Raw genomic sequence first — 230,686 nt, 5'->3', positions numbered from 1 at the left:
GTAAAAAGTAACTGGTTTCCTTTCAGTATTCCTGAAAATTTATTGAATTGAGACTGCCCTGCCCATGGATACTGAAACCCACCACCGTGTGAGCTGGCCCTGCTGTTGGTAGATTTCCGGCAATTATCATCAATACAGGCTTAGCCCATCACTGCCATGCGCTTTTATAACCTCAAAAAGTACCAGTCATAAAAATAGTGGCACAAGACAATAAAAATTTTCCTTTCATTATCCAAACGATTCCATACTGATTCTCTTTTTTTATACTCTCCAGGAATTAGCTAATCGACTGTTTTATCTTTTCAGCACTATTATAAATTTTTTCGATTGCGGTAGCGATATCATCCATATCTGATCGGTTCCCCAACAACATCCATTGCGAAAGTCTCACCGCTTCCTCATTACACAGTTTGTCATTTTCCGGGCATTGATTCCTTTCTAAGAAGTTATCAAAATCAAGCATATGGGAGGGATAAACCTGTTGAAAGTTTTTCGTACTGAGCGCATGCTCAAGGTACGGCTGGTTATTCAGAGTACTGTACCCGTCTCCGTTGGGAATCCCTTCTGCCCTGAGCGCTTTCAGAAAGGTTGCTCTTGATAAACCCTTAAACTCTTCTTTCTGATACCGAAAAGGAAAAAGATGGAAAACGGCCCTTGTAACATCATTATACAGTTTATAAGGTGCAATTCCGGGAATATCCTTGATTTGTGATTTGAGATATGCTGCATTCTCACTCCTTCTGCGGGTCTGATCCTCCAGCCGTTCCAGCTGGGCAAGCCCTATTGCTGCCTGGTATTCCGATAACCGCAATTTATTTCCCAGCATAAGTCTGCCGGCACCGGGGGCACCAGAGACCGATCCGTAAGAACCACCAAGGTTATGATAGGAGTAGCACCGATCCATAAATTCTTCGTCATTACTTACAATAGCCCCGCCCTCGCCCATTGGCAAGTTCTTTGAATTTTGAAAACTGTAACAACCGGCATTCCCGAACGTGCCTACCTGTTGGTGCCCGACTTCTGCCAACCAGGCCTGGCAGGCATCTTCGACCACAACCAGGTCATGTTTACCCGCTATTTCCATAATCCGTGTCATATCCGCTGGAAGACCATAGATATGAACCGGTAATATGGCTTTGGTTCGGGAGGTTATTTTACCCTCAATCTTTTCCGCATCAATTTGGAATGTTTCCCGATCCGTATCCACGAAAACGGGCATTGCACCATTCAACAAAATAGCCTGTACCGTCGCTATAAAAGTATAAGGTGGAACGATTACTTCATCCCCAAAACCAATATCCAGGTTGGCAAGGGAGCAAACCAGCGCATTGGTCCCATTGACCGTAGTAAGACAGCGTTTGGCTCCGACCGTTTCGGCCCATTTTTGTTCAAATTCGGCAACGGTTTTTGATCGCGACCAGACCCCGCTTCGAAGAACTTCCAGCACCTGCTTTTCATCGGTTTCAGGGTTCCATATGGGCCAGCTCGGCCAGCCGTTGCTTCGAACCGCCGGTCCGCCCAGAATCGCCGGGGTATCACTTTTTTTAACGCCGCCCGCAAACAGCGAAGAGGTAGCTCCCAGGGTCAGAAACGCACCGCCGGCTAATGAATTCTGTTTGATAAACTCGCGTCTTGTATATTTTTTCTTTTTCATATTATTGTTACTTCTGTTAATTTAGAATAATCATTCTGCTCCCGGTGCATGGAGATGTTACAGATCCAGCATTTTCTCTGCATTCCCGTGCCTCAACAGCTCCTTTGTCTCTTCCCCGGCTTCAGAGTTTCTGAGGGATTCAATCCGTAATGCTCCGGTAACATAGTCCAGTATCGGAGAATGGGTTCCGAAGGCAAATTTATCTTTTCCGTATCGTTTAAGCAGTTCAGCAAACCTTCTCAGTCCCCTTCCGGAAGTATCCATAACGATATTCGTTTTTTTAAAAAATTCCGTTTCTTCATCATCGAGAAATGGATTGCCCACTACATTCAGGATGAGATATCTGGCGTCGGGTACTTCTTTTATCAGGGGAAGAACGTCTTTCAAAGACCACTCATTCCCTCTTTCCAGATCCATCCAGGAAGTGGCCCTGCTATCTGACATGCGAAGGGAGATCGCCACAGGCATACCCTTGTCACGGGCACTTTTGACCAGTTCGATGCAAGAGGGATTAGTGATCTCATAGTGATGGTATCGGGGATACAGGCGAATCCCTTTCATATCCATTTCTTCGCTGCAAACGCCAAAATCGTGTTCCCATCCAGCATAGACAGGATTCAGGACAGCAAAGGGTATAAATCGGTCTTCAAATAAGCTATTTGACTGCAGCATTTCATGCAGTTCTTCATTAGCCGATTGCGGGTTCTGGTAAAAAATTCCCTGCAAGTTGCTAATAACGGATATATCCACACCGAACTCGTTCATTCTGCCGAGCAAGCTCTCACAGGTGTTATAATTAAGCTTTCTGAAAGGCCAGTGTCCCACATAAGCATTCATATCAACTAACATGATAACCACCCTTTTTCAGAATATTATTATAATTTTCAAAGAAAATTTTCTCACGCTGTCCTTCATTCAAAACGGCCGAAAACATACTTCCAACCCCTGTGTATGGGTTCAGATCCCCCCCATATAGCACGCGGTCTTCACCAAGATGTTCAACGGCAAAGTTAATGATATTTTGTTCGTTGTTGCTGCCCGAAACATCCACATATACATTGGGAGAATCTCTGAGTGCTTTGCAGGCATACTCCCAGTCCAGTCCTCCCCCCAGGTGAGCAAATTGAAACATTGCCTCGGGATATCTTTCTGCAATGTCCACAAAATCCTCGGGAATAGAGAGGCTCGGGGGGTCAAGCGTCCCGTACTCAGGACCTATGCGTGTAACATCCGGACCTGAGTGCATAAGGATAACCATATTCAGATCAATGCACTTTTCTATGATGGGATAAAGCAGCGGGTCATTAATTTTAACTTGTTTATACAGTTTTAATCCCACCATCCCCCGGTCAACACACCGGTCCATCTCCTCCAAAGATTCTTCCTGGTAGGTGGGGTCTACCGTCATTTGCCCGATAAATCGGTCGGGAAATTGTTCCACCGCACTCATGATCAGGTCATTGTTTTTCCGAAACAACTCTGGGCTGCTGTCCATCGTTGTGACGGGTCTGGAAATAACCGATATGTCAATTCCCAACCGGTTCGCAAAATCAATCTGATCTTCAGGTCCTCCTACACTCAGCCCTATATGAGCATGCGAGTTAATTTTCCGGTATCTTCTGACTTTTTCCATAATATTAATAAGATAGTCGGAAGAAGAGCCCGATTCCGCCTGAGAAGAACATCCGGCAACACTGCCTCCCAACATCAGGCCAGCTGTCGATAAGGCGGTATTCCTCAAAAAACTTCTGCGGCTGATATCATGTGTCATACAAGAACGTACTTTTTAAGAATTTAAATTCGATTTTTTATATCTTCGGCATTTTCATAGATCTTTTCAATAGCCATCGCAATATCATCCATATCCGATTTGTCAGCAAGCAACATTTGTTGTGAAAACCACACGGCCTCCTCATTGCATATCCTGTCAGTAACAGGACACTGATTGCTTTCTTGAAAGCTATCCAAGTCTAACATATGCTGTGGATACATCTTTTGAAAGTTTTTAGAGTTGAAGGCATGACCCAGGAATGACTGATCGTGCAAGGTCGTATAACCATCCGACCCCGGAATACCCTCGGCACGAAGGGCGCTTAGAAAATCTGACCTTGCCAATCCCTTGAACTCGTTTTTTTTATATCGAAACGGAAAGAGATGAAAAGCGGCCCGGGTAACATGATCGTAGAGCTTATAGGGAAGAATGCCCGGAATATCTTTAATTTGTGATTTTAAATATTCGGCATTCGTACTCCTTTTGAGCGTCTGTTCCTCCAGCCGTTCCAGTTGGGCCAGTCCGATGGCGGCCTGATATTCTGACAACCGCATTTTAGTGCCCGACATAACCCATCTTCCAGAATCAGCCTCCCCTGTAACCGAGCCATGTTGTCCGCCCCAGTTGTGATAGGAATAACACCTGTCCATAAATTCTTCGTCATTGCTTACAATAGCCCCGCCCTCTCCCATGGGAATATTTTTGGAGTTCTGAAAGCTGAAACAACCGGCGTCTCCGAACGTTCCCACTTGCTTATTATTAATCTCTGCAAGCCAGGCCTGGCAGGCGTCTTCTACTACAACCAGCTCGTTTTTTTTCGCTATTTCCATGATGCGGATCATATCTGCGGGTAATCCCAAAATATGGACCGGAAGTATGCCTTTAGTACGGGAGGTGATTTTCTCCTGGATTTTAACCGGGTCAATTTGAAAAGTTTCCGGATCAATATCGGCAAAAACGGGCATGGCTCCCGTTTGTAATATGGCCTGAATGGTGGCTATCCAGGTATAGGGGGATACAATAACTTCATCTCCGCCTCCAATATCCAGGTTGGCAAGGGAGCAAACCAGCGCATTGGTCCCATTGACCGTAGTAAGACAGCGTTTGGCTCCGACCGTTTCGGCCCATTTTTGTTCAAATTCGGCAACGGTTTTTGATCGCGACCAGACCCCGCTTCGAAGAACTTCCAGCACCTGCTTTTCATCGGTTTCAGGGTTCCATATGGGCCAGCTCGGCCAGCCGTTGCTTCGAACCGCCGGTCCGCCCAGAATCGCCGGGGTATCACTTTTTTTAACGCCGCCCGCAAACAGCGAAGAGGTAGCTCCCAGGGTCAGAAACGCACCGCCGGCTAATGAATTCTGTTTGATAAACTCGCGTCTTGTATATTTTTTCTTTTTCATAGTGATAAGAGTTTTAACACTTCAGTCACATCAGCAAACCAATAATACGAAAAGTGAAAAATGCAGCTTGGCTTAAATGCCAAGCTGCACTTCGTTCATAAAGCAATACTTACAAATGCCCCTTAACATCAGTAAGTTTCTTCATCCTCAATCGTTTCCAGAGGCGGTTCATTTCTTTCAACACCCGGATATCCCGGATTTTGATTTATCGTACCCTGCGTATTGGCTTGTATGAAATCACCATTTATGGGCCACAAAACATGATGGGGCGATATAGTAGGGGTAGTACCTGAAAGAAACCTATACTGCCACCCCAGTGGAAGTTCGAATCCGATGGGAGTGGTGTCCCCAACATAAGGTCCCTCATACTGCGGGTAAAAATCGTTGGTGTGGATAATTCTTTGATAAGCCCAATTGTCGTTTGCGAAATCTTCCATGCTGAAGGTACCGTATTCTGTTGGGATACCTTCTTCCGCTACATACAGAGCCACTCTTATCAGATCATTTTGCCGCGGGGTCTCGAAGAAAAGCTCGCGAATCGTCTCATCAAAGATGTACTCGATGGTTACGTCGCCGGCATCGACCGGTTCAGCTCCAGCCCGCTGTCTGACCCTGTTGATATCAGCTGCGGCCAGGCCAGGCTGGTTATTCCAGTAATAAGCTTCAGCTCTCAAAAGGAGCGTTTCAGCCAAGCGGAAGATGTACAGATCGGCATTACCTCCCCACGGGGTCCCGTCTTGCTCTGGATAATAGGTTTTATATACGTTGGCAGCAAATAATGAAGTATGTATCAACCCTGGTGGTTGTCCCCCAATGGTACCATTTTGGGCCGCAGTAAGAGCCGGCTGCCCGTAATCAACTGATTCCGGAACATTGCAGAGAATTTCATCTATTTCCCACCAGTTGCTCCCCCCGCGTCTTCTCAGGTCAGGAGTATTTTCGTAGGTATAGCCATTTTCTTCCCAGACATGATATTGAAAAAACTGATTCGGCGGTGCACTGGTAGCACCCTGTCCCAATGTATCCCACTGGGCTGCTCCGAGCAAGGTATCCATCTCCGCTTCGGAAGGACGATAGGTACATGCTGCACCTTCGCTGTCCTGAACACGGGAATGATGCCAGGAAGGATTATATTTATACGTACGGTAACTACCGCTGGTTTTAACATCATCGGGGTCGCTGTACCTGTCAACAGAAGCTAAAATTGTTTCGGTATTATCACCCGCATGTACATTTTCCGCACGATGCAGATCCCATATAACGTTATGTCTTGGATCATCCGCCTCAACGCCGAAACGATCTGTCATCAGATCGTATGGTCCATCGATGACTCTCGTTGCTGCTTCTATAGCGGTATCCCAGTCGGCATTGGACATTGCAACTCTGGTAAGCAGATGATTTGCGGCACCATTTGAAACCGCACCGGGTTCCGCGGACGTCGGTAATACTCCTATAACGTGATTCTCTAAATCGGATTGAATCTTATCCAGTATGGCCCCGCGCGTGTGTGTTTTGAAGTCAACTCTTGCACTTCTTACTTCTTCACCAATCCAGGGTACATCACCATATGAGTTCACCATTCGGTTGTACCAATAGGCGCGGTGCCACAAGGCTTCAGCCAATATGAGCTCTTTATCCCCCTGGTTGTCCCATTCTATATCATTAATACGGGAAATAACAACGTTTGCATCTTTAATAAATCGATACATGTCCTCAATAGTACCGTTAATTTCAAACCAGTCGCTTGATGTAATCGGACCTAAGTCACGATTGAAGTGCATAAAAGCTCCACCTATATGGGTTTCTCCAAAAATCCATTGGGAATGGATCAATGCAGTGCCTCTCGGTCCGGAATGCTCCCTGGTAAGATTTTTTCTCAATGTTACCAACTGAGCTTCAAAGCCTGATTTATCCGTATATACATTTTCAGGGGCAAAAAAGGATTTCGGTTCGGGTTCCAGAAAATTTTCTGAACATGCCGTTAGGGTCAGAAACAATACAGTTAAAAATATTGGATATTTTATAAATCGTTTCATAATTAGTTCATTAAGTTCAATTTTATTCACTTCATTTATTTTATTAAAGTGATACATTTAGTCCGAGCGAAAAAGTCCTTGGCATAGGACTGTTTAAAGATTCAGGGTCCCAACCGGGCCAATTTGTAAAGGTCGCCAGATTCCGAACGGAACCAAAAATGCGCACACTCTGCAAATCAACTTGTTGAGCTATGGATGACGGCAGGTTGTAAGACAGAGAAACATCCTGAACTCTCACAAATGAGGCATCCTTCCAAAAGGTATAACCGCCCGCAAAATCATTAGGGTTATGATGTAAGGAAGGATATTCATTACTGCGATTCTCTTTGGTCCAGTATGGGTAAGGTTCTATGCTATGGCGTTCATGTGTTGAACTCCCACCAAATCCCGGTCCTTCAAACTCAGCCTTATGACCGAGATCAGCCCGTACAAATACGGAAGCGGAAAAGTTACCCAAAAAATCCACTTCATTTCTCAAACCGATGCGATATCGCGGTTCGGTATGACCGATAAACTGTTTATCGTAATCCTCCTCATAGAGCTGATTACCATCTAAGTCCCTCACTTTAATATCACCGGGAATCTGGTTGTATTCAGCGGCAGCATCCACTTCTTCTTCCTGCCATATACCTATTCTCTCATAGTCCCAGATTACATCAACAGCACGACCGGGAAACCATTCATTAGTATAGTCAGGCAGCTCTCCCTCATACTCTTCACCCACTAACGTGTAGGTTCCTGTATCTCCGAAAAGCTGCGTGATTTCATTCCGGTTAAGCGAGAAGTTCAGGCTTGACCTCCAGCTGATATCAGAGGAGGTATAATTGTTTGTATGCACCGTCATCTCAAAACCTCTGTTCGCCAATTCACCTATATTGTCAGTGATGTTGTTAAACCCCGTGCTTATGGGCAGCGTACGATTCACTAACAAATTAGTTGTAGTCATATCGTAATAATCGAGACTGAGATTGATTCGGTCTTCAAGCAGGGCAATATCCAGTCCCATATTATAGGATTCGGTTTCTTCCCATCTCAGTCCGGGATTTGACAGAGAATTGGTGTACACACCCACATTTATCGTTGAACCATTGGAATATCTGTTTGATGCCAACCGTGCCAGCGAGGAATAAGCTCCAATAGATCGGTTCCCGTTGACACCATATGACAGCCTTATTTTAAGATCATTTATCAAATCAATATTGAAAAAGTCTTCCTCGGATATTCTCCAGGCAAAGGCACCGGCCGGGAATACGGCTCTGGGATTCTCCTGACCAAAGGCGGAATACCCATCTCGCCGTACAGAGGCCGTAAACAGATATCTGTCCATTAAAGTATAATTCAATCGGCCCATCATGGCATCTCCGGTGACCTGGGTGTCATTAACACTCAAAGCAGCATTGTTGCCGTAATCCAGCCCTGAGTATCCCAGAGCCGGGGAGGGACTGAAGGTATTATTGGACAGATCATTTTGCCAGGTCAGGAACTTCTCGGCAGAATGCAGGAGCGTAACATCAAAACTGTGTACTCCGAAATCTCTGTTCCATTTTAACAGGTTATCCAGCATCCATTCAAAAGAATCATGATCCATGCGGGTTGCGCGTCCACCTGTATAACTGTTGCCCCCGATTAGCGTTTCGGGAGACCAATAGTTCAACTCTCGCACGTTTTGTATACGCGGTTGAAATGAGACCTCGTGGGTAATGCCGAATGGCAGCGAAACTTCAGCATACAGCGACCCAAAAAGGTTTGACAGTTTTCGGGACCGGTCCTGACCCAGGGTATTTATCAGCGGGTTGATAGCTGTTCGTTGTTCACCGGGCCACCATTCCAGAGAACCGTCATCACGGTACATTCGTCCAAATGGACTCACTTGATACATTTCAGACAAGCTAGCCGGTACGGCACTTTCATCACGATCAGAATACTGCAAATTTGTTCCGGCTGTCAACCAATCCGTTATCTGAAAATCAAGGTTCAGCCTTGTTCGCAGGGCCGAAAATTGATCCCCGGCTATCATGCCTTCATTATCTATATATCCGATTGACCAGTAATATTGTGAGTTTTCGGACCCTCCGGAGATACTTATATCACCCTCCAGCTGCATGCCGCCCGGCATAGTCTTGTCGTACCAGTTTATTTCCCTGCCTTCGCGATACCCTTCCTGTTCAACTGCAAAGAAGTTCATGCGATTCATCCACTCGGTTAAATTATCCTCATTCGGAGTACCGGAAGCTAAATTACGCCAGTCATCAATAGTTACCCCTTCCGGGAGGTTTTCAGGATGACTGTAATATTCATACGGCGGAGAATCAAGCTGATTCCTGTAGTAGTCTTGCCTGAACTGGACATATTCGTCAGCATTCTTTGGCGCATAACGGTCGGTTCTTACATCTGTGCGGCCTATTCTTGTTGTAAAGTTAATGGTGGGTTTACCTTCCGTCCCTCTTTTTGTTGTAATAAGAATGACGCCTGAAGCTGCCTGGGCACCATAAATAGCGGCAGAACTGGCATCTTTCAAGACATCAATAGACTCCACATCATTCGGATTTATATCCCGCAAGCTTCCGTTAAATATATTCCCGTCAACGACTATCATCGGATTGGTCCCGGCTGTCAACGAATTTCGTCCCCTTATTTCCATTGAACTGCCACCGGCAGCACCTGTTTGTTGATTTGCATTAAATCCCGCTATCGTACCTGCAAGCATATCGGAAACATTAGTCACACCTTGACTTTCAAAGGTTTCACCGCTTATCCGCTGTACGGAACCGGTCAGATCACTTCTCTGCACCGAACCATATCCGACCACTATCATTTCATCACCTGCCACCATTTGCGATTCCAGTGCGATATCAATCACTGTTCGCCCGTTTATTGGGACTTCCTGTGTGGCAAAACCTACAAAAGAAAAACGAAGCGTATCCTGCAGGCTCTCGACCGTAAGTTCATAACTTCCGTCAAGGTTAGTCGCCGTACCTGTCGAGGGTGTACCTTTAACTATTACATTCACTCCCGGAAGAGTCTCCCCGGTGCGGACGTCGGTTACCGTCCCACGAATCGTTTCCTGTACCTTTTTTGCCGGTACCGGCAAAAGTTCAGGGGATGATAAATGGAAGCTACGGGGACCAACTTGTTCATATTCTATCTTCAGAAACCTGGCAAGTTCAGTTAAAGCCGTTTGAAAATCCTTTGCCTCCGTAATTTTTTTTGGAATCACCTTGTCCTCCACCAGCATACTTTTATAGAAAAAAGTAACATCGTACTTGTTTTCTAAAAGCCTGAGTGATTCTTCCAGGGATAGCGTATTTTCATATTTTTTTATCTGCTCTTTCATCGTCAAGACATTTTCGATATCCTGAGCATGGAGAGAGAATTGGCCCATCAGGCACCATCCTGCTATTAATAGTATCATCCTTTTCATAATCGTGTATCTCATCGTTAGGTTTGGATTGGATTTGATATTATTCATGATTGGTCTCGGACTTCTGTTCCCCAAGTATTATTACTCCGTTCTTATTAGTGACTGGACGCTCCAGCATATTTTCCAGCGTATTTAAAAACACATTGATATTGTTATTGGGAAGTGAACCTGAAACCAACGTTTCTCTTAACTCATAGTCGTTCAACTGGAAATCAACTCCATAGATATCCTTAATGCGCTTGGCTACCTCTGCAAGAGGTGTCCGGTCAAAAACCAGCTTATCCTGTGTCCAGGCAACATACATATCAGATTCCACCCTCGTAGTGTTAATAGTTCCATCAGGCAGGGACATTCGACTCATTTCCCCGGGTGCCATGACGTATGAATCCTTAACCCGGCTCAGCCTATCCCTCATCTTCACATCCACGCGTCCCTCTACCAGCACGACTTCCGTAGTCTGATCATAGGTATTGACATTAAACTTTGTGCCCACCACTTCCACTGCGCCCCCGGGCACGTTAACAGAAAAGGAGCGTTTCCCGGAGCCCGGGTTATTTACGATGTTAAAATAAGCCTCCCCTTCCAGTGATACTTCCAAATCACCTCCGGTATATTGGGAAGGATATGTTAAACTGGAATTGGCATTAAGAATAATTTTTGAGCCATCAGAAAGAGCCAACGCTTTTTGCTGGCCGTTTTGGGTGGTCGCAGTAATTAGTTCCCGGGGCGCATTCTCAAGAGAATCGGACTGGTATACCTCAGGCGGATTTATAAATGTTGCTATACTCAATACTGTTACCAGAAGAAGAATAACAGCTGCAACATTGGAATAGCTTGTTTTGTGATGAATACGGAAAATAGCAGTCTCGTTTTCCCGTTCAGCCGACCTCTCAAAATTATCGACGGCTTCTTTCAACCGATACAGCTCCGTATCCACTTCAGGCCGGCGGGATCCTTTAAAATCAATTTCCCCGTGAAACGATTGTGCCTCTTTCAATATTTGTTTTCGGGCCGGGTCATTTTCCAACCATGCGCGCCATTTGGCAATCTCCTTCTCAGAGGCGCTCCCTTCTATCCAGGCAACAAATGAATCATCAGCCAGTAATCTTTCTATTTCTTCTTCGTTCTTCGACACAACTCTGTAATGGTATATAGGTTTCCGTTTCTTGTAATCGGGAGTTTCCCTTCATTACTTCAACCTATAAGACACAGTCAAAAAGTGTGAGTACTCAAATTTCTTTTTTTTAAAAGGAATTAGAGGAATACGCAGGAAAGTGCGTGCAAATTTTAGATAAGTATAAAAAAAGGGGACTGTACAGTTACACGGAATCAGGAACAGATGTGATAATGCCTCTCAGATTTTTCAGCGCCCGGTAAAGGTTATTTTTAACACTCTGACGGTTGATACAAAGGACGTCAGCAATCTCCTCATTAGTAAGTCCGTGGTAGTATCTGAGGAAAAGCGTCTCTTTTTGCCGCTTATTCAGCCTGTTGATAGCCTTAAGGAGAATCTTCTTCTTTTTCTCATCTGTTTCACTGCGGATCATCAGGTCTTCCTGCGTAAAATTATTTCTAAAAGCATTATCAAGGTACTTCCGGTTTCGCTCATCACACTTCTGTTTCCTATTGAGGCTGCGAAACAGGATTCGCCGGAGGGAAACCAGCAAGTAAGCTCTGACAGAACGAGGAGTTGTATTTAAAGAACTGTGCGTCTTCCATAATTTTAGAAATAATTCTTGAATAGCGTCCTTGACGATATTTTCGTTTGATATGATCTTAATTCCGTAGTCGTACAATGGCGTGTAGTATAATCGGAATAAATCATCCAGCGCTTTTTTTTCTCCCCCGCACAAGGATTCCCAGAGGCGTAGCCCATCGCCTTTTCCTTCTGATCTATCCTTTTCAATATTGTTATAACTCATGAGCACTTTCCATTCATTGTTTTTAAAAACAGGGGTGGATCCGATAATCTACTAAATAAATTTTAATTAGACAGGCTTTTCCCTTTTTTCCGTGGCAAGCGGCCTGTTCGGCAGGCGTTTTCCGTTTTTCTGTGTTTTGTTTTTGTGGTTCCTCTATATTATTAAATTATAATTTAAAAGCAACTCACCTCTGTATGCTAAACCTTATCCCCACTCAAACGACACGGCAGCGCGGAGTTCTGGTCTGTTAAGTACTTCTCTGGGTTTATCCAGCGTCATTCGTGTTAAGCTTCGCTGCACCTCCAGGCCATATTCCTCGAGCAGAGCCGAAGTTTCTCTGCGCCTGATACAGTCAAGCAGAACCGGCTTTCCCTGCAGCACCCCGGACGCTGCGCTGAGCAAGTCAGTAAACCCTTTCGTAGTATCCGCCATGATGGGACCCAAATGATCGTATTCCCGACCCTCGCGTATAAAGGCCATCCCTTTCAATTTATTTTTGGGGATCCATCCCAATCCCCGTACGGTATCTTCATAAAACAGATGGCGAATAAGTCTTCCCCTGTCACAGCCACTCCACTGGCGATCAAGCCGGAGGGCTTCTGCCAGGTGATGTTCTTTCAGGTTTACAACCGCTTCATCCTTCGCCCGGCCGGTGAGCCTTCCCGACCAGCGATCGATGGCTCGAACATCACAAAACCCATACTGCCTGTAAAGCGGTCTGCCCTGGTCGGTCGCATCCAGGCCTATAATATCACATCCCTGCTCCCGGCCGGCAGCGATGACCGTTTCCAGCAGCTGTTTTCCCATTCCCAGGCCCCGACAGGATTGGTCAACGATCACCATGCCGATCCATCCCAAGTAAGTGCCAAAGGTAGCCAGCGTCGCCGATCCAACCAGCCGTTCCTCATCCCGGATAGCGAAGCAGGTCTCCGGATTCAGTTCTATCAGGCGTGCCCATTCGGATTTTGTTTGATTCCAGCCAACCTGTGAACTCAGGCGAAAAGCCTCATCAATGTCGTCCTGCGTCAATAGGGAATCTGCATATTCTTTTTTCATGTAGATAATTTAGTTTCGCGCCCTCAGGCCTCCGGGCCGCGACTTCGTACGCTCTGCCTTGACCTGCTTCAATCCAGTGCCCAGTCGATGGCGTTGATTAACAGGTTCCGGTACCGCGGTTCCTCAAAGTCATCCGGGTAACCAAGGGAGGTGTAGAATACCCTGCTGTCCCCCGCCCTGCGCGTGTACGCAACCGGGTTCACATGATCGCCGGCCATCCCGCTCAGCAGCACGCGGGCCTGATCATCCAGCAGCCGGATAAGATAGATATTGCCGGTGCTTTGCCACTGGATGGGCTCAAACCCCTCCAGAATCGGATGATCAGCTGCTCCCGGGGCCACCGCTACAGCCGTGCCGTCCTCGACCGAGCCGTAGCCGATATTTTCTTGTCCCAGGATCTCCGGCACAAATTCGGGCCAGTCCTCATAGCCTTCCGGGATTTCACCGTCCTGATCCCGCACGGCAAACGCATGGTTGGCCGTGCGAATGCCGATAACGGGATTCCCTTCCGCTATATAGCTTTTAATGGCGGCCAGCTGACCGGCCGGCAGCGAGGCCCGGCGAAAATAGATCACAAGCAGGTCGGCCCCCGACAGGGTCTCCCTGAGCCGGGGAAACCGCAGGGCCGGGAGTTCCCCTTCCGCTTCAATGACGGTCGTCTTATAGTTATGTTCCCTGCCGAGCCTGTCAGCAAAGGGTGGGATCGTTTTATGGGCCTCGTAATTATGCGGGTCCTCATTAATCAGAAAAACAACGTGAGGCTGGTCCTCAGAAGCATGTTGTTCTATACCTGTCGCATTGGAAGGCTGACCTAATGCCTTCGACTGCAGGGGAACTGTCCCAACGAGGAGCGCAACCAGAAAAGCAAGGCCGGCAAAGAAGATTTTCGGCTTCGGTAGCCGGGCGTGTTCCACGCTGTTTCTTTCTTCCCGACCGGATAACGGAGCTGTAGAAAATAACATATTCATATGTTTATTGGTTTTTAGTTTACGCAAAGAATGTTAATGATAACGTATTAAATCCTGAAACCTGCCGGAAACGCTGGCATGTATTCTGGGCAGGAGCGTTTTGCAAAATTCTTATCCGTGTTAGTTACTTGCCGTAATACCTACCCAAAATTAATCAGTTCGCTCACGCAATTCAGCCGGGGACCATGTACCCTGATGATCTTCCGTTTGCCGGCGGATGCGCTCCACCTCCTCCGGAGACACCGGCGCCGCATCGTTATCCCACGATTGCCGGATATAGGTCAGTATGGAAGCCACGTCCCGGTCGGACAAGTAATGGTGGCCCGGCATCACGCCGGAGATATCCTCACCGCGCTCTTCTGCTCCGCCTGAAAATCCCTGCAGGACAATGCGCGCCAGCGCTTCCGGATCACCCTGTACCCATTCACTGCCGTCCAGCGCTGCACCAACACCGCTGACACCGCTCCCATCCTGCCCGTGACAGCTGATACAGGACGAGTATTTTTGGCGACCTTCTTCATAAAGCGTTCTCTGGGCCTCCGTAAGCCCGCTTAGGTTCCTCTGGGGACGCTCCTCCTCCGCCTGGTCAAGAGCCGTAAGCAACTGGGCATACGCTTCGCCGCGATCACTGCTCCAGTCATATTCATCCCGCAGGAGTCCGGCCAGCTGCGCTTCGCGCTGGTAGACGCCGGTCAGGGCCATCTCCCGGAAGTACGGGTTAGTACTGTGCTGATCGAGAATTCGAGCTATCAGCTCCAGTCCCGGATCCACGTTGGACTCTCCAAGGGAAGCCAGCAGCTGCAGCTGAACATAGGGCGAGGAATCCCCGGCAAGGGGTTCCAGGGACGTGAGCACGTTATTGTCCCCCGCGGCAATAGCCGGCTCGAGTATACGGATGGCGGAAGCGCGAACCCGGGCATGATCATCGCCCAGAGCCTCAAGGGCGGTTCCGGTAAGTTCCTCCTGCCCGTAGACCGACCGGTCGAATCCTTCAAGGGTCCACAGCGCCTGCAGGCGGGTCCAGTCCGATGCCTCCTGTCCCGCCGCGACTATCTCTTCCAGCTCCGGAATAACTTCTTGCGGCGAACACTGGGCTAATACCTGTTGCGCCTGGTCTCGCAGCTGCCCGTTGTCGTGCCGCAGGTATCCGACAACCTCGGATGCAGTCATCTCACTGAAGTGCGGAGTGTCATAATCGATATCCTGGCCCTCGCGTACAATGCGGTAGATCCGGCCATAAGGGCCATTGGCCTTGTGGAGGTCATGTTCAATGGTATAATTCCTCAGATAATCGGTCAGGTGCGAAGCATGTTCAAAAACCCCGCGGTACATATCAACGACATAGAGTCCCCCGTCGGGAGCGGTATACATATTTACCGGACGAAATCGTTCATCCGTAGACGTCAGGAATTCACGATCCTGATAGGCAAACCGAGCTTCCGTCTCAATTTGGGACGGATCTCCCTCGATGATCATCCGCTTGATCAGGTTGCCCACCGGTTCCGGAGTAAAAGCATTGCCAACGTACTCGCTTCCGAACTGTCCGCCCCGGTAAATGGTTGTGCTCGAGGCGGAAGTAAATTGAACAAGGGTACTGTCATCCCGCAGCATGCCATCGCGATACCCGCGGTTGACGCCCGTAGGATGAGCCGGCCAAAGTGGCTTATTGGGAGCAATGCGTACATTCTGTCCTTCGCTGATATCAAACTCGGGATGACGGTCGCTGTACCCGTGCGGCACAAAATGGGTCTGAAGCGGCCACGAATTACTGGAAGAATATAGCCGGCCCCAGTTATCCTGAGACATTCCGTACTGCCCGAGCCGGTTAAAGGGACGCGTCTGCCAGTGTCCGCTCACCCGACGGATACTTTCTACATTTTCATTGGAACTGTGGAGCCAGTTGTCCATTCCCCACATCAGCCCCCCCGGAAAGCCATGATTATTCGGATCGGAGGCGTCCCCGTAACTGTTGTAAACAATTTCCTCGCTATCAGCCTTTCCGTCCCCGTCGGTATCGCGAAGCAGGCGCACATTGGGCGGCTCTCCCACCAGTACCCCATCGTGGAGCACCTTGATCGCCCGCGGGAGGATCAGAGAATCCGCAAACACGCGGTGCGTGTCCATCTGGCCATCCCCGTTGGTGTCCTCCAACACGGTTACGCGCCCTTCGGGCACCCGCTCGCGCTCCATCGTTGCCACCGCATCCTGCAGCACGTCCATGTCGTCGCCCGGCATATAGGAGGGCATATCCACCACCCACAGGCGTCCGTCGGAATCGATATCCATGGCTACGGGACTGGTGATCATCGGTTCATGGGCGACCACTTCAATGCGAAAGCCCTCGACCAGGTTGAACGTTTCCAGTGCCTCTTCCGGGGGGAGCGGGGGCACTTCCAAATCGGCATAAGATTCATAGTCCGCTTCACCGGGTTCCGCGGCCGGCGCCTGGCCCATATTAGCAGACAGGGACAGGCAACGTTCTCCCAGGGGACGCTCGTCCGCATTATTATGATCCCGCTCACAGGATATGCCGAATATCAGTAATGAACTTATTACAGTTGTTAAAAGAAGGTTCTTGTGTTGCATTATAATTTTTCTGGGTTAATCATATATATTGTTAACAATTATCATTTTATCCCAATCTGATTAAATAAATAAGGATAGCTCGGGTTCCACGTTGAACAAGGGTTATATCCGGAACAGTTTTTTAGCGTTTTTGTACAGAATTTTCCGTTCAATCGCTTTGGTGGGCGACAACTTGCGGATCATGGCAATGGTCTTTCCTCCGACACAGTCAGGACCTCCGCCGTCGCTGTCATTGCAGTCACTGCCATACAATAGTTTATCCTGGTGCCGCTCCAGGAATCCGCGCGCGTGCTCCTCATCACGTGTGAGTGAATTCAAACCGGAACCCGCCCCCAGATCTCCATACATATTCGGATAATCACTGAGCAACTGGTCCGTGAGTCCCCCGGCTGTTACGTCGGTCTTGGGGTACATCACGCTTTGATCCTCATGATCTTTATCTATGTTGGCCCACCATGTTTGAGCATGGCCAATAAAATTTACCTCAGGATATTTTTCGAGCATGGTATGGAAACGATCAAGACCATAATTATAGCTGCCATGCTTCCAGTGCATAAGAACGGGGACATCATATCTCCCGGCCAGCTCATAAATTTTTTGCATCTCCGGAGAATCACACGGGACGGCAAACTTTGATTCGCCAATTACCTTGGCCCCCCGCTCTAAATATTTCTTAATCTCCGGAATAGTATCCTCCAGATCGGGAACCTCATTAGCCCCAAAGAGAAATTCACCCGGGTATTTCTGCGCCAGCTGATAGCAGGAATCGTTACCGCTGGCGCCGGCCGCCAGGCCATTGGAATCACCAAAATGTGTGGAGGCTTTCTCCACGGGACGTCCCGCCGGCAGCAGGATCGTCGTTGTAATGCCCAGGGCTCGCTGGTGAGCCACAAGCTCTTCGTTTGTTCTGCCGGTATAATCAGTATGCTGATGAATATCAATAATTGGTTCACTGTCCGGCCCGGTTATTCCGGAGCCATACAGTTTCCACGCTGCCCCTGCCATAAGCAGGCTTGTACTCGTTATAAATTTCCGGCGGGAAATCGATTGGGATCTATGCATTAGGAGATTAGTTCATTTGTTTTTTTTGATTTCGTATATATAAAAAAATCATAGAAACGCCAAATAATCAGATAAAAAAAGATTTGCTATTTTCTTTTATGGCGTAATTGTCTTAAAAAGAGATTCGAATATTATTACTACCTGTTACCCATAATTTAAGTCCATATCTTGATCCATTAATCAGGAAGGCATGAGTATACATTTTGATTTTGGATGTTATGGCCTTTTCATCCTGGGAATTTGTATGCCCGTGAATATAAAATGCCCTTATGAAATAAGCTATTGTATCAAACAAATTCGTCTTTCCTTTTACTGTTTTATGACAGCACCTTTCGCATTTAGCCTGGTTGCCGGGAGAGATATATAAATATGGTTTTAGAATATGTGCTGTTAAAAGAGCTTTGTAAAACCGTTATTTTGCCCATCTCTACATTTTCGCGATTTCAACTTCCTCATATATATGTCTATATATACCCATCAGTTTTGAAATCGCTCACGTTTTGGTATTAAACAAAACTGCTGGTTTTTCTAAGCCCTCATAGAGATATTCTTGCTCCGCCTTTTTCAGAGGACTCCATAATCGCCCGCACTATTCTGATATCCCGGAGCCCCTCTTCCCCCGGTACGACCGGGTCTCTATCCTCTTTGATCGCAAGGGCCTCGTTATCCATTTGACGGGCTTGTTGATGCTTCGGGTCCGGAGGAAGCTTTGTACCATCGCTTGTTTCACCCTGTACCCCGCTGTACGATTGAAAAGGGCGCAAATAATACCAGCCATCCGCGCAATCTACATCCAGGTAATTCATGGACTTTCCAAAGCTGGTTTCCCCTTTGGCCATGACCCCTTCCGGGAACTCAAGTTCAAAAACCGTAGTCTCATCTACTTCGTTGTACATTTGAGAACGCTCCGAACTTTGTATTCCGCTGACAGCCACCGGTTCTTTGCTTGTTGCGTAGCGGGCGGCGTTGATCGGATACACCCCCATATCATACAGGGCACCGCCTCCCAGCTCGGCATCCCGTCTCCAGTCGCCCTCCTGGTGACTGCCATTATAGCCCGCTCCCGTTTCTACACTTGTCACCGCGCCATAGGTTTCTTCCCGGCCATAACGGATAATGGTCCTTGTATTGGGCTCATGCTGCATGCGGTAACCGATGCACAGCTGAACCCCGTTTCTGTTAGTAGCATCGATGATCGCCTGGCATTCTCCGACATTCATAGCCATCGGCTTTTCACACCATACATGCTTGCCTGCCTCAGCCGCAATAATGGAATACTTGGCATGCAGCCCGGTAGGCACAACAACATAGACTACGTCAATGTCGTCGTTGCTGGCCACCTCGTGCATGGTTTCATAATTATAGACATTGTCGTCGGGGATATCGTACCGCTGCTGCCAGTCCGGTATTTTTGACGGGGATCCTGTGACAATACCCCGCAGTTCGCAGTGTTCGGTACGCTGCAGGCCGGGGGCGAGCCGCGTGGTACTGTAGTTTCCCAGTCCGACAAGGGCCACGCCCAGTTTTTCCTTCTTTTTGGGAATGATAATGGAGGGAAAGCCCAAGGTGGCTACGGCAAAAGCGGATCCGGTTTGTTTCAAAAAACGCTTCCTGGAAATGCTGTCATCAGACATATCGCTGCTACCATTTATTTGATTGTGAAGTCTAACAAATAATAAATAGAGGTTTAATGTAATCCAAAGAATTATTTAATATTGCCAACTCATCTTTTATATTTTTTAATATCCAACATGCCGCAAGAGGAAATACAGAAATCCCGGGGTGCGAAGATTAGTTTCTTTAAAGAAGATAACGGAAAAAAGAAAGACCGCAGCCGGGTTTCATTGAATCGCTAAAAAAATATGGGAAGTACCATCTGGGCAGCACAACAGATTAACCATTCATGCAATCATTATGAATCAGCTGGACATAAGGTTTACGGGAGCAGTGCTTGACCTTACGATTGAACTTGAAGGTAGAGAAGTAGGCCTGTATTTCGATGGGGTCAGTGAATGGAGCAGGACGATAGAAGAGTTTGAAATCAAAGGAGAACTTGATTTGCTGATGCTTTGCAAAGGAATGAACGGCACTTCATGGGAGCTGGAAATTGTAATTGATACGGAACATACCAAAACTTACCGCGGAGAAATAAATAAAGGATACTCCCTGCTTTCTGATGAAATAGACCTGTCACCAAAAGGGTAACATGAAGCTCATTGCTACATACCTTCTATTTTTAATTTTATGCCTGTCTGTTACTGCGGAGATACATGCGCAGACCTTTTTTGAAGATGCGCACGGAACAACCTCAATAAATCTGCCGGTCGGGGGCCTCATTCGGGTTAATACGACGGGTAACAGCTTGAAAATGGGTTATTATTATAACCGTTCTGACAGGGATATCGTAGTAGGAATTGATGCCAGTGGAATCTCCAATAATGGACTGGCCCCGCTCGTGACCAATAAAGAACTCAGTCCGGAAGCCCATATCAGTTTTAACTTGGGTTTAAAAAATATATCAACCGGTAATTCTATGCCCCGGGGATATGATTACCTGAATCTGAGGATCGGAATCGGAGCGGCTCAGTACCGTATGATGAACGTCAATGCACCGTTCGAGCAGCAGATCAGCACCCGGTCATTTAACAAGGTCAACATAGGACTTTCCTATAATTACTATCTCAACGGTAACATGATTTTTGGTACCTACGCCGGATATGACAGAACCAATAATATTTCAAGCTTAACCGAGCTTACCATAAAGGAGACGGTTACTACCGGTACGGACAGTAACGGTACCAGCAGGACAGCGGAGGCAGAGTACACGGCCTGGGAGGGAACGTTAAGGTCGGTGGACCAGTTTTCCCTGTTTCTGGACTATGTATATATTCCGGATTTTTTACGTAACAGAGTCGCTTTGTCTGTCTACTCAAGAAGCCGATTCAACCGTATCAATAATATAACCAACGGGGGACTCGGCCTGTACCTGAACAGGGAGGGGGCGCCTTTGAACATTGTGGGGGGACTTATTTACGAGTTTGCAGACCTGTTTGATGTTCGGGATACAGGCGCCCCACCCGGGGAAAGAGGTACGGTTGGAATTGTATTGGGCTACCATTTCTGAAATAAATTATGATCCTTTTTGTTACTGAGCGTTAAAGGCCCCTGTTTTTTTAATTTGTATGGGTACCCCTTCAATGCGGCCGGGAATCTCTCTTCTCACTTTTTCGGGATGCTCCGTCACGGAAATAATAATGCCGGTCTCCCCGCCTGCCCTTCCGATACCTATGGCCGCAATTTCCTCCATGGCCAGCCATTTCTGTTCATATTGCCGTTTTATCAACGCGGCCTCTTCGTAATTAGCCATAATACTCTGGATTCCTGTCCCATACTTCCCGGTGGAAAATACGGGCTTATATTTTTAAAGCAGAGCCTCTCCCCTCACATCCCCGGAATCGCCCGGGACCAGTTGAACATTTCGTGGTTGCAAAAGGCATCTGCATTTTTTAATCCAATCTTCATACCATACTGTCAGGCAATGACACCTCAAGTGCATCAAATACATTTTCAATGCGATTAATGAGGGTACTCGTATCGCTTCCCGCAAACAGGAGTCCCACAATATTATCATCATTATCCAGGACCGCGGATCCACTGTCGCCCCCCTGACTCATATCGCCCGCCATCACCTGATCCGTAAAGATCGCCACCTTGTTACTTCCGAAATTTACCCGGGACGTCACATCTACCTGTTCAATCACGCCGGTGGTCAGTCCCGTCGTCCGCCCGCTTTTTTTTACCTCCATATCAAATTCGGCCTCTTTGACCCCGGCAATCGATCCAACCTGATAAATTTCGTTTTCAATATCATCCGTATTATTAGGCTTTGCAATGGCACAGTCGACAAAGTTTCCGGGGTGATCACTGTTGTCGTCCCCATCGTTATACGTAATGGGCACATATTCACTGAGCCTGGCGATCTCATCCTCCGCCTTGAGTCCCCCGTCAAAGGGACCCGGTTGCAAAATAGGGTCTTCCAAATCAGCCTCATTACTATTCGCCAGCACATGGTTATTTGAAAGGATAAACAACTCACCGTTTTTCTCAACCAGGCAACCGAGGGTGCCGGCAGAAATATTTACATGTCCGATACTCACGCCTCCCGGAGCCGGCCGAAACCGTGCCTTGGGATCCTGAAGGGTGCGAAACATGCCTGTTGGGTTTACATCCGTGGGGACACTTTGAACTTCCTGTGGGATCAAATCTTCTGCATCCAGTTTTTCGACAGATGTTTTTATCGCTACAGAACAGATAATAGCCAGTTTATCCGTCGTTCTGTTATCCACTCTTTTATATCCGATACCCGTAGCCATAACATTGGCTTTGTTCATTAACTGGGGCCTCACTTCGTTGAGTACACTTCGAATCTCTTCTATTGTTGCCGGCATAAAATTTCCTCTTTTGGTTTCTGTTGACGAATATTAATAACATGGTGCAGCTAACATTAACAGAGGGTTTTGCAAAACCGTTCTTTTGCACGATATCGGTTTATTGGTCGGTTTAAATCCTCACATATGGGCGGTATGCTGTGAGGGCAACCTCCCTGGGGCCTTGACCTTGAACAAAATTCCTGGTTTTGCTAAGCCCACCAACGGATAAATACTACAATAAATAAAATTGATCTGCTACTCAAAAACGAACAGCTATCCCCGAATGCTTATTTACGGATCCTCCAAACCGCATTTCTCACCGAGAAATTTGTACTTCAGCAAGGCAAGGCAAGGAAAAATAGCAGCAGAAACGTAGCCCAGTACGTAGAGCACGCTATTTTTATCTTTAACTCCGCTGACCGGCAGCCTTCGCAGTATGTTACACGCTGTTATAATGTTTGGGGCTCAACAATCGATATAATTTATCTGTATCATAAGGCTACAACAATATACCATAAATCGTTGTGAGAAATACGGGCTGACAGGTGTTTCACGCAGCATTCAGGTTGATAGCACAGGAGTACTGTCCGTTTCTGCTCTATAGTAAAAATGACTTGGTTATGTAGCATCCTTCAAGGCCTGTGCCTTGACCATCGTTTCCTGCCACTCAGCTTCGGGATTCGAATCACCGGTGATAGCCCCGCCCACCGCATAAAACAGTTCGTTGTCTTTGATAATTGCTGTTCGAATGACCACATTAAAGTCAAAATCCCCCGCCGGCTTGATGTAACCGATAGCTCCGGAATAAATACCCCGGCGGTACTTTTCAATTCGTTCGATGGCTTCCATAACGCTAATTTTTGGGGCACCGGTCATGGAGCCCATCGGAAAACAGGATTGCAAGATGCAGACGGGGTCCTTATCCCCGGCCTCTGCTTGTATCGTGGAAACCATCTGGTGGACGGTTCCAAACGTTTCAATATCGAATAACCCCGTAACGGTTACCGACCCTTTTTCAGCAATACGGCTCAGATCGTTGCGGACCAGATCAACAATCATCAGGTTTTCCGCGCGTTCCTTGACTGAGCTGGACAACGCTTCTTTCAGCAAATGATCTTCCTGTTCGTCCTTCCCTCTTTGGGAGGTCCCCTTTATCGGCTGAGAAAAAACCGTCCCGGCCTCCTTGCGCAAGAAACGTTCCGGCGATTGACAGCAGATCGTGCAATCGGGCGTTCGGAGATACGCGCCAAAAGGAACCGGGCCCACTTTTTTCATACTCTGGTAGAGCGCCATGGATGAGCCGCTGAATTTGCCCCGAAGCTGGTGCGACAAGTTAATCTCGTAAAAATCCCCGTCAGCAATCGCCCGCTGCGCCTCCCTGATCCCCCCCAGGTAGTCATCCATTGATAGCTGAGGTTTCAGGTCTCGTACCTTAAAACGGCCCCTGCTGCCACTGAACGCATGTCGCTCATCGTTTGGAGGTATGGATCCCCTGATCATGCGAACCTGAAGAGTATGTCGATCCTGTTCCAGTATAAACCCGGGGACCATAAAATAGAGATCGGGAGCCCCTATCGCATCCGGGTTTTGAGAGCTCAGCAGCTCGGTATGATTCTTCAGGTCATACCCCAGGTATCCAAACAGCCAGCCATCATACTGTTCTCTGAATGCGCGCAGCGCTTCCCACGGGTTGGCTTCAAAATGCTGCCGACCTTCTTTGCCTGTAATATGGATCTCCCTGCCGTAGGCTCTTATTTCAGCTGTGGGCCGGGCGGCTACGTAGGAACGCCGCGACCACGGGTGGTCGCGGGACTGCGACTCCAGCAGTATCACCGGCCCTTTTTGCTCCAGTGCCTTTGAAATCGCTGCAAGGTTAATACACATTCAATCACTACCCGGAAGGAGTTTCAATTTTTGATCTCTATAATCTGAATATAACTGCTTTAATTCGTTAAAAACAGGGTGGTTGGTGTCAAAGGTATGATTATCAATCCGTCGGACAGGCGTAATCTCCCGAACAGAATTGCACAGGGCCACCGCATCGGCCTGGTATAATTTTTCAACCGCATAGCTTCCCTCCCGGCACCGGTACGCCGGATGACGGTCAATTATGTCCAGTACAACCTGCCGGGTAATCCCCCGAATTAAATCACACTCTGTTGAAGGAGTAAAAATTTGTCCCTCTTCAATCCAGAAAATATTGGCGATGGTCGTCTCCGATACCCGGCCGTCAACGGTTTGCATCAGCGCATCATCCGCCTTCTGCGCAGCTGCCTCCTGCGCAGCAAGAATGTAGTTGATGCCGTTGGTAAACTTGCCGGTGGAAGGCAGCGATTCGGAGGGGATACGTCTCGTTGCAACGGTGGCCAAGGCAGGGTAAGTTCCTTCGTAATCGGGACACCGGGAAGCTGTTACCGTATAATGAATTTCAGCCCGGGTCCGGGGCCTATATCCCCGCTCCCCTCCACGCCAGCACTGCAACCTGACAATAGCGTCCCGGTTAAGCAGTGTATTTTCCTGCAGCAGCCGGTGGATTTGCACCTTTAGGCTCTTTTCACGCGGAAGATGTTTCGAATCCATACCCAGCATTTGCGACCCTGCTTTCAGCCGTTCCATATGCTTTTCAAAGAGGAGGGTCTTTCCCCCATACACCCGGAGGGTTTCAAATATTCCGTCGCCATACATAAGTCCCCGCGAAGCCGCATAGGCCACCGGTTCTTTGGCCGGTTTCAGCTTTCCGTCATAGATAATCCAGCTGCTATTTTGGTTTGCCATCCATTATCGTCCTTAAGCTGTCAAATTGAACCTCGTCCATAGATCCTGTCAAAACAAACTCAAGCCTGCCTTCAGGTGCATAAAGTAAATATGCAGGCACTCCGGGAATCTGAAAAGCGGAAAACAGCCGGGAGCCTGCTACATGGTAGAAGGGAAACCCGTGCTCACTTGCATACGAGAGCGCCTCCTCTCTCCGGAGTCCCACCGCGGCCGCAATGACAGTAAGCCGTCCGCCATATTCCCTTTTCAGTTTTGCCAATTGACGGTGTGCTTCAACAGAACGTTCCGACCAGTTCGACCAAAAATGAAGCAGTACAAACCGATCGCTAAAGTCAGCAATACTAATACTTTCCGAGCTTTCTACCAGTGGCCAGGTGACCGTCTGCAGGGAGTCTTGCTGCACTATCCGCTCCTTAAATTCAGAACGCTTGTCCAGTTGGCTGCTTACCGTAAAATAGGCAATAAACAACGCGGCAACGACAGCTACAACGGCTAAAAAAGTATTAAAATATTTGGGATCCAATCTCATTATCGGTCTTGTTCTGGACTTAAGACAACACCGGAAACGGGAGGTAGATTTATTTCGACATGCTCCCTCTCGATTTCCACACGGGTATCGGTCAGCAGGTTTTCCAAATGCTTTTTTTCCGGAATTTCAACGTCACCCAGTGGAATCCGCATATTCTGGGATTGATCTGAACGATTCAGTGCAATGATGGCAAATTTCTGTTGGTTCAATATGCGTGCAAATGCGAAAGTATTCTTATCGTCATCGATGTTCAATGGCTGGAAGGTCCCGGTCTGCAGGGACAGATGCTCATTGCGAATTTCGCCCAGCTTTTGATACCATTTGAAAAGGTTTGGATCAAAATTGTTATCATCGGCGGGACGTTCTTTATTCATGGGGTGTTTTTTTTCCGGTTCATAATTAAACTCAGGCCATACCATCGGTTTTCGGTCGTCAGGATCGCCCGCCCCCCACATACCGGCCTCCGTGCCATAATAAATCATAGGAGCTCCAACATACGTATATTGAAAGAGCGCTATCAGTTTTTGAATGCGGCGTTCCCCGGGATCAGGCTTTCGAACGTCAAAGCCCATCTCCGGCCTTCCGTCTTCATTATATTCCCGGCCGGGATTGACGATCATCGAAGCCAGGCGCGGGGTATCATGACTGTCCATCAGGTTCTGCATCACAAAAGAAGCTTCCCCGGGAAAACTTCTGCGTCCTTTTTTTAAAAGCGTTAAAAATTCGCTGGGGGATAAGGCCCGGTCAATCATATATTTCTGTACGGCTTTGGCAAAAGGATAGTTCATAGCAGCATTAAACAGATCACCGCTTACCCATTCTTTTGATTTATCGGACCATATCTCGCCCACCGTATACGCCTGCGGATTAATGTCCCGGACCAGTGCGTTCCATTCTCTCCAAAACTCTTTTCCCACCTCTTCAGGAACATCGAGCCGCCAGCCATCAACGCCGTCCGAGGGGTCTCCGTCACTATCAGGGTCCATCCAGCGGCGGGTGATATCAAAGATATGTTGCCGCACTGGTTGAATCAGTGTATTCTCAACTTCTTTCCACTCCGGCAATTCTTTATGTCCCCACCACCCGGCATAATCAAATTCAGCATCATTACCATCAGTACTTTTAAACGACTTGACTGCATACCAGTCGCTGAAAGGAGAATTCTCCTGGTTTTCTGCCAGGTCCCGGAATGCCCAAAAATCAGTGCCCGTATGATTAAAAACGCCATCTATGATGATCTTCATTCCCCGGCCATGGACCTTTTTTATGAGTTTCAGAAAAAGGCGGTCGGCGGAGGTCCATTGCCAGGTCTCCGGATCCAGCGGATCTTCCTCCTCCATAATACGTACATCGCCTTCGGGGTCGGGACCAAAGAAGCGATCCACATGATGGTAGCAGCTGGTATCATACTTGTGTAGGGAAACCGCATCAAAAACGGGATTCAGATAAATCGCTCCTACCCCCAGCTCCTGCAGATAACCCAGCTTGTCAATAATCCCCTGCAGGTCTCCCCCGTAGCGGCGGTGATAGACGCCGTCCTGGAAACGATCTCCCAACGATTTCTCCCAATCGGTGCGGTCATACCAGTCTGAGATCCAGGGTCTAATTTCCCACCCCGGGGGACCGCTGACCCGATCGGCCACCGGATCATTTGAGGGGTCCCCGTTTCGGAATCGCTCGGGAAATATTTGGTACCAGATCACATGCTTCGCCCATTCGGGGGTTTGGTAGGAACGATCTGCTCGATCTCCTCCTATTTCTTCTGTTGGGGTATCAACTTGTTCCGTTAACATAATTCTAACATTTTATTAAATATCAATAACCGTTGAGCGCTGGTTCTAATGTAACTATTTGCTCATTACACTAAATAGAGATAATATTGGCGACACGCATGAGCTCCTGATCCATTTCGGGATTCCGTTTGGTCGCCTGTTCAAAATCAGTAAATTCAACTTTTCGATTCCGTACCCCTACCATCATACCGTGGTTCCCCTTCCGGAGGGCTTCTACAGCTGCGACTCCCAGCCGGCTTGCCAGCACCCGGTCGGTACAACTGGGACGCCCGCCCCGTTGCACATGACCCAGGATGGTCACCTTGGTCTCATACCGGTCACCAAAACGTTCCTGCACCTTCTCTTCGATATCATAAACATTTGCATTTTTGTCTCCCTCCGCAACAATCACCAGGCGTGAACTTTTTTTTCGCTGTGAAGTACGTTCCAGTGACTCGAACAGCTGTTCCACCCCCCGGTCCTTTTCCGGGATGAGGATTTCTTCAGCCCCCGCGCCAATGCCCGAGTACATGGCAATGAATCCCGCATCACGTCCCATGACTTCAACAAAAAAGAGCCGGTTGTGAGATGTAGCGGTATCTCTTATTTTGTCAACCGCTTCAACCACGGTATTAACAGCCGTATCAAAGCCCACGGTAAAGTCCGTGCCAAATATATCATTGTCTATAGTTCCCGGAATTCCTACAATGGGAAAATCAAACCTATTTCCAAATTCCATCGCTCCCTTGAAGGTTCCGTCTCCTCCAATTACAACCATGGCATCCAGCTGGTGTTTCTTTACGTTTTCCCAGGCTTTTTTCATGCCCTCATCCGTTTTAAATTCACTGCTCCGGGCGGATTTTAAAATCGTGCCTCCCTGATGGATGATATGCTTCACGGATCCGGCATGCATCTCGCAAATATCATCGTTGATAAATCCGTCGTAGCCGTGCCGAATTCCAAATGGAGTTATATGATAGTATACGGAAGCCCGAACGACCGCCCGAATCCCGGCATTCATGCCCGGGGCATCTCCTCCTGAAGTTAACACTCCAATCCGTTCAATTTTGGGTTCTTTAGATGACATAAATTGATCCTGAATAATTTGTGTTAGTCTTTTCTGTTTGATTTCGCCCGGGTTGTAGATCGAAGAATGAGTTCCGGCGTATAGTTCTTCTGAACCAGTGCTGAAGACTCCTCCCCGAGGTTGTCAAGCAATAATTTCGTTCCTTTGCAACCCATTTCATACATCGGCTGGCGCATCGTTGAAAGGCCGATATATTCGGATAACTGAATATCGTCATATCCTATGATGGGGATATGCACCTGCTGCTCCTTCATGGCCGACAGTGCGCCTATAGCCTGTATATCCGATACGCAAACAATAGCTTCCGGGTGTTCATCCAACGCCAATAGCTGAAGCATGGCTTCATAACCGTTGCGTTCATTGAAGCCATCACGATAATCGGTGCTTCCCCTGGCCGTAAGCGGGTCATCCGGTGTTATCCCATACTCCCGGAGCATTTCATAATATCCTTCGCATCGTTTTGCGGCCGGAATAGAGCGGTCGGCTGCTGTGATCAGTGCGATGCGGCTGAATCCCCTGTCAAGGAAATATTCTGTTGCAATACGCGCTCCCTGCTTGTTGTTGATCTGGAAATAGTTGCAGGATGTACAGGCATCATCGATCAAAATCATCTGCTGACCGAGTTGATTGATCTCCTGCCACTGCCCTTCACTGAGATGAATAGAAACGAAAAGATAACCGTCCGCCCACCGCCTGCCCAATAACCTTTTAACTTGAGAAAACGCCGGTTCTTCAGGCTTTACATTATAAATATGCAGTTCAAAATCTGTTTCCGAAATCGTATGCTGGATACCGTTGAGAACCTGTAGAAAAAAATAGTTGGAAAGCAGCGGCACTACCGCCATAATAACATTATTCTTTCGCCGGGCAAGTCCCCGTGCAAAACCCTGGGGCATATAGCCCACTTCCCGGGCTATATGCAGTACTTTTTCGCGTGTTGCAGGCGAAACTTTTGCACTTTCATTAAATACTCTGGAAACCGTGGCAATACTGACGCCCGCCCGGCGGGCTATGTCGTATATCGTATGGGACAACTTGGATCTACCTCGTTATGAAGTTCTTTGGATAATAATGAAAGCGCTTACAGATATCAACAGAAACTCCATCCGTCAAATATCCTCAATCAACTGTTGGCACTGGTCTTTAATCTCCATATCATCTGAGGTTAAAACAGGCAAGTCTATAGCTGCCTGGCAGGTCACGATAGCCTGTTTATCCCGGCCGAGCTCTTCATACACCCGGGCCAGATCGTAATAGTAACGAGCATATTGCCCCTCCAGGGAGATTGCCCTCTTAATATATTCCGCTGCTTTTTCATTACTTGCATCGCCGGGGACCCCTCCAAAAAGAGTATTGGCAGCAAGCCGCTCAACCCAGCTCAAATTGGCAACCTTAAAATGCCAGCGTCCCAGTACGTGCCAGGCCCCTGCATTGGTACTGTCATATCTGATGGCCCGGTCCGCATATTTTTTGATAGCCCGGGATGCTGCAACACGATCCCTCGCTCCTGAAATCAGGGCCTTACGTCCCATGGCCACGGACATAACAAAATTAGACTGAGAACCGGTGGAATCTACAGCCAGTGCTTTTTCAGCCAATGCAATAGCCCGGTTAAAATAGTCTTCCTGTTCCCCCTCCTCATCCAATCGGTTTCCGATCCGCGAATGTAGGAAACTGCTTCTCCACAGCGCTCGATAGTGATCCGGCTCTCGCTCCAGTACCTGCTTGTACAGTTGCAGACTCTGCTTTTCCTGGTATTCTGCGTAGAGAGAATCCGCCTTGTGAACCAGCGACTCGAGCTCTTGCGCAATGAAAGTCGCAGGTAAAAAAAACAGGCTGAATAGCACTAAAAAAACCGATTTTATAAATCTCATCACAATCACCAATTATTGAGTTAGAAAACCTGCTTTTATCCCGTCATTTGAAAAAATGATAGGTGGTCATTCTTTTATATCTCCATCACTATCGATATAATAAACATGTTCAACAGCATTATTCTGTTCAATCGGATATATGATTTTACGATTCTCCACGGCTGTTATTACCAATTCTTCACTTCCCGAACGCACATCTATTCCTGTTGAAATATGTTCTTTTAAATTTTTTCGATACGCACCCAAACTTTCAGCATGCCGTAATTTTTTATTTTTAAATGTGGCTAAAATAAGTTCCTCGTTCCGGTATATCGAGACTCGGGAACGCAGGATCCATAACATCTTAACATCGCGAAAAGAGGTCTGTGCTACTACCCTGAGGGTATACGGACTGCTTTCAAAAGATTGCCCGCTAAAGCAGTTGCTTGCGTCGGACTCACTCCATTCGGCCATTTTCAGCGAGTCGATAGCAAATGGTGGAGTAAGCGATTGGGAAACCGGGCAGTCTGAAAGATTTTTTAACCGGGCAGTCAGTCCCCTCTTTTGATTGCGCGCATCATGTTGCTCCTGCCGGGCCTGGCTGGAGAATGAACGATAGATCTCGGAATCCATATACTGTTGGTCAACCAGTTGCCGGTTTGACTGGTCCCCGGAATGTTCGCATCCCGCAAGGCCGGTAAAGACTATAAAAACAAGAAGATAACCCATAAGATGGCTTGCCATAACGGTCTGTTCCTTCATTATTCAGAGACCTTTGCAAAACCGTGGTTTTGCCCAATTGCTACATGTTCGCGAATTCAACATCTTTATGCATAGTCTATAGCCTGCGGTTTTGAAATCGCTCGGAATTGATGTTGAACAAAAAAAACCGGTTTCTCAAAACCCTGGAATCCTCCTTAAATGAGGCCGGGAATATACTACAGAGTTTCCTCAACGGTCCCCTCTTTTCCATAGTTGCGCATAATGTAGTCATCCAGGATTTCACGAAACTCCTGGGCGATGTTGTCGCCCCTGAGCGTACTGTGATGTTCTCCATCCATATAGACAGGAGCCTTGGGTTCCTCGAATGTACCGGGCAGCGAGATACCGATATTGGCATTTCTCGATTCACCGGGACCGTTGACCACACAGCCCATGACGGCTACATTCATCTCTTCGACTCCGGGGTACACTTCGCGCCAGACCGGCATCATTTCACGAAGGTACTGTTGAATCTCATCCGCCAATTCCTGGAAATAGGTGCTGTTCGTCCGCCCGCAGCCCGGACAGGCGGTCACCTGGGGGACAAAACTGCGGATGCCCAGGGATTGTAACACCTGTTGACATACCCGAACTTCTTCAGCCCGGTCACCGCCGGGTTTAGGTGTTAAGGAAACCCGGATGGTATCACCTATCCCCTGCTGCAGCAGAACGGACAGAGCAGCTGAGCTGGCCACCATTCCTTTCATGCCCATACCGGCCTCGGTGAGTCCCACATGCAGCGGGTAGTCCAGCAGATCGGCAATACGCTCATAAACATGTACCACATCCTGTACATGCGACATCTTGCAGCTGATAATAATTTTATTGGAAGCTAATCCCACACTTTCTGCCAAATCGGCCGATCGGGACGCACTTTCGACCATCGTGTCGAGCATCACCTGTTTGGATGATTTCGGCTTTGCGAGCTGGTTGTTGGCATCCATTTTTTTGGCCAACAACTTCTGATCGAGCGACCCCCAGTTGACCCCGATACGAACCGGCTTATCGTATTTGATGGCCTGTTCTACAATCGTGCAGAAGTTTTCGTCCCTCGTCTTGGTCCCGGTGTTGCCGGGATTGATCCGGAATTTGGACAGCGCTTTCGCTGCCTCCGGATACTCTACAAGCAGTTTGTGTCCGTTATAATGAAAATCGCCCACGATCGGAACGGTAACATCATCCGCCAGCAGCTGCTCCTTGATATGGGGAACCGCCTGGGCCGCCTTTTTATTATTGACGGTGATACGTACGATTTCGGAACCGGCCCGGTGCAGGTGCCTGATCTGCTCCACGGTGGCATCAACATCAGCCGTATCAGTGTTGGTCATAGACTGTACCACCACCGGTGCACCACCGCCTACGGGCACATCGCCCACCATGACCTGTATCGATTTGCGACGTTTTATTTGAGACATATCTTACAAGTTATACCTTTTGAAGGTTGAATGTTGAACTTCAAATTCAACATTTAACATTCAAAATTATCAGTTCTTTTTACTGAGCTCAAACAACTTTTGCTTCTCCTCTTGAGTCAGCCCGTCATATCCTTTTTCAGAAATTTTCTCCAGGATCTGATCGAGTTCGGCCTGCTCTTCCGTTTCGTCTACTACTTCAACGTCCGACACCGAGTACATATTCTTATTTTTGGTTTTGGATTTCGGCTGCTGGTAGGATCCTTTTAAGCGATACCAGAACTGCTCAAGCGGTAAAATCCATTTACTTAAATTCGACCCTCTCGTTTGCGCCCGCATCAGCAAATAACCGATTCCGGCCCCGCCAAGATGCACGATACGGGCCGTACCGTCCTGGGAGCCCAGCAACAACACATCCAGCGCAATAAGTCCCGCTACCACATAGCGCGCTTGTATAGGCGGCAATAGCAGGAGCATGATCGGCATAGTCGGGAAGAGCATCGCAAAGGCCACCATAATACCGTAAACGGCCCCTGATGCCCCGATAACAAAGTTAAAGCCCATAATTTGAGCGAAGAGAATATCCAGCAGCGCCCCTCCGATACCTGCCCCCATATAGATGACGGTAAAGGTGCGGGGACCCAGATGTTCTTCTACCGCGCGTCCCATCCACCATAGCCACAACATATTAAAAATAAGATGAAACGCTCCCCCGTGCAGAAACATATAGGTGACCATTCGCCACGGCTGAAACAGAGCCGTCTGCCATTCCGGGTAAAAGGCAAAGGCCTGAACCAGCGCGTTGCCATACGTACTGCTGACAATGCCTAGTACGACCTGGAAAATAAATACCGCCACATTAAGCGTAATAAGCGTACGTATCGCCACCGGCAGACCCCGGTAACCGCGCTTAAATGAACTGCTGAAAGATTCGTTGCTGTGCATGCTCTGCATGGTCAGAAAAAGTAGAACGCTTAAATTAACAAAAATCTGGTGTTAATATTGGGAATTTTCCCCTCTCAATCCCCAGTATTTTATCAGAATAAAACCCACAAGCATCCCCCCCAGGTGAGCAAAGTGAGCTACCCCTGAATTGGATCTTGTCAGGCCGCTTATAAGTTCAATAACCCCGAAGCCGGCCACAAAATATTTTGCTTTTATCGGTATCGGCGGAAACAACAACATAATAGGACGGTCGGGAAACATCATCCCAAAAGCCAGGAGAATACCGTAAACCGCCCCGGACGCACCCAGGGTCGGCACGCCCCCGGGCCCTATTACCATATGCAAGAGGGCAGCACCAATACCCGTTAAAAAATAGTAAATCGTAAAGCGCCGGGTACCCCAAAAATTTTCAATTGCCTGGCCGAACATCCATAGCGCAAAAAGGTTAAAAAAGATATGTCCGAAGCCTGCGTGCAGAAACATATAGCTTATAAACTGCCATATCTCAAAACGCCCCGATTCAAGGGGCCAAAGCGCGCCATATTGGAAAAGGGCCTGCCCAATCACAGGTGTATTCAACGCCACAAAGCACAGTCCGTTGACAATTAATAGATGCTTGACGGCAGGCGGAAAAATAGATAATTGCGTATTCGGTTGGTAATTCAAAAATAATCGTATTTGTTGCCATTTTCTTTCACCGGAATATACGGTTCCTAATGATCAAATCGAACTGTATCAATATTGGAATCGTTCCCTATTGTTGTTATTCGTTCTCAGGTTTCGTGAAGTGGATAGCTCGGCGGCACGTCATATCGTAACGTGTACCTTCACATATATAATAAAGCCGACAATCAACACCTTCTGCCGTATTCATCCGGTGCGGTTCCACGAAGCATATAGTCCGTTTGATACCTGCGGGCAAACAAAATGCAAATCATTAGTTTAAAATTGAATCAGCGATATAATCAGGTATGATTCCTGTCGAGTTTATTTTTAGGTCTACATTGTCTGCACGGGTGTTCCCGGAGAGTACCAGCAGTGTTTTAAGGCTGAATTTATTCCCCCCGAGGATATCCGTACGAAGTGTATCCCCAACCATCAGGATATCCTTTTTCTCAAAATTGCCGGTTTTATTTAACTCATCATAGGCATACATAAACATCTGGGTGTCGGGTTTACCAAAACGAATAAATTTCTGATCGACCGTATATTCCACCAGCCTTGAGATGCCCCCTATTGCTATGGCCACATCGTTGTTGGATACCGGGTAGTATTTATCCGAATTGGCTACCACAACCGGCAAGTTTTTACGTCGCAAAAAATTGACGGTCTTATTGATGTCACAGTTCCAGTCAAATCCCTCGTCATCCAGGAAAAGAAGAGCGGATATGTCATCGATATCCTCGAGATCTATATCCGATATGGGAATATGTTCAAGGCCGGACTGCAGTATGTATTCTGCTGAACGTTCGGTCCCCAGATAGGCTATTTTACCCGAGGTAATTTTAAGTTCCAAAAACTGTCGGGCAAGCATGCCGGAGGTAATAATCTCCTCCTTTTTGAGGCCTTCGAGACCAATTGATTCAAAAACCTTTACTTGTTGCTCCTGGCTTCGTGAGGCATCGTTGGTCAGTACTCTAAGGGGGATGCCCAGGCTTCGTATATACTCAATAGAATCCTGTACGCCGTCAATGAGTCCCTCATGGTTTTTCAGCACACCGTAGGAGTCAATAAAGACGGCTTTGTAATTCTTTACAAGCGAATAAAAAGATACTTTTTCCATTATATTTTACAGGTTTAATGCTTCTAATAGCGGTTCAGGGTCGAATTTTTCATCAATGACGGGCAGATGTTCATTATAGGCTTCCTGCTGCAGTCTGTTCGCAAATATTTCGTGAAAGAAATACCGGCCATACTTTATTACATAATTAAGGAGGAAAAAACGATAGGCCTCTTTTAGAAAACGAATTTCTATCTCCTTTAAGGGATATTCCTCATGATAGGCTTTCAAAAACAGGATAAAGCGATCCTCCATCAGCGGATCAACATCATAGCTGAAGATGGTCTTGTCTCCGACACTGGACACGATCCTGCTGAAGAAGTAGAAATCCATCATGCGCGAGCTTACTCTGAACCAGTCATAATCCCAGCGCGAAAAAAGCTGCAGTTCGGGCGTGACAGAAAAGTTACCGATATTCCAGTCCACAAAAACCGGGATGACATCCAGCTCCTCCGTTCCGAGGTCTTCTATATTGGCTAAAAACGTATGACACTGTTTTCTAATAAGATCCAAATGCATGCGGTGTTCGTGCCGGCCGTCTTTGGTTTGGAGCACTTCCAACAGGTGATTGATATCTACTTCAAGTGTCTTGGAAGAGGGCGGAAGCGTATTCTTGATGCTGTAACATGCCTTGTGAAATTGAGCGAAAGATACGGCCAGTTTTTTGATCTGATCCTCATTCAACCGTTTCGGCAATCGTTTTTTTACTTCCATCGGACGATAAAACACCACCCATACATCGATAAGGTCATCCTGATGCCGGTGTACGAAAAGGGAATCCCCCTTGATGAGCGATCGTGCCAGAACATTTTCAAAAGGCGAAGGCAGGTTATTCGCCAACGAGTTGATAATGCTGTGGTCCTCTACAAAATGCTCGTATTTCCCGAAATAGGAGAGCTTGGCAATAATAATATTGTCGTCTGAAAACGTAATGCGATAGACGTGGTTGGTCGAAACTTTGGCGCTTATATCCGTAATAGTTACAATTTCCTTGCTACTGTCATAAGCCTCAACAGCCTCTCTGACAATCTGATTAAAGTTAATCTGGAGCATATATAAATAGTTTTAGATAATTTCAAAATAACGTTTCAGTTCCCAGTTGGTTACCTGTTCGGAAAATTGTCTCCATTCCCACTCTCTTGTCCGGATAAAGTGATCGGTAAAGACTTTTCCGAATAACTCTTCAGGCAGTTTTGAAGATTTCATCGCGTCGGTAGCTTCTTTGAGCGTGGAAGGTAGCAATTTATTACTGCTGTTATCATATTCATTACCCTCGGTCTTTGGGACGTCAAGAGTTAGTTTTTCCCTAATACCATATAAACCGGAGGCCAGGCTGGCTGCCATCGACAAGTAGGGATTTGCATCGGAACCCGGTACGCGTGTTTCCAACCGAGCGGAGGATTCATCGTGGGTGATGACGCGAAGAGCCGTTGTCCGGTTGCCCACGCCCCAGCTGACCGTCGTGGCTGCCCACGAACCTTCCACAAAACGCTTGTAACTGTTGACCGTAGGTGCATACATGGGCAGGATATGCGGGAGACAGTAAAGCTGCCCGGCGATATAGTGCTCGAGCAAATCACTCATGTGATCAGGCTGCGAGTTATCGTAAAATAAATTCTGATCCCTGTTTTCGTCCCAGAGGCTTTGGTGGATATGCCCGCTGCATCCGGGCAAACTTTGATTCCATTTGGCCATAAAGCTGGCCATTATGCCGTGCCGGTGGGCGATTTCCCTGACCCCGCTCTTGAAAAGCGTGCCGCGGTCCGCCGCTTCCAGGACATCACTGTAGGTAATACTGGCTTCGAAAACGCCGTCCCCCGTTTCGGTATGCTGTCCCTCTACAGGCACCCCAAAAGCATTAAGCTGATCAAATAAGTCGTTAAAAAAAGGAGCATTTTGAGAGGATCGCAGAATCGAGTAACCGAACATACCCGGAGACAGCGGTGTCGGATTCTCATAGTTTTTATCTTTAAGCGTCCGGGGCGTTTCATTAAAGTTAAACCATTCAAACTCATTGGAAAACAAAGGGCTATAACCGAGTTCTGCAGACTGACGGCTGACCTTTTTAAGCAGCGTACGGGGACATACTTCCGAGAGGTCCTCCGAGCTGCTAAAGTCGGCTAAAAAGAAAGGCATATCACCCTCCCACGGAATTGTTCTAAAGGTAGCGATATCAACAGACGCCTTTGAATCGGGATAACCGGTATGCCAGCCCGTAACGTTTGAATTGTCATAAACAGCATCATTCACATCCCAGCCAAACACCACGTTGCAAAATCCGAACCCCTCATCCAGAATCTTCAGGAACTTGGACTTGGAAACAACTTTCCCCCGCAATACCCCATCAATATCTACAAGGGCAAGCTTAACCTTATGTCCCTCATACTGTTCTATCGTCTGAACAACTTCTTGTTTTGTCATAGTGCGGTCTGTTTTCAATTAGCTAAGGAGTACCGGTATATCTTTAGCATTAGGCGATATTGAATATGGAACATAACGCAATTCTTGCTAACATTTTGGAGGAGAAGTACGGAAAATACAAATTCAGTCAGGATATAAAAATTGATTAACGCATCCCGGTTGACTGGACAATGCTGCAATGCCCTCTTACGTAAAGGTAATGAAAAACCCCGTTTCCTCACGGAAACGGGGTTTTTTAAACAAGTGCGACTTTACCGATATCTACTCTACTATTGAATATCAGCGCCATTAACCGTCTCAATAATACGAGCCGCAACTTTATAAGGATCAGCATTGGAAGCCGGGCGCCGGTCTTCGAGGCGACCAATCCAACCGTCTTCCTTTGTCGTAACGGGAATACGAATGGAGGCACCCCGATCCGAAACACCATAACTGAACTTGTCTATGGATTGCGTTTCGTGTTTACCGGTCAGGCGTTTGTCATTATCGGCCCCGTACACCGCAATATGCTCATCAATATGATCCCCAAAAGCCTCACAGATGGTCTTCATATTTTCTTCGCCTCCGGTTTCGCGCATGAATTCATTCGAGAAATTCGCATGCATACCGGAGCCGTTCCAGTCGGTATCGCCCAATGGCTTCGGGTGCCAATCAACAACCAACCCATATTTTTCAGCGATGCGTTCTATAAGATACCGGGCAATCCATATTTCATCTCCCGTCGACTTCGCATCTTTACCAAAAATCTGGAATTCCCACTGTCCGGCAGCAACTTCTCCATTTATGCCTTCCACGTTAAGACCGGCTTCAAGGCAGATATCCAAATGTTCCTCGATAATTTCTCTGCCAAACGCAGAATCTCCTCCTACTCCACAGTAATAGGGTCCCTGGGGTGCAGGGTATCCGCTGGCTGGAAAACCCAGGGGACGGCCGGTCTCTGGGTCCGAAAGGAAATATTCCTGCTCAAAACCAAACCAAAAATCACCATCCTCATCGTCAATGGTAGCCCGGGCATTCGTTTCATGAGGTGTGCCATCTGCATTCAGCACTTCATTCATGACGACATAAGCCGATTTGCGGGAAGGATCAGGATAAATAGCTACTGGCTTCAACAAGCAATCAGAAGAGCTGCCCTTTGCCTGTTCTGTTGAACTCCCGTCGAAATTCCACATGGGCACATCTTCAAGATTACCGCTGAAATCATGAAGGACTTTGGTTTTACCTCTGAGCGTTTGCGTTGGTTTATAGCCATCAAGCCAGATATATTCAAGTTTAGAAAAAGCCATGTAAGTTTCAGTTATTGATTGTTAAGTTATTTGTTAACAGTTAAGAATTGAACCGACTTAGAATCCAGTTCTGTGAAAGCTGTACTAACGATCCACAAACTTTCTGTGTAACTTGGGGCCGTTAACAACTGAGTGATTAACCCGCATGTTCTTATAAGCTACTGTCACAGCGTATTAAAACCCATTGCGTTGGCTCAATTCAAATTCCAATAAAAAGCTTTTTTTGAAAATTGTCAACAAAAATTTAAATAAAAAATAAAAATGCCTAACTATATAACCCTATACTAATAAATGAACTAAGTTAATTTATACCAAAGAGTTTCATTCCGGCGAAAAACATTCCCATTTTTTTCAAAAAAAACTAAATTATTTACCGTTTTTGAATCAACATACCCTAAAAATATGGATTGATGCTGCACGTCCCCAAACACTGGCCGCGGCTTTCGTACCGGTCTGTGTTGGAGCAACGCTTGCTGTTTATCATCACACGTTCGACTGGGTGGCCTCTTTCGTTGCACTGCTTTGTGCTTTTCTCATACAGATAGGAACAAATTTTGCAAACGACTATTTCGATTTTCAAAAAGGGGCTGATACCGAAGAGCGTATCGGCTTCGAGCGGGCAACAGCTAAGGGACTGGTCTCGGTGCGCGCCATGCGCAATGCTACGATCATAACGATGGGACTGGCGTTTATACTGGGACTCTACCTGGTGTGGCACGCGGGCTGGATAATCTTTTGGATAGGTGTGGCTTCCCTGGTGTGCGGCATCCTGTATACGGGCGGTCCCTTTCCACTGGGGTATAATGGTCTCGGTGATCTCTTTGTATTTATCTTCTTCGGTATTGTAGCCGTCATGGGATCCTATTATGTTAATGCCCTGCAGTGGAGTACTGATTCTTTCTGGGCTTCTCTTGCTGTCGGGGCATTATCGACCAATATTTTAGTGGTCAATAATTTGCGAGACATCGAACAGGACGGTCCCGCCGGAAAAAACACCCTGGGGGTCCTCTTCGGCGAGAAGGTACTCAAATGGGAATACCTGTTAATGATGATGCTGGCGCTGGCTATTCCGCCCCATTTTTACGTCCAGCTGGAATATGGCATGCCTGTATTTCTTCCATATATAACTCTTCCCATGGCCGGTCTGCTGGTTTTTACCATTTGGACGGAAGAAGACAAGCGCAAATTAAATAAAACGCTGGAACAGACGGCCCAATTCATGACCTTTTACGGCATTCTTTTCAGCGCCGGGATATTACTTGACTTGTTATGAAGATAGATTGCTATACCTATCAACTTCCGTTCAAAAATCCGTTTGAGAGCAGTAACAACGTTTACGCCAGGCGAGAAGGGATTGTATTCGCTGTATCCGGTCCCGGCGGCCCATGCTACGGAGAAGCCGCCCCTCTGCCCGGCTTCTCTTCTGAAACCCTGGAGGACATAGAGACGCAAATTGAAACGCATATCGAAAACTGGTCAGGATTACTGAATTCCGATCATCCTGTTCAGGAGCTCCAGGATCATTACCTGGCGGAAACGACTCTCCCGGCCCTTCAGTTTGCGCTGGACGGCCTGGCCTACCAGGTAGCGGCTCAACAAGCACAACAATCACTGATCTCCTTTTTATTTGAAGAGCCCGCTCCCGCCGTGGCCGTCAACGGACTCCTGTCCCTGGCCGGTTCCGATGACCCGGTATTAACCGCTCAAAAACTACATGCCCGTGGATTCAGGACCATCAAGTGTAAAGTGGGAACCGACTGGCCTTGCGAACAAAAATTGCTGAGGCGAATCCGGGACCGGCTTCCCGGCCTTCACATTCGACTGGATGCAAACCGGGCATGGACAACGGAAGAGGCGATCACTAATTTAAACAGCATTGAACCTGTTGGTATTGAATACTGCGAGGAGCCGCTCAGCCATCCCACCCCTGAAAAATGGGGCGAACTTGACCGGCTAACTAACGTCCCCCTCGCATTGGACGAATCGATTAATAAAAATGAGCAGTGGAAACACCTGTTATCCTATTGCTCATTTCTTATTATCAAGCCGATGGTGATCGGAAGTTTTTCCAGACTCTTTGCTATCCGTCAACGCGCCCGGCAATTTAATTGCAGCCTGGTTTTCACCTCCAGCCTGGAGAGCAGCATCGGGCGGACCATTACGGCTGTTCTGGCATCGGGACTGGGTTCCGAAGATCACGCTCACGGCCTGAATACCGGCTCTCTGCTGGCACAGGATTTCACAGCTCATCAGCCTGAGGTTATCTCCGGTGTTATCTATTCCAATAAGCTGGATCCAGCTGCTGTCGATAAGCAACACCTGAACCAAATAGGCACCCGGAGAATTGGCTCATGAGCAAGGCTACTACAAAAAGATGAGTGAGAAATACGAGTTGAGGCCATCAACAACAACCATGACATGCAACCAATGAATCCTGATATCAAAATACCGACATTCAACGATGCATTGCCCATCGATCTGTTTCTGAAATCTTCGCGCAGCTATATCTATGATGATCTGAGGCAGTTCGAACATGTTTTTTTGCGCTATCTCACGGGAATACACTATGATTTCAACAAGCCGCTGGCCCTGGGGACCTCCAGTTCCGACGAGCTCGTCTTTCTTATCGCTTCGTGCTGGAGACTTGGTATTCCTTTTGTCCCCCTCGACCCTGAGCTCCCCGGCAGGGAGCGTGATCTTCTGTTTCAAGAGCTGGAGATCGGACTCTTTATAAATGAGGGTGAATATGAGAATTCCTCCGGCACATCCTTTGCCACTGTAGACATCGACCGTTTTGCTCTCTCCCGGATATTACACCCTGATTTTACTCCCGAAGAATGGGTAGAGGAACACAAGAAACATATTCATCCCGAGCAATTCTTCGGTTATTTCCTTACCTCCGGCACGACCGGGGTCCCTAAAATAGTCCCCCTGAAACGACGTCAAATGTTGTTCTCTGCCAGGGGATCAGCCAAAAACCTGCAACCCGGGAGGAATCACTTATGGCTGCTCTCCCTGCCCCTGCACCATATTGGCGGTGTTTCGGTAATCCTCCGGTCCCTGCTCTACGGGTCGGGCATCTACCGTACTGACGGCTTTGATATCGCCCGAACTGTCGAGCTGCTGCAACGGGATTCCCGCTTGGCTGCAGCCTCCCTGGTTCCCACCATGCTTAACCGTTTGATGGACAGAACTGACTTTTCTGTCCATGATGATTTTCAGGCGATTCTATTGGGGGGTGGTCCCATTGCTCCATCTCTTGTTGATCAGTGTTTCAACCGGGGCATTCCCATTATATCGAGTTATGGCATGACCGAAAGCTGCGCACAAATTGCGGCCAATCCTCTTATGAGAGTTGGTGATCTGAGTCGTCCCCGGAAAAGCGTGGGCAGGGTTTTTGATCCCAACAGCATTGAAATTCGAAATCAGGAAGGCGAATCCGTGACGGACGGTGAATCGGGATTAATTTGGCTCAGGGGACCCCAGCTTTTTGACGGATACCTGAACAGGGAAAATAACTTTGATGACGACAACTGGTTTAATACCGGAGATTTTGGCCATCTGAATGAGCAAAACGAACTTTTTATCGAATCGCGACGCACGGATTTGATCATCAGCGGGGGCGAGAATATATCCCCCGCGGAAATAGAACAGGCGCTAAAAAATAATTTCGATATACGGGATGCCGCCGTCGTGGGTATACCCGACAAGGAATGGGGACAGAGGGTTGTGGCCATCGTAACGACCGAAGACGACAGGCCAATCGACCGCAATCATATTCAGGCAAAGCTGAAAGAAGTACTGCAATCTTTTAAAATTCCGAAAGAGATCATAAAAACGGATTTCATTCCCCGTACAAAAACCGGTAAGATCAAGCGTGACAAAGTGAAGGATATTTTTTCAAAATAATACCGTAAAGAAGCGGCTGCATTTCTTCATTCCCCGTCACAAATTAATTTCGTTGCCGGATATCCGATGTTTATCTCCCTGAAATACGCACCTGGGCCTCCTGTCCACCGGCTCCTGCTTCATAATTATTCGAGTGGTGGTTACGGGTCACACATTTTCAAGTACCTATGGCCTGTGACCTGAGACTACTCAATATAAGCAAGTCCCTTTGCCCCGATATCGGAACGAAAGTACTTGTTGCCGAAATTGATTTTTTTGACCTCCCGATAGGTATTTTTAATGGCTTCCGGGAGCGTTTCTCCTCCCCCGACCACATTCATTACGCGTCCCCCATCCGTCAGTATTTTTCCGTTCTCCCTCCGGGTCCCGGCATGGAAAACGAGTGCATCATCCGATACGTCCTCTATACCGGTAATTTCCTTTCCTTTAACATAGTCCAGCGGATACCCCTCCGAAGCCAGCACCACACAACAGCGGTACCGGTTATCGACCTTAACATTTTTCTGATCAAGCTCTTCGCTGGCAGCGGCTTCCATCAAATCGAGAAGATCCGACTCAAGAGACGGAAGAATAGCCTGACACTCCGGATCGCCGAAACGACAGTTGTATTCGACCACTTTGGGGCCTTCGGTGGTAATCATAAGTCCACAGTACAGGATGCCTTTATAGGGATTGTCATCCAGCAGCATCGCCGAGATGGTAGGCAGAATAATCTCTTTCTCGATACGCTGGAGCATACGGCTACCCAGCACCGGGGTTGGTGCATAAGCTCCCATTCCCCCGGTATTCAAGCCCGTATCTCCTTCTCCTATCCGTTTATGGTCCTGCGCATAATGGATGATCTTAGCCGTTTTGCCATCCGAGATAACAAATACGGAAGCCTCGTCGCCTTTCATAAATTCTTCAACAACCAGAGTCTCGGCCGCTTCTCCGAAACGGGCGTTTTCCTTTAGCTCACGAAGTCTCTTCTCAACCTCCTCCTCCGTTTCACAAATAAAGACACCCTTCCCGCCTGCCAATCCATCCGCTTTAAGCACGACCGGGTAGATATCCCGCTTTTTGATGACGGATAAGGCCTTGTCAAATTCATCCTGTCGGTAGGTATCGAAGTCGGCCGTAGGAATATGGTTCTCTTTCATAAACTCATTGGCAAATTTCTTGCTTCCTTCCAGCTGAGCAGCCTTTTTGGAGGGACCAAATACCTTGTGGCCGTTATCTTCCAGGAAATCCGTAATGCCATTGACCAACGGTTGTTCAGGTCCCACTACCGTCAAATCAATACCTTGCTCCTCCACAAAACGGAGAATAGCCTGGAAGTCCGAAAGTGACAAGTCTACATTCTCCCCCAGTTGTGCCGTTCCGGGATTCCCCGGGGCGATATAAAGCGTATCCAGTTTGTCCGATCTTGCTATACTCCAGGCCATGGCATGTTCCCGACCGCCGCTGCCTAATAATAATACATTTAAACTCATGTCACTCCGTCAATTGAATTGTAGACTATTGATAATTAGCATGTGTCAATATAGTAATTCAATAGTACGTTACAGGTTATGTCTGCTGAGCAAGTGAAACTGAAGGCCACAGTGACTCCTGCCACACGACTATCGATTGTATAAATAAGTAAATATTACACCTTAGTTCAAAAGAACTTTTGCTCCTGCTTCAGCCTGTGAAATCAATGATGCTATCCTACGAGGAAAGGTCACCGGCGATTTGAATAATTTCCATAAAGCTATCCGCTTGTAAAGACGCCCCCCCAATAAGTCCCCCATCCACGTCCGGCTGGCTGAGCAGCTCTTCAGCGTTGTGCGGTTTCATGCTTCCGCCGTATAAAATCCGGATTCCGCCGGCCCTGTCATTGCCGTATAAATTTGCTATTACATCCCGAATCATCTTATGCATCTCCTGGGCCTGGTCCGGAGTGGCTGTTTCGCCGGTACCGATGGCCCAGATGGGTTCATAAGCAATGACCAAACCGGCGGCTTGGTCTTCCGACACACCAGTCAGGGCCGCTTCCACCTGTTTTCGCACAATCAGCTGATGTTCGCCCGCTTTGCGCTGCTTCAGTGATTCTCCCACACAAATAACCGGAAGCAGGTCATCCGACAATGATTTTTTTACTTTTGCATTGACGGTCTGGTCGGTTTCTCCGAAGTATTCACGCCGTTCAGAGTGTCCCAGTATCACATATTCACAATACACTTCGTTCAGCATTTGAGTACTTACTTCGCCCGTATAGGCGCCATTGTCTTCGAAATGTACATTCTGTGCTCCCAGCGCAACACCGGCTTCCTCTTGCAGTTCATTTGCGGCAACGGTCAATGAGATCATGGGGGGACAAACAAGCGCATCCACCCGCTCTGGAATGGATATATCACTATTTTTGATCCCTCGCAGTAGTTTTTGTGTTTCTGCGGGACCGCAATTCATTTTCCAATTTCCGGCAATTAAGTAGTTTCTCATAATACTATTTATTGTTGGTCTTGATTGGTAATCATTTGAAGATCTTTTATGATGTCCTGAAATTCCCTTCCCACATATTTACGTACGATCCTCCCATTCCCGTCAACCAGAAATCGCGTTGGTATCAGTCGGACATTAAACATTTCCAGCAGTTTTTCGCGGTCAAAAGCCCGGGCGTCCGCAACCGGCCACGGCTTTATGCGTTCTTCAAAAAAAGCATCCACCGTAATCTGACTTTCATCCAGAGGCAAGGTAACCACATTCAATCCATAGTTTTTATAAATGCTGTGGATAACCACCGTCCGATCAAACTGCTCCTGGTAAAGGGGGTTAGCCAGTCGGGTGACCTCAAGAATATAAGGGTTGCCCAGCAACGAGTCACGACTTACCTTTTTTCCCTGCTGGCTGAATTCGAATTCCGGCACTTCGTCGCCGGGCGAAAGATAATTCAGGTCGTAGCCGATGGATTCTGCCCACTGTTGGGCAGTACTGTCAGCAGCATACTGCTCCCGGAACGCCTCCAAATCCTTCTGAGCTGTCTCTACACGCGCGCTGTCGTACAGTAACCCTATCCGTTCCATACGGATCCTCATCTTTTGGTCGCGTCCATCCGTAATATTGGATAGTGTATCCAGGTAAGCCAATGCAGCCTCAAGTCCCTGATCCTCTGCCAAATAGTCTTTTCCATAATTTGCCGCCAGGGGAGCCAGGGCATCCCTCTCCTGCACCTTTCTGAGACGGTTCATCATCTCGGGGTTATTCCATCCCTCCAGCAGTCGGACGGACTCTGCAACCGCTAACTCCCCGGCCCTTGTTTCCTTGTTTTCATTATAGAGATCCATATACAAGTTGCTCCATTTCGACAGTTCCTGCTGAAGGGTGTCACCGCGGAGCTTGCCGGCATTTGCAAACCGGGCAATACGCTGAAATCCACGATTCAGATTTCTAAGTTGCCGCATAGCATCGTGTTCCTGCGATGAGATGTCCAGTGACTGTTCGATATCAGGAAACCGACCGCTGATTTCAACCGAATCATCCTCAGCCAACAATATGGCGAAGCGCACTATAGTTTGTCCATTACGGCTGATAAACGCCGAATATTGTTTTCTTTCCGGAAAAAAAGCCACTCCGGAAAAGACTCCACCGGAATCAGTGACTGCATGGAAGAGCGTATCGGGCGCTGTTTCAACCGAATCTTCCCGGGTAATGGTGACCTGGACCGGCAATAAGTTCCCGGACTGACCGGCAGAATCCACGATTGAAAAATGACCACTGACAACCGCCTGTTTTTTTCGATCATTGGAAGAACATCCCCAGCCGATAAGCGCTATAAGAATGAAAACAGGCAAACAATTTTTACGCATACATGAATGCTTAAGTATTGGTGTTTGCTCTTATACAAGTAAATAATAGAAATACCGGCACCTATTCCAGGCGTTCACTAATGAGTTCCCGAACCAGCTGTGGATTGGCCTTACCCTTTGACCGCTGCATCACCTGCCCGATAAAAAAGCCGATTAATCCTTTTTTCCCCTCCCGGTACCGGGCCACTTCGTCCGGATGGCTGTCGATAACCTCATCCACGATAGGCTCTATGAAACCGGTGTCGGATACCTGCATAAGGTTCATTTCTTTGGCCAGTTCTTCGGCTGACTTATCCTCTTCGAGCATGGCATCAAAAACTTCCGTCATGGCTGAAGAATTGATTTTATCACCTTCACGCAGCTCTACGAGTCCCGCCAGGCGTTTGGCCGAAATAGAAAACTCTTCGATAGTAATACTGCGCTCATTCAGCACTCGCAATACCTCCGACAAGATAATATTCGACACCGCCTTGGGGCTACCTGCGTGAGCTAATACCTTTTCATAGTAATCAGCCAAATAACGATCTTCTGTCAGCGTTTGAGCGTCTTCCTCGCTCATATCAAACTCTTTCTTAAAACGTTTCTGGCGAACATCCGGCATTTCAGGTAAACTCTCCCTGATCTCCGAGAGCATCTCATCGGTCACGACCACCGGGGGGATATCGGGCTCTGGGAAATAGCGGTAATCGTGCGCTTCTTCTTTAGAGCGCATCGTGCGCGTTTCCATTTTGTTGGCATCCCATAAAAGTGTTTGTTGAATGACTTCTCCCCCAGACTCTATCAAGTCAATCTGCCGGTCAATCTCAAAGGCGATCGCCCGCTCTACATTGCGAAAGGAATTCATATTCTTAAGCTCTGTTCGGGTCCCGAATTGTTCACGTCCCCGGGGACGTACGGAAACATTCGCATCACAGCGGAGACTTCCCTCTTCCATATTGCCATCACAAATTTCAAGATACTGCACAATTTGTTTGATACGTTTTAAATATTCATAGGCTTCCTGAGGGGTACGCAGATCCGGCTCAGATACAATCTCAATAAGCGGTACCCCCGATCGGTTAAGGTCGATAAGCGTATTAAACGGATCCTGGTCATGGATAGACTTGCCTGCATCCTCTTCCATATGGATCCGCGTTATCCCGATATCCTTGGTATAGCCGTCCAGCTTTATGGTAATATTTCCATTGTGACAGATGGGCGTTTCGTACTGTGAAATCTGGTATCCCTTGGGTAAGTCAGGATAAAAATAATTTTTACGGGCAAAAATTGATTTTCTTGCAATTTCACAATGGGTAGCCAACCCCATTCTTATGATATAGCGTACCAGATTTTCATTCAACACCGGCAGGGTACCCGGATGTCCCAGGCACAGGGGAGTAACCTGTGTGTTTGGAGAACCTCCAAATTCTGTGGATACAGGTGCAAATGCCTTGCTTTCTGTTAACAACTGGGCATGCACCTCTAACCCTATAACTGCTTCAAAATCTGTATTCGAACTGCTCATGGATAACAATTAATTACTGATTTATTTAGATGGCAAAAGATATTAAACCTATGGGACATTTATTAGTCTATTTTCTAAGGAATATGAAATTCCCTGTTCTCATTATCTGATACACGCGTTTTGCGATTGTTTTCCAAAGAATCTTTTTGGGTCTTCAAGTCCTGAAACATAGTTTTGGTAAAGAGATCGATTGAAGCCGACATACGTTGGTACGCTGTCAGGCCAGTTTTAAATGTTAAAACCACATAGCGAAATAAAATTTATCTATTTGTCAGGAATATATCCCGCATCAACAGTAATTAAAGGGCGCAGGACCCGGTCAGATTAGAAAAGAGTTTTTATTAACCGTATTATATTGGACAGCTACTCAACCGGACAATAGACGGAGCGTTTGAAAAACCAGTAATTTTGGTCCATATCAAATCCTGAGCAAATTCAAAACTGAAGCATGTATAACCCATGTGAAGATTCTTGAATACGCGAACAGGCAGGGATCGACCAAAAGAACGGTTTGGCAAAGACCCATAGACATAAGGCAATGCAGCAAGAACTACATATTCTGGAAGAAGAGACCAATCTCTTTTGGGGCATCATCATTTTGGTATGTACCGCCGGCGGGACATTCTTACTGGCCGGCACTTTTATGTCAATGAAATGGAACATATTGAATTTCCGTCAGTTTACGGCCTTGATTTTATTTTTTATTAGTTTTTGGGGAATATTCAGACTTTCTGAACCTCTTTATCACTTTATCTTTCGTTTTGATGATGATATCCTTGTTATTGACATATATAAAGGTTCAATACATTTCGATTCGCACAAAATAGCTGCCAACAATATCGAGGCGCTTAAATTCGCACCGGACAGCCCCCGTTCCCAAAACGAAGCGCTGTTCGACTTTTCAAGAACTTATCACCTGATGTGGAAGAAGAAAAATGGTACCCGTTTTCAAAGGATGCTATCCATTGAATCCTCCCGTTTCACCCTTAAAGTGGATGATATCGCCAAAATAATGCGCTTTATCCGTAACCGTGTGCCCGATGTTCAGATCCCCTCTGAACAGGAAACCTACTTTAACCTTTAGTATTTCTATTGGTCATGATCTAATAGAAGATTTCTATCAGATGATGAGGTATTATCAATTAACAAATACGGAAATATAAGGGTACCTTTATAACGCCGATTGAGATTGGATAGAAAGGAAGCGTAAAGAAGAAATTTAAGTAACGAAAGAAATAAATAAGAAAAAAGAAATTATTTTCAAATAAAATCAAATAACCTTCGTTACTACATTCAATTTGGCAAACATTATTAATTAAGGATTTCCCTTATCATAATCCCTAAAGGCGGCGTACCTGGAATATCGGACGCCGCCTTCTTTTTTACCCCTAACCGGATCTCCCTGTCAGCTTTATTTGTTAGTGAGGTATACGGATCAGCTATCTGAACAGTAGACACATTAATTCCCGGGAAACTTAATGAAAGGGAAAGGGCTATCCATCTTCCGTTTCCTGTTCTTCCTTTAATTTTTCCAACGGAAGCGTAATCGTTACCCGGGCTCCTGTTGCATGGTCATCGGAAATATCCTCAATATCGAAAGTGCCGCCCAGCAAATCCATGCGATGTTTTATAATTCGCAATCCTTTTCCATTACTTTGTTTTTTATTTGATATCCCAATACCATCATCTGCTATCTTCAGTATCAGATTGTCATCCGATTCCCGTACGGTAACCGTAATATTCTTCGCCGCTCCATGCATCACCGCGTTTTTGATAGCCTCCTGTACCACATGGTACAAATGAGTAGCCATCTTCCTGTTTTTAATTTCAGTCACAATTTTATTCATCTTCAGCATGCAGTTAATGTCGTATAATTTTTGAGTCTGCCGCATAAGAAAATGAAATGCATATTCCACGCCCTCCTTTTCAATATCAACAGGAATGATATCATGCGTTAAGTTACGTATCCCTTCAATTCCCTTGTCTATAATGGAATTTAATGTAACAATTTGTTCAGCTATACCGGTCTCATTTTGTTTCAGTTTATTCTCGATATCATGGATAATAATTTTAGCTGAAGCCAACATCTGTCCGAGATTATCATGAAGATATCCGCCCAGCTCCCACCGTTCTATAATATTATTTTTTAAGATATCTTTTTGGTATTGCCGGCTTCGCTTCATCTCCTCTCTAAGCTGGGCATTGGTCTTTTTTAACCTTTTTTGGGTCTTTTTTCGTTCTATAGCCACTGCAACAATATTGGCAGCCATCTGGATAAAGTTGAGCTCGCTTTCTGAAAACGATCGCTTTTCAAGTGTATAAAATCCAAACACGCCGTAGGTCTCTTCCGTCCCCCTGACAGCAACAAGAACACTACTCTTAAAATCGTGGTGTTTTAAAATGGGAGAGATTATAAATCGATTTTCTTTGGTATAATCATTTACACAAACCGGCTTTCCGGATTGTAATGCATAACCAAGATCCCATTTTGCATCGTTAATAATTTTCAACTCTTTACATTCACAACCGGTCTCGGCTACAACCTTAAGCGTATCCTGTTCGGGATTATATTGAGCGATAAACGTACTTTCCACTTCCAGGTTCATACAAGTTTGTTGTACAGCCCGGTGCATAATTGCCTCAAGATCATCCTGCTCTAAAGCATATACCCCCAGCGTAGCCAGCGACTCATGATAACGCTGCTGTTTAATTGGCTCTATTTCTGTTCGAGTCTTTCCTTTATCATTTTTCATAAAATTTGGGCCTTGATCCCGGATTTTGCGACAAAAAACTTATTTACCTGCACGTTTTCTTCCCATGTAGCTGAGTGAAGTATCTCAGGAATGACCCCATCAGGATTAGGAAGACACAGCAGATGAAAATTAATGCCCTGATCGACCTCATCTCATTTATTTGAATTTGAAAGTAAACCATCAGGAAAAGTATAACATCGGGGCCATTTTTTCTATTTCAATATTTTACAAGAACAATCATAACATTATCGTGATAAGCTATAGTTCGGCGTGCATGATGCCCTCACCTGTTTATTTCTATAGAAATTTTATTCCACAGCAGTTAATATATAACGGGGAATTCATAAAATGTTCCTTCATTAAACACAGGAGAAGGCAATGGCATCAGGGATAATAAGCGGTTAACCATACAACTGAACCTTCTATTACACAACTACTACGAGCAATACATACTATTCATTTTTCCATTCATTTTTGGTTGACATTCATTTTTAGAGGGAACATTTTATAGTATATTTACTTTAACATACGGAGGGATTAACAATGTTATCAGTGTCATACATAATTAAACACGAAAATATTACGGTACCGGGCTACGAGTTGCTTTCGCGTTTAACGGGCCCCCTCTCCCACCGATACATGACACCGATTATTACAACTAAAATGTTATCAGTTTTTTGAATGCTGATATTCACAGACCACCATTTTAAATTAACGGGGTACAAGTTATGATTAATACCGTCATTGCTGACGACCATCCTTTAATGCGGGAAGGAGTCAAAAAAGTTATTGACAATGAAATGGGAATTCAGGTGGTCGGGGAATCCTCAGATGGCAGAGAGCTGCTTAGCAAACTCGAGGCCTCGCCTCTGCCTGATATTGTTATCCTGGATATTACTATGCCTGGAAAAAGTGGCATGGATCTTATAAAAGATATTAAGAATTTATACCCTTCGTTACCCATTCTTATTCTCAGTATCCATCCGGAGGAACGATTTGCCATACGTGCCCTCAAAGCCGGGGCCGAAGGCTACCTTTGCAAATCCAGCATATCAAAGAAGCTGGTTAAAGCAATTAAAAAAATCGTAATCGAAAAAAGAAAGTATATTACCGAAGATGTAGCCGAACAACTGGCGCTTCAGGTAGATCAAAGTCGCCCCAATGGTCAACCGCTACACGAATCACTTTCTGATCGCGAATTTGAGGTTCTGTGTATGATTGCTGCAGGAAAAGGTGTGGCTGAAATAGCAAATGAACTTTCCCTGAGTCCGCATACGGTCCATACTTATCGCTCGCGGATAAAAGAGAAAATGAATCTGGCTACAAATGTGGAAATGACCCGGTACGCCATCGCAAACGATTTGATTCAGTAGGTGATTCTGCTGCCGGCCTTCCGCTCTATCTCGCATTTCTCCAATTTTAAAAAGAATATGGCTAAATCGCCGATGGCATAAAAGGCTATCGTTGTTAAAAATATATCCTGACATATCCTTTCTCCTTTACGCCGAGTTCAAAGTACATTTTTTACAGAGTGATGTAGCAAAATTGTCTACGCAAATATCACAGTTCGTTCTATGTTTTAGTCCGATGATCTTTAATAAAATGGGTATGAGAAAAAAACAAGACCACCTGAAACGAGGTGGTATCCTATTTCACCAGCAATTGGATGTAGATATGCCAGACCCTACCAGCCCGGCCACAAACCTGCAAAGACCACTGCAGAAGAAACAAAACAGCGGTCAACGAATGGTAATAGATGTGATTGATGAAGAAATAATAATGAAATTACGGAACTCGCTGACGTCCCATGCTATGAGTGCAGAGATACGTAACCATAAAGGGGAGTTCCTGGGTCGCATAAAAGAAATAAGGTATGATGATAAAAATAACCTCCAATATATCATCTTGCACTGTACAAATTTCTTCGGAGGAGGAAATCGATATTTCGCTGTACCGGCATCGTCCGACCTTTTGGAACTTTCCGAAGAGGGAAAAGTGGTACTGAAGGTTGACAAAAATGATTTGAAGCTGGCCAAAGGCGTTTCCGCTGATAAATGTCCCCCGCCGAGCTTCCCATTCGGACCCTCCATCTATGAACTTTACAATTACTGTGATTCTACAGGTCAGAAGCACAGAATTCAAAAACCAATAAGCAGAAAAAACAACTGATTTTATGAGCTCAATAAAATTCGAGGGAGAAATCCCCGGAAATAAGAACAAAAAAGACCAACCCTACTCTATCGACAATCCCGAGGATCTGACCATAGAAGAATTAATGGAAAGTATTCGACGTAAAATAAGGCGTATCCAACAATCGAAACAATCTGGCACTCGCCGCACATAAACAATCCAACCACCCAATCATTAACATACAGTCACATGAATAAATTAAACATCAAAGGCAACTGGAACGAAAAAAAAGGGAAATTAAAACAAAAATATGCAGAACTGACTGATGACGACCTAATCTATGCAGAGGGTAAGGAAGAAGAGCTTGTCGGCCGTATTCAGCAGCGGCTGGGGACGTCCAAAGAAAAAGCACGGGAAATCGTTCGTAATGCCTGAAATAAAAGCATATAATTTATACCTGCGAAGAGGGCCTAACTTGCTGTCATTCCCGAGTAAGCTAAAGCGCATAAAGCCCCAGCCGCTACCTTTAACAGGCTGGGGCTTTATATTTTTTATACTTAACATATAGATGTTATGGATATCACACTACCGATAGTAAAAGTGAACGGTGAAACCGGCCGGGGACAAGCCCATATTCAGCCTGGAGTTAACAACTGGATTGGCGTATGCGTAGTAAGTAGTCATCTGGTACCCCGGCACGCAAAAAAAGACAAAGCAGTCACCATAGAATATGATGGCCCCTTCAATTGTGGAGAAGAATGTATAAATGGAAAGGGTACAGCCAAAGTGTTGCATATTTCCCCGTCAAAGCAAAAAAACCGTGCAGTCATTACCATCGAGGGTATCGGAGAACCTATACTGGAAAAAGGATGGAAAAAAGAGTTGAGATTCAATTATAATGAAAATTTACCCGTCTATTTGAATCCCCATAAAAAGCGCCCGGAACTTTGATAGATCAAGTTTAAAGCATCTCCCCGGAACAGATTTCCACTCTACAGTCCACTGCTCCGTACTTATTATATCAATGTCCCTCCGCTGTCTGAGCATAATTCCCCTATTACTAAAAGAAAATCAAGGGATCCCGGTGCCGTCTGTCCTACAAGGATATAATTTTAAAACTGTACCTTGTTAAATACATTTTTTTCGTTTATTGTTTTAAAAAAGCAGCACCCGTGTCTAAGGGAAAAAAACTTAACCTATAATTTACAGGGTAATACAGGAATAGGTTGCTTTTTGGGTACCTCTTTCAACTTCTGTTCGTGATCTAAAAAAATTAGCCTGTTTGAACCGGATGCGATACCAAAAGGGGATGATAAAGAATATTTCACCTTATATTCCAGAATATGGCGACTGACAAACCCAGGAGTCCCGACCGGGATAGTAATAAATTATTGGGATTCGAAAAAAAACGGATGGTTGACTGGTATAGCCCCTCCCAATTAGCTCAAACCGGTTTACGTACCGTTATTTCAGCAGTATTTGGCGACTATGCCGACAAGAGGGAGATGCAGGCGGCTCTGCAGCTTACCAATGAGATACAACCGGTCGAAGATTTCTCAGATCGATCATCAATATGGATTGATTACGTATCAGATATAGGCTCCGGCTGGAATTCCTCCTATTCTGTTGCCTACCTGATCGGTCGGAAGAAATTAATGGTCAGTGACAGCGCGGGTGAAAACCACCTTTTGCCCCGGGCGAATATGCTGGTGATGGGAGGAGACGAAGTGTATCCCACTGCCACCTGGAAGGAATATCAAAACAGGCTCATTGCTCCATATCGCTGTTCACTGCCCTATGTAGAGGAATCGCCTCCCTCCCTGTATGCCATTCCCGGGAATCACGACTGGTATGACGGGCTCTCCAGTTTTATCAAAATGTTCTGTCAACAGCGATGGATTGGCGGATGGCACACCAAACAGACACGGAGCTATTTTGCCACCAGGCTCCCTCATGACTGGTGGCTCTGGGGTATCGATATTCAGCTATGTGCGGATATCGATAAAACACAAATCGATTATTTTGATAAAATCTATGAACAGGCCTCACCCGGAGATGATATTATTCTGTGCACAGCCGAGCCAGCCTGGACGTATCAGGAATACCAGCAGGACGACAAAGCCTACAGGAATCTCAAGTTCTTCCAGGAGCGATATTCCAAAAAAGAAGACAAGAAGCAGCTGAATTTTCGGCTGTTACTGGCAGGCGACCTGCACCATTACGCCAGTTTTAAAAAAGAGAATGACCCTGATCCCGATTGGAAGATAACAGCCGGCGGCGGCGGTGCTTTCTTGCATCCGACTCATCAGGTTCCAGACCGGCTTCATTTGGAAACGGGTACTTTTACAAGGAATACGTCTTTTCCTGATGAGTCTACCTCACGGAAACTCGCATGGAACAACCTCAAGTTCCCGTTCATTAATAGAACATTCGGGGGTTTCTTTTCCGTAATATATCTTCTTTTTGCCTGGTTAACGGCGGTCAGCAATACGGCGGGGGGCGATCCTGCATCGTTTTTCCATGCTCTTTCAGCATTATCAATCAGCCAGGCAGACGAAGCACTCCGGCTCTATAAAAATTTATTGTTCTATAATCCTGAAATAACTTTTCTGCTACTGATTGTTTTTGCCGGCATTGTGGTCTTTGCTGATAAAAACAGAAAGAATAATATAACCTGTTGGATTTTAGGTTTCCTGCATGGGTTGTTCCAAATTCTTTTGATCCTTTGCTCTATTTGGATTACCGCTGCATTGCTGATTGCCCTGTTCGGGACCATCCCGGTCAGCATGACAGGTATTGCAGCCGGCGGTATAATAGCTGCAGCCCTGGGATGGCTTTTTAGCGGATACGCCATGGGCATATACTTGTTGGTCGCTATTTTACTTCTGAAAACACATGATACGGAGGCTTTCTCGTCTTTTCGCGGAGAAGATTATAAAAACTTCATACGCATCAAGATCTCCCCGAAAGAATTGACCATATTTCCCATTAAAATTCCCACTGTATGCCGCCACTGGCAATATAATGCCGGGGTCGAGGGTGAACATCCCTGGTATTCCCCGGACGGTGACCTGCAATATGATCTGATAGAAGATCCGATCGTGCTTCGACGCAAATAATTAATATGACTGTTATGGAACGATTATCACTCCCTGTTGAACAAATGAAGGAACATTACCGCGTGGTGGTTGTGGGGTCCGGTTACGGAGGAAGCATCAGTGCCTCCCGGATGGCCCGAGCGGGACAGTCGGTTTGTCTGCTGGAGAAGGGGAAAGAGCTGCATCCGGGGGAATATCCGGACAGGGAGGCGGAAGCTACAAAAGAGATGCAGATGGACCTGGAGGGAAAACACGTTGGCCCCGAAACCGGACTGTACGACTTTCGTTTTAATGAAGATATCAATGTATTCCAGGGATGCGGACTGGGAGGGACTTCGCTGGTCAATGCGAACGTCTCTTTGCCTCCGAAAGACTGGGTGATGGCCTCTGAGGAGTGGCCCTCCGCTTTACAGGCGGACAGGAAGACCCTGGATGAGTGCTTTCGGCTGGCAAAAAATATGCTAAAGCCAACACCCTATCCGGGGGACTGGCGGACCCCTGCAAAATTAAAAGCAATGGAATCGGCCTCTGGAAACTGGGAAAAAGGCGCTTTTTACCGTCCCCCCATAAACGTAAACTTTGAGCAGGGAGAAAATCATGCCGGCGTGTTTCAAAACGCCTGCAACGGATGCGGTGATTGTGTAACCGGCTGCAACTACGCGGCCAAGAATACCACGCTCATGAACTACCTTCCGGATGCCAGGAACCACGGGGCGGAAATATTTACGGAAGCGGCCGTAGACCGGATCGAACGCCACCGGGAGCAGTGGGTGGTACGGTATAAGATCATGAATGCGGGAGGTAAAAAATTCGGGGAATCCACAAACTTTGTCACGGCTGATATCGTCATCCTCGCAGCCGGCACCCTCGGAACCACTGAGATACTGCTGCGATCGAAAGAAAACGGACTGGAGATGTCGGATATGCTGGGACAGCGTTTTACCGGTAATGGCGACTTTCTCGGGTTCGGCTACAATAATGACGTTGACGCCAATGCTATTGGAATGGGACACAAAGAACCGGATAAAGATCGTCCCGTCGGTCCCTGCATTACGGGTATCATCGACCTGCGAGAAGACAAATACACCCATAGTAAAAAAAGTGAAGGGATGGTGATAGAAGAAGGCGTGATCCCGGGGGCCCTGTCCGCTTTTGTACCCTGGATGCTCGCCTTTTCCTCCAAATTTATCGGAAGGGATACCGATCGGGGATTTACTGATTTCTTTCGGGAACTATGGCGTAAATTGAGATCTCTTCTGGGTGGCGCATACCGGGGCGCTACCAGGAACACCATGACCTACCTGGTCATGACCCACGACGATGGAAAGGGCGAGTGTTTTTTAAAAAACGACCGCATACGAATAACCTGGGATGATGTGGGCAAGCAGTCTATCTTCCAAAAAGTGAGCCGGAACCTTGAAAAGGTTACGCAGCGGCTTGGGGGCACCTATATAAAAAATCCGACCTGGAATAAACTGTTCAAACATCGACTTACTACGGTGCATCCTCTTGGGGGAGTGATTATGGGAGAAGATGCCACAGAGGGGGTGGTTAACCATAAGGGGCAGGTCTTCGATAATACAAATGGGACGCAGGCTTATAAAGGATTATATGTAAGCGATGGCTCTGTTATTCCCCGGACCCTGGGCGTAAATCCGTTGCTGACTATCTCTGCCCTGGCTGAGCGAAACTGCAAGTATATGGCTGACGATTACGGGTGGACCATCGACTACAGTACGAACAATATCTCTGATCATCGTGAGCACTAAAAAAACATATAGTGAGCAGATCATCCCTTTTAAGGCAGGCGACGGCATGTCCTGTAACCTTATCAATGTGAAAGCGGAAGAGCACCCGCCTAAAGGTCCGGTGTTACTCGTTCACGGAGCGGGGGTGAGAGCCAATATTTTCAGGGCTCCCGTTGAAACCGACATCGTGGATTACCTCGTACATGAAGGCTACGACGTTTGGTTGGAAAACTGGCGGGCAAGCATCGAATTTCCACCCAACGAATGGAACCTGGACCTGGCGGCCAAATATGATCACCCCGAAGCCGTATCCAAAGTTGTTGAGAAGACGGGATACGAGGAGATAAAAGCGATTATTCACTGCCAGGGATCCACGAGCTTTATGATGTCGGCTGTGGCCGGACTGGTACCCCAGGTGACAACCATCATAAGCAATGCTGTCTCTCTGCACCCGGTCGTACCCGATTGGTCCGTCTACAAGTCAAGGTTTGCCCTTCCGGTGGTAGCGCTCTTCACTGATTATCTTAATCCCCAGTGGGGCAAAGAAGCGCCCTGGTTTTTTCCCAGAATTATCCACAGTCTCGTTGAATTTACCCACAATGAATGCGACAACGGGGTATGCAAAGAAGTCAGTTTTACCTATGGAAGTGGGTTTCCGGCCCTCTGGAGGCATGAAAACCTGAATGAGGCTACGCATGAGTGGTTAAGGGAGGAGTTTGCCGAAGTCCCGGTGCTTTTTTTCAATCATATTAAAAAGTGTATTGAGAAAGGGAACCTGGTCTCCCTGAAAGGGGAAAACGAACTGCCGGGGGATTATATAGCTACTGAGCCTCAAACAAAAGCAAGGTTCGCATTTTTTACCGGCGAAGAAAACCTTTGCTTTCTGCCCGAAAGTCAGCTCAGAACCTATAATTATTTTAATCGCCGGGAACCGGGACGTCATGCCCTGCACTGTATTCCAGGCTACAGCCATCTCGATATCTTTATGGGAAAAAATGCCGCTTCTGATGTATTTCCGCTAATCGCAGAAGAACTGGAAACGACCTAACAAATTATTAATCAGCTGATAATTATTACCATGGGAGTACCAAAACGAATTAAACGATACCGGGATCGTCATGCATCAGTTGACGGCATCCCTTACGTCATGCCTATAAACTGTGTGGACTCCCCTGCCCTGTTTGCCGGCTTCCAAATAAATGCAGATAAAGCAAAAGGCTTTTTGCCGGGCAATGAACTGCATCCCTTCCGGCTATGGAATGGCAAAGGAATTCTGCTAATTACGGTGATCAATTACCTGGAAACAAGCATTGGTAAATATATCGAATTCAGCATTGCCATTGCCTGTACCCGCGGACCCAAACCCGCACCGCCCCTGCTGCCTGGACTGTTTATGAGCTGGTACGGAACCGGGCAGTATGTCATCGATCTGCCTGTGAGCTCTGAAATTTCAGTCAAAGGCGGAAAAGGTATATGGGGAATGCCCAAGCACCAGGCCCGCTTGGATTATAAAATCAGTGACAAGATCGTCAGCAGCCAGTATGAAAAAGACGGTCAGTTCGCCATGCGGATTGAGATCGACCGTCCCTCTAAAGCCTGGATCCCGTTTAACATAGCCGCCACGAACTATTGCAAATTCCGCAATATGCTGATGGCTTCCTACATCTACTTCAACGGGAAAGCGGGATTAAATTTATTTGGGAGTGCCAATGCCCGGCTTTACATCGGCGACCATCCTAAAACGGCCCCGCTACGGGACCTCGAAATCGACAGCGCCCCCTTTCTCACAATGTATATCCCCAGGGCGAACGGTATCCTCGACGACCACTTGGAAAGCTGGTTTCTGACATATGACGCCCCCCCGTCCCGCATGCCGGAAGGGATGGAAAGCGTAGTTGACCTGGGATTAGATAAAGAATGGCTGGCTCCACCCTCGATTACGGAGTATGAGCATTTCAAAATTTAATTAAAACGATTGACTACACCAATGAAAAACATACTGCTGAAAATCAACAAATCCTTTTTGTTTGCCTGCGTCTCCATGTACTTCGGCACCGGATGGTCACTGGTCTTTTTCTCTCTTCCCTCGGCGGATTCCCTGACTCCGGAAAATTATTACGAACAGTTTGTACCGCCGATAAACCGGGCGACTGACTTTTTTACCGTCATGACGATACTGATGTTTCTGTCGGCCATAATCATCATTATCGAAGAATGGAAATCGTATCGAAAATGGTATCCGATAGGTATTCTATCAGCTGTCGTTGCGGCTACCATTCTGACGTCGGTTTTTATCTTTCCCTACAACGAACAGCTGGCTGCGGGAATCACCAACCGGGCGGAGCTACAACAGATCCTCAGTACCTGGCAAAACCTGCATCTTGTCCGCATGTTTTTTTGGACGGGAGAATGGGTGTTGATGCTGCTCTATTTCTTAAGCTATTTCCCAACCCACAGAAGTCTAACCTATAAATAGTTACACCGGGATGAAAACCCTTAATTATTTCTTCTTTTATACCTATATCGGACTGGTGGTTCTGGCTGGATTCTGGGGAGCTTTTCTCGGGGCTGATGTAGACCATCAGCTTTTGCTTAGTCTCGATACCAGTACGCTTGCTGATGAAACGCGGGCCAATGTTCTTAGCCAGTACCGGTTTCTCCGGGCCATGGAACTGGGATTTGGTCTGTTTGCCATTGTTTTTCGAACCGAAATTTTTACGGTTAAAAAATTTAATACTCTCTTTCTGACGATTATGCTTGCAGGAGTCCTGGCACGAACTGTTTCATTATTTGCTGACGGTTCACCAAGCTGGATTTTTTACTTTTTTATGATTTATGAAGGAGTCGGCGTTATCATTATTTTCCTGTATTCGCGAAACCGGCTGGAACGATCACTGCAATAAGAAAAAAATATGACCTATAAAAATCATGTAAAAACGGTCCTGAAAATTATAGCGGCCATTACCATAATCAGCGGGTTGGTTCAAGCCGTTAACCCGGCATTGGTCCTGTATATTATTGATGGGGCCGCAACGCCGGCATCTACGCATTTCTTTGGCATTGTCGGCCTGTTTATGGTCTTGTTTGGGGGACTCCTGTACCACGCCCTCGGGGCAACACGGCACCAGCCTGTGGCCGTGTTCTGGTGCGGGTTTCAAAAATTCGGGGCGGCCGCAGCCGTTGGGCTCGGAGTCTCCCGGGACATTTTTTCGTGGCTGGCCCTGGGGGTTGCCGGCTTTGATCTTGTCTCGGGATTCCTGATTATGATTTACTGGTATTCTATAAAGGAACGATAATAATACTGCTTTTTGACAAAATTAATGATGAACAAACCAAAAGAACTTGTTTACGGAGCGCCAACGACTGACTCTACGGGTCCCAGGCGATCGCTTGTGCTCGCGGGCGGGGGCATGCGCGTGGCCTACCAGGCCGGGGTCATACGGGCCCTGGTTGAACACAATCTTTGCTTCCACCACGCCGACGGCACTTCGGGTGGCACGATGAACCTGGCGATGCTGCTGTCGGGACGCTCTCCTGCGGAAATGTGTGACCGGTGGCGTACCCTCGATGTCAAAAAATTTGTTTCCATGCTGCCATTTGACGAATACCTGCGCTTGCATAAAACTAAGGCACTTGGCAGCGCCGAAGGGATTGTCAATGAAGTGTTTCCGCACCTTGGTATTGATATTGAGAAGATCAGGCAAGCCAGGGGTATGCAGGGGACCTTTAACATCTGTAACTATACGGGCAAGATCAACGAATCCATACCTCACCAGAACATAGCGCTGGATCTGCTGGTAGCAGGCATTTCACTTCCGATATTCATGCCTGCTGTTCATTATCAGAATAAGAAGTACATCGATGCGGTCTGGATTAAGGACGCGAATCTGACCGAAGCTGTGAAGCGGGGAGCCGAAGAAATTTGGCTGGTGTGGTGCATAGGGAATCACGGGCAATACAGGGACGGCCTGTTCAACCAGTATGTACACATGATTGAAATGAGCGCCAACGGGGCCCTGTTTGAAGAGTTCGATCGTCTCAGAGAACTGAACGAACGAATCCGCCGGGGCGACTCGCCCTATGGTCAAGATCGGCCGGTAACTCTTCATGTTATAAAACCGGAGTATCCCCTTCCCCTGGATCCTGATTTCTTTTTTAATCGTATAGATGCTTCCACCCTTGTGAGTATGGGATATGCTGATGCGATACAATATCTGGACAAGCGCGACGAAGAAGGCGTTTCTTTTACAACTACTGCTACTCAAATGAAAGACCCGGCGCCCGGTATAGCTTTCCGGGAAAAGATGGAAGGCTGGTTTGCCTTGGGTGAAACGGATCCGAAGCAGGGAGCCGTTGCAGGCAGGGAGAAAGGCAGCCGTATGTCCCTGCATGCTTCTATTTATATTCGCGATCTGGAAGGATTTATGGAGAACCCGGACCATGGCGGAACGATGAACGGGCACCTTGTTTTTGAGGACTTCGACAACTACCTGCCGGCTAAAACAGGAGTATTTAACCTGTTTGTGGAAGATGATAAAGATACCGAAGTCAAATGGATGATCTATGAATTATCGTTCAGCTATAGTGACCGGGAGTACTATTTAGCCGGAAAAAAGGAGGTGAAAAATGATCCCGGTTTTGATCTCTGGAATGATACCACCACCTTAAAGGTAAGGTTATTCGAAGGATCTGATGACACAGGCGATATCGTTGGGGCCGGTATACTCAGACTCGAGGTAAAAGAACTGATAAAACTTATTAAAAGCATGCATGCCATCGATGCTTCGGGGGCGGCTGAAGAAATAAATTTGCTTGCTAATTTCGGGACCTTCTTTCTGGGAGAATTGTGGGATACCTATGGCGGCTGACCCGGATTTTTCACCAGGAAACTTGTGCTTGAAGCAGGGCAAAGGAAAAATGGCAGGCCGACATATCTCCCTGCGCCCGATACGATATGGTTATCTTCAACGCCGCTGACGGGCAACGTTCGCAGTGTGTTACGCGCTGTTATAATTTCGGTCTCAAAAATCGAACTACATTTATCTGTATCATGAGGATACTACAATATATCATACCCTTTGTGAAAAATACGGGGTATCCCTTTTTCTCATCACTAAGAATATGGAATAACTCCAAGCTCCTTAAGAGTGAGGATACATCCGGGCTAACAGAAAAGTCGGAAAAACAACTTTTGTATCCGGTTAAAAAATAAAAAAAACCGGAATCCCGCTGATCTGATCCATCAACGGGAATTCCGGCGTTTCATATCTGCTGCTGTTCCCGGAACTAACCGCTGCCGTTCTTTTTCCGGGCCTTAAAGCGATTGATAACGCCGCCATGGAGAACCGCTTCTTTCTGCCGGTCGCTAAAGGTGTGTTTTACCGTGTATTTATTCCCCTTCGTCTTATTGTGAATAACCACCTCATTGCCATTTTTAATAGCACCACGGATATCATTCACCGTCAGGACATCCCCCTGATCGATATCTTCATAGTCCGCATCATGTTCAAATTCGAGCGGCGGAATACCGAAGTTGATTAGATTTTGCCAGCCGATACGGGCATAGCTCTTGGCAATTACCGCACGCTGTCCCAGATAACGCGGTGCTATGGCAGCATGCTCACGGCTGGAACCCTGTGCGTAGTTTTCACCGGCAACGACCACGTGTCCCCCGTGCTCGCCTTTGGCTTGCATAGCCCGGTCGTGAAAATTCTTATCTACGACATCGAGCGTAAATTTGCTGATTTCCGGGATATTACTTCGAAATGGCAGTACTTCAGCTCCGGCGCGAAGAATTTCATCGGTGGAGATATCATCGCCCATCTTAAGCAGGACGGGCACTTCAAAATCTTCAAGCGGATCAAAGTCTGGCATGGTTGAAATATTCGGCCCTTTCTTGATTTCGCCCCGTTTCCCTTTGGGTTTGGGCTCGGTGAGCATTTCGGTGTTTATGAACAGCTCATCGGGATGCTCAAAAACCGGATACCTCATGTTGTAGAGATCTTCAAGATCACGCGGATCTGTAATTTTGCCCGTCAACGCAGAAGCGGCCGCTGTTTCCGGACTGACAAGAAATACCGAGTCCTCGGGCGTTCCCGACCGGTCGGGGAAATTACGCGGCACCGTGCGCAGGCTGTTTTGTCCCGATGCAGGGGCCTGCCCCATTCCGATACAGCCGTTACAGCCGGCCTGATGTATACGGGCGCCGGACTGAACCAGGTTAAACATTACGTTATTTTTGACCATATTTTCGATAATCTGCCGTGATGTCGGGTTGATATCGAAGGAAACATTATCATCAACCATTTTATCCCTCACAATCTCAGCGGCAATCCAAAAATCACGGTAGCCCGGGTTGGCCGAAGATCCTACATACGACTGGTATATATCCTCTCCTTCTACCTCGCGGACCGGCACCACATTGCCCGGACTGCTGGGAAGTGCAATCAACGGCTCCACATCATCGAGGATGAGCTCTTCATACTTGTCATACTCCGCCCCTTCGTCAGCAACCAATTCCACAAATTCGTCCCCCCGGTGCTGGGATTCCATGAAACGGCGCACTTCACCGTCAGCCGGAAATACCGTACTTGTTGCTCCCATCTCCGTTCCCATGTTGGCTAAAACGTGGCGATCCATCGTCGAGAGATTTTTTAACCCTTCGCCGAAATATTCAATAACATAGCCGGTCGCTCCGTCCACATCATAGCGGCGAAGCATTTCAAGCACGACATCTTTGGCACTTACCCAGTCGGAAAGTTCTCCTTTCAGTTCGACCCCCAGAACTTTCGGCATCTTCATATACATCGGTTCTCCGGCAATCGCAAAAGCTACATCAAGACCGCCGGCACCAATGGCCAGCATCCCCATACATCCGGATGCAGGAGTATGACTGTCGGATCCGGCCAGCGTTTTACCCGGGATGGCAAACCGCTCGGTTTCAATTGGGTGACTTACCCCGTTGCCCGGCCGGCTGAACCACATTCCAAAATGTTCGGCAGCTGACTTCAAAAACACGTGGTCATCCGGATTCTTGTAATCCGTCTGTATCAGATTATGGTCCACATACTGGCAGGATAATTCAGTTTGAGCTTCTTCCAGCTCCATGGCTTCCAACTCCAGCATGACCATGGTCCCTGTGGCATCCTGGGTAAGCGTCTGGTCAATCCTGAGGCCGATCTCTTCACCCGGCTTCATCTCGCCATCGACGAGATGACTTTTAATTAACTTTTGCGTTACGTTCAGTGGCTTACTCATAAATAATATTTTTTAGCTATCTTTTGATTTCCTAATTATGTAAAGGCTAACTCGACGCCAATCGTTTCCAAAATATGGTTCGTGAGACTTTTTTTCTTGCAATTCAACCGAAAACTGCTAATTTAAAAGTGTTCTAATCTGTCATGACGAAAGCGGCTTAGTTTTTTTCATAATTTTTTATTAATTATAAACAGGAAAGATGTTATAGACAGGAGACACGACGTTTTGGTTGTATTAGCTTTATATGTGCATTCGTTCTGAATAGATGATCTGTCCTATGAAAAGAAAACTACATTTATCAATTGATCGTCCTGTAATCTCGATTCAGCCTTAGCCTGCCCGGCACACAACCGAGAACCGAATTCAGCCACTTTTTCAATAACAAACAGTATTCCATTAATAAAGCACACATAGTAGGAGAAAGAATATTATGATTCGACACGTAGTAATGTGGAAGTTAAAAGATGAAGCCGAAGGAGCCTCCAAGGAGAAAAACGCTGAAAAAATGAAACTGATTCTGGAGGGATTAAAGATTAATATCGAAGAAATTAAAAATGTAGAGGTGGGTATTAATATATCCGAGGACGACAATGAAGCAGGGAAGCCCTATGACGTGGTCCTCATTTCTGACTTCGAAACAGAGCTCGATTATACCATGTATACGCGCAACGAACATCATAAGAAAGCGGTCAAATTCATCAATTCAGTTATTGAAGATCGTAATTTTGTTGACTACAAAGTAGATATTTAAATCCTGCTATAAGATTTTATCAGCCAACAAGACATGAAAACATATCAAGAGGGCTTTGAAAAACCAGGGGGTTGTTCAAGGTCAGGGCCAGAGCGGGTTGCAGTCGCAGTATAACGTATCTGTGAGAATTTCAAGCGGTTGATAACGCCGGTATAGGCCAAAAGAGAAGTTTTGCAACGCTCTCATTAAATATCCCATCTTTCAAACGAGTATCCGCTGAATGTTCGTAATTGATCAATATCCGGGCGAAGATATTCCGCCAGCTCATTGCGCAACGCAGCCGGCAGGGTAGGCTTGGTCACCGGGGGACGAGTCAGCTGTTTGACCGGATCTTTGATACTATCGGGTATATACTGCTTGAGTGTTTTAATGACCGGACTTTCTAACATAAAGCGGCTTAAGCGTCCTTTTCGCCTTTTTTGGCTGGTTTCATGTTTCTGTTCTCCGTATGACGGGCTATAAAACGCCTTATCTACCCCAATGAATCCAAAAATACGCTCCAGTGCACGGCGCCGTTCATCCTTCAAAATATAGGAAGGCATAACAAGAATTTGGTCGGCCGGATAACAGCTTAGGTACTGGTCCAGCTGCCAATAGTATTTGCTGCACATCAGGTAGTGGTTGTTCTGTAAATTTTGTAATACTTCCTTAATGCTGCGATGCTCGCGTCCCTCGCTGTAATTATGGGTATAATGAGAAATGATACGCTCGATGGGATCGCGTACAAGATATATTAATTTGACATCGGGAAGCAGCTCATGCATACGGTGCGGAACCCCCTTGAAATAATGCGCTTTGGAATAATTGGGAGATGCTTCTCCATATTTTTTAAACTCTCCTTGAAACTGGGATTCATACCATGAAACTCCCCGTTCATAATTGTTTTCCGCCACAAAATAATCAACTTCCTTAATCTCCGACATCCCGACCTCCGGATGCAACTGCAAATAATGGTATAAACTCGAGGTTCCGCACTTCATGGCTCCTATGATAATAAAATTGGGAAGCATAAGAATTCAATTGGTGTTTCTCAACGGCTTTGACCGTTGAACAGCTATGACATAAATCAGGATAAAATTCGGTTAGTCCCCCACCCTCTTTCTCCATGGAGGAATTTTTTATTTTTATATGTGATTACACACAGCATTTCGAATACAATCCAGTACATATATCCCGGAGAATAGGGATTCAGGGAGATGGAAAACGCTTTCAAAAAAATGACCCGGCATCTTTATGGTTAAACGGGAACATACAAATATTATGAAACTAACATATCACATATGCGTTAAAAAACAGTTACCACAGGTATATCAAGTTTTTGCAACTTAAGTTCCGGATTTTGTAGTTCGTTGGACACTCAGATCGTTTTGTAAAAAGGTCCATAGTAAGTTAAATTGCATACGTATTGAATCTTTAACCACTAAAACTGAATTTCGCACTGGATTCATCAACCGGCCATAACAGCCCCGACTCCCCGGAAAGTGAGCAATACTATCGTCTTATACCTGTTTCCAAATCCCAGGACGAGGAGGAATATAAAAGGCTTGACGTTCGTGAATTATTCCGCTATTACTGGAACAGAAGAACGGTAGTTTACTGGTGTGTGTGTGCTTTTTTAGCTGTGGGACTGTTTTTTGCCTTTACCAGCACCGAGGAGTACACCTCGAGCGCCTCCATTATTCCGGAGTATGAGCTCCAGGACAGGGTCAATGAGGTTATTGAAAGTTTTGGACTATTATTTGGCATGACCGGAAGCGTACGTGAAAACAGGACGCCCGCCTATCTGCTGCAATTATATCCCCATATGATCAACAGCATTGATTTTAAGCAAAAGCTTATGCACAAGTCGTTTGAGTATTCCAGACAGGATACTTCTGTCACCCTATATCAGTATTTCACGGAAATGCACCAGCCTACCTTTCTACACACTATATATCACTCCTTCACGGAACCCGCAGTCCCGGATACGACAACGGCAGGTCGCGGTATTGGTATTGATAGTGGTGATGATAATGGAGATGCGCTCAGTTCGACCGGATCAGTCCGAAGCGAAAAGCAATCGCGCGTGGATGTCCCCATCCTTGAGTTAAGTGCCGATGAGAGAAAAGTTATAAATGAGCTTTCCGAACGTATAACGGCAGGATATCAGCGGCAGACAGGCATCGTGGACGTTTCAGCTACCATGCCTGAATCCGAGCTTGCGGCCAAAGTGGTAAAGCTTACTTTGGAAACACTCCATGAGGAAGCCGGCAGCTATAAAACGGCCAAAGCCCGCCGGTACAGGGATTTTCTTCAGGAGCAGCAACGTCAATCAGGAAAAGAGCTTGAAGAGGCCCGCCGGGAGCTCATGGCATTCAACAGCACCGACAGCCAGCCGTTAGATAAGAGTATGGAACTGCAAAGCAACTATGAAGTCAGCCTGGATCATTACAATACGCTGACCCGGCAATTAAAGCGGATGGAGTTAAATATTCAGGAACAATCACCCTCCTTTCGCCTATTAGATGATATTACCGTGCCCGGCAAACAAGTGGAGCCCAAGCGAACACTAATCGTATTTCTCAGCGTAATACTTGGTTTTTTTGTTGCTGTCAGCTGGATAACAGCTTCGTTCATCCTGGCCAGGGGAAAGTCGTCGGCATAGCAGTCTTTCAGACTTAGGGGAGGCGGGAAAATCAGACGATCCGAGTCACATTTTGGGATCTTTTGAGGCGAATAGTGGGCCTGTCGACGAAAAAAACCTCTGAATCCGGCCCCATTCGACGGACTCGCAGCAGATTTGGTTACGTCCGAGAGGCTCTTAGCCAGTTGAGAAGTCTTTTATCCGCAGAATTTGACAATCGCTATCGCTCCTGTTCTCATAAATTATCTTATTTATGTGCTTTCGTACTCACATTCAAATATTCACCAGCTTTCCGATTCACTAATTCGTATGGAGCGGCCTATCATTTCGATTATAACCCCGGTGCTTAATGCAGAAAAACAGATTTTTACCTTCCTCAAAGCCGTTCTGCGGCAACGTTATCCCCGGGAGAAATATGAGGTGATCATAGTTGACAACGGATCAACGGATGAAACCCTGCAGAAGGTCCGATCTTTTAAGGAGGTCATACTCCTGGAGCGGACAGACGTCCAAAATCCGTATGCCGCCCGAAACAAAGGAATACAGTATGCCAATGGAGAACTCCTGGTACTCCTGGATGTGAACTGTGTGCCCCTTCCTCACTGGCTCGAAAGCGGTGTCAAACAACTGCAGCATCCCGGGGTAGACCTGGCAGGGGGACAGGTTTCATTTACCTTTTCTGAAGATGAAACACTGGGCGAATGGTACGACTCTTTGCTGTTTGTAGATATGGAAGATCTGATAAAACGGGGACAGTCCTGTGCTGGTGGCAATCTTTTTTTCAAAAGAAAGGTATTAAATACGATAGGTGCCTTCCCGGAGAACCATCGTTCGGGTATGGACCTGTATTGGACCAAAAAAGCAACCAAAGCAGGATTTAATCTTGTCTATGAGCCTGAGGCCGAGGTGCGTTATCCCGCACGCAAGTTCAAGCCTCTTCTAAAAAAAGTGTTCCGGGTGGGAACGGGCCAGCCGAAGGTATGGCTCGATAATGACATGCATCCCCTGAAATTAATTTTGCTCATGCTGTATCAATTTGTTCCCCCCGGAACCGGGAAACTTAAAGAGAAAATACGGAGAAGGGGTAAAGAGCAAATGTATGATTACCTCCTGCCTCTGTGGGGCATCCATTACCTGCAAAAAATGGTTCTTTCTTTAGGTTGGGCCAAAGGATTTTTCAGGTACTATACCTCGAAGTTATAATTTGGTTACCTTTGATACCTGATAACTTTTATCAGCCCTTTTCCGGTTATCCATTATTCCTATTATGAAGATTGTTTTTTTAAGTCATACCCCGCGTAATTATCTATTCAAGGTTGGCAGCTATCACTTGTCAAACCACCTGGCCGATCTGGGGCACGACGTACTGTATATCCCGTCTCCACTGTCCCTCTTCCATTTTATCAATATTCCGATGCTCGGCGACAGTGATTATCGCAACGTCATCCAAAGCCGCATGCATACTCTTACGCCCCTCCGGGATTCAGATAAAGTCACGAATATAACTCCTTTTGTACTTACCCCCTTTAACAAGGGAGTATTTGACCGCCCGGAGATACCGATGAACCAGTGGTTTACCTTCAACCGAATCGATAAAAAAATTAAAGCGCTTGGATTTGACAAGGCCGATCTGGTCATACAGGACAAAGCCGGTTTATTTTTCATGCGTAAGTTCATCAATGCTCAAAGCTGGATCTACCGGGCAACCGACGATTACAGCGGCATGTCGGGGGGACCAGGAAAACAGTCGATCCAAATGCTTGAACAGAAAATATGTGATTTCGCCGACCGTGTACTCGTAACATCCGGCCCCCTGCAACAGCTCTTCCGGGAACGGTATGGGGTGGAGGCTTCCATACTGCGCAACGGTGTGGAAGCATCCCATTTCACCGGCCGCCATCAAAAGCCGGAGGAATATACCGGGGTTTCAGCTCCCATTATTTTGTATGTAGGTAGTCTCGATCAGCGCTTTGATCATCATTTGTTGATTGAAACAGCCCGGCAAAGCCCCGATTTTCATTATATGATCGTAGGCCCACAGGGCAAAAAGAATATCCCGGACGACATTGAAAACATCACGATATTGGGCCCCAAACCTTATGCGCAGATACCAGCATATATGCAACATGCGGAGGTAGGCATTCTCCCCCTTACGTTGACCGAGGCCAATCACGCCCGGTCGCCTATGAAAATATATGAGTACGGCATATCCGGCTTGCCTGTGGTAAGCACTCCATTGCGGGAACTTAAAAACAGAAATGAACATTTTATTACCTTTGCAAAAGACTCCCAACATTTCCACGAACAAATCATGTATTGCCTGGATCATAAAGATAAGCTTGCTGCCCTGGCAAGAGATAGCGCTGACAAGCATTCCTGGCGGTCCATTACCCAGCAGCTTCTGGATCTGACAACTTCCAATTCTTCCGGCGTCGCATGAACGATTTTGTCGCCAAATATCGCCATGCCCTGGCAGGCCGTACGTTCATAGACCGCTTCTTCAAGTGCTGGGCGCTCGTTTTGCCGGTTACCTCCGTCCTTGTTTTTCCTTCGATACAGGGAACGACTCCCGCTTATATAATGGCCTTTCTGACAGTTCCGTTGATGCTATACGCCGCCCGCACTAAGGAAATAAAGCAATACCTTACGATAGCCTTTCTTATTGCCGTTGGGTATATCACCCTTAATGTTTGCAGTCAATTTTTCCTTTCTCTTTATGGAGATATGGATTTGTCTTCCCTGCCCCTGGTAGACCCTCTGTCGTTCACACAAAAATTTGTCCTGCGTCCCACTCTTTTCACTCAAACGCTCTATTTAACGGCCTGCCTGTTAACTTTCTTATTCGTGTATAAATGGTATCGCCCGTCATGGGATCCCTATATCTTTGCAGGTATTCTGATGCTGGTAGCCTATGGGTTTTATGAAGTTTTCTACTATTGGGCGACCGGCACATCAGGTGATTTCCTGTCTAACCGTTTTTTTAATGAAAGATATTTTGGCAGCTCCACCCAGGTTTTCAAAATGGGAGGCATCTCACTTTTACGGATGAAAAGTCTTACGGGCGAAGCTTCGATGTTTGCATTTACCGTCTTGCCTTACTGGGTTTATGCTATCCATAAACAACGATATATAATCGCAGGCATCCTAACATTGGCCCTCTTTTTTTCCACCTCCACCACGGCCATTCTGGGTATTGTCACCTATATCGTCATTCTTATTCTCGGCCGGAAAATCGATTGGAAATACCTTGCAACTTCGGCGGCGGTCCTGCTGGCTGTTGTCATCATCAAATTTGAAACCGTTTATTCTGTTTTTAATGAGCTGGTTTTAAAAAAACTTACAGGAGCTTCCATTTCAGGCAGTGTTCGGCTCTCAAATATGCTGGATTCCTTAGCCTTCTGGTGGGAGGCCCCTTTTCCCCTCAAAATATTTGGCCTCGGCTTCGGCTACATCCGTTCGACGGATTTCTTCTCGACCATACTGGTAAACAACGGTATCATAGGATTGGCTATATTTTTACTTGTATTTACCTTTCCTATCCTTGCACTGGGTAAAACATCCAAAGAGTTTGCATTAAAAGCGGCCCTATCTATTATTATCGTCACCATGATGATAGCCGTTACAGAATATACCTATCTCCCGACCTGGCTCTTTTTGGGAATATCATATCACTACCTGACAGAAGAAGATGCTATTTCACGACGACTTTTCCGATTAATCAAATAAGACAGCCAGCAATATTCTTTTTATTTCCCCTCTTTTCCTTGTCCTATTTCTTATACAGTGTGTATAATATAGGACACGTCTTCCCCTTCTTCTGTTCACTATTGTTCGAAACAAACCCGAAAAATAGGCCTGTATCCCTTTTAAATCCCCATCTCATTCGTTCATTTTTTTGGCTAACCATCTCGCCGAAGACGGTACAGATATTGCATTTATTAGTAATAAAACAGGTTGCTTTTTCCTACTCAGGGAAACACTGCAATCCGATGTTATCAAGATTAACGTAAAAATTAATCATTCATTTATGAGTACTACCGCCCAAAAACATATTTCCGGAAATAGAAAAGTGAGAATGAGGAGCGTATCACTTCCGACCTCAGAAAGTGCATTGAACTTAGAGATTAATTCCATCTCAATAGATTATGCGCGGATTTACCACGAAAAGCTGATATGGAAACAAGCGCTTGACCTGTTGTCTGGAATGGTTGGTACCTTTATTCTTATGGTGCTGTACCCGTTCATTGCTCTGGGTATCAAACTCTCATCCAATGGCCCGGTTATTTTCAAACAGGAACGCTCCGGCTACGACGGAAGGGTCTTCAATTGCTATAAATTCCGAACCATGCATTGCAACAAGGATGAGAAGTCTGTAAAAAATCCTGATATCACCCAAAAGAATGACAGCCGGATTTTTGCTTTTGGACGATTCCTCAGGAAGACCAATCTGGATGAAATACCTCAATTTATTAACGTTCTCAAAGGAGACATGAGTCTTGTTGGTCCGCGTCCCTACCCTATTCGCGAAAATTCCTATTGGAATACGATGTTTCCTGACTTTTATAAACGTTTTTCAGTTAAGCCCGGGCTGACCGGCTTGGCACAGGCCTCAGGTCTGCGCGGAGGCACCCTTAATATTGAAGATATGCGTGAACGTCTTAAGTGTGACCTCAAATATATTAACAAGCGATCCTTTGTTATGGATGTGAAACTCATTTTTTTGACCATTAAAAGTATGCTGACGTTGAACACGCATGCTCATTAACAGAGAGTCTTGCAAAACCGTATTTTTCGGCCAATTGTAAGCTTCACTTTATTCCCAATCCGGGGCAAAGCTGGGATTTACCAGCCGCAGATTTTTGTCGAGCTGGTCGATGCGTTCAAAGTCCTCATCTTCAAGATAGAAATCAAAAATATCGAAATTATTTCTGAGATGTTCTTCACTGGACGCTTTGGGAATAGCCACTACATTCTCTTGTTCAATCAGCCAGCGAAGGGCCACCTGGGCCGCTGTCTTATCATAGTTCCGGGCGATTTCCCATAACGCCTCATTTTCATTGACTTTCCCTTTGGCCAACGGAGCATAAGCTGTGAGCATGATGTCGTTCTCAATAGCATAATCGAGCAAGTCTAACTGGTCGATAAAAGGGTGAAATTCCACCTGATCACAAAAAATAGGGGCACGAATCTCGTCATTGACCTTCCGCAGCAGAGGCAACGGAAAATTGCTTACCCCGATATTCATGGCCTTGCCCTGATCGCGTAATACCAACATCGATTCTATGGTAGCGCGTAAATCATACTGATCATTCGGCCAGTGTATGAGCAGCAGGTCAACATACGGAGTATCCATATTTCGAAGACTCTGCTCTGTCGATTGCAGAACATCGTCAGCGTCGAGATTGGTATGCCATATTTTAGTTGTAAGGAAAATGTCTTCGCGAGGAATATTGGAAACACTGAGCGCCTTCCCTATTTCCCGCTCGTTCTTATACATCTGAGCAGTATCAATATGGCGATATCCGATGTCAAGTGCTGTCCGTAAAACTCTTTCGCATTCTCTATCATGGAGTTTATAGGTACCGAGACCTATTTCGGGAACGTCTAATCCCTGTATATTTTTATATTGCATTTGTATTAAAAGAAATACTCCGTTTATTTTGGGTTAAACTAAACCTTATAACAGCTTTAGCCGTGAAATGATTCGATAAAATATAGGAAACTAACCGAATCTAAAAATCATTTAAAATTTCTGCTGAAGGTTATATAAACTATCAATTTTAAAAAAATCAATATGGCAGACTTCTCCTTATTTAATCAAGGTCATTTTTCGAGTAAAGACCTCTCCTCCGGCTTCCAGACGGGCGATATACATCCCGCTGGGCATGCTGGTTGCATTCCAGTTTATATCCGGATCTCCATCATGAGAACCGGCACTTTTGAGTTCACCATCTATTAATACAGCTACCTTTTGGCCAATCATATTCCAAACCGTGAGCGTTACTTCCGTGGGCTCATCCAGTTCATACGGAATAGTGGTCGTATTGGAAAATGGGTTCGGGTAGTTCGGTTTTAGCCTGATCGACTTCGGCAGCTCCTCCTCTTCGGCCGCAGTTTCTTCCTTACTGTCGGGGGGACGAATAGTCAGGTAGAATCTTTCGCTGCTTGTAGCCTTTTCCGAGGTGTTCAGCAAGGCTTGTTCCGAGGGAATCGAAGCCTCTTTAATTGCGGTCTCCGGTTGCTCCAATTCAAAATCATAGCTGTCTGATCTCCTTAAGTTTATTTCCCTGTTTTGTTTTCGGTCCCTGAGCATTAACTCCCATTCCCTGGGCAACTCATCGGGTCGCTCCCAGCTGAACGAAAGACGGCGTTTCTCAGCTGCCGAAAACAAGAGGGGAATCTGAATCTCCTGTTCCAATCGGCGGGGCAGTACATTTTTGGCCAGCCTGTTTCCGCTGCCCACGGGGCTGTAAAGATTTATAGAGCCCGACTTCAATGAGAAAAGCTTATAGCCGTCCAGCTTGTCTTCTTCCACTTTCCCCTCTTCCCTGAGCTCAATACGATAGCTGTCATACCACGCATCGGTACCCAGCCTCAGCTCAAAACTTCCCAGGGGATCAGGCAACGAGCGATGGAATTCCCTTTCGTCCTCTGTACCCAGGCTATTGCGGTCAAGACGAAGCATTCCCCTTACTCCTTCATCCATGTAACGAACCCAAAAAGGCTGCATGGGATCGATAACATCATTATTATTTAAACGATCAAATCCTCCATTACCGCCGCCCATCTCAGGATTCCAAACATAGATATAATTATTTATAGATGTGTGAACTTCTCTAAGGTCTTCTTTTAACGCCCCGACCGAAATCTTCATGTCGAAGGGATTTCCCAGTAAATTAAATCCTTCCATCCCATCAATACTACCGCTTTGATCGGCATCTGTGGCAGTAACCCGAATACCTACAATTTGATCGTGAAGGGACTCATCCACCGTTAATGTTTTGGGAAGCCCTCCCTGTATTCCCTCCGCACCCGGCTCATCATCTTCCGGCAGATATGCAAAATAGCCTCGGCCCGGCTCCAAATAATCGGTAACGCTCTCCGGACTTATAAAAGAACCTCCATTCTGCTCCTTCCAGGAGAAAATAGTTGCTTCACCACCGGGATCACCAGCCCCGGCGATGCCCCGGATCCGCAGGTTACCCAACAGATGCTCAAAAGAGGTGTTTTTTGTTGGAGATGAAAGGCCTTTCCACCCCCCCTCTCCTTCTATCGGAATCACAAAAGAAGAAGACTCCGAGGAAGTACTTTCAGTTGGTTTCCGGAGAGTAAACGGGGTGACATCCATGGAATATTCTGCCGGCTCATCCGCTGGCTGTTCCCAGTTTCGTTCCGTATCTCCAATCAGCTGCAGGTATTCCCCTCTGCTCCTGCCCTCTCGCATGCCCTGGTAAACCGCCCGCATAGTCGGACTATTCAGTACAATTGCTTCTTCCCCCACCTTGAGATTAATCTGACTATACGAACTTTTCCGGTTGGAGATTGCTGCAAGTAAGGTGGGCACAGATTGCAGGTCCGGGACCCGGTATGAAAAAAAAGTGGTATTCGAGGGGGACCACTTTAGTCCGTTCCCGCTCAATCTGCCTATACTAACAGAGGCTTCCTCGGTGTCGGTATTATGAAAAGTGACAATCGTCCCGGCACTGATAAGAGTATTGCCGGTCTCCCAGCGAATGTCCCCCGTTTCAAAAACACTACCGTCCCACTTAGAATCTGTAAAAAAAATAGTCGTATGGGGCGACAGATCAGCAAAGGCAACAATAGCAAATTCACTGCTGTTGCTGTTAATGCCCACAAAAGCAATATCTCCGGCCGACTGTGCTGCAGCACTCCCTGCGACCCCCAAAAGGAGTCCCCAAACGAATATATTTTTAGTAAGAAAGCACAGTAGCGTTTTGCCCATAAATAAAATTACATTACACCCCACACGTATTTTTATATTTAATACTTTTTTTGATGTTAATCAAAATAAACAGCAAAAAATTATCAAAAAATTCTTGTTCATTTTTGCCCGTCCTGTCTCCCTGACCGATCAATATTTTTTCTGCTGAGTAAAGATATCCGATAGCCCTCCTCACAAGTCGCATAGCGTCAGCAGTTGCGTAGTCAGGATCGGCCTCTAACACGTTTTGACTTACAGCAAGCCCCTTATTCCAAATGAACGGGCTGCAGGGGATTCCTCTTCGAAGCAGTATCAAATCATAGCTTTTAAAAAACAGGCACGCCTCGTCAGATCCCATCCAGCCAGCGTTTCATCTAATCATCCTCAAGATGCATCTCGCCCAGCAGTTCCTCACTGTGAGCTACAGCCACCGATACCGCAGCATCCCCGGTAATATTGACTGCGGTACGGCACATATCCAGGATGCGATCGACTCCCAAAATAAGTGCAATACCCTCAACCGGAACCTGAATAGCCTGTAAAACAATTACCAGCATGATAATACCAGCGCCCGGTACTCCCGCAGAACCTATGGATGCAAGAGTAGCCGTAAGAACGATGGTCAGCTGCTGTGCTATCGACAGGTCAAGTCCCAATGCCTGGGCTATAAAAACGGCAGCTACCGCCTGGTATAGGCTCGTTCCATCCATGTTAATCGTTGCTCCGATGGGTAGTACAAAACTTGCCACCTCCTCATCCACTCCCAGATTATTTTCCACCCGTTCCATGGTTACGGGCAGGGTTGCAGCGCTTGAGCTGGTACTGAATCCCAGCAGTATCGCCGGCCGGATAGCTCGGAAGAAGTCTGTCAGCTTCATGTTGCTGAACATTTTGAATAAGCTGGAATAAACGACCAAAACATGCAGTAGCAGCCCGGCCAAGACAGCTGCGCTGTACCAGCCCAGGGCACCCAGCAGATTGAGTGCCTGACCGAGATCATCCCCGGCCAGATCCACGATAACACCCGCCATCAGGGCAAAAACCCCGTAAGGAGCCAACAGCATAATCAGATCCACTATTTTGATAATCACATCATTGAAGGCGTCAAAAAAATCGATGAGTGGCCGCCCCTTTTCCGCCGGTACCTGAATGATACCGATACCCAACAGGATAGCTACAAAAACAACCTGGAGCATTTTACTGTTATCGGAAGCAGCGGCAAAAAGATTTTCGGGCACAATATCCACAAAGAAGCTCAACGGCGATCGCTCCAGGACCTCCTGTGCTGTTTGTTGGGAACCTTCGAGATTTCCCTGGTAACTGCTCATCAGGTCCTGCTGTGTTTCAGCGGGAAGGAAATCCCCGGGCTGTATAACATTAACGACTGTGAGTCCTATGATTATGGCACATACAGTGGTAACAATATAAATGCCAACGGTTTTGCCGCCCATACGAGAGAGTTTGGCCATATCATTTAGGCTCGTGACCCCGACGATAAGAGAGGCTAATACCAGCGGTACCGCAATAAGCTTAAGCAAATTAATAAAAATGGTGCCGAACGGCTTCACATAATCAACCGTAAAGGCCGAAAACCCGGCAACACTTGCAATAAGTCCCCATACAAGTCCCAGTATCAACCCGAAAATAATTTGCCAGTGCAGTCGCTTATACCATTTTTTCATATAGTGGAAATCCTTAATATTATGGCCAGAAATGCACCCGCACCCGTGGAAACAGCATTGACCAGGTTGTTATCGAATGTAATCTCCTTTTGAATAAGCGGGATCACTATCGGCCGGTTATCGCGCTGAAATATCGCTCCAAGGTAAGAATCGAGCACACATCCCAAAAATCCTGCTGTAAAAATAATAAAGAAGCTCCCAAAAGTAAGTGAAAAAAAATAAGTGGAAGCCGCTGCTATGAGCATGCTGCCTGCTGAAGCCCACGCCGTCCCTTTCAGACTGATACCCCCGTCTGCTCCGGATGAAACCTGCTCAAACGTTGTAATAAGGCGGGTAGCTCCCTCTTTTCTGCTTCGAAGTTCCGTGGCCCAGGTATCGGCTGTAGCCACGGCCACCGCCGTCACGCCTCCCAGAAGGAAGACGCTGCTATCGAATACAGCGGTCATCACTAAGGATACAACCATCCAAAAGCCATTCGCCCATACCTGTATACCACTGCGACGGACGTCTCCCGAGTCCTCACGGGGTGGTCTGCCCTCATCCTGGGGTGTTGAAATAACAGCACTGCTGATAAAAAATAAAAGAATGATCGCAGCCATGGGCCATCCGCCCAGTCCGAATATGAGGGTACCGGCTACCATAGCCGCAAACATACCATCCAGGGACAGACGCTGCAGTAGAAAAGCAGCCAGCGAAAACAGGAAAGATAAAAACAATCCACCGATTATCCCCCAGTAATAGACAGGATTCCCCATATCGACCATAAACAGGAGAACAGCTATAAACGTAAAAACAACATTGAACTTACGATCCACGGGTATCGCAGCTGTCAAGATTCGTCTGGTACAGCTGATGAGTCCCGGTCATGCTTCAATATGGCCACAATCACAGAAACATAGCCGGTCATAATAATAACCGGCGACAGGTACAAAGAGATGAATCCTTTTACTTCATTTTCTATATACATGGCAGAAAAACCCACAATCACCAATAATAATCCCACTGCAAGAATTTTATAGTTCCAGGCACTAAAGATCATCGGCTTCTTCTTACGGCCTCTGCTGCGATTTCTTGATACCATGAATTTAAGATAATAAATTTAAAAATTTATGCTATCCTTACAACGAAAGAGATGGATTATTCTTTCCCATCCTTTCTGTTATATAAACTAACAAAAAATTTACAACTAAATTTATCCATTTTTGGAAACGGTTATTCTTGCTTCCGGAAGCCCTCGTCGCAAAAAACTGCTTGAACAAATCAATATACCATTTCAGGTACAGAAAAGTGCGGTGGACGAACATTACCCCTCAGCCCTCTCTGCTGCTGAGGTCGTTGAGGTTTTAGCCCGGCGCAAAGCGATAGCCGTAGCCCGTCACTATACCGAGGCCCTGATCATAGGGGCTGATACCATTGTCGCATATCGGGACAAGATCCTGGAAAAACCGTCAACCAAAGAGCAGGCCCAAAGAATGCTCATGCAGTTAAGTGGAAATACGCATTCTGTTTATACCGGTGTATCACTATATAAAAAAGCAACCGATGATAACAGCCAGGCTCATACATTTTCTGAAGAAACGAAAGTCACTTTTGGCAACCTTAACATCCGTGACATAAAACAATATGTTGAGAGCGGGAGTCCGATGGACAAGGCCGGCGGGTACGGCATTCAGGATGATTATGGTGCGATATTCGTCAAGCATATCCAGGGAGATTACAACAACGTAGTGGGCTTTCCGCTTTATAGCTTTTATCAGGTTATGCAAAAGTTTGCCCCCGAGTATTTACCCGGTTATTCCGGGACAAATCATTCATCCTGACGGATTAAAAAGCGCTTTACAAATAGCTCTTTTCCTTCAGGGACCGGCAATCTCCGTGTCAAAAGTGACCACATTTACGTACCTTCTGTTAAGACACAAGCAAACATTTTAATAATCGAAATTTTTACCTCGTAATGAAGCCCACAAAAAAATTCAACGACCTGGTGGAACTTGTTAACATCCTTCGCAAAGAATGTCCATGGGACCGTAAACAAACGCACGAAAGTCTTAAGGATCACCTCATTGAGGAGGCGTATGAAACGATTGAAGCCATTGACAAAAGGGACTTCAATGAGTTAAAAAAAGAATTAGGTGATGTACTATTACATGTTGTATTTCATTGTATTATGGCGGATGAAAAAGAGCATTTTACTATCGGAGATGTGATATATACCCTGCAACAGAAGCTTATCCGCCGTCACCCGCATGTCTTTAGCGATGTTGACGCTGCTGATGACAAACAGGTTGCCGAAAACTGGGAAAACATTAAATTGCAGGAAGGGAAAAAGTCCATTCTGGAAGGTATTCCCAGACAGCTTCCGGCGTTGATTCGGGCTCAGCGAATGCAGGAAAAAGCTTCGAATGTGGGCTTCGACTGGCCGGAAAAAGCACAGGTTTGGGAAAAATTGGAAGAGGAGCTTCAGGAATTCAAGGAAACGCTCAGCGAGCAGAACACGAAAAAACAACAGGATGAATTCGGAGATCTCCTCTTTTCGCTTGTCAATGTCGCCCGCAACTATGATATCTCCGCTGAAGACAGCCTTCGCACGACTAATAAAAAATTCATCCGAAGGTTTCAATATATAGAAGAACAGCTGGATAAAAATAACAGGAATATAGCGGACACCCCCCTTGAGGAAATGGATCGCTATTGGGAGGAAGCAAAGCGGCAGTAACGTCTTTTTCCCCAGAGCTTGTTGTTTCAGAAGTGTTAAACGTTGTATTCCGGTAAACGCTGATAATTTATTCTGCGTTACGAAATTAAATTATCTCTGTCCTGCTGAATATAAGTGAATCAAAAACCTGATTTTCTGATCAGCAAACATTATATTTGACCCAAATTTAAAGTTTATATCCAATCTTAAAATTCCGGAGTACAGAATGGCTGAGAGCTTAACGAAAGATCTTGATTTAAGTAAATATCCGCATATTAATAAAGGTTTGGCAGGCATCGTCGCCTTTTCTTCAACAAAAAGTTTTATAGATGGACAACAGGGTAAACTTATTTACGCAGGCTATACTATTGACACCCTGGCTGAAAATGCCACATTTGAAGAAGTTTGTTTTCTGTTGTGGAATGACCGGTTACCCACGAAGCCGGAACTCGATGAATTGAATGCAAGACTGCAAAACAAACGAAAACTTCCGGATACGGTATTAGATTATTTGAAAAATACCTCAAGCAATGCCGAACCGATGTCTGTGCTTCGTACGGCTGTTTCCATGCTCTCGGATTTCCATAAAGTTGAAGCCGATACCAGTAAAGAATATCGCATAAACAAAGCCATTTCGATTACCTCGAAGATGCCAACGATCATAGCGGCTTTCGACCGCATCCGTAACGGGAAAGAGGTCATATCCCCCCTCTCCGAGCAAAGCACCGCTTTTAACTTTTTGTATATGCTAAACGGGGAAGAGCCCGGGGAACAGGCTGAAAAAACCATGGATCTCTGCCTGATTCTCCACGCAGAGCACGGAATGAACGCATCAACCTTTACAAATCGCACGATCTGCTCTACGGAGTCTGATATGTATTCATCCATCACCGGTGCCATTGGCGCGCTAAAGGGTCCCCTGCACGGCGGGGCTAACCAGGCCGTAATGAAGATGCTGCTCGACATTGAGGAAAAGGACGCAGATCCGGTCGGGTACATCAAAGAGCGGCTGGCTGACAAAGAAAAAGTTATGGGCTTTGGTCACCGCGTCTATAAAACAATGGACCCGCGGGCCCGCATTTTGCGCGGTATGTCGAAGCAGCTTTCTAAAGAGACGGGACACGAAACACTTTTTGAGTGGTCGGAAGCCATTTTGAAAACGATGAAAGATGAAAAAGGAATCGATCCCAATGTAGATTTCTTTTCCGCTACGGTTTACTACTCCATGGGAATCAAACCTGACCTTTATACCTGTATTTTTGCTATGAGTCGCGTTTCCGGATGGACCGGCCATTATATCGAACAAGCAGAGAACAACCGCCTTGTTCGTCCCCGTGCACTTTATACGGGCAAAAAGGATCTTGACTGGGTGCCTGTTGAAGAGCGATAACGTATTGTCATGCTGCTAAAGTTCAGAGCCCCGGTTTCGGGGCTTTTTTATTAATCCGTGTCGCAGGGACAGATTGTCTTTAATAATTTCTCCTTTACCCCGGCCATCTGCCAATTAGAAGCTTAACTTCTTTCCGTTGGATACCGAAGAAACACAGCAAAAATTACTCACCCAACTCATTGACAAAGCCAGGGAAACAACCTTTGGCCGAGAGCATCATTTTGGACGGATCAGCTGCTACGAGGTCTTCCGTAAGCAGGTGCCCATTTCCTTTTATAAAGATATTGCCGGGGGGATCGGGCAAATGAAAAAGGGGGCATCCGATATCTTTTGGCCGGGCAGGATCGATCAATTTGCGGTCTCTGCCGGGACATCGGGAGAAGGCAAACACCTTCCCCTGTCGGATCATCGGCTGAAATCCGACCGCCGCTTTATGCGTAAAATTGCGGTCAGCTACCTGCAGCAGCGCCCGAATTTTCTGGATATTATCGGTACACACATAAGCCTGCCGGGGTTTTTGGAAAAAAAAGAGCATTTTGACATTGGGGAGATCAGTGCCTTCTCCGCTCAACACGCTCCTTTCTGGCTGACCCCCCTGCAGTTTTTCAACACCGATGAGTTAGTCAATCTTCCTTTCAGGAAAAAAATCGAACGCATACTGGGCCAGGCTACAGATACTGACGTGCGGGTTATGACAGCCGCTCCCAACTGGGTATTAACCATTTTTCAGCGCCTGCTTGAACAAACCGGGAAGAAAAGTATCGCGGAAATCTGGCCGAACCTTAAACTGCTTATATGCGGCGGCGTCAAACTCGATAATTATCGTCCCCACATCCAAAGCCTGCTTGGCAGCAGAGAGGTCGATTTCATAGAAACCTATGGCGCCTCAGAAGGCTATATCGCTTTCAGCGATGATCTGCAAAAAAGAGATCTCAAGCTCATTTTCGACAACGGGATTTTTTACGAATTTATTCCCCATCCCCATGCCGGTCAGGAGACTATGTCCGCCCAGCAAGCCATCCCTCTCTGGGAAGTTCAAACGAGCATTCCTTACGCTGTCCTGGTAACGACTAATGCCGGGCTCTGGCGCTACGCCCTGAATGATATTGTGGAGTTTCAGGATACGAGGCCTCCCCGCATCAAAGTACGGGGGCGCGTCAGCGAGATGCTCGATGATTTCGGGGAAGCCCTCTATGCCTATGAAGCGGCCGAGACCCTGCATAAGACCGCTGAAGAGCTCTCCATCACGGTCGGTAATTTTACGGTGGGTGCACAGATGCCTTCCTCCCGCCAGCTGCCCCGTCATTACTGGTTTATACAGACCTCCGAATCCCTTCACAGCGATACGCTGCGTCGTTTTGCCAAAAAACTGGATGCCGCTCTTCAGCAGGAAAATCGTCACTATGCTATTCGGAGAGAAAGTGAAACGATGGGAGCACCCAAAGTTTTGACGATCAGCCAGCAACAGATTAATACCTGGCTCCACCAAAAAGACAAGGAAAAAGCCCAGGGAAAATTACCCTCCATGCTGCGCGATGACAGCGATATCGACTTTTTCAGGAATAGCTGACAGCCTTTCGGCTCCGCGGGGCCATATCCTACGCAACAATTTTCCCGCATCCGATTCGCCATATAGAAGTAGCGGCAGCAAGGAGAAATACGTATTTTTTACTTGCGGGTATAAAGTTACGGTATCATCATCAGAAGGCATTGCCAATCAAGGATATTTGGTCACTGTCAAGGACAGAGGGATTTTGAACCCGCCGCATATATGAGGATTTTACAATCCCGATAACGAAGAAGTTGTACAAAAAAATAGTTATGCAAAGCCTTCTGCCGGTTACTTCACTACCAGGTTCACAATACGCTCGGGTACAAATATTTCTTTCACTAAATTACCATCGTCGAGGTATTTAGCAACATTCTCAACCGCCTTTGCTTCTGCAAGCACGTATTCTTTGTCCCCGGCCTTTTCTCTCGGCACGTGAATCTCGCCCCGCACTTTTCCATTTACCTGTATGGGATACATCTGGGTATCGGAAATCAGGTACTCTTCCTTGAATTCCGGCCACTCGGTGTAGGCAATACTCTCTTCATGTCCCAGCCTCTGCCACAGCTCTTCGGCAATGTGCGGGGCAAACGGCGAGAGCAGCTTTACAAAACGTTCCAGAACGGGCTTCGGGTGCGACTCCCACTTATTCGCATCATTGACAAAAATCATCATGGCCGATATAGCCGTATTGAATGAGAGATCATCAATATCACCTGTCACCTTTCGAATACACTCATGCAGCACCTTGAGTTGCTCCCGGGAGGGATCTCCGTCGGTCACCGAATCTTTCAGCTCCCCGCTGTCCTCGTCAATCATCAGGCGCCATACGCGATTCAAAAAACGATATACCCCATCCACATCTTTGGTACTCCACGGTTTCACCTGTTCCAGGGGACCCATAAACATTTCGTAGAGCCGCATGGAATCCGCGCCGTACCGGTCAATGACGTCATCCGGATTTACGACATTCCCGCGCGACTTGGACATTTTATGGGCTTTGGCATCAATCTTTATATCCGTGCCCCGTACAACAAAATAATCTTCTTTTTTCTCCACCTGATCCTCATCAAGGTTCAGGCGTTCGACGTCATCCATCTCTTCCGCCTCCCCGGCGGAAACCCATTTTCCCTCCTTTTTATAGCCGGTGTATTCCATTTCTCCCAAAATCATGCCCTGATGCACCAGTCGCTGAAACGGCTCGCTGGTGGAAACCAGTCCACAGTCGTACAATACCTTGTGCCAGAAACGGGCGTAAAGCAAGTGCAGCACGCTGTGCTCGGCCCCGCCCACATACATATCCACCGGCGACCAGTAGCTTTCCGCTTTGGGATCCACGGGTCCCTCTTCAAACTCCGGGCTCATAAACCGCAAATAGTACCAGCAGGAGCCCGCCCACTGCGGCATTGTATTCGTTTCCCGGACGGCCGGCTTCCCGGTTTCGGGATCGGTCGTTTTTACCCAATCCTCGGCCCGGGCCAGCGGGGGATCACCTTCCTCGGTGGGTTCGAAATCTTCCACCTCCGGCAGCGTCACCGGCAGCTGATCCTCATCCAGCGGTTTCGGCTCACCATCGACATGGATAATCGGAAAAGGCTCGCCCCAGTAGCGCTGGCGCGAGAAAAGCCAGTCGCGCAGCTTATAATTGATTGCCTTCTTACCAGCTTCCTGTTCTTCCAGCCATGCTATAATCTTCTGTTTGGCCTCTTCAACATTCAGTCCATTCAAAAATCCGCTGTTAATGGTCTTGCCTTCCTTCGTATAGGCTTTGCCCTCAAAATCTTCGGGAGGCTGTACGGTGCGTACAATAGGCAGGTCAAACTTTTCGGCGAACTCCCAGTCCCGTTCATCCTGTCCCGGTACCGCCATAATAGCGCCGGTCCCATACGTAGCCAACACATAGTCAGCGACCCAGACCGGGATTTCCTCTCCATTTGCGGGATTTACCGCGTACCCTCCCGTAAAGACCCCGGTCTTTTCCTTACTGAGTTCAGTGCGTTCAAGATCCGACTTTTGGGCGGCCTCTTCTCTATACCGCTCAACGGCTTCCCGCTGATCTACGGTCGTAATGTGATCCACCAGATCATGTTCCGGGGCCAGGACCATGTACGTGGCTCCGAAAATAGTATCGGGACGGGTGGTAAATACCTTTATTGCAGCGGAAGAATCCGTCTCACCCGCAAGCTCAAAATCAATTTCTGCACCGATGGATTTCCCGATCCAGTTGCGCTGCATATCCTTCGTGGACTGTGGCCAGTCGAGATCCTCCAGCCCTTCCAGCAGGCGATCGGCATATTCCGTAATCTTCAGCACCCACTGGCGCATCGGCTTCTTAACGACGGGAAATCCCCCCACTTCGCTCCTGCCGTCGATCACTTCCTCATTGGCCAGCACCGTCCCCAATTCCGGGCACCAGTTGACGGGGACATCATCTTCATAGGCCAGCCCCTTCTCATACAGTTTTAAAAAAATCCATTGCGTCCATTTATAATAGTCGGGATCGGTGGTATTGATCTCACGGTTCCAGTCGTAGCTGAATCCAAGCGACTGCAGCTGCTCCCGAAATCGGTTAATATTTCTTTTCGTCGTATCCCGGGGATGTGTTCCGGTCTTGACCGCATATTGCTCGGCAGGCAGTCCGAAGGCATCCCAGCCAATGGGATGCAGCACGTTAAATCCCTTCATTCGCTTGTAGCGCGCCAAAATATCGGTAGCCGTATAACCTTCCGGGTGACCTACGTGTAATCCGGATCCGCTGGGGTAGGGAAACATATCCAATACATAATATTTGGGCTTATCCCGGCTTTCCGGGGTCTTAAAAGTCTTCTCAGACTGCCAATATTGCTGCCATTTAGACTCAATTTTTTCGGGATTATACGAGCTCATTAATCGTTGTATTATAACCTAATTATAAAATTCATCGATAGAACGCCGGTAATACCGGATAGCGGCTGAATGAGGACGATCAAAAATATGTATGATGATGTGTTGATCCGTTTTAATCGTTTCTCGGCGTTTTGTAATGCAAGTTCGCAAAGATAAGGAAAATTTGGGGTGGTTTGAAGAAGTGATTGAAAAGATGAGCAAATTCACGGGACGGGCAGCCAGTATTCGCGGGTATATACATGATCCTTTTGATATATTCTCAATTTGCACTTAAAGCTGATCCTGTTAAATTAGTAGGGAGATTTTCCCCTTGTGCGGGAGTACTATTTCTACTTAACCCAAATACCGAGCATAGTTTATGTTAAAGCCGAAGTACCTGTTTACCTGCCTGTTCACCGTGTTTGCATTCACGGCATTTTCGCAGACCCCGTCGGTCCAGACGTCTCCTCCCCTCGTCGAAGGCGAGGCAACCAGTGAAGGGATGTCGGAAGAGCGGTTATCACGCATTGACATGATGTTGGAAGAAGCCGTGGAAGACAAGCAAATCCCGGGGGCCGTCGCACTGGTGGCGCGCAATGGAACCATTGTCTATCACAAGGCTTTTGGAACGGCCGACAGCGAAACCGGAAGAACCCTGAGGGAAGATGATATTTTCAGGATAGCCTCACAAACCAAGGCTGTTACCGCAACGGCTGTCATGATGCTCTGGGAAGAGGGAAAATTCCGTCTGGATGATCCCATTGCCAAATATATTCCCGGATTTAAGGATGCCCAAATACTCGATTCATTCAATGCCGAAGATACGACCTATACAACCCAACCGGCTGACAAGCCCGTTACTATCCGGCATCTTTTAACCCACACTTCCGGCATCGGATACGGTATGATTGACGGTGATGACCGTTTCAGAAAAATATACCAAAAAGCGGGTGTTACGGATCTCTTCACGACCAAAGATATAACCATAGGAGAAAGTGTTAAAAAACTTGCTAAGCTTCCGCTTCATCATCATCCGGGAGAAGCATTTACATATAGCGAGGGACTTGATGTTCTGGGCTACTTCATAGAAAAAGTTTCCGGCATGCCGCTTAATGAATTCTTTCGAAGCCGTATCTTTAACCCTTTGGGCATGGAGGATACCTGGTTTTATCTACCCGAATCTAAACATCGTCGCCTGGTCCCGGTGCTGACCAAAGAAGGGGACAGCTGGAAACACTATCCGGTCACTTTTTATGATCCGGACTATCCCGTGGAGGGCGAAAAACAGTTCTATTCCGGGGGAGCGGGCCTCTCCAGTACTGCAGAAGACTATGCTACCTTTCTCCAGATGTATCTTAACAAAGGTGAATTGAACGGGATGCGGCTACTCAGCAGGACCACCGTTGAATTCATGATGAAGAATCAAGTAGGCGATCTCCGGGGAGGTGGACAGGATTACGGGCTGGCATTCGGACTGGTCAACCAAAAAGGAGAAATAATGGGGGGACAGGGCAGTAAAGGGACATTCTATTGGGGAGGGTACTTTAATACACAGTATTTTGCCGATCCGGAGGAACAGGTTATCGGTATTCTGATGAAACAAACCCAGGGCACTTCCGACGAGACAAGCTGGAAGTTCAAGCAGCTGGTCGGTCAGGCTATCGATAATTAACACATCCGGTTTTCCTTTTATTATGACCTGTGAGCATTGTGACATACACTACGGCGACCCACAGGCTGCCGGGCGCTGCAGGCATGTGGTCAGCTAAAAAGATCTACATAGTCTGAAGGGACCCGTCCAACGGCAAAACCGGCTGCCTGGTGAACATTGCTACCATTTTTTAAGAGCGTCAAAACATTCATAAAAAAATACGGGCATGTTTTATTTACTATTAGGCTTGGCGATGGGCACTTTTGTAGCGGGACTCATTGCAAGAATTTATACCCGGGAATCCAGCTGGCTCCCTTCAAAATACCTGTTCGGACTCAGCCTGTTATTCCTTTTAATCGCACTTTTCCTGAACCTGGGAGGATGAATAAACTTCTCCCGCCCCTCATAAACCTTACTACTTATTTGACTTCCTGCGCGAAGAATCCTGTTTTGAAGCTCCTATGACGGGCATGTTGTAAAGCCATTTCTCAGAAGGCGTCCAAACGAAACCTTTGTCTTCATACTGCTTGGGATTATAAATGGGCATTTGAGATGGAGATCGATTCTCTTTGGGTTTATCCTGGTAGAGCAAACCATAATCTGCGATATTCACCATTAAACTATCATCCTCGGTGTTAGCTTCATCAGTACCCTGGGCCCATGAATTTGCGAAAAAAAATAGAGAAAGTGCGGAAGCCAGCAGAATTATCCGGTTCATAGGACAGGGAATTTGTTGGAGTATCTATTTCAATAAACAAAACTTTCTGTACAGATAAAAGTTGGCATGCAATCCTTTGCAATATCCCGTCCTGAATCGTTGGATTTTAGCATCTATAACCTATAACAAGGATAGATCAGGTTCTGCGGAAGCTTAAAATACCCGAAATGATATTAGCGTAAGCTTTTTGATAGGACCCGCCCCCGCCTTTTATCCCGAAACGTCCCTCCTTCCCTGACCACCTGACCATTTATCATAATCCAGTCAAAACCTTCAGCCTCCCGATGAGGATTTTCGAAGGTGGCCCGGTCTCCCACCTTTTCAGGATTAAAAATAAGCAAATCGGCCTTATGACCACTTGCTATCGTCCCCCTGCCCGTTAGGCCTACCGTCCGTGCCGGCAACCCGCTCATCTTGTGGATAGCCTCTTCCAGGCTTAACATCTCTTTCTCCTTAACATAATAACGGATTACTTTGGCAAAGCTGCCGTAGCCGCGCGGGTGCCGCATCGTGGGACTCCCGTCAGAGCTGATCATGACCCGGTTACCGGTAACCAGGTGATCCTGCAGCTCCTGGTCCATCACAAAATGAGCAGCCGAGGCCGACCGGGGGCCCATTTCAAGCAGCAGGTCAACAGGTGACAGGCCCTGCTGTCGGGCCGCTTCCTTTAGCGTTCGCCCCGCATACTTTCCCGATCCGAACAGTATGGCGGCGGGACCGTTACGCCGGGCTACTTTATCCGTCAGATAGCTTCGCAGTGCTTCAGGTCGTTCAAGCAGGGCATTCTTCCACTCCTCATTGGTCTTCGCCCAATCAGGAAATACAATTCCTATACCGGTATAACTTGCCGAATAGGGATACAAATCCGCTGAGATACGAATCCCCCTTTTACGAAAACCTTCCATATAGTCCAGAATCTCTCCCGCACGATCTGCTCCCTTGCCGTACACCACTTTCAGATGCGAGACATGGACATCAGTATACTTTCCCGGTCCCGCCAACTCGTCAAGCGAAGCCTCTATTTCAGCATCGTCTTCGCTGCGCATGTGACTCATTATAATCCCGTCCTCTGCTCCCACCACCTCAGCCAGCTGCTCCAGCTCCTCCTGACCGGCATACAAGCCCGGTACATATTCCAGTCCCGTACTCATGCCAAAAGCGCCTGCGGCCAGATCAGCTTTCAACAGCTGTTCCATCTCCTGCAACTCCCGTTCCGTTGGATATTTCTTCCCCACCCCCGCCTTGTTGCGGATGCTCCCGTGTCCCGATAAAACAGCAATATTTACGGCCGGACGAATGTCCGCTACTTTTGCACACCACGCGTCCAGCGAACCAACAGACGGAGAAGAGCCATCCTGTCCCAGTACAACCGTCGTTACGCCCATCGCCAGGAAATTTCGGAACTCCGGCGTTTCAAGCGGATTACCGTGAGCATGCGGATCGATAAATCCCGGCGATACGATGTGGTCGGAGGCATCCACCCGGTTTTGAACCCGGATGGTATCCGGATCCACTTCCCCTACAAAACTGATCTGATCCCCGCTTATCAAGATATCAGCCTCGTACGACTCCCGCCCCGATCCATCGACAACCGTCCCCCCGGAAATATGCCAGTCCCACGTATCCTGGGCTAAAGCGGGTTTACTTATAACCAAACCAATGAATATCGAAGCAAGTACAAATAACGTTCTATATACAACCATGGAAAAGATCTGAAACTACTATATCGTTATATCACAAGATATGGATTTCGCTCAGACATGCTACAGGTAGTCTAAGCTTTCTCTTTTCGTGAACTCTTAACATGTGTTCATTGTATCACCGGTAGTTGAGATAATTTAAAGTAGCAGTAATAATATTAAATAAAAAACAGGTTATATCCGTGCAAATCTGCAGCCGCATAAAACCGCCGGGTACCTTACCGTCCCGGCAACAAGGAAATCATATGCTGGAAATATGATAATTTTTTACGTACTTCGGTTTGGCATAAATACGTTAAAAGCATAGTTTTATGCACAAGAAAATAATGATGTGAGATGAAACGTAGCCTGCAATCCAAAATAGGTCTGTTTTTACTGATGCTTACCAGCATCGGGCTGACCATCTCTACGCTTCACTCGCACCATCATCTTGAGTGGAACCACTCCTCCGATTTTACTGATACGGGACATTGTCTTTCGAAAGACACGGCGGTCTGCCCCATTGTCGGTTATATTTTTGAGAAGGAGGTTCTTTCTGCCTCCCGGTCAGGTAATATCTTTTTTAGCGTTAAAGAGATTATCACAGAAGAGAATAACACAATAGACGACGCCTCCACCGTCGTATCCCGTGGACGATCCCCTCCTGCTCTGATATAGATCCCTTTCTCTATTCATTTCACAATCTCGTTATACGGGTCCGTAGAAGGTCCACCCGACCTTGCAGCGGTCATACCGTATCACAATTACCTATTATTTAAATCTATTTTCAGAGCTATGAAGACTTTTCAATTACTACCCATGCATACTGTTTTACTGTTAACCCTTTTCAGCGCCCTCCTTATTACCGCTTGCGGCGACAATCCCGCCGGGGGCGATGATGATGAACATGCCGATCCACACGGACTGGAACTTGTCCATAATGGACAGGTAATCTTAGAATACACAGAGGGGGAAGGGGTAACCGAGCACACCCAGCGGCACTATCTTGTCGGCGAGGAATACCTTTTTGAGGTACATTTCCTCGATGAGAAGGGCGGCCATGTCCACGATGAAGATCTCGGCGAGGAGTATTCCCTGGGATGGGACATCGAAAATAATAACGTCTTAGCCATTGAACAACACGAAGAAGACGGGCGATGGAGTTTTTATTTGGAGGGGTTAGAAGAAGGAGGCTCAAAAGTACAATTCAAGCTCATGCATGGTGACGATCATGGAGACTTCCAAACATTTCCCGTGGAGCATGAAAACGCCATTGAATTCCATATCGATGCCGTTGATACTGGCGAGCACGAGCACTAATCCCCGGCCGATTTCCATGATGTGGTTGGCGCATTCCAGCGCCAGCCGCATCATATAATTTATTCCAACCGGTCATCTTTCCGAATCGCTATTCTGATTCGAACAATTTTATCACCGATAACATATTTCCCTGAATCCATGCACTTAACAAAATATTTATTACTGTCAATATGCTGTTTCGGAATGGTCTTGTCTGCAGGTATTGCCTTTGCTGCTCCCCTTCCCCTCCCCGAACCGGAACTACAGACCGGCACTCTTGTCGGAACGGTTATGGACCGCGAGACCTCCGAACCGATTAGTTTTGCCTATCTGTATCTTGAAGAAGCCAATCGCACGATCACGGCCCACAGCGATGGGACGTTCGCTTTTTCCAATATTCCTGCCGGCAGCTATACCCTGCGTACCACACGAATCGGCTATCGAACGTCCACCCGGCCCGTTGAGGTAACAGCGGATGATACCACGGAAGTGAAGATTAGCCTGAATCCCACCGTATTCAGTTCCGGGGCGGTTGAAGTGGTCGGCACACAGGGTAATGGCAGGGGGGCAAATCTCGAACACGCTTCCCAAACGATTTCGGGGACCCAGCTGCGCCAGAACCTTGGCTCTACCCTATCTGCCACCCTCGATGAGTCGGCCGGCATCAGCTCCCGCTCAATGGGAGCCGCTCCGGCGCGACCGGTCATCCGTGGACTGGGAGGCGAGCGTGTGCTCATTTTGCAGGACGGCGAACGCACCGGGGACGTCTCTTCCCAGTCGGCCGACCATGCCGTGACGATCGATCCCATGGCCGCCGAAGAGATCGAAATTGCCCGGGGTCCCGCTGCCCTCATCTACGGCTCTAACGCTATCGGCGGGGTGGTCAATGTAGTGCGCAATCAGATATCCCGAAGCATGCCAGATCATATCCACGGCACCGCTACGCTTCAGGGAGAGACCGTCAATACCGGGGGAAATGCCGCAGTGGAAGCGGGTATACCCGTCGGAAGCTTTGCCGTGCAGGCCGATTTGAATTACCGGACGACCGGCGATACGGAGACGCCTGCCGGAACCCTGGAAAATTCAGATCTCACATCCACAAACAACGCCCTCGGTATCAGCTATATTCGTCCCTGGGGATACCTCGGGGGCGCTACCAGCATGTACCTGAACAACTATGGCATCCCGCCTGATCCCGAGGGGGGCCATGCCAGCGGCGTGGACATCGAGATGGAGAAATATCAGCTTGAAGGAGCCTCGGAACTGTACCTCTCCAACAGCGCTTTTCGCTCTGTTACCGCCAACCTTTCCTACAAGCATTATTTTCACAAAGAAATTGAATCCGGGGGTATCACCGGTACGGAATTCGGTGTGCTCACGACCAATGCTTCGGTGAAAGCGCATCACCGGGAGCTTGGCGTGTTCTCCAAAGGAACCATGGGTATCTGGGCCGAGACCAAAGACTACGCCGTAAGCGGGGCCCGTACCCCCGATTCGGATGCAAATAGCTTTTCCGCTTTTGTCGTAGAAGAAGCCGATTGGGGTGAGCTTCATCTGGAAGCCGGGCTTCGATACGATTTCAACCGCATGGTTCCCGCTGAGGAGGACCCCGACTCGGATATCGGACATATCCGCAGCCGCACGTTCCAGGCCCTGGCCAGTTCCCTGTCTGCTATTTATCACGCAGGAAGGGGCTATTACATCGGGAGCACCTTTATGCACTCCTACCGTCCCCCGTCACAGGAAGAGCTCTACTCGGAAGGACCGCACCTGGCGTCCTATTCCTATGAAATCGGAAACCCGGATCTCGATCCCGAGCGCGGACTGGGCAAAGAGCTCTTCCTGCGATATCGGGGGGACGATATTTCAGTCGAGATTACGGGTTATCACAATGCCTTTGCCAACTATATTTATCCCCGTAATACCGGCCGGCAGAATACCCGGTTTCCCTCCCTCAACGATTACCAGTTCGAGGGGGCGGCCGCGCGGATCTATGGAGCGGAAGCGTCCACAGAAATTCAGCTCTTCTCCGGTATAGCTTTCAACGGGATATTCAGTTACACCCATGGGGAACGTGACCTGACCCCGCAGGAACAGGAACTAAATCCCGAAACCCCCGGGGTCCAGCCCCTGCCTATGATCCCGCCTTTGAAAACGACGGTCGGACTTACCTACGCTCGAGGGGGATTTCAGATGGGTGGGAAGCTGCGGATAGCCGCCAACCAGGACCGGACGGGCGACTTTGAAACGCCGACGGATGGGTACCACACCTGGAATATGTTCGGCCAATACCGCTTCCAGACAGGAAGAACACTACATACCATTGCCCTTAATGCCGAAAATATATTCGACACCACCTATCGTAATCATCTGTCCCGTATCAAGAATCTCATGCCGGCTCCCGGGAGAAATATCTCCCTTTTATATCGCACCTATTTCTGATGAATTAAACCTCTGCAATCTGATATTCAAAGAAATTTAGCAAACCATGGAACACAACATGACTACCTGTTATAAGCCTTTTAAAACCAGCAATTTTAATCAGGTTCAACCCCTGAGTGCATTTAAAACATAGCATATAAAGCATATGTAAAGATGTTGAATGTACGATGATGCCGATATTGGCCAAAGACGGTTTCGCAATGAATTCTGTTACAATTAAGATTTTAAATGTTAACTAAATTCAGCTCCCGATTTACAGCTGACCCGTAAATTATGAAAAACCTATATCGACCTATTCTACTTCTTGCACTTATAACAATCGGCCTTATAGGATTAACCGTCCCCCCCGTACTGGCCCAAACGGCCTCGGTCGAAGGCACCGTTAGGGATCCCGCCGGGAAGCCACTTGCGGGGGTCAATGTGGCTTTGCCGGATCTTAGGAAAGGAACCTCCACCAATGCAGACGGCACATACCGAATTACCGATCTTCCTGCGGGCTCCCATGCTATCACATATTCTTTTGTGGGATATAATACGCACACCCTGCAACTATCGCTTGACGACGGGGAAGTGCAGACGCTGGATGTCACACTGACCCGGGAAACGTTACAGACCGAAACGGTCACAGTCACCGGGACGCCCTATGAATCAGACCCGCTGACCACCCCCGCCGATGTGGATGTGTTGACCGGAGACACGAAATTTTCCCGCCAGCAAACATCGCTGGGGGCCTCCCTTGATGAATTGGCCGGCGTTTCAACCATTTCCACCGGAAGCCAGACGGGAAAACCGGTCATTCGCGGACTCAGCGGAAGCCGCGTGCGCGTGCTTGATGACGGCACGGCCATGGATTACCAGCAGTACGGCGTGCGCCACGGACCCAATGTGGATCCCTTTACGTCTGAACGCATCGAAGTGGTTCGCGGAGCCGCCAGTGTTCAGTACGGTTCTGACGCCCTTGGCGGGGCGGTTAATGTGATCTCTAATGCACTGCCCGATGCGACTGACGAGGCCCCCTTTTTGCAGGGAGAAACCCTGGGAGAGTTTTCGTCCAATAACGATGAACTCGTGGGCGGGGTGCACCTGAACGGGGCCGTTAACCGCTGGGGTTTTACCGGCACGATTATTCGTCGCACTGCCGGTAATATGACCGCCCCGGACGTGCCCACCTTCCGGGAGAGTGACGATACTTCCGCTCCCAAGTTTTCAGGTGAACTCGACCATACCGACTACGACCAACTCAACGGCAGCCTGGGCATCGGCTATCAAACCGGAATAGGACAACTGTCCGCCGAGTATACCCGATGGCAGAATGAGCATAATTTTTTGTTGCCCAACGGAAGAGGACTGGGACAAAACCTTGAAAACAACACGCTCCAAATTGAGGGGGATCTCGACCTGGGACACGATTTTACGCTCAGCCCGCAGCTTACTTATTCAACGAATTTACGCCAGTCCAATCCAGGCGGTGACCAAGCCGAGCCGCGCAGCGGGCTGCCCGACGACGGATATGCCCATCTTGATGTTCTGCTCGACAGCTATACTGCCAGGACCGAACTCAAACACCCGGGATTAGGGTCTTTTTCCGGGATGCTCGGTCTGGAGTATAAATACCAGGACCAGGAGACCAGAGGCGCTGAGCCCCTGGTGCCTTCCGCCAAAATACATAATATAGCCGCCTTTGTATTCGAGCAGGCCGAACTGGATAACCTTACCCTCTCATTCGGGGCGCGGTTCGATGCACGGAACCAGCAGGCGCAACCTCATCCAGACCTGAATTTGCCTGACTATAATGCCGGGGAAACCGATGAGGTGCTGGACCAATCCTTTTTTGAATTCAGCGGGTCGCTGGGTGCCACCTACCAGTTCACCAAACAGCTGGCTATCGCTGCCAATATCGGACGCGGATTCCGCGCACCCAGCCTCTTTAACCTGCACGCGGATGGCGTGCACGGGGGAATTGCAGCATACCAGCGGGGCAACCCCTACCTGGATTCCGAGTACTCGCTCAGTACCGATTTCTCCCTGCGCTGGCGATCGAACAAGGTGCAGGCCAGGGCCACGGTCTACCGCAACGCCATTGACAACTATATGTTTCTCGTCAATACCGGGGAGTTTGCCGATCCTGATAATGAGGGACCCCCGATTTTGGAATTTGTGCAGGGTGATGCCCGACTGGTGGGAGGCAATGCCGATATTAGCGCCCGGCTGCTTCCCTGGCTGCAGCTTTCCGGTACCTTTGAAACCGTTAAGGGGGAGAACGTGGAGGACGATATTTCCGAAATTGACGATCTGCCCCTGTTACCTCCCACCAGGCTTAGCGGAAAAGTGAGCATCATACGCTCATCACTGGGCCAAGCAGAAAATCTTTTCCTGAGTCTGGGTGTGCAGTATACCTCATCCAAAGAGGCGGCGGGACGCTATGAACCGTTCTGGCAATTCGGGAATTCCCCGGAATTCAGTGATTTCGGGGTAGCCTCGACCGATGCCTATACTTTGTTTAATGCCACCCTGGGAAGCGACATTCCGTTATGGAATCGACCGGTTTCGCTGCAACTGTCGGCCAACAACCTGCTGAATACCGCCTACCGGGATTTTCTCGATACCTATAAAGGATATGCATTGAGCCCGGGACGGGATATCAGGCTCAGGATTAAAATTCCATTTCCCGTGCTATAATGGGCTCCGTTCAAACCCTGCCCGTTTCTTTTCCTGTAATGGAGGGTGATCCCGGGTAAATGCATGACCGGTTTGTTCGGAGAACAGATTTATGTACTTTTCATCCTGCTTTAACCCGGATTTCTTGGTGAGAAATCCGGGTTAACATCTATTGATCAATCAACTTTTTTATCCTTTTACCAATGAAAACACAAATGGTCTCTTTACAGCAGAATCTTTTTTGTTCCTCTTCCTTAGAAATTTAACCGACAAGCGGTTATATATAACTAATTTACCTACTTAAATGAATGACGGTGCTATGAAGATAAAAACATATATCTCCCTTTTGCTGCTGTCGCTGCTGCTAATCGGTGGCTGCAGGACTCTGCAGGACTTTGCCAACAGCATCCGGGAACCCCGATTGTCCGTAGAGAACGTACGGGTTACGGGATTTAATTTTCAGCAGATGGAGTTGACATATGACATCAAAGTCGAAAATCCCAACTCTGTAGCCGTACGAATGCTGGGATACGATTATAACCTGGACCTGAACGATAATGCCTTCATCAGTGGTAATCAGTCGCAAAAAACAGAAATTGAAGCTTCCGGCGAGAGTATTTTCCAGGTGCCCATGACGCTCAACTTCTCGGATGTCTATCGCACGGTATCGGAATTATCCGATCAGGATGAAACCTCTTACCATTTTTTAAGCCACCTTCGGTTTGACCTGCCTGTATTGGGTGCTACCGAAATTCCGGTCCGAAAGCAAGGCTCCATCCCCCTGCTCAAAAGGCCAAAACTGGATGTTCAAAATCTTGAAATCAAGAATTTAAGCCTCAGCGGTGCCGATGTGGTCCTAAAACTGGCTTTTAATAATCCCAACGGCTTTGGGCTGGACATCAACCAGCTGACCTATGACTTGCAGGTTAATGGCGACCAGTGGGCGGATGGTACGGCGCTGCAGGATGTCACTATCAGGGAAAACGGAATTACAGAACTGGATATTCCCATTTCATTGAATATCAGCAAGATAGGCATGTCAGCCTACCGCATTTTATCCGGATCGGAACCCCTGGATTACCAGCTGAAAGGGCATTTTAAAGTTAATGCCCTGCACGAACTACTGGGAAGCACAAACCTTCATTTGAATCGCTCAGGCAAAATACCTGTCGGCCGATAATTTAATTTCAATTCTTATGAACTTTTCCGATTTTCTATTCGGCCAATTATAATTCAACGCCCCCAACCCCGATACCAAGCCATTGGGGTGTTATATCGACTTTACCCTGCAAACGGTATTTGGTATTTCCGGCTCAACAGGTTGGGTGATCGGACTATCTAACTACATAAAGCTAAGTTTTTATCGTGGATAACTCATCTATTACCCCCCAAGTGCTTGACAACTGCATAACCAAAACAGACGTACCGGGGACAGCCCCTCCCTATCGCGGCAAGGTACGGGATGTCTACTCCCTGGGGGACGACAAACTGGGTATTGTGGCCAGCGACCGCATTTCGGCTTTTGATCACATTATGAAGCAAGCCATCCCCTATAAAGGGCAGATTCTCAATGCCCTCGCTGCTTTTTCTTTCAGTAAAGTAGAGGATCTGGTGGCTACTCATATTATTGATGTGCCCCATCCCAATGTGACGATTGCCAAAAAATGTGCCCCTATACCTATTGAGGTTGTCATTCGGGCCTGTCTGACAGGACATGCCGCCCGGGTATATAAATCAGGCAGACGAACGCTTTGCGGGGTGGAACTTCCGGATGGAATGAGAGAGAACCAACAATTTGAGGAGCCTATTTTAACACCCGCAACAAAAGCCGAAGAGGGTCACGATGAGGATATTTCAGAGCAGGAAATTCTGGAACGCAATATAGTGGATTCCGACCTCTGGAAAGAAATAAGAGTAAAGGCATTCCGGGTATTTGAGCGGGGACAGAAGATCGCCCGGAGTCAGGGATTGATTCTGGTAGATACAAAATACGAATTCGGACTATACGACGGAGAAGTAACACTCATTGACGAGGTTCATACGGCCGATTCCTCGCGTTACTTTTATGCGGACGAGTATGAAGAGAGGCTAAGGGAAGGAAAGCCACAGAAACAGCTGTCCAAAGAGTTCTTGCGGGAATGGCTGATGGAGCAGGGGTTTCAGGGAAAAGAGGGACAAACACTTCCCGATCTTCCTGATTCATTCAGAAAAAAAGTGTTTGAACGGTATGCAGAACTTTTTAAAAAACTCACAGGGAACGCATTCGATCCCACCCCTGTCCAGGTTGATGAGCTCAATGAAAAGCTGCGATCCATATTCAGTGATTATCGGTAGCAGTAAGTGAAGACGTGTCCTTCTCTCCGACCGGTAATTCAAACTGGGCAGCCATGCGCGACAACGCTTTTTTGCCCATCATGGCTTTCCGAACGAATTCACGTTCTTTTTTATTTCTGGCCAGATATTCTTCAAAAGAACGGTGCTCAGCTCGCCCCAGCTTTCCATCCAGGTAATCTGTGAGGAACTCCGTGAGTATATTATCACGATCAAACTCGGTAATATCCATAAAAAGAGGGTAATAAATGTTAAACAAGTCCATCTATTACCCTCATACCCTGCTATGCAGAAATTGTTCCCGGATAAACGTGATTTTCTAATAACTCTTGCAGATGTGCGCGTCCCCGGTTAATGCGTGACTTCACCGTACCCATCGGAAGATCCGCAATCTCAGCTATTTCTTCGTAGGTAAGCTGCTGAATATCCCGCAGTACCACAACCTCGCGGAAATCTTCGCTGAGCTCCATAAGCGCCTTTTCGAGCTCATCCATGCACATTTTCTCATGCAGTGAGTCGTCTGGAAGGATGCCGGTGTCTTCCAGTTTCATAGGACGATCTTCTGAATCATCCGGATCCTTGTGAATGGTTACTGTTGTCATTCTTTTTTTCTTTTTATATAAACTCTTTGCCAGGTTAATGGCGATCGTGTACATCCAGGTAGAAAATTTTGCTATTCGTTCATAAGAATGGCGGCTCCGGAATACTCTGAAAAATGTCTCCTGCACCAAATCCTCGCAATCCTGGTGATTATGGGTGTATCGATAAAGAAAATTATGCAACCGGTCCTGGTACCGATCCACTAACAGGTTAAAAGCTTCTTCATAACCAGATTGAAAATGTTCCATTAAATCTTCATCAGACATCTGTTGAAGTTTTGCTCTGGACATCGCTTCCATATTTTGACCCTAAATTTGTTGCAAATGACAATTCTGATTTTCATCAACAACCGCTATGGGTATTAGTTGATGATCCTTTTAATCATAAGGAGAAGAATCGTCGCAGGGTCCATCGTTGAAAAGCCTTTTGCTGCTCGGTCGGCATCCAACAGTGTTTCAAATATTCTGGACATCTCTGCCAGCTCAAAAGCTGAAGCGTCTTTCCACAGCTTATTGAAATACCAGCTACTGCTAATACCCAAGGTGTTTTGAACTTGTTTTTTCGTATTACCCTGTGCGGACAGACGCTTGATCTGCCAGATATTCGAAAACAGATTATAAAAGAACCCCACGGAACGAATAATTTCTCCCGTGTTGGACTTAGAATGCTGCAACATCTGTTCCGCAATAAACAGGGATTTGTCCAGGTTACGTGAAATAAGGGCATCTTTGAGCTCAAACACCGAATACTCACGATAAAAGCCTATTATTTTTTTTATGTCACTCTCTTGAATGATTTCAGAAGTGTCTACAAAAGTACACACCTTATCTATTTCTGTGGACAGTAACTGCAGGCTGTTGCCCACATATTGGGCCAGCATTTGTGCGGCCGGCGGCTCTATTTGTTTTTCATATTCACTGCGCGCCCATGTTATGATCCAGTCCGGCAACCGGTAGTCGGGCACTTCCTTGAATTCATGAACGCCGGTATGCTTACTTGTTTTAAGTGCTTTTCCGACTTTAGTGTTCCCGGAAGGCTTTTTTGCATCAATGCAGACCAACAGCGTGCTGGGGTTGGGTTGTTTCAGATAGGGAATCAGCTCATTGACATCTCCCCCGTCGCCTCCACTGATTTCAGCATAATCTCCCAGCTGTTTGAAATCCCGGAGGATGACGACGCGGCGGTCGGCCATCATGGGAAAACTACGGATAATCGACAGTAGCTTTTCCACCGTAATATCACGGCCATACAACAGGTCAAAATTAAAATCCTTTTGGTCTTCGGGTACCAGCGTTTCAACTGCCTCCTGCAGTTTATCCAGGAAGAACTCCTCCTCCCCATGGAAAAAATAAACGGGCTTCCGCTCTCCTGACTTCAATTCCTTCAGTATTTCGGAATAACGCTCTATGCTGGTTTTTTTGGCCACGTTTTAGTTGTTAGTTATTTATTATTTGTTATTAGAAGAAGCCTTTGCATAACCGTTGGTTTGTCAAATATCTACATTTCTCGATTTCAAAATACTCATGTATCGTCTGTATACTGCGGATTTAAAATCACTCAGGGCTTGCTGTAGAACAAAGCCCCCGGTTTTTCAAAGCCCTCGGGAAATAGTTGGTTGTTAGTCATCTTTTCATTTTTAATCCATATCATATTCACGAGACTCCGGACTCCCATCTCCATTTCATGGTATCTTAGATACTGCTTGTATTTTGGGGAGACGGGTAATGGGGACAGGGGATTGCAAAGATTCCCCTGTTTTTAATTTTTCATGCTAAATTTCTTTTTGATTTGTTCGTCGTTTACCTGCGACTGCTGAGGGAACAAACAAACAGCAGACAACCAGTAATGATCAAAAACTAAGGTGTAAGGCGTCCCATCATACGGGGGAAAGGAATGGTTTCACGGACGTGATCGAGCCCGCACAACCAGGCAACAGTCCGTTCTAATCCCAGTCCAAAACCGGAATGGGGCACGGTTCCATACTTGCGTAAATCCAGATACCAGCTGAAGACCTCCTCGGACAGATCATGCTCGGCCAGCCGTTTTTTTAAGGTGTCGAGGTCCGCTTCACGCTCACTCCCCCCGATAATTTCTCCATACCCTTCCGGGGCCAGCATATCAACGGCCAGGGCCAGCTTCTCGTCTTCGGGATCACGCTTCATGTAAAAAGCTTTGATGTCGGCCGGGTACCGGTGTACCAGGATGGGGGTGTCGTATTGCATGGTGAGCAATGTTTCGTCACTGCCTCCGAAATCCTCTCCCCACTTGAAGTTCAGGGCCGATGCGCGCCAGTCGGGTATATTTCGAAGATCCTCTTCGATCTGATCTATACGGGCCGCAATATCTTTGATACGCTGGTCAATCTGGGCCTTGCGCCACTTTTTAGCTTGTCCCCGTTCTTTTTTGATCTCCCGGCGCTCTTCCCGAAGGGTTGCCTCCTCCGCCCTGCGATCTTCAACCATCTGATCGAGCATATCAGCCATCTCCTCACTTTTGAGGGTTTCTACCGCCTCGCCATAGGAAATACGGGGAAAGTCCTCCGACACAGTCTTCTTCAGTATTGAAGTATCACGCTGAAGAATGTCCAGCTCATCGGGACGCCGGTCAAGCACCCGCTTTACGACAAATCGGATAAAATCCTCGGCCAGCTCCATATTCATCTCCAGATCATAAAACGCCATTTCCGGTTCTATCATCCAGAACTCGGTCAGGTGCCGGCGGGTCTTGCTTTTCTCTGCGCGGAAGGTGGGCCCAAAGGTATAAATAAGGCCATGCGCCATCGCCAGGGCCTCCCCATAGAGCTGTCCCGACTGGGTCAGGTAGGCCTGCTCATCAAAATATTCGGTCTCAAAAAGATTGGTTGTGCCCTCCGCGGCATTGCCTGTAAATATAGGAGCATCCATCTGTATAAAACCACGCTCCTGAAAAAAGGTGTGGATCGCATAAATAATTTCATTGCGCACGCGCATGGCTGCCCACTGCCGCCGGCTTCGCAGCCAGAGGTGCCGGTTTTCCATCAGGAAATCGACCCCGTGCTCTTTAAGGGTAATGGGATAGTCTTTCGCAATTTGTATGACATCCAGATCAGAAACCTGCAGCTCATAGCCGCCAATACTGCGCTCATCTTCGACAACCGTGCCGGTTATTTCCAGCGAGCTTTCCTGGCGCAGCGTTTCCGCCGCATCCCAGGCTTCTTCGGATACGCTGTCTTTGGCCACCACGCACTGGCAGATACCCGACCCATCCCGGACTTCCAGGAAATAAAGATTCTTGCTGCTTCGAAAATTATAAATCCAACCTTTAAGTGTTACCTGCTGATCCTTATGCTCGGCAAGATTCGCTATATAAACCATTAACACTGCATTTTTGATGATTGTTCACGGCCTCTTACACCCCAGGGACGTTAACTCAGACACTGCCTCTCATACCATGGGCGCATCAGAAAAGTGTACCCAAGGATAGCGGTTATTACAAATACAGTCAAAGAGACTTTTGCAAAAATCATGCAGTACCGGCCGCTCCAATAAATGAGGGGGATACGGGTCCGTTTCGGTGAAGAAATAAAATACCGGGTCAACTGACAAAAAAACATTTTTCGCTTTTAATTACGCATCATACTTAGTAACCTTGCAACTTATTTATGAATTCGGAAAAAAGATCTGTAGATAAAGAATGAAGGACAGAAAATTACGACGAAAATTCTTACACGACGGTTCAGGCCAGCTCACCTATGAAATACGCGAAATCGTGAGCCTTGCCCGGCAGTTTCAAGAGCTGGGCATGCCTGTCATCTGGGAAAACATTGGCGACCCGATAGAAAAAGGCGAAGAAATGGCAGGCTGGATTAAAGACATCATTATTCAATTAGTGGCAGAGGATTACAGCTACAGCTATAGCACCACACAGGGCAATCTCGAGGCCCGCGAGTTCCTTGCAAGTCTGGCTAATAAACGAGGTGGCTGCCAAATTTCTGCGGATGACATTACCTTTTTCAACGGCCTGGGAGATGCTGTCGGTAAAGTTTTCGGATACCTGAAAAAAGAAGCCCGTGTCATCGGTCCCTCTCCGGCCTACTCAACACACTCCTCGGCCGAAGCGGCTCATTCAGGGTATAAACATCTTACGTACAATCTGGACCCCGAAAACAACTGGATGCCTGACATTGAAGACTTGCGAAAAAAAGTCAAATACAACGATTCTATTGCGGGATTACTTTTAATCAATCCCGACAACCCCACCGGCGCCGTATATCCCCGTAAGATTCTGAAAGAGATGGTGAGTATTGCCCGTGAACATAAGCTTTTTATGATTTGTGATGAAATTTACGCCAATATTATTTACAACGGTTCCGACACGGCCGCTTTGAACCAGGTCATTGGCGATGTCCCCGGCATAGCGTTACGGGGGATTTCCAAGGAATATCCCTGGCCCGGTGCCCGTTGCGGCTGGATGGAAGTGTATAACCAGGATCTTTATCCCGCCTTCAAAACCTATATCGATACCCTTATCAATGCAAAAATGCTGGAGGTCAGTTCTACCAATCTGCCTCAGCTTTCCATCCCCCTGGTGATGGGTGATCCCCGCTATAAACAGCATCTGGAATCACGAAAAACCGTTTTTGGGGATCGTGCTGAAGAAGCTTACCAGCTGTTATCCGAGGTCGATGGTATCCGTGTCACTAAGCCACAGGGTGCTTTTTACCTGACTGTACTCTTTGAGGAAGGAATCCTCAATGAACGCCAGGAACTCCCTGTTGAACAAAAATCCATCCGTGATCTGCTGGAAAAAAATATTGAAGAGGTATCTCTCGATAAACGGTTCGTCTATTATCTGCTTGCTGCTACCGGAATTTGTGTTGTGCCTCTCACCGGTTTTGCCAGTGAACGAAATGGTTTTCGAATGACTCTCCTTGAAACAGATGATCCCAAAAGACGGCAGACCTGTCAAACTATTGCCGAAAGTATAACAAGTTATATCACCTCCTGAGAGCCGATGATTATGGGAGGATGCGCGACGGCGCCCTCTCATAACTCAGGTTCTCCCAATGTTCCCCCCTCCCCTCCTGGCGTCCAAACTATAAAGAAGAACTTTTATTAATAAGTTATAAAAAACATAAACTATATATTATTTATATATTTAATAATAAAACATTATTAATTTAGGTAATAATTAATATAAACATAATTATTTAATTTGATTGTTACCTAACCGTAAAATATTTTATCAACGTTCATTAAAGAGTAATTTATTTAGGCTCTTTTTATATTTAACTTAAAATTAATATTCAGGGATACCCAAATGATTAAATATTACATTATCACTTTGGCTTTTCTTTTTACCGGAACGATAAATGGATTCGCAATTGATCCTGCAGCTATTCAGGATGCGGCAACCCAGACAAATCTAAACTACGTATGGACTATTTTTGCCGCTATTCTTGTCTTTTTTATGCAAGCCGGCTTTGCATTGCTTGAGACCGGTTTTACGCGATCCAAGAATGCCGTAAACATCATCATGAAAAATTTCATGGATGTCGGGGCCGGGGGACTTGTTTTCTTCGCTCTCGGCTTCGGACTGATGTTCGGGACTACTGCCGGCGGATGGATCGGGACCGACGGTTTCTTTTTAAGTGGAATCGAAGGTCAGGATACGACCTGGATCTGGGCATTCTTTATTTTTCAGGCAGTCTTTGCCGCCACGGCGGCAACTATTGTATCCGGGGCCGTAGCAGAACGGACCAAGTTTACCGGTTATCTGATCTTTTCTATTGTGATTACTGCTGTCATCTACCCCGTATTCGGATCCTGGGCATGGGGCGGGCTATTTAACGGAAGCGGATGGTTGGAAAATCTCGGCTTTATCGATTTTGCCGGTTCAACGGTTGTACACTCTGTGGGCGGATGGGCGGCTCTCGCGGGTGCTCTGGTTGTTGGTCCCCGTGTAGGAAAGTACGACGAGGAAGGTAAACCAAATCATATACCCGGTCACAGTTTGCCTCTGGCGGCTCTCGGCGTGTTTATTCTCTGGTTCGGATGGTTCGGTTTTAATGCGGGTTCAACCACCACCGGTAACACCGATATCGCATTGATTGCTATCAATACCTTTTTAGCCGCCGGTGCAGGGGCTACACTGGCCATGGTTGTGACATGGCTACAGTTCGGCAAGCCCGACGCCCCTATGACGCTGAATGGGGTGCTTGGCGGCCTTGTGGCTATTACTGCGGGTTGTGCAACCCTGACCCCCGGACTTGCAATTGTAACCGGGGCTCTTGCCGGTATTGTAGTCGTATATGCTACCGAATTTTTAGATAAGTTCGTTGACGACCCGGTTGGAGCCGTTGCCGTTCATGGAGTCTGTGGGGCCTGGGGAACATTCGCTGCCGGCCTCTTTGACACCACCAGCGGTATTTTCGGAACCGGTGGCTTTGATCCTTCTGTGCTGGGAGTCCAGGTTCTGGGTATTGCTGCCGCCTTTATATGGACCTTTGGTGTCAGCTATGTACTGTTCAGCATCATTAAAAATACCGTGGGACTTCGTGTCAATGGTCAGCTCGAAGCAAAAGGACTTGACCTGCACGAACATGACAACCGGGCTTATCCGGAATTTGTCGGCACTGACGAATTCATACCTGGAGAGGTCTAACCCGTAGTCCTAACAAAAAGGGTTATGGTAATCTATTGTGAGGCCAAGGTTTATAACAGCCTATAACATATACTGCGACGGATGCCTGTCGTCAACCACGTTGAAGATAACAACAGCGTGCCGGGCGCAGCGGGACAGGTCTCCGCTGCTATTTTTCCTTCACCTTGCTGAAGTACAACAAATTTCCCCGGTGAGAAATCCGGGCTAATCATTAATTTTTTCTTACAAACTATTCCTTCTTCATTTTAGCAGAGGCGCTTTAAACCACACCTTTATAACCAAAACAATAACAAACATAGCCATATTATCAGACTGGCGGGTTTAAAACAGAAATAAAATCCCGCCGGTCTGAATAATAAAATGGTTAATTAACTGAAAACAGGGATTTATTAAATTTATAAACAAGGATTATGATGAACACTACGACCATGAAATACTTCAAATACATAATAAGTTCAATATTCATTGTACCATTTGCCCTGCAAATCCAGGCAGATTCAGCTCAGGCCCAGGAAGTCAGTATTAGTCCGGGAGTAGATCTCTACAGCACCTACGTATGGCGCGGCGTGGCCTACTCGGGTCCCTCCGTACAACCGTATATTGAGTTAAGTAGTGGTGGCTTTGCTATAGGAGCATGGGGATCACAGGGAATTGACGGTTCCATTGCGGATGAATCGGTCGGTTTCCAGGAAATGGATCTGTACGCAAGCTACAGCTTTGACTTCGGATTAAGCCTCGGAATTACCGACTACTATTATCCCGGCACTCCGTATTTCTCCTATAAAAGTGATCCGGAAAACGGTGATTTTTCAAGTCATGCTATTGAGTTCAACGGCGGTTACACAATTGAAAATCTCTCCCTTGCAGCAAACTATATCGTCAATGAATCCCCCGAAGGCGCGGGTTCGGCCGGCGGTGATATGTACTATCAGCTTGGGTATGCGGCCGGAGCCGCTGAACTGTTTATCGGGGGTGGTGACGGATGGCACTCCACGGATGGAGACTTCAAAATAGTAAATGTAGGGATCGGTGCAAGTAAAGAAATTGAAGTCACTGAAACCTTTAGCCTGCCCTTCAGCGGAGCGGCTATACTCAACCCGGATACGGAACAGTTTTACATTGTAGTAGGCCTGAGCTTATAAGGGACCAGCAAGAAAAAAAACAATTCTTTTCATCCGTATAAACCGACGAATTTTATATAGTCTCCACGCCCGAATTAATATAACGGCAGGGTTTGTTTTATAACACCCTTTAGCCGGCATGTTCGGGCGTCAGGAGTGCTTCAGAAAATATCTTGCTGTCATAAAATCCCCGGGCAAACTCCTGTATCTCTTCCGCCTGTACCTCGTCAATTTTTTGAACCAGTTCATCCATCGTTACAAAACGGTTAAAATAAATCTCGCTTTTCGCCAAACGGGTCATCCGGTTACTCATGCTCTCCAGGGATAACAGCAACTTGCCCTTGAGCTGCGACTTCGCCTCCGCGAGTTCTTTCTCCGGGATGGGATCCTGCTTCAGCTTGTCCAGCTCCTGCTGTATAAGCTCCCGCACATGATCAACATACTCCTCATCGGTGCCCACATAAATGCCATACAAACCGGTATCCTGATACGACTGGTTAAAGGAGGTAATAGTATAGCAATAGCCGTATTTTTCCCGTACGTTTTGATGCAGACGGGAGCTCATCCCTCCTCCCAGTACAGTGTTTGCCAATAACAGCCGATACTTGTCCTCATGATCGTAATCCAGTCCCCGGCGCCCGGTAACCAAATGGGTCTGTTCTATCGGTTTGGTAAGCTTAAGCTGGTCAATCTCATAGTTTGGAAGCGTCTGATCCAGCTCCTTCACTCCTTTTGATGATACGTCGGCAAAAAAACCGGATACCAAATTGACCACTTTTTCATGATCTGTATTTCCCGCCACGGCCACCAGTAAATTGGACGGCTGGTAGCGGTCTTCCATATATTCATACAGATCCTGCCGGTCAAAAGAAGAGACCGTATTTTCATACCCAAGGGTCGACTGTCCCAGCGGGTGCCCCTTGAAAGCATGGGCAACAAACTGCTCAAGAAGATAATCATTAGGACTGTCGCGGTACATTTTCATCTCTTCAATGACCACTTTTTTTTCTTTCCGTATCTCCTCTTCCGGAAATAAGGGGTGCAGTATCATATCGGAAAGCACATCCAGCGCCCGGTCAAGCTGCGTATTGAGGCAGCGCGAGTAGTAGCACGTGTACTCCGAAGAGGTAAACGCATTCAGGTAGCCTCCCACCGATTCCATGCTCATGGCAATGTCGTAAGATGAGCGCGAGTCGGTGCCTTTAAACAACATATGCTCTAAAAAGTGAGTCACTCCCGCCTGCTGCTTGCGCTCGTTCCGGCTACCGGTCTTTACCCATATGCCAACGGCCACACTTTTGACGCCTTCAAAATGCTCGGTAACAATAGTAAGTCCGTTATCCAGTATGGTTTTATTTACCAGGTCCTGCTTCTGAGTTGCTTGTTTCATAATTGATATAACCTAAACTTTGATTTAAAGAAACCTTTATAATACCGCCCGTTACTGAACTCGTGCTGCAGTCAGCCGTGCTTAAACACTCGTCGGAGGCTAACCCGTATTTCTCACAAAGATGTATGGTGTATTGTTATAACCTTATGATACAGATAAATTTCTATCGATTTTTGAGGCCAAAAAATTATAACGACATGTAACATACTGCGAAAGTTGCCCGTCAGTGGCGTTGAAGATAAAAATAGCGTGCCGGGCGTACCGGGACACATCTCCGCTGCTATTTCCCTCGCCTTGCTGAAGTACAAATTCTTTGGCGGGAAATCCGGGTAAAATAAGCCGTTCAACACGTTTTCAATGCTTTTTATAGAAAAACGCCACCCCGAAAACGAGATGGCGTTTCATGTAATACGTTTCGGGAAAAGCAATCGGAATATTACTCTTCCCCTTCTTTCGGAAGTAATGCTTTACGCGAGAGACGAAGCTTGTTACCATGCTCTACCTTGAGCAGCTTCACATCCAGTTCATCGCCTACCGACAGCACATCACTTACATTGTCCACATGACTGTGATTTATTTCAGACACATGCAACAGACCGTCCTTGCCGGGGACAATCTCGACAAAAGCGCCATAATCTTTGATTGCTTTTACCGTACCGTGGTAGGTTGCTCCTTCTTCAAGATGTCCCACAATACCTTCGATGCGTTTTTTTGCTTCTTCTGCTTTTGAAAGGGCATCAGCCGTAATCGTTATTTTGCCTACGCTGCGCTCTTCATCTTCCTCTACCCAAATTTCGGTGTCGGTCTCTTTTTGCAGCGTCTGGATTACTTTTCCTCCGGGACCAATAACCGAACCGATTTCGTCAGCGTCGATCTCCATATTGATAAATTGTGGAGCAAATTCCGAGATATGTTCCCTCGGCTCTGAAATAGACTCGGCCATTTTATCCAGAATGTGCAGGCGTCCCTGTCGGGCCTGCTCCAGGGCTTCTTCAAGCTTCTCGTACGAGATGCCGCTCACCTTCATATCCATCTGGCAGGCCGTTATACCGTCGCGGCTGCCGGCCGTTTTAAAGTCCATATCTCCCATGAAATCCTCTTCCCCGCGGATATCGGAAAGTACGACTGACTCATCGTCGCCGACGATCATCCCCATGGCAATTCCGGCCACGGGTTTTTTCAGCGGTACGCCGGCATCCATAAGAGCCATGGAGCCACCGCACACCGAAGCCATTGAAGAAGAGCCGTTAGATTCTGTAATATCGGAGATAACGCGAATAACGTATCCGAACTCATCAAAAGTAGGCATCAGTTTGCCGATCGAGCGTTCGGCCAGGTGGCCGTGACCGATTTCTCGGCGACCGGGTCCCCGCATAAATCCGGCTTCTCCAACGCTGTAGTTCGGGAAGTTATAGTGCAGGAAAAATGTCTTGTCTTCCTCGGTCAGCAGGGTATCCACGGCCTGGGCATCCTGCTTCGTGCCCAGTGTTACCGATACCAGTGCCTGCGTTTCACCACGGGTAAAGATAGCCGAACCGTGAGTACGCGCCAGGTAATCAACCTGTGTCCATATATCCCGGATATCCCCGGGCGCACGTCCGTCTATACGCCGCTTTTTTTCGAGGATCAATTTCCGGAGTTCATGCTTTTCTATCTTACTTAGGATATCCTTGATCGTACCTTTTTCCTCAGCATATTCATCTGTATCCGTCAGCTCTTCAACCACATCATTTTTAACTTCATCCAGTTGTTCGCTGTATGATTCTTTACCGAGCCCGGTGCCTACTACTTCACGGACCCTCTGCTCAGCCAACTCATGAACTTTTGATTGCAGATCTTCATCGACGGGTACAGGCTCAAACTCCCGCTTGGGCTTACCAAATTCTTCACGCAGTTCCTCCTGGAAAGCGCATAATTTTTTAATCGACTTGTGGGCCTCTTTAATAGCATTAAGCATCTCTTTTTCCGAGATTTCTTCCATCTCGCCTTCCATCATAATAACACTTTCCGCCGTGCCACCGATAATCATATCGATGTCGCTGGCTTCCATTTCACTGAGCGTCGGATTGATGATAAATTCCCCGTCTACACGGCCAACTCGCACTTCAGCAATGGGGCCCGCAAACGGTACATCCGAGATATGGAGAGCAGCTGACGCTCCTACTCCGCCCAGAACATCCCCATTGTGCTCGCCGTCGGAAGACAGCACCGAGCAGATGATTTGGGTATCAAAGCGATAACCGTCCGGGAAAAGAGGGCGCAAGCTTCGGTCGATCAACCGGCTGGAAAGGACTTCTTTGTCATTCGGGCGACCTTCCCGCTTGATAAATCCACCCGGGAACTTGCCGCCTGCGGAAAAACTCTCGCGCAAATCTACCGTTAAAGGGAAAAAAGGTTTGTCCGTGGGTTCTTTTGAACTTACTGCAGTACAAAGGACCATGGTATCGCCCATGCGAACGACCACTGCCCCGTCGGCTTGCTTGGCTATACGTCCGGTTTCGACAGATAGCGATTTTCCGGGTGCAAATTCGACACTTCTAAAATCTTCTTTCATTATAATCTTAATTCAATTTAAATTTTCATGAATGCTGTCATTCCTTTTCAATGTGAGACTTGCTGCATCTATATAAATATAATGGGATGGGCTCTGCTACTGCCACACGAAATGCAAAATGAAGTATATACATATAACAAAGAGGCACGTCTTCTAAAAAACGTGCCTCCTGCTTACTTACGAATTCCTAACTCACTAATAAGCTCACGATATCTTTCAATATCTTTCTTCTTAAGATAGTTTAGCAATTTTCTTCGCTTTCCTACCAGCTTCAACAATCCCCGCCTTGAAGCGTGATCCTGCTTGTGATCTTTAAGATGCTCCGTCAAGTCGTTAATTCGCTCGGTAAAAATAGCTATCTGAGCTTCCGAAGATCCTGTATTTTTACCGGATCCGCCAAACTTTTCGACAATTTCTTCTTTGCGTTCTTTTGTTATCGCCATGTGATAATTGTGTTCTGATTTGCTTTACTTCAAAGTACACGTTTTTATAAACTTAATAGCGGTCAAAGATAAGTTATTCAGTAATCCTATGCAATATTTAATGCATCGAGAGTAATTCCCTGGCCCTTTTTTCATCCTTCTGAAGCTGTTGAATAAGTTCGTTGATTCCTTCGAATTCAACTTCATCCCGAATGCGGTAAAAGAACCGCACCTGAACCTCCTTTCCGTAAATATCCTCGTCAAAGTCGAAGAGATTCACCTCGAGGGCCCTTTTCTTCTCGTGAAAAGTAGGGCGGGTTCCGATATTCATCATCCCTTTAAACCAGTGTCCCATGACCCGGAGTCGGACGGCATACACACCGTCCCTTGGAATAACCTTCTGTGGATGTTCCGGTTTGATATTGGCGGTCGGATAGCCGATTTCCTTGCCTCGTTTTTCACCGTGGATAACCGTGCCATTCAACCGGTAGGGACGCTGCAAAAACCGGGCAGCCTTTTCTACATCTCCCTCCTCGCTTATCGCTTTCCGGATGGCGGTGCTGCTTACCGTCTGCTCCCCTATTTCCCTCTTTGAAACAACATAGGCTTCGAATCCAAGCTCTTTGCCCAGTCTTTCAATCGTTTCAATCGTCCCTTCCCGGTTACGCCCGAACTGATGGTCATATCCAATCACAAATTGACTGACGCCAATCTTTTCATAAATTATTTTCCGCACAAATTCTTCGGAGCTCAGCAGCGAAAAATCCCGGTCAAAGGGAATAACCACCATCTCATCGATGCCCAGCTCATTTAAAATTTCAGAGCGTTCCTGGATGGTAGTCAACAGTTTGATACCGGCGTCTCCCGGATTAATAATATCCCTGGGATGGGGATCGAAGGTCACCAGTACGCTGCGTGCCGATTGTTTCCGGGCTTCCTCAACGACTGTGTCCAGAATGGCACGATGCCCGGCATGCACCCCGTCAAATGTACCTACGGTCAATACCGTCCGTGGGACACGTTCAACCTCCTCCAATAAAATGAGCTCAGCCATTACTATATTACATCTTTAGCTATTTACAGATCCTGCCGTCAAAATTAAGAGAGAGCTTTGCAAAACCGGCCTTTTGCCCAATGTCGGTGTTATCGGTCGGTTGAAATGCTCACATATGGGCAATATGCTGCGAGGGCAACCTCCCTTTGGTCTTGACCTTGATCAAAATTCCTGATTTTTTAAAACCCTCTAACCTGGATTATTCACAAAGAAATTTGGTTTTGGGCAAGGCGGAATGAAAATGGAGGCGGAGAGGTACTCTCGTACCTTGAGCAAGCCATTTTCAGTCCAACGCAGCACAGGAGCAAATTTCGCAGCCCTTATTTCAATAGTTCTTAAAAAGACCTTATTAGATTCTAAGGCTTTAGAAAATAACAGGATAAGGAATCATTCCATATTATTTTTATGAATAATCCAGGGTAAGAAACTATGGAAAACTTAAAACGGATCAAAAAACAATTGACGATCCACTCATTATATGATCTGTTCGCCTTCGCCTTACCCATTACCCCCCTTGGAATCTATTCTTCGGCGTCCCCGTGACGTTCTTCCCGTTCCCTGCGGATTTTCTGAAAAAGGCCTTCCATTTTTTCAACATATTCGGCGGTCTGATCATTGATGAAGTGCAACTCCGGGATCCGCCGCACCTGATGACGAATTTTTTCGGCCAGCGTTTTCCGGATATTAACTTTTTGCTCCTGCAGGTGTTCAAAAATAGCATCTTCATCCTTCCCGGGTGCATAGACGCTGAGATGTACTTTTGCAATCAGGAGATCAGGCGTAACCTCCACTTTCGTAACCGTTATAAACGATCCACTGGCCTGATAGCTCTTCTGAATAATCTTGCCGAGATCCCGCTGGATAACGGCACCCAATCGCTCGGTCCGAATGCTCATAACACCAAAATTATTAACGGTTTAACCGGTTTTCTCACCAAGAAATTTTTTCGTCAGCAAGGCGAAGATACAATGATCGCGGAAATGTACCTGGGTACATTGAGCACACCATTTTATCTTTAATGCAGCTGACGGATAAATTTCGCAGAAAAAACACCTAGTTTTTTTTAAAAGATTAAATATTGATGCAACTTATTGCTTTGCAAAAGGCTGTAATGTATACAGTAATATGCTTGTGAGAAATCCGGTTTTAGATGGAGTGATTAACTATTATCCTGCACATCCTCGAGACTACGACGCTCTTCGACGATTTCGTAGTTTTCAATGACATCACCGACTTTTATGTCATTATAATTGACGATGCTTATACCACACTCATAGCCGGTCTGTACCTCCTTGACATCATCCTTGAAACGTTTGAGGGCATCTATTTCACCATCATATATCACCACACCCTCACGCACCACGCGCACCGGGTTATTACGGTTGATCTTGCCATCAGTTACGTAACAACCGGCGATGGTCCCCACGTTAGAAACCTTGAATATCTCCCGCACTTCAGCATTACCATACAGTTTTTCGCTTATTTCGGGAGAAAGCATGCCTTCCATGGCATCCTTAACCTCGTCCACGGCATCATAAATCACGCTGAAGAGTCGTATGTCAATCTCCTCCTCTTCTGCTACCGCCCGTGCATTGGTGGTCGGACGAACCTGAAATCCAATAATAATGGCATCGGAGGCGGAGGCCAGCAGTACGTCGGATTCTGTAATGGCTCCGGCGGCCGTGTGGATAATATTTACAGAAACCTCCTCATTGCTCAGCTTCTGCAGTGAGCCCGACAACGCTTCAATGGAACCATCCACATCAGCCTTGATGATAATATTAAGATCCGATACCTCACCGAGCGCAAGGCGCCGGGAAAGGTCATCAAGCGTCAAGTGCTTGGATTTGCGCAACTCCTGCTCGCGGCGAATCTGTTGCCGCTGATTGGCTATATCCTTGGCCTTCTTTTCATCTTCCAGCACCACAAGTTTGTCTCCCGCCTGTGGGATGTCATCAAAACCGGTCAGCTGAACCGGTACCGAAGGCCCGGCCGATTCCACGCGATTACCGTGCTCATTCTCCATCGCCCGGACACGTCCGAAGCAGGGTCCCGCAACAAAAGCATCACCGACTTCGAGGGTACCATTTTGTACCAGGATATTCGCTACGATGCCTTTTCCCTTATCCACCCGGGCTTCCAGAACAACGCCATCCGCGGTACGATCGGGATTGGCTTTGAGTTCCATCAGTTCGGCCTCTATCAGCACCTTGTCTAACAGTTCGGGAATACCGTCGCCCGTCATGGCCGATACTTCAGCAGCCTGGTTGGTGCCGCCGTACTCCTCTACAATAACATCATACTCGGCCAGCTGTTGTTTAATCTTATCGGGATCGGCCCCCGGCTTATCCATCTTGTTAATCGCCACAATAATCGGCACACCACCTGCTTTGGCATGATTGATAGCCTCTATGGTCTGGGGCATCACGGCATCATCCGCTGCCACAACCAGAATAACTATGTCCGTAGCCTTGGCCCCGCGTGAACGCATGGCCGTAAAAGCTTCGTGACCGGGTGTATCCAGGAAGGTAATAGGCCGGTCATCGTCTGTTTGAACCTCGTAGGCCCCCACGTGCTGGGTAATTCCACCGGCCTCGCCTTCTGCTACGTGCGACTTACGTATATAGTCGAGCAGAGACGTTTTACCATGGTCGACGTGACCCATTACGGTAATAATAGGCGCCCGCGGCTCCAGATCTTCCGGGTCGTCTTCTTCCAGCTGAATCTCTTCGATCGCCTCTTCGGCATCTACAAATTCCACTTCATAACCGAACTCTTCTGCCACCAGTTCGATCGTACTGGCGTCCAGGCGCTGGTTGATAGAGACCATCATGCCCAGATTCATACAGGTTGTAATCACCTCGTTGGCTTTCACGCCCATCAGATCAGCTAAATCACTGACCGTAATGAATTCGGTCACCTCAAGTATCTGTTCTTCCAGCTCTTCTAATTCGGCCTGTAACTGCTCCTCCTCTTCTCGTTCCTCCTTGCGCTGTCGACGTCGTTTCTGGCGCCGGCTTCCCACCGTTTCGGACGACTGCATCTTACGCAGCGTCTCTTTCATTTTTTGCTCGACGTCCTCCTCATCTACGCGCTTACCCCGGCGGCGGGATTTTTTCTTTTTCTTCTTGTCCTGTTTTTTAGATTTTTTCTTGGTAGAGCTGGAATCATCACCAAGGCGATCTTTTTTCCGTTTCCGTTTTTTACGCCGTTTGGGCTTGCTTTCGTCTATTTTTACTTTCCCTACAACCTTCGTGCCCTTCAGCCGACCGGCACGGCCACGGATAACTCCTTCTTCTTCGGACTCCTCTTCCTCTTCATCATACTCGTCTTCTACCCCTTCCTCATCCTCCCCCGCGGATGCCGTTACCTCTTCCGGTACTTCTTCATCTGCTTCATATGCCTCATCTTCCGCTTCCTCTGTATCTTCCGGCTGTTCTTCAGCCTCAACGGGTTCGGGCTCCTCGCTTTCCTCTTCGGCCGGCGGCTCCTCCTCTTCGGGTTCTGTCTCGCCGGAAATTTCTTTTTCTTCGTCCCCCGCGGATGCCGTTACCTCTTCCGGTACTTCTTCATCTGCTTCATATGCCTCATCTTCCGCTTCCTCTGCATCTTCCGGCTGTTCTTCAGCCTCAACGGGTTCGGGCCCTTCGCTTTCCTCTTCGGCCGGCGGCTCCTCTTCGGGTTCTGCCTCACCGGAAATTTCTTTTTCTTCCTCCCCCGCGGATGCCGCTGCTTCTTCCGGTGCGTCTTCACTTTCCCCCTCTTCTTCCTCAATCGGAGTCAGCCCTGCAATCTCTTCCGGCTCATCATCCTCTTCCGGCTCCAGCGGCAATTCATCTTCCAACGGTTCAAGAGTATCCTCAATAGAAATACTTTCATTTCGGCTGGAGCGAATCTGGTCGCGTCTGCTGGCATACTCCTCTTTGGCTTTCGCATGTTGCTGGCTGTTGGCTTTATCTGTACCATATACCTCTTCCAGCACCTCGTACATTTCGGGTGTGATCTTGGTATTAGGCTTATTGGCCACTTCAAAGCCTTCATCCGAAAGCGAACCTACAATCGAAGTCGTAGAAACGTTGAATTCGGAAGCAACTTTAAATAACCGTTTTGGTCTATCCTTAGGCGACATATAAATGTATTTCTGTAAAGTATGTTTCTGATGTTAACTCTAAAACAGCCGTTTAATCTTACCCTATTAAGTATAAGGGAAAACTCGCTGAAGGGAAATCTAAGTTTCCCCCTTATTTTAGAGTTCTCTATTATTCCTCATCTTCAAACTCATAAGCAATAATATCGATGATACGTTCTGCCTGGTCTTCGGTAATAGCTCCGTCTGTCCGGCGGACAATTTCTTCTTCATCCAGCTCCAGGACCTGGCGAGCCGTGTCGCAACCGATGTCGTGGAGCAGCTGAATGACCTCGGGACCGAAATCAATTTCGAACTCCTGCAGGTCAATATCATCCTCTTCTTCCACTTCGCGATAGACATCAATTTCGCAATTTGTCAGTTTAGAGGCCAGGCGAATGTTCACCCCTCCCTTTCCGATGGCCTTGGACACCTCATCTGCCGGCACCAGTACTTTTGCCAGGCTTCCATCCTCGCTGAGATCGACGCTCAGCACCTGGGCCGGTTGCAGGGCCCGCTTAATAAATTCATGTTTGTCATCTGTATAGTTAATAACATCAATGTTTTCGTTCTGCAGCTCGCGTACGATAGCGTGAATGCGAATTCCCTTCATTCCCACGCAAGCCCCTACCGGGTCGACCCGCTCATCATGCGACATCACAGCCACTTTGGAACGATCACCGGGTTCTCGTGCAATGCGAACCAATTCAATAATGCCATCAAAAACTTCCGGGATTTCATTTTCAAACAAACGCTCCAAAAACAGCGGCGAAGTCCGGGAAATAATAACAGATGGGTTGCTGTTATAGCGTTTAACCTCCTTGACCACTGCACGAATAGTATCGCCTTTGCGATACCTGTCTTTATATATCTGTTCTTTCTTGGGCAGTACCAACTCTACACCATTGTGGTTAATCAGCATTTCACGGCTTCTGATCTGGTATACGTCCCCAAGCACTATTTCGCCCACCCGGTCGGAGTATTCTTCAAAAATATTATCCTTCTCGATCTCACGGATGCGCTGTGCCAGCTGCTGGCGCGCCATCATCACGGCCCGTCGACCAAAATCCTGAATGGAAAGCTCCTGGGCAAATTCATCGTACAACTCCAGATCCGGATCATGTTTCCGGGCCTCTTCTATCGGAATTTCCTGTACTTCATCCGTCAGTTCTTCTTCGGGCACCACCTCCCGGATATGCAGGATCTGAATCTCTCCGCGATCCGCATTTAAAATAACCTCAAAGGCATCGTCGGAGCCATACTTTTTACGGATCATCGTTCGAAAAACATCCTCGAGTATGGACAACAACAGATCTTTATCTATGTCTTTATCCTTGGCAATTTCAGCAAAGGATTGAATAATTTGTTTTGATACATCGTTTGACATCAGTAAGCTCCTGTCTGCTTAAAATTATTTGAAAGAAGGTATAATTTTGGTTTCTACCACATCATCAAAAGGCAATCTCACCGTCGTCTGTTCATTGATCTCAACGACGATGCCTTTTTCGGAAACATTCTGCAAGATTCCTTCGACCTTGAGGTCTTTTCCGTCCTGCTTATATTTTACCTTAACTTTGCGTCCCTTGTTTTTAGGATATTGCCGTCGATCAACTAACGGCCGATCTAAACCCGGGGACGATACATTCATGCGATAACGGCCCGAAAACAGCTCATAAGCATCCATTAAAAAGCTAAGCTCATTGCTTATTTCAGCACATTCATCCATATTGATGTCGCGGTCTTCTCCATCCACGGAGACCCATATTTCAGGGATATCTCCACCCTTTATTTCGACATCAACAAGAAAAAAATCGGTCGTAACAAGCACCGATTCTGCCAGCTCTGATATTTTATTTATAAGTTTATTCGACACTGTTTCCGTGATTACAGGTACAAAAAAAAGTGAGTACCTTTCGGCGCTCACTCGAAGCAATCAAAGATACCGTTAATCCGCTAAAAAAACAACCCTGCACTTCTTATGCCCTTCCCGTTCTGCCTGCTCCACTCTTTCTCAGAGGCCCAGGGCCGATCGGCAGCCTGCGTCTGTCACAGACGGCCCGACAAGTGGGCATGGCGGGCGCCCCCGGGCGGGAGGGCCGGATAATAATTTGTCAGGACTCTTTCCCGGATACGAGCGCTCATGCTCCAGCACCCAAACTATTCCTTTTTAAAAAAATATTTTATATTAGTTTATTCGGTTTTTATAAAATTTCAATATCAGAGCGCTTTGAAAAAACAGGAGTTTTGATCAACATCAAAGCCTGAGCGAATTCAATAATACCGCAACATATAAGACCTATGTGAGGATGTTGAATTCACAAACATGCAGAGATTGGCCGAAAGAACAGTTTTGCAAAGCGCTTTACCAATAAATTAACTGATGAAAAAAGCGTTACCACTGCACATGCTTATCACTGCTGCTATGCTGTTAATGGCAGCGGCCTGTTCCCAATCCTCGGAAAAACCACATTCAAAAGCCGCGGCCGATACCCCTCGAAGCCGATCGCTCGACTATGTACAACCCATATCCTTTTTGTCGGCCCCGGGAGATACGGTTTCAACTATCGAGGCTGCTATTGCGGATGATGATGAAGAGCGTAGCCAGGGATTAATGGATGTTGAGGAACTGCCTGCCGACAAAGGAATGCTGTTCATTTTCGAGGAAAATAAACCCCGCAGTTTTTGGATGGCCAACACCCCCCTCCCGCTGGATATTATCTTCGTCAATGCCGATAAAACGATTATTCGCATCCACCACAGCACACAGCCCTTTTCAGAAAAAAACCTGACCTCGGAACAGCCCGCCCGGTATGTTATCGAAACCAATGCCGGGTATTGCGTATCCCACGATATCCAGGAAGGGATGAAGGTGGATTTTTAAACAGCCTGATCACATGCGTTTAACGGTTTGCAGCCATGCTTCGGCCATCAGCTGGGAGCCTGCCAGCGTCGGGTGCACGCCATCGGCCGTCCAGTAGGTGGGGGCTACTGCTTTGGACGCCTCGTCAAAGACTGACTGGTAAGGAATAAAACCGGCATCGAACTCCCGGGCTATTTCCCTTGCCGCTTTTTGATACGCTCTGAAGTCAGGCATCCACTGCTCCCTGTTCACGGAAGATCCTTCCAGCACGACAAAGGGCTCCCCGATCACCAGGGTGACCTCCGGTAGCTGTTCTTTGGTCCGCCTGAGCAACTTTCTGAAATCCTGCTTATACACTTCAACGGTGCCGTCATAATCATTCAGCGTATGCCAGTAATCATTAACGCCTATCAGTATACTCAGCAGGTCGGGTGCCAGGGAAAGAGCGTCCTCCTGCCATCGTCCAGACAGTTGAAATACTTTATTCCCGCTGATGCCCCGGTTATAACAGCTTATGTTTCGGGCGGCAAGCGATTTTCTGAGTTCGGCCGTCGCCAGAAAAGCGTATCCCCCACCCAACCCCGTATTGGGTCCCTCGTCATTCCTATTCCGTCCCGCGTCGGTGATGGAGTCCCCCTGAAAGAGAATGATTCCATCCCGGGGTATAGCGGAGAATTCCTCATCGTTTTTTTCTGTAGTTGAAGGCAGCCAGTACGCTCCGGCAGCGCCCAGGGTGGCGGTTGTTATACTACGCAAAAAACTCCGTCGGCTATAATTCATAAGAAGAGGTTAAGCTGTGATTGATTCAGAAGCATAGTTATCCAAAAATTCTTTAACTTTCAATACATTTTTAGCCGATCCTATATAGATGGGGGTCTGCTGGTGAATAGACACGGGTTCAATTTCCAGGATTCGTCCCCCACCGTCGATCGCCATGCCCCCCGCCTGCTCTATGACGAAGCTGAGAGGATTACATTCGTACATCAGACGCAGCTTACCGCTCGGGTAGAAGCTGCTGTCGGGATATATAAAAATACCGCCGGTAATCAGTGTGCGGTGGACGTCAGCCACCATCGATCCGATATAACGTGCCTTATAGGGCCGCTCGGTTTCGGGATCATCAATCTGGCAGTATTTTACATACTGTTTGAGTCCCTGGTTCCATGAATGATAGCTGCCCTCGTTTACACTGTAGATCGTCCCGTGCTCCGGTATTTTCAAATCATCATCCGACAGGATAAACTCACCGATACTCGGATCCAGCGTAAAGACTGAAACCCCCAGTCCGGTGGTATACGCCAGCATCGTACTGGATCCGTAAAGCACATAACCAGCCGCCACCTGCTTGATCCCGGGCTGAAGTGCTTCTGTTTCGGAAAGCTTGTCAGAGCCGGGATGCTCCCGCATATAGATGGAAAAGATACTACCGACCGATACATTGACATCGATATTGGAGGAACCGTCCAGCGGATCCAGGTAGACAATATATTTGCCCCCGTCATTATCCAACTCCACAATGCCGTCATTTTCCTCGGAAATCACCATACAGGTAATTTCTGAGCGATTGAGTGCGGAGATAAGCTGTTCATCGGCAAAAAGGTCCAGCTTTTTTACCGACTCCCCGTGCACATTCGTGCTGCCGTCCTCTCCAAGGATGTTTGTGATACCTGCCTTGTTTACTTCTCTTGAAATAATCTTCGCAGCCAAACCGATATCCCTGAGTAGTTGTGATAATTCTCCGGTCGCCCCGGGAAATTTGTTTTGAGCCTGGATAATATATTCTTCCAGAGTAATAACGCCTTTCTTATTTTGATCTGCCATAAAATCCCGCTTTTCAACTAATCATATTCTAATTTTTTTACAATTGACAACTTTGCAAAATTAACCGGTAAATTTTTATAATTGCTGTCTCAGAAGCAAATAAGCGTACATATTACACCAACCGATCCAGGCAGTAAAGCAGTTATCAAAAAAAGAACTCTCTCCCTTTTTACCGAGCCGGACTGAATATCCTCTTACCAGTACAACTATAATAATATCAAGTGTCCAAAAAGGTGTTAAACACCCGTTTCGCTTTCTCCTTTAACTCTTCAAGCGTACCCTCATTACGGATGACAATATCGGCCCGGTGGGTTGCATTATCAAAATTTCGCTGCTTATCCATCCGGCTTTTAATATCACGGCGGCTGGCATTATCCCGCTCCCGGACCCACTCCAGACGCTTTTCTTCATCGGCAAGGACCAGGACCACGTGATCAAAGAAACCGAGATGATCGCTTTCGAGCAGCAAAGCGGCCTCATAAATGCCCACCCTGAATCCTTTATGGGCGGCCGCCTGCATGCGCTGTTTTACCGCATCCGGCAGTTTAGGATGCACAATCGCGTTAAGTTCACCTACCCGTCCTTTTTGAAAAGCTTCTTCAGCCAGGTATGCGCGGTTCAGGCTACCATCCCCCCGGAACGTACACTCGCCGAAGGTCTCGACCAGCTGCCGGCGGATATCGGCATCCCTGACCATCAGTTCTTTAGCCAAGTCGTCTGCATTCAGCACATATCCTCCCATCCGGGTCCAAACTTCACAGACCGCGGATTTACCACTGCCTATACCTCCTGTAATGCCGACTGTTACCATTATTCTGTCCTATCCGTGGCTGAGATGGAGAGCAGGTATTCATTAATAAACTCATCAATCTCCCCATCCATCACCCCCTCGACGTCGGAGGTTTCAAAATCCGTGCGATGATCTTTTACCATATTATAGGGATGGAAGACATAGGATCGGATCTGGGACCCCCACTCAATTTTGCTCTTGGAGTCCTCTAATTTCTGTTTTTCACGCTCCTTGATCTGCTTTTCCAGCTCATAGATCTTTGACTTAAGCAGTACCATTGCCTTTTCGCGGTTCTGCAGCTGCGAGCGCTCCTGCTGGCACTCGGCCACGACCCGCTCCCGGGATCCGTCGGAAAGCTCCCCTTCCCAAATCAGGCGAACCCCCGTTTCCACCTTATTTACATTTTGTCCCCCGGCCCCACTGGAATGAAATCGTTGCAGTTCCACATCGCTTTCGGTGATATCTATTTCGATGGTATCGTCAATGACGGGCGATACAAAAACGGAACAAAAAGAGGTATGGCGGCGTGAGTTACTGTCGAACGGCGAGATGCGCACCAGCCGGTGCACCCCGCTTTCCGCCTTCAGGTAGCCATAAGCAAACTCACCGCTGACTTCCACTGTCGCACTTTTGATTCCGGCCACATCGCCATCCTGGTATTCGATAATTGAAAGTTCAAAATCATTTTTCTTGGCCCAGCGTGTATACATCCGGTACAGCATTTCGGCCCAGTCCTGGCTTTCGGTCCCCCCGGCCCCCGGGTTAAAGGTTAGAATGGCATCCCGGTGGTCATCTTCGCCCCGAAGCATATTCTTCAGTTCCAGGGCCTCAAGCTTACGCTCAAGCCTTTTTGCTTCCTCTTCAAGTTCTCCCCTGATATTTTCCCCTTCCTCCAGAAATTCCTGGTATACCTGGATGCTGTCGCAAAGCTCATCCAGCTCATCCCACTGAGCTACCATGGTCTTCTCATGATCCAGTTTTTTCATAATGCGACGAGCCTCTTCCGGATCGTCCCAGAAATGGGGGTCCTGCGTCTGCTCCTGGAGCTCTATTATCCTAACTTTTCGCTGATCATAGTCAAAGATACCCCCTGAGCGCATCCACGCGCTCAAACAATTCATTCAAATGATCGGTATTAATCGTCGTTAAATCCACAGTCTTACTATAATTTAGAAGTTAAACTTATTTCTTACTTACTTATTCTTCCAAGGATAAAACCCAAAGCAATACCGCCTGCAAAAGCTGCAAATACGCCCTCCTCCGGGTGTGAACGGACATACCGGCGTGCTTCCCGGTAATCTTTATCCAGCATATTTTCCACCGCCTTGCGTTCCTCCTTCAATCGATCGATAAGCTTTTCATATTTCTCTGTTTTTACTTCCGTCATCGATGCATCGCTTTTGTTATCATTAGCCATAACAATATCGTTTTATTCCTATTCTCCTGAAAGATACAAATTTCACTGAGGATTGCATGGATATTTTTTGAGAGACCCCTGCAGACATCTCTTCCCCGTTCAACAATTTTACAGGGCAAATATCTTGGTATTACCTGCCATTAACAATTCCGCTGGTGGATTCGCCCGCATTTCTTTACAATAACATTACAATTCTTTCACACCTGATACATATCAGTCCTTTAGATTAAAAGGTAATGAGAAAACTCTCAAACATAGCTGAAAATTTCCAGGAATGGCTGTTTAATACAGTTGTATCCAATAATCTGGTATATAATACCTGCTGGGAGGATCCACGACTGGATCGCCAAATGCTGCAGCTCGACCGGCAAAGCAGGGTCGTTATGCTCACCAGTGCCGGTTGCAATGCGCTCGATTATCTGCTTGATGGTCCTCAGCGTATCCATTGTGTAGACGTCAATCCCGCACAAAATGCACTGATGGATCTGAAACAATCGCTTTTCAAAAACGGGGACTTTTCTCTTTTATGGGATTTCCTCGGAGAGGGCAAAAGAGAAGGCGCAGCATTTATTTACCGTCAAAACCTAAGGTGTTTTTTATCTTCTCCCAGCCGGCGGTTCTGGGATAACCATATCGACTATTTCATTCCCTCCCCCACCCAGCCGAGCTTTTATTTCAATGGCACGTCAGGGAAGGTTGCCCTGCTGATATACAAGAGGATACAACGCAAGGGGCTCTCTTCAATAATACGGAAACTCCTTGATGCACATACTATTAAAGAACAAACCTATTATTTTAATGAGATCGAGCCACTGCTCTGGAACGGTTTTCACAAATGGCTGGCAGGCCAGCATGCGCTCACCAGTATGATAGGCGTCCCGGCAACCCAGCGTAATATTATTGCCCGAAAATACGATGGGGGCATGTTTGATTTTATTCAGCAAGCCCTGCGGCGCGTATTCACCCGGCGTCCCATTCATGACAACTATTTCTGGCGCGTATATTTAACAGGATCATACCGGCGGGACTGTTGTCCCAACTACCTGCGCAAAGATTATTTTCAGCTGCTGCGAAGGCGGGAACACAAGATTGAAACGCATACGTCTACCCTGTTGCAATTTCTCAGGAACCATCCCGGCCCCTATACGCATTTTGTACTGCTTGACCATCAGGACTGGATGGCGAACTCCAAACCGGAGCTGCTTGCCCGCGAGTGGCGGTACATCCTGGACAACTCCAAAGCCGGTACGCGCATATTATTTCGTTCTGCCGGGACCTCGGTCGATTTTCTGCCCGCCTTTGTCAGGGACCGGGTCTATTTCCAGCCGGAACTGACCAGCAGCCTCCAGGCCAGGGACCGGGTCGGAACCTACGAAAGCACGCATCTGGGGCTCGTACAATGATGGACCCGGCCTCCTCCCATACCACCCGGGAACCCGAAGTAGAGCGATACTACCGATTTCATGCTCCTCTCTACGATGCCACCCGCTGGAGTTTCCTCTTCGGGCGGTCAGGCCTGCTCGATATGATCCCGGATCTGCCGTCGCAGCCGCAAATCCTGGAAATAGGTTGTGGTACCGGGACTAATATGGAACGACTGGAATTTCATTTTCCCGATGCCCGGATAACGGGACTCGACCTCTCGCCCGAAATGCTGAGAAAAGCCGGGGAACGCCTTAACCATTCGACACAGATAGAACTGAAACTGGGCCGTTACCAGGGCGATAGCTTTGACTATAATTCTTTTGATCTGATCCTGCTTTCCTATTCGCTGACGATGTTTGGTCCCCATACAGACCCTATCTTCAATCACCTTTTGGAAGATCTGAAACCGAATGGATATATCGCTGTCGTTGATTTTAATACCAGTCCGTTCGCCTGGTTTAGACGGTGGATGGAGTATAATCATGTCAACTTCAGCGGACACCTCTTACCCTTGCTCAAAAAGTATTTTCATCCGGCTGACATTACCGTCAAAAAAGCCTATTGGGGATTGTGGACCTACTTCCAGTTTATCGGTAAACCGTAAGTAATTCTCGACAGCTATTTTTCTGTGAGAAGAACACAGGCTTTTCGTATTTTGTGGCGCTATGGAGCAGATAGAACAACAGATTACAGAGATAAAAGAAGAGCTCAGGGAATCGCCCGGCGACGCAGCTTTGCTCAATGAACTGGGCGTCGGCTATCATATGCTGGGAGAATATGACCAGGCTGCAGAAGCCTATCAGCGTTCCCTCGCTGCCGACCCCGGGAACTTTAAAACGCATTTCAACCTCGCCAATACTTTTTTTGAGCTCAATCAAATTGAACGGGCAGTCACTCACTATTTGGATGCGATCGATATTCAGCCCGACTATGTCCCCGCCCTGAACAACCTGGCCGATATCTATGAGCTGGCCGGTGAGACGGAAAAAGCACAAGAGCTTTTTGAACATATCACCAAAATCAAACCGGATGATGCGATGGGCTACTTCAACCTGGGGAACCATCACCTCCGCGCTAACAATACGGTTGAAGCCGGACACTGTTACAAAAAAGCAATAGAGCTGAATCCGGATTTCTACGAAGCCTACAACAATATCGGCTACATGCTCAAACACATCGAACAATATGAGGAGGCGATCTCATATTTTGAGCAGTGCCTGGAAATTTCTCCCGATTATGAACCTGCCCGACAAGACCTGGACGCCTGCCGAAAAGCGCTACAGCAATCCTGAGCTGGTTTCTCTTTTAAACGCATTTATTGCTGCACCGGATTGATACTGAAAATGCCTGCCCCCTTAGTTTGCCGCCTTCGTCCCTGCCCTTTAAGGGAACGGTGAGAATCGGTCAAGGCCGGTCAGGACCGGATGAGCAGATCTGGAGAACATCACGAATGCAGAGTTCCTTCATTCAATAATTAATTTATATGATAGATATAGTCTATTGCAGTACAATAGGTTAATATAAATATATTTGTTATATAATCACAAAGAAGGTGAGTGGGAACATAACCTGTTATTCCGGTCTATAAGGTGCTGTTAATTATTAATCAATCCTATGATTCTTATGAAAACAGCTACAAAAACATTATTACTTCTCGCTACTATATTTTTAGCTACATCAACGGCTTATGCTCAAAACAGACCGGATACAGGTACGGTCGGTTTGTCTGCTTCCCTGCAAAGCAGCCAAACAAACCTGAAAGTACCGATCTGGGCCTCCGACAATATTGTTATTGCACCGGTGTTTGGCCTCACCCACCAGGATGATAACTACACTGCTTTTAACATCGGGCTAAACCCGCGTTTTTATCAGTCTCTGGGCAACGACTTTGCCACCTATATCGGGGCTCAGGGGATCCTGCAGCATACCTCGGTAGATGGCACAGGAGATGACAGCTCAGATTTTCTAATCGGCGCGTCCGGTGGTGGAGAATATTTCCTTGACGAACATTTTAGCCTGGGGGTAGAGGGACAGCTTAACTTTATGTTTGAGGAACATGATGATAACAGCATCTATACCGCTGCTGCTATCATCGGCACGTTTTATTTCTAACGGCTCTGTGTCCCCCGCTGAAAACACGCACCGATCCTTATTCGGTGCGTGTTTTTTTTATGTAACGGGCTTTAACCCGTATGTTTCCACAAAGATGTTTGGCATATTGTCATAACCTTATGACACAGATTAACTTATGTCTATATTTGACGCCAAAAAAATTGCACCAGCGTGCAATGTACTGCGAACGCTGCCCATCAACGGCGTTGAAGGTAAACAAAAGCGTGCCGGGCGCAGCGGGTAGGTCCTGCGCTGCCATTATTCCTTCGTCTTGCTGAAGTACAAATTCACAGGTAATAAAATCCAGTCTAAAAACCCATCAGAATCAGACGGACCATTTTTCAGCAGGTAAGTACTATTTGGCTATATCTGGCAGCGTTTCCGGCATAGCATGAGCACTTACAGGATCACGAGCTCCATGGTTCTCCTGCGATCCAGTGACCATGGTACCCATACTGCGGTGAATAAAATAAACGTGAGTAAAACCGCAGTTGAAATTACCCGTGGGAATAGCTATTTATCCCTTTGCTGTCAGGTAGCGAAACGTAATACATAAACAAAGACACTTCATGAACAATTCGGCAACCACTCAAAAAGTTAACTCCGGCCTTACTCCTGCTCTTAATTCCTATCGGTTCACCGCACTATTCGTGATTCTTTTTATGTGGACCGGTATCAATAGTCCGCTGTACGGCCAGGATGAATTGAAGGTCATCCGGGGTTCCTCCTCGAACAACAGCTGGATTGCCTTCAGCGATGCCCCGAATGCGCTATACCATCACCTGAGCGGGCAGGCCTATGAGCTGCTGGACCAGCGGGCCGAGACCATTGCCGGGCTCCGGGGCTTGTCGGACTGGCAGCAGCGCCAGCGGGACGTGCGGGGGCGGCTGCGGGAGATCGTGGGACCTTTTCCCGCCAAAACCCCGCTGAACGCCGAGGTGGTGGGCACCCTGGACAAAGAGGGCTACCGCGTCGAGCATATCGTATACGAGTCCCAGCCCGGCTTCCATGTCACCTCTTCACTGTTTATTCCCGATGGACTGCAGGACAAAGGTCCGGCAGTCATTTACCTGAGCGGTCACACGGACAACGGCTACCGCAGCGAAACTTATCAGCACAAGATCCTGAATTTGGTACACAAGGGATTTATCGTCTTTGCCATTGATCCGGTGAGCCAGGGAGAGCGCCTGCAGTACTACGACCCGGAGAGCGGACAATCGATCGTCGGCAGTTCTACGCGCGAGCACTCCTACGCTGGCGCCCAGGCTTTTATCACCGGCAGCTCCCTGGCCCGGTATATGATCTGGGACGGCATCCGGGCCGTCGATTATCTGTTTTCCAGGGAGGAAGTCGACAACGATCGCATCGGGATGACCGGCCGATCGGGCGGGGGGACTCAGACAGCCTATATTGCGGCATTTGACGAGCGGATCCATGCTGCTGCCCCCGAAGCGTATATTACCAGCTTCACGCGCCTGCTGCAGTCCATCGGTCCCCAGGACGCCGAACAGAACTTCTTCGGGGGGATTGCCGCCGGGCTGGATCACGCGGACCTGCTGGAGGTTCGCGCCCCCCGGCCCACCCTGATGATTACGACCACCGAGGATTTTTTCAGTATCCAGGGGGCCCGGGAGACCGCCCGGGAGGTGTCCGGGATCTACGAGGCCTACGGGGAGCCCGGGAACTTTGCCATGGCCGAAGACGGCGGGGACCACGGCTCTACCCGGAAGAACCGGGAGGCGATGTACGCCTTCTTCCAGGAGCACCTCGACAACCCCGGCAGCGCCGGAGACCTGGAGGTAGAGGTCTTGAGCGAAGAGGAGCTGCGGGTGACCCCCACCGGCCAGGTGGCTACATCCCGGGAGGACGCGGAGACGGTCTTCAGCCTGAACCGCCGGCGGGCCGCCCGGCAGGTCAGGGAACTGGAATCTTCCAGAACCGACCTGGAGCGTCACCTGCCGGAGGTGCTGAGATCCGCCCGCCGGCTCTCGGGCTACCGCGAGCCGGGGAGCGTGCCGGAGCCGGTGTTTACCGGGCGCATCCCGCGGGAGGGCTATGCCATCGAGAAGTATTTTGCGCGGGGCGAGGGCGGCTACCCGATCCCCTACCTGCTGTTTCGACCGGACCAGCCCACCGGCAAGGCGGTCCTCTACCTGCATCCCGAGGGGAAAGCCGCTGAGGCCGGCAAAGACGGCGAGCTGGGACGGCTGGCCCGGTCCGGGCATACCGTGCTGGCCCCTGATCTGCTTGGAGTCGGGGAAATGGGTCCGGGCGAGTTGGCCAACTATACCACCCAGGTTAAGGATTTTGCGGCCACCTCTTTTGACGTGTGGACCACCTCGGTGCTGATCGGCCGCAGCGTTACCGGCCTGCGGGCCGGCGATGCGGTCCGGCTGGCCCGGCTGCTAAAGCGGCAAGCCGAAACGGACCAGGTCTATGGGGTGGCCCGGGAAGCCATGGGGCCGGCATTGCTGCACGCAGCAGCCTTTGAGCCGTCCCTCCGCGGGGTCGCCCTGCTGGGCCCGTATGCCTCCTACCGCTCGCTGGTGACCAACCGTTTCTATGATCCCTCCCTGCATGTCAGCGCGGTGCCCGGGGCGCTGACGGCCTACGACCTGCCGGACCTGGCCGCCGGGCTGGCGCCCCGCAAGCTGCTGATGGCCGGGCTGACCGACGGGGCAGGCAACCTCCTGGGTGCCGATGAGATCACCGAACACATGGAAGTGGTGCGGGCCGCCTACGGGCGGGAAGAAGCCGGGGGACACCTGCAGATTGCTGCCCCCAACCAATCTATAGAGCACAGACATGAGCTACTCAGGGAATGGATAAAGAAATGAAAACTCATCCGGAACTTAGGAGCTTCACAAATATTTCTTTAATATTAGCACTTCTGAAAAATAATCTCATTTCGAATAGTTAGTCTTTTATGCCTGAATCATCACAGCCGATGGATAGTAGTCTCCCCAAAGTCAGCTGTCTGACGGTCACCGCTAACCGTAAACACCTGATGAAGCGTGCAGTCCGATGCTTCCGAAACCAAACGTATCAGAATAAGGAATTAGTCATTGTCGATGATGGTGACGAAGATCTGGATGAGGTGCTTGCTCCACTACCCACTAATCAGATCCATTATGTGAAACTGGAAAAAAAGCCCGAAAATACGCTGGGAAAACTCCGCAACCGGTCGCTGGAAGAAGCCAACGGCGACTTTTTAGTACAATGGGACGACGATGACTGGTATCATCCCGAGCGGATTGCCATCCAGGCGCAAACGCTTGTGGATGGCTACGATGCCTGCTGTCTTTCGGGAGCGCTCATGCACCTGGACGAACGACCGTATATGCAGTATCCCTATGTGGGATATCTCCCCGATGGCATCCCCGGCAGTATTATGCACCGGGCTGACGAAAGGATACGGTACCCACATACCCGCCGGGCCGAAGACACCGTATACCTGAAAGAATGGATGGATCGGCGATACCTTCAGCTTCCCGATAAATATTCGCACCTTTTTATTCGCTGTTACCATGGTTCGAACACCTGGGAAAAAGATCATTTCCTGCGGCGTATACGCAACAATCCAAAAGACGCCCTGTTGTATTTCTGGCACAAGATGATAAAGGGAAAACTTTTTGATCATCCGAAGTTTCAGCTGACAAGTGAACAGCGTGAAGCCTTCAGGATGTATCTGGAAGATTCCCGGGAATTAGATTTACTTCCCTCTGAAAACTAATTATTGTGAACCCAAAACGAGTTTTTTTAGTCGGTTGTCCCCGCTCAGGGACGACCCTGCTGCAAAGCATGATCGCCAGTCATCCCAAGGTGATCTCCTTTCCGGAGACCCATTTCTTTTCGAAAACTCTGCCGATCAATCCGTTCCTGCGGAAACTCAAGCTGCACGGACCTAAAAGCCGTAAAACCGTCACCCGGTTTCTCAAAAATAATAATTATGAAGGTCTCCATCCCTTTGCCGGTATATCCGCCTACAAGTTCTATACGTACCGGGACTGGTGCCATAAACTGATTGATACCCTGGACCAGATGATCAGCCGTGAAGCAGTAAAAAAGAATATTGAAGAGCCGGTTTGGGGATTGGAAAAAACCCCGCGTCACCTGCATTACATATCATCTATCGGGCAGTCCCCCGCTCCCAGTAAGTTTCTTCATATATTGCGAAGCGGCACAGATGTGGTTGCAAGCCTTCACCTGGCCACCAAGCGATACCCCGACCAGTGGGGGAGCGAGCGTTCGGTCAAAAAGTGTATCAACTGGTGGAACAGCAGCATACGCGTATCCCTGGAATACCGGCAGCAGTCTAATCACTGTTTTGTCGTATACGAACAGCTTATTGAGGATCCCAAAATCGTGTTGAAAGCCATATGTGCTTTTTTGAGACTTGATTACCAGCAGGCGATGCTCCGGGATTTTCACCGGACCGCGGGGTCACTGACCCAGGAAGAGGAAAAGTGGAAAAACCAAAACAGGAACAGATCACTGGACAGAAGCAATAAGCTCCAACAACATTTTAATGCTTCCGAGATCGATTATATTACAAGTCACCTCCTGGATGTCGATCTCAAACAATTCTACCATTAGGATGGCTTGTTTACCAATTTATCAGCCTTTTCCCGGAAACGAATTGATCTTCCGATGCATTCAAAAGTAATCAAACATTCCATTCCTTCTCTTTATCGAAGACTGCTTCAAAGCAGGTAACCGTCTGAAAATCACGGCTACAGTACACGCCGGTATAAGATTTTTTGAATGACAACTCAGTATCCGATAACGACCGCGGAGTCCCGTGCTTCTCGGGATCACAAACATTCGCGCTATTGTTTCTCCTGTGATGTTGGTTGGAACTCTTCCAGTTCATCCGTGTCGACGGACCCGGGATTTACGGGCAGCTGGGCCTGGGTAAAAGAGGTGAGGATAAAAGAGACGGCCCCAATCAGTTTCTTTAATATCAAATTAGCGGTCAAAACCCCCACCAGCTGGGCTTCAGGCACATTCAACACGACCGACATTTCAAGAGCAACGCTCACATATAACACATCTCGACTTGGTAAAAAAGGGATACGGGTAGACATGATCTGAACGGCCATCAGGCTGAACCAAACCGCCCAGGGTATGGAGGGTTCAGCAATTTTATACTGAATAATCTGAATCAAATTTGTAAAAATCAGTCGCCCGGTATAAACAGCCGAAATTTTTGCCGCATCTACAATGCTGATGCTAAGTATATAGCCTCGGAATTTATATGCGACAAACACTACCACGATAAGCGCGAGACCAATCCACAAATAGGTTAGCTTATTTTCGATCTGGGGGAGATAATCTTCGGGATTGATGTATCCCTGTGTCAGGAAGAATATCAGCAGGATAACCGATATGAAAGTGGAGGAAAGCGAGGACAGGATATTATTGTCCTTGACAAATTTCATCGCCTCTACCGCTGGTATCTTCAGCTTCTCTTTGGCCCAGTAGAAGAGATAAAATTCACCCGAATATCCCAGCACATCCGTATTGAGTACTTTTTTTTGAACAAAGACAAGAAATGCGCGGTATCCCCTGAAGTTCCATTTTACCCCATAGATATAAATTTCGGACAAAGGCAGCGAAAAATAGATCACAAAAAAAAGCAGGTAAAAAAACGGATTAAGTGGCAGCGATTCAACCACCCTGGCAAGACCTATATCATAGAGCTTATAGGCAAGGTACCCGATAATTCCGACCTGCAAGGTATAGCGTATCCCCTTTTTCAGATACGCTTTCCATTCTTGTTCTTCCTGCTGCTCGTTCATTATGTGCCGTTATAGGAGCTTGTCCCGATTAAAATAATATTTCTGCCGATCTATTCGTCCGTCTTTTTGCAACTAAAACCGTACTCTTGTATGACCTTTTAGCAAAGCTAATCGGCTATCCGGTCCCAGCTCACCCCTACCTGTAAACCGAGCCGGTCCTCTTCATAAAGTGCGCCGGTGTCGAAAGCGAACGCACCCGTCACGCTTAGCCCATGGGCCGGGGCAACATGATATTCAAGCTGAAGAAGAGAGGAATATTCATCCACGCGAATCTCATCAAGCGGGATGTATGGGGGGCCCTCTCCCTGGTCGACATAAGTACCGTAATTCCGGGAATAGGTTAAAAATATCTTATAAGAAAGGCGATCTGTCGGTTTTCCCTGAATACCTATGTGATGAGCAACAATAATATTATTGGATATCGGATACAGTCCCCCGTCAAAATCGGAAGTGGGCCCATAAATCAGAAGGGGATTCCCCAGAACCGCTCCCTCATACGACCACCCGGAAAGATAGACCCCGTTGTTATAATAACTATTTCGTCCCAAAGGTGTATCAATCCAGGCATTTTGGCGTTTGGTGTTCATATGCTCCCACAACAACTCCGTTACTATTCGCTGATCATCAGCCAGCTCGATGCCCGCCCCCCACAGGCCGTCCCAGGGGCTTCGAAAACGGAGGGCAACCTTGTCCTCCAGGTAAAATAAACGGTATGCTTTAATACGAAAATGATCGAATTTGAGGCCTAATTTAGCTTCATACGCCGCAACAGAATTACCTACAGCGTTGGTTATTTCATTCTGAGGAACCTTATCGCCGGAGGCAGACTGACCGAATACAACCTTAAAATAATCCGAGAGGGAAGAAGGCAAATCAAACGGTCCCCCGCCAAATCCCGGATGGGTCCCCCCCCACATCGTATTATGCGCCATCCCAGCCGTGACATCAAAACGCCTGTGATTATACTTCAGGTATAAAAATTTCTGATGCAGATAAGAATCATCAATATAACGGTTGTCCGTGAACCAGCCATGGGATAGCATAGTATTGAATTGTAAACGCCCGCCGGTCTTCGGAACCCTTACAAAGCCGTCGCTGCCCACCCGTATTTTGGGGACCGGCGTAGCATTACGACTAATGAGCATTGATCCCATCGACAAATCATCGTCATTAAGTCCCACAGGGTCATAAAACCGTCCCGCCGTTACCCTTATCCCACGATAGGTGACATTACCAAACAATTGCGTGAACACCAGCGCGTTATCCGCCGACAGACGACCGTGAGCATCAAATCCACCGGTAAATAGCAAATCGATGGTAGTATCACGCTTTGTAGCATATGCATAAAAACCATTAACGAGGTTTGTCGAAGAAGGCTCCACGATGCCGTCGCTATTCGCATAAAACCAGAAGGGCAGATTGCCCTCTTTCCCGGCGTAAACCGTTGACGACCCTCCATACCGAAGCTGGGCTTCCGCATTTATCTGAAACAGCAACAGGAAAGTAAAAATGCCGATTCCCGGTATTCGGTAAAAGAGTTCAGGCATACCGGTATCACTATATATTTTCTGCTAATCGATTTTTACTATCCAACAGCTGGCTGAATTTTTCTTTTTTCAAGGCATTCCAGGTTCGTTCGGAAAACTCGTGGAACGGCTGTTTCTGGTGATACCATCCAAAATGAAGGCAGTACGGAGTCGTTTTCAAATAGTCCCCCTTCCCGGGAATAAAACCCAGTAGCTTAATCAGAAACTTTCGGATCCACTTAATTTTTAACCCACGCAGGTTATATACAAACTGATCACAATAATACTTGCACACCACATATTCGAAATCAGCATCGTGGGAGGTCAAGTCATCGATATAATCCAACTGGGGACTGGTGTGTCCCTGTAGCCAGGGGTAAACGGGCAAATCGAGCTTCGACATAGCCATTGCCATACTCCACTCGCACGATTCTTCACTTCGTCCCTGTTCGAGTGTCCGGCTTCTGAAGTGCGTTTCCTCTTTTCGGTCGAGCATTTTCTGGGAAAATTCACACACTTTCCTGGTTAGGCTATAGTCCTGTGCATAAATTATACCCGTCTGTACACGACTGAGGTAGGTTAGCCCAAAGTGATTGAGGGTATGCTGGCGACGCCGCAAAATAATATCTCTCAGGATACCGATATTTTTGGGCCCCCCAAAAAAATTATCGGAAACCTGGGTACCCGTTATTGTAAAGGGATACGGTTCAAATGACTTCCACAGATTGTCGGGATCTTTACACCATATGATATCACTGTCGAGAAAAATATTCTTCTCGAAAAACATGTATTCGTGGATGTTATGTTTAAACCCCACGATGGAAGCCCGGTCTGGCGACATCACATGAATGACATCAAAAATACTGTTCAGATTAAATTCATCAAGAATCTTTTTATGCTTCTCTTCGCAGACCAGGGCGACGGGACGCTCTTCGTCGTACCGGCGCAGCGATACAACCGATGCGACGGCGTGTTTAAGATACCGGGGATGGCCGTAAGTCGTATAGACATATCCCTCCGGGGCTAATTTTTTTTGTTGAATCGATCGCAGCATAAGCTCTGTTTATCTTATTTTGAGCAAATATACAAGTAATATTGCGTATTAATAAACCTATTTATTTGGCTGCCCGTTTTCGGAGGGTTTCGAGGAGTGAATCAAATCCTTTTTTTCGGATAATGTTTTGAAACTGTCGGCGATATGACGCTGCCGTGGAAACATCATCAATGATCATGTCGGTCATCACCCACTCGTTGTTATCGGTATATTTCATCGTATATCCTACGGGGGTACGAACGTCCTCCAGATGGGCCATGGTCCGTACCTCGGCTTTGTCTCCCTCAACCGATACTTCCTCATATTTGACCTCTGCCCGGTAAATATCCAGTTTATTCAGGGATTGATCCCGGATAATCGTTGAGAAAAGATCTACAAATTCTTCCCGCTCTTCTTCCGAAAGCGTATCATAGGTGTCCTGCAGTGCGAACTGAGCCATGGCCCGGTAGTCGATAATTCCGTTTATAATATTTTTAAGCTTTTCGCGCTGCCCCTGGGTGTATTCAGTGCCTTTGGGACCCAGGAGCTCCTTTATTTCCTCGTCGCGATCTTCCAGCAATTGCTTGACAGCAGCTTCACTTTTCTGGGCAACGCTTTCTGCCGGTCGGATGAGCAGGAAACTGAACAGGGCCATTAAAAATACGAGGGGAAAGGTATAAAAATAATTCATATCACTATTCATTATTAAATATTTGCGTTATCGGTAATCCAGATTTCCGATATAGTTGAATCATATTTTTGTTGAGCTCAAAGATATCGCGCTTCTTTTTTACACGCAGCTCAAGCTCTTTCTGCATGGCGTCAATCAGATCTTTTGTGTCTCCTATACCAAAGTCGTAGTCCAATTGTTCCTGCCGCAACCATTTTTTGCTGGTAACAAGAGCATCGTCGGTATTCTCCACCTTTACCTTCGACAAAGAAGCCTTTTTATAGGCTTCATTGATTTCCAATACGATACCATCAACGGCTGCCTCCTTTAAATATTTTGCCTGCCGGTGTTGCAGCTGCCTTCTCTCAATGTCAGCGTTGATGCTTAAAAAGTCCAGATTCTGGCGAATAACCAGGCCGAATGATGCAGACAGATAGTTGGAATTATTGATAATAAAAGGATTACTCTGCCGGGGACGGTTGGGCGTGTTGGCAAAGCTTCCTCTCAGTCCGAGCACCAGGGCAGGCAGGGTCTGACTTTTCTGGGCTCTTAGCCCGTACTCCGCCGCATCGATACCCGCTTCTATCGCCTTAACTTCCGATCGCTGCTTGATGGCATTCATCCGGTAGAAATCGATCTCTTTCAGTTCCTCAGGAACGGGATCCAAAAACCGCGTTTCCGGCAAATAAACCGTGCCTTCTTCCGACTGCATGACGTAATCCCAGATGCGGCGAGTCATAGCCGCGCTCTCCTGAACCTCTGTGGCCCGCGTTGCAAACTCGGATTTAAAAATTTTAAACTTGAAAAAGTCTGATTCATCAAAATCTTCTGCTCCCTCCTTCTCTTTTTCCTCCAGCTGTTTTTCAATATCGTTGATGGTACCCGTCGCTTCATCAAGAAGACGCATGATTTCTTGAGTCAGCAAATGACTTTGATACAGTTCAATCAATCGTACTTTAAGATCGGCCTGCTGCTGCTCAAATTGTTCTTTGGCTGCTACAGCGGCCGATTCAGCTGCTTTAACGGCGTTGCTCAGTGCTCCCCAGGTAAAGAGTGGCTGAACAGCATTCACCTCTGCCCGGGTAAAGACAGCCCAGTTCTCCCAGTCATTTTCCAGGTCTGGATCCAGGTAATATTCATCCTCAGAGAGATCGGTATTACTTGTCACCCCCGGGACCACCCCATGCTGCGTGCTCAGATTGAATTCAGGTAAATATCTTTTTGCATTTGCCTGGGAAACCTGGTTTTCCGCAATATTGACTTTTTGACGCTCATATTTCAACTGTCCCGCATTTTTCATTCCCCGGTCAATAAACTCTTGCAACGATACCCGGACCGTATCCTGTGCATAGGTTCCCAGCGGACAACCCAGTAGAAACAGTGATAAGACAACGATATATTTTTTCATGGCAATGAAACTTATTCAATAGCATTTGGGTGATTAACGTCCAACCGTCTCGTTTATTTAAAAAAAAAGCCCTTCAGTCATTTCTGAAGGGCTTGAATGCGGAGGGAGAGGGATTCGAACCCCCGGAGACCATAAGGCCTCAACGGTTTTCAAGACCGCCGCATTCGACCACTCTGCCATCCCTCCTATTCATTAATAAATTAAGAAAAGAAGTTTACCTCAATTAGGTATCTTCAAGCGCCTGTGCACCCGAAATAATTTCTGAAATTTCCGTAGTAATAGCACTTTGACGAGCCCGGTTGTATTCGAGCTCAAGATCTTCCTGAAGCTCGTTTGCGTTCTCCGTTGCGTTATCCATGGCCGTCATTCGTGCGCCCTGTTCAGCCGCATTCGATTCAAGGACAGCCTTCCAAAACTGTAAATTCAAGTGAGAAGGTAATAGTTTCTTAAGAATTTCATCTACATTCGGCTCATAAATATACTCCCTTTGCTTAGCAACCTCTTCCTCTTTGTTTACCAGAGACTCCGGTTCAATGGGTAACACAGATTCTACAATTCGATTCTGGGCAATCACGGATTTAAACTCGTTGTAAGCAAGTTTTACCTCGTCATATACTCCGTCATTAAACTGCCCGATCACTTTCCGCATAATTGCGGATACTTTGGGAAACTTCACTTCGTCAAAAAAGTTCGGGTATTCGGCAACAATGTTGTAATTTCTTTTCCCAAAATGCTTGATTGCTTTTCTCCCGACGCACGCAAGCGAAAGCGTTCCCTCTTTCTTATATTCCAAATAATCCTTTTCAATGGTTTTTTCGACCATTTTAAACAAATTGTTATTAAACGCTCCACATAGCCCCCGATCCGAACTGATAATAATAAGAAGTACTTTATCGGTAGTTTCCGGCTCTCTCAGCAACTGGTACTCCTCGGAGGCATCGGTAACCAATCGCGCCACAATTTCCTTCATTTTACCGGCATAGGGCCGGGTAGCAATGATACGATCCTGAGCCTTCCGCAATTTCGCGGCCGCAACCATTTTCATGGCCTTGGTTATCTGACGCGTATTTTTTACCGATTCAATACGGTTTCGTATGTCTCGAAGGTTAGCCATAAGTTAGGAGTCGTCAGAGACTGTCATTTGATCGATTATCGTTCGGGCTGTTTTCATGAGTTTTTCCCCGAACTCATCATCCAGTTTACCGGATTTTGCCAGGTCTGCCATCTCATCATCAAACTTCACATTAACCGTCTCAAGATAGTTTTCTTCAAATTCCTGAATTTGATCCACAGCCAGGTCTTCCAGTAAGCCCTCGCTGTTTATTTTCAACAGGGCAATCTGCTCCTGAACCGCAAGCGGTTGGTAGATATCCTGTTTCAGGAGCTCAACGGTACGCTCCCCCCTTTTCAACTGTCGCTGTGTGGAAGGATCCAGATCAGAACCAAATTTGGCAAATGCCTCAAGCTCGCGGTATTGCGCCAGATCAAGCTTCATGGTGCCGGCCAGCTTTTTCATCGATTTAACCTGTGCCGATCCCCCCACGCGCGATACCGAGGTACCCACATCGATGGCGGGACGAACGCCCGAGTTAAACAGGTCGGTATCCAGGAAAATCTGTCCATCCGTAATCGAAATTACGTTCGTCGGGATATATGCGGAGACATCCCCGGCCTGTGTTTCAATGATAGGCAGGGCGGTCATTGATCCGCCGCCTTTCATCAGAGGCTTTAGCTGTTCGGGCACATTATTCATCTGTTTTGCAATCTCATCATCCTCAATAATTTTAGCCGCACGTTCCAGCAGGCGACTGTGAAGATAAAACACATCGCCCGGATAGGCTTCACGTCCCGGAGGTCGCCTCAATAGTAATGAAAGCTCGCGATAAGCAACAGCCTGTTTCGAAAGGTCATCATAGATTACAAGTGAGTGCCGGCCGGTATCCCGGAAGTACTCCCCGATCGCCGCACCTGCAAAAGGTGCAATGAAGCGCATAGGTGCACTGGAGCTGGCAGGAGCCGAAACAATGGTCGAATAATCGATCGCATTGTTGTCTTCAAGGGCTTTTGCGATGCCTGCTACGGTAGATCCTTTTTGACCCACAGCTACATAAATACAATGAACAGGCTTATCAGTGTCCTGGGTTTCCCGCTGGTTAATAATCGTATCGACAGCTACGGATGTTTTCCCCGTCTGGCGATCCCCGATAATCAGCTCCCGCTGACCCCGTCCGATGGGAATCAGCGAATCGATCGCTTTAATCCCGGTCTGAACCGGCTGTGTTACCGGCTCTCTGTAAATTACACCGGGGGCCTTTCGCTCCAGCGGAATACGTATCGTATCCCCGGAGATGGGTCCCTTGCCGTCAAGCGGTCGTCCCAGCGGATCGATCACACGACCCAGCAGGCCATCGCCTACATTGATGGATGCAATATCCTTGGTCCTACGTACCGTATCCCCTTCTTCAACAGCACTTATCGATCCGAAGAGCACGATACCCACATTATCTTCTTCGAGATTCAGCACCATTCCGCGTACAGAATTTCCGTCCTTATCCTTTGAATCCGGTAAATCCACAAGCTCTCCGGCCTGTACTTTAGACAAACCGTATACGCGGGCGATGCCGTCCCCTACTTCGAGGACTGTTCCCACGTCATAGACGTCCGCTTCGCTGTCGAAGCCGGACAATTGTTTTCGTAATATTGCTGAAACTTCGTCTGGTCTAACTTGACTCATTGGTTTTAATGTGATTTAAAACGTATTTAATTTCTATTCTACAGCAGTTGAAAGCAGGGATTCTTCAAGCTTGGCCAATTGATGTTTAACCGTACCATCTATGACCGTGTCGTCAATCCGGACAGCCATCCCCCCCTTCAGTGATTCATCAAGGGTAAGGTTGAGGTCAACGTTCTTCTGCGTTTTTTTCTCCAGCGTGCGGTGCAGGGATTCCCGCTGCTCTTCATTCAGCTCCTCAGCGACAAACACGTCAATGGTAATAATGCCGGCATGCTCTTTATATTTGGCGACGAAAGCATTCACGACATCCTCCAACAGGTTTATTCGGTCTTTGCGTGCCAGCAATTTGATAAAAAGCCGGGTAGCTTCCTGCAAGTTGTCAAAAAAAAGCTCATCGAGTACCGCTACCTTGTCATCAAATTTGATGATCGGACTTTTCAAAAACGTTCCAAGCTCTTTTGAGTCCTCCATGGTATTCCGGATGAGGGTAATATCATCGAGAATTTCATCAAGCTCATTCCGCTCTTTTGCCACCTCTAAAAGAGCCGTGGCATATCTTCTGGCCGCTTTGGTTGAATGCATCTGCCTTATAAACCTTAGTTTTTAGAGACGTCTTCGATAAAGTTATCCACTAACTCGCTGTTTTTCCGGGTATCCAATTCAGCATCGATTATTTTGGAGGCAGACTGCATGGCAAGATGAACGACTTCATCGCGAAGCTCCATGAGCGCGCGTTTCTTTTCCTGTTCAATCGTTTCTTTAGCCTGGCTAATCAGTTGGGCAGCCTCTTCTTTAGACTTCTCAATCCGCTCGGCACGGAGCATTTCAGCTTCCTCGATTGCCTCCTTTCGAATTTGCTGAGCTTTCCGCTCCGCTTCTCTCAGCGCCTTCTCATTATCTTTGGAAAGCTTTTCAGCCCGGTTGAGAGCCTTTTCAGCCGACTCCAAAGAATCTTTGATGCGACCTTCCCGTTCCTCGAGTGCATCCATAATGAGAGGCACGGCATATTTTCCCATGATCCACAAAAAGAGGATCATAGTAATAAGAACCCAGATAGCAAACCCCCCGTTAAAGGAGAGTATTCCGCCTCCACCTGCTAATAATAGCGTCATGATTCGGTGTTTGTAAGATTATCTGTTATTTATTTACCACTTACACTCCGAGCGCGAGAAGAATACAGACAATAGCACCAATAAGCGCCACACCCTCAATAAGGGCAGCTGTCAAAATCATGGCACCCCGAATGTCACCGGAAGCTTCAGGTTGACGAGCAATACTTTCGGTAGCACCCTTACCGATCATCCCGATTCCAATACCGGCTCCGACTGCTACAATTCCTGCTCCGATTCCTGCTGCTAATAAACCCATAGTATTTACCTGTTATGTTTTGTTGATGTTTAGATTATTGCGTATGAGTAAAAAGTGAAATCAAGCATGAGCTTCAATTCCTTCTTCATGATGCTCATGCTCTTCCGCTGCCATCCCGATAAACACGGCGGAAAGCAGCGTAAATATATAAGCCTGCAAAACTCCGATAAAAGCTTTTAATATATACAGGGCAGCCGTCAGGGGAACGGACAAGAAACTCACGCCCACGCCCGCAGCCGCTCCGAAAAGATCCGTAAAAATAAAGATCAGTCCCAAAATACAGATGATCATAATTTTGCCCGAGAGCATATTTGCAAACAAACGTACAGCCAGGGCAAAAGGCTTGGTAAAAAGCCCGATAATTTCAATGGGCGTAAGAATAACACGCATCAGCGGAGGCACGCCCGGAAACCAAAACACATGCTCCCAGTGATCTTTTGATCCGTTCCACTGTGTGATCACAAAGGTGAAAAAAGCCAAAATAGCCGTTACCGTAATATCAGCTGTTGCCGTAACGCCCCAGGGCATTAAACCAAATAAGTTCATAAATGTAATAGCTACAAAAACCGCGAAAAGATAGGGGACAAATTTACGGTACTTGTCGTCCGGAATGTTTTTTTGTGCAATTTCATCCTGCACAAACACAAAGGTGATCTCAAAAAGGTTCTGAAACCATCCTATGGGTTCTGTTTTCCGTCCTGTTCCCCTCTTATATCGGCGGGCCATCGCGATCGTCAGCCAAAGGGTCAACAGTACACCAAACCATACATACATAAGATGAGAGGTTATGGACATATCCAGGGAAATCTCACTGCCGCCGGCGGGAACCAGCGCTCCATCTTCTTCAACAAACGCTCCTGAGTCCAGGGCTGCCTGGGTACTTGCATAGAAATACCACTCTCCATCAACCAGCAGAATGCGGGGGAGATGCAATTCATAACCCGGCAAAGCCAAATAATGATGGTCTACGACCTTTCCTATAACATCGATGGGAGAATCCGAACTTTGTTCGCCGGTCTCTGCAGCTTTTACAAAAGGTGTAACACAAAAGAAAATCAGTAAGGAAACGAAAACGCGCCGAAAGGCCTGTAGCATTTACTTTTTAGTTGTCAGTTTGCAGTACTTTGTTGATTAAAATGATCTCAATTACAGAATGGAGAATATACAAAATTATGAAACTAACTGTAAAATAAATTTGGTGGAATTTTGTCACCATCAAAATAACCACCAGCATAATCAAAACGAAGACGAAACGAAGAGCCAGAACTGTCAAAAACCGCCGGTAAAATATTTTGTGCCTTGCTTCCCGGAAATTCCGGAGGACAGGATAGTAGGATGCTACAAAAAGGAAACTCAACAGATAAGCCAGTGCCATCTCCCCCATATGCGAGGGAGCCCACAGGAAGGAGTAACACAGTGTGCCTGCCAGTGTCAGGATACTCCATCGAAGGAATGTGTATACAATATTCCTATAACGGTAACGCTCCTCCACCACCTCAATCTTGATTGAGCCGTTCGTTTAATCTGAAAATGAGCAGAAAAATATTGACAATACCCACCAGACAACCTGTCAAGAGCAACCAGGGTTGCCAACCGAGATAGCTATCCAGCCAGAATCCCAACAGAATGGGAAATGCCAGGGCTGCAGCAATCTCCAACCCTAATGAAAGGTAAGGTAAGTATTCCGAAAGCTTATTTTGATCGCTCAATCAGCTATGCTACTTATTATCCGTTTCCTTTGTCTTCTTTTTTCCGGTGTCTTTTTTGTCGGTCTTTTTATTGAAGGAACCCGACAATCCGTTTGTTTTTTTCTTTTTGCTACCGGAATTCGATTTGTCTTCCGTCATATTGAAGCCGCCATTGATCTGTGCTCCTTCTTCAACCAGCAGAGTTTTGGTATAGATATCACCTTCAACTAATGCCGATTCGCGCAGGATCAATTTATTCGTAACCTTAATTTCCCCATCTACCTTCCCGGCAACATCTGCATCCGCCGCTTTGATATTGCCTTTGATTTCTCCGGTTGAGGAGACAATTACTTTGCCTTTGGCATTTGCTTCGCCGTCTACTGTACCTGCAACGCGAATATCACTTTCCGTTTTGAGTACTCCTTCCAAAGTAGTGCCTTCACTAATCATATTGACTGAGGGTAAGTTTTTATCACTGTTATTTGAACTCATAGGTTTTTTATTGGTCTTGTCCTTTTTATCCTTATTGTTATTGAACATATAGCTACAGTTTTACGATTTGATGAGATATAAATTAGGATTTTGCGGAATACCGTTCTTCCATATTTCCACATGCAAATGAGGTCCCGAACTCATGATACCTGTATTTCCGGCGGTTCCCAAAATATCACCTTTTGATACAATATCACCGATCGATTTTGAAAGGTCCTCCGCATGTTTATATATGGAAACCATATTACCACTGTGCTGAATATATAAAATCCAGCCATAATTTACGGACCAGTTTTGGTTAACAACGGCCCCGTCAGCCATCGCTTTAAAAGGGGTGCCCCTTTCAGTAGCAATGTCAACCCCATAATGTCCTTTCTCAGGATTAAACCCCCGTGTGAGGGTACCATCCAGCGGGTAGCTGGTGGGAAACACAGGCTCTTTTTCAAACAGATCGGAAAATACTATCTCATTCTTCAATAATACAGTATCCGATATAGTATCTACTGCATAAAATGATTCATGTTCCCAGTTTTTTTTCGAGTCGTTATTCGGCACTCCCTGTTCCGCCTGGTCAACCGAAAATACCGTATCGTTCCCGGTAGATATAGCCCGCTTCATTTGGTTAAGCTGTGCATCGCGTGCCTGCAGCGAATCCTGCAGCATTCGTACCTGCTCCGAAATGGCAATCGCCTGCTCCCGGAGGTTCTTTTCAGCCTGCGAAGCAAACAGTTCCGATACCGGGGTAAACTTAAGGAGCACGAATACAAACAGGGCCGTTACAGCCAGTGAGCCATAGAAAAGATATAATAACCTGGCCGGCTTGAAGCGATAACTGTTCGAAGGTTCGGGCTCCTGATCATCAAAGATCACAAAGGTTAGTCCCCGATCCTGTTTATTAAAAAGCTGTTTGAGAAAATCGAACATATTCAGGAGGTGTTTCTACGCTTCTGGTGTGGGACCCCGATAGTTAAACGGAACATCCAACTGGTCGTTGCTGCTGATCGGACCATTTTCATTCTCAAAACGTCTGATATTTTCCGATAGTGCATTGGCCAGCCGTTTGGCATGATCCGGGGTGAGTACCATCCGTTTCACCACTTTCGCCTTGGGGCGACCGGGCATGACCGAGATGAAATCCAGGATAAATTCAGATGCAGAGTGCGAAATCATGACCAGGTTCGAATAGGTACCGGAGGCCTCCTCTTCGGGAAGTTCAATCTCTACCTGTCCCTGCTTCATATCCTGTGTTTGATCTGCCATAATATATCTATTGCCTGTTCTTTTTAAGATTAAGTGAATTTACTCTTTATTCAGCATCTAAAAATCCGTGTTCGCTCATCCATTCATCGTTAAAGATCTTGGACACATATCGGGCACCGCTGTCGGGAAGAATAATAACCATCAGATCATCTTTCCCAAAGTCGTTATCCCTCGCATACTCCAGGGCCCCGTAAACCGCTGCCCCACATGAACCGCCGACAAACAGCCCCTCTTTCTCTGCGAGAGCGCGGGTCATTAAAAAGGCATCCTTGTCACTAACCTGCATGACCTTATCCACCAGATCAAAATCCATATTGCCTGGAATAATATCCTCCCCTATTCCTTCTGTTAGATAGGGATGAATCTCCTCTTTATCAAACTCCCCGGTTTCAAAATATTTTTTATACACCGAGCCGTCACTATCCACACCAATCGTTTGGGTCTTTTCGTTTTGCTCTTTCAAATATCTGGAGACCCCGGAAATGGTGCCGCCGGTCCCCATACCGGCAACATAATGAGTAATGGCTCCCCCGGTTTGATCCCATATTTCGGGACCGGTAGTTTCATAATGCGCCTGGGTGTTACTGGGATTATCATACTGGTTGGGATAGTACGAATTGGGAATCTCTTCACTGAGACGTTTGGCTACGGAATAGTAGCTCCGCGGATCGTCCGGTTCTACATTTGTGGGACAAACCCTCACTTCCGCCCCCATGGCCCGGAGAATATCAATTTTCGACTTACTCTGTTTATCCGTGGTGGTAAAAATACAGTCATAGCCCTTGATAGCGGCTGCCAGGGCCAACCCCATGCCGGTATTGCCGGATGTCCCCTCAATGATCGTCCCCCCGGGCTCAATAAGTCCTTTTTCCTCGGCATCTTCTATCATTTTCAGCCCGATTCGATCTTTAACACTTTGACCGGGATTAAAATATTCCACCTTCACGAGAATCGTACCCTCCAGGTCATCCGCCAGAGTATTTAACCTTATGAGTGGGGTATCACCGATCGTTTCTAAAATAGAGTTGTAATACATTAAAAAATGTGGATCGTTCTTTAACATTAAAATTAAACCAATATCCCATAATATAGGCATTTTGTATTAGCTCGCCGAATATGCCGGGAAACCGTTGTCAACAGCTTATAATAATGATATTTCCTCTTTTATTGTTGGTAATTTTAAAAAAATGGCTTCCCTCCTTTATTCCGATCTCCAAGGCTGTTATCTTCTGTACGATAACATAAAACCTATGACAGATAACGCAATGTTTGTAAAACAGAAAAAGCCTAAAGATTTTGACTGCGGCTACAATTTAGACCGGATGATTGCCTCCCTCCCCCGCATTAAGGAGGAAGAAGAGCGCATTGAATATGCCGAACGCGCAGTGGGACTCATTAAACAGAGTCACCCGAACTGGGTGGATGAAAACGGGGATAGCAGGGAGGCCTGGAAACACTTTTTCGTCCTCGCCGAGTATGACCCCACGGAATACGGCATATATAATCCTTTCGAATCTGACGATTAAAGCGGATCACAAATATTATATTTGTTTTCAGATAAAAAGCTGGTGAATTCCAACCTTCCTTTCGGGGATTAATTTTGGGTAGAGTTTTCGGTTATCAGTTTTTAGTATCTTCCTCACGCCTGATCCTGATGGCGGGGTTTCCCGGATATGCATCGTACTCACTATCTTTCAGCATGCCGGAACCGGCATAGCCCCGAACCCATAATTGTGCGTGAATTTGATTATGGAATAACTTATTTTCAATTTATATTGAAAGTTCTGAAAGTTACTTCCTTTTTATAATTCATGTTATGGATACCGACTTGCTATCAGATAAGATGGAGCTTCCCCTGCAACTCGACCGGGAAACCGATGAGCAACTCAAAACGTTCATCGAGGAGTTAGTCCGCCGGGAGAACAACTCCTATGCTACGTTTTCAGTACCGGTCGGAACCATTGATCCGCTCTCTTTCCTCGAGCGAAACTGGGATAGCAAGACCTTTCAATATTACTGGGAAAAACCTTCTGATCATTTTGCCATGGCCGCCAGCGGACAACTGCTGCAGCTGTCCGCCCGGGGGACCGACCGCTTTGCGGATATGCATCGCCGGCAACAGTCCGTCCGGGAAGCCACGGCCTCCTTTTCTTCGGTATTCCACCCCTGTGCGGGATTAATGTTCCTGGGAGGCTTTTCGTTTTTTGACGAGCTGGATCATGCGGACTGGCATTCGTTTGAAGCGGCATCCCTGACGGTGCCCCGATGGCTTATCCTGCAGGACGGTAATCATCTTTCCGCCACTGTGGCCCTGGATGTGAGACCCCATCAGACCACCGATGCGTTATATACAGAAGTTATCAAGCAGCTTCATCATATCGACCGGATACTGAGCAACACATCAAAGCAATATTCATCCCCCGGTGCAGTGACCGCAGACCCTGCTTCCACCGGCCCGTTAAAGCGGGACTCTGAAGCCTGGATGTCATCCGTCCAGGAAGCCAGGGAACAGATTCGCAAGAAAACTTTTAAAAAGATTGTGCTGGCCCGGCGGCTGTCGGTCCCCCGCGGCGAATCAGTCCGCCCCACCGCACTGCTGCACCGGCTGCGCCGCCAGTATCAAAACTGCTGCTGTTTTTTAATTCATCCGCCCTGCGGCGACAGTTTCCTGGGAGCTACTCCTGAACAACTGGTTGCCTTTCAGCATGACTTTTTGCGGACAGAAGCCTTGGCCGGCAGCATGGAACGCGGGGAGACAGCGATGGAAGATATCGACCTGGAGAACGATCTTTCCGTAAGTGCCAAAAACCAGCATGAGCATCAATTTGTCGTCCGGGATATCGAACAGCGACTGCAGCCCTTTGCCCGCAGCATTCATCGCAGTGACCGGCCCCGGGTTAAAAAGCTGTTAAACGTTCAGCATCTTTATACACCGATCCAGGCGGACTTAAAGCCAGAGGCCACGGTGTTGTCCATTCTTGGCCAGCTTCACCCCACCCCGGCGGTCGGGGGGTATCCCTGGGAACAGGCGGCGCCCTTTATCCGGGAGCTGGAAGATTTTGAGCGCGGCTGGTATGCAGGTCCCGTAGGATGGCTTAGCGCCTCCGGAAGCGGAGAATTTGCCGTGGGGATCAGGAGCGGACTCCTCAGTGACACACAAGCCCATTTTTTCGCCGGGTGCGGCATCGTAGCCAATTCCGACCCGCAGTCCGAGTGGGAAGAGACGAATCTCAAGTTAAAGCCGATGCTTTCCGCACTCCGGTATGAAGACTGATATAGCTGTTCAAAACATCCCTTTTTACTGGGCAACGATCTTCTTTCGCAGGCTTTTAAAAGCCGGGGTGCGCCATGTTATTATTTCACCGGGATCCCGTTCCACTCCCCTGACCATGGCCGCAGCGGCCCAATCCCGCCTGCGGAAACAGGTTATCCTCGATGAACGATCCGCTGCTTTTACGGCCCTGGGGGTAGGCAAAGCGACCGGGCATCCCGCCGTGCTTGTGTGCACTTCGGGCACCGCCACGGCCAACTACTTCCCGGCCGTCATCGAAGCCCGACAATCGGGCGTGCCGATGATTCTGGCCACGGCCGACCGCCCCCCCCACCTGCGGTCGACCGGCGCCAACCAGGCGATCGACCAGCTGAAGCTGTTTGGCGGCTACCCGGTCTTCTTTCATGAGGTCGGGGAGCCGGGGCTGGGAGATGATGATCTCAAGCGGCTTGCCATGCTGTCCCGGCAGGCCGTTGGTCTATCGCAACAAAAACGGGGGCCTGTACATCTCAATTTTCCTTTTCGCAAACCGCTGGAGCCGGAACCCGGCTTTGTAAAAAAGATATCAGATGAAAACAGCGATAAACCCCTGTCCGGCAACAGCGAATGGCGGCAGGATGGTTCTTTTCATCTTTCTGACAAAATACAGCAGGCAATGCGATCCGCCCGGCGCCCGCTCATCGTCGTGGGTCCCACTGCCCCGGGCGATGATACCGGGTCCATTGCAGGGCTGGCCAAAAAGCTGAACGCTCCGGTGCTGACGGAATCCACCATGCCGGACCAGCAGCATGTTAGCCACGGCTTTGCAATATTCCTGCGCAATAAACATGTCCGGGAACAGCTGCAGCCGGATCTGCTGCTGCGGTTTGGATTCCAGCCGACAGCCAAAAGCCTGGAGAAGGCGCTTGGGGACTGGCAGCCCGGGCATCACTTACACTTTGCGAGCACCTCCGACTGGCAGGACGCCACCTTCTCCGAAAGCGAGCATCTCCCCTGGGGGGGACGTCCCCTGTCGCTGGGCGGTCTCCCCGATTCCGGCGGGGATTCGTGGCTGAAGAAGTGGAAAAGACAGGAACTGCTTGCCGAAGAGCACCTGCAGGTGGCAATGAACGGGCCGGAAGCGCTGACGGACGGACACATTTACCATCACTTGCTGCCTCAATGTCCCGATGATCATTTTGTCGCCGTCTCCAACTCTTTCCCCGCCCGGGATGTCCAACTTTTCGGAGGCCGGGTCACCCGGCACCCGCTGTTATTAAACCGGGGGGCAAGCGGCATTGACGGGGTGACCTCCACCGCGATGGGCATCAGTCTGGGAATCGACCGGCCGGGTGTGCTCGTTACCGGGGACCTCGCCTTCCTGCATGACGCCAATGCGCTGCTAAACCGGGAGACGGTGACCCAGGATCTGACGGTAATTGTAATTAACAACGTCGGGGGCTCGATTTTCCGTATGCTGCCGATCGAGCAGCATGACACCTATTTTGAAAACTACTTCGAAACCCCGCAGTCAGCTGACGTTCAGCGACTGGCCGCCTCGTTTCATATTCCCTGCCACCGGATTCAAACCCTTGAGCAGATCCGCCAATTTGACCTAAAACAATGGCAAAAGCAGCACCGCGGGCTATCGGTGATCGAATGCCGGACCAATGCCGACGCTTCGATGGAGCTGCGCAAAACCTGCTGGAGTTATTCGCCATGATGTTTGCCGAAATAAATCATCACAGCTACGCCTACCGGATACACAGGCAACAGTCGGGCCTCCCCCTTTTGCTCCTGCTGCATGGATTTATGGGCGACCAGCGCGTGTTTGATCATCTTCTCGACGGATTGGCCGATTTTTGCAATCCGGTGACCATTGATCTGTTGGGACACGGGCAATCATCGAAGTCCGACGACCCCGGCGACTATCGCGAAGAGCAACAGGTGGCGGATATCCGGACATTCATCCGCCGGCTGAGTACAGATATGGACGTCGACGACGGACGGTTTCTGCACGGCTACAGCATGGGCGGACGCCTGGCGTTAAAGATCGCCCTGGCGGATCCGGCATTGGTCGGGGGACTCATTCTCGAAAGTACGAACTGCGGCATTCCCGATGAGCGCCAACGCAGCCGGCGGCGCCAAACCGACGAGCAGCGGGCGCGGGACATCACCACCGATCTTGACCGGTTTTTAACGCACTGGCAGCAGCTCCCGCTGTTTGCGTCCCCCGAAACCAATAATAAAGAACAACTCCATAGGAAATACAGGGCCATACAGCGCGGTCAGTCCCCGGAAGCACTGGCGGCCTCCCTGCGCGGCTTCGGGACCGGGAGCATGCGTCCCTGTTGCGATGAGCTTCCCTCGTTAAACCGACCAGTGCTGTTGATGGCCGGAACCAATGATGAAAAATACCGTCAAATCAACCGCCGCCTGGAACAGCGGCTGCCCGCTGCCCGTTTTTCAACGCTCAAAGCGGGACACCGCGTTCACCTCGATAATCCCGATAAGTTTATAACCGAAATAAAATCATTTCTATTATTATGAACTGGACAACCGTCAAAGAATACGAAGACATCACCTTTAAAAAGTCCAACGGCGTAGCACGCATCGCCATCAACCGCCCGGAAATCCGCAATGCATTTCGTCCCAAGACCTTATTTGAATTACAGGAAGCATTTTTGAATGTACGGGAGGACCAGGCCATCGGGGTCGTACTGCTAACGGGCGAAGGTCCCTCGCCCAGGGACGGCAAGTGGGCCTTCTGCTCCGGCGGCGATCAAAACGTGCGGGGCAGGGCCGGTTACAGGGATGATGCCGGAACACCGCGCCTCAACGTGCTCGACCTGCAGCGACTGATACGCTTCATGGGCAAGGTAGTCATTGCCATGGTGCCCGGCTGGGCCGTGGGCGGGGGACACAGCCTGCACGTGGTCTGCGATCTGACGATTGCCAGCAAAGAACACGCTATTTTCAAGCAGACCGACGCCGATGTGGCCAGCTTCGACGGCGGGTTCGGCTCCGCCCTGCTGGCCCGGCAGGTGGGACAAAAGAAAGCCCGTGAAATCTTTTTCCTGGGCAGAGATTACTCCGCCCGGGAAGCTTTCGAGATGGGCATGGTCAACAAGGTGGTGCCGCACGACGAGCTGGAAGAAACCGCCTACCGGTGGGCGCAGGAGATCCTGGAGAAAAGTCCCACCGCCATCCGGATGATCAAGTACGCTTTTAATTTAGTAGATGACGGGATGGTGGGACAACAGGTCTTCTCCGGAGAAGCCACGCGCCTGGCCTATATGACCGACGAAGCCGAAGAGGGCCGCGATGCCTTCCTGGAAAAGCGCAAACCGAACTGGGATGAGTATCCCTGGATTGGGTAACCGGATGCAGGTGCTCCAAATTTGATTTGTTTACTTATGGAAATCTATGAAAAAAACTCCCTAACGTTGAAAATGCTGTCATAGACATCCGTAAGCTGAGGGATTACTGTTTGAATCCCACCCATCCGATGGGAAAGCATAAAGCACGTATTTTTAAATCGGAACTCGGGATAGAACAAAATGACGCGGAGTTGCTAAAGGATTTAATTCTTTCTTCTCTGCCAGATAGCCTGGCAGAAATTAACTTTAGTGATAAATACGGCACAAGATATACAGTCAATCTAAAAATTCGTATATTTGGCAAAGAGAGTGTCTTAACCACTGGCTGGATTATACGATCCGATGAAAATTATCCCCGCTTGATAACCTGTTATGTTAACACATAGGACCCCCTAACAGATGAAAAAAATAAAAGAATTAGATACAGTAGCTCTTTTAAAAAATATCCCTAAAAAAAATCTATCAAAGGGCCAAGTGGGGACGGTTGTAGAAAAGCTGGATAGCAATACTTTTGAAATCGAGTTTTCTAATGCCAAAGGAGAAACGATCTTAACCATACCCGTTAAAAAAAGAGATCTTATTCTTTTACGCTTCGAACCTGTCTCGGCCTGAATGTCATTTTCTTTATCCTGTTTGAATCTGATCTGGACCAATAAAAATCTGCTTCTGGAATAATCAACTCATTAAGCTCCTATCATTCTGCATGATCAAGTTCTGGTGGGTGACGGCATGGTTGGACACAGATCTTCTCCGGCGAAGCCACGCGCCTGGTCTATATGACCGACGAAGCCGAAAAGGGCCGCGATGCCTTCCTGGAGAAGTGCAAACCGGAGTGGGATGAGTATCCCTGGATTGGGTAGGCATATAAAAAAAGCCTGACAGGTTTCGACCCCTGCCAGGCTTAATTGGTTTTAAAAAGTTATTCGTTTAGAAAAAAACCTGATAAGCCTTGAAGACTTGCCGTGGTAAAAAATGGTATTAAGGATGATCTATACCACCAACAATTACCCTCCTCATTGACGTTCCGGATCTTGTATCCGAGTCGGTGACCACAACCTTTAATTCGAAATCCTGGTCACCATTCCCTGAGCCCGAATAGGAACTCCCGGTACCAACCTGTTGGTAGGGACCACTTCTGGGTTTTCTACGGTGCCATGTATAGTTGTAGGGACTATTGCCATTGCTTACACTGGCGTTCCAGGTTCCCTGCTCTCCTGTCTCAATTATTCCCGGGCCGGTCATAGATACAGCCAGCGGCACAAAACTGCCCACGCCACGGGCAGCGAAAGTATTCTGGATCAGGTTGTTATGGTTACCTCCAAAAGCCGCATCATCGGCAGCCATTTCCATTGACCATATCTACCCGGCCATCAGAGCGCAGATGCACTTTGTACTCGGCCTCATACACTGGAATACCTTGAACAGTTTGTTGAAAGGTAACATGCTGTATGCCCCGGTGCGTTTGGGTTTTAGTATAACCCAGTTGGTTTATATCCGATATCCCAAACAACGCCCCGTATCGGGTTAAAAAAGACCGGGCCGCTTGTTGGGACTTGCCGGGATAAGTTTCCTTGGTCTGTCCGGAAAAGACGGAAGCCGGCAGCCGGCAGATCAGTATCTTTACTCCAGCGGATGCTCCATTCGGAACCGTGCTGTTCTTTAAATTGCTTCCAGATCGCCTTGCGAATGGAATCAGCCTTTGCCGGGGGCGTACCGGATGGTATTTGAGATATGATGTCAACAGCATCGGATGAGGACTGTGGATCACTGCTTAAATCGCTCACCGGTGAGTCGCAGGATGAAAAGGATAAACCTAAAAGGACGAGTAAGGTAATGAGTCGTTTCATGATGATACCTCCAATTGTTTTTGTATATTGGAGGTGTGTCGTGCTAACCTGCAGCAGCGGGTCAGCACGATCACACCGGCCCCTGCAGCATTGCTCTTGGACTCTTCCCGGAGACGGAGCAATTGTGGGGGCTTATTTATTGTTGTGATTTATGCTTCATGGAAAGCATATTCTTTTACCATATTTGTCGTATGCTCATTTGGTTGTTCGGACGATCCAGTCGGCGTCGCCAATATTTGTCGGCCCAAAAGGAATTAAAATGGTTTCATTCTTTTCAGTATCAATTATATAAAGCGAATAATCTCTGGGCTCCGACTGATCTCTTGCGGTTATCAGTAATTTCTGTCCATCAGGACACCAAGCCACAGGGAAAAGTTGGATGGACGTCGAGAAATCTTCCTCAACTTTAAAGATAACCCCTGATTGTACACTCACTAGGAAAAGTCCCAGTGATGAGCTACTAGATCTGAATCCGATGGTATTACTATCTGGATTCCAAACCGGATCTCTAGCAAAACCAGTTTCCGTCATTCTTCTTTGATTCGACCCATCTGTATCCACCACATATAAATCCTTTCTGAACCGCAGCGTATCCGCATCCACATAATCCCGGTCTGAGACAAAGGCAATCCGCTGTCCGTCCGGACTCCAGGTGGGTTTCATATCACTTGCAGGATGGTCAGTAATTGCATGAATCTGGTCCGGATCGTAATCTTTGCCGGCAACCTCTACCACGACAATTTCATAGTCCCTTCCGCCGAGCTCACAATTCGTACATACCTGGTAGGCAATGTTCGTCCCGTCGGGACTCCACGCCGGGGCCGATCCGATCAGGGCAGAAATCGATTCGCGTTGTCGTTTTTTAAGGGGACGCATATTGGTACCATCCGAATCCATCACATACAAGTACGGGCCCAACGTCGTCGCCCCGGTGTAATTCTCAAAGACGATTAGCTTCCCATCCGGGCTCCAGGCCGGATCTGTGGCTCCGCCTTCCGGACCAAAATGGGTTAACTGCTCCAGGTCCGATCCGTCTGCGTTCATCGTGTAAATCTGAGAGGTCCCTTCCCCGTCTTTGGCGGAAAAAACAATTTTGCCGGGAATATCCGGGCGGTCGTCCCCGCTTCCCATCACTCCACAAGAAATGAATGCCAACAGTAATGATATGAATACGGCTTGTTTCATTATAACATACACAGCCAACCCCTTTCTTCTTTGCGCTCTCTTACCGCTGCCGCTCCCAGGAAAAGCCAACGAGCGGTAAATGACTCTCTGCATAATTACTAAAACAAAGGCAAAAAGCAAGTCCTGAGCGTATAAACGGCATTTTTTCGCCGAAATGAGCCTATTTATTCCTTTTTAAAACGAAAGGAAAATGCGGATAATTTGCCTTAAAAGAGGGAGAAAAAAGGAGGTAGGAGAGCTTCGAAAGTTTTCTAAAATCTTATGCTGCTCAAAAATAAGAAAGGGCAAGTGTTAAAAATCCGCCCTTACGCATAAAAAATTATTCTAAAAATCTTAATTACCGGGTGGATTCTTTGTGGTTATAGAATAAAAAAGCCCGCCATGATTGCTCACAGCGGGCTCTCGGAAATTTAAGTTTACTTCAACTTACGAGCACCCCGTCGTCGAGCCGCAGGTGATGCACTTCTGGCAGGTGCCGTTGCGTACCATCGTCATGCTTCCGCACTCAGGACACGAATCGCCGGTGTAGCCCATCTCCTTAGCCTTCTCGTAGTCGCTCTGGTAACTGTCATCATCAGCGGCCGTCCGGGCCTGCTTTGCAGATTGTGCCTGAGTGACGGTTTCCGGCTGATTTTGATTGGTGGAATCAGGCTTTTTCTTCTGCGTCGGGTCTACCCTTTTTGCTTTCTCGCGGGCTTGTTCGGCCTCTTCAGAGGGACGCAGTTTACGCGACATAATATCGTCGGCAGGGACATGCGCCAGGTCATCCCGGCCGAGGTACGTCACGGCCAGCTCCCGGAAGATGTAATCAATAACGGATGTCGTCATTCTAATATGCGGACTTCCGTTGACCATCCCGCTGGGTTCGAACTTGGTGAAGGTGAAGGCATCCACGAACTCCTCCAGCGGCACGCCGTGCTGCAGGCCGAGCGAGATCGCAATGGCAAAGCAATTGGTGAGGCTGCGGAATGCGGCCCCCTCGCGGTGCATATCAATGAAGATTTCACCCAGCTGACCATTCTCATATTCACCCGTCCGCAGGTAGACACTCTGTCCCCCGATTTTCACTTTCTGCGTGTAACCGGTCCGCCGGCTTGGCAGCCGCTGGCGGTTGGCCACATACTTGTGGATGATTTTTTCGGCCGACTCCACCACTTTGTCCTGTGCCTCCGCTGTCTCTTCCAGGTCCTCTTCGTCTTCCAGTTCCTCAAAGACATCGCTGAGGCTGTTCAGCGGCTGACTTAATTTCGAGCCGTCGCGATAGAGGGCGTTGGCTTTCAGCATCAGCTCCCAGGAATCCATATACGCATCCTTGAAGTCTTCCACGGTCGCTTCATTCGGCAGGTTAATTGTCTTGGAAATCGCTCCCGAAATAAACGGCTGCGCGGCGGCCATCATCCGGATGTGTCCCCCGGGCTTAATGTAGCGCGTCCCGATTCGCCCGCACCGATTGGCGCAGTCGAAGACCGGCAGGTGCTCGTCTTTCAGGTGCGGCGCTCCTTCCACGGTCATGGTCCCGCACACGTAATCGTTCGCTTCCTGGATCTCCCGCTGCGAGTAGCCGAGATACTTCAGCATGTTAAACTGCGGATCGGCCAGCTGCTCCTCCTCCAGTCCCAGTTCCTGCTCACAAAAATCCTCGCCCAGCGTAAACTGGTTAAAGGCGAATTTGATATCGAAACTGCTTGGCAGCGCTTCTTTGATCGCCTCCAACTGGGCATCTCCGAAGCCTTTCTCGCGCAGGCTCTCTTCATTGATATGCGGGCAGCCCTCCAGCTCACCGTGACCTTTGGCGTAATCGATGATCTCCTGGCGCTCCCTGGGAGCGTATCCCAGATTTTCGAGTGCTTTGGGGACGCACTGGTTGATGATCTTGAAATACCCGCCACCGGCCAGCTTCTTAAACTTCACAAGCGCAAAATCAGGCTCTATACCCGTGGTGTCGCAGTCCATGACCAGTCCGATGGTGCCGGTCGGGGCGATAACCGTTACCTGTGCATTGCGATAGCCATGCTTCTCACCCATCTTCACGGCTTTCTCGGAATCCTTGCGCGCTGCCTTCAGCAGGTTATCGGGACACTGGTTTGCATCAATGCCCATCGGCTTGACGGTCAGTCCCTCATATTCGTCGGGATCGACATTAAAAGCCGCCCGCTTGTGATTGCGCACCACCCGCAGCATATGCTCTTTGTTGGCTTCGTATCGCTCGAAGGTGCCCAGCTCACTCGCCATTTCCGCGCTGGTGGCATAGGCATTCATATGGATAAGGCTGGTCAGCCCCCCGGCAATCGCGCATCCTTCGGGACTGTCGTAGGGGACGCCCCGGACCATCAGCGCCGCCCCGATGTTGGCATATCCCAGCCCCAGCGTGCGATACTTGTACGAAAGATCCGCTATTTCCCTGGAGGGGAACTGGGCCATCAGTACGGAGATCTCCAGCACGACAGTCCAGAGCCGCGAGGCATTCCGGAGTGCTTCCACATCAAACTCCTTGCACTCGTCTGTTTTGAAATACTTCATCAGGTTGAGGGAAGCCAGGTTACAGGCCGTGTTGTCCAGGAACATGTATTCCGAGCAGGGATTACTCCCGTTGATCGGTCCGTCTTCGGGGCACGTATGCCATTCGTTAATGGTATCGTGATACTGCGCTCCCGGGTCGGCGCAAGCCCAGGCCGCGTTGGAAATTTCATCCCAGAGTTCACGCGCCGGCATGGTTTTGCACGGCTTCGGCTCACGGCCCTCTTCCTTGGCTTTACGCTTCTCCGTTCTCCAGTAGAGGTTCCACTCGCCGTCATCCTTGACGGCCTTCATAAACTTGTTGGGAATACGAACCGAATTATTGGAATTCTGTCCGCTTACCGTGCGGTAGGCCTCTGAATCCCAGTCCGTATCGTAGGTATCGAATTTCAGGTCGGTGAAGCCCTGTGATGCCAGCTGTACCACCCGTTCAATATAATTGAGCGGTACCTGGTCTTCCTTGGCCTCTTTAATGGCTTTTCCGAGCTCTTTGTTTTTCAACGGGTCGCGGCTGACCGCCCCGTTAAAGGTACGCCCGTCAATTTCCACTGGCTTGTTGCAGAGCTTGATAATTTTCTTAAGATGCTTCTCCAGAATTTTAGATCCCGCAACCATCGAGGCCACCTTTTGCTCCTCGCGAACCTTCCAGTTCACATATTCTTCAATATCGGGATGGTCGAGATCGAGGGTAACCATCTTGGCGGCCCGGCGGGTGGTCCCGCCCGATTTAATCGCCCCGGCGGCCTTGTCCCCGATCTTCAGAAAACTCATAAGTCCGGAGGACTTCCCTCCCCCGCTCAGCGGCTCTCCTTCTCCGCGAATTTTGGAAAAGTTGCTGCCCGTCCCCGAGCCGTATTTGAAGAGACGTGCTTCGCGGACCCAAAGATCCATGATACCGCCCTCGTTGACCAGGTTGTCATCAATACTCTGGATAAAGCAGGCATGAGGCTGGGGGTGGCTGTAGGCGTCATCCGACTTTGTGAGCTCGCCCGTCTTGCCGTCCACATAATAGTGTCCCTGTGACGGACCGTTAATGCCGTAGGCCCAGTGCAGGCCGGTATTAAACCACTGGGGACTGTTGGGAGCCGCCATCTGGTTGGCAAGCATATAACGCAGCTCATCGTAGAAAACCTTCGCATCTTTTTCGGAGTCAAAGTAATCGTGCTTCCAGCCCCAGTAGGTCCAGCAGCCCGCCAGGCGATGGAACACCTGATGGCTGTCGTTCTCGCCGCCGTATCGCTCTTCTTCATCGATATCCTTCATAGCCTTCTCATCGGGCTCTGATCGCTGTAGCCACTCCGGGACACCTTTCTCTTTAACTTTCCTGGTTTTCTTCGGGACCCCGGCCTTGCGGAAATATTTCTGCGCAATAACATCCGTGGATACCTGCGACCAGGACTTGGGGACGATCACATTCTCCATGGAGAATACCAGTGATCCATCCGGATTCTTGATCTCTGATTTCCGGCTCTCGAATGTCATATTTTCAAAGGGGGTCTCCCACTCTTCCTGAGTATAAAAACGTGTAAATTTCATATAACTGGTTCCTTGACTAATATTTTTACTTGGATAGGCCTTTCGGGTAAAAGCAATAACAATAACTTGGCTCTTTTGCCTTCTATAAAATATAAAGGACTTGTGCTCCGGTACAAGCAAAAACTGAAATACTTTTCCACAAAACCGGGTAGTTATCCACAATTGATTCGCCTGCAGATCTTCTTTCCGGCAAAACCTGGGGATCCCTGCTTTTTGTGATGTGGATAACTCTCATTCTGTCTTTAAGTATGCCCTATTTCAACGGCCGACTCCCGGCGGTAGCCTGCCGGGCCCGCAGTACATTCACCGCAGCTAAGTGCTCTTGTTATGAATAAAGAGGATCATGTTTGAAAACATGTTGCTCGACGACACGGAAGGAAGAAGATCCTGAGCGCCTTCCTGGTTACGGGGTAAGGATGAGGACCAGCCAAAGAAAACCATATTGAAAAAAACTTCATACCCCAAGCAAAAACAAAAATATTTTGATAGCTCTGAAACTTTGCTTAAATCTTGGACTGCTCAAAAATAAGAAAGGACAAATTTTGAAAACCTGCCCTTTCGAATAATAATTTATATAGAAATCGTGACAAGTCGGGGAAATTTGCTATAATATTTTAAAAATTATCTACTTTCCTAACGGACAGCCGTATTATATTAACGCGTTGTGCGGTTGACTTATAAATAACCTCTTAGCATCAGCAGAGCCTAAAAGCGTTGTATTCATAGAAACGCTGACAGGAATCATCATCCTGTCAGGTCTGGTTTTATTTATAACCGCATAAAGGGTTTTGTTAATTCACGACAAAATGAAATCCATTGGGAGCGATACCGACGTTAAAGGAATCCACGGCCGTGCCCTGCTGGTCATAAATCAACGCCTGTCCATCCTGGCTGTATCCCCTGCTGTCCCCGACATACAAGCGCTCCTGGGTAGGCAGGTAGCCAATGGCACTGAAAGAACGTGAAGTAAACGGTTCTTCCTCGACCGACAACGTATTCATATCAATCACGGATATCCCGTCATTCAGTAAATAGGCCTTCGCATTGTCATTATCCAGTGCAATCCCGGTAGGGTGTCCCCCGGTTTCAATGGAGTCGATTACCGTAGCGCTGCTTCCATCAATAAGATAGACGCTTCCGGGCTTATCATTGGCAGGATCCCGCTCCCAGTTCTCATCATAAGCGATCAACCCGTTGCAAACCACCCAGAGTCGGCCGGCCATATCTACACTGATATCCTGGGGGCCGGGCCCCGCTTCAATAGTATGATCGACCGTATGACTGGTCGTATTTATTACGGAGATCGTATTGTCATTGCCCGCCCCCTTGTTTGCGACAAACGCCAGGTTATTCATACGAAAAATCGACCACGGTTGTGATCCCACGGATATCCTTTGATCGGTTTCTTCAAAGTTTTCCAGGTCAACCACCGTAACACTGCCATCATACAGGTTGCTGACATAGCCTGTCTGGTTATTTATAATCTCAAAATCAGTGGGAGTAGTCGAGAGCTCAATCGTTGCCACGCTTTCCAGCGACTCGACTTCCGCGACTTCAATCTTATTAGCATTGTTCAATACCATAAAGATATGCTCCCCGGCTATTTTAGCGGATTGGATGATGCCGGCCAGGGGACGGCCATTGGCATTTCCGAACGCTTTTTTAAGGGTACTTCCCGATTCAGGGTCATAACTCGTCAATGAACCATCGCTATCATTGAAGTTTCCTTCATTCGTGACATAGACAGAGGAGAGTTCTAATGGGTCGGGATTATTCCCCCCATCCACACAGGAACCGATAAGAAAGGTAACTACCAATAGAGAGAGGGAACGTATAAATCGTTGTTTCATGATAAGGTATCTAAAAATAAATTATAATTGATAAGTTGCTGTTAGGGAAAAAGTGACATTCCGTTGTGGCATCGCGTACCACTGTATGATTTCATAATTCCTGTCGAGCAGGTTTTTGATGCCCGCCCGGGCTTTGAAGGTGATATCCCCATACCTCCGGCGGAGCTGCAGGGTGGCATCCAGTACCTGATAGGGATCCAGGGAGGAACTGAAATCCTCGGTATCGGTGGTATAGCGGCGACCAACCCACCGGTATTGCAAAAGTACCCTGGCTATCCCTTTATCCACGCTCAACGAGGCTTTATACTTCCACTGGGGAACATAGCGCACCTGGTGACCCACAGCCGCGTCGCCGTCAAAACGGGGTTCAGTTATTTCGGTCCGATTCAGGCTGCCGGATTGATCGAGCTGCAGGTGCCAATTTCCGGGCATTAAAAAACTATTTTTTATATATGCCTCTATCCCCTGGGTGGTCAGCTGCTCTACATTGGACGGGATATATATGCCGTCATTTCCCGGAAACCACCGGATACCATGATCAATCTCACTGTAGTAGCCTGTTAATTTAACGGAAGACAAGCCCAAAAACCGGCGGGGCGTAAGGGTGACTCCCGCTTCGGCACTGTTGCTCCGCTCCGCTTTCAAATCCGGATTGCCCCCCTGTCCCCAGTACAGAGCATTGAACGTAGGGGGATTGAAATCCCGGCTCAGCTGTCCCCGGACAAACAGCCGATTGGTTAGCAATTCGTAATTCACCCCTAATGAAGGGCTCAATACTGTTCCAAAATCACTATAAACATCCAGCCGTAATGCCGGATACAGACGCAGCCGCCGGTCAAAGAACGTAACTTCCGGATTGGTCAAGGCACTGAACTGCTGACGCGTTTTCAGGGAATTATAGTTATTGGTTTCTACTCCCGTTAGTTCTCCACTTAGCTCTCCCTTAAGCTCAACATATTCACTCAATGTGTGCTTGATGTTTGAACTGATCAACCAGCGCCGGGTAGTCGTAAAGCTTCGGGTATTAATCCCGCGATCAAAATAGTTCAATGCGCTTCGGCCCAGGAAATTCTTTAGCTCGAGTTCGGTATCTCCCCAGCTATGTCGGTATGTACTGAGCCATCGGACTGCCTGATCTTCCTGCCGGGCCCGGCTGTTGGTATTCAATATATTGCCCGGAATTTGGTTATCGCTGTCGGCCGCCCAGAAGACGGATTTCCACTCCCCCGCCCCGGTTTTTTCTCCTACAGAAGCCATCATATTATAACGCTCGCTGCGATTGTGCTGTCGCTTTTCAACCCGGTCGTACCCCCGGTTATAATATTCAAAATCATTCTCGGCGTAGTCGTATAATCCACGGATCGAAACCTGCAGGTCTTCGGTGGTATAGCCTCCCTGCAGGGACGATTGCCACTGTCCGAACGAGCCGCCACATTGCCGGGCGGAAAAATGACGACTCTCTTCCCAATCTGAAGAGAGATAGAGGGCCCCGGATAAACTCCCGCCGCCGAAGGCGGTGCTGGGCGTCCCGGAACTTACCTGAATATTGGAAAAGAAACTGGTCGGCAGCAGGGAAAGATCTGTTTGCCCGATCGTGGGACTGTTTATCGGAATTCCCTCCCACAACACCTGGATCTGCTCGGATGAGAGTCCCCGCTGCGAAGCGGTTGCCATCCCGCCCGGCCCGTTATTCTTTATAAACAGTGAGGACTGTGACGCGAGGATATCGCCAATGGATTGGGCGTGCAATAAGCTCAGACGGGTCGAATCGATTACTTCTACGGCGGTAGGCTGGTACTTCATCGGCTGATCGATACGCGTGGCCACAACTTCCACTTCCTCCAGTTCAAGCGTATCCGCTATCGTTTGCGTTTGTGCCTGCGCAGGTTGGCATGCATATACAAACAGGGCAATGCAGCATAGTACAGCTACGCTGATCTGTTTTTTTCTATATAAATAATAATATAAGTGTAAGATGGTCATAAAATCCTCGCAGAAACTTTAACTCCCGAAAGTTTCTCAAGAAATAGGATCGTTTGGCAGGTCTTCTGGCTCATCCTGCTGTCCGGCCTTCCCATCCCGGTTACCGGGACAGTGGCAAAAGGTTGGAGACAGCGTAGCAATGGATTTACAGTTGCGGGTACAGCTTCCGATTTCCCGTCATATCTATGATAAACGTCAGCATCTGACGGGGCACGGAATTCCCTTTTCATTCCATCCCGGAGCCGACAGTCGCCGGGGGGGACGGAAAACCAATACACTATTTCAAAGAGCGCTCGTAAAGTAGGGGCTTTCCTGATAAAAAGAAAGGCACGGTTTTTATAGATCCTTTTGGCTTGATCCAAAAGGATCATAAAAAAATCAAGACTCTAACTTCCCCAATTTATTAATCAAATCCCGGACCGAATCGCAGGTATAGTGCTCCTCTTCGCAGCTGATATCCCACCGGAATCCCTCCGCTGTTGGCTGTACCTTCACCCTGAGGGCTGTACCATCCGATTCTGAAACCCGGTAGCCGGAGCGCTCCAGGGCCCGTCGCGTCCAAAAGACGCCCTCGGCAGCCCCATGCAGGCAGATCGGCCCTTTGGAAGGTTCGTGAAGCCTGAACGATCCGGTGGCGCGGTCGAAATCGAAGCTGTCCTGTGCAAAGACAGCTTCAAACGTACCGTCCAGCACCAGGTCCTCGGGCGTGCCGGTGACCACCCTGCCCTGCCGGTCAATAAGCCACAGCGAGTCGGCCGCTTTAAGAGCGAGATCCAGCTCATGGGTCGACAGCAAAACTGCCTTCCGTGTGTCGTGGGCCAAACGGCGCAGCAGGCGTATGATCGCCACCCGGTTGGGCAGGTCCAGGTGAGCCGTGGGCTCATCCAGCAAGATGGCGGAGGTATCCTGCGCCAGCGCCCGGGCGATCATCACCTTCTGACGCTCACCGTCGCTCAGATGCAGCACGTCACGGTCGACAAAGGATTCGATACCCGTGGATTCGATAGCCCAGGCTACTTTTTCTTCATCTTTTCGGTCCAGGGAGCCGAACCAGCCAGTGTAGGGCAAACGTCCGAAAGCCACCAGCTCATAGACGCTCAAATTACCGATCGTAAGACGATCGGTCAGCACCGTACTCAGCTCCCGGGAGATCTCCCTGATAGAAAGGCGGCCTATTTCTTCCCCCGACAGGTGGATCGCTCCGCTCAATGGAGCGTGCAGTCCGGCAAGCGTACGGATGAGCGTTGATTTCCCCGACCCGTTGGGCCCCAGCAGGCAAACAACCGCTCCCCTGTGCAGCGACACATCAATATGGCGGGCCACGGTGGTGGTGGAGGGACGACGTCGTCCCCGCGCCGGGAAGCCGATCTCCAGATCCCGGGTCGATATAATGGAATCAGGGTTATGCATCAGAAGGAAGCCTGCAGGTTTTTGCGTTGAATAATCACCCATATAACCACCGGGGAGCCCACCATCGAAGTGACCGCGCTGATGGGCAGGGTCGCCGTGGAACCCGGCATCTGGGCGATGACATCACAGCCCAGCAGCAGCATCGCTCCCATCAAGAGGGTTCCGGGAACGAGCACGCGATGCTCGTTTGTGCCCAGCAGCGATCGAGTCAAATGGGGAACGGCGATCCCGACAAATCCGATAGGCCCGCAAAAAGCCGTGATGCCCCCCGCCAGCAAGCTGGTGCTTACGATGATCCAGAGCCGGGCCCTGGAAACGGACAGGCCCATGCTGCGCGCATAGTTTTCGCCCAGCAACAGCCCGTTGAGTGATTTTGACAGTATCATGGCCATGCCTCCCCCCGCGAGCGTTATGGCCCCCAACATCCAAAGCTGACCGAGCGGTACCCCGCCCAGGCTGCCGAACGTCCATATCAGGTAGTCCTGTATCTGTTCCGGCCGGCTGAAATACTGCCAGATACTCACAAGAGCGATGGTCATATTGCCGACCATCAAACCGATAATAAGTAGCGTCACGTTATCCCGGACCCTTACGGAGATAAGCAGGATAAGCAATAATACCGCTGCCGATCCGATACTTGCCGCTAAAATAATGAGCCAGCTTCCCAATGCGGTCAATTCACGGATCGCAAAAATAGTCGTGATCGTCCCGCCGGCTAACATCACGACCGCTACGCCGAGACTCGCTCCCGCCGTGATGCCCAGCACTGAGGGGCCGGCCAGCGGGTTGCGAAACAGCGTCTGCATAAGGAGTCCCGCCACGGAAAGCGCGCTGCCGGCCAGGATAGCGGTAACTGCGCGGGGAAGGCGGATATTGATCAGAATCTTTTGCCACGCCGGCTCCTGTACTTCTCCCCCCCACAATATACGCAGAATATCGGGAAGCGGGATATCCACCGAGCCGAGCGCCAGGTTTAACAGGAACAGCCCGGCGACCCCGGCCCCCAGCAGTAAAAAGTACAGGGGACGGATCCCCGTACGATACGACCTGTTATGATCCTTTGGCTGATCAGTCATCACTCAACGTTGCCGTAATAGTAAAAGTTATGATTACCTGCGATTTCAGGATGGAAAATTTTGACCAGATCAGCCAGTACAAGGTCGGGACGCACGACCCCCGATTCCCAAAAATCATTCGCACCCGACGGGGTGGAGCGCCGGTAGTTATGATAGATTTTCCCGGTCCGGAATGATTTAAAATCGCGGAAGCGCTCATCTTTGGCTAAAATATCCTCTTTTGTTTTTGCGGTCCCGGGATGCAGCCAGACATCGGCTTCCAGTCCCTGCCGGTACACCACCTCGAAAGCTTTCCGGAGTCCCCCGGTCTCCCCGGAATCATACCACGGGTAATCAGCTCCTGCGTCCCTGAGAAACCGGGCAGTAAAGCTCTCCCCGCCCGGGACAAACCAGGCACCCTTGTATGGCATGTTATTGATCGTCGTCGGTTTATCCTCTACCGTATCAACCGCTGCCTTGAGGTGATTATATCGCCGGGCTACGGCGTCGAATTTTTCGTTGGCCAGCTTTTCTTTGTTCAGCAGCGCCGCCATCACCTTGACCCATTCCGCCTTGCCCAACGGGGTCGTCTCCAGCCATTCGGAATTTACCAGCAGATCGATACCGGAATCCATCAGCACGCGGTAATTATCAAACTGTGACGATTGTCCCCCTGAAATCATAAGCAGATCGGGATCGAGAGCAAGCACCTTTTCCTTATTTAGCTCCCCCTCCGGGAAGCCGGTTATGATCCCCTCCTCTATTCGCCGGCGGACCTCCGGGGTATAGATGTAATCGGCGCCCACCATCCCGGTAATCGTTTCATTGGCGTTGAGCATGTCCGTGAGAGCGACATGGGTGGTGGAAGTGGCGACCAGGGTGCGGACCGGAATAGGGATTTCCCGGGTATTTTTTACATTAACTTGATCTGCTATACCCCTTGGTACCAAGGAATAGCGCAGCGTGTCCACCCGGTCCTGAAAAGGATTGATAATTTCCAGAAGCTTGTAGTTGTCATGATAGCTGATGTGAAATCCCTCGGCATAGTCAGCCTCTGCCTTGTGAGTAAAATCAACGATTTCCGCGTCGGCCTCGGGGACGTTTGGCTGTTCCTTGGAAGCGGATGACTGGCAGCCCGCCGCAAGCAGAGCGGTGGACAAAAGGGCTGCACAGATACGTATAGTATAATAGGTATGTTGAAAAAAAGATCGCCTTATTGACATCGGTACAGCTTTTCTCCCGAAAGCTTTTCCATCATCATTGCCGGCAGGTCTTCTGGCTTGCTCCACTTTCAACAACCTTCCCGTCCCGATAGTAGCGGGACAGTGGTATCGAAGGATTGAAAGCGTTGGCCCGGTTCCTCACCAAGTAATTAATAGTAGTGAGAAATACGGGTTAATCAGGAGCTTACAGCAGCGGGGACTGCTCCGGACTACCTATTCCCTATGTGGGACAGGTCACCGGATTCCCTTTTAACGTCCCGCCTGCAGCGGGACGAACCGCCAATGAATCAGTATGTTAAAAATAGATGATTAGTGAAAGTAACGGTATTCTGTCATATAAGCCAACAGGAAACTGACCCGTCCGTTCAATCCGGGGCCAGTGCTCATTCCGGCAATCCACAGACAAATCATGGTCCGCAAGATCAGGTCCGACGAAAAGGCTGTGAGTCCGTATTACTTTTCTTATCTTATCCCCGCATCCGGGACGTTCACCTTTAATAATCTTGTCAAAAACGATTCATGACCTACCTGTCAACTGAAAACCTGGCCAAGAACTACGGCATTAAGGTACTGTTTGAGGATCTCTCCTTTGGTATTTCAAAGGGGGATAAAACCGCCCTGATCGCTGAAAACGGTACGGGAAAGTCTACCTTGCTGAAGATATTGGCCGGGAAGGAAACCCCGGATGCCGGCAAGGTGATGATCCAGAACGACGTCAGCATCGGCTTCCTCGAACAGGATCCACAGCTGGATGAGGGCAAGACCATCCGCTCCTACATTGCTCAAAGCGACAACAGGATGGTTCAGCTCATCCAGCAGTATGAAAAAGCAGCCCGGGAGCAGGCTGAAAATTACAATGAGGAAACCCGGAAGGCGTTCGAAAAAGCCGCGGCTGCCATGGAGGCGGCCGACGCCTGGGATTACGAGCAGCGAATGGAGCAGATTCTCGGCAAGCTGGATATCCATGACCTGGACCAGTCCATTGCCACGCTTTCGGGGGGACAGCGAAAGCGGGTGGCGCTGGCCTTTGTATTGCTGGACGATCCGGATTTTTTGATCCTCGACGAGCCGACCAACCACCTGGATGTGGATATGATCGAGTGGCTCGAAGAGTACCTGAAAACGAGTACCAAAACGCTGCTGATGGTCACGCACGACCGCTACTTCCTGGATCGCGTATGCAATCACATTATAGAGCTGGAAGACGGCAAAATATACCACCACGATGGGAATTATCAATATTTCCTTGAAAAACGGGCGGAACGGCAGGAAATCGAGCGAAAAAAAATGCACAAGGCCAACCAGCTTTATAAAAAGGAGCTGCAGTGGATGCGGCGCTCCCCCAAGGCGCGGACGACAAAATCCAAATCGCGCATCGATGACTTTGAAGAGCTTCAGGACAAGACCGACAGGGGTCCCGAGGGACCCGAACTGCGCCTACAGATGGATATGCACCGGATGGGTGGCAAGATCCTGGAATTGATCAATGTATCCAAAAGCTATGGGGACGAGACTATTCTCGACAGTTTTTATTATGACTTTGAGAAAGGCGAGCGGATCGGCATAATCGGGAAAAACGGCGCCGGAAAGAGCACCTTCCTCAAACTGCTTACGGGGGAGGAGCCGATCGATTCAGGAAAGATACGGACGGGAGAAACTATCGTATTCGGCCATTACCGGCAGGAAGGACTCATTTTTGACGAAGACCAGCGGGCGATCGATGTGATTGAAGACGTAGCTAAAGTCATCAAGCTTTCAAGCGGGAAAAAGATTTCCGCTTCACAGTTTCTGGAGCATTTCATGTTTACTTCCGAGATGCAGTATACTCCGGTGAGAAAGCTCAGCGGGGGTGAAAAAAAGCGGCTTAGCCTGATGTTGGTGCTCATTCAGAATCCGAATTTTCTGATCCTCGACGAGCCGACCAACGACCTGGACCTGCTCACCCTCAATAAGCTGGAGGAATTTCTGCTCGACTTCGAAGGCTGCCTGATCCTTGTCTCCCACGATCGCTTTTTTATGGATAAGCTTGTGGAGCACTATTTTGTATTTGAGGGGGACGGGGAGATTCGCGACCATCACGGTACCTACGTGGAATACCGGGAACAGCGAAAAAAACGCGAAGCCAAGGCACGCGCCAGACGACGCAGTGACCAAAAGAAAACGGTGTCGCCGGACCGGGAGAAAACGAACGAATCGTCCGGTAGCGAGGGACTCAGTTACACCGAACGCAGGGAATACCGGAAGCTGGAAGAGCAGATCGAAAAGCTCGAATCAAAGAAAGAAGCCCTGGAGTCACAAATCAGCAGTGGTGAACTGGGTCACGAGGAACTGCTGGAGCAGTCAAGCCGGTACGCCGAACTGAAAGAAGAAATCGAAACCCAAACGGAGCGCTGGTTTGAACTCGCCGAACGAGCCTGACCAAATTTTTATGCAAACAACGTATACCCGCGATTCTCTACGACAGGCGCTTCAAAATCAAGTGCGCCGCCTGGAGCAAAAAATATCATCGCTCGACCGGCTCAGCAGTCGCCTGTCCATGATGCGTCTCGGCAGCTTTGTAGCCGGACTATCCCTCGTTTATCTGGCCGGACGTCTGGGTCCCGAGTGGCTTTTCTGGTTAACATTGGCAGCCTTTATCGGTGGCTTCTGGAAGCTGATTAGTATACACTCCCGGGTCGATCATGCCGTCCGGAAATTCAAAGCCTGGCAGACGATACGCGCGACCCACCTGTCCCGCCAAAAACTGCGTTGGAAGGACCTCTCCTACCGGTCGCCTTCGGAGGATTACTCCGATCACCCCTTTGCCGGGGACCTGAATATTATCGGGGAGCATTCGCTCCTCCGGCTGATGGACACCGCAACCTACCAGGGCAGCACCGATAGGTTGGCAGAATACCTGCTTACCGAAGAGCCCGACCCCGCGAAGGTTGAACAGCGGCAGGCTATGGTGAGGGAACTTTGCGGCATGCCGCAGTTTCGGGACCGGCTGCATCTGCAGGCTGAACTGAACGGCAAACAAAAACTGGACGACGACTGGACGCTGGAGGAACTGCTCAATCACCTAAAACAGTCTGAACCGGTCAGATATACCTCTACACTGCTTCTGCTCGGGGGACTTTCGGCCACCAATATCATCCTGGGTATTCTTTATTTGCTGGGGATTATGGGTCCCTATGTCATTTTCAGCTGGGTGCTTTACCTGATTATCTACAACTTCAACAGTGCTAAAATACAGGGACTTTACAGCGAAGCATCACAGGTTGAAAAACTGCTCAGCCGGTTTAATGCGGTGCTCGCCTTTTTGGAGAACTACCGTTATTCCCCCGGTTCGAACGTCAAAGAATTCTGCCGTTCCTTTTGGTCCGGCAGCTATTCGCCTTCCACCTATATCAAACGCATCATTCGCATCGCCGGGGCAGCCTCCTCGCAACAGAGCGAGATCGTTTGGGTTCTGCTCAATTTTCTGGTGCCGTGGGACCTTTATTTTGCACAAAAACTGAGCACTTATAAACAGGAACTGGCTCCGAAGCTGGATGAATGGATCAGCCATTTTTACCAGCTCGAAGCCTTTTCCTCGATGGCAACCTTTGCCTGGCTGCGTCCGGGCTACACCTTTTCCCTGCCCGGCGAACAGTCTGCACGTCCCCTAAAAGCAACAGACCTGGGACACCCCCTGATCCCCGACCACCAGAAGGTGACTAATGATGTAACCATTGATGCCAGGGGAGATATCCTGCTAATTACCGGGTCCAATATGGCCGGGAAAAGCACTTTTCTGCGAACCATCGGCATCAATCTTGCGCTCTGCTTTGGCGGGGCTCCGGTCAATGCCACTTCATTTTCGACCATGCCGTTCCGCCTGTTTACCAGCATCAATGTCACCGACTCGCTGGATGACGGTCTCTCGCACTTTTATGCGGAAGTAAAGCGTCTAAGAGCGTTGCTCAACCTGCTGGAGGACGACCACCGGACGCCCGTCTTCTTTATGGTCGATGAGATCTACCGGGGCACAAACAACCGGGAGCGGCTGCGGGGAAGCGAAGCCTTTCTCAAAAATGTTGCGGGCAGGAACGGGGTCGGACTTGTTTCAACGCATGACCTCGAGCTGGCTCAACTTGAGGAGACCATCCCCCAGCTGAGCAACTGGCATTTCGCGGAAACCATTGAAGACGGGAAAATGAGTTTTGAATATAAGCTGAAACCGGGGCCCTGCCCCACAACCAACGCCCTGAAAATCATGCAGATGGAGGGACTGCCGACGTAGGGGTTGGGGTTCGGCAATTGAGCACTTCATTAAATTCAGCCTTTAAATCAATATTTCCTTACATATTTATTTCTTACTATGAACCTATTCAAAGAAATAACACAGGCCCGCGGGCGCATCAAACATGATCTCCTTTGCACGCCCCTGCTCTATTCCCACTGGCTGAGCGATGCCTGTGAGGGCGAGGTCTACCTGAAAATGGAAAGCGAACAGGTAACGGGCTCCTTCAAAGCCCGGGGAAGCCTGAACAAGCTGAAATGGTTACAGGAACAGCAACGGGAAGGTTTGCCGGTTACCGCCTCGACCGGTAATCACGGGTTGGGCTTTGCCCGCGCCTGTGAACTGCTCGGCATACAGGGCAAGGTGTTTTTACCACACAACGTGGTATCCTCGAAGGTCGACGCCATAAAAAACTACGCTGTGGATATTGTATTCCATGGGAACGGTCCCTTTGCAACGGAGACGTACGTGCGGGAAACAGCCCGGGAAAACGGGTGGATCTACGTCTCTCCCTACAACGACCGACAGGTGGTGGCGGGACAGGGAACCATCGGCGCAGAAATTCTGGAACAGCTTCCGGGGCCCGATAACATCCTCGCCACTGTGGGCGGGGGCGGACTCATGTCCGGAATTGGGACCTATATGCGGGAATACGCACCCGGCACTTCTCTCTACGGCTGTCAGCCGGAAAACTCGCCCGAGATGAGCGTGAGTGTCCGCGCCGGCGAATACCGGGAAACAGCATCGAAAGAAACGATCTCGGATGGCTCGGCCGGTGGGTTCGAAGCCGATTCCATTACCTTTGATCTGTGCAAAAAACTGGTGGATGACTTTATACTGGTTTCCGAAGAAGAAATTGCGAGTGCTATTCGGTCTGTAATAAAATACCATCATAAAATAATCGAAGGGGCCGCAGCTGTGGCGGTTGCAAGTTTATTGAAAAAAAGATCGCAGTTCAAAAACCAAACCACCGTTGTGATCGTATGCGGGTCCAATATTCCTCATGAAAAGCTTCAGAAAATTCTCTGCCGCTAAGAACCTGTCGGACATAGCACATCAATGGCGAGTCCGTCGTATAACGGATTTTGTATTCAAAAAGCCTCCTGATCAACGCTTTTTATGTAGCGGCAGAATTTGCCTTGACCCGCCTGCGTCAGTACGACCGCGAAGAACTCGAAGACCATGCCGGGCTCAAAAGGGCCTGGGAAATGACCGAAACCCTGGAAATCTATCTCACCTCCTGTCAAATCGGTATTACGACGACCAGTATTTTGCTTGGCGTTATTGCAGAGCCCGCGGTTACCGAACTCATTGGACTGCTTTTCACCGCGGATACGATCGGTTCCATTTCTTCCCATACTGTTTCCATTATATTATCTATTACACTCATAAACCTTGTTCACACAATCTGGGGCGAACAAGCACCGACCTACCTGGGCGTGGAACGGGCTAAAACGGTTGCCAAATATGCTGCTTTCCCGCTCTACTGGTGGACCTATGCCATTTATCCGATTCTGCTCTTTGGGGACCGCATTACCAAAGCTACACTCCGGCTGTTCGGCATTGAAATAGGCCGGTCTTGGCTTAACGAGCAAAGTACGTCCGGTTCCGGCGACATTCATTCGCAAATGGTTGACCTCCTTAAAACCAAGGGCGTTTCAGGTGATCGCCGCGAAGAAGTCCTCAATGCTCTCGATATCGATAATATACCCGTCAAAGAGATCATGATTCCCCGTCAGGAGATCATCAGCTTGAGTACGGAAAACACCATCCGGGAAAATATCGATGTTATCATCCGCCATATGCACGCCCGCTACCCGCTGGTTGGTACTACCCTTGACGATGTAAAGGGTATCCTTTATACTCCCCAGATTACCGCTAATATGGAACCTCTTCTTCGAGGAGAAAAAGAGCTCGATGACTTTGACTGGCCCCGAATGATTGTCCCCCAGGATTTACCGGTCAGCAAGCTCATTGACCAATTCCAGGTTGAGCATCAGGAGCTCGCCCTGATAAAGGATGATGGACGTATTACAGGACTTGTTACCCTCACCGATGCCCTTGAAACCATTATAGGAAGTGCCGAAGACCCGCTGGATTTGCTCAACGACTGACAGCGTGTTCCCTTCCCTTCATTACTTTCTATTTTATATATGCAGTCCCAGTGAAATTGTAAACAGAATCCTTACAACCTCAAGTACTCTGACAAATACACTCTGTCGGCCTGAACTATGCTTTACACACCTCCCGAAGCAGTAGGGTGCTCAATTATACCCTGTTTTTAGAATACTATAAATATTATTGTTACTGTTCCAGGAAATCCACCCTGCGAATTCTGAGCCGTCGCGGGAGCGGGCACCGTCAAACCGCCCGCAAATATGCTTGTTTAAGCGAGCGGTAGCGAGTGCGTTTGCGTTTTTACAGGTTTGCCGGTGCGTTGCTCAGGCGGAGAATTCTCAGGTGGTGAGTTTTTTTGGTTCGTTTTTTCCTCGTTGAAAAAAAGAACAAGATCACATTCAATCCCACTATATAAAACCATTTTTGTTATTTTAGCTTGGATACACTTATTTTCGACCATTCTTGTCAACCCTGAATATTATTATCAATGTCAAAACGCACACTTGTCACTTCTGCCCTCCCCTACGCTAATGGACCTATACACCTGGGACATTTAGCCGGGGCCTATCTGCCGGCCGATCTGTATGTCCGCTATAAACGCCTGCGAGGCGAAGACATCCTCTATATCTGCGGCTCCGATGAACACGGTGTACCGATTACCATTGCGGCGGAAGATGAGGGCGTGAATCCCCAGGATATTGTAAACAAATTTCATGAGCGGAATAAAAAGGTGTTTGATGAAATCGGTATATCCTTTGACTATTACGGACGGACAAGCTCTCCGGTCCACCACCAAACCTCCCAGCAGATTTTTACCAAGCTGTATGAAGACGGGGTTTTTGTCCAAAAAACAGAAGAACAGCTGTATGATCCCAAAGCAGAGATGTTTCTGCCCGACCGCTATGTAAAAGGGACCTGCCCCAATTGCGGCTATGAAGAGGCCTATGGCGATCAATGTGAAAGCTGTGGCGCATCACTCTCTCCAACCGACCTCCTCGACCCCAAAAGTGCCATCACCGGAGATACGCCCGAGACCAAAAAGACGAAGCACTGGTACCTGCCGCTTGGCGATTTCCAGGAAAGGCTTGAAAACTGGATTGAAAGCCGGGAAAACTGGAAACCCAATGTAGCGGGACAGGTAAAAAGCTGGCTTGACGACGGTCTGGCAGACCGGGCCGTTACGCGCGACCTGACCTGGGGAGTCCCCGTCCCCCTTGACGATGCGGAGGACAAAGTCCTCTATGTCTGGTTTGATGCCCCCATCGGATACATTTCAGCAACCAAAGAGTGGGCGCAGCAGCAGGGCGATCCGGAGCGATGGAAAACGTACTGGCAGGATGAGGAAACAGACTTGATTCATTTTATCGGCAAAGATAATATCGTATTCCACTGCATCATGTTTCCGGCCGTGCTGATGGCTTACGGAAAATACGTCCTGCCCAAAAATGTGCCGGCCAACGAGTTTTTGAACCTGGAGGGAAAGAAGCTGTCCACCTCCCGGGGCTGGGCGGTATGGCTGGAAGAGTACCTCGAGGACTTCGAGGCCGACCTGCTCCGCTATGTGTTGGGAACGATCCTTCCCGAAACCAAGGATTCCGATTTTTCCTGGGAGGATTTTCAAAATAAGGTAAACAGCGAGCTGGCTGATATTCTGGGCAACTTCGTATTCAGAACCACCTCTTTTACCCATAAATATTTTGATGGCGTTGTGCCCGAACTAAAAAATGCGTCAGACAGGGATCGTGAAACGCTTGCCCTTATTGAGGTCCAGAAGGAGCAAATAGCCGCCGCCTATGAGCAGTTCAAGCTGCGCGAGGCCATTGCCGAAACCATGAAGCTGGCCCGCATCGGTAATAAGTACTTTACCGATATGGAGCCATGGAAATCGCGCAAGGAAGACATCGAAAAATGCGGCAATACCCTCCATGTCTGCCTGCAGATTACGGCAGCGATAAGTCTCCTCTTCGATCCCATACTACCCCATAAAATGGAGATACTGCGAGAAGAGCTGAATCTCTCAGAAGATGATATGGAATGGGATCGTATCAACACGACGATCGTCAAGAGCGGGGATCACATTGAAAAGGGAGAAATCCTTTTTACCAAGATCGAGGACGAACAGGTGGAAGAACAGCTCCAAAAACTGAAAGAACGTGCCCGTGAGAATATTTCCGAAGATCGGTACGAACCGCTCAAAACGAATATGGCGTTTGACGACTTTATGAAAATTGATCTCCGGGCCGGTGAAATTGTAGGGGCTTCTGCCATTGAAAAAGCAGACAAACTGCTTAAGTTAACGGTCGACCTCGGTTTTGAACAGCGAACCGTTGTTTCAGGCATCGCCAACGACTTCTCCGCCGACGATATTGTAGGACAAAAGGTATGTATCGTGGCAAACCTGGCTCCCAAAAAACTGATGGGGGTAGAAAGCAACGGGATGATTCTGATGGCCGAAGAGGACGACGGGTCCCTGAAATTCGTGGAAACAAATGCAAAGCCGGGAAGTGTGATAAACTGACACGCTGCACAATACATTATATTGATATATCGCTGAACGTCTCGGTTATGTTCAAGAACAGCTGATACAGCACACAAATATCCATTTGTAAGTATACTGTTGACATTACATCTTGTGGGAAATTTATTTTAACCTGTATCTTTTAACATTAGAATAGGAGTCTATCTTTGGCGACATCAACAACATCACGGGGCAACTGGAATTCGAAAATGGGATTTATCCTGGCGGCAGCCGGTTCAGCCGTCGGATTGGGCAATATATGGGGATTTCCGACACAAGTAGCCTCTAATGGCGGGGCTGCATTTCTTTTTATCTACCTTTTGTGTGCTTTTGCCATCGGTTTTCCGGTTATGGTTGCTGAAATTACGATGGGACGCAAAACGGGACGTAATCCTGTAGGTGCTTTTAAGGTGCTGGGGAACAACAAGCTGGTCTATTCAGCCATTGGGATGTGGGGACTTATCTGCGGGGTTATGATTCTCGCCTTCTACACCGTTATAGCGGGCTGGACCGTCAGTTATGTTTTTGAGGAAGTCTTCTTTTATCTGGGCATGACCGACTGGGCCTCGTGGATTTCCAATACGGGCAATGGACCCATTAATGCCGTCTTTGCCACCGTTTTCATGGGAGCGACCATCTCCATCATCCTGGGGGGCGTCAGCGACGGTATTGAACGGGCGACAAAATTCATGATGCCCCTGCTGCTCATTATCCTGGTGGTGATGATCGGCTACGTTGTTCTGCAGCCGGGAGCCGGGGTGGGACTCGAGGTATATCTTTTCCCCGATTTTTCAAAAGTGACCCCCGATCTTGTGTTATCGGCCATGGGTCAGGCGTTTTTCTCGCTATCGCTCGGCATGGGGGCCCTGATCACCTATGGTTCATATTTAAGCAAAAAGGAAAATATCCCGGAGGCTGCGGCTTATGTGACCCTCATGGATGCCTTTATCGCCTTTCTGGCCGGCCTGCTTGTCATCCCCACCATGTATATGGCCCAGGCTCAGGGAGTGCCTATTTTTGATGACAGCGGAAACCTGCTGGCAAGTGCGGCGCTTATATTCCAGGTATTGCCGGAGCTGTTTCATGAAATGGGGGGACTATTGGGCCTTATTTTCGGAGGCACCTTTTTCTTTCTTCTCAGTATTGCTGCCCTTACTTCCACGATTTCCCTGCTGGAGGTCCCCGTCTCCTATGCCATCGATGAACACGGGTTAAAGCGCAAAAGCGCTGCAACCTATATTGGCGGAGGCGTACTGGCCATATCACTGATCATCTCTTTTGACACTTCCCTGATCGATCATTTTGTTTTTATTTTTAATGAAATAGGACTTCCACTCGGCGGATTCCTTATCTGCCTGTTTCTCGGCTATTACTGGAAAACGGATAACGCCCTGGCTGAAATGCAGGAAGGCTACCCAACGGTTATGACATCCTTTTTTGCCCGGGTATGGCCCGTGTTTGTCAAGGTTATTGCGCCTCTGGCTATTCTCTATAACCTGCTGTCCGGTCTGGGTATAATTTAACGCTTGTTATCCTTCATCCGACATGGTATTTTTGTGCCACTAATTTTAAGAATGATAACCGATATATATGGCAAAAGTTTCAACCTCTAATTTCAGAACGGGGATGGTCATTGAAGTCGACAATGAGCTTTATTCTATTGTCGACTATCAGCACGTAAAACCCGGCAAAGGCGGTGCCTTTATCCGAACCAAGCTCAAAGGCGTGGTCAACGAAAAAAATATTGAAAAAACCTTCCGCTCCGGGGAAGATGTTATAGAAGTTCGCGTCGAGCACCAGCCCTACCAGTTTCTCTATCTTGATGGGAACCTGTATTACTTTATGCACCAGGAGACCTATGAACAGATTCCGGTGGAGGAGGAACGGGTGGAAAAATCGGAATTTATAACCGAAGGCCAGGTTTGTACGCTCGTGGTCGATGTCGATAACGAAAAGATACTGTATGCTCATCCCCCCGACCATATCGTAGCTGAAGTGGCCGATACCCGTCCCGGCCTAAAGGGCGATACCGCCCAGGGTGGCAGCAAACCGGCCACCCTTGAATCCGGAGCCACCGTGCAGGTCCCCCTGTTCATCAACGAAGGGGAAAAGATAAAGGTCGATACCCGCACAGCCGAATATATCGAACGTGTAACATCAAATTAATTTTCTATCATGGATTTAAGAGTAATTGAAAATCTTCTCGAACTCATTGCCAAAAGCGAAGTTAATGAAGTATCCATAGAGGAGGGAGATTTTAAAATCAAAGTAAAAAAGAAAGCGGACGTTGAACAGCCATCCATGCCGGTACAATATCAAATGCCGGCACAGGCGCTGCAACAACCGGCCGGGGCACAGCAACCGGCCCCGCAACAGCCGACACCGGCGAAAGAAGAAGACGACGGCGAGGAAAAATCTGACCAGCCTACAGGAGAAGTCGTCAAATCGCCCATCGTGGGTACGTTTTACCGGTCCCCTTCTCCCGAAGACGATCCCTTCGTCAAAGTCGGCGACCAGGTGGAAGAAGGACAGACAATCTGCATCGTAGAGGCGATGAAAATTATGAATGAAATTGAATCTGATTATTCCGGTGAAATCAAAAAGATTCTCGTTGATGACGCAGAGCCGGTAGAATACGATCAACCATTATTTATCATCGGATAAAACAGAGAGAATTCATGTTTAACAAAATTCTTATTGCCAATCGCGGCGAAATTGCTCTTCGAATTATTCGCACGTGTAAAGAAATGGGCATCAAAACAGTGGCTGTCTACTCCACCGCCGATAACGACAGCCTCCACAAAAAATTCGCAGATGAAGCCGTCTGTATCGGTCCCCCGCCCAGCAAAGACAGCTACCTGAAGATCCCCAGCATTTTGGCCGCAGCAGAAATAACAAATGCAGAAGCCATACATCCGGGCTATGGTTTTTTATCCGAAAAAGCTGAATTCTCGCGCATCTGTGCCGAACATGATCTCAAGTTTATCGGTCCCTCCCCGGAGATGATTGACGCTATGGGCAATAAATCCGTGGCCAAGAAAACGATGATCGACAGCGGCGTACCGGTCGTGCCGGGCAGCGACGGGGTGGTCGATGATGTTGAGGAAGCCAAGCGCATTTGCAAAGAGATCGGCTATCCCGTAATTATCAAGGCCTCCTCGGGCGGCGGGGGACGCGGCATGCGGGTAGTCCATGAGGAGGAAAACCTGCAACAGGCGTTCGGTACGTGCAAATCCGAGGCGAAAGGCGCTTTTGACGACCCTGCCGTTTACATCGAAAAATTTGTACAGGATCCCCACCATGTAGAGATACAGATTCTGGGCGACCAGCATGGCAATGTCATCCATCTTGGGGAGCGCGACTGTTCCCTGCAGAGACGCCATCAAAAGATTTTGGAGGAGTCCCCCTCTCCTCTCATGACGCCCGAACTGCGGGAAGAGATGGGACAGGCAGCTATCGATGCGGCCCAGGCTGTGGACTATGAAGGAGCGGGTACGGTAGAATTCCTGGTCGACAAGGACAAGAAGTTTTATTTCATGGAAATGAATACACGTATACAGGTTGAGCATCCGGTGACTGAAGAAATTACCAACTACGATCTGGTGGCTGAACAGATTAAAGTGGCTGTGGGAGAACAGCTGGAGCAAAAGGAATTAAAAATGCGCGGTCATGCTATTGAGTGCCGCATTAACGCAGAAGACCCCACCCACAACTTCCGTCCCTCTGCCGGTACCATTGAGGTATTCCATACACCCGGGGGACACAGTGTACGCATTGATACCCATGCTTATGCGGGATACAGAATCCCCCCCCATTACGACTCTATGATTGGAAAGCTGATCGTCAGCGCTCCCACCCGCGAAGATGCCATAAAACGCATGCGGCGCTCGCTCGAAGAGTATATTATTGAAGGGGTCAAGACGACCATTCCGTATCATCTGCAGCTGATGGATGATGAGAATTTCCTGAAAGGAGAATTCAACACTCACTACCTTGAAGAATTTAATTTTAATCCCGACAGCAATTAGGAAACCACAGCATTATGAACTATCCCGAGGATCTGAAATATACGAAAGAACACGAATGGATTCGCGACAACGGCGACAAGACGGCTACCATTGGCGTTACGGATTTTGCCCAGAGTGAGCTGGGTGATATCGTTTTTGTGGAGATTGAACCGGAAGGAACCGAATTCGAGAAAGATGAGGTTTTCGGAACGGTCGAAGCGGTAAAAACCGTATCAGAACTTTTTGCACCCGTTGACGGCGAAATTCTTGAAATCAATGAAGACCTGGAAGTGGAACCTGAGCTGGTCAACGATGATCCTTACGGGGATGGCTGGATGGTCAGGATTGCTCTCCGTGACGCCTCCCAGCTCGATGAACTCATGTCGCCCGATGAGTACCAGGATATTGTAAGTTAAGTCAATCACATTAATTCAGGCATCCCCGCGGTGTCATTTTACATAGTAATATTTCTTTTGCATGCAACATCGACCCTCTGACTGGATCATTATACTTGACTACGGCTCCCAGTATACCCAGCTGATTGCGCGCCGTATTCGTGAGCTGAATATTTACTGCGAGATTCATCCTTTTAACAAAGAGCTCTCAGCTTTTGCGGATCAACCCCCGAAAGGAATTATCATGTCTGGGGGACCCAGCAGCGTCAATGACGAGGGAGCGCCCGGCTTGAATTCCGGCCTCTTCGAGTGGGACGTCCCGATCCTGGGCATTTGCTACGGGCTTCAGATTCTGGCTCATAATAAAATACCCGGCTGTGTGGAACAGGCTGATCACCGTGAGTTCGGCCGCTCCGAGCTGATCGTTGACGACGCTACCGACTTGTTCAGAAACATCCCCCAGGAGTCGGTTGTCTGGATGAGCCATGGCGACCATATCAAAAAACTGCCCCGGGAATATGAGATCATAGCGCACACCGATAACGCCCGTGTGGCGGCCGTGCGGCACAGGGAGCAGCAAATTTTCGGGGTTCAATTTCATCCGGAAGTCGTGCATACCGTGTACGGACAACAGATACTGGAGAATTTTGCCTATGAGATATGCCATCTGGAAGGCACCTGGACCGCCCGGTCGTTTATTGAATCCACCGTTAAGGAAATCCGGGAAAAAGTCGGTGACCATCGCGTGCTGTGCGGACTCAGCGGCGGCGTAGATTCTACGGTGGTCGCTACGCTCGTTCACCAGGCCATTGGCGACCAGCTGCAGTGTATCTTTGTGGATAACGGGTTGTTAAGGAAGAACGAGTTCCGGGATGTGCTGGATATCTACGAAGAAGAGCTAAACCTGCCGGTCAGGGGAATTGACGCCACCGATCGCTTTTTGGCAGAGCTCAGGGGAGTGATCGATCCTGAACAAAAGCGAAAAATTATCGGAAACATTTTTATCAATGTTTTTGACGATGCTATTGCCGGCGATAACGATTTTAAATTCCTGGCCCAGGGTACGCTCTATCCGGATGTCATTGAAAGCATCTCGTTCAAAGGCCCCTCTGCCACCATCAAGTCACACCATAATGTGGGGGGACTGCCGGAAGAGATGAATCTCGCACTGGTGGAACCGGTCCGTGAGCTGTTCAAGGATGAAGTGCGGAATGTGGGACGTGAACTGGGAATTCCCGATCATTTTATCAAACGGCATCCGTTTCCGGGTCCCGGACTGGGTATCCGTATTCTTTCGGATGTTACCAAAGAGAAACTTGCTCTGCTGCGCGAGGTCGATGATATTTTTATCGGGGAACTGCGAAAACAGGATCTCTATGATGACGTATGGCAGGCGCTTGCGGTATTGCTCCCCGTGCAAAGCGTGGGTGTGATGGGAGACGAGCGCACCTACGAATTTACGGCCGGCCTCAGGGCCGTAACCAGCGTAGATGGCATGACCGCCGACTGGGCCCACCTGCCTCACCCTTTTTTAGCGCATGTTTCCAACCGTATCATCAATGAAGTCCGCGGTATCAACCGGGTCGTATATGATGTCAGCTCCAAGCCCCCTTCAACAATCGAGTGGGAATAAGGAATAAGGCAGAACAAAATACGTTACCTACGGTTAAAGCTATTTCGCATTCTTCAACCAGAGATTTTATGAAATTGTATTTCCCCTATATTTCCCGGCCGCTATTATTGGTTGCTACGGCTTTTCTCCTGCTGGCGGGACCTGCTTCGTTCCCTGCCGCTCATGGTCAGTCTCTTGAGAAGGGAATTAAACTTTACCAGGATGGTGAATACGCCAAGGCCGCCGGACTGTTTGATCAGATACATTCCGACCAGGGACTCCTTTTTGCCGGAAAATCATACTTCGGGATGAAGGATTATGCGACGGCCAGGAGCCGTCTGCTCAATATCAGGGAGGAAAATAATCCCCAGATTTTAACCGAGGCGAACTACACGCTGAGTCTCATCCACTTCAAGCAGAAAGATTTTGGGGAGGCGCTCAGCCGGCTGGCGCCGCTGACAAGCCAACAGCTCAGCCCGGAGATTGCCGCTGAAAGCAACAGGCTATATGAGGACCTCCTAAAGTACCTGACATTTGAACAGCGAAATACGATAATGGACGCGGTCGAAAGTGACTCTGTCAGATATGATTTGGTATCCTCCGCCCTGGGACGGGTAGAACTGGAGGAAGCCCGGACGCTCTTTACCAAGTTGCGCAACGGCACCGAGACCATTTCATCAGATCAGCTGGAAGAGATTTCCTCCCTCCTCAGCGACGACGCCGAATATGCCGACCTTCAGGAGGTAACGGGGCTGGAAGCTCCCGGGGGACTAACTTATACTATCGGAGTCGCGTTGCCGGCCTACTCCCCCGACAAAAACGACTATCCTGTGGTCCGGGGACTGTATCTCGGCTATACCCTGGCTGCCGAACAATTCAACCGCCGCCATGAGGTAAACGTTGAGCTGACCTATCACAATACAGGGATTGAGTCTGATTCCGCCCGGCAGGCGCTGGAAGTCCTGAGTTCGACCGGGGTCGATGCGGTCGTCGGTCCCCTTTTCTCGGAACGCGCCCAATCGATGGCAAAGGTGTCGTCGCAACACCGAACACCGATCCTCGCTCCACTGGCCAATTCAGAATCCATCACCCGGAAAGACGGCTATTTTTTTCAAGTCAATCCCCCGCTCAGTATTCACGGAAAAAACATGGCTCGTTTTGCGGTCCGTACGCTTAATTTCGATAAAATAGCGGTTTTGGCCGAACGCGGCACGCTCGGGGAAATATCGGCCAAGGCTTTTCGCCGGGAGATGGAACAGTTAAATGCCGAAGTTCCGTACTTTTTCGTAGAAAATCTGGGGTCAAGCGGGTACGGACTATCTCAATATACCCGCTACTTTACGGAAGATCGCCTCTCCACCGCAGAATCATCGGTGTCGGCCGTCTATGCGCCTTTTACAGGTGATGCGACACCAGCACTCATCGATCATCTGTTGGGACAACTGAACTCCCTGGAGAGCAACGTTGCCGTTTTAGGATCACAGGAGTGGGCAAATGCTAATACCTCAACCGATAAAATCGGCACGCGGGCGGTATATTTTACAGAAAGTTTTTACAGCCGTCCCGGAAGCGCCGAGATCGATCAGTTTGAATCCCGGTTCAGGGATCGCTTCAACCAGGATCCCAATCGATTTGCCATGATCGGATATGACACGGCCATGTTCCTGCTTCAAACGCTCGATCGGGTGGTCAACCCGGCCCTGCTTAAAGAGGGCCTGGCCGATCAACCTCCCTATAACGGATTGATCACCAACATTCACTTCAACGGGTCGAATATCAACCAGAAACTGATGCTGTTTAAAATTACCAACAGCAGCACGCACCTGATAAGTGAATAATACGTTGTGCGGCCGGTTTCCGTCAGGTCTTCAGTATCCATAACCTGTAACTACTGGACTGGTAAAGACGTTTTGGAAGGAACTGTGTTAGCACGCTCTCAGCTCGGTTGACCGCACATCAGGTGATGTGAATACCAGATAAATTAATAACAGCTAACAGGATCAGTTTCCCTCCTCCCGGCGCTCCCGCTCTCGCTTAATGCGATATTGCTCTTGCAGCCATTCTCTCCACTCCGCACTTTTTCGCTGATGTTCGCTGTATGTTTCGGAGAACCCGTGGTTTCTATCGGGACTGGCTACCATGTAAAGGTAATCATGATCTGAGGGAAACAGGGCCGCCCTGATGGAACTTTTACTCGGATTGGTAATGGGTCCCGGTGGTAAGCCCGAATGAATATAGGTGTTATAGGGATGATCAGTCTCATAATCTTTATACAGCAGTCTCCTGCGCTCTCCCACGGCATAATTAACGGTAGGATCGGCCTGCAGCCTCATCCCTCTTTCCAGCCGGTTCCAATAAAGTCCGCTTATAGTATCCTTTTCACTTTCGAGGTTCGCCTCCCACTCGATGATGGAAGCCATCGTGATAATCTCACCGACCGACTTATCCAGTTCCTTAAACCGTTCTTCAAATTCAGTTATGATCTGATCTTCGAACGTGTCAAGCATTCGCATTATGACCTCCTCGGGGGGTGCGGTCCAGTAAAAATCGTAGGTCGCAGGGTACAGCCGGCCGATGACTCCTTGAGTGTCCACTCCGGCACGAGCTAAAAGAGAGGAATCGGACAATGTTTGTTTCAGGGCGGTTGAATCAAAACGAAAAGCTTCCGAGACCTTTCGTATGAATCTGGACTTAGGCTGACCCGGCAAAATGGTAACCCGCATCGGATCCTGAATCCCGTTGCCGATTTTAGATAGTATTTCTTCGTACGATATTCCCTCCTGAAGCTGATAACGCCCCTCCTTGAAGGTAGTCCAGCGAAGCGTTTGAAGAGCCCAGTCTAATTCTTCTTCACTGCGTAGGATATCCTTTTCATTCAATGTACGCACCAATCCTTTTCTATCTGTTTGCTCAGAAAAGTATAGCACTACGGACTCCTCTGCAGTAAGTGCAGGTTTTTCATACAGGCGCGACCAGCGTGATTCAGCCACCAGAAAAGCGGCCGCAAGCAACACTATAAGACCCAAAATAAGTTCGATGCCGGAAAAAAATCTGTTAGCCACGTATATCGATCTTTCTATCTACGCTGTAATTTGGAGAGAAGGCGAAGAATCTCAATATACAGCCACACCAGCGTGATCATGAGTCCAAAGGAAGCATACCATTCAAAATACTTCGGGGCATCAGACCCGGCGCCTTGCTCAATCATATCAAAATCAAGCACAAGGTTAAGTGCAGCAACCCCCACGATAATTAAGCTAAAGCCGATACCCATAAATCCATTACCATGAATTAAACCGATATTGATGCCGAAGAAACCCAGCACAATACTTGCCAGGTAGACCAGGAATATACCTCCCGTGGCTGCTACAACCCCCATTCTGAATTGCTGGGTAACCTTGATTAAACCCGACCGATAAATCATGAGCATAGCGGCAAATACACCGATCGTCAATAATACGGCATTAAAGACAATACCGTTATACATGTTAGCGTACTGCAGGGAGATGCCTCCCAGGAATAACCCTTCCAACCCGGCATAAACCGGGGCCGTTACGGGGGACCACTGTTTTTTAAAGATCGTAACCATAGCTACGATAAAACCACCGATCGCTCCACCCCATATAAACAACGGCAGGGGTTGGTACCAGCTGATGGAAGCCCCCAGCAGTAGGATCAGAAATAAAGCAGCCGTTTTATTGATCGTTCCGCTGACGGTCATAGCCTCCTCCCCGGAGACAGCCCGACCAGCCTGTTGAAAGGTTTTCGTGGTAAGCGTAGGATTTCCTGTTCTCATAAGGATTGTTGTATTAAAAAATTCACGCGAAATATACCATCTGTTGACCATGAATAACAATTCTGAAGGATAAATATTTTATTTCAGGATTTATTGTAACTTTTTTGATTTTAAATCGTATTAGCTATTATAAAGCAATACTTTGGACATTTCTTATGTCCAAAATGCCCTAAAGAATAAGCTCTCAACTTTGACCGGTTGAGAGCTTTTTATTTTATTAAAGCCCTTCTCAATCTCAAATTATCCAAGTTGACAAGTACTGTTGATACTGGAGAGTAGAAAGTCCAGCCGGAGTACGCCTCTCGGTATACCTCTCCGGGAAAGAGATTCCGTAGCGACTGCCATTTCACAGGTAATCTTTTGACTGCCTCTATAACCGAAAGAGGTAATTCAATTGGCCAGGCAAATAAAAAGAAACCTTTGCAAAACCTTCTAAAAATACATTCCCGTGATCATAATTTGTGAGCAGTTGGACGGTGGCCTGGATTATTTTCTCAGAAAAAAACTGGATCCGGAGGCAACCCTGTCCTCTTAAATCTTGTATAGTAAAGTAGAAGGAAGTAGAAAATGGGTGCAAAATGCAATCTACTCATTAAAAACAAGCGATCTTGATTAGGGAAATCATAAAGGGATGTCAAAAACGGCATCGGGCAAGCCAGAAAAAGCTTTACAAAATGTTCTATGCCTATGGTATGAGTATTACGCTGCGGTATGCCGATTCCAGGGATCAGGCGGCGCTCATTCTTAATGACGCTTTTATGAAAGTCTTTACGGGTATCGATAGCTATAATATGAAGCGGCCCTTTAAGCCATGGTTGAGACAGATCATTATCAACACCGCTATTAATCACTTTCACAAACATGAAAACGAGTTGAAATTAGAACAGTTGGAAGCAGCACGCAATAAAATGGACAGCCGGGAAACGATTATCAGCAGTATTTCTTACGAAGAAATCATCGACATGGTTCAACAGCTTTCGCCTGCATACCGAACGGTCTTTAATCTTCATGTGATAGAGGGCTTTAAGCACAAAGAGATAGCAGAAATGCTTGATATTTCTATTGGGACCTCAAAGTCCAACTTGTCTAAAGCGAAAAATAATTTACAGGCTATCCTACAGAAAAATTTTATTTAATCCGTCATTATGCCTGAAAACAAGAATCATAACGAAGATCCGATTGAACATCTCTTCAGGGAAAAAGCTGAAGAATATGATATCTCATACCGGGAAGAGGACTGGCTGCAGCTTGAGAAAAAGTTAGACCGGCAGGATCGACAGCACGCCGCTCAAAAAAAACGATGGATCATCGCGGCGGTCGTATTGTTTCTCTTCTCCCTGCTGGGATATGCCGTATATCAGAACTACCAGGATATTAACAGGATAAACGAACAACTGAGCGAACAGCAGGCGGTAGACACAGAAGAGCAGGAAAACAGGGAGGACCTTCCTGCTGAGCAGCAAGATTCGCAGGAAAACCGACAGAACGGTGATAATGAAGATGCCGGCGGGTATTCAGAATCGTCATCCGGCACCTCGGAAAACGGTGCCATAACGCCGGAAGAGCCCCGGCCTTCCATTACCGAACGAGAAAGCACCGGAGGAGTTGATGACGATGAAACGGATAGTGGCCCGGAAGTCTCGGAGTGGACCGTATCTGACGATGCCATCTCCCGCATATCCGCCGAAGAGCTCTCCTGTGCAGCATGCCGACTCTCTGATTCAGTCTCCGGGCAAAAGGAACAAGCAACCATACCCTCATCCCGCACAACAAAAGCTATGCAGGAAGCAATGGCTGCACGGGAAACATCGTCCACAGCTGATGTTTCCGGGGGACAAGAACGCAGGCAGCCGCCCGCATCTGTTTCCAGGGCGTTTATAGGTCTTGTGGCGGGACCCGATCTGAGTACGGTCGGTGCCTTGTCTGATTTCGATCAGCCCGGCTACAACCTGGGATTGCTGCTCGAATACCGCTTGAGGTCAGATCTCAGCATACGGGGCGGCCTTATGCGAGCCTCGGTAAACTACGTCGCTGACGGCAGCGAATACCATCCTCCCGGCGGTTTTTGGTCGTACGACACGGTGCCGGACCAAACTTCTGCCCGATGTATCATCCTGGATATCCCCGTGAGTTTAAAATACGAATTCTGGCAGCTGGAGCGCTCCCGTTTCTATGCTACGGCGGGCTTTAACTCCTATATCATGCTCAACGAAGAGTATCGTTTTGATTATGGCTATGAACATTCTGAGAGCGATCCGGTTCGGCAGTGGAGCGGCAAAACGGGTACTCGCCACTGGATGAGCAATGCCAGCCTCTCTGTGGGCTATGCCATTGACCTCAACCCCCGTCTAAGCCTGCAAGTTGAACCATTTCTGAAGCTGCCGGTGAGAGAAGTGGGATGGGGCAATGTCAAACTGTATTCAATGGGCAGTTTTATTTCCCTGAACTATACCCTCTATTGAAAATCAAGAAGCTACGAATGAAATAACTTTGCCGCCAATAACTTTAACACCCAAACTCAACGGTTATGAAACCCTACAATTGTATTATCCGATCCTTTCTTGTGTTTGTGTTTATTGCGGGCCTGTCGGCCGGCTGCGGTGACAACAGCACCGATCCGCCCTCTTGCAAATCGCAACCGGTCACTAATACCTGTTAATCGTTAATTTGCATACCCCAACCCAAAACTACCAGTTATGAAACCACGTACAGATAACCTTCGACCCAAAAGCACTTTCCTGCTGAAGCAACACAACCTGTTTCTAACCCTTCTGTGCTCATTCGGGCTCCTGCTGACCTCCTGCGGCGACAGCAGTACCGGTCCCGGGAACGGGAATGGAAACGGAAATGGAAATGGAAACGGTGAGCCCCTTGAGCCTACGTTTACCAACGTCCAGGAAATATTTTCCGATAATTGTGGAGACTGTCACATCGGGCAAGAACGAAGCGGCGTGCGGCTGGACGGCTACGACAATGTTATGAACAGCAGTGGCCAGCAGTACGGGGGAGCAGTCGTGGTGGAGGGAGAACCGGACAATAGTCCCCTTGTCGACAAAATCGAAGAAAATCCCACACAGGGGGATCGCATGCCCCAAAACCGTACTCCCCTTACCAGCGATGAGATATCGCTTATCCGGGACTGGATTGCCGATGGCGCACCCAATAATTAAGGCTGAAATAGCAGGTATGAACTACGGAATAACACGAACAATACAGGGCTGGCTGTTGATCGTTGTCGGCGCCGTCTTGCTGGGAATCCCAGCAGAAGGCTACGGCCAGGTCTACTTCACAGAAAACGGGCACGCCGAGTTTGATTCCTCCGTGCCGCTGCACACTTTTACCGGCAGATCGGACCAGCTGGTGGGTAAAATCAATCTGCCCGATTCGACCGTCGATTTCTACCTCGATGTGCACACCATAGAGACCGGCATCGCAAAACGGGACAGAGATATGCTCGAAACCCTCGAAGCCGAACAGCATCCTTTTGCTGAGTTTTTTGGGAAGCTGGCCACCCCTTTTGATCCGGATTCAGCGAGTCCCCAGGAGGTTACGGTAGAAGGTGACTTCAGCGTGCACGGGGTAACGAATCAGGTCTCCATTGACGGCAGCCTTCAAAAGTCGGCAGAAGGACTGAAAGTAACCGCTTCGTGGACCATTAATATGGAAGATTATGATATTGAGCCCCCGGGTATTCTCTTCTACCGGGTGAGTGAAGAGATTCCGATATCTATATCGGCAACCTTGCCCCCGCAGTCATCCAATTAAAATACAATGGTTATTATATGCCCATGATTCGAACCCACAGGTAACAACCAGCAAAGATGAAACAGCTATATATGGCTGAAATAATCCGTTCGTACGGCAGCTGCCCGTGCTACCGTTCGAGTATCAAAATCGCAGTAACAACTATTTAACGAATCATAAATCACTAGTGATATGCACATTGCCAAAACTTCCATTTTGATTATTCTGCTGCATCTAATAACAGTCTCTGCGGTACTGGCACAAATGGAGAGAGAACGGTCAGTGGTCAATCCAAAAGTCGACGCCTTCTGGACTCCCACCCTGATAACACAGGCAACAACCCACCATCTCGCAGCCCGTAATCTAAACGTAACGATCATGCACAGCTTTGGCATTGCTACCAGCAATGTTGTACGTGATTTCTTCGGCTTCGACAACGTGCAAAATGTCCGCCTCGGTCTCGATTTAGGTCTGACCGACCGCTGGTCGGTGGGGGTCGGCCGGTCATCACAGCTCAATGTGGTAGATATTAGGACCAAATATGCTCTCTTTCAGCAGGATAAATCTGACAAGACACCGGTAAGCATTTCCTTAAAAGGGGATCTGGGCATTGTAACCCAGGAAAACCGCCGTCCGTTGGAGGATGATATCAGCACACAGGCTTCCGTTGTCATTTCCCGCAAATTCAATGATACCTTCAGCCTGCAGGTCAACCCGATGTATGCTCATTTCAACTATCTGAACACAACAGGAACATATGACCTGTTTTCCCTCGGCATCGGCTCTTCCGTCCAGCTTTCCAACCGTTTTGCACTCACCGCCGAGTACTACCCCGTCGTAGGAGATCGCGTGGAAGGGACAAACAATGCTTTTTCCCTGGGACTGAATATTCAGACAGGGGGACATGTTTTTCAACTCTTCTTTACTTCATCCGAATGGCATCTTGAACAATATGTCCTGGCAAACAACGATAATCAATTCTGGGCCGGAGATTTCCGTTTCGGTTTTAATGTTAATCGTATTTTTGGCCTTTAGGAGAGCTTTCCTGCCGTATCATAACACCTAAGTTTTTTTGGAGGCCTTTGAAAAACCAGGGATTTTGATCAATATCAACCCCTGAACGCATTCAAAACCGCCGTAGCATACAAGGCATATATGAGGATCTTGAATGCGAGAGAATGCAGAGATTGTACAAAATATGGTTTTGTAAAAAACTTCTTATCCCAATTCATATTCATAGAAGATTATCTCGCAGAGCGCTCCACTTCCAATAGTCCCAATTATAAGGATATTTCCCATACATGGGTAAATAATTCGAGGTAATCGCGAGATATTTTCAGCCCGACTCTGTTGCTGACGAATTCGATACGGTCATAAATTTAACAGGATAAGCTATTGCAACAGATTGACTTAAATACTATGTTTGATTAGAAGTGAAAAGCGGATCTTCAAAATCTGTGTACCATTTTTGGTCTTTTGGGCGGCTCAGGGCAATATGACAAATACCCGGGATTCTCTCTTTATTATTGGCTTTACATAAAAAGACAAGTACTTTGAGAATTAAGCCAGTATTGCATTGGATGTTTTTGGCAGAATCTCTTTTTTAAAAAAGATAGATGCATAACACGCCCATATGTGTATACGAAATATCAAACAGAATTAGGTCATTTAGGATTAAACAATTAGTACTTGAAGGATGGAACAATCTGAGGTAACGCAGCTATTAATCCGCCTTAAGAAGGGAGAGAACGGTATTTATGACCAGCTCTATCCCCTTATTTATGAGGAGATGAAAAAATTAGCCTATGTGCAAATGAGCAAACAGTCGCCGGATCACACGTTGTCCAAGACTGAACTGGTCCATGAAACCTATCTCAAAATGATTGATCAGACGCAGCTCGACTTCAAGGATAAGAGTCATTTTCTGGCTATTTCTTCCCGTTGCATGCGTCAAATACTTATTGACTATGCCCGTAAAAAAAATGCAAAAAAACGGGGTGGAAAAAAGAAGGATCTGACCTTTATTGATGAACTTTTTGAAGGTCAGGATAAAAAAGCCCAGGAACTTATTGATATAGATGCGGCACTCAATGAACTGGAAAAATTAAATGAACGTCTCACCAAGGTCGTCGAGATGCGATTTTTCGGGGAAATGACCATTCAGGAAACGGCTGAAGCCCTGGATGTATCAGAAAGCACCGTAAAGAGAGACTGGATGAAAGCACGGGGTTGGCTTTATAAAGAACTTAAAGGGCAGTTTGAGGTTAAGTGAGCCATTTCTTGACCATATTGCGTATATGTAGATGGGACTGTATAATCCATACTTTTGATACTTTGGCTGGAATATATAGTGGACACTCATTTTGCAACCGCAGGCAAACGTAATCTGCATTTCTCATCTCAAATCATGGAAGTGCTTCTAAGCAAAATTTCTTTCCGGAACCCTTTGGGGCCTCAGAGGGCACGCGAGCTCCATACATGTCAAGCTATCATAGTCTCCGGGCTGCAACTATCATTCGACCTTTTGGGCGGATTACAAAATTAAAACTTTATGACTGATCTCAACTGGGAAAAAGTTGAAACCATTATTGACATAGTATTGGAACTGCCGGAAGAAAAGCGCAATACCTTTATAAAAGAACAGTGCGGGGACAACCTAAAGCTTAAAGGGGAAGTAACCTCCCTGTTAGAGTCTATTTTCCATTCCGAAGGGTGGCTTGAAAATCCTCAGGATTACAAACAAGATTTCTACAAAGAAATATCAACGGATATGGAAGTACTCTCTCCCGGCCCTTCCCTTATAGGACAATCCGTCGGTTCTTATACCATCAAAAAGCAAATCGGGGCGGGCGGGATGGGATCCGTTTATCTTGCTGAACGCAGAGACGGACAGTTTCAACATCGTGTTGCGATAAAAATTATTCAGCACGGGAAGGCTACCCGCGAAAACATCCGCCGGTTTCAGCGAGAGCGTAATATTCTGGCCGGACTCAACCACCCGGGAATTGCTAAACTTTTCGACGGAGGCGTTACTGAAGATGGCTATCCCTATCTGATTATGGAATATGTTGAGGGCATTCCCATAGACAGGTATTGCCGAAAGCACAATTACTCTGCGGAACAAAAGGTTCTCCTGTTCCAACAAGTGCTTGAAGCGGTTCGTCATGCCCATGAAAATTTAGTCATTCACCGCGACCTCAAACCGGGCAATATCCTGGTTAATAAAAATGGCAATGTAAAGATCCTGGATTTTGGTATTTCCAAGCTGCTGGAGGAAGAGGAAACAGCTGCCACGCTTACACAGACCGGTGCACGGTTGCTGACGCCCAGGTACGCAGCTCCGGAACAGATTACGCAGTCGAATATTACAACAGCTACCGATCTTTATGCTCTCGGTATTATATTTTACAAGCTCCTGTCCGGCACAGATCCCTTTGATCTGGATCGGCTTTCCCGTTACGAGATGGAGCAAACGATATTGAAGCAGGAACCGTCTAAACCCAGTACCAGGGTTTCCGCTCACACCCTTCAGAAACAGCTAAAAGGCGATCTTGATGCTATAACGTTAAAATCCATCCGCAAAGAACCCGACCGGCGCTACCGGGTAGCTAACGAGTTTCTGGAGGATCTGCATAACTATCAGCAGGGATTGCCGGTTTCAGCCCACGCCGATACTTTTAAATATCGCAGCAGGAAATTTTTTTCACGTCACATGTTTGGTATCGCTACGCTGACAGCATTCCTGCTTCTTCTTGTCAGTTTTACCATACTGCATACCTCTCGCATAACAGAAGAGAGAAACAGCGCTCAAAGGGAAGCGGAACGGGCAACGGAGATCAAAAATCTTTTTAATGACATCCTGCAGCAACAGGACCCCTTCTCTCAACCCGACCGGAACATTACGCTCGCCGAAGTTCTTGACAGGGGTGCAGAAGACATTCGTCAAAGCCTGAATGGTCAACCCGAGGTTAAGGCAGAGCTGCTGGGTTTGTTGGGCGAGAACTATGTTTCTCTCGGCAATTTTGACAAAGGAGAAGAATTGCTGAGCGACGCCCTTGCTCTTTACTCCTCTTCGCAATCCGAAAGCGCCCGACAAACCTACATCAGCAATCTCGGAAGAATCGGAAGGGTTTATTACCGAACAGGACGGTTTCAAGAGGCGGAAGCTTCATTTATGGAAGCGCTGCAACTTGTCAAATACAAATACGGGGACGACACCCACTATGCGGCTCCTTTCTATGGTTCGCTGGCCTCTATTTACAGGGAGCAGGGTCGGCTGCTTAAAACTGAAGAGTATTACAAAAGAGCTATTGACCTGGCCGATTCCACGGAAAAAAAATCACTTGCGGTGTCTTTAGGCAATTTAGCCATTGCTTATCGGGACCAGGGAGAATTTGAAAAGGCCATAGACCTGCATAAACAAAGCCTGAAACTCGAAAGGGAAGTAAATGATACCCTCCATCCTGATTTAGCCAGCGCCCACAACAACCTGGCATTCACCTACCAGCAGATGGGTAATTATCCCAAGGCTGATTCGCTGCATCAAATAGCACTGGAGATGCGTCGCGAGCTCTTTCCGCCGGACCACCATCATATTGCTTCTTCTCTCATTCGGTTGGGGTTACTAAAAATCAAACAGCTCCACACCCGTGAGGCTGAATCACTGCTGAAAGAAGGATATGATATTCTGAGTCAAAAGCTGCCTCAAGATCACTGGCAGGTTATAAGCGCCAGGGGCGGATTAGCTGTCAGCCGGGCAATGCAGGGTAACTTTGAGGAAAACATTCCTGTTGTTGAGCAGGCCTATGAACAATTTTGCGAAAAATTTGGCGATCAGGATTGGCGCAGTCTGGAAGCAGCCTCGGCACTCTCCAATCTATATCAATTATGGGGAAAACCGGAAAAAGCCGAATATTATTCGGCCAAACAGGAATAGCTGCTATTACGTACTAACCATTATACTCAAAAGCAGGAGGTTAACAGCAATGGGTGAAGAAAACTGGGAAAAAATAGAAACGATTATTGACCGTGCTCTTGAACTGCCTGAAAGCCAACGCGACACATTTATTACTGAGCAATGTAAGGGGAATGAGCGGCTTAAAAGTGAAGTAACCCTGCTGCTGGAATCCATTTTTGACTCTGAAGGCTGGCTGGACGACCCAAAGGATTATAAAGAAGAGTTTTATAACGATATATCAGATGACGTAAAAGAGCTATCCTCCCAACACACTCTTATTGGTCAAAAAGTGGGTTCCTATACCATCAAAGAACAGATTGGCAAAGGCGGCATGGGAGCTGTTTTTCTTGCTCAGCGATCAGATGATTCCTTTGAGCACCGGGTCGCTATTAAGATTATACGAGAGGAACGGGCTACCCAAACCAATATCCATCGTTTTGAGCAGGAGCAGCGTATTTTAGCTCAGTTGAATCATCCGGCCATAGCACAACTCTATGACGGTGGCATCACGGCCGATGGCTTTCCCTATATTATCATGGAATATGTGGATGGCACGCCCATGGATGATCATTGCCGAATAAATAAGTGCTCCATCGATGAGATCGTATCTCTCTTTACCCAGGTACTGGAGGCGGTCCGTTACGCACATGAAAACCTGGTTATTCACCGCGACCTTAAACCTGACAACATCCTGATCGACGACTCCGGAAACGTTAAAATCCTGGATTTTGGTATCTCAAAGCTGCTTAAAGATGAGAACGGCTCAACTCGGCCTACCGAAGAAGCCCGTTTGCTGACTCCCCGATATGCTGCACCAGAACAAATCCGCCAGGAGCCGGACAAGACCTCCACTGATATCTATGCGCTGGGAGTTGTTTTTTATGAGCTGTTAGCGGGTACCGGTCCCTTTGCATTTAACGATCGTTCCCATTATGCCATCGAGCAAACAATCCTAAAGAAAGAACCGCCTCAACCCAGCACTCAAACAGCGGACAGCACACTTCGGAAAAAACTGGAGGGCGATTTGGATGCGATTGTTCTCAAAGCGATACGCAAAGATCCGGAAGACCGATACCGGGGGGTGACAGAGTTTTTGGATGATCTTTATAACTATCAACATAATTTGCCGGTTCATGCCCGGAAAGGAACGACCATCTATCGCCTGTCTAAATTTTTTAAACGCAACAAAAAGGGATTGGCTATTGCTGCAGGCGTCATCCTTCTACTTGTAAGTCTTACAGGTTTTTATACCTGGCGCATTGCTCAGGAACGCAACCATGCTCAGCTTCAGGCCGATCGTGCCGAGGAAATCACCAACTTTTTAGTGTCTATATTACAGTTAAATAATCCCAGTGAAAATGTAGGCAAGGATATTACGGTCAGTGATGCGCTGCTTCACGGTATCGATTATGTCGAGCAGCAGGAGATGTCCGCCTTTAACCGAGCTACCATCCTGGGCACGATCGGTTCCATCCAGATCAATACGGGAGATATTGAGGAAGCGGGCATCACGCTTGAAAAGGGGATGGCGTTTGTCACGGATTCACTTACAGAACAAAGCGAGAAGACGATTGCTATCGGCACAAAATATGCCGAATGGCACGAGGATGTGGGAAATACCCGGGAAGCGGAACGCTATTATAACCTGACGGATTCCCTTTTCCGGGCCCATCAGTTAACGAACACCTTAACGTTTTATGCCCACCAGCTCAATTACAGTGATTTTCTGCTGGAAAACGGTCAGTATGAAAAAGCCTTACAAGTACTTGCTCAGTCGGAACAAAATCTTAACAATACTGCCGGTAAGAACCCTTCACTGCTTGACTTACAGGCTGATTTGTATAATAACCGGGGACGTGCTTATAAGAATATGGGTGAACATCGGAAAGCTCTTGACAATTTGGATAAGGCACTGACCCTCAAGCAAGAGATTTATGAGGAAAACAACCCGAAAATAGGAAGACTCTACCATAATATGGGCGTTGTGTATGCAACAATAAGTGACTTTGGACAAGCAAAAAAAATGGCTGAACAAGCCTATACGATACGTGTTCAGACATTGGGACCCGAACACCAGCTGGTAGGATCGACATTGCATCTGCTGGGTAACATCGCTTTCGAACTGGAAGATTATGAACAAGCGTTCGAGTACAACAAAAAATCTATCGAAATCAACAAACAGAAACACGGTCCCGAACACTTCCGGTATGCCCTCGCCATCCGGGAATATGCAAAAACGTTGTCCGCTACCGGGCGGTTTGAAGAAGCCAGGAAGCAGATTGATCAGGCCATTTCCATCATTGGCGATAACTACGGAAAGGACCACCCATACTATGGCTACATGACAAAGACTTATGCTGAAATCTTCGCAGAAGTCGAAGATTACGCACAGGCAATGGAATATGGACAGCAAACCATATCAAACTTTAAAAGGAATTTCGGTCCCCAACATCCAAATCTCGGCAAAGTTTTCTGCAACCAGGCCAAGTATGCTATGAAAAGCCAGAAGTACCGGCAGGTTGACAGTTTATTCACGGCCGGTCTGGAAATCCTCGAACTCCATTTCGATCGTGACAATCCCCTCATAAGGGAGGCGGACTCCCTCCTTACCGTATTCAGGGCCAATCTCCCGTAAAAAAATACATCCCACTAACCACGGATTTTTCACGCCGGACCATCTCCGGGGGAAGAATACCATACCGTATCTCCCCCAGAGGGAGTATCCGGGCGCAATCAAAGCAGTATCAGTGTCCATCCGACTACTTTGCCTATATTTTATCTTTTAAGTATTTCCGAGCCTATGCTAATAATTTAATAGTAACCTCTCCGGCATAACTTTTTTAGGAGGTAAGCGGAAAGCTGGTGAAAGCGGGACCCACGGATTATTAACTGATTGATTTACTATGAGGGAACGCTTTATAGCCCGGCAGACACGCTTCTTTTAAATACCCGGCAGGCTCTGCCCAGAGATCGTTTATTTAATTAAACCTGGATAGGACGGATATTTACCCGCTATCGAAAGCTGCTGGTTTCCCGGCTAATTTTCCATCACTGCATTCAGCTTGTCCAGGTTATCCTGTACGCGGAGGGCTTCAATGACCTCATCCACATCTCCCTTCATAATATCCTCAAGGTTATAGAGCGTAAGATTAATTCGATGATCGGTCACCCTGCTTTGCGGGAAATTATAGGTTCGAATCTTGGCGCTGCGATCACCGGTTGATATCTGGCTCTGTCGCTCCTTATCGCGCGCTCTTCGGAGTTTTTCCTCCTCTTTTTCATACAGCTTGGAGCGCAGCATCTTCATCGCCTTTTCCTTATTCTGGTGCTGCGAGCGTTCCTGCTGGCATTCCACGACGACTCCCGAAGGCTCATGGGTGATACGGATAGCCGAATCGGTCTTGTTTACATGCTGTCCCCCGGCCCCGCTTGCCCGAAAGGTATCGATCCGGAGATCGGCCGAATTAATTTCAATATCAACTTCTTCGGCTTCGGGCAGGACAGCCACCGTGGCGGCGGAGGTATGGACCCGTCCCTGTGTTTCGGTTTCCGGTACCCGCTGCACGCGGTGCACCCCGCTTTCGTACTTCATCTTGCCGTATACTTCCTCCCCTTCCAGCCCAAAAGTGAGTTCTTTATAGCCCCCCTTTACAGAGTCATTAATACTTAACAGGTTGAGTTTCCAGCCCATGTTATCTGCATAGCGCCGGTACATGTCAAACAGATCACCCACAAAGATAGCCGCTTCATCTCCCCCCGTCCCGGCCCGGAGTTCAACAATCACATTCTTGGAATCATCCGGATCTTTGGGAATAAGCTTAAACTTAATATCCTCTTCCAGCTGCTCGAGCCGGGGTTTCAGCTCATTAATCTCCTCTTTGGCCATTTCCGTTATTTCGGCATCTCCGCCTTCCTCTATGAGCTCGTTGTTCCCTTCAATCTGACGGCCGATATCTTTCCATTCATCATAGAGTTCAACGAGCTGCTTCAGTTCGCTGTGCTCTTTCGTCAATTCGGTATACCGGTCAGGGTCATCATAGACCGCAGGATCGCTCATGGCCGCTGTCACTTCTTCAAATCGTTCCCGAACCTGCTCTAACTTTGCTTCAATATCCATGCTTAAACTGTCACTTTGAATTATTAACTTCCAAATCATCTGGGGTTAAAATACGATTCTTTCGACAAAATGAAGAATCCGGAACCGGGAATTACTCATTCCTTTTATGGAGACACTTAATTCCCAACCGAATAATTCTTATGTTCTGGATAAAAATTTAAATTCAAAATTGTGTATTCATGAGCAAAAATCCTTTATCGGCCAATTTCAGGCTTGGTTTTTTGGGAGGAGGACAGCTGGCACGCATGTCCGCGCTGCAAGCATTTCGATACGGTATCCAAGTGGGTGTCTTTTCAGACCGTCCCGAGAACGAACCTGTCCAGTTTATGACGCCTCACTCACAGACGGGATCTTTCGAATCGGCCGACGACCTCTCGGCCTTTGCTCGTTCGTGCGACGTACTTACCCTGGAAAACGAGTTTATTGATTCGGACGTGCTCTCCCGCGCCCAGGAAGCAAGCGGAACACCCATCTATCCCTCTCCCCAAACCTTTGCGCTTATTGAAAACAAGCTTATTGAAAAAATGACATTCGAGCAGGCAGGCATCGCAGTGACTCCATATGCTCTGGTAGAAGATGAGGAAGACCTGAAGTCGTTCGGGACCGACCATGGCTGGCCCTGCCTGTTAAAGTCATCCAAGGGGGGATATGACGGCTTTGGTAATGAAACCGTTCGCGATCTGGAAGAAGCGCGTGCGGCCTTCGACCGGCTGGGTGGTAATGAGGGACGTGATATTATTGCGGAAGCTTTTGTCCCCTTCACCCATGAACTGGCCGTACAAGTCGCACGCAACGAAACGGGACATGTCGTCTATCCCTGCTGCGAAACGGTACAGGAGAATCATATCTGCGTAGCCCTCAAAACGCCGGCTCCGGTTGACCCTTCGATTCAAAAAGAGGCCCGGCGGATTGCCGCTCAGGCTGCGGAAGCCATTGACGGAAAAGGCCTTTTTGCGTTTGAATTCTTTCTGACGCGGGAGGGTAATCTGCTGCTCAATGAGTCGGCTCCCCGACCCCATAACTCGGGACATTATACCATCGAAGGCTGCATAACCTCCCAGTTTGAAAATCATGTTCGGGCCGTGCTGGGACTCCCCCTCGGATCCGCCAAGCTCCGCAGGCCGGCCGTAGCGATGATCAACCTGCTTGGGGACAGCAAACGCGATGCGCAAGTAGATCAGGCTTTGGATGCCCTGCGGGTATCTGACGGACACCTGCACATCTATGGGAAGCTGGATAGCAGACCCGGTCGTAAGATGGCTCACTATACGCTCCTCGGTGAGAAACTGGAATCCACGTACGAAAAGGCCCGGAAGGTAACACAGGAAATTTCTATATAATTTGAGATGCAGGATGTTGAATTCCGGATTAGCTTTTATTCCTCATTCAACATTAAAATACCAACTTTCCTGCAGCGGTATCAGTTCCCGGTCGATGAGAGCGGCTCCTTCGCTCCTGTCATTCCGGGGTCCGGGATCCGGGAACGATATTCTAAAACGTAGAAACAGCTAATATCCATATTAAAAACTACAACAATGAGTGACAATCAACCCGCAAAAGTGGGGGTCATCATGGGAAGCGACAGCGACTGGCCCACCATGAAAGAAGCCTGCAATATCTTAGAAGAATTCGACATCCCCTATGAAAAGAAAGTAGTTTCCGCCCACCGAACCCCCGATATGATGGCCAACTACGGGAAAGAGGCGCGAAGCCGCGGTATCCGGGTCATTATTGCCGGAGCCGGCGGGGCGGCCCATCTGCCGGGCATGACCGCTGCTCATACGACCCTGCCGGTAATTGGGGTGCCTGTTAAAACAAGTACCCTGAGCGGTATTGACAGCCTCTACTCCATTGTTCAGATGCCCCCGGGAGTGCCCGTGGCAACGGTAGCCATAGGAAAGGCCGGTAATGCAGGCCTGCTTGCCGTCCGGATGCTGAGTATGGATGACTCCCGCCTTGCGGAAAAACTCCGGCAGTATCATCAGGATATGGCGGAAGCATCCAAAGCTAAAACGAAGAACCTGACATAGTGATCCGAAATATGGATCCCTTGCCTTCCCGGGATGAATTCTCCATAGGCTATGGGAAGAAAGGTATGCCCCGGCATACATCATATCATGTCCGGGGCATAGGTTGTTTCGGGCCTTAATATCCCGGATTTTGCGGGGAAATTCCTTCGGCGTCAAGCTCTGGATTGTTATTAATTTCCGTCGACGGGATGGGCAGCAGCTCGTCGCGTCCCTCCTCAAAATACGGAAGCGGATCTTCATCAAAATAACCCAGCTCTCTCCATCGCAGGATATCCCGGTTCCGGATCTCCTCTCCCCCGAGTTCCGACATCCGCTCATGCATGATAATCTCCACAACATCCATTTTATTATTCGCCGGGTACTGTGCTGTCGGATACTCGGGCATATCTACGCTCGCACGGTTGCGCACCCGGTTCAGATAATCCAGGGCCGCCGGTATATTGCCGGTTTCGTTTTCACATTCGGCCATATTGAGCAATACTTCGGCGTATCGGATCACCCGGTGGTTATTGCCCCTGAAGACATTTCCCGCCTCATCAGAGCTCAACTTGTACAATAACGTGTATTTTCGCCAGCTCATTTTTATTTCTTCCCCATGGAACATCGTAGTATTGCCGTTCTGCATATCGGCCGTCAGCACTTCCGTGCCTCCGTTAAAGGTATCTCCGGTTTTGTAGACCGACATTCCCAGGCGGGGGTCGGTCTTGGCCGCACCGGCCGGTTCATATTCAAAGTTGTTGACATAGGTAGCCGAAGGAATCAGGTTTCGCCAGGCTACCGGGTTATATTCCTGGGCACGGGCCGTTGATTGCGGGTCATTGGCGCCATCCCCGGTATATCCCCAGTTAAACGCATCATCTCCCTTATCGATAAAGACCACTTCGAATATGGATTCTTCATTAAATTCGGTTTCCTCTTTGAAATTATCAAAATAGTTATCCGTCAGTGAATAAATTCCCGAGTCAACCACCTCCTGCAGATGACTCTTAGCCGTTTCAAAATCCAGTTGCTGCATAAACACCCTGCCCAGCATGGCTTTGGCGGCTCCCCAGGTAACACGTCCCCGATCTTCATCCGGATAGGTTTCCGGCAAAACGGCCGCCGCAGCCTCCAGGTCCGAAACGGCCTGTGAATAGACCTTTTCCACGGGGACCCTGGGCTGAAACTGTTCGGGATTGTTAATCACTTCGGTATAGATGGGAACCGGTCCCCACAGGCTTGCCAGTTCATAATAAGCCCATCCCCGAAGAAACCGGGCCTCTCCTACGAGGCGGTCCCTGAGTGAGGGATTATCTTCCACATTCGAGGCATTTTGAATGACGACATTGGCCCGGTTAATCACATTATACAACCCATTCCACACGTCGTTCATCACATTATTGGTAGGGGTCCCCGCCCCGATAAGAAGCTGTCGCCGGGGCGCCTCCAGGTGTCCCCCGCCGGAGGCCACTTCATCAGATCGGAGATCGTGCAGAAAAAACCACTCTCTGGCAAACAGCTGTGCCGCCGAAACGTTTGAATAAATGGCATTGGTAGCTGCCTGAAGCTCATCACTATTCTGAAAATAGTTTTCGGGCGTTTGGTAACTCGGATTTGTCAGATCCAGATCGGTGTCGCAGGAAGAAATAATCATTGTCCCCATCAGCAAGACACTGACGGTCCATAATATATGTGAGATATAACCTTTCATAATGGTATTACTTTGAAATTGGTAATTTGAACTTGAAAATAGCGGTCATCCACAGGGCCTTTCAGCACTATAGATCTACCTGCAGACCGATTCTGAATGACCGTGCGGCCGGGTATTGTCCATAGTCAATTCCATTCGTCAGGGTATTGTTTTGGGAACCGATCTCCGGGTCCCATCCGGGATAGCCGGTAAAGGTAAACAGGTTGTAGGCTGCGACATACAACCTCAGGTTTCGGATTGTACCTCCGGATACCGCATCCAGTGTGGAAACCGGCATATTATATCCCAGCTGTATATTTTTGAGCCGCAGATACGACCCGTCTTCTATCCACCGGGTAGAGGGACGCTTGTTTCCATTCGGATCTCCGCTGATTGCCCTCGGGATATCCGTATTCCTGTTTTCAGGTGTCCAGGCGTCCAGTACCGCCGTACCGGCTCCGAACAACCGGGCCATCCCCTGGCGGACAATCCCGGCCCCGTCAAATATCTCATTACCCTGTACTCCCTGGAAAAAGAGAGAAAGGTCAAAGCTTTTGTAATAGGCATTAAAATTGAGCGAGTAGCTGAAGTCCGGAATATAGCTCCCGATATACCTTCGGTCATCCGCATTGATGACGCCATCGTCATTCAAATCCCTGAATTTCAGATCGCCGGGGGCAGCGTCGGACTGAGTGGGGGCATTCTCAACCTCTTGTTGATTTTGGAAAATGCCGTCAACGACATAGCCGTAAAAAGATTGAATAGGATGTCCGGCTTCGGTCCGGGTCAGGTCTTCTCCTCCCCCGAAGTCCACGTCGCCGCCCGCACCGATCACGGCCGTCGGGGTGTCCAGGCTCAATACCTCATTGCGCACCACGCTCACGAGTCCCGTTATATCCCAGTTGAATTCGCCCTCAACGTTGTGATAACCCAGCTGAACATCAAGTCCGTTGTTTTCCATTTCGCCTACATTCGCCAGTACCCCAACGCCGGCCCCGTTCCCCTGACCGCCTTCATTAAGCCCAAAGGAAGTGGGGATCGGTACCTCCAGCAGCAGGTTGTCGGTATATCGCTGGTAATAATCGGCAGTAAATGTTATTCTGTTAGAAAGTAAGCCCAGGTCCACACCGATGTTCCATTGTTCGGTTTTCTCCCATTCCAGGTCGATATTACCCAGCTCGCGGAAGTAGGAAGCATTGCCCACATCGTTCTCATTATTAAAGGGATAGGTGGCCGCGTTGGCTTGCAACGACACCTGCCAGGGATAATTGTCGCCGATCAGCGAAGCGTTCAGGCCCGTAACGCCATATCCCCCTCGTATTTTGAGTTCCGATATCAGGCTCTGGTCTTTCATAAATCCTTCCTGGTCCACTCTCCATCCTACAGAACCGGAGGGGAAATTAGCCCATTTATTTCCCGGTGCCCAGATCGACAGTCCGTCGCGGCGCATAGCGAGATTCAACAGGTATTTGTCATCATACTCGTAGCTCAGCCGGCCAATAAAGGAAAGAAGCCTGCTTTCACTTTCTATGGTCTCATGGGCCACATTCGTGGCTCCGGCCAGCGTTCTGAGACTGTTTGTAGAATGGTTGCCGGAAGAGATCTCATTAAAATTATCTCTCTCTTCCTGTTCGTAGACGGCCACCACATTTAAGTGATGCTTATCCAAAAAAGTCTGATTATAGGTCAACTGCTGGGTAAAAAGCAGCGTTGTATTCACATTACGCTCATTATTGATGATAGCCGTGTTGGAGCTGTTCCCTTTACTGTCGTAGATGGGATCGAACTCATCGATAAAGCCGTTGGAATAATTTACTCCGAAGGTGGATCGAAAATTGAGCCAGGGAGCGATATCCATATCCAGATAGATAGTCCCTAAAAGTTCGGTAACATCATTGTACGACTGTCCCAGCAGCCGTGCATTTTTTACCGGACTTTCCGGATCAGCGCCATCAATACTGTTTTCCGCCTCCCGAAAGCCCCCCATGGTGGTAGGGTCACGTACCGGCAGGTACGGCAGTGATCGGATCAGATGAAACAGGCGGGTCCGGTTTCCCTCGGTATCGTCAAACCGCTGTTTGGAATAGGACAGAGAAAAATTTTCGCCGACAGTAACTACATCACTGAGGTAATGCTGGCTGTTGAGTTTGAAATTTCCACGCTGGTGGTTTAATCCCACGGCAATTCCCTCTTGTTTAAAATATCCGCCGGAGAGGTAAAAGCTTGAAATATCATTGCCTCCGCTCAGCGAGAGCTGATGATTGGTCAGCAGCCCGTTTTTGAAATAGGCGTCCTGCCAGTCCGTGTTCGTTTCAGCATAGGTTTGGGATGCTCCCTCATATATCGGCTCATTAAAATTATCCGGTTCCAGACGCGGGGGTCTTGATATCCCGGCAGCGCCATTCAGTGCTCTCTCGTATTCCAGGTATTGATCGGTGTTAAGAAGATCAATTTCTTTCCACGGGGACTCTATACCGGCATACGAATCGTAACTGACAGCAAGCCTGCTGTCTCTGCTCCCCTTCTTCGTCGTTACAAGTACAACCCCATTCGTTGCGCGGGAGCCGTAAATGGCAGCTGCACTGGCATCTTTCAGAACTTCGATGGATGCTATATCGTTACTGTTGACATTCGAAATGTCGGTGGGTAATCCATCGACTACAAACAAGGGGTCCGAGGCATAGTTTATTGAGCTGATACCCCGGATCTGGACAATCGGATCCTCTCCCGGTCCGCCGTTATTCCGTACGGTCATGCCGGCTACTCTCCCCTGCAGAGACTGCTGGATATTTCCCACGGGCACTTCGTTCAGCTCTTCGGCAGATACTGATGAAATAGAACCGGTAAGGGAACTGCGTTGCTGCTCACCATACCCTACCACGACCACTTCACTACCGCTGATAACCGAAGGGACCAGTTGTACATCGATCGTTGTTCGACCATTAATGGGAAGAGATTGCGATTCATATCCGATAAATGAAAAGCGAAGCGTGTCATTTAGGCTTGGAACCTCCAACCGGAAGCGACCTTCTGCATTGGTGGTTGTTCCAATGGTCGTCCCCGCAACGGAAATATTCACACCCGGCAAAACTTCACCTGAATTCGAATCTGTAACGGTACCGGCGACTTCTGCAGTTTGTCCGTAGGCCGTTCCGCAAATCAAAGTTACCAAGACCGTTACCAGCAAGCGGTTTATTCGGTGACGGACAATCGTGTTATTTTTAATTCCTGTTCCGTATTGTAATTTTTGTTCCATATCTGGTCCCCCAATTTATGATGCAAATTATTATTTGAAGGATTATTAATAATCCATTAAACAACAATCCCTGATAGCGCAACCCGTTGCGTTGTCCCTGGTATTATTCAGCATTAATGGGAATTAATAATGACTAATATTCCATTTCCGCCTAATATTAAAATGCAACCGGTTGCATTAACAGGTTAAAAATTATTGCATAAAAAAACAAATTTTATGCAATAATTTGTTTTTATGGAAGTCTTTGAAAACCAGGAATTTTGTTCGGGGTCAAGGCTCCAGGGAGTTTGCCCTCGCATTATATCCCCCAATGTAAAAATTTCAACCGACCGATAACGCCGACATCGACCAAAGAAACGGTTTTGCAAAGGCTTCTAATGGTCTATATAATTTTCAGGGATTTCGTCAGTACAATATCATCCGAAGAGCGACCTATCCTGATTTCTGCCCTGCCTCCCGGCACGGACTTGCTTCCCTCTTCCTCATTCCATTGAGCCAATGTCTTATCGTTGACCCGAAAAGTTACCGTTTTCGACTGGCCGGCATCCAGAGAGATACGATGGTACCCTTTTAGTGCATGGTTTAAACGAGAATCGCCTCCCTCCGGGTAACGTATATATAACTGTACCACCTCGTCACCGTGCACCTCCCCGGTGTTGGTCACCTCGACGCCAACTTCCAGCTCGGTATCACTGTCCGTTTGAAACGAATCTGAGGAAAGGGACAGGTTATCGTACTCAAAATAAGTATAGCTAAGCCCGTGTCCGAAAGCGTATAAAGGCTCGGCTTTGAGATATCGATAGGTGCGGTTATCCATATCATAATTGGTGAAATCCGGCAAATCTTCCACGGATTTATAAAAGGTAACCGGCAGTCTTCCCCCCGGATTGTAGTCGCCAAATAACACATCGGCTATGGCCCTGCCCCCGGCCTGTCCCCCATACCAGGCGTGCAGGATAGCGGGAATATGCTCATCGGCCCAGTTTACCGCAAGAGCGCTTCCGCTCATCAGCACCAATACAACCGGTTTATCTAGGGCATATATTTCTTTCATAAGCTCTATTTGAGGCGCCGGAAGAGAGAGAGATGTACGATCTCCGCCTTTAAATCCCTCCACATCCAGGTCCATCTCCTCTCCCTCCAGCTTAGCGTTCAGTCCCAGGCAGAGGATTACGGCCTCGGCACTCCGGGCGGCTTCTTTTGCTTCGGCTAACAGATCGTTCTGCGGCACCTGCCATACCAAGTGGGCCCGGGGATCCGGACCCCGGTTGAAGTATTCGATCGTGATGTCGTAGGTTCCCCCCGCCTCCAGGTCCACCTCAAACGTTTCGTGCCAGGGCTCGTGATCCAGATCCCGTTCAATTTTTTTCTCCCCTTCAAAGGAAAGACGATAGCCATTGAATCCGTTGAATCCGAGGGTATAACGACCGCTAACCGGGGCTTCGAGCTGTCCCGTCCACCGCACGGAAAAGTAATCGGCCAGCTTCCCGGTTACGGGCGTGTCATCCCGCCATACAAAATCGACCGCTGAATCCACGCGCGTAATTTGGGGTTCTCCCTCCCAGTCCCGGTTATCGAAATACTCAGCATACAATCCGTCACCTTCTCCTTCTGCCGGGGTTAAATAGGCGCTTTCTACCGGGTTCAGTGTTGGGACCCCCTCTGCCATGCGGCAGCCCTCGGCATAAGAGACTTCCGTACTGTCCCCTGCTTTTGCTTGTATTCCCGCCAGCGCTGTTGTCAGCAAAGCCGGAGTGCCGTGGTAGTTCCCCAGCATAGTCCAGTAGTTGTCTGCATTGGGACCGATAACGGCGATGGAATCCAGGTTGCGGTCCAGAGGCAGCACAGGCTGCCCGTCCTGATCTCCAACGGGTTCATTTTTTAAAAGCACCATGGACTCCCGGGCCGCCTGCAGGGCCAGCTCCCGGTGCTCTTCACTGTCGACCACCGAATACGGAATATCCGAATAGGGAACTTCTTCGGGATCCTCAAAAAGGCCCAGCTTAAACCGGGCTTCAAACAGCCGGTGCAGGGCATTGTCCAGATCCTCCTCGGTTATTAACTCCCGCTCAAGTGCTTCCTGCAGGTGGGGATACGAATTGCCGCAGTTCAGGTCTGTTCCCGTCTGGAGCGCCAGGGCCGCGGCTTCAGCGGCCGTTTCTGAGGCCCCGTGCCGTCCCTCTTCATAAAAGTCATTTATAGCCCAGCAATCAGACACCACATATCCCTCAAAACCCCAGTCGTTTCGCAATATGGCTTTCATCAGCGGGTCACTGCCGCAACAGGGCATTCCCCGGAAGCTGTTGTAGGCACACATTACGGAAGCCACTCCTGCATCCTTTATCGTGGTCTCAAAAGCAGGAAGGTACGTATCCCAGAGGTCCCGGTCGCTTACTTCCACATTCATCTCATGACGAAGGGGCTCAGGTCCGCTGTAAACCGCAAAATGCTTCGACGTAGCCACCACCTTGTGATAGTCGGGATCTTCGCCCTGCAGCCCGTTGATGAAGGAGTTCGCCAGGGAGCCGGTCAGATAGGGATCTTCGCCATAGGTTTCCTGTCCCCTTCCCCAGCGCGGGTCCCGTACAATATTGATATTGGGAGTCCAGAACGTTAATCCCATATAAATATCGCGCCGGCCCTCTTCCCTGAAGGCCTGGTGCTTGGCCCGCGCTTCGTCTGAAATGGCGTTGGCCATTTGCTGAAACAGCGGGGCATTCCAGGTCGCCGCCATGCCCATCGCCTGGGGAAATACCGTGGCGTACCCGGCACGTCCCACGCCATGCAAACACTCATTCCACCAGTTGTATTTGGGAATGTCCAGTCTCGGGATAGCCGGGGCATCGTAGCGGAGCTGTGATATTTTTTCTTCGGGGGACATCTCTGCTATCAGCTCTTCGACGCGACCGGAAAATTCGCTTTCGCTGTTTTCCGGTGCACAGCTGCTGACGGCAGATGACAAACCCGAACCTGCCAGAACCCAAAAAGCAGCGGATCCCGCCCCTCTTTTCAGAAACTGGCGCCGGCTTATGTTATCCTTGTCCTCTGTTCCTTCCTTTGATGAAAATCCCTTCTTTTCCATAATAATATGACTTGTACATGTTATTTATGATTTCTGCTTAGGGTATCCAAATAGTCCCTTCAGTTGATTTGTTCCTGCGAGTATTTCCCTTGCCGGGAAATGACCGTAATTGAATTTAACCGGTTTTTCCCGGTAAGAAATACGCGCTGAACTGTTCGAAAGAATCGTCCATTCAATAAATCCCTTGTATTTATACTTAAATTGAGATCTTATTTGTTTTCGATAGAATATTGATAGGCTTCAAAAGGAGAAGCAGGCAGTCCTTTTGTATTATATAAATTGGCACTCGCGGGATTGTCAGCCCCATATATTGATTTCTGTATGGCGTTGCAGGACCATCCCATCGCTTACCAGCCCCGGGAGCTGGACGTTAGTCTGCACCGTTTCCGGAAACGCCGCCACACTCCCCCCTATCATCAGCAGACTTATGAATACTGTTCGACAGAAGCGCATTGGTAAAAAAGATTTAAGATCGCAATGACCGCATTGTGTAAGCTAAGCTACCTGCTTTTTTTATAGGCCTGGGTCGTCAGGTAGTATTTCGTCAGCAGGTTTTTCCGTTCCCACTCGGGGATTTCTCCTTCCACCAGGTACTGTAGATACTGCTCGGTGACCTGGGCAAAATGGGCTTCGTGTCCCACTCTGTATTTCTCCGGGATCATAACCTGCCAGCCGGCGGACGACTCGGAAAGGGAAAGGGCGGGATATTCCCGGCCGATCTCATCAATGGCGTCCCGGAGTGCGCCTTCATACTCCTCGCCAATATTCTCCGCCAGGGGTTCCACGTATAGCGTCGGAACATAGTCTTGCTCTTCGCCCTGGCGTATCACCAGGTTGGCCTTGCTCCCGCGCATGATGGAGTAATGCGTATCGCCCGCTCCCTCCGGGGCCTGATAGTCCCATTCAACCGATACCTTTCCGTGAACGCCTTTAACCTCAAAAACAAAGGAGCCGTTGGCAAAAACCTGTAACTTACCTTCCTCGTCCAAATCCTCCTGCAGGTAGTCCGGATACGGTTCCATCTGTGTCACTTTTTCAAACTCACCGGGCGTCATTTCGGTAGCCCACCGGTCGGCCTGCAACACCTCTACATCCGTAGTGTCGATCCCCTCTCCCGGAAACGTCTCCCAGAGAATCATATCCACCAGATGGGTGGAGACATCCACAATGGCCTCTCCCTGCTGATCCACATCAAAAAACCAGCCCGGACGGGTCAGCGGCCTGCCGGAAACATACTTGAAGAAATGGTGCACACTTTCTTTGGTAATGGCCGGATTTTCCGGGCTTCCGTTCTTCAGGCTGCCGAAAACGTCAGGGTACTGTGAAAGCCTGCGTTGCAGAAGGGTGGTAATTTCAAACCGTTCCGTCATGATATCATACAGCAATACCCCCTTTTCCTCAGCCTGCGACAACGCTTCCCTCAGCATCGGAAACCGCTCCGGCTTTATGACCATCGGCTTATCGGAAAGCACGTTCAATCCGGCATCCACCGATCGTTTGATATACTCTGTTTTCCTGGCGTTATTACCGGCCAGAACAACCACATTCCCCGGCTGCTCCTCAATCATTTTCTCAAAGAAATCAGGTCCACTGTACACTTGTATCACCCAATTCGTAGGGTCCTCCTCCCGGTTGTTATACTGTTCAATTCTCTTCAAATGCCGCTTCAGTCCATCAGACCCCTCCGGTGCATATACATACGATACGGAATCAACCTGATCATAGCCATACTTCTGGACCAATCCCGCATGGAAGTGGCCCGGATCCACCGTCATCAGCTTCACCTCATTATCTGCGCCGGTAAACCTGTTTTTCCTCTCCTTATCATTTACAGAATCCGAATCGGAGCAGGAATAACATACCGCAGAAAACAATAACAGTAGCACGTAACTTTTTAGGGGCAGTTTTTTCATTATTTTTATTTTTAGTTTCAGATAGCTGTCTACACCTCGAATCAGTATTTAACGTAATAAACAGACATAACTCGTATCAATGATTATCCGCTTTTATCATGGAGTGCCAGCCTTCAATGGCCCTTCCACGGAGTAGCTTGAGCGTTTATGTTGATTACTTGGTTATTCTCCAACTTCCAGCTTCTACCCTCTGACTACCCACAACCGGCTACCGGCCCCCTCCAACCTCTGACCTCCAAAACAGCACCACTATCCTGTCTCGGTTCGCACTCACGGCTTTCCATCTTCTGCGACTTACAGCGCAAGTCCCTCAATATGCCTTACGCCCCAGGGCGACCGCTGCGGGCGGGCAAGCATGGCATTGGCTTCCTCATCATTCTTAAACCGCTCGTTGACCGGATCCCAATACAGCTTGCGCGGCAATTTCATGGCAATATGGTAAATCAGGCAGGCGCTGCAGGAACGATGAGCCACTTCCGCCGGGGCCACGGTCAGCTGGCGGGACTTGATACACTCCAGCCAGTTCCTGTGCTGCTCCTGGCTTTCATACAGGTGGATTTCATGTTCCCCGATTTCTGATTCAAGAACCGCCGGATCACTCGCCTGAAACGGAGGAGTATCGTCACCACCGCTCCCCGGGTCACTGTCTGTGACCCCTGCATTCCCGCGTTTAACATAAATCCAGCCCTCAGAACCTACAAAGCGTACCCCCTGTTTATTATCCCCTCCGACGGTCATGACAACCCCATTGGCATACCGGGCCGTGACGTTGAAGTCGCCGTGGACGTTCCAGAGGCCCTCGTAGTTCGGATCATCAGTCGGGAACACGGCCGTGGCTTCCAATTCAACCGGACCTGTATGCTCCGACCCCATTCCCCAGTGAGCCGTGTCGATATGATGAGCTCCCCACCCGGTAATCATGCCTGCGCTGTAGGCCTCGCAACGCAGCCAGCCCGGACGAGAATACCCCTCTTCGGGATGGACTCTTTGCTCCGTATAAGGAACATCTGGTGTTGACCCCAGCCACATATCATAGTCCAGGGTTTCCGGAACGTTCATGGGGGTGGGATCCCCACCCCCCGGATCACCGGGCAATCCGACTTCCACGGTTTGCAACTCACCGATACGACCGTTCCGGACCAGCTCGCAGGCGCGTTTAAACTGCGGCCAGGGATTAACCGAACGCTGCTGGCTCCCAATCTGGAAGACCGTACCCGTGCTGTGCATGATATCGCTCATCGCACGACCCTCATCCACGGTCAACGAAGCGGGCTTCTGCAGGTAAATATCTTTGCCGGCCAGCGCGGCTTCGATTGCCGGCCGGGCGTGCCAGTGATCCGGGGTACTGATGATAACCGCATCAATGGCGGGATCCTCCAGCATTTGACGATAATCCTGGTAGACAGCTACATCCACATAATTTTCCCTGCCCTTCTCCTCGGCATAATACCGCTCTATAAAGGCCTTTCCGTCGCGCGCACGATCCAGATCCACATCACTCACCGCCACGACTCTCGACACCTCATTTTCCATCGTTTTGGGAAGATCCTGGGCACGGGCAATTCGCCCAAAACCGATCTGTCCAATATTGATCTTCTCACTCGGCGGATTAGGTCCAAATACCGAAGCGGGAACAATGGAAGGGGCACAAAACAGACCCGCTGCTCCCAGGGCCGAGGTTTTTAAATATTCCCGCCGCGACATGTTGTTGCCGTCATTATTATTGTTATCCATAGTTTTCTATTTGTTATTAAATTTAATAATTGGTTAGTGATTGCTACCTGATACGACCCATTCAATGCCCCCCAGGATATGTCGCAAGAAGACCGGATCATCGTAATCCTCAACACTGTGTCCCAGGGAAGTATACCAGGAGCGTCCCCCCTCAAACTCTTGATACCAGGCTAACGGAAACGTACTTCCGAATACGTCGCCGGGATAATCCCCCTTTCCTTTATCTTCCACCGTGGTCATATCAGCCTGCAGCAGGACATGAATACCTGAGTTCAATTGCTTGAGATAGTAACATTCATCCTCTCGTATCCACTCCTGAGGTAAAAAATCCGTAGATGGATGGGTTTCATCCGTACTATTTACCGTGAACTTCTGGAAAGGGGCATGTCGATAAAAAGACCCGCCGAGCAGGCTCCAAAACCACGGCCAGTCCCGCTCCGAGCCCGATGCCGAATGAATGCCTACAAATCCTCCTCCTGACCGAATATAATTTTGAAATGCATCGTGCTGTTCCGGGGTGGTAAAAACATCATTATTGGTATTTGAAAAAACTATCGCGTCATATTTTTTTAGATTGTCTTTAGTAATATCAGCCGGATCATCTGATGTATCAACGATAAAATTGTGGTTTTCTCCGAGCTCCTTAAGGGCTTCAATACTATTGGGAATATTGTCATGTACATATCCTTCTCCATTTCTGGTGTAGACCAATACCCGGCTTCCCCCGAGGCCTTGATGCCGGACTTCTACCCCGGGAGGATTCCCGAAGTCACGCCAGTACCGCTCGGCAGCCGCGGAATCAATTTTCCCGTCGTACACCATCATGCGATACTTTAAGCTGTAGCTGCTCCCCGGCTCCAGCCTCCAGTCCTCCTCCTGGGCGGGATTAAAGTTGAAGTACACATTTGCTTTCCCCTCATTAGCGCCCGTGGGCCAGATCCGAAGCTGTTCCGGAAAATTCTGGTTGCCCGGATGCGTCATAAACAGAATGCCGGAATTCCCCACCTGCGAAACCCCATTGATATCGGTCCACCGTGCACGCGTGCCGTTGCCATTGCTTTTATCCTTTCCTTCTGAGGTCTGCAGCGTGGCGGTTTTGTCACTCCATTTTCCGGTAGCCCTGAGGCTGAATCCCTGGTAACGATACGCCTTGATCGTCAGCGGAGATTCCGTTGCGGGATTCAGCGTAGAGACAAAATCGATCAGCCACACGTCCCTTTCCGGGTCCGCATTCCAGACTTTGACTTCCCACTTTTCGTTCAAAGCCGCTTTCTCACCGGAGGGTGCGGTCAGGTCCACATGATTCAGCAATGCCTCAAATCCCCCGAAGACCTCTCCTTCTATTCTTTGGGGCATTGATTTGTGACGCACCGTTCCCTGTCCCTCTCCCAGATTCCAAAAATCGATTTCCCGTCCCTCAAATACGGTTCTTGTCCACGGATTCCAGAGACCGTAGTGGTGATAGTGATCGGGAGGTTGAATCCTGGTCAACACTTCACCCTCCGGCGACCACAACGGGTGAAGATACCCGCTGCGGCTGTAGCGCTCAGAAACGCCTTCCGGGGCAGACTTGGCCACGTATCGGTAACTCAGCACTTTCCGGTCACCGGCCATCACCGTCAGTGATTTACCGTCATCCCGGATATGGATGGCCTCATCCGTAGCATCCGGACTGTTTTTATCTTCACTCTTGAGTATATAATTCCGGTGAGTCCCGGCGGGAGTTTTCCCCTCCAGTATCCACCGGAGTTTCTTCTCATAGCCGTCCGCTTCCAGTTGCGACGCCACCGCCCGCTCTTTACCCTTCACAACTTCATAGAGCTGAAGTCTCCGTCCGGTTTGAAGTCCGAGCGGTATCCCTTCGAGTGAGGCACTTACCGGGGTATAATAACGGTCAAATCCCCCCGCTTTGACGGTAATTTCAGCGATTTTTTGCGATTGGCCATGTGCATCCATGTAAGCAGAAAGTGCCAGAACCAGCACAACCAATAAAGTAGATGCCATCCTGGATATCATCAATGTACTATTTTTCATAATCGAGGCCCTGAATATCTTAGCAATTCAACGACAGCTACCCCGGAAAGAGGCGCTCTTTCCCGTATAGCTCTTTTCTTTAGCATTCGGTTATCGGACAGATTAATAGCCCGGATTCTGCTCGTAATCGTTGGTTGTTCGGTTTAACTGTGTGGCCGGGATTGGTCTCAGCATATGATAATCCTCGATATTGGCCTGCGCCTCCTCATTATCATTATAATCCCGTACCCTTTCAAGAAGCGTTCCGGTTCGTTTAAGCGTCAACCACCGCTTCTGTTCTCCATAAAACTCTCGTCCCCGCTCATCGAGGATAAATTCAAGATCCACATCCCCGGTTGTAATCTCCATACTGCTTTCCTGTCCCGGCCACGCAGCTCTCCGGCGCACCTCGTTCAGATGCGGAACCGCCGCCCCGGGATTGCCATCCATCAGGTACGCTTCCGCCGCGAACAGGTAGGCTTCGGCCAGGCGATAGACGATATAGTCTTTGTTCCCGGCTGGTTCATTAACCGAAGGCCGCTGAAAATCGTCGTGCTTTTTCAGGCTGGGGAACATATTGATCGGTATGGTGGACCAGGAGATCAGGTTATAGCTGGTATTGGGCTGTTCCTGTTCTACTTCAGCCTGGGTCATATCCGGGTCAATATAGATTGCCGTGTCTCCCGCTGAGGGACTGGGATTTCGGGCGCCGGGATATTCAGGCACATTGCCCGAATCATTATAATACCAGATATCCTGGAAGCTTTGGTCATATCGGGCATCCTGGTCGAGGGGACGATAATTCTCCAGGGCGAACGACGTCGGTTTAAAGCGAATCCAGGGGCGACCGTAACCCGGTTCATTGGTGCGGATAATTCCGCCCTTCCCCTGGTAGGAATAGGTTTCATACCAGGGGCGATAATACAGGTGGCTGCCGTTGCCGTTTCCGTTGAGCAGCGGGTCCTGCCCATACTGCACGGCCCAGATAATTTCAGCATTCTGCTCATTGTCATTGTCAAAGATCATCTCAAAATCATCGAGCAGCTCAAAGCTGTAGTCATCGATAACCTCTTCTGCCAGCCGGGCCGCCTCACTGAAATCACTGCCGGTGCCATAATCTTTGTATCCCCGGGTCAGCAGCACCTGCGACAGTAGCATTTTTGCCGCCGGTTCGGTAGCCCGGCCGTAATCCTCCTGACTCCCGGGTAAATTAGCGATGGCCGTCTCCAGGTCACTAATAATCTGCTCGTATACATCCGACTCCGGCGCACGGGTGGCTTCCGTTTCAACCTCTTTCGTCTCTTCGGTTGTCAGGTGAACGGGCCCGAAGTGCTCAACAAGATGAAAGTAGTAGTGGGCCCGAAGAAAGTGCGCCTCACCCACCCTGGTTTTTTGGGTATCCTCGTCCATCCCTTCTACCTCCGGGGCCCGGTTGATTACGGCGTTACAGCTGTTGATACCCACATAGTAATTGTCCCACAGGTTCGCCATCGGGTCGCCTTCCGAGTTCAGGCCGGCGTTGTATTGATTCATATAGTGGTAGCCGCCATGACCCGCATTTCGAATCAGATCGGTCCCGTACTCCGTAATATTCCCCCCCTGCTCGGTACCATAGAAACTTCGCAGGGGTTCATAGGCCGCGTTGACCGCATCTTCAAAGCCACCCGGTGTGGTAAAATGGGTTTGGGCAGTGATGTCCGAAACAACCTCTTCATTGAGTACATCACAGGAGGCAGCCAAAAGAACAATAATCATTAAAAGGAATATGTCAGTTAATTTCTTCATTGTGCTAAATCCTTATAGTTAGAAGTTGATATTGACACCGGCCGTGTAGAGGCGGGTTGTTGGTACATCTCCCACGATAACTCCGCCATACTGCTCGGGGTCAATGTTACCTGTTTTAGAAAAGAGCAGCGGAGTCTCAGCATTTATATATATCCGCAGGGAACGCAGGCCTACACGCTGTACCGTTTCGAGCGGCAGGTTATAACCCAGTCTTACATTCCGTATCTTGAGAAAAGATCCATCCTGGTAAGCCATTGTATCTCCATAGAGCGGATATTCCCGGCTCTGATTGGGCCGGGGTGCCTTGTTGGTGGGATTGTCCGGCGTCCAGTAGTCAATATCTATGTTGTTATATCGGCCCGCAAGCGTATTATTTCCCCCGTCGGCTTCATCAATAGCTGCTGCATTGCCTGCTCTGAAGTTATTGAAGATCATTTGTCCGAAACTTCCATACAGGAAAACAGAAAGATCAAACCCCTTATAACTGAAATGATTGGCTAAACCACCACTTAAGTCCGGCATATCGCTTCCCAGGATGACGCGATCCTGCTCATTGATAATGCCGTCACCATTTTGATCTTTTACTTTGATTTCGCCGGGATTCTGTCCATAGGAATCGGCCTCATCCTCTTCACTTTCCTGCCAGATCCCGATCTTTTCATAATCGTACCAAACGGTCAGCGGCTCGCCGATAAACCACTGATTCCCCACATCATCCTCCCTGTTGCCATACAAGTCTATGATCTCCTCACGGTTAGCGAACAATGTGAGTTCACTGCTCCAGCTGAATCCATCCCGGCCGCTGTCCAGTACATTTTGGCTGTTCAGGGTAAACTCGATGCCGCGATTCTTGGTTTCTCCTACATTTTCAAAGACACTGCCGAAGCCGGAAGTAATAGGTAGATTCCGCTGGAGCAGCATGTCGGTCGTATTGGTTTGGTAGACCTCGATACTGCCCGTCACCCGTGAATCCCAAAGACCGTAATTCAATCCTACATTCAACTGCCTGGATACTTCCCATTGAAGATTCTTGTTGGGAATCTGTCCCGGACGGTAACCGTAGCCGGGATTATCACCAAACTGGTAGGTGCTCCTTGCCAGAATATCCTGTGTCTGGTATGGATCAATAGCCGTATTACCCGTCACTCCGTAACTGATTCTCAGCTTGAGATCGGAAAACAGATCCTGATTGGCCATAAACGGTTCTTCAGTGATTCTCCATCCTATGGCTGCGGAAGGGAAAAATCCCCACCTGTTGTCTTCCGCAAGCCGGGAGGAACCGTCAGCGCGTCCCGTAATCGTAAAAAGATATGTGTTGTTAAACTGGTAATTCACACGTCCCATAAACGACATCATTCCCCATTCCTCCAAGTAGCTTGAATAATTTTCAGCCGTATTGGCCGTACCAAGATTATGATACTTCTGTGTTTCATAGGGAAGCCCGGAAGCCGCTACCGTATCCGTTTCAAAATGTTCGGTCTGAATACTAAACAAACCGGTAATATCCAGCTCATGGGTATCGCTGAAGGTCTGCTGGTAATTCAGGATATTTTCCAGCGTGTAATTGTGCAGTAAATTTTCGGACTTTTCAGCATAGGGCACGCCCTCTCCCCGGGCATTGGTCTCCGTTCCCTGAAAAACTCCGCGCCGGTAGGCCTGCAGGTCCGGACCAAAGTTTATGCGATAATTCAGGTTATCCGTAATATCGTATTCGGCAAAAATATTACTGAACACGCGCAGTCGTTCACGGTCGTCGAGCACTTTTCCGGGAACCAGGTCACTCAGGGGATTCGTCGCCAATCCGTCATCGGTCGGTCGAAAATCGAGCGACCCGTCTTCGTTATAGGGATCCCCCAGCGGATTAGCAGAAAGGGCATTCCCGTACGGGTTGACCCCATAGGCCTGATCAAAGCGGGAAAGCAGGGTGGACGTACCGACTCGGAACCGGTCGCTTACTTCATGATCCAGGTTAATCCTGAATGTATAACGGTTGAAATCCTGTCCCGAAATAATACCGATCTCATTAAAGTAATTACCACTCACCGAAAATTGCGTCCGTTTATTCCCCCCCTGAACTGTTATCTGGTGACTTTGTTGATATCCGGCCTGATCCGTAACCAAATCCGGGTAATCGTAGGTGACGCCATTATTAACCGCTTCCAGTTCGGCATTGGTAAAAATATCCGAATCGCCGGTGTACTCCCCAATGGCACGAAACGCCTCCCGCCGCATTTCAGCAAATTCCGGTCCACTCATCATATCCGGCTCCTCGAGCTGACTGGAAACACCAAAATAGCCGTCATAAGAAACCCGGGTTTCATAGTTTCCCCCGCGGGAGGTAGAAACAAGTATGACTCCATTGGCTCCCCGCGATCCGTATATTGCCGTGGCGGAGGCATCTTTCAATACCTCCATCGATTCGATATTCTGGGGATTGATATCACTGATATCCCCGCTGAAAGGTATCCCGTCCACTATATAAAGAGGGTCGTTTGATGCGGACAGCGAGCGCCGTCCCCGCACCCGGACTGTCACCCCGTCGCCCGGCTGACTACCGGACCGGGCCACCATCACCCCCGCGGCTCTGCCCTGCAAAGCGGAAGCCGCGTCACTGACCGGCACTTCAGCAATTTGTTCGGATGATACCGAAGAAACCGAACCGGTAACATCTTGTTGCTCCTGGCTCCCGTAACCAACAACGACGACATCTTCCCCTACTATAGCCTGCGGTGCTAATTCCACATCGATCCTACTTCTTCCGTTGATGGGTATTGTCTGGGTTTGAAATCCCACAAAAGAAAAAACGAGCGTATCCTGTTCAGAAGATACCGTAATAGCATACGTGCCGTCTGAATTTGTAGAGGTCCCTGTTGTTGTACCTTCCACCGAAATATTAACTCCGGGCAAGACCTCCCCGGATTGGCTGTCCGAAACCACCCCGGTGACCGTATGCTCTTGCTGAGTACCTTGCATCGTAAGTGGGGTTGTTAATGTATCAAAACCGGCCGTTTGTGCCGGGTAAAACAGTACACTTACCACCAATCCGAGACAAATCAAGATGAGTTGCCTTACCATACCTAATCCCTTTCTTCTCGTATCATTTCCCATAATGCTCCTTATTTTTGAATTCTGAATATAACTGGCTTCCTGGAGCCTGTAAACTGCATCTCGCCTGCAGCAAATCAAAGTATCCAGCCTGCCTGGAACCTTTTGAAATAAATCTTGAATAAACAATATAAAAAACCCCACTTTAATGCAACCGGTTGCGTAAACTTTTTATAACTTGAGAACAAAATATTACGCAAATAATTTTAATTATCCTTCATATTTTCCATTAATACTGTATACTTATTTACAAAATATTAAATTACTAATTTCCCGTAAGCATAACCCGCGCATTTATATAAATTTAAACAATCGGTTGCATCTATTGCGTAATAATATTACATTTTCATTTTTAACTCTTGTTGGGACAACCAGAAGAGGGCTTTGCAAAACCAGGAATATTTGATCAATATCAACCCCTGACAAGTTCAAAACCGCAGCATATGATGAATATGTGAGGATTTTGAATGACCAAAAATACAGAGATTGGCCGAAAGGACGGTTTTGCAAAGCCCTCCAAGAGTTTTCCCGCTAAGGAACATTGTCCTGCGCGACGGTATTGTTTATTTTCTCCCATTTAGCATTAATTAATTATTCTACCATTATAAATGGCCAATCAATCTAAAAAACCGGACGTCACAATTTACGATATTGCCGAAGCACTGGAAGTCTCCCCCTCCACCGTAAGCCGAAGCCTGAAAGAACACCCCTCTATCAGTAAAAAAACAATTCGGAAGGTCCGGAATCAGGCCGAAAAAATGGGATACCGGTCAAATATCTTCGCCCAAAACCTGAGGCGTCAAAAAACCAACATCATCGGTGTTATTGTCCCCCGCCTCAACAGCCATTTTATGTCCTCGGCTATCTCAGGTATGGAAAGAGTAGCCAATAAAAACCATTACAAGATTATTATCAGCCAGTCGCACGAGACCGCCAGCGATGAGGCCGGCAGTGTTGAAATGATGCTTGAGCAACGAGTGGACGGTCTGATCGTTTCCCTTGCGTATAATACCGAGGATATGACCCATTTCGATACCGTTATTGAGCAGGGTACCCCCCTCATTTTTTTTGACCGTGTGGCGGAATTGACGAATTCGACCAATGTTGTAATCGATAACTACCAGGCGGCCTACGATTCCGTAAGTCACCTGATTGACCAGGGATGCAGCCGGATTGTACATATTACCGGTAATACCTCGCGAAATGTTTATTCCGGCCGCCTGAACGGGTACAGGCAGGCGCTGTTGGACCATGAGCTCTCGTTCTCCGAGGACCTGGTTTTTATTAATGATCTGCAGGAACGGGATGGACAGGAGGCCGCCGAAAAGATACTGCAGATGGACCCGCGTCCCGATGCTGTGTTTGTCTCCAATGATGTTTGTGCGGTGAGCTGCATGACTCACTTGCAGGAAAACGGTATCCGGGTACCCCGGGATATAGCCATCGCAGGGTTCAACAACGACCCGATTTCCAGATTCGTAAAACCCAAAATTACCACCGTCGATTATGACGGACAACGAGTAGGCGAGGTCGTTGCCCAAAATCTGATTAATCACCTCGAAGGAGATGATCATATTTCAATCACCAATACCATTGTGCTGAACTCAGAGCTTATTATCCGGGCGTCTTCACAACGAAGCAAACAAACTAAATGAAGCTTTTGAAAAACCGGGAACTTTGTTCAAGGTCAAGGCCCCAGGGAGGTTAACCTCGCAGCAAATCGCCCTAATCTGAGAATTCCAACCGACCCATAATGCCGACATTGGGCAAAAGAACGGTTTTTGCAAAGGCTCCTGAATAAAGGTGTTTTACCGTTATGAATGTCGCTAACTTCAAAACATGTATGTTATTCCTCATCCTCCTCCCTGTTCTGTTTTTTGATCTCATTCCCGATGCTTCGGCAGATGACGGATACCGGTTATGGCTGCGGTACGATAAAATACAGGATGAAGATCTCAGACAAGACTACCTCCACCAACTTCGCCAAATACACTATGCCGGCAGTTCTGCCCGAATCGAAAAGGCTAAAGAAGAATTACAGCGCGGGATCTCCGGACTACTTGCTCAAAAAATCACTTTTTCTGATGAGCCCGGCAACGGGCCCACCCTTATCGCAGGGACGCCCGAAAGCTCACCGCATATCCGATCGATGGAGCTTCAGGGTGAGCTCCGTTCTCTTGGAGAGGATGGGTATCTGATAACGAGGGACAGGCAGAATAATATCGCCATAGCGGCAAGCCGTGATATTGGTCTTCTGTATGGCACATTTCATTTTCTGAGGTTGCTTCAATCACAGCAATCTCTCCAGGATCTTGACATCAAAAGCGCCCCTCAGATTCAGCTGAGAGTACTAAATCACTGGTTCAACCTTGATGGGACCGCCGAACGCGGCTATGCCGGCGGTGCTATCTGGCAATGGGAACAGCTGCCGGATTATAAGGATCCGCTGTATACCGATTATGCACGCGCCAACGCTTCTGTGGGCATCAACGGGACGGTACTCAATAATGTAAATTCAGACGCTCTCATTCTTACCGAAGGGTACCTCGAAAAAGTGAAAGCACTGGCCGATGTTTTTCGCCCCTATGGCATCAAAGTATACCTGAGCGCCCGGTTCAGTGCGCCAATCGAAATAGGAAATTTATCGACAGCGGATCCCCGAGATCCGGAAGTGCGGCGGTGGTGGGAAAAGAAGGCGAATGAAATCTACAGCCGTATTCCGGATTTTGGCGGTTTTCTGGTGAAAGCGAATTCAGAGGGACAGCCCGGGCCGCAGGACTATAACCGGAGTCATGCCGAAGGGGCCAATATGCTTGCAAAGGCCCTGTCCCCGCACGGAGGCGTCGTCATGTGGCGGGCGTTTGTCTATTCCAACGAAGAGCCCGAGGACCGCGTAAAACAGGCCTACAACGAGTTTACTCCGCTGGACGGTGAGTTTCGGGACAACGTGTTGGTGCAAGTTAAAAATGGACCGCTCGACTTCCAGCCACGCGAGCCTTTCCATCCTCTTTTTGGGGCCATGCCGGAGACCCCCCTCATGATGGAATTCCAGATTACCCAGGAGTATCTTGGATTCGCCACTCATCTTACATACCAGGCGCCTCTCTACGAAGAAGTCCTCGATGCCGATACCTATGCCAAAGGCGAGGGGTCCTATGTCCGCAAGGTGATCGACGGAAGCCTGGACGACAAGCAGCTGACAGGGATGGCCGGGGTGGCTAATATCGGCACGGACCGGAACTGGACGGGACACCCTTTCGCCCAGGCCAACTGGTACGCATACGGACGCCTGGCCTGGAATCCGGAACTTGGCTCCGAACGTATTGCCGAAGAGTGGATTTCCATGACATTCAGCAACAAAGAAGCGTTCATCGAGCCGGTAAAGGAGATGATGCTCGCCTCACGAGAGATTGCGGTCGACTACCGTACCCCGCTGGGACTCCATCACATTATGGGATACGGGAGCCATTACGGTCCCGGTCCCTGGGTCGATGAGGGGCGTGCTGACTGGACATCGGTATATTATCACCGCGCCGACTCCTCGGGCATCGGATTTGACCGCAGTACCAGCGGCAGTAATGCGGTCAGTCAGTATCACCCGCCGGTTAAACAGCAATTTAACGACATAGAAAAGGTTCCGGAAAAGTATTTACTGTGGTTTCATCATGTGGAGTGGGATTACGAGCTGGATTCCGGCCGTACGCTCTGGGAAGGACTCGTTCACCATTACTACAGCGGCGTTGATTCGATCCGCCGGATGCAAGACACCTGGGAATCCGTGGAGGGCTATATTGATGAGCAGCGATACACGCATGTAGCCAGACTTCTGGAGATACAGGAAAAGGAAGCCGCCTTCTGGCGGGATGCCTGCGTGCTGTATTTTCAGCAATTTTCGGGACGACCGATCCCCGACGCCTATCCCGAACCCGACCATCCGCTGGAATATTACCAGGATCCCCTTAATAAGTACGTGCCCGGACTGTAATCCCCGCCAATTCTCAATCTTTAATATGCAACGCAGTACCTGCTTTATAGGCAGCCCGGACTTCTCCGACTCAATGTTGTCCCCCGTCACCTGAACCGCTCTGCCAGGTTGAATCGGCGGTAAAGGTGCGCAGCATGGTCCGGAACTGCCGCACGAACCGCCGCTTGTTGTACTTGGGGGCGAACTGCCCGAACTCCAGCAAAAACAGCCGGTCGTTCTGCTCGTCGTAGACCGTCAGGTTCGCAAACGGTCCCCCCATCGCATCATGTGTCATCCGCCAGGTCCCCAGCGTCTCATAGGCCAGGTAGCCGTTCATCCGGAACGATTCGGTCTCCACGGGCCGCCCGTATTCGGTGGTCACATAGGAGCTGTCGCGGGTCCCCCGGATCCACTGCCGGGTCAGCGAATCACGTTTGGCATTGATCCACTCGTCATCGAGATACGAAATATCCTCCACGTCATTTTTCCACCAGGCCCAAAACCAGCGGTCGTTTTCGGGCAGCGGCCGGCGCATGGTCAGAAAGTGCTGCCGCTCCCCGCCCTCGCTGTAGGTGGTATCAATGTTCAGCTGCCAGTCGTGCTGGATGCGGATCTTCCAGCCGTGGCCGGACCACAGGCTGTCGGACAGGGCCACCTGCTCGCCCTGCCCGTAGATCTCCTCCTTCCAGCGCGCGAACTCCCGGCGGAGCAGGTTACCCGTCAGCGTCTGTTCGGAGTTACGGATCTGCTCGGCCAGGGCCGAATCGCCGGGGGCTGACAGGATCATCGTCCACTGATTCTTGTACCACTGGTTCTGCATCGGAAAGGCAAACGATTTGCCATTGCGCACCTGCGCCTCCACCTCGTCGCTCAGCAGGGCCCGGATCCACCGCGCCGTGTTGGTGGAATCGTCGATGGGCGCGGCTATAATCAGGTTTTTGTTTCGCTTGAGCTGGGCCAGCTGGTCGTCATTGTTGAAATCCCGGAACCGCAGGTCGTACAGGGATTGTCCGGAGGGAAGGGTCAGGATATGCCGGCCGTAGGTCTGGCGGATCGCCTGAGCAGTTTGACTCTCCCACCGGGTGGAATCCATAACGACCACGACTTCGCCGTAACTCCCTCTCGCCTCCTGCCGGTAATCACCTTCACAACCCATCCAGGCGGCTGTAATAATGAGCAAAACCGTTATTTTTAACAATACTTTCATAGCTGTTCGATCTGTTTGAATTTAAGACTAACCATACTTTAACGAATGAACAAAAGCAAATACCTCATCCTTCCATCCCTCCCGGGGATACGACTCTCTGATGGTATCGATAAGTGCGCTGCCGACGATAAAACCATCCATATCTGCCGCAATTCGCCGGGCATCTTCATGCGATTTGATACCGAAACCGACCATTTTTGGATTACGGGTTACATTCTGCTTGACCCGGTCAATAAACCGCTGTACCGATTGGGCCACTTCCTCTCCCTCGCGGGCGCCGGTTACCCCGGTTACGGACACACAATATACAAAACCCTCTGAAAGCGCATCAATTTTACGCATGCGCTCATCCGGGGTATTGGGAGCTACCAGGTAAACCAGGGGAAGGCCCTGTTCCGCTGCCTTGTCAGCCATGATCCCCGACTCCTCAAGGGGAATATCCGGGATAATAAGGCCGTCGACTCCCGCAGCGGCCGCTTCCTCACAAAAGGCATCGATTCCGAACCGCAACACGGGATTGATATATCCCATTAAAATGATGGGAATGTCGGACCGCTCCCGCACCTGTCGTACCATAGTGAATATTTTGGACATGGTGATCCCCTGCTCGATGGCCACATTGCTGGAATACTGGATCGTAGGTCCGTCAGCCAGCGGATCACTGAAAGGCATCCCCAGCTCGACCAGGTCGGTCCCGTGCTCTTCAAACCCCAGGATAAGGTCAACGGTAGATTCCGGGTCGGGATAACCGGCCGTCAGGAAGAGGCTCATTATTTTTTCTGGTGAATCCGCATGCTGTTTAAAAAGCCGGTTTATACGATTTTGCTGTGTATTCTTTTTAACCATTTATTTGACATTTTTTTTGGATACCATCCAAATCCGGGATGGTATTTTTAACAAGTGAACAATTTCAAGTAATCAGCCTGGATGACAGGAATGCAGAGGTCCCCCCCCCGTCGCACCGGCATCTCCCGGATCAAATCACCCCTTGAAAACCGTTTTACAGGTACACTTACTTATATATACTCAGAAATCGTGCCCATATCCTTATCCCCGCGTCCGGAGCAATTGAGCACGACTATTTCCCCTTCTCTGGTCCGGGGCATCAGCTCTTCCAGATAAGCAATGGCGTGAGCGGTTTCAAGGGCCGGTATGATTCCTTCCAGTTCAGAGAGCAGTTTGACCCCCTCCATGGCCTGTTCATCGGTAATGGGAGCGTAGGTTACGCGGGCGGAATCCTGTAAATAAGCGTGCTCCGGTCCTATACCCGGGTAATCGAGTCCCGCACTAATGGAATGAGCCAGCTGGATCTGGCCCTCCTTGTTATGCAGCAGGTAGCTTAGCGACCCATGCAGCACCCCCGGCCGGCCGATGGTCAGTGTAGCCGCAGTCTGGTCGGTATCGGCTCCCAGCCCGGCCGCCTCGAGCCCATACATTCGTACGGATTCATCGTCGATAAAGGGATAGAAAATGCCGATTGCGTTGGATCCCCCGCCCACACAGGCCAACAGGTAATCAGGCAGCGTTCCCTCCCCTTCAGCTTCCATAAGTTGTCTCCGGGTCTCATCGCCGATAATACGCTGAAAATTGCGCACCATCATGGGATAGGGATGCGGACCCACGGCCGATCCGATGATATAAAACGTATCTTCTACATTCGTAACCCAATCTCTTATCGCCTCGTTGGTGGCATCTTTCAGCGTTTTGGAACCACTTTCCACCGGACGTACTTCCGCGCCCAGCAGCTGCATGCGCTCTACATTCAATTTCTGCCGCTCCATATCCTCGGTGCCCATATACACGATGCAGTCCACACCGAACTTGGCACAGGCTGTGGCCGTAGCCACGCCATGTTGTCCCGCTCCGGTCTCTGCGATGATACGCTGCTTGCCCATTCGCCGGGCCAGCAATATCTGACCGATCGCATTGTTGATTTTGTGGGCTCCGGTGTGACAGAGATCTTCCCGTTTCAGATAGATTTTAGCTTTTCCGTAATACTCGCTCAACCGGTTGGCATGGGTTAGCTTGGTGGGACGTCCCACGTAATCGTCTAACAGATCAAGATAATCATTTCGAAACGCTTCATCCTTCCAGGCCGAATCATAGGCCTTTTCCAGCTCCTCCAGTACCGGGATTAAAATTTCAGGGACAAATTTCCCGCCGAAACTCCCGAAATACCCTTTCTTTGTTGGTAAATTGTATGTCATGCTTTAAAACCTTCCTTTTTGGTTTCCAGTTACCGGTTTATCGCCTTACAAGTCGCCCATCTCCTGCTGTTCCCAAATGGCTCGCATCTCATCCATAAAGGTTTCAACCTTATCAAAATCCTTGATACCCGGCTCGCTCTCCACACCGCTGGCAAGATCAACCCCGTAGGGATGTACCCGTTTGCACGCCTGCCGGACATTCCCCGGATGGAGTCCCCCGGACAGGAAAAAAGGCACCTGTTGCGTGACCCTGTCGAGCAGGCTCCAGTCAAATACTTCTCCCGTCCCGCCCCACTGCCCTTCGATCTTGGTATCGAACAGCAGAAAATCCACCCGGTCAAGGTACGGCCCGATACGCGATTCAATATCCCCCTGACGGTCATTTTCACGGATATGGATCGCCTTGATGACCGGCTTATCCACCAGGTGACAGTAATCCGGGTTTTCCCTGCCATGCAGCTGCACATAGTCGATCCCTGTTTGCCGGGCAATCATATTGACATCATCCAGCGGCTGATTTACAAAGACTCCCACACATTTCGGTCCCTCTACCCATTTGATAATCGCCCCCGCTTTGGCCGGTGTAATATGACGCGGACTGCCTTCATAAAAGATAAACCCCAGATAATCGGCCAGCGCGCCCGAGACAAAGCGGGCATCCTCCAGGCTGGTAATGCCACATATTTTTACTTTTGATCGTTCTTCAGGATCTGCAAACATCGGTTCACTATACGTTTTCGATTTGTTCCCGGAGCTCTTTCTTCATGTTGCGTAACGCCCGGCCGGGATCGGGCTGGCGCATAAAATGTTCTCCGATCAGGGCCGCGTGAATTTTTTTCTCATATAAATAATATAAATCCTCCGCCCTGCGTAATCCGCTTTCGGAGACCAGTACTGTTTCTTCAGGAGCGCGTTGTAACAGGGCAACCCCACGGTGCAAATCTACTTCAAACGTCCGCAGGTCACGGTTATTGACGCCCAGAATGTCAACCTGATCAAACATAACATTCTCAACATCGTTCTCCGAATAGCATTCGACCAGCGCCTGGATCCCAAACTCCTCCGCAGCATGAAGCAGCTCTTCGAGCTGTTGTCCCTCGGTTATCGCCACAATTAACAACACGGCATCAGCTCCATAGGCCTTTGCTTCCTTTATTTGGTAGGGATCAATAATAAAATCCTTGCGCAACAATGGGATAGAAACTTCTTTAGAAGCAATTTCCAGATATTCCAACCGTCCCTTGAAAGCCGGCTGGTCGGTCAGTACAGAAATGGCCGAGGCTCCCCCCTCCTGGTATTGTCCGGCAATTTTACGGGGATCAAAGTCCTTGCGTATGAGACCCTTGGAAGGAGAAGCTTTCTTAATTTCAGCAATGATCGCTACGTCGGGAGCGTCTGCCAGGGCTTTTTTAAAGTTTCGTGCCGGCTGCTCGTAGCGTTCATGTGATTCAAGATCCTTAAAGGTAACTTTCTGTTTCCGTTTTTGTAAATCCCGGGCCGTCTGCTCTACGATTTCGTCAAGTATGGTTGCCATCGTCTTTCGTATTAATTTTCTGCGGCCTCGTTCGTTGCTTCCACAAAACGGTCAAGGGCCTTAAGTGCTTTACCTGATTTCAAGCTCTCCTTTGCAAGTTCTTTGGCTTCAGTGAGATGCTTAGTTTTTCCGGAGGCATGAATACCAAAAGCAGCATTCAAAAGCGTAATATTTTTCTGTGGTTCCTTTGCTTTGCCAGCTAAAACGGAACGGATAATATCCGCATTAAAATCGGCGTCCCCTCCCTGCAGTTTTTCAAGATCCGCCCATTGAAATTCAAGCGAACGGGGATCAAAAGTGGTCGACTCTTTCATCATTTGATTGGTCAGTTCAAAAATTTCGGTTTGAGCACTCAGACTCACCTCATCCAATCCGTCGTGTGCATTCAGGGTATACGCAAACTCCGTATCCAGGTTGGCCAGAATCCGGGCGATTTTTCGCGCAATCTCTTTACTGTAGGCACCGATGACCTGACGTTTTACGGATGCCGGATTTAACAGCGGACCCAGGATATTAAAAAAGGTGCGAATGCCCACCGTGCGGCGGGCCTTCATCACATGCTTCATCGCCGGGTGGAAATTGGGAGCAAACATAAAGACCATGCCGGTCTGCTCAAAAACCTGTTCCACCTGCTCCTTATTAAGATCGATAACCCCACCCAGGGCCTCCAGAACATCCGCACTGCCGCTTTTACTCGATACGCTTCTGTTCCCGTGTTTCAGCACCGGAACCCCCGCCCCGGCAACAACAAACATGGCAGCGGTCGAAATATTAAAGGTCCCGGAACTATCACCGCCGGTCCCGCACAAATCCACGGCTCCTTCCGTCTCAACCTGTGGTTTGATGGCAGCCTCACGCATGACTTCGACAAAAGCCGTAAGCTCCTCTATCGTCTCTCCTTTCATCCGCATCGCTGTCAGAAAGGCCGCAATACGTTCATCCTCCACCTCCCCGGAGATAATTAATTCGAGGGCGCGGCGAGCCTCATCAAGAGATAAATCACCATGGTTCACCAGCTTATTTAATACTTCAATAAATTCCATAAGTTACTGTATATTAGCGTATTATAGATATTTTCACTACTTATTTTATACCTGTCTTTGACTGTTGATCCATCGCCAGCTCCAGCCAATTTTTAATGATATCCGGTCCCTCAACGGTCAGTATGCTTTCCGGGTGGAACTGTATTCCTTCCACGGGATAGGTTCTGTGCCGAATACCCATAATAACATCATCATCGCTGTGGGCCGTCACCTCCAATTCATCCGGAATCTGCTCCGGGTCGAGAATCAATGAGTGGTAGCGGGTGGCCGTAAAGTGATTGGGGATATTCCGGAAGACAGAACGACCGTCATGTCGTATGGTCGAGGTCTTGCCGTGCATCAGTTTAGGAGCGTGGATAACTTTTCCTCCGTATACCTCACCGATGGCCTGAAGTCCCAGGCAAACGCCCAAAATAGGGGTGTGGGGACCCAATTCCCTGATGATCGGCTCCGTTAACCCTGCATCGGCCGGACGTCCGGGTCCGGGGGAAATGAGTATCTTATCCGGGTTTAGCGCTTGTACCTCTTCCAGCGTAAGCGCATCATTTCTGATCACCTTGTACTGGCCGGTATGCCGGGCAAGGATATCCACCAGGTTATAGGTAAATGAATCGTAATTATCGATGATTAAGATCATAGTCTTTCAGCTTGGCAAGTAATGTTTTATTCCGGAGACCCCATCAAAATTACTTCTTATCTCAGTTATGATGGCACTCTGCTTCAAGATCTTTAAAGCATACAATACAACCTGGATGCTTCCTTTTTCGTCCCCTCTCGGCAGGGAAGCGGGACAGAGCGGCAGGTAATGAGTAAACATCAGAATATCGATTTTTTTTAATATCACCGGTTGATTCATCTTCATTCATTAAATTCATAACTCTTAAACACACCGGCTACCTCCCGGATGGGTTCCATCACGGATTCAGCCCGGGCCCGGGCTTTTTTCCCGCCCTCTGATAAAATATCCCGGACGGTGTCTATATCCTGTGCCAGTTCCTTTCGTTTCGCACGCGCTTCAGCAAAATATACCTCTATCATATCCAGCAATTCATTTTTGGCGTGCCCGTAGCCGTAACCGCCCGCCCGGTACTTATCGGCGATCTGCTGCTGCTTGCTTTCCCCGGCAAACAGTTTGATCAGGGCAAAGACGTTACAACGCTCCGGATCCTTGGGTTCATCCAGCGGGGTGGAATCCGTTTCAATGGACATCACTTTCTTTCTGAGTGTTTTACCTTCATCAAAAATGCCGATGGTATTGCCGTACGACTTGCTCATCTTTCGCCCATCTATGCCGGGCACTACGGCCACCGATTTGACAATATATTCTTCCGGCAGCTTCAAAAACTCATCCCCGTAATTGTGATTAAACCTGCCGGCCAGATCACGGCAAATTTCTATATTTTGCTTCTGATCCTGTCCCACGGGCACCACATCCGAGTTATAGATAAGGATATCCGCGGCCTGTAGAATTGGGTAGGTAAAGAGCCCGATATTGGGCGTCACGCCCTGGGCCACTTTATCTTTATAGGCCACCGCTTTTTCCATCATGCTGACGGGACAGAACGTGCTTAGCATCCACGCCAGTTCGGTAACCTGCGGTACATCACTTTGGGCAAAAAAGGTGCACTTGTCGGGAT

General features: G+C 48.4%; 187 protein-coding genes, 1 tRNA gene, 2 pseudogenes and 2 riboswitches (1 of these 192 only partly in view). Of the genes and pseudogenes, 80 read left to right on the top strand and 110 right to left on the bottom strand.

The features are described 5' to 3' along the window. Positions 1 to 277 precede the first annotated feature (277 nt). From BUB16_RS01660 to BUB16_RS01600, 13 genes are all read right to left on the bottom strand, one after another. The gene (locus tag BUB16_RS01660) at positions 278 to 1,654 is read right to left on the bottom strand and encodes a DegT/DnrJ/EryC1/StrS family aminotransferase (RefSeq protein WP_073059070.1); all 1,377 of its coding nucleotides are present in this window, start codon (positions 1,652 to 1,654) and stop codon (positions 278 to 280) included. Positions 1,655 to 1,711: 57 nt separating this feature from the next. Continuing rightward, positions 1,712 to 2,503: an amidohydrolase family protein gene (locus BUB16_RS01655; protein WP_073059069.1), complete on the bottom strand. Its 792-nt coding sequence runs from the start codon at positions 2,501 to 2,503 to the stop codon at positions 1,712 to 1,714. Beyond that, positions 2,493 to 3,425: an amidohydrolase family protein gene (locus BUB16_RS01650; protein WP_211483050.1), complete on the bottom strand. Its 933-nt coding sequence runs from the start codon at positions 3,423 to 3,425 to the stop codon at positions 2,493 to 2,495. Before BUB16_RS01650 ends, BUB16_RS01655 begins: the two co-directional genes overlap by 11 nt. 23 nt (positions 3,426 to 3,448) lie before the next feature. Further along, on the bottom strand, positions 3,449 to 4,825 hold the full coding sequence (locus BUB16_RS01645) for a DegT/DnrJ/EryC1/StrS family aminotransferase (protein ID WP_073059068.1): 1,377 nt from the start codon (positions 4,823 to 4,825) through the stop codon (positions 3,449 to 3,451). Positions 4,826 to 4,953: 128 nt separating this feature from the next. Next, entirely contained in the window at positions 4,954 to 6,861 is a 1,908-nt protein-coding gene (locus tag BUB16_RS01640; protein WP_073059151.1) for a RagB/SusD family nutrient uptake outer membrane protein, read from the bottom strand. 43 nt (positions 6,862 to 6,904) lie between these two features. Then, a complete protein-coding gene (locus BUB16_RS01635; RefSeq protein WP_211483049.1) occupies positions 6,905 to 10,282 on the bottom strand; it encodes a SusC/RagA family TonB-linked outer membrane protein in 3,378 nt (1,125 codons plus the stop codon). A gap of 40 nt (positions 10,283 to 10,322) precedes the next feature. After that, positions 10,323 to 11,417, bottom strand: a complete 1,095-nt coding sequence (locus tag BUB16_RS01630) for a FecR family protein (protein ID WP_073059067.1) — start codon at positions 11,415 to 11,417, stop codon at positions 10,323 to 10,325. A 184-nt stretch (positions 11,418 to 11,601) separates the two neighbouring features. Then, positions 11,602 to 12,204, bottom strand: a complete 603-nt coding sequence (locus BUB16_RS01625; protein ID WP_073059066.1) for an RNA polymerase sigma factor — start codon at positions 12,202 to 12,204, stop codon at positions 11,602 to 11,604. Between the two features lie 204 nt (positions 12,205 to 12,408). Continuing rightward, complete coding sequence (locus BUB16_RS01620; protein ID WP_073059065.1) at positions 12,409 to 13,260, bottom strand: GNAT family N-acetyltransferase; 852 nt, start codon at positions 13,258 to 13,260, stop codon at positions 12,409 to 12,411. 68 nt (positions 13,261 to 13,328) lie between these two features. Continuing rightward, positions 13,329 to 14,228 carry a ThuA domain-containing protein gene (locus BUB16_RS01615; RefSeq protein ID WP_073059064.1) on the bottom strand — a complete coding sequence of 300 codons (900 nt, stop codon included), beginning with the start codon at positions 14,226 to 14,228 and terminating at the stop codon, positions 13,329 to 13,331. Between the two features lie 150 nt (positions 14,229 to 14,378). Continuing rightward, entirely contained in the window at positions 14,379 to 16,814 is a 2,436-nt protein-coding gene (locus BUB16_RS01610) for a DUF7133 domain-containing protein (protein ID WP_073059063.1), read from the bottom strand. Positions 16,815 to 16,916: 102 nt separating this feature from the next. Then, positions 16,917 to 17,876, bottom strand: coding sequence for an amidohydrolase family protein (locus BUB16_RS01605; protein ID WP_073059062.1), 960 nt, complete (start codon positions 17,874 to 17,876; stop codon positions 16,917 to 16,919). 536 nt (positions 17,877 to 18,412) lie between these two features. Beyond that, the gene (locus BUB16_RS01600) at positions 18,413 to 19,510 is read right to left on the bottom strand and encodes a Gfo/Idh/MocA family protein (RefSeq protein WP_073059061.1); all 1,098 of its coding nucleotides are present in this window, start codon (positions 19,508 to 19,510) and stop codon (positions 18,413 to 18,415) included. 280 nt (positions 19,511 to 19,790) lie between these two features. Here BUB16_RS01600 and BUB16_RS01595 point away from each other — a divergent pair, with 280 nt between their 5' ends. Both BUB16_RS01595 and BUB16_RS01590 read left to right on the top strand, forming a co-directional pair. Continuing rightward, on the top strand, positions 19,791 to 20,081 hold the full coding sequence (locus BUB16_RS01595; RefSeq protein WP_073059060.1) for a hypothetical protein: 291 nt from the start codon (positions 19,791 to 19,793) through the stop codon (positions 20,079 to 20,081). A 1-nt stretch (position 20,082) separates the two neighbouring features. Next, entirely contained in the window at positions 20,083 to 21,000 is a 918-nt protein-coding gene (locus BUB16_RS01590; protein WP_073059059.1) for a hypothetical protein, read from the top strand. A 21-nt stretch (positions 21,001 to 21,021) separates the two neighbouring features. Here BUB16_RS01590 and BUB16_RS01585 read toward each other — a convergent pair whose 3' ends face one another. The 17 genes from BUB16_RS01585 to BUB16_RS01505 all read right to left on the bottom strand — a co-directional run bounded on the left by BUB16_RS01585 (position 21,022) and on the right by BUB16_RS01505 (position 38,928). Then, the gene (locus BUB16_RS01585; RefSeq protein ID WP_073059058.1) at positions 21,022 to 21,243 is read right to left on the bottom strand and encodes a hypothetical protein; all 222 of its coding nucleotides are present in this window, start codon (positions 21,241 to 21,243) and stop codon (positions 21,022 to 21,024) included. A 151-nt stretch (positions 21,244 to 21,394) separates the two neighbouring features. After that, positions 21,395 to 22,324 carry a chymotrypsin family serine protease gene (locus tag BUB16_RS01580; RefSeq protein WP_073059057.1) on the bottom strand — a complete coding sequence of 310 codons (930 nt, stop codon included), beginning with the start codon at positions 22,322 to 22,324 and terminating at the stop codon, positions 21,395 to 21,397. A gap of 600 nt (positions 22,325 to 22,924) precedes the next feature. Continuing rightward, positions 22,925 to 24,190, bottom strand: a complete 1,266-nt coding sequence (gene pabB, locus BUB16_RS01575) for an aminodeoxychorismate synthase component I (RefSeq protein WP_073059056.1) — start codon at positions 24,188 to 24,190, stop codon at positions 22,925 to 22,927. After that, positions 24,191 to 25,081 (bottom strand): aminotransferase class IV, encoded by an 891-nt coding sequence (locus BUB16_RS01570; RefSeq protein ID WP_073059055.1) that lies wholly within the window; start codon positions 25,079 to 25,081, stop codon positions 24,191 to 24,193. It abuts the gene before it with no gap. Further along, complete coding sequence (locus BUB16_RS01565) at positions 25,065 to 25,610, bottom strand: TlpA family protein disulfide reductase (protein WP_073059054.1); 546 nt, start codon at positions 25,608 to 25,610, stop codon at positions 25,065 to 25,067. The genes BUB16_RS01570 and BUB16_RS01565 overlap by 17 nt, the downstream gene beginning before the upstream one ends. After that, positions 25,610 to 27,403, bottom strand: a complete 1,794-nt coding sequence (locus BUB16_RS01560) for a glycoside hydrolase family 13 protein (protein WP_073059053.1) — start codon at positions 27,401 to 27,403, stop codon at positions 25,610 to 25,612. The genes BUB16_RS01565 and BUB16_RS01560 overlap by 1 nt, the downstream gene beginning before the upstream one ends. 70 nt (positions 27,404 to 27,473) lie before the next feature. Further along, positions 27,474 to 28,469: a 6-phosphofructokinase gene (gene pfkA, locus BUB16_RS01555; RefSeq protein WP_073059052.1), complete on the bottom strand. Its 996-nt coding sequence runs from the start codon at positions 28,467 to 28,469 to the stop codon at positions 27,474 to 27,476. 23 nt (positions 28,470 to 28,492) lie between these two features. After that, positions 28,493 to 29,503, bottom strand: coding sequence for a LacI family DNA-binding transcriptional regulator (locus BUB16_RS01550; RefSeq protein ID WP_073059051.1), 1,011 nt, complete (start codon positions 29,501 to 29,503; stop codon positions 28,493 to 28,495). A gap of 75 nt (positions 29,504 to 29,578) precedes the next feature. After that, complete coding sequence (locus tag BUB16_RS01545) at positions 29,579 to 30,343, bottom strand: tetratricopeptide repeat protein (RefSeq protein ID WP_073059050.1); 765 nt, start codon at positions 30,341 to 30,343, stop codon at positions 29,579 to 29,581. A 66-nt stretch (positions 30,344 to 30,409) separates the two neighbouring features. Beyond that, positions 30,410 to 31,066: a hypothetical protein gene (locus BUB16_RS01540; RefSeq protein WP_139240144.1), complete on the bottom strand. Its 657-nt coding sequence runs from the start codon at positions 31,064 to 31,066 to the stop codon at positions 30,410 to 30,412. Between the two features lie 194 nt (positions 31,067 to 31,260). Further along, positions 31,261 to 32,499: a flavodoxin-dependent (E)-4-hydroxy-3-methylbut-2-enyl-diphosphate synthase gene (ispG, locus tag BUB16_RS01535; RefSeq protein WP_073059048.1), complete on the bottom strand. Its 1,239-nt coding sequence runs from the start codon at positions 32,497 to 32,499 to the stop codon at positions 31,261 to 31,263. 69 nt (positions 32,500 to 32,568) lie between these two features. Then, on the bottom strand, positions 32,569 to 33,441 hold the full coding sequence (locus tag BUB16_RS01530) for a rhomboid family intramembrane serine protease (RefSeq protein ID WP_244545617.1): 873 nt from the start codon (positions 33,439 to 33,441) through the stop codon (positions 32,569 to 32,571). A gap of 51 nt (positions 33,442 to 33,492) precedes the next feature. Beyond that, entirely contained in the window at positions 33,493 to 34,107 is a 615-nt protein-coding gene (locus BUB16_RS01525; protein ID WP_211483048.1) for a rhomboid family intramembrane serine protease, read from the bottom strand. Between the two features lie 271 nt (positions 34,108 to 34,378). Beyond that, positions 34,379 to 35,224, bottom strand: a complete 846-nt coding sequence (locus BUB16_RS01520; RefSeq protein ID WP_073059045.1) for an HAD-IIA family hydrolase — start codon at positions 35,222 to 35,224, stop codon at positions 34,379 to 34,381. 6 nt (positions 35,225 to 35,230) lie between these two features. Beyond that, positions 35,231 to 36,274: a hypothetical protein gene (locus tag BUB16_RS01515; RefSeq protein WP_073059044.1), complete on the bottom strand. Its 1,044-nt coding sequence runs from the start codon at positions 36,272 to 36,274 to the stop codon at positions 35,231 to 35,233. Between the two features lie 12 nt (positions 36,275 to 36,286). Continuing rightward, positions 36,287 to 37,642, bottom strand: coding sequence for a glutamine synthetase family protein (locus BUB16_RS01510; RefSeq protein WP_073059043.1), 1,356 nt, complete (start codon positions 37,640 to 37,642; stop codon positions 36,287 to 36,289). A 269-nt stretch (positions 37,643 to 37,911) separates the two neighbouring features. Beyond that, entirely contained in the window at positions 37,912 to 38,928 is a 1,017-nt protein-coding gene (locus BUB16_RS01505; RefSeq protein WP_073059042.1) for a glutamine synthetase beta-grasp domain-containing protein, read from the bottom strand. A 379-nt stretch (positions 38,929 to 39,307) separates the two neighbouring features. Here BUB16_RS01505 and BUB16_RS01500 point away from each other — a divergent pair, with 379 nt between their 5' ends. From BUB16_RS01500 to BUB16_RS01490, 3 genes are all read left to right on the top strand, one after another. Continuing rightward, on the top strand, positions 39,308 to 40,201 hold the full coding sequence (locus BUB16_RS01500; protein ID WP_073059041.1) for a 1,4-dihydroxy-2-naphthoate polyprenyltransferase: 894 nt from the start codon (positions 39,308 to 39,310) through the stop codon (positions 40,199 to 40,201). Then, positions 40,198 to 41,283 (top strand): o-succinylbenzoate synthase, encoded by a 1,086-nt coding sequence (gene menC / locus BUB16_RS01495; protein ID WP_073059040.1) that lies wholly within the window; start codon positions 40,198 to 40,200, stop codon positions 41,281 to 41,283. The genes BUB16_RS01500 and menC overlap by 4 nt, the downstream gene beginning before the upstream one ends. 72 nt (positions 41,284 to 41,355) lie before the next feature. After that, the gene (locus tag BUB16_RS01490; protein ID WP_073059039.1) at positions 41,356 to 42,837 is read left to right on the top strand and encodes an AMP-binding protein; all 1,482 of its coding nucleotides are present in this window, start codon (positions 41,356 to 41,358) and stop codon (positions 42,835 to 42,837) included. 185 nt (positions 42,838 to 43,022) lie between these two features. On the opposite strand, the gene purD is transcribed toward BUB16_RS01490, so the two are convergent. The 4 genes from purD to gatB all read right to left on the bottom strand — a co-directional run bounded on the left by purD (position 43,023) and on the right by gatB (position 48,168). Beyond that, on the bottom strand, positions 43,023 to 44,309 hold the full coding sequence (purD, locus tag BUB16_RS01485; RefSeq protein ID WP_073059038.1) for a phosphoribosylamine--glycine ligase: 1,287 nt from the start codon (positions 44,307 to 44,309) through the stop codon (positions 43,023 to 43,025). 217 nt (positions 44,310 to 44,526) lie between these two features. Further along, positions 44,527 to 45,300 carry a triose-phosphate isomerase gene (gene tpiA, locus BUB16_RS01480; RefSeq protein ID WP_073059037.1) on the bottom strand — a complete coding sequence of 258 codons (774 nt, stop codon included), beginning with the start codon at positions 45,298 to 45,300 and terminating at the stop codon, positions 44,527 to 44,529. Positions 45,301 to 45,308: 8 nt separating this feature from the next. Continuing rightward, entirely contained in the window at positions 45,309 to 46,664 is a 1,356-nt protein-coding gene (locus tag BUB16_RS01475; protein WP_073059036.1) for a TlpA family protein disulfide reductase, read from the bottom strand. Positions 46,665 to 46,725: 61 nt separating this feature from the next. Further along, positions 46,726 to 48,168 carry an Asp-tRNA(Asn)/Glu-tRNA(Gln) amidotransferase subunit GatB gene (gene gatB, locus BUB16_RS01470; RefSeq protein WP_073059035.1) on the bottom strand — a complete coding sequence of 481 codons (1,443 nt, stop codon included), beginning with the start codon at positions 48,166 to 48,168 and terminating at the stop codon, positions 46,726 to 46,728. Positions 48,169 to 48,679: 511 nt separating this feature from the next. On the opposite strand from gatB, the gene BUB16_RS01465 reads away from it, so the two are divergent. Further along, a complete protein-coding gene (locus BUB16_RS01465) occupies positions 48,680 to 49,252 on the top strand; it encodes a hypothetical protein (RefSeq protein ID WP_139240143.1) in 573 nt (190 codons plus the stop codon). A 409-nt stretch (positions 49,253 to 49,661) separates the two neighbouring features. Here the strand turns inward: BUB16_RS01465 and BUB16_RS01460 are convergent, their stop codons facing one another. Beyond that, positions 49,662 to 50,921: a GAF domain-containing sensor histidine kinase gene (locus tag BUB16_RS01460; RefSeq protein WP_073059033.1), complete on the bottom strand. Its 1,260-nt coding sequence runs from the start codon at positions 50,919 to 50,921 to the stop codon at positions 49,662 to 49,664. Between the two features lie 728 nt (positions 50,922 to 51,649). On the opposite strand from BUB16_RS01460, the gene BUB16_RS01455 reads away from it, so the two are divergent. From BUB16_RS01455 to BUB16_RS01400, 13 genes are all read left to right on the top strand, one after another. Next, positions 51,650 to 52,294, top strand: coding sequence for a response regulator (locus tag BUB16_RS01455; protein ID WP_073059032.1), 645 nt, complete (start codon positions 51,650 to 51,652; stop codon positions 52,292 to 52,294). 385 nt (positions 52,295 to 52,679) lie between these two features. Beyond that, the gene (locus BUB16_RS01450) at positions 52,680 to 53,090 is read left to right on the top strand and encodes a PRC-barrel domain-containing protein (RefSeq protein ID WP_170864239.1); all 411 of its coding nucleotides are present in this window, start codon (positions 52,680 to 52,682) and stop codon (positions 53,088 to 53,090) included. Between the two features lie 4 nt (positions 53,091 to 53,094). After that, positions 53,095 to 53,265 (top strand): hypothetical protein, encoded by a 171-nt coding sequence (locus BUB16_RS21340; protein WP_170864238.1) that lies wholly within the window; start codon positions 53,095 to 53,097, stop codon positions 53,263 to 53,265. 35 nt (positions 53,266 to 53,300) lie between these two features. Then, entirely contained in the window at positions 53,301 to 53,486 is a 186-nt protein-coding gene (locus tag BUB16_RS01445) for a CsbD family protein (protein ID WP_073059030.1), read from the top strand. Between the two features lie 138 nt (positions 53,487 to 53,624). Next, positions 53,625 to 54,002 carry a hypothetical protein gene (locus BUB16_RS01440; protein ID WP_073059029.1) on the top strand — a complete coding sequence of 126 codons (378 nt, stop codon included), beginning with the start codon at positions 53,625 to 53,627 and terminating at the stop codon, positions 54,000 to 54,002. Between the two features lie 392 nt (positions 54,003 to 54,394). Continuing rightward, positions 54,395 to 56,170, top strand: coding sequence for a metallophosphoesterase (locus BUB16_RS01435; RefSeq protein ID WP_073059028.1), 1,776 nt, complete (start codon positions 54,395 to 54,397; stop codon positions 56,168 to 56,170). A gap of 14 nt (positions 56,171 to 56,184) precedes the next feature. Next, complete coding sequence (locus BUB16_RS01430; protein WP_139240141.1) at positions 56,185 to 57,918, top strand: GMC family oxidoreductase N-terminal domain-containing protein; 1,734 nt, start codon at positions 56,185 to 56,187, stop codon at positions 57,916 to 57,918. 46 nt (positions 57,919 to 57,964) lie between these two features. Further along, entirely contained in the window at positions 57,965 to 58,945 is a 981-nt protein-coding gene (locus BUB16_RS01425) for an alpha/beta hydrolase family protein (RefSeq protein ID WP_350354127.1), read from the top strand. 30 nt (positions 58,946 to 58,975) lie between these two features. Further along, the gene (locus tag BUB16_RS01420) at positions 58,976 to 59,863 is read left to right on the top strand and encodes an acetoacetate decarboxylase family protein (RefSeq protein ID WP_073059025.1); all 888 of its coding nucleotides are present in this window, start codon (positions 58,976 to 58,978) and stop codon (positions 59,861 to 59,863) included. Between the two features lie 21 nt (positions 59,864 to 59,884). Further along, positions 59,885 to 60,373 carry an anthrone oxygenase family protein gene (locus tag BUB16_RS01415; RefSeq protein WP_073059024.1) on the top strand — a complete coding sequence of 163 codons (489 nt, stop codon included), beginning with the start codon at positions 59,885 to 59,887 and terminating at the stop codon, positions 60,371 to 60,373. A 10-nt stretch (positions 60,374 to 60,383) separates the two neighbouring features. Continuing rightward, the gene (locus BUB16_RS01410) at positions 60,384 to 60,800 is read left to right on the top strand and encodes a DUF4345 family protein (RefSeq protein WP_073059023.1); all 417 of its coding nucleotides are present in this window, start codon (positions 60,384 to 60,386) and stop codon (positions 60,798 to 60,800) included. A gap of 9 nt (positions 60,801 to 60,809) precedes the next feature. Further along, positions 60,810 to 61,193, top strand: coding sequence for a hypothetical protein (locus BUB16_RS01405; RefSeq protein WP_073059022.1), 384 nt, complete (start codon positions 60,810 to 60,812; stop codon positions 61,191 to 61,193). A gap of 24 nt (positions 61,194 to 61,217) precedes the next feature. After that, on the top strand, positions 61,218 to 62,765 hold the full coding sequence (locus tag BUB16_RS01400) for a patatin-like phospholipase family protein (protein ID WP_211483046.1): 1,548 nt from the start codon (positions 61,218 to 61,220) through the stop codon (positions 62,763 to 62,765). A 418-nt stretch (positions 62,766 to 63,183) separates the two neighbouring features. Here the strand turns inward: BUB16_RS01400 and BUB16_RS01395 are convergent, their stop codons facing one another. Then, entirely contained in the window at positions 63,184 to 65,154 is a 1,971-nt protein-coding gene (locus BUB16_RS01395; protein ID WP_073059021.1) for an aconitate hydratase, read from the bottom strand. A 430-nt stretch (positions 65,155 to 65,584) separates the two neighbouring features. On the opposite strand from BUB16_RS01395, the gene BUB16_RS01390 reads away from it, so the two are divergent. Next, complete coding sequence (locus BUB16_RS01390; RefSeq protein ID WP_073059020.1) at positions 65,585 to 65,905, top strand: Dabb family protein; 321 nt, start codon at positions 65,585 to 65,587, stop codon at positions 65,903 to 65,905. 185 nt (positions 65,906 to 66,090) lie between these two features. On the opposite strand, the gene BUB16_RS01385 is transcribed toward BUB16_RS01390, so the two are convergent. After that, on the bottom strand, positions 66,091 to 66,915 hold the full coding sequence (locus BUB16_RS01385; protein WP_073059019.1) for a sulfotransferase domain-containing protein: 825 nt from the start codon (positions 66,913 to 66,915) through the stop codon (positions 66,091 to 66,093). Positions 66,916 to 67,331: 416 nt separating this feature from the next. On the opposite strand from BUB16_RS01385, the gene BUB16_RS01380 reads away from it, so the two are divergent. From BUB16_RS01380 to BUB16_RS01360, 5 genes are all read left to right on the top strand, one after another. Next, positions 67,332 to 68,549, top strand: a complete 1,218-nt coding sequence (locus BUB16_RS01380) for a GNVR domain-containing protein (protein WP_350354126.1) — start codon at positions 67,332 to 67,334, stop codon at positions 68,547 to 68,549. 234 nt (positions 68,550 to 68,783) lie between these two features. Beyond that, the gene (locus BUB16_RS01375; protein ID WP_170864237.1) at positions 68,784 to 69,731 is read left to right on the top strand and encodes a glycosyltransferase family 2 protein; all 948 of its coding nucleotides are present in this window, start codon (positions 68,784 to 68,786) and stop codon (positions 69,729 to 69,731) included. A 64-nt stretch (positions 69,732 to 69,795) separates the two neighbouring features. Continuing rightward, complete coding sequence (locus BUB16_RS01370) at positions 69,796 to 70,968, top strand: glycosyltransferase (protein WP_073059016.1); 1,173 nt, start codon at positions 69,796 to 69,798, stop codon at positions 70,966 to 70,968. Further along, positions 70,965 to 72,254: a hypothetical protein gene (locus BUB16_RS01365; protein WP_073059015.1), complete on the top strand. Its 1,290-nt coding sequence runs from the start codon at positions 70,965 to 70,967 to the stop codon at positions 72,252 to 72,254. Before BUB16_RS01370 ends, BUB16_RS01365 begins: the two co-directional genes overlap by 4 nt. Before the next feature lie 169 nt (positions 72,255 to 72,423). Then, positions 72,424 to 73,293 carry a sugar transferase gene (locus BUB16_RS01360; RefSeq protein ID WP_139240140.1) on the top strand — a complete coding sequence of 290 codons (870 nt, stop codon included), beginning with the start codon at positions 72,424 to 72,426 and terminating at the stop codon, positions 73,291 to 73,293. A gap of 48 nt (positions 73,294 to 73,341) precedes the next feature. Here the strand turns inward: BUB16_RS01360 and BUB16_RS01355 are convergent, their stop codons facing one another. The 6 genes from BUB16_RS01355 to BUB16_RS01330 form a co-directional block, all read right to left on the bottom strand. After that, positions 73,342 to 74,160 (bottom strand): aldo/keto reductase, encoded by an 819-nt coding sequence (locus tag BUB16_RS01355; protein ID WP_073059013.1) that lies wholly within the window; start codon positions 74,158 to 74,160, stop codon positions 73,342 to 73,344. A 177-nt stretch (positions 74,161 to 74,337) separates the two neighbouring features. Beyond that, a complete protein-coding gene (locus tag BUB16_RS01350; RefSeq protein ID WP_073059012.1) occupies positions 74,338 to 76,491 on the bottom strand; it encodes a T9SS type A sorting domain-containing protein in 2,154 nt (717 codons plus the stop codon). Between the two features lie 13 nt (positions 76,492 to 76,504). Next, a complete protein-coding gene (locus BUB16_RS01345) occupies positions 76,505 to 76,828 on the bottom strand; it encodes a hypothetical protein (RefSeq protein ID WP_073059011.1) in 324 nt (107 codons plus the stop codon). A 16-nt stretch (positions 76,829 to 76,844) separates the two neighbouring features. Beyond that, complete coding sequence (locus BUB16_RS01340; protein WP_073059010.1) at positions 76,845 to 78,152, bottom strand: dicarboxylate/amino acid:cation symporter; 1,308 nt, start codon at positions 78,150 to 78,152, stop codon at positions 76,845 to 76,847. Beyond that, positions 78,149 to 78,985, bottom strand: coding sequence for a DUF92 domain-containing protein (locus tag BUB16_RS01335; RefSeq protein WP_073059009.1), 837 nt, complete (start codon positions 78,983 to 78,985; stop codon positions 78,149 to 78,151). The genes BUB16_RS01340 and BUB16_RS01335 overlap by 4 nt, the downstream gene beginning before the upstream one ends. Then, positions 78,982 to 79,233 carry a DUF3098 domain-containing protein gene (locus BUB16_RS01330; RefSeq protein ID WP_211483045.1) on the bottom strand — a complete coding sequence of 84 codons (252 nt, stop codon included), beginning with the start codon at positions 79,231 to 79,233 and terminating at the stop codon, positions 78,982 to 78,984. The genes BUB16_RS01335 and BUB16_RS01330 overlap by 4 nt, the downstream gene beginning before the upstream one ends. A gap of 121 nt (positions 79,234 to 79,354) precedes the next feature. Here BUB16_RS01330 and BUB16_RS01325 point away from each other — a divergent pair, with 121 nt between their 5' ends. From BUB16_RS01325 to BUB16_RS01310, 4 genes are all read left to right on the top strand, one after another. Next, entirely contained in the window at positions 79,355 to 79,972 is a 618-nt protein-coding gene (locus BUB16_RS01325; protein WP_073059007.1) for a Maf family protein, read from the top strand. A 134-nt stretch (positions 79,973 to 80,106) separates the two neighbouring features. Then, positions 80,107 to 80,868 (top strand): nucleoside triphosphate pyrophosphohydrolase, encoded by a 762-nt coding sequence (gene mazG / locus BUB16_RS01320; RefSeq protein WP_073059006.1) that lies wholly within the window; start codon positions 80,107 to 80,109, stop codon positions 80,866 to 80,868. A 205-nt stretch (positions 80,869 to 81,073) separates the two neighbouring features. Beyond that, entirely contained in the window at positions 81,074 to 82,237 is a 1,164-nt protein-coding gene (locus tag BUB16_RS01315; protein ID WP_073059005.1) for a citrate synthase, read from the top strand. Positions 82,238 to 82,373: 136 nt separating this feature from the next. After that, positions 82,374 to 83,807 (top strand): GH3 family acyl-acid amido synthetase, encoded by a 1,434-nt coding sequence (locus tag BUB16_RS01310; RefSeq protein WP_073059004.1) that lies wholly within the window; start codon positions 82,374 to 82,376, stop codon positions 83,805 to 83,807. Positions 83,808 to 84,077: 270 nt separating this feature from the next. Here BUB16_RS01310 and leuS read toward each other — a convergent pair whose 3' ends face one another. Then, entirely contained in the window at positions 84,078 to 86,672 is a 2,595-nt protein-coding gene (gene leuS, locus BUB16_RS01305) for a leucine--tRNA ligase (RefSeq protein ID WP_073059003.1), read from the bottom strand. A 358-nt stretch (positions 86,673 to 87,030) separates the two neighbouring features. Here leuS and BUB16_RS01300 point away from each other — a divergent pair, with 358 nt between their 5' ends. Beyond that, complete coding sequence (locus BUB16_RS01300) at positions 87,031 to 88,323, top strand: serine hydrolase domain-containing protein (protein ID WP_073059002.1); 1,293 nt, start codon at positions 87,031 to 87,033, stop codon at positions 88,321 to 88,323. Positions 88,324 to 88,528: 205 nt separating this feature from the next. Further along, on the top strand, positions 88,529 to 88,687 hold the full coding sequence (locus BUB16_RS21335) for a hypothetical protein (RefSeq protein ID WP_170864236.1): 159 nt from the start codon (positions 88,529 to 88,531) through the stop codon (positions 88,685 to 88,687). A 30-nt stretch (positions 88,688 to 88,717) separates the two neighbouring features. Here the strand turns inward: BUB16_RS21335 and BUB16_RS01295 are convergent, their stop codons facing one another. Both BUB16_RS01295 and BUB16_RS01290 read right to left on the bottom strand, forming a co-directional pair. Then, positions 88,718 to 89,020: a hypothetical protein gene (locus BUB16_RS01295; RefSeq protein WP_073059001.1), complete on the bottom strand. Its 303-nt coding sequence runs from the start codon at positions 89,018 to 89,020 to the stop codon at positions 88,718 to 88,720. Between the two features lie 173 nt (positions 89,021 to 89,193). Then, entirely contained in the window at positions 89,194 to 90,723 is a 1,530-nt protein-coding gene (locus tag BUB16_RS01290) for an N-acyl-D-amino-acid deacylase family protein (protein ID WP_084087940.1), read from the bottom strand. A 333-nt stretch (positions 90,724 to 91,056) separates the two neighbouring features. Here BUB16_RS01290 and BUB16_RS01285 point away from each other — a divergent pair, with 333 nt between their 5' ends. The 6 genes from BUB16_RS01285 to BUB16_RS01260 all read left to right on the top strand — a co-directional run bounded on the left by BUB16_RS01285 (position 91,057) and on the right by BUB16_RS01260 (position 99,432). Beyond that, positions 91,057 to 91,377: a hypothetical protein gene (locus BUB16_RS01285; protein WP_073059000.1), complete on the top strand. Its 321-nt coding sequence runs from the start codon at positions 91,057 to 91,059 to the stop codon at positions 91,375 to 91,377. A gap of 117 nt (positions 91,378 to 91,494) precedes the next feature. After that, positions 91,495 to 92,019 (top strand): hypothetical protein, encoded by a 525-nt coding sequence (locus BUB16_RS01280; RefSeq protein ID WP_139240139.1) that lies wholly within the window; start codon positions 91,495 to 91,497, stop codon positions 92,017 to 92,019. A 183-nt stretch (positions 92,020 to 92,202) separates the two neighbouring features. Continuing rightward, positions 92,203 to 94,440 (top strand): TonB-dependent receptor, encoded by a 2,238-nt coding sequence (locus tag BUB16_RS01275; RefSeq protein WP_139240138.1) that lies wholly within the window; start codon positions 92,203 to 92,205, stop codon positions 94,438 to 94,440. A 273-nt stretch (positions 94,441 to 94,713) separates the two neighbouring features. After that, positions 94,714 to 97,119: a TonB-dependent receptor gene (locus BUB16_RS01270; RefSeq protein ID WP_073058998.1), complete on the top strand. Its 2,406-nt coding sequence runs from the start codon at positions 94,714 to 94,716 to the stop codon at positions 97,117 to 97,119. Positions 97,120 to 97,417: 298 nt separating this feature from the next. After that, positions 97,418 to 98,278, top strand: a complete 861-nt coding sequence (locus BUB16_RS01265; protein ID WP_170864235.1) for an LEA/WHy family protein — start codon at positions 97,418 to 97,420, stop codon at positions 98,276 to 98,278. A gap of 185 nt (positions 98,279 to 98,463) precedes the next feature. Beyond that, a complete protein-coding gene (locus tag BUB16_RS01260; RefSeq protein WP_073058996.1) occupies positions 98,464 to 99,432 on the top strand; it encodes a phosphoribosylaminoimidazolesuccinocarboxamide synthase in 969 nt (322 codons plus the stop codon). Here BUB16_RS01260 and BUB16_RS01255 read toward each other — a convergent pair. The 4 genes from BUB16_RS01255 to BUB16_RS01240 form a co-directional block, all read right to left on the bottom strand. Beyond that, positions 99,416 to 99,661, bottom strand: coding sequence for an anti-sigma factor (locus BUB16_RS01255; protein ID WP_139240137.1), 246 nt, complete (start codon positions 99,659 to 99,661; stop codon positions 99,416 to 99,418). The two genes, BUB16_RS01260 and BUB16_RS01255, sit on opposite strands and share 17 nt — an antisense overlap. A gap of 52 nt (positions 99,662 to 99,713) precedes the next feature. Beyond that, positions 99,714 to 100,328, bottom strand: coding sequence for a sigma-70 family RNA polymerase sigma factor (locus BUB16_RS01250; RefSeq protein WP_073058994.1), 615 nt, complete (start codon positions 100,326 to 100,328; stop codon positions 99,714 to 99,716). A gap of 62 nt (positions 100,329 to 100,390) precedes the next feature. Beyond that, positions 100,391 to 101,455, bottom strand: coding sequence for a DNA polymerase III subunit delta (gene holA / locus BUB16_RS01245; RefSeq protein WP_073058993.1), 1,065 nt, complete (start codon positions 101,453 to 101,455; stop codon positions 100,391 to 100,393). Between the two features lie 430 nt (positions 101,456 to 101,885). Beyond that, entirely contained in the window at positions 101,886 to 103,382 is a 1,497-nt protein-coding gene (locus BUB16_RS01240) for an asparagine--tRNA ligase (protein ID WP_073058992.1), read from the bottom strand. A gap of 319 nt (positions 103,383 to 103,701) precedes the next feature. On the opposite strand from BUB16_RS01240, the gene BUB16_RS01235 reads away from it, so the two are divergent. From BUB16_RS01235 to BUB16_RS01225, 3 genes are all read left to right on the top strand, one after another. Beyond that, positions 103,702 to 105,015, top strand: coding sequence for a pyridoxal phosphate-dependent aminotransferase (locus BUB16_RS01235; RefSeq protein WP_073058991.1), 1,314 nt, complete (start codon positions 103,702 to 103,704; stop codon positions 105,013 to 105,015). A gap of 312 nt (positions 105,016 to 105,327) precedes the next feature. Then, entirely contained in the window at positions 105,328 to 106,671 is a 1,344-nt protein-coding gene (locus BUB16_RS01230) for an ammonium transporter (RefSeq protein ID WP_073058990.1), read from the top strand. 410 nt (positions 106,672 to 107,081) lie between these two features. Beyond that, positions 107,082 to 107,813 (top strand): TorF family putative porin, encoded by a 732-nt coding sequence (locus BUB16_RS01225; protein ID WP_084087938.1) that lies wholly within the window; start codon positions 107,082 to 107,084, stop codon positions 107,811 to 107,813. A 109-nt stretch (positions 107,814 to 107,922) separates the two neighbouring features. Here the strand turns inward: BUB16_RS01225 and BUB16_RS01220 are convergent, their stop codons facing one another. The 8 genes from BUB16_RS01220 to rimP all read right to left on the bottom strand — a co-directional run bounded on the left by BUB16_RS01220 (position 107,923) and on the right by rimP (position 119,211). Continuing rightward, the gene (locus BUB16_RS01220; RefSeq protein ID WP_073058988.1) at positions 107,923 to 109,182 is read right to left on the bottom strand and encodes a M16 family metallopeptidase; all 1,260 of its coding nucleotides are present in this window, start codon (positions 109,180 to 109,182) and stop codon (positions 107,923 to 107,925) included. Positions 109,183 to 109,618: 436 nt separating this feature from the next. Then, positions 109,619 to 111,736 carry a polyribonucleotide nucleotidyltransferase gene (gene pnp, locus BUB16_RS01215; protein WP_073058987.1) on the bottom strand — a complete coding sequence of 706 codons (2,118 nt, stop codon included), beginning with the start codon at positions 111,734 to 111,736 and terminating at the stop codon, positions 109,619 to 109,621. Positions 111,737 to 111,909: 173 nt separating this feature from the next. Continuing rightward, positions 111,910 to 112,179, bottom strand: a complete 270-nt coding sequence (gene rpsO, locus BUB16_RS01210) for a 30S ribosomal protein S15 (protein ID WP_073058986.1) — start codon at positions 112,177 to 112,179, stop codon at positions 111,910 to 111,912. A gap of 97 nt (positions 112,180 to 112,276) precedes the next feature. Further along, entirely contained in the window at positions 112,277 to 113,212 is a 936-nt protein-coding gene (locus BUB16_RS01205) for a bifunctional riboflavin kinase/FAD synthetase (protein WP_073058985.1), read from the bottom strand. A 521-nt stretch (positions 113,213 to 113,733) separates the two neighbouring features. Next, positions 113,734 to 114,108, bottom strand: coding sequence for a 30S ribosome-binding factor RbfA (gene rbfA / locus BUB16_RS01200; protein WP_073058984.1), 375 nt, complete (start codon positions 114,106 to 114,108; stop codon positions 113,734 to 113,736). Positions 114,109 to 114,371: 263 nt separating this feature from the next. Then, positions 114,372 to 117,341, bottom strand: a complete 2,970-nt coding sequence (gene infB / locus BUB16_RS01195; protein WP_073058983.1) for a translation initiation factor IF-2 — start codon at positions 117,339 to 117,341, stop codon at positions 114,372 to 114,374. Positions 117,342 to 117,471: 130 nt separating this feature from the next. Further along, positions 117,472 to 118,725: a transcription termination factor NusA gene (nusA, locus tag BUB16_RS01190; protein ID WP_073058982.1), complete on the bottom strand. Its 1,254-nt coding sequence runs from the start codon at positions 118,723 to 118,725 to the stop codon at positions 117,472 to 117,474. Positions 118,726 to 118,749: 24 nt separating this feature from the next. Beyond that, entirely contained in the window at positions 118,750 to 119,211 is a 462-nt protein-coding gene (rimP, locus tag BUB16_RS01185; protein WP_073059146.1) for a ribosome maturation factor RimP, read from the bottom strand. A gap of 507 nt (positions 119,212 to 119,718) precedes the next feature. On the opposite strand from rimP, the gene BUB16_RS01175 reads away from it, so the two are divergent. Further along, positions 119,719 to 120,219 (top strand): DUF192 domain-containing protein, encoded by a 501-nt coding sequence (locus BUB16_RS01175; RefSeq protein ID WP_244545615.1) that lies wholly within the window; start codon positions 119,719 to 119,721, stop codon positions 120,217 to 120,219. Between the two features lie 9 nt (positions 120,220 to 120,228). Here the strand turns inward: BUB16_RS01175 and BUB16_RS01170 are convergent, their stop codons facing one another. From BUB16_RS01170 to BUB16_RS01150, 5 genes are all read right to left on the bottom strand, one after another. Then, on the bottom strand, positions 120,229 to 120,954 hold the full coding sequence (locus BUB16_RS01170) for an SGNH/GDSL hydrolase family protein (RefSeq protein ID WP_211483044.1): 726 nt from the start codon (positions 120,952 to 120,954) through the stop codon (positions 120,229 to 120,231). A gap of 33 nt (positions 120,955 to 120,987) precedes the next feature. Further along, positions 120,988 to 122,019 (bottom strand): class 1 fructose-bisphosphatase, encoded by a 1,032-nt coding sequence (fbp, locus tag BUB16_RS01165; protein ID WP_073058979.1) that lies wholly within the window; start codon positions 122,017 to 122,019, stop codon positions 120,988 to 120,990. 217 nt (positions 122,020 to 122,236) lie between these two features. After that, complete coding sequence (gene coaE, locus BUB16_RS01160; RefSeq protein ID WP_073058978.1) at positions 122,237 to 122,830, bottom strand: dephospho-CoA kinase; 594 nt, start codon at positions 122,828 to 122,830, stop codon at positions 122,237 to 122,239. After that, a protein-coding gene (prfB, locus tag BUB16_RS01155) for a peptide chain release factor 2 (RefSeq protein ID WP_139240150.1) occupies positions 122,830 to 123,949 on the bottom strand; the annotation gives its coding sequence in 2 pieces (ribosomal slippage) (positions 122,830 to 123,888 and positions 123,890 to 123,949; 1,119 coding nt in all). The genes coaE and prfB overlap by 1 nt, the downstream gene beginning before the upstream one ends. A 49-nt stretch (positions 123,950 to 123,998) precedes the next feature. Next, positions 123,999 to 124,226: a hypothetical protein gene (locus BUB16_RS01150; RefSeq protein ID WP_073058976.1), complete on the bottom strand. Its 228-nt coding sequence runs from the start codon at positions 124,224 to 124,226 to the stop codon at positions 123,999 to 124,001. Positions 124,227 to 124,462: 236 nt separating this feature from the next. Here BUB16_RS01150 and BUB16_RS01145 point away from each other — a divergent pair, with 236 nt between their 5' ends. The 7 genes from BUB16_RS01145 to BUB16_RS01115 all read left to right on the top strand — a co-directional run bounded on the left by BUB16_RS01145 (position 124,463) and on the right by BUB16_RS01115 (position 132,359). Continuing rightward, entirely contained in the window at positions 124,463 to 125,629 is a 1,167-nt protein-coding gene (locus BUB16_RS01145; RefSeq protein WP_073058975.1) for a BtaA family protein, read from the top strand. Further along, positions 125,626 to 126,255, top strand: coding sequence for a class I SAM-dependent methyltransferase (locus BUB16_RS01140; protein ID WP_073058974.1), 630 nt, complete (start codon positions 125,626 to 125,628; stop codon positions 126,253 to 126,255). Before BUB16_RS01145 ends, BUB16_RS01140 begins: the two co-directional genes overlap by 4 nt. Before the next feature lie 61 nt (positions 126,256 to 126,316). Next, entirely contained in the window at positions 126,317 to 126,943 is a 627-nt protein-coding gene (locus BUB16_RS01135) for a tetratricopeptide repeat protein (protein ID WP_073058973.1), read from the top strand. Between the two features lie 331 nt (positions 126,944 to 127,274). Continuing rightward, a complete protein-coding gene (locus tag BUB16_RS01130) occupies positions 127,275 to 127,763 on the top strand; it encodes a hypothetical protein (RefSeq protein WP_139240136.1) in 489 nt (162 codons plus the stop codon). A gap of 569 nt (positions 127,764 to 128,332) precedes the next feature. Beyond that, positions 128,333 to 130,600 (top strand): alpha/beta hydrolase, encoded by a 2,268-nt coding sequence (locus BUB16_RS01125; protein ID WP_073058971.1) that lies wholly within the window; start codon positions 128,333 to 128,335, stop codon positions 130,598 to 130,600. 89 nt (positions 130,601 to 130,689) lie between these two features. After that, a complete protein-coding gene (locus BUB16_RS01120) occupies positions 130,690 to 131,496 on the top strand; it encodes a glycosyltransferase family 2 protein (RefSeq protein ID WP_211483043.1) in 807 nt (268 codons plus the stop codon). Positions 131,497 to 131,501: 5 nt separating this feature from the next. Further along, positions 131,502 to 132,359: a sulfotransferase family protein gene (locus BUB16_RS01115; RefSeq protein ID WP_073058970.1), complete on the top strand. Its 858-nt coding sequence runs from the start codon at positions 131,502 to 131,504 to the stop codon at positions 132,357 to 132,359. A 233-nt stretch (positions 132,360 to 132,592) separates the two neighbouring features. Here the strand turns inward: BUB16_RS01115 and BUB16_RS01110 are convergent, their stop codons facing one another. From BUB16_RS01110 to BUB16_RS01025, 17 genes are all read right to left on the bottom strand, one after another. Continuing rightward, positions 132,593 to 133,564, bottom strand: a complete 972-nt coding sequence (locus tag BUB16_RS01110; protein WP_073058969.1) for a hypothetical protein — start codon at positions 133,562 to 133,564, stop codon at positions 132,593 to 132,595. A 107-nt stretch (positions 133,565 to 133,671) separates the two neighbouring features. Beyond that, entirely contained in the window at positions 133,672 to 135,111 is a 1,440-nt protein-coding gene (locus tag BUB16_RS01105) for a capsule assembly Wzi family protein (protein WP_073058968.1), read from the bottom strand. 10 nt (positions 135,112 to 135,121) lie between these two features. Then, positions 135,122 to 136,144 (bottom strand): hypothetical protein, encoded by a 1,023-nt coding sequence (locus BUB16_RS01100; RefSeq protein WP_073058967.1) that lies wholly within the window; start codon positions 136,142 to 136,144, stop codon positions 135,122 to 135,124. A gap of 61 nt (positions 136,145 to 136,205) precedes the next feature. Continuing rightward, positions 136,206 to 136,814 (bottom strand): MlaC/ttg2D family ABC transporter substrate-binding protein, encoded by a 609-nt coding sequence (locus BUB16_RS01095; RefSeq protein WP_073059143.1) that lies wholly within the window; start codon positions 136,812 to 136,814, stop codon positions 136,206 to 136,208. Positions 136,815 to 136,818: 4 nt separating this feature from the next. After that, positions 136,819 to 138,201 carry a TolC family protein gene (locus tag BUB16_RS01090; protein ID WP_073058966.1) on the bottom strand — a complete coding sequence of 461 codons (1,383 nt, stop codon included), beginning with the start codon at positions 138,199 to 138,201 and terminating at the stop codon, positions 136,819 to 136,821. A gap of 99 nt (positions 138,202 to 138,300) precedes the next feature. After that, a tRNA-Ser gene (locus tag BUB16_RS01085) sits at positions 138,301 to 138,387 on the bottom strand. Positions 138,388 to 138,424: 37 nt separating this feature from the next. After that, positions 138,425 to 139,315 carry an ATP synthase F1 subunit gamma gene (atpG, locus tag BUB16_RS01080; protein ID WP_073058965.1) on the bottom strand — a complete coding sequence of 297 codons (891 nt, stop codon included), beginning with the start codon at positions 139,313 to 139,315 and terminating at the stop codon, positions 138,425 to 138,427. A gap of 3 nt (positions 139,316 to 139,318) precedes the next feature. After that, on the bottom strand, positions 139,319 to 140,935 hold the full coding sequence (gene atpA, locus BUB16_RS01075) for a F0F1 ATP synthase subunit alpha (RefSeq protein WP_073058964.1): 1,617 nt from the start codon (positions 140,933 to 140,935) through the stop codon (positions 139,319 to 139,321). A 33-nt stretch (positions 140,936 to 140,968) separates the two neighbouring features. Then, positions 140,969 to 141,517, bottom strand: coding sequence for an ATP synthase F1 subunit delta (gene atpH, locus BUB16_RS01070; protein WP_073058963.1), 549 nt, complete (start codon positions 141,515 to 141,517; stop codon positions 140,969 to 140,971). A 14-nt stretch (positions 141,518 to 141,531) separates the two neighbouring features. Beyond that, on the bottom strand, positions 141,532 to 142,047 hold the full coding sequence (gene atpF, locus BUB16_RS01065; protein ID WP_073058962.1) for a F0F1 ATP synthase subunit B: 516 nt from the start codon (positions 142,045 to 142,047) through the stop codon (positions 141,532 to 141,534). 40 nt (positions 142,048 to 142,087) lie between these two features. Further along, on the bottom strand, positions 142,088 to 142,303 hold the full coding sequence (gene atpE, locus BUB16_RS01060; RefSeq protein WP_073058961.1) for an ATP synthase F0 subunit C: 216 nt from the start codon (positions 142,301 to 142,303) through the stop codon (positions 142,088 to 142,090). 60 nt (positions 142,304 to 142,363) lie between these two features. Beyond that, positions 142,364 to 143,398, bottom strand: a complete 1,035-nt coding sequence (gene atpB, locus BUB16_RS01055; protein ID WP_073058960.1) for a F0F1 ATP synthase subunit A — start codon at positions 143,396 to 143,398, stop codon at positions 142,364 to 142,366. Between the two features lie 401 nt (positions 143,399 to 143,799). Continuing rightward, positions 143,800 to 144,012 (bottom strand): AtpZ/AtpI family protein, encoded by a 213-nt coding sequence (locus BUB16_RS01045; RefSeq protein WP_073058958.1) that lies wholly within the window; start codon positions 144,010 to 144,012, stop codon positions 143,800 to 143,802. A gap of 9 nt (positions 144,013 to 144,021) precedes the next feature. Further along, on the bottom strand, positions 144,022 to 144,531 hold the full coding sequence (locus BUB16_RS01040) for a bactofilin family protein (protein WP_073058957.1): 510 nt from the start codon (positions 144,529 to 144,531) through the stop codon (positions 144,022 to 144,024). 12 nt (positions 144,532 to 144,543) lie between these two features. Beyond that, entirely contained in the window at positions 144,544 to 145,407 is an 864-nt protein-coding gene (locus BUB16_RS01035; protein ID WP_073058956.1) for a M23 family metallopeptidase, read from the bottom strand. A gap of 15 nt (positions 145,408 to 145,422) precedes the next feature. Further along, positions 145,423 to 145,743 carry a DUF3467 domain-containing protein gene (locus BUB16_RS01030; protein WP_073058955.1) on the bottom strand — a complete coding sequence of 107 codons (321 nt, stop codon included), beginning with the start codon at positions 145,741 to 145,743 and terminating at the stop codon, positions 145,423 to 145,425. A gap of 46 nt (positions 145,744 to 145,789) precedes the next feature. Next, a complete protein-coding gene (locus tag BUB16_RS01025) occupies positions 145,790 to 146,779 on the bottom strand; it encodes a PLP-dependent cysteine synthase family protein (RefSeq protein ID WP_073058954.1) in 990 nt (329 codons plus the stop codon). Positions 146,780 to 146,993: 214 nt separating this feature from the next. Between BUB16_RS01025 and BUB16_RS01020 the strand changes: the two genes are divergently transcribed. The 8 genes and pseudogenes from BUB16_RS01020 to BUB16_RS22130 all read left to right on the top strand — a co-directional run. Beyond that, a complete protein-coding gene (locus tag BUB16_RS01020; protein ID WP_244545614.1) occupies positions 146,994 to 147,269 on the top strand; it encodes a DUF4290 domain-containing protein in 276 nt (91 codons plus the stop codon). A 290-nt stretch (positions 147,270 to 147,559) separates the two neighbouring features. Next, entirely contained in the window at positions 147,560 to 149,017 is a 1,458-nt protein-coding gene (locus BUB16_RS01015; protein ID WP_073058953.1) for an isochorismate synthase, read from the top strand. Continuing rightward, positions 149,007 to 150,716, top strand: a complete 1,710-nt coding sequence (gene menD, locus BUB16_RS01010; RefSeq protein WP_073058952.1) for a 2-succinyl-5-enolpyruvyl-6-hydroxy-3-cyclohexene-1-carboxylic-acid synthase — start codon at positions 149,007 to 149,009, stop codon at positions 150,714 to 150,716. The genes BUB16_RS01015 and menD overlap by 11 nt, the downstream gene beginning before the upstream one ends. Next, on the top strand, positions 150,617 to 151,543 hold the full coding sequence (locus BUB16_RS01005; RefSeq protein WP_084087935.1) for an alpha/beta fold hydrolase: 927 nt from the start codon (positions 150,617 to 150,619) through the stop codon (positions 151,541 to 151,543). The genes menD and BUB16_RS01005 overlap by 100 nt, the downstream gene beginning before the upstream one ends. Then, complete coding sequence (locus BUB16_RS01000) at positions 151,540 to 152,373, top strand: 1,4-dihydroxy-2-naphthoyl-CoA synthase (RefSeq protein WP_073058950.1); 834 nt, start codon at positions 151,540 to 151,542, stop codon at positions 152,371 to 152,373. Before BUB16_RS01005 ends, BUB16_RS01000 begins: the two co-directional genes overlap by 4 nt. A gap of 65 nt (positions 152,374 to 152,438) precedes the next feature. Beyond that, a pseudogene (locus BUB16_RS22135) lies at positions 152,439 to 152,759 on the top strand (DUF6883 domain-containing protein); the annotation flags it as partial. A 13-nt stretch (positions 152,760 to 152,772) separates the two neighbouring features. Then, a complete protein-coding gene (locus BUB16_RS00990) occupies positions 152,773 to 152,985 on the top strand; it encodes a DUF4926 domain-containing protein (RefSeq protein ID WP_073058948.1) in 213 nt (70 codons plus the stop codon). Positions 152,986 to 153,087: 102 nt separating this feature from the next. Then, positions 153,088 to 153,233: pseudogene (locus BUB16_RS22130) on the top strand (1,4-dihydroxy-2-naphthoyl-CoA synthase); the annotation flags it as partial. Positions 153,234 to 153,351: 118 nt separating this feature from the next. On the opposite strand, the gene BUB16_RS00985 reads toward BUB16_RS22130, so the two are convergent. The 10 genes from BUB16_RS00985 to BUB16_RS21020 all read right to left on the bottom strand — a co-directional run bounded on the left by BUB16_RS00985 (position 153,352) and on the right by BUB16_RS21020 (position 166,979). Continuing rightward, positions 153,352 to 153,717, bottom strand: a complete 366-nt coding sequence (locus BUB16_RS00985; protein WP_139240135.1) for a hypothetical protein — start codon at positions 153,715 to 153,717, stop codon at positions 153,352 to 153,354. Continuing rightward, positions 153,704 to 153,781, bottom strand: a complete 78-nt coding sequence (locus BUB16_RS22125; RefSeq protein WP_350354124.1) for a hypothetical protein — start codon at positions 153,779 to 153,781, stop codon at positions 153,704 to 153,706. Before BUB16_RS22125 ends, BUB16_RS00985 begins: the two co-directional genes overlap by 14 nt. Positions 153,782 to 153,842: 61 nt before the next feature. Then, complete coding sequence (locus BUB16_RS00980; protein ID WP_244545613.1) at positions 153,843 to 154,220, bottom strand: hypothetical protein; 378 nt, start codon at positions 154,218 to 154,220, stop codon at positions 153,843 to 153,845. A 195-nt stretch (positions 154,221 to 154,415) separates the two neighbouring features. Beyond that, positions 154,416 to 155,405 carry a TolB family protein gene (locus tag BUB16_RS00975; RefSeq protein ID WP_170864234.1) on the bottom strand — a complete coding sequence of 330 codons (990 nt, stop codon included), beginning with the start codon at positions 155,403 to 155,405 and terminating at the stop codon, positions 154,416 to 154,418. A 426-nt stretch (positions 155,406 to 155,831) separates the two neighbouring features. Continuing rightward, a complete protein-coding gene (locus BUB16_RS00970; protein ID WP_073058944.1) occupies positions 155,832 to 159,458 on the bottom strand; it encodes a vitamin B12-dependent ribonucleotide reductase in 3,627 nt (1,208 codons plus the stop codon). 791 nt (positions 159,459 to 160,249) lie between these two features. Then, positions 160,250 to 161,308, bottom strand: coding sequence for a YncE family protein (locus BUB16_RS00965; RefSeq protein ID WP_139240133.1), 1,059 nt, complete (start codon positions 161,306 to 161,308; stop codon positions 160,250 to 160,252). Between the two features lie 21 nt (positions 161,309 to 161,329). Further along, on the bottom strand, positions 161,330 to 163,291 hold the full coding sequence (locus tag BUB16_RS00960) for a TonB-dependent receptor plug domain-containing protein (RefSeq protein ID WP_073058942.1): 1,962 nt from the start codon (positions 163,289 to 163,291) through the stop codon (positions 161,330 to 161,332). Positions 163,292 to 163,329: 38 nt separating this feature from the next. Further along, positions 163,330 to 163,580, bottom strand: a riboswitch (cobalamin riboswitch). Positions 163,581 to 163,669: 89 nt separating this feature from the next. Continuing rightward, entirely contained in the window at positions 163,670 to 164,701 is a 1,032-nt protein-coding gene (locus tag BUB16_RS00955; protein WP_073058941.1) for an ABC transporter ATP-binding protein, read from the bottom strand. Further along, positions 164,701 to 165,777, bottom strand: coding sequence for an iron ABC transporter permease (locus tag BUB16_RS00950; RefSeq protein ID WP_073058940.1), 1,077 nt, complete (start codon positions 165,775 to 165,777; stop codon positions 164,701 to 164,703). Before BUB16_RS00950 ends, BUB16_RS00955 begins: the two co-directional genes overlap by 1 nt. Further along, positions 165,777 to 166,979, bottom strand: coding sequence for an ABC transporter substrate-binding protein (locus BUB16_RS21020; RefSeq protein WP_084087955.1), 1,203 nt, complete (start codon positions 166,977 to 166,979; stop codon positions 165,777 to 165,779). The genes BUB16_RS00950 and BUB16_RS21020 overlap by 1 nt, the downstream gene beginning before the upstream one ends. A gap of 25 nt (positions 166,980 to 167,004) precedes the next feature. Further along, a riboswitch (cobalamin riboswitch) is annotated at positions 167,005 to 167,275 on the bottom strand. A 223-nt stretch (positions 167,276 to 167,498) separates the two neighbouring features. Between BUB16_RS21020 and BUB16_RS00940 the strand changes: the two genes are divergently transcribed. From BUB16_RS00940 to BUB16_RS00880, 12 genes are all read left to right on the top strand, one after another. Next, positions 167,499 to 169,397: an ABC-F family ATP-binding cassette domain-containing protein gene (locus BUB16_RS00940; protein WP_073058939.1), complete on the top strand. Its 1,899-nt coding sequence runs from the start codon at positions 167,499 to 167,501 to the stop codon at positions 169,395 to 169,397. Positions 169,398 to 169,407: 10 nt separating this feature from the next. Then, positions 169,408 to 171,243 carry a MutS family DNA mismatch repair protein gene (locus BUB16_RS00935; protein WP_139240132.1) on the top strand — a complete coding sequence of 612 codons (1,836 nt, stop codon included), beginning with the start codon at positions 169,408 to 169,410 and terminating at the stop codon, positions 171,241 to 171,243. Between the two features lie 78 nt (positions 171,244 to 171,321). After that, on the top strand, positions 171,322 to 172,278 hold the full coding sequence (locus BUB16_RS00930; RefSeq protein WP_073058937.1) for a threonine/serine dehydratase: 957 nt from the start codon (positions 171,322 to 171,324) through the stop codon (positions 172,276 to 172,278). A 50-nt stretch (positions 172,279 to 172,328) separates the two neighbouring features. Next, positions 172,329 to 173,357 (top strand): CNNM domain-containing protein, encoded by a 1,029-nt coding sequence (locus BUB16_RS00925; RefSeq protein ID WP_139240131.1) that lies wholly within the window; start codon positions 172,329 to 172,331, stop codon positions 173,355 to 173,357. Positions 173,358 to 173,848: 491 nt separating this feature from the next. After that, entirely contained in the window at positions 173,849 to 175,879 is a 2,031-nt protein-coding gene (metG, locus tag BUB16_RS00915) for a methionine--tRNA ligase (RefSeq protein ID WP_073058934.1), read from the top strand. A gap of 167 nt (positions 175,880 to 176,046) precedes the next feature. Further along, positions 176,047 to 177,402 carry a sodium-dependent transporter gene (locus tag BUB16_RS00910; RefSeq protein WP_073058933.1) on the top strand — a complete coding sequence of 452 codons (1,356 nt, stop codon included), beginning with the start codon at positions 176,047 to 176,049 and terminating at the stop codon, positions 177,400 to 177,402. A 67-nt stretch (positions 177,403 to 177,469) separates the two neighbouring features. Then, complete coding sequence (efp, locus tag BUB16_RS00905; protein ID WP_073058932.1) at positions 177,470 to 178,045, top strand: elongation factor P; 576 nt, start codon at positions 177,470 to 177,472, stop codon at positions 178,043 to 178,045. Positions 178,046 to 178,054: 9 nt separating this feature from the next. Next, positions 178,055 to 178,543, top strand: coding sequence for an acetyl-CoA carboxylase biotin carboxyl carrier protein (accB, locus tag BUB16_RS00900; RefSeq protein ID WP_073058931.1), 489 nt, complete (start codon positions 178,055 to 178,057; stop codon positions 178,541 to 178,543). Positions 178,544 to 178,557: 14 nt separating this feature from the next. Further along, on the top strand, positions 178,558 to 179,907 hold the full coding sequence (accC, locus tag BUB16_RS00895) for an acetyl-CoA carboxylase biotin carboxylase subunit (protein ID WP_073058930.1): 1,350 nt from the start codon (positions 178,558 to 178,560) through the stop codon (positions 179,905 to 179,907). 14 nt (positions 179,908 to 179,921) lie between these two features. Next, positions 179,922 to 180,302 (top strand): glycine cleavage system protein GcvH, encoded by a 381-nt coding sequence (gcvH, locus tag BUB16_RS00890; protein ID WP_073058929.1) that lies wholly within the window; start codon positions 179,922 to 179,924, stop codon positions 180,300 to 180,302. Between the two features lie 61 nt (positions 180,303 to 180,363). Beyond that, on the top strand, positions 180,364 to 181,914 hold the full coding sequence (guaA, locus tag BUB16_RS00885; RefSeq protein ID WP_073058928.1) for a glutamine-hydrolyzing GMP synthase: 1,551 nt from the start codon (positions 180,364 to 180,366) through the stop codon (positions 181,912 to 181,914). A 68-nt stretch (positions 181,915 to 181,982) separates the two neighbouring features. Beyond that, positions 181,983 to 183,731, top strand: coding sequence for an ABC transporter substrate-binding protein (locus BUB16_RS00880; protein WP_073058927.1), 1,749 nt, complete (start codon positions 181,983 to 181,985; stop codon positions 183,729 to 183,731). A gap of 162 nt (positions 183,732 to 183,893) precedes the next feature. On the opposite strand, the gene mltG is transcribed toward BUB16_RS00880, so the two are convergent. Together mltG and BUB16_RS00870 are read right to left on the bottom strand one after the other, a co-directional pair. Continuing rightward, on the bottom strand, positions 183,894 to 184,955 hold the full coding sequence (gene mltG, locus BUB16_RS00875; protein WP_170864233.1) for an endolytic transglycosylase MltG: 1,062 nt from the start codon (positions 184,953 to 184,955) through the stop codon (positions 183,894 to 183,896). Between the two features lie 14 nt (positions 184,956 to 184,969). After that, positions 184,970 to 185,689: a Bax inhibitor-1/YccA family protein gene (locus BUB16_RS00870; protein ID WP_073059141.1), complete on the bottom strand. Its 720-nt coding sequence runs from the start codon at positions 185,687 to 185,689 to the stop codon at positions 184,970 to 184,972. A 608-nt stretch (positions 185,690 to 186,297) separates the two neighbouring features. Between BUB16_RS00870 and BUB16_RS00865 the strand changes: the two genes are divergently transcribed. The 8 genes from BUB16_RS00865 to BUB16_RS00830 all read left to right on the top strand — a co-directional run bounded on the left by BUB16_RS00865 (position 186,298) and on the right by BUB16_RS00830 (position 197,025). Beyond that, complete coding sequence (locus BUB16_RS00865; protein ID WP_280173636.1) at positions 186,298 to 186,825, top strand: RNA polymerase sigma factor; 528 nt, start codon at positions 186,298 to 186,300, stop codon at positions 186,823 to 186,825. Between the two features lie 9 nt (positions 186,826 to 186,834). Next, positions 186,835 to 188,151 (top strand): hypothetical protein, encoded by a 1,317-nt coding sequence (locus tag BUB16_RS00860; RefSeq protein ID WP_073058924.1) that lies wholly within the window; start codon positions 186,835 to 186,837, stop codon positions 188,149 to 188,151. Positions 188,152 to 188,385: 234 nt separating this feature from the next. Further along, on the top strand, positions 188,386 to 188,859 hold the full coding sequence (locus BUB16_RS00855; RefSeq protein WP_073058923.1) for a c-type cytochrome domain-containing protein: 474 nt from the start codon (positions 188,386 to 188,388) through the stop codon (positions 188,857 to 188,859). 16 nt (positions 188,860 to 188,875) lie between these two features. After that, complete coding sequence (locus tag BUB16_RS00850; RefSeq protein WP_139240130.1) at positions 188,876 to 189,454, top strand: YceI family protein; 579 nt, start codon at positions 188,876 to 188,878, stop codon at positions 189,452 to 189,454. 171 nt (positions 189,455 to 189,625) lie between these two features. Continuing rightward, a complete protein-coding gene (locus BUB16_RS00845) occupies positions 189,626 to 190,468 on the top strand; it encodes a DUF5777 family beta-barrel protein (RefSeq protein WP_073058922.1) in 843 nt (280 codons plus the stop codon). A 661-nt stretch (positions 190,469 to 191,129) separates the two neighbouring features. Continuing rightward, on the top strand, positions 191,130 to 191,705 hold the full coding sequence (locus BUB16_RS00840) for a sigma-70 family RNA polymerase sigma factor (protein WP_073058921.1): 576 nt from the start codon (positions 191,130 to 191,132) through the stop codon (positions 191,703 to 191,705). Between the two features lie 279 nt (positions 191,706 to 191,984). Next, positions 191,985 to 194,369 (top strand): protein kinase domain-containing protein, encoded by a 2,385-nt coding sequence (locus BUB16_RS00835; RefSeq protein ID WP_073058920.1) that lies wholly within the window; start codon positions 191,985 to 191,987, stop codon positions 194,367 to 194,369. A 49-nt stretch (positions 194,370 to 194,418) separates the two neighbouring features. Next, the gene (locus tag BUB16_RS00830; protein ID WP_073058919.1) at positions 194,419 to 197,025 is read left to right on the top strand and encodes a serine/threonine-protein kinase; all 2,607 of its coding nucleotides are present in this window, start codon (positions 194,419 to 194,421) and stop codon (positions 197,023 to 197,025) included. Positions 197,026 to 197,427: 402 nt separating this feature from the next. Here the strand turns inward: BUB16_RS00830 and prfA are convergent, their stop codons facing one another. Continuing rightward, entirely contained in the window at positions 197,428 to 198,501 is a 1,074-nt protein-coding gene (gene prfA / locus BUB16_RS00825) for a peptide chain release factor 1 (RefSeq protein ID WP_434083884.1), read from the bottom strand. Positions 198,502 to 198,686: 185 nt separating this feature from the next. Between prfA and BUB16_RS00820 the strand changes: the two genes are divergently transcribed. After that, positions 198,687 to 199,847, top strand: a complete 1,161-nt coding sequence (locus tag BUB16_RS00820) for a 5-(carboxyamino)imidazole ribonucleotide synthase (RefSeq protein WP_073058917.1) — start codon at positions 198,687 to 198,689, stop codon at positions 199,845 to 199,847. Positions 199,848 to 200,042: 195 nt separating this feature from the next. Then, positions 200,043 to 200,537, top strand: coding sequence for a 5-(carboxyamino)imidazole ribonucleotide mutase (gene purE, locus BUB16_RS00815; RefSeq protein WP_073058916.1), 495 nt, complete (start codon positions 200,043 to 200,045; stop codon positions 200,535 to 200,537). A 115-nt stretch (positions 200,538 to 200,652) separates the two neighbouring features. Here the strand turns inward: purE and BUB16_RS00810 are convergent, their stop codons facing one another. From BUB16_RS00810 to BUB16_RS00775, 9 genes are all read right to left on the bottom strand, one after another. Beyond that, the gene (locus BUB16_RS00810; protein WP_073058915.1) at positions 200,653 to 202,227 is read right to left on the bottom strand and encodes a RagB/SusD family nutrient uptake outer membrane protein; all 1,575 of its coding nucleotides are present in this window, start codon (positions 202,225 to 202,227) and stop codon (positions 200,653 to 200,655) included. A gap of 67 nt (positions 202,228 to 202,294) precedes the next feature. Next, entirely contained in the window at positions 202,295 to 205,462 is a 3,168-nt protein-coding gene (locus tag BUB16_RS00805) for a SusC/RagA family TonB-linked outer membrane protein (protein ID WP_084087930.1), read from the bottom strand. Between the two features lie 382 nt (positions 205,463 to 205,844). Further along, positions 205,845 to 208,544: a glycoside hydrolase family 3 protein gene (locus BUB16_RS00800; protein WP_084087929.1), complete on the bottom strand. Its 2,700-nt coding sequence runs from the start codon at positions 208,542 to 208,544 to the stop codon at positions 205,845 to 205,847. A 297-nt stretch (positions 208,545 to 208,841) separates the two neighbouring features. Then, a complete protein-coding gene (locus BUB16_RS21330; protein WP_170864232.1) occupies positions 208,842 to 208,997 on the bottom strand; it encodes a hypothetical protein in 156 nt (51 codons plus the stop codon). Positions 208,998 to 209,044: 47 nt separating this feature from the next. Next, positions 209,045 to 210,457, bottom strand: a complete 1,413-nt coding sequence (locus BUB16_RS00795) for a putative oxidoreductase C-terminal domain-containing protein (protein ID WP_073058914.1) — start codon at positions 210,455 to 210,457, stop codon at positions 209,045 to 209,047. A gap of 294 nt (positions 210,458 to 210,751) precedes the next feature. Continuing rightward, a complete protein-coding gene (locus BUB16_RS00790; RefSeq protein WP_211483042.1) occupies positions 210,752 to 212,191 on the bottom strand; it encodes a Gfo/Idh/MocA family protein in 1,440 nt (479 codons plus the stop codon). Positions 212,192 to 212,224: 33 nt separating this feature from the next. After that, positions 212,225 to 214,225, bottom strand: a complete 2,001-nt coding sequence (locus BUB16_RS00785) for a ThuA domain-containing protein (protein ID WP_084087928.1) — start codon at positions 214,223 to 214,225, stop codon at positions 212,225 to 212,227. A gap of 102 nt (positions 214,226 to 214,327) precedes the next feature. Next, positions 214,328 to 215,989 carry a RagB/SusD family nutrient uptake outer membrane protein gene (locus BUB16_RS00780; RefSeq protein WP_073058912.1) on the bottom strand — a complete coding sequence of 554 codons (1,662 nt, stop codon included), beginning with the start codon at positions 215,987 to 215,989 and terminating at the stop codon, positions 214,328 to 214,330. 18 nt (positions 215,990 to 216,007) lie between these two features. Continuing rightward, entirely contained in the window at positions 216,008 to 219,097 is a 3,090-nt protein-coding gene (locus BUB16_RS00775; RefSeq protein ID WP_139240129.1) for a SusC/RagA family TonB-linked outer membrane protein, read from the bottom strand. 605 nt (positions 219,098 to 219,702) lie between these two features. Here BUB16_RS00775 and BUB16_RS00770 point away from each other — a divergent pair. After that, positions 219,703 to 220,749, top strand: a complete 1,047-nt coding sequence (locus BUB16_RS00770; RefSeq protein WP_073058910.1) for a LacI family DNA-binding transcriptional regulator — start codon at positions 219,703 to 219,705, stop codon at positions 220,747 to 220,749. Positions 220,750 to 220,937: 188 nt separating this feature from the next. Continuing rightward, positions 220,938 to 223,079, top strand: a complete 2,142-nt coding sequence (locus tag BUB16_RS00765; protein WP_073058909.1) for an alpha-glucuronidase family glycosyl hydrolase — start codon at positions 220,938 to 220,940, stop codon at positions 223,077 to 223,079. A 70-nt stretch (positions 223,080 to 223,149) separates the two neighbouring features. On the opposite strand, the gene BUB16_RS00760 is transcribed toward BUB16_RS00765, so the two are convergent. The 8 genes from BUB16_RS00760 to trpS all read right to left on the bottom strand — a co-directional run. Further along, a complete protein-coding gene (locus tag BUB16_RS00760) occupies positions 223,150 to 224,265 on the bottom strand; it encodes a DUF4837 family protein (RefSeq protein WP_073058908.1) in 1,116 nt (371 codons plus the stop codon). 27 nt (positions 224,266 to 224,292) lie between these two features. Beyond that, positions 224,293 to 225,111, bottom strand: coding sequence for a tryptophan synthase subunit alpha (gene trpA / locus BUB16_RS00755; RefSeq protein ID WP_073058907.1), 819 nt, complete (start codon positions 225,109 to 225,111; stop codon positions 224,293 to 224,295). Positions 225,112 to 225,281: 170 nt separating this feature from the next. Continuing rightward, positions 225,282 to 226,472, bottom strand: a complete 1,191-nt coding sequence (gene trpB, locus BUB16_RS00750; RefSeq protein ID WP_073058906.1) for a tryptophan synthase subunit beta — start codon at positions 226,470 to 226,472, stop codon at positions 225,282 to 225,284. A gap of 45 nt (positions 226,473 to 226,517) precedes the next feature. After that, entirely contained in the window at positions 226,518 to 227,192 is a 675-nt protein-coding gene (locus BUB16_RS00745) for a phosphoribosylanthranilate isomerase (RefSeq protein ID WP_073058905.1), read from the bottom strand. Between the two features lie 7 nt (positions 227,193 to 227,199). Beyond that, on the bottom strand, positions 227,200 to 228,006 hold the full coding sequence (gene trpC / locus BUB16_RS00740) for an indole-3-glycerol phosphate synthase TrpC (RefSeq protein WP_073058904.1): 807 nt from the start codon (positions 228,004 to 228,006) through the stop codon (positions 227,200 to 227,202). A gap of 11 nt (positions 228,007 to 228,017) precedes the next feature. Then, positions 228,018 to 229,049 carry an anthranilate phosphoribosyltransferase gene (gene trpD / locus BUB16_RS00735; RefSeq protein ID WP_073058903.1) on the bottom strand — a complete coding sequence of 344 codons (1,032 nt, stop codon included), beginning with the start codon at positions 229,047 to 229,049 and terminating at the stop codon, positions 228,018 to 228,020. A gap of 40 nt (positions 229,050 to 229,089) precedes the next feature. Continuing rightward, the gene (locus BUB16_RS00730; protein ID WP_073058902.1) at positions 229,090 to 229,686 is read right to left on the bottom strand and encodes an anthranilate synthase component II; all 597 of its coding nucleotides are present in this window, start codon (positions 229,684 to 229,686) and stop codon (positions 229,090 to 229,092) included. 221 nt (positions 229,687 to 229,907) lie between these two features. Then, a protein-coding gene (gene trpS, locus BUB16_RS00720) for a tryptophan--tRNA ligase (protein ID WP_073059136.1) crosses the window boundary here: on the bottom strand, positions 229,908 to 230,686 show its 3' portion. Its footprint extends 211 nt past the window's final position; only the last 779 of its 990 coding nucleotides appear in the window; the start codon falls outside the window, past its right edge; its stop codon occupies positions 229,908 to 229,910.

Source organism: Fodinibius roseus, assembly GCF_900129315.1.
GTDB lineage: Bacteria > Bacteroidota > Rhodothermia > Balneolales > Balneolaceae > Fodinibius > Fodinibius roseus.
Note: the sequence above shows the minus strand (reverse complement) of the source record. Positions and strands in the feature narration are given on the sequence as shown.

Excerpts from the sequence above, each read along its gene's own strand:
- BUB16_RS01660 (WP_073059070.1), bottom strand. The coding sequence starts at position 1,654 with ATGAAAAAGAAAAAATATACAAGACGCGAGTTTATCAAACAGAATTCA.
- BUB16_RS01655 (WP_073059069.1), bottom strand. The coding sequence starts at position 2,503 with ATGTTAGTTGATATGAATGCTTATGTGGGACACTGGCCTTTCAGAAAG.
- BUB16_RS01650 (WP_211483050.1), bottom strand. The coding sequence starts at position 3,425 with ATGACACATGATATCAGCCGCAGAAGTTTTTTGAGGAATACCGCCTTA.
- BUB16_RS01645 (WP_073059068.1), bottom strand. The coding sequence starts at position 4,825 with ATGAAAAAGAAAAAATATACAAGACGCGAGTTTATCAAACAGAATTCA.
- BUB16_RS01640 (WP_073059151.1), bottom strand. The coding sequence starts at position 6,861 with ATGAAACGATTTATAAAATATCCAATATTTTTAACTGTATTGTTTCTG.
- BUB16_RS01635 (WP_211483049.1), bottom strand. The coding sequence starts at position 10,282 with ATGAAAAGGATGATACTATTAATAGCAGGATGGTGCCTGATGGGCCAA.
- BUB16_RS01625 (WP_073059066.1), bottom strand. The coding sequence starts at position 12,204 with ATGAGTTATAACAATATTGAAAAGGATAGATCAGAAGGAAAAGGCGAT.
- BUB16_RS01620 (WP_073059065.1), bottom strand. The coding sequence starts at position 13,260 with ATGAAAAAAGAATATGCAGATTCCCTATTGACGCAGGACGACATTGAT.
- BUB16_RS01615 (WP_073059064.1), bottom strand. The coding sequence starts at position 14,228 with ATGAATATGTTATTTTCTACAGCTCCGTTATCCGGTCGGGAAGAAAGA.
- BUB16_RS01610 (WP_073059063.1), bottom strand. The coding sequence starts at position 16,814 with ATGCAACACAAGAACCTTCTTTTAACAACTGTAATAAGTTCATTACTG.
- BUB16_RS01605 (WP_073059062.1), bottom strand. The coding sequence starts at position 17,876 with ATGCATAGATCCCAATCGATTTCCCGCCGGAAATTTATAACGAGTACA.
- BUB16_RS01600 (WP_073059061.1), bottom strand. The coding sequence starts at position 19,510 with ATGTCTGATGACAGCATTTCCAGGAAGCGTTTTTTGAAACAAACCGGA.
- BUB16_RS01595 (WP_073059060.1), top strand. The coding sequence starts at position 19,791 with ATGAATCAGCTGGACATAAGGTTTACGGGAGCAGTGCTTGACCTTACG.
- BUB16_RS01590 (WP_073059059.1), top strand. The coding sequence starts at position 20,083 with ATGAAGCTCATTGCTACATACCTTCTATTTTTAATTTTATGCCTGTCT.
- BUB16_RS01585 (WP_073059058.1), bottom strand. The coding sequence starts at position 21,243 with ATGGCTAATTACGAAGAGGCCGCGTTGATAAAACGGCAATATGAACAG.
- BUB16_RS01580 (WP_073059057.1), bottom strand. The coding sequence starts at position 22,324 with ATGCCGGCAACAATAGAAGAGATTCGAAGTGTACTCAACGAAGTGAGG.
- pabB (WP_073059056.1), bottom strand. The coding sequence starts at position 24,190 with ATGTGTATTAACCTTGCAGCGATTTCAAAGGCACTGGAGCAAAAAGGG.
- BUB16_RS01570 (WP_073059055.1), bottom strand. The coding sequence starts at position 25,081 with ATGGCAAACCAAAATAGCAGCTGGATTATCTATGACGGAAAGCTGAAA.
- BUB16_RS01565 (WP_073059054.1), bottom strand. The coding sequence starts at position 25,610 with ATGAGATTGGATCCCAAATATTTTAATACTTTTTTAGCCGTTGTAGCT.
- BUB16_RS01560 (WP_073059053.1), bottom strand. The coding sequence starts at position 27,403 with ATGTTAACGGAACAAGTTGATACCCCAACAGAAGAAATAGGAGGAGAT.
- pfkA (WP_073059052.1), bottom strand. The coding sequence starts at position 28,469 with ATGTCATCTAAAGAACCCAAAATTGAACGGATTGGAGTGTTAACTTCA.
- BUB16_RS01545 (WP_073059050.1), bottom strand. The coding sequence starts at position 30,343 with ATGAGATTTATAAAATCGGTTTTTTTAGTGCTATTCAGCCTGTTTTTT.
- BUB16_RS01540 (WP_139240144.1), bottom strand. The coding sequence starts at position 31,066 with ATGGCAAGCCATCTTATGGGTTATCTTCTTGTTTTTATAGTCTTTACC.
- ispG (WP_073059048.1), bottom strand. The coding sequence starts at position 32,499 with ATGTCTCAAATAAAACGTCGCAAATCGATACAGGTCATGGTGGGCGAT.
- BUB16_RS01530 (WP_244545617.1), bottom strand. The coding sequence starts at position 33,441 with ATGCACAGCAACGAATCTTTCAGCAGTTCATTTAAGCGCGGTTACCGG.
- BUB16_RS01520 (WP_073059045.1), bottom strand. The coding sequence starts at position 35,224 with ATGGAAAAAGTATCTTTTTATTCGCTTGTAAAGAATTACAAAGCCGTC.
- BUB16_RS01515 (WP_073059044.1), bottom strand. The coding sequence starts at position 36,274 with ATGCTCCAGATTAACTTTAATCAGATTGTCAGAGAGGCTGTTGAGGCT.
- BUB16_RS01510 (WP_073059043.1), bottom strand. The coding sequence starts at position 37,642 with ATGACAAAACAAGAAGTTGTTCAGACGATAGAACAGTATGAGGGACAT.
- BUB16_RS01505 (WP_073059042.1), bottom strand. The coding sequence starts at position 38,928 with ATGGCTTTTTCTAAACTTGAATATATCTGGCTTGATGGCTATAAACCA.
- menC (WP_073059040.1), top strand. The coding sequence starts at position 40,198 with ATGAAGATAGATTGCTATACCTATCAACTTCCGTTCAAAAATCCGTTT.
- BUB16_RS01490 (WP_073059039.1), top strand. The coding sequence starts at position 41,356 with ATGAATCCTGATATCAAAATACCGACATTCAACGATGCATTGCCCATC.
- purD (WP_073059038.1), bottom strand. The coding sequence starts at position 44,309 with ATGAGTTTAAATGTATTATTATTAGGCAGCGGCGGTCGGGAACATGCC.
- tpiA (WP_073059037.1), bottom strand. The coding sequence starts at position 45,300 with ATGAGAAACTACTTAATTGCCGGAAATTGGAAAATGAATTGCGGTCCC.
- BUB16_RS01475 (WP_073059036.1), bottom strand. The coding sequence starts at position 46,664 with ATGCGTAAAAATTGTTTGCCTGTTTTCATTCTTATAGCGCTTATCGGC.
- gatB (WP_073059035.1), bottom strand. The coding sequence starts at position 48,168 with ATGAGCAGTTCGAATACAGATTTTGAAGCAGTTATAGGGTTAGAGGTG.
- BUB16_RS01460 (WP_073059033.1), bottom strand. The coding sequence starts at position 50,921 with ATGAAAAATGATAAAGGAAAGACTCGAACAGAAATAGAGCCAATTAAA.
- BUB16_RS01455 (WP_073059032.1), top strand. The coding sequence starts at position 51,650 with ATGATTAATACCGTCATTGCTGACGACCATCCTTTAATGCGGGAAGGA.
- BUB16_RS21340 (WP_170864238.1), top strand. The coding sequence starts at position 53,095 with ATGAGCTCAATAAAATTCGAGGGAGAAATCCCCGGAAATAAGAACAAA.
- BUB16_RS01445 (WP_073059030.1), top strand. The coding sequence starts at position 53,301 with ATGAATAAATTAAACATCAAAGGCAACTGGAACGAAAAAAAAGGGAAA.
- BUB16_RS01440 (WP_073059029.1), top strand. The coding sequence starts at position 53,625 with ATGGATATCACACTACCGATAGTAAAAGTGAACGGTGAAACCGGCCGG.
- BUB16_RS01435 (WP_073059028.1), top strand. The coding sequence starts at position 54,395 with ATGGCGACTGACAAACCCAGGAGTCCCGACCGGGATAGTAATAAATTA.
- BUB16_RS01430 (WP_139240141.1), top strand. The coding sequence starts at position 56,185 with ATGGAACGATTATCACTCCCTGTTGAACAAATGAAGGAACATTACCGC.
- BUB16_RS01425 (WP_350354127.1), top strand. The coding sequence starts at position 57,965 with ATGTCCTGTAACCTTATCAATGTGAAAGCGGAAGAGCACCCGCCTAAA.
- BUB16_RS01420 (WP_073059025.1), top strand. The coding sequence starts at position 58,976 with ATGGGAGTACCAAAACGAATTAAACGATACCGGGATCGTCATGCATCA.
- BUB16_RS01415 (WP_073059024.1), top strand. The coding sequence starts at position 59,885 with ATGAAAAACATACTGCTGAAAATCAACAAATCCTTTTTGTTTGCCTGC.
- BUB16_RS01410 (WP_073059023.1), top strand. The coding sequence starts at position 60,384 with ATGAAAACCCTTAATTATTTCTTCTTTTATACCTATATCGGACTGGTG.
- BUB16_RS01405 (WP_073059022.1), top strand. The coding sequence starts at position 60,810 with ATGACCTATAAAAATCATGTAAAAACGGTCCTGAAAATTATAGCGGCC.
- BUB16_RS01400 (WP_211483046.1), top strand. The coding sequence starts at position 61,218 with ATGATGAACAAACCAAAAGAACTTGTTTACGGAGCGCCAACGACTGAC.
- BUB16_RS01395 (WP_073059021.1), bottom strand. The coding sequence starts at position 65,154 with ATGAGTAAGCCACTGAACGTAACGCAAAAGTTAATTAAAAGTCATCTC.
- BUB16_RS01390 (WP_073059020.1), top strand. The coding sequence starts at position 65,585 with ATGATTCGACACGTAGTAATGTGGAAGTTAAAAGATGAAGCCGAAGGA.
- BUB16_RS01385 (WP_073059019.1), bottom strand. The coding sequence starts at position 66,915 with ATGCTTCCCAATTTTATTATCATAGGAGCCATGAAGTGCGGAACCTCG.
- BUB16_RS01370 (WP_073059016.1), top strand. The coding sequence starts at position 69,796 with ATGAAGATTGTTTTTTTAAGTCATACCCCGCGTAATTATCTATTCAAG.
- BUB16_RS01365 (WP_073059015.1), top strand. The coding sequence starts at position 70,965 with ATGAACGATTTTGTCGCCAAATATCGCCATGCCCTGGCAGGCCGTACG.
- BUB16_RS01355 (WP_073059013.1), bottom strand. The coding sequence starts at position 74,160 with ATGCAATATAAAAATATACAGGGATTAGACGTTCCCGAAATAGGTCTC.
- BUB16_RS01350 (WP_073059012.1), bottom strand. The coding sequence starts at position 76,491 with ATGGGCAAAACGCTACTGTGCTTTCTTACTAAAAATATATTCGTTTGG.
- BUB16_RS01345 (WP_073059011.1), bottom strand. The coding sequence starts at position 76,828 with ATGGGATCTGACGAGGCGTGCCTGTTTTTTAAAAGCTATGATTTGATA.
- BUB16_RS01340 (WP_073059010.1), bottom strand. The coding sequence starts at position 78,152 with ATGAAAAAATGGTATAAGCGACTGCACTGGCAAATTATTTTCGGGTTG.
- BUB16_RS01330 (WP_211483045.1), bottom strand. The coding sequence starts at position 79,233 with ATGGTATCAAGAAATCGCAGCAGAGGCCGTAAGAAGAAGCCGATGATC.
- mazG (WP_073059006.1), top strand. The coding sequence starts at position 80,107 with ATGAAGCCCACAAAAAAATTCAACGACCTGGTGGAACTTGTTAACATC.
- BUB16_RS01315 (WP_073059005.1), top strand. The coding sequence starts at position 81,074 with ATGGCTGAGAGCTTAACGAAAGATCTTGATTTAAGTAAATATCCGCAT.
- leuS (WP_073059003.1), bottom strand. The coding sequence starts at position 86,672 with ATGAGCTCGTATAATCCCGAAAAAATTGAGTCTAAATGGCAGCAATAT.
- BUB16_RS01300 (WP_073059002.1), top strand. The coding sequence starts at position 87,031 with ATGTTAAAGCCGAAGTACCTGTTTACCTGCCTGTTCACCGTGTTTGCA.
- BUB16_RS21335 (WP_170864236.1), top strand. The coding sequence starts at position 88,529 with ATGTTTTATTTACTATTAGGCTTGGCGATGGGCACTTTTGTAGCGGGA.
- BUB16_RS01295 (WP_073059001.1), bottom strand. The coding sequence starts at position 89,020 with ATGAACCGGATAATTCTGCTGGCTTCCGCACTTTCTCTATTTTTTTTC.
- BUB16_RS01290 (WP_084087940.1), bottom strand. The coding sequence starts at position 90,723 with ATGGTTGTATATAGAACGTTATTTGTACTTGCTTCGATATTCATTGGT.
- BUB16_RS01285 (WP_073059000.1), top strand. The coding sequence starts at position 91,057 with ATGAAACGTAGCCTGCAATCCAAAATAGGTCTGTTTTTACTGATGCTT.
- BUB16_RS01280 (WP_139240139.1), top strand. The coding sequence starts at position 91,495 with ATGAAGACTTTTCAATTACTACCCATGCATACTGTTTTACTGTTAACC.
- BUB16_RS01275 (WP_139240138.1), top strand. The coding sequence starts at position 92,203 with ATGGTCTTGTCTGCAGGTATTGCCTTTGCTGCTCCCCTTCCCCTCCCC.
- BUB16_RS01270 (WP_073058998.1), top strand. The coding sequence starts at position 94,714 with ATGAAAAACCTATATCGACCTATTCTACTTCTTGCACTTATAACAATC.
- BUB16_RS01265 (WP_170864235.1), top strand. The coding sequence starts at position 97,418 with ATGAAGATAAAAACATATATCTCCCTTTTGCTGCTGTCGCTGCTGCTA.
- BUB16_RS01255 (WP_139240137.1), bottom strand. The coding sequence starts at position 99,661 with ATGGATATTACCGAGTTTGATCGTGATAATATACTCACGGAGTTCCTC.
- BUB16_RS01250 (WP_073058994.1), bottom strand. The coding sequence starts at position 100,328 with ATGGAAGCGATGTCCAGAGCAAAACTTCAACAGATGTCTGATGAAGAT.
- BUB16_RS01240 (WP_073058992.1), bottom strand. The coding sequence starts at position 103,382 with ATGGTTTATATAGCGAATCTTGCCGAGCATAAGGATCAGCAGGTAACA.
- BUB16_RS01235 (WP_073058991.1), top strand. The coding sequence starts at position 103,702 with ATGAAGGACAGAAAATTACGACGAAAATTCTTACACGACGGTTCAGGC.
- BUB16_RS01230 (WP_073058990.1), top strand. The coding sequence starts at position 105,328 with ATGATTAAATATTACATTATCACTTTGGCTTTTCTTTTTACCGGAACG.
- BUB16_RS01225 (WP_084087938.1), top strand. The coding sequence starts at position 107,082 with ATGATGAACACTACGACCATGAAATACTTCAAATACATAATAAGTTCA.
- BUB16_RS01220 (WP_073058988.1), bottom strand. The coding sequence starts at position 109,182 with ATGAAACAAGCAACTCAGAAGCAGGACCTGGTAAATAAAACCATACTG.
- pnp (WP_073058987.1), bottom strand. The coding sequence starts at position 111,736 with ATGAAAGAAGATTTTAGAAGTGTCGAATTTGCACCCGGAAAATCGCTA.
- rpsO (WP_073058986.1), bottom strand. The coding sequence starts at position 112,179 with ATGGCGATAACAAAAGAACGCAAAGAAGAAATTGTCGAAAAGTTTGGC.
- BUB16_RS01205 (WP_073058985.1), bottom strand. The coding sequence starts at position 113,212 with ATGGCTGAGCTCATTTTATTGGAGGAGGTTGAACGTGTCCCACGGACG.
- rbfA (WP_073058984.1), bottom strand. The coding sequence starts at position 114,108 with ATGAGCATTCGGACCGAGCGATTGGGTGCCGTTATCCAGCGGGATCTC.
- infB (WP_073058983.1), bottom strand. The coding sequence starts at position 117,341 with ATGTCGCCTAAGGATAGACCAAAACGGTTATTTAAAGTTGCTTCCGAA.
- nusA (WP_073058982.1), bottom strand. The coding sequence starts at position 118,725 with ATGTCAAACGATGTATCAAAACAAATTATTCAATCCTTTGCTGAAATT.
- BUB16_RS01175 (WP_244545615.1), top strand. The coding sequence starts at position 119,719 with ATGAAAAAAGCGTTACCACTGCACATGCTTATCACTGCTGCTATGCTG.
- fbp (WP_073058979.1), bottom strand. The coding sequence starts at position 122,019 with ATGGCAGATCAAAATAAGAAAGGCGTTATTACTCTGGAAGAATATATT.
- coaE (WP_073058978.1), bottom strand. The coding sequence starts at position 122,830 with ATGGTAACAGTCGGCATTACAGGAGGTATAGGCAGTGGTAAATCCGCG.
- BUB16_RS01150 (WP_073058976.1), bottom strand. The coding sequence starts at position 124,226 with ATGGCTAATGATAACAAAAGCGATGCATCGATGACGGAAGTAAAAACA.
- BUB16_RS01145 (WP_073058975.1), top strand. The coding sequence starts at position 124,463 with ATGAGAAAACTCTCAAACATAGCTGAAAATTTCCAGGAATGGCTGTTT.
- BUB16_RS01140 (WP_073058974.1), top strand. The coding sequence starts at position 125,626 with ATGATGGACCCGGCCTCCTCCCATACCACCCGGGAACCCGAAGTAGAG.
- BUB16_RS01135 (WP_073058973.1), top strand. The coding sequence starts at position 126,317 with ATGGAGCAGATAGAACAACAGATTACAGAGATAAAAGAAGAGCTCAGG.
- BUB16_RS01130 (WP_139240136.1), top strand. The coding sequence starts at position 127,275 with ATGAAAACAGCTACAAAAACATTATTACTTCTCGCTACTATATTTTTA.
- BUB16_RS01125 (WP_073058971.1), top strand. The coding sequence starts at position 128,333 with ATGAACAATTCGGCAACCACTCAAAAAGTTAACTCCGGCCTTACTCCT.
- BUB16_RS01120 (WP_211483043.1), top strand. The coding sequence starts at position 130,690 with ATGCCTGAATCATCACAGCCGATGGATAGTAGTCTCCCCAAAGTCAGC.
- BUB16_RS01110 (WP_073058969.1), bottom strand. The coding sequence starts at position 133,564 with ATGAACGAGCAGCAGGAAGAACAAGAATGGAAAGCGTATCTGAAAAAG.
- BUB16_RS01105 (WP_073058968.1), bottom strand. The coding sequence starts at position 135,111 with ATGCCTGAACTCTTTTACCGAATACCGGGAATCGGCATTTTTACTTTC.
- BUB16_RS01100 (WP_073058967.1), bottom strand. The coding sequence starts at position 136,144 with ATGCTGCGATCGATTCAACAAAAAAAATTAGCCCCGGAGGGATATGTC.
- BUB16_RS01095 (WP_073059143.1), bottom strand. The coding sequence starts at position 136,814 with ATGAATTATTTTTATACCTTTCCCCTCGTATTTTTAATGGCCCTGTTC.
- BUB16_RS01090 (WP_073058966.1), bottom strand. The coding sequence starts at position 138,201 with ATGAAAAAATATATCGTTGTCTTATCACTGTTTCTACTGGGTTGTCCG.
- atpG (WP_073058965.1), bottom strand. The coding sequence starts at position 139,315 with ATGGCTAACCTTCGAGACATACGAAACCGTATTGAATCGGTAAAAAAT.
- atpA (WP_073058964.1), bottom strand. The coding sequence starts at position 140,935 with ATGAGTCAAGTTAGACCAGACGAAGTTTCAGCAATATTACGAAAACAA.
- atpH (WP_073058963.1), bottom strand. The coding sequence starts at position 141,517 with ATGCATTCAACCAAAGCGGCCAGAAGATATGCCACGGCTCTTTTAGAG.
- atpF (WP_073058962.1), bottom strand. The coding sequence starts at position 142,047 with ATGACGCTATTATTAGCAGGTGGAGGCGGAATACTCTCCTTTAACGGG.
- atpE (WP_073058961.1), bottom strand. The coding sequence starts at position 142,303 with ATGGGTTTATTAGCAGCAGGAATCGGAGCAGGAATTGTAGCAGTCGGA.
- atpB (WP_073058960.1), bottom strand. The coding sequence starts at position 143,398 with ATGCTACAGGCCTTTCGGCGCGTTTTCGTTTCCTTACTGATTTTCTTT.
- BUB16_RS01040 (WP_073058957.1), bottom strand. The coding sequence starts at position 144,531 with ATGTTCAATAACAATAAGGATAAAAAGGACAAGACCAATAAAAAACCT.
- BUB16_RS01035 (WP_073058956.1), bottom strand. The coding sequence starts at position 145,407 with ATGTTCGATTTTCTCAAACAGCTTTTTAATAAACAGGATCGGGGACTA.
- BUB16_RS01030 (WP_073058955.1), bottom strand. The coding sequence starts at position 145,743 with ATGGCAGATCAAACACAGGATATGAAGCAGGGACAGGTAGAGATTGAA.
- BUB16_RS01025 (WP_073058954.1), bottom strand. The coding sequence starts at position 146,779 with ATGTATTACAACTCTATTTTAGAAACGATCGGTGATACCCCACTCATA.
- BUB16_RS01020 (WP_244545614.1), top strand. The coding sequence starts at position 146,994 with ATGACAGATAACGCAATGTTTGTAAAACAGAAAAAGCCTAAAGATTTT.
- BUB16_RS01015 (WP_073058953.1), top strand. The coding sequence starts at position 147,560 with ATGGATACCGACTTGCTATCAGATAAGATGGAGCTTCCCCTGCAACTC.
- menD (WP_073058952.1), top strand. The coding sequence starts at position 149,007 with ATGAAGACTGATATAGCTGTTCAAAACATCCCTTTTTACTGGGCAACG.
- BUB16_RS01005 (WP_084087935.1), top strand. The coding sequence starts at position 150,617 with ATGGCAAAAGCAGCACCGCGGGCTATCGGTGATCGAATGCCGGACCAA.
- BUB16_RS01000 (WP_073058950.1), top strand. The coding sequence starts at position 151,540 with ATGAACTGGACAACCGTCAAAGAATACGAAGACATCACCTTTAAAAAG.
- BUB16_RS00990 (WP_073058948.1), top strand. The coding sequence starts at position 152,773 with ATGAAAAAAATAAAAGAATTAGATACAGTAGCTCTTTTAAAAAATATC.
- BUB16_RS00985 (WP_139240135.1), bottom strand. The coding sequence starts at position 153,717 with ATGGCTGCCGATGATGCGGCTTTTGGAGGTAACCATAACAACCTGATC.
- BUB16_RS00980 (WP_244545613.1), bottom strand. The coding sequence starts at position 154,220 with ATGAAACGACTCATTACCTTACTCGTCCTTTTAGGTTTATCCTTTTCA.
- BUB16_RS00975 (WP_170864234.1), bottom strand. The coding sequence starts at position 155,405 with ATGAAACAAGCCGTATTCATATCATTACTGTTGGCATTCATTTCTTGT.
- BUB16_RS00970 (WP_073058944.1), bottom strand. The coding sequence starts at position 159,458 with ATGAAATTTACACGTTTTTATACTCAGGAAGAGTGGGAGACCCCCTTT.
- BUB16_RS00965 (WP_139240133.1), bottom strand. The coding sequence starts at position 161,308 with ATGAAACAACGATTTATACGTTCCCTCTCTCTATTGGTAGTTACCTTT.
- BUB16_RS00960 (WP_073058942.1), bottom strand. The coding sequence starts at position 163,291 with ATGACCATCTTACACTTATATTATTATTTATATAGAAAAAAACAGATC.
- BUB16_RS00955 (WP_073058941.1), bottom strand. The coding sequence starts at position 164,701 with ATGCATAACCCTGATTCCATTATATCGACCCGGGATCTGGAGATCGGC.
- BUB16_RS00950 (WP_073058940.1), bottom strand. The coding sequence starts at position 165,777 with ATGACTGATCAGCCAAAGGATCATAACAGGTCGTATCGTACGGGGATC.
- BUB16_RS21020 (WP_084087955.1), bottom strand. The coding sequence starts at position 166,979 with ATGTCAATAAGGCGATCTTTTTTTCAACATACCTATTATACTATACGT.
- BUB16_RS00940 (WP_073058939.1), top strand. The coding sequence starts at position 167,499 with ATGACCTACCTGTCAACTGAAAACCTGGCCAAGAACTACGGCATTAAG.
- BUB16_RS00935 (WP_139240132.1), top strand. The coding sequence starts at position 169,408 with ATGCAAACAACGTATACCCGCGATTCTCTACGACAGGCGCTTCAAAAT.
- BUB16_RS00930 (WP_073058937.1), top strand. The coding sequence starts at position 171,322 with ATGAACCTATTCAAAGAAATAACACAGGCCCGCGGGCGCATCAAACAT.
- metG (WP_073058934.1), top strand. The coding sequence starts at position 173,849 with ATGTCAAAACGCACACTTGTCACTTCTGCCCTCCCCTACGCTAATGGA.
- efp (WP_073058932.1), top strand. The coding sequence starts at position 177,470 with ATGGCAAAAGTTTCAACCTCTAATTTCAGAACGGGGATGGTCATTGAA.
- accB (WP_073058931.1), top strand. The coding sequence starts at position 178,055 with ATGGATTTAAGAGTAATTGAAAATCTTCTCGAACTCATTGCCAAAAGC.
- accC (WP_073058930.1), top strand. The coding sequence starts at position 178,558 with ATGTTTAACAAAATTCTTATTGCCAATCGCGGCGAAATTGCTCTTCGA.
- gcvH (WP_073058929.1), top strand. The coding sequence starts at position 179,922 with ATGAACTATCCCGAGGATCTGAAATATACGAAAGAACACGAATGGATT.
- guaA (WP_073058928.1), top strand. The coding sequence starts at position 180,364 with ATGCAACATCGACCCTCTGACTGGATCATTATACTTGACTACGGCTCC.
- BUB16_RS00880 (WP_073058927.1), top strand. The coding sequence starts at position 181,983 with ATGAAATTGTATTTCCCCTATATTTCCCGGCCGCTATTATTGGTTGCT.
- BUB16_RS00870 (WP_073059141.1), bottom strand. The coding sequence starts at position 185,689 with ATGAGAACAGGAAATCCTACGCTTACCACGAAAACCTTTCAACAGGCT.
- BUB16_RS00860 (WP_073058924.1), top strand. The coding sequence starts at position 186,835 with ATGCCTGAAAACAAGAATCATAACGAAGATCCGATTGAACATCTCTTC.
- BUB16_RS00855 (WP_073058923.1), top strand. The coding sequence starts at position 188,386 with ATGAAACCACGTACAGATAACCTTCGACCCAAAAGCACTTTCCTGCTG.
- BUB16_RS00850 (WP_139240130.1), top strand. The coding sequence starts at position 188,876 with ATGAACTACGGAATAACACGAACAATACAGGGCTGGCTGTTGATCGTT.
- BUB16_RS00845 (WP_073058922.1), top strand. The coding sequence starts at position 189,626 with ATGCACATTGCCAAAACTTCCATTTTGATTATTCTGCTGCATCTAATA.
- BUB16_RS00840 (WP_073058921.1), top strand. The coding sequence starts at position 191,130 with ATGGAACAATCTGAGGTAACGCAGCTATTAATCCGCCTTAAGAAGGGA.
- BUB16_RS00835 (WP_073058920.1), top strand. The coding sequence starts at position 191,985 with ATGACTGATCTCAACTGGGAAAAAGTTGAAACCATTATTGACATAGTA.
- BUB16_RS00830 (WP_073058919.1), top strand. The coding sequence starts at position 194,419 with ATGGGTGAAGAAAACTGGGAAAAAATAGAAACGATTATTGACCGTGCT.
- BUB16_RS00820 (WP_073058917.1), top strand. The coding sequence starts at position 198,687 with ATGAGCAAAAATCCTTTATCGGCCAATTTCAGGCTTGGTTTTTTGGGA.
- purE (WP_073058916.1), top strand. The coding sequence starts at position 200,043 with ATGAGTGACAATCAACCCGCAAAAGTGGGGGTCATCATGGGAAGCGAC.
- BUB16_RS00810 (WP_073058915.1), bottom strand. The coding sequence starts at position 202,227 with ATGAAAGGTTATATCTCACATATATTATGGACCGTCAGTGTCTTGCTG.
- BUB16_RS00805 (WP_084087930.1), bottom strand. The coding sequence starts at position 205,462 with ATGGAACAAAAATTACAATACGGAACAGGAATTAAAAATAACACGATT.
- BUB16_RS00800 (WP_084087929.1), bottom strand. The coding sequence starts at position 208,544 with ATGGAAAAGAAGGGATTTTCATCAAAGGAAGGAACAGAGGACAAGGAT.
- BUB16_RS21330 (WP_170864232.1), bottom strand. The coding sequence starts at position 208,997 with ATGCGCTTCTGTCGAACAGTATTCATAAGTCTGCTGATGATAGGGGGG.
- BUB16_RS00795 (WP_073058914.1), bottom strand. The coding sequence starts at position 210,457 with ATGAAAAAACTGCCCCTAAAAAGTTACGTGCTACTGTTATTGTTTTCT.
- BUB16_RS00790 (WP_211483042.1), bottom strand. The coding sequence starts at position 212,191 with ATGGATAACAATAATAATGACGGCAACAACATGTCGCGGCGGGAATAT.
- BUB16_RS00785 (WP_084087928.1), bottom strand. The coding sequence starts at position 214,225 with ATGAAAAATAGTACATTGATGATATCCAGGATGGCATCTACTTTATTG.
- BUB16_RS00780 (WP_073058912.1), bottom strand. The coding sequence starts at position 215,989 with ATGAAGAAATTAACTGACATATTCCTTTTAATGATTATTGTTCTTTTG.
- BUB16_RS00775 (WP_139240129.1), bottom strand. The coding sequence starts at position 219,097 with ATGGGAAATGATACGAGAAGAAAGGGATTAGGTATGGTAAGGCAACTC.
- BUB16_RS00770 (WP_073058910.1), top strand. The coding sequence starts at position 219,703 with ATGGCCAATCAATCTAAAAAACCGGACGTCACAATTTACGATATTGCC.
- BUB16_RS00765 (WP_073058909.1), top strand. The coding sequence starts at position 220,938 with ATGTTATTCCTCATCCTCCTCCCTGTTCTGTTTTTTGATCTCATTCCC.
- BUB16_RS00760 (WP_073058908.1), bottom strand. The coding sequence starts at position 224,265 with ATGAAAGTATTGTTAAAAATAACGGTTTTGCTCATTATTACAGCCGCC.
- trpA (WP_073058907.1), bottom strand. The coding sequence starts at position 225,111 with ATGGTTAAAAAGAATACACAGCAAAATCGTATAAACCGGCTTTTTAAA.
- trpB (WP_073058906.1), bottom strand. The coding sequence starts at position 226,472 with ATGACATACAATTTACCAACAAAGAAAGGGTATTTCGGGAGTTTCGGC.
- BUB16_RS00745 (WP_073058905.1), bottom strand. The coding sequence starts at position 227,192 with ATGTTTGCAGATCCTGAAGAACGATCAAAAGTAAAAATATGTGGCATT.
- trpC (WP_073058904.1), bottom strand. The coding sequence starts at position 228,006 with ATGGCAACCATACTTGACGAAATCGTAGAGCAGACGGCCCGGGATTTA.
- trpD (WP_073058903.1), bottom strand. The coding sequence starts at position 229,049 with ATGGAATTTATTGAAGTATTAAATAAGCTGGTGAACCATGGTGATTTA.
- BUB16_RS00730 (WP_073058902.1), bottom strand. The coding sequence starts at position 229,686 with ATGATCTTAATCATCGATAATTACGATTCATTTACCTATAACCTGGTG.